Genomic DNA, 230686 nt, shown 5'->3' with positions numbered 1-230686 from the left:
GAAGATGCCGATGGCGCCCATCACCAGTTGCGGGTGCGATAGCGCCGATGCCTTGCTGCCAGCGGCGGCCGGAGCAGCGTCATCTGCGTAATCGATTTTCGGCAGCCGGGCAAAGGCGAACATCACTGCGAGCAGCAGCAAGGCCCCGGCCAGCGCCAGATACGGCCCTTGTACGCTGGCCGCTTGCGCTGCGCGGTCGGTAACATCACTGGACAGGATCAGAATACCGCCCAGCGTAGGCGCTACCGTGGTGCCTAGCGAATTGAAGGCCTGCGTCAGCGTCAGACGACTGGAAGCCGTGCGCGCATCGCCAAGTACGGTGACATACGGATTGGCTGCCACCTGCAGGATGGTGATGCCCGCTGCCAGCACGAAGAAGCCCAGCAGGAATAAGGCATAACCGCTCATCGACGCCGGATAAAACAGGGCACAGCCCGCAGCGGCGATCACCAACCCCGCCACCGCGCCGTTCTGGTAGCCGATCTTTTTGATCAGCATGCCGGCCGGCAGCGAGACGAGGAAGTAGGCACCGAAGAAGCAGAACTGCACCAGCATGGCCTGCACATAATTCAGCGTGTACAGTGCCTTCAGGTGGGGAATCAGCACATCATTGAGTGCCGTCAGCAGCCCCCACATAAAGAACAGCGTGGTAATGATGATTAGCGGTCCCGTATTGCCGGTACTGGCCTGCGTATGCTGCAGCGGCGCGCGCTGGGTTATGTGTTCCATCGTGGACTCCTGTCGTCTCGTCGTTGTTGTTATCTGTATTGTCACCGATACTGCCGCAATGCTTCAGCGGCCAGTCCGGCATTGCCGTTCACGGCGCAATGCCGGCGGGGGCTTTGGGCAAATCACGTGCACGGGTGCCCCAATTGCCACCGGCTTGCGGCGTCAGGCTGTAATCCAGCATGCCACCTGCCTGTATCTGTTCCCAGTCCAGCCAGACGCGCTGCTGCGGTTGACCAGCCCAGCGCACGCTGTCCACAAAGCGGCGTTCCCCCGCTACCGCGGCTGGTGCGCTGATACTCAGCATGCGGCCCTGCGGCAAATCGATTTCCGCCTTGGCAAAGCGTGGCGCATGCAGCAGGAAACGGCCACTACCCGGCACATCGGGATACAGACCCAGTGCGCTGAACAGATACCAGGCCGACATCGTACCCAGATCATCGTTGCCCGTCACGCCGCCAGGGCTATTGCCGAACAGGGTTTCCGCCGCCCGCAGCACGGTGGTGGTTTTCCACGGCTGCCCCATCAAAGTGTACATCCACGGCGTATGCAGATCCGGTTCGTTATTGGGGTTGTAGCGGAACTGGCTGTAATAGCTATACGGCCCCACCACCCATGATTTGCGTACTGCTGCCGCATCGGCCTGCACAGCATCGTAATCGAAGAACAGATCAAGGCGATGCAGCGCTGCCTTCTGGCCGCCCATCGCCGCTGCCAGTCCCGGCACATCCTGCTGCACCAGCCACTGGTATTGCCATGCTGTCCCTTCATGGAAGCCACGGTCGCTGCGCGGATCGTAACCGCCCGTCAGTTCGCTGAACCAGCTACCATCCATCAGGCGGGGACGCGGGAAGCCTTGCAGTCCGGTGCCGCTATCCTTGACGCTGGCATCCCAGATCTTGCGCCAGTTCAGGGCGCGCTGCGCCAGTGTGGCGGCATCGCTGCGCTGTCCGAGAGCTTTCGCCATGGTTGCCAGTGCGCCGTCCGCCAGTGCATATTCCAGCGTGGCCGAAGCGCCATGGTGCGGATCAACGTCCATACCCTTGGAGACAAAGCCGCGGTCGTACTGCACAAAGCCCTGCCGCATATAGCTTTCGTTACCGGCCCGTCCCTGCGCGCGGATACCATTCGGCGGCACGCCGAAAGCATTCTCGCGCAAGGCAGCGTAGGCTTCCTTCTCGCGCCCTTTCAGCGCACCGTAGCGCCACAGGTCGACGAGGAATGGCGTCACCGGATCGCCCGTCATGATATTGGTCTCGAAGTTGGCGTAGCCCCAGCGTGGCAGCCAGCCACCTTGCTCGCGTATCTTCAGCACGGAGTTGGCGATGTCACGCACCCGCTGCGGGTACAGCAAAGCCAGCATCTGGTTCTGCGCGCGGTAAGTATCCCACAGCGAGAAGAACTCATAATACGTCCAGTCCTTGGCGGTATGGATCGCGCTGTCGTAGCCGCGATAGCGGCCATCGGCATCATTACCCGTCAACGGCTGCAGCAGCGTGTGGTACAGCGCCGTGTAGAACACGGTGCGGTCGTCCTGGCTACCGCCTTCGATCCGTACACGTGAGAGTTCGCGCTGCCAGCTTGCCTGTGCCTGGGTACGCATGGCATCGAAACTCAGCGGACGGCCACCAGCCATGCCTTCGGCCTGCAGGTTGATGCGGGCGCCATCGGCATCCACATGCGAGATGGCGCTAACTGCCGTGACGCTGCGGCCAGACTTCAGATCGAAGCTGAACCATGCGCCGTGCGGGCGCGCTTCGCCCTGCTGGCTAGGACCGTTCACGCCGGCTTTGCCACCCTGATCGTCCCAGATACCATGCGCCACGAAAGGCTGATCGAACACCATACGGAACCACGTGGTGTACTGGGCACCGCCGCAGAAGCTCTTGGTCACCACCTTGCCTTCGATACTATGGTTGTCGATCACGCGCAAGGTACTACCCACTACCGCGTGGCGTTCGTTGGCCTGTCCCAGATTGACCAGCAGGTGGCCATCCTTGTTACCAGCAGCAAAGGTATAGCGCTCTGCGGCGGCGCGCGTCAGTGCCGTGGCTTCGGCAGTAATGCCGCCATAGCTGGTCAAGTGCACCTTGTAGTAGCCAGCCTGCCCCACTTCGCCATCATGCGTGTATTCGGCCGCATAGCGGCGGTAATCGAAACTTTCCGGCTTGGCCGTATCGATATCGCCACCGGCACCGATACGTCCCGTCACAGGCAGCACTGACACCTGCCCGCCCTGCTCCCAGCAACCGGCACCGGACAGATAGGAGTGGCCGAAACCACGGATGCGGGTATCGCTATAACGCCAGCCAGCGTAATGTTCGCCGCTGGGGCTGACCTGTATCATGCCGAACGGCGCGGAAGCACCAGGGAAGGTATTACCTTCGTCCTGGGTACCGATGAAGGTATTGACCGGCATGCTACCTGCCGGCATAGCAGCCAGCGCAAGCTGCGGCAGCACACCGGCTGCCAGCACGAGGCCGATACAACGCAGGCTGCTTCTGATTGTGATGAGAGTCATCTGTACGCGCTCCGCCTAGTGTGCAGCCGGTGCCGCTGGCAAATGCAGCGGGTGGGCTTCCGTGTTGAAGGTCACGGCATCGAAATTCAAGGCGCTCTTAGGCGCGAACAGCAGGTAGAAGTATTTAAAGGTCTCGGCAAATACGAAGCTCTCCATCGAATCCTCCTGCTCCTTGCTGCGCACATCCTTTAGCGCAGCATAGCCAGCTTCGGTACGGCAGTATCGCACAAAGGCTTCCCAGAACTCGCGGCCCATCGCGCGATAGCGCGGATTACCAGTGTAGTGATGCAGGTAGTAGGCCGATTCCACAATCTCGGGACGCAGCGCGTAGCCGGGTGACTGCACCGTCATGCTGGCGTAATCCAGCGATTCCGGCTCGATGCCGTGCAGACGCCACATACGCAGACCCGATTCCTGCAGTGCCTTGGCGCGCTTCATGTCGCCGCCTAGTGCCAGCAGCGCCGGCATGAAGGCATCCAGTGCGCCGTACTGGGTCTTGCTGCGCACGCCCGTGGCCATATCCGCATGGCCGTACCACAGCGCGCTACCACGCTGATCGGCCAGCGCCTGGTTCATGCCCTTGATGCTGTGTTCCCACATGGCTTTGCATTCCATATCGCCGAACAAACGCCAGCATTTGTTCAGGTACTCATAGTAGGAATCAATGCCGCCACCGATGTGGGCGCCCGTATCCGTCCAGCGCCCCGTTTCCACATCGATGGTGGAACCCACCAGTCCCAGTGGCGAGGCGGCTTTATAGGTCGCCACCAGTGCACGTTTGGATTTTTCGAAGTAGACCGGCTTGCCCGTCAGGCGGCTCAGCATACCGAATTCCAGCACCAGCGTGCCCGTTTCGGCCGGATTACTGAGTTTGCCGCGTACTTTACCGGTGCGCAGATTCACGTGGGTGTAGGGCATACCGGTCGGGCTATCGAATACGGGCAGCAGACGCTTGCCCAGATCTTCCGCCTTGTCCAGCAAGCGTGCATCACCGCTGATCTGATAGGCCGACAGCAAGCCGCCCAGCAGACGGATGGTGATTTCAAAGTTCTGCACATACATGTCCTGATCGAAGTTGAGCTGCTGGGCGATCAGTTCGCGCGCTTCGTCCGCTTCTTCTTTGAGGCCCATGATCATCAGGGTATCGAGTGCATCAACAGGCGTCATCAGCAGCGAATGTTCATACCAGTCGCGCGGTTTCTTGCTGAGCGGACTAAGCGCATCATGACCCCATGCATACTGCTTGTAGCCGCGCCAAGCATGGCGCACTTCATCTTTCACCTGCTGCGCCAGCGCCGCTGCTTCCGCCTCGCTGACGGGACGCAGCGCAATATTTGCTACTACTTTGCCCGCTGGCTGGGCCTTGGCTGGCGTATCGGCCGCACTGGCATTCTGCGCAAACAGTGGCAGGGCAGCCAGCAGTGCGATATTCAGACCGCGCAGAGCGGGCCGGAACAGGGAAAATCGGATTGCTTGTTTCACTTGCTGTCTCCTTGTAATTGTTCGAAGAATTGTTCCATCGCCGCAGCCTGCGGCGGATTGGCTCCCGCCTGCAGACAGGCAGCGGAACCGGCGGCCAGCGCTGCGTGCAGGTGTGCCTGCAAACCGCGTTGCGGATAGCCGGCCAGACTATGGAGTAGCCCGGCCACGCTGGCATCACCCGCGCCCACGGTATCCACCACCTCAACCTTGGGCGCGCGCGCATCGGCACGTTCGCTGCCATGGAACAGCGTTGCGCCCTGCCCGCCACGGGTCAGCAGACAGTAGGCCGATGGATTAGCTGCCCGCAATTGCTGCAAGGCCTGATCGAGCGTCATATCGGGGAACAGACCACGCAGATCATCGTCCGATACTTTGATCACATCCGCCAGCGCCGCCATGGTGCGCAAGATAGGCTGATAGCTGGCGTCCATCAGATTGCGGAAATTCGGATCGTAGCTGATCGCCACGCCCTGCGCTTTGAGCTGCTGTGCCAGCGCTACCAGCGTGGATGCCAGCGGCTGGCGCGCCAGACTAATGCCACCGAAGTGCGCCCAGCGCAACGCGCCCGACCACCCAGCCGGCAGCGTGGCTGGATTGAAGTGCAGATCGGCGCTGTCGTCGCCCACGAAAAAGTAGCTCGGTGGTTCGCCCTGCTCCACCACTGCCAGCAGCGGCGAACGCGGTACGCGCTGGATCAGGCGCAGATCCAGCCCCACGGCGGCACTGGCGTTCCACAGCGCGTCGCCAAAACGGTCATTGCTGATGGCGCCGGCGAAGGCCGTACGTTCGCCCAGCACGGCCAGCGCGCGCGCCACATTCCAGACCGAGCCGCCCACCTGACTAAGCCACTGCTCATTCCCCTGATGAATCATGTCGGTCAGCGCCTCGCCGGCGCACAGCATTAAAGGGGCTTCATGCATGATCAGCCTTTCCCAGTACCGTCAGAATGTCGTAGCAGGCCCCCATGGTGTGGTAATCGACTTTACCTGCAGGGCTCTTTTCGTCACTGAGCTTGCGGTTCTGCTGGTCGAGTATGCGATACCACGCACCATATTTGTGGTCGACCATATAAGTCCAGCTATACGCCCACAGGCGCTGGTACCAGTCCCAATATTCGCTATTGCCTGTACGCTGAGCCAGCAGCGCGGCCGCCGCGGCACTCTCGGCCTGCACCCAGAAGTATTTATGGCCATCGCACACATGCAGTTCCGGCGCCAGCGAGTAGCACACGCCGCCATGCTCGGCATCCCAGCCTTTTTCCAGCGCCACGCGGAACAGCCGTTCCGCCGTCGGTACCAGCCAGTCCAGCGGCTGCGCCAGCACGCCCTGCGCGCGCGCTTCCAGTTGCACCAGCAGCTTGGCCCACTCGGTGAAGTGGCCGGGCTGGTAGCCCCATGGACGGAACAGGTTTTCCGGATCATGGATGTTGAATTGCCAGTCAGGCTGCCATTGCTCGTCGTAGTGCTCCCAGATCAGACCACCACACCGCTGCGCCTGACGCTGGGTGATGTTGTAGGCCACCGTGTAGGCGCGTTCCAGATAGCGCACTTCACCCGTAGCTAGATGGGCCGCCAGCAGCGCTTCGCAGGCGTGCATATTGGCGTTCTGGCCCCGATAGCCGGACAGCACACTCCAGTCGTGGCTTGCCTCGTCAGCATACAAACCAGCCTGCGCATCCCAGAAGCGCTGTTCCATCAGATCGAAAGTTTCGGCGATCCACGGGCGCGCCTGTTCCAGACCGGCCATGGTGGCGTGAGCATAGGCCAGCAGCACGAAGGCCTGGCCGTAGGCGTGCTGAGTGCCGTCGATCACCTGCGTACCATCCAGCAGCCATGCATAGCCGCCGCCGACAGGATCGCGGTGTACTTCGCGCAGAAAGCGCAGTGCATGTTCCGCGCCCCTCAGATATGCCTCTTCCTTGAAATGGCGATAGGCCATGGCATAGGTGAACACGAAGCGCGTGCTGCTCACCAGATGGCGCTGCTGCATGTCGTAGACGCTGCCATCATCCTTGAAAAAATGGTACATGCCGCCGGCCGGATCGATGGCGCGCGGATGGTAGAAGCGCATGGTGTGCTGCGCATGCTCGAGCAGGACACTAGGGCTACGGAAATCGGGTAAATTGATCATGGTTCTTCCGGTAATAGTGGGTTAAACGCCGTGGCTACTCTCGCGCACGATCAGCTCAACTGGCACGGTTATCTGGGATGGGTGGTTTTCGGTTTTCTGTAGCAGTAATTCGACACCGGTCTGGCCCAGCGCTGCCTTGTCCACGCGGACAGTACTGAGCGGCGGGATGCCGGCAGGGGCGGCAGCGATGTCATCGAAGCCGACGATGGCGATGTCCTGCGGGATCTTCAGGCCCGCCTTGCGGCAAGCCTTCATGGCCGCCAGCGCCGTGCTGTCGTTGTAGCAGAACACGGCGTCGGCACGTTTGGGCAGCGCCAGCAAGGCTTGCACGGCATCGCTGACACTCTGCTCGGCATCGCCCACGGCTGGCAGCGTGACTTCCAGATCAGGGTCGGCATGTACGTGGGCATCGAACAACGCCTGACGAAAGCCGCGATTGCGCTGCTGTATGCTGTAGTGCGCCAGTGAGCCGGACAGCATGGCGATGCGTTTGCGTCCGGCCCGCAGCAGATGCTGGGTGGCCAGATAGCCGCCGTGCAGATTGTCCGGATTGACAGACTTGAAGCCGCGCCGCTGCATATCCACCAGCACCATAGGCTTGCCGGCCTGCTGCAGCGCCGTCAATACTTCCGGCTCGAAGTAGCCGGCACACAGGATGGCATCAGGCTGGTGCAGACGAATCAGGCCCATTACCGGCTCGGCCGGACCAACAGCAAAAAATGATAGCGCTATCCCTTCGCGCCGGCAGACTTCCTCGGCACCGTGCAGCACTGGCGAGAAGAAGGAACCGGAAGCGAGGGTGTTGTGCTGGCTATGTAGCAGGAAGGCGATGCGGCGGATCGGTCCACTGCGCAACTGCGCGAAGTCATAGCCCAGCCGTTCCGCCGTTTCCAGCACCAGACTGCGGGTGGACTCTGTCATACCCGACTGGTTCTTCAGTGCGCGCGAGACCGTACCGATAGACAGACCGGTAGCCGCCGCGATATCGCGCAACGTGGTCTGGCTCACGCCTGCCCCCGCGCTACACGCAGCCAAGGGCACAGCAAAGCTCGCAGCAAATTCAGGTACATCCGATGTCTCCATTTTTTCGGTTTAATAAACGCCTCGGCGAGCGCTAGTCCAAGGCATGGCGGTGGTGATGTTCGCCTTGCGCTGCCTAGGACGCTTTTATATCAGCGCCACTTTTCAGCAACAATCGCGCGCTGCTGTGCGGGGCGCTCTTTAGCATTGTTTAGTAAAACGGTGCGCATCAACGCGCTCCCTGCGCCAGCACATCGCCCACGGACTGCAGCCGCATGGCGCGACGCAGGGCCGCCAGACTGGCCGGCGATCGCAGCGACAGGCGCACGGATTCACCCGGCAGCAGGGTGAGAGCGTTATCGGATAGTTCCGCATCGAGCTCGCCGAAGTCTATCCAGACAGCGCGGGCGAACTGGCGTGCGCTGAGCTCCAAGTAGTAGCCGCCGGCTGCAGGCTGCAAGCGCGCCTGCAGTTGCGCCTCGGGCCAGCGCATTTCTTTCGCCGCACGGAAGTACAGCACGCTGCGCGCTGGCGCTTCGCCTTCCACCTGCAGATCGAACACGGCCACTGTATTCGCAGGATCGGCATTGCCGAGCAACTGCCCATCGGTGTACTCGGCGCTGCGCTGTGCGGACAGCGGCGCCAGTTCCACGGCACGGTGCTCTTCACGCAGCAACTGGCCATCCAGCGTGGTAACGCGCAAACGCAGCGTGCCACGCAGGCTATGGGTACGGTCATTCAGCAAATGCACGCGGCTGATGCCGTTCGCATCGCGCAGCGCTGCCACGGCCACGGGCGCATAGAAACGCCGCGCATAGAACTGCAGCGCCTTCCAGCGCCCGAACCAGTCCACGCTGGACCACGAAGCGCCGGGCCACACATCGTTAAGCTGCCAGTACAGCGAGCCCATGGTGTAGGGCCGGCTGGCACGGTGGTGGCTGGCCGCCAGCGCTATGCCCTCGGCCTGCGCTATCTGGCTCAGATAGATAAAGCTGGCAAAGCCCGAAGGCGTGCCGAATTCGTCGTTGACGTATTTGAGCAGCCGTTCATTGCCTTTGCCGGCCATGAACTTCTGGTGCGCTTCGATGACGGGCGTGCCCATGCCCTGTTCGGCGCGTTTAGCAAATGCGTCCACCGTGCGCTGCACGGGCCAGGCCTGCAGCCCATATTCCGACATGAAGCGCGGGGTGATCTCCAGATATTTGCTGACTGGGTGGGCGGGATTGCCCCACACCTCCCAGTAATGCATATCGCCGCTGGCCACCGTATTAGCCACCTCGGCCAGATCATCGCTGGGCGAACTGGCCCAGTAGGCCACGCCGCCGCCCTCTTCCGCCACCACCTTGCGCAGATCGCTACCGAATAGCTGCACGTAGCCGTTCCACACACGGGTAGCAAACGCAGGGTCGGCCTGCATCATGGCTTTGCCCGGCCCCCAGTACTTCCATGCGATTTCTTCCTCGTTATTGCCGCACCAGAGCGCAATGCTGGGATGGTTGCGCAAACGCCGTACGTTGTCGCGTGCCTCGGCGATCACGCTGGCGCGAAAGGCATCGTCATAGGCAGGCTGCATGCCGCCGCCGAACATGAAGTCCTGCCAGACCAGCAGACCCAGTTCATCGGCCAGATCGAAGAATGCATCGCTTTCGTAGTAGCCGCCGCCCCAGCTACGCAGGAAGTTCATATTCGCATCGCGCGCCGATTCCAGCACACGGCGCAACTGTGCCTTGCTCACGCGCGGCCGGAACATATCGAACGGGATGGTATTGGCACCTTTGGCAAACACGGGGATGCCGTTCACTTCAAAATAGAAGCTCCGTCCCTGCGCATCGCTATCGCGTTTCAGCACCATGCTGCGCAGACCCGTGCGCGCACTGGTGCTGGCCACCAGCCTGCTCCCCTGCGCTACTTCCAGCTCGTAGCGGTACAAAGCCTGCGCACCATAGCCGTTCGGATACCAGCGCTGCGGATTGAGCACATGCACCGGCAGTTCGATGCGGTTGTTGCCCTGTTTTAGCGCCGCTTTCTGCTGCACTGCCAGCACTCGCTTGCCATCGGGCGCAGTCTGCCACAGACGCAGCTCTACACTGCCAGCACCGATAGCATCGAGCGTGGCGATGGCAGCGAGTTCGGCACGCTGCTCGTCCACGTGGTCCTGCCGCAATTGCAGGTCATCGATGCGCAGCACATCCCAGCTTTGCAGTTGCACAGTGTTCCAGATGCCTGCCGTGACATAGCGCGGCCCCCAGTCCCAGCCATAGTGGTAACCGGGCTTGCGCGCAAAATTGGCCGTCATCGCATCGGCCGGCTCGTCGCCATACGGCGAAGGATAGTTACCGGCTAGTTTGTTCGGCATGGCCGTCACCTGCGGCAGCAGCTTGCTGATGGGTGAACGCAGCACAATGCGCAGTTCATTGCCACGCGCGCGCAGCCGCCCCTGCACGGGGATGCGCCAGACACGGAACGCATTATCCGCATCAAGCAGTTTTTCACCGTTGAGCCAGACTTCGGCATAGGTATCAAGGCCATGGAACACCAGATCGCTGCGTGCGCTGTTGCGCGTGGCGCTAGCAGCATCGAAACGCGTGCGATATTCCCAGTCCGCCAGCCCTATCCACTGCAGCCCCGCTTCCGGTGCGCCCACATAGGGATCGGGAATCAGCTTGTGGGCAAACAGGTCAGTGTGCACGGTGCCCGGCACGGTGGCCGACTTCCAGCCTGCCGCTTGCGGATGGCTCGCTAGCTGCGCATCGCCCGGCAGCATGCTGAAGCTCCAGCCCTGGTCGAGCGACTGCACCGTGGTCGCTGATGCTGATGACGCAAAGACCAGCAACGCCAGCAGATTCGCCCCCCTCGGCACCGCACTTGCCACACTTGCCGCCGCACGGCAGCACCACTTCATCAAGTCCATCATGCTGCGCGCGCCTTCCAGTAGCGTTCTATCCACTCCTCATGGCTAGGCATGGCGGCTACAGCATGGGCCAGCATGCCACGCATGCCTTCCACCAGCTCCACCAGCTTAGGCTCCGGCATCTCATCGACGATAGGATGGTAGCCCTGCGGCGTTATGCCCTGCCCCAGCATCACCTGTACCCAGCTAGGCAGGGCAAAGAAATCTTCGCCGTTACGGAAATAGCGGCCATCGCTACGGAACAGTTCCATCGCTTCACGCAGACTGTCCGGTATCGCCATGGTGCGGCAATAGTCCCAGAATGGCGTGTCATTACGTTCGGTGGCGTGGTAGTGCAGGATCAGGAAGTCGCGCACCCGTTCGTATTCGAAGGCCGTCTCGCGATTGTATTGTTCGGCCAGTTGCGGGTTGAAGTCCGCATTCGGGAACAGGCTCAGTAGGCGGGTGATGCCCGATTGGGCCAGATAGATGCTGGTTGATTCCAGCGGCTCGAGGAAGCCACTGGCCAACCCCAGCGACACCACATTGCGATGCCAGATTTTTTTGCGCATGCCGGTCGTGAAACGCAGCAGACGCGGTTCGGCCAGTGCCTTGCCATCGAGGTTGGCCATCAGTGTTGCCGCCGCTTCGTCATCACTCAGATAGCGGCTGGAATACACATAGCCATTGCCGATACGGTGCTGCAGCGGTATGCGCCACTGCCAGCCGGCCGCACGTGCCGTCGAGCGGGTATAGGGCGTGATAGTCTGCGCGCTGGCACAAGGCACGGCCACGGCGCGGTCACAAGGCAGCCAGTGCGACCAGTCCACATAGCCGGTCTTCAGGGTCTCTTCAATCAGCAGGCCACGGAAGCCGGAGCAGTCGATGAACAGTTCACCATCGACCACCTGCCCTGATGCCAGCGTGACGGATTCGATGTAGCCGTCATCAGCGCGCTGCTGTACGCTGACGATCTTGCCCTCGATGCGCTGCACGCCGCGCTGCTCGGCCACTTCGCGCAGATAGCGCGCGTACAGCGCCGCATCGAAGTGATAGGCGTAGGCGATATCTGCCAGCGGCGATCCGGGTGCCGCATTGCGGTCGCCCGAGGTGAATTTGCCTTGCGGCGCCATCACTGTCTGCGGTGAATAGTCGCCTATCGGCCCGGCTTTGCCGGCCAGATGCAGCTTGAGCCAGAACTGGTGGAACGGCAGCGGCCCCAGTGAACGGCCGATGGCGCCGAAGCCATGAATATAGCTGTCGCCTATGCGGCCCCAGTCGTTGAATTGTATGCCCAGCTTGACCGTGCCCTGGGTACGCCGGACGAATTCTGCTTCGTCCAGTCCCAGCCACTGACCATTGAACTGGCGGATATGCGGCACGCTGGCTTCGCCCACGCCGACGATGCCGATTTCCTCGGACTCGATCAGGCGCACACTGGCGCCCTTGCCTAGATAGGTGGTCAGCGCTGCTGCGGCCATCCAGCCGGCACTGCCGCCGCCCACCACGGTGATTCTGGAAATGCGTTGTTGCGTCGCTTGAGTTGTCGTCATCGCGCTGCCCAAATGAAGAAGGCAGTTGCCGGCGGAACCGGCAACTGCAGAGAAAACTCCCCATCCGGCGGGACGGGGAGCCTGGGGAAGTTTTAGAACTTGTAGCTCAGACCACCGTAGATCACACGGCCCGTGTAGTTATTGCCGTAGAAGCGATCCGTGGTGTCGTTACCCAGATGCGAACGGGTCTCCTGACGGGTCAGATTCAGCACCGAAGCGGTCAGGCTCAGTTGCTTGGTGAAGTTGTACGACGCGTTCAGGTCCACCTGGCTGTACGGATCCGAATACACATTCAGACCATTGATCAGGCCACCCACTACTTCGCCGCGACGGTTGTACGAAGCACGCACCATGTACTGGTCCGTACCGTAGAACACGGTCAGGTTGGTCTGGTTGCGCGCGCTGCCCACCAGTGGCGAAGTGCCGATCTGCTTGCCGTCAGCCAGCGTGATGGCCGCCTGATTGGTCTTGTTGTAGGTGTAGTTGAACTGGAAGCCCAGACCCATGTCGAGCGTGTGCTGGCCATACAGTTCGATACCCTGCGACACCGCATCACGACCACCGGCACTGGTCGAGTAGTTCTGCACCGTGACAGTCTGGCCACCCACCGTCATCGGCATGCTCAGCACCACCGGCACGGCAAAGTTGCTCACGTTCTTGCGGAACAGGCCAGTACCCAGCACCGAACCGCGGTGGAAGTACCACTCCAGACCCAGATCAAACTGCTTGGCTTTGTACGGCTCCAGCGCCTTGTTGCTGCCTTCGCCGAACCAGCCTTGCTGGTCGCCGCCACCGATCAGGCGACGGTCGTTGACATATTCCTGGCTATAGTTCTGCAGGCCGCCCGGCGAGGCGATGTCGCCATAGCTAGGACGGGCCACCACTTTCGATGCGGCGGCACGCAGCAGCAGCTGGTCGCTCAGATCGTAGGCCAGATTGAAACTAGGCAGCACATCGTTGTAGCTGCGGTCCAGCGAGCTGACCACGAACGACGAAGTGTGCGCCACGCTATCCGGCAGCGTGGTGAAGCCGCTGACGCAGCCCGAACCGGCCGGTGCGCCCACGGCTGGTTTGCCACCAGCCTGGCAGGGCGCCGGTGCGCCGTTGGCGCCGTTGAAGAAGTAGTCGTTGTAGTTGTCTACGCGGTCGGTCGAATCGGCGTGCTGGCGGGTACGGATGACACGCAGGCCGGCATTGCCGCGCAGACGGTCGGTCTTCACATTCGCCTGCAGATACATCGAAGTGATTTTCTCGCCCACGTTGTAGACGAAGTTATCTTCGTTACGGGTCTGCATGGCGCCGTAGGTTTCGTTCAGATGCGCGATATAGGCCGGGTAGTTAATCGCCGGGAAGGCGCTGGCCTTGATGCCGCCGGCCAGATTCGACAGCGACTCGGAATACAGGTAGTTGGACTGGAAGCGCGAAGCGCTCGAATCGCAGCCGGCCTGATAGCGGTTGTCGTAGTTGCTGGCGTCCTTGCCTTTGCAGGCCCAGTAGTTGTTACCGGTGCTGCGGTGGGTGCCGCCGTCTCGGTATTTGGCGCCGAACTGCAGCGAATCGAGCCAGTTGGTATCCGTGTGCCAGGTGAAATCACCCTGCAGATATTTCTGCTCGGTGCTGTTGCGGGTCCACGAGGACTGGGTCGAACCAAGGTCGATCTCGCCTATGCCCTTCTGCAGATTGGCCATCAGCTCAGGCGAGAAGGTCATGGTCGGCGTTCCTTGCGTGGTCCATGCGCTGGCGTAGTTACCCAGCGTCCAGCTGCCATCGGCATTCTGCACGCGCGGCTTGATCGGCATGGTGAACTGCATCGATGGCCCGCCCGTGGCCCAGGTACGACCCAGCTTGAACAGCGCATCGAGCGACTGACCGTGCCAGTCTGCTTCGAAGTCGGCCGTCTGCGACAGCGACTTCTCCTGATTGTAGCTACCGGTGATCTGCGGCGTCGGGATGGTGCAATCGTCCGGACCGAAGCCGCCTGTGTTCTTGTAGCCTGCTGCTGCCGCAGCATCGCCGCTGCAGTAGTATTTTTTACCAGCGTGGGCACTGTACTGGGCACCCGTCACGATAGTGCCGCTGCGATCGAAGGTCAGGCCATCGAGCATACGGCCACCGGGCCAGTTGCCGTCGCCATCGTAGCGCGCCAGATTCCACTCGGGCACCTTGAGGGTATTGGTCTGCGAGTCCTGCGACAGATCGAAGCGGAAGTAGTTACCCGTCAGCGTCAGGTTGCGCATCGGTTTCAGCTGCATGGTCAACTGGCCGCCTTTACGTTCGCGCTCTTCGTTCTTCACGTTCAGATTGACGGAAGTCGGCATCATGAAGTTGGTGTAGTACTTGCCGTTCTGGTCGTAGAAACCGGACTGGCCCCACCAGCGCGAATTCAGACCCGAAGGCTTGCCGTTCACGTCGGTCGCCGGATGGGCTTTGTAATCGTCGGCATACCACTGCCAGTTTTCCGTGCTGGCGCCCATGGTGCGGGTAGTACGTTTCTGCTGGGTGAAGCCGGCCAGAATGCCGAAGGTGTTGGCTTCGTCGTGCCAGGCGTACTGGCCGGAGAACTGTCCATCGGTTTTCTTGGTGGTGTCGGCCCAGGTACCTTCGGCCGAGACAAAGCCGCTGCCCGACTTCACTTCCAGCGGACGGCGCGTGTGCAGGATTACCGTGCCGCCGATACCGCCTTCATCGAGGCGCGCTTCCGGCGTCTTGAACAGCTCAGCGCTGGACAGCATATTCGACGGCATCAGCATGTAGTTGAACGAGCGGGTAGGATCACCGTTCGATTCTGCGGTGGCGATGTAGTTGCCGTTCAACTGGGTCAGCGTCAGTTCCGACGACAGGCCGCGCACACTCACGTTCTTGCCTTCGCCGCCATCACGGTTGACGATCACACCGGGCACGCGCTGCAGTGCATCAGCCACGTTCTTGTCGGGGAACTTGCCCACGTCTTCGGCGGTAATCACTTCGACGATGGCGTTGGCGTTGCGCTTCTGATCCAGCGCTTGTTCGATCGCATAGCGGTAGCCCGTGACCTGCACCGTTACCGGCTGGGCGGCATCACCTTTGGCATCGGCGGCCTTGCCCGCCGTTTGCGCGTGCGCGCTGGACAGCGCCACCAGTGCCGTCGCCACAGCAAGAGCAAGAGGCTTGACGGAGCAGCGAGGCTGCCGGCTTGCGAGATGGGTACTGAACATCATGTAGATCTCCTAGTTATGCCCGGGGTCGGGCTTTTTTATATGGCGGTAGCAAAGTTCCCATGACCCGTGGAACTGGTGGCGGCCTCCCGCGTCTCTCCGTATTACTGCACTGTGCGCTGCGCTGAGCGGCGCAGTATCAGACGATTTACTAAACGACAGAGGTGCCACCTGCATGTCGATGGGCATCGCGTTTCGCCCATAACTGTTTATACAAACTTAGTTTTGGCCATTCAACAGGATTTCAAAATTGGCATTTAGTTTAGTTTGCTTACTAAACAAGAGTGACGGGATTTTGCGACAACGCCGAATCACGCCGAGCCATACAGTTTCGATTGGTAAACGATCGGCCGCATCCATCTCCTCGTGCGTGCGGCCAATTTGTAGCCTCTAGGAAAAAATAATTGCAAAATAACTTGTAAAAATTTGATAATTAAATTAAAGTCACTTTACTTTCAAATATTCAATTAAATTTTCCAGAAGGAAACTATGAAAAAGACCTTACCATGGCTTGCAGCTTGGGCTTTCACGGCTCTCGGCGCACAACACGTTCACGCTGCAACCACGACTTACTCGTTTAGTTCGGCTGGCGCTAGCGGCAAGACCGGCCCGATTCAGGCACAGATCGATGCCGCTTATGCCAACTCTGCTCTGGCTGGAAAGGTCGTGGCGTTGAGCACTGGCATCCAGCAATGGATCGTTCCTACCAGCGGTCTGTACACTATTACGGCCAGCGGTGCCTCGGGTGGTTACACTGCCAATGCACTGGGTGGTCGCGGTGCCTCGCTAACCGTCCAGCAGCAACTGCTGGCAGGTCATACCATCCAGATTCTGGTTGGCGAAGAGGGTGGACGCGCCAGTGTTAATTCCGGCTCGGCTTCAGCTGGCGGTGGCGGTGGCGGCACGTTTATTTATGATGCTACCGACAGTAAGCTGATCTTGGTCGCGGGTGGCGGTGGCGGTGCAGCACAGGGTAGTGGCTTTTCTACCCTTAACGGTGGCGACGCTTCGCTGGCAAACGTTACTTCTGGCGCCAACGGGATAAGTTCGCCATATAGCTGGGGCGCTGCAGGTGTGGGTGGCGCCAACGGCAATGGTGGCTTGAGGCCTAGTTATGGCGGTGCGGGCGGTGGCGGCTTCATTGCTAACGGCCAGGGTGGCAATGCTTACGCAGGAGGTGGCGGTACTAGTTTCCTGAATGGCGGCCAGGGTGGTGCTAATTTGACCTGGTACGGCGCGTTGACTCTGAATGTGGCAGGCGGCTTTGGCGGCGGCGCTGGTGCTGGTATGCATTCCAACTTTGAAGCAAATGCCGGCGGCGGCGGCGGCTATTCCGGTGGTGGTGGTGGTGGCACCCGTGTAGGCGCAGGTGGTGGTGGCGGCAACTATTACACTGGTGATTTCCTGAATTTCGCTTACAACACTGGCAATGGCTCAGCCATCTTTACCAGCGCTGTACCAGAGCCTGAAACCTACGCCATGATGCTGGCTGGCCTAAGCCTGATGGCAGGCGTTGCACGCCGTCGCAAGCAGAAGTAGGCAACATGTCGCAGACCATCTTGGCAAAATGGTCTGCACGCCACACTGACTGACGTCCCACTCAAACCCGAGCTTGGGCGCCAGTCAGCAAAGTTACTATCGGGGCAGCGGCAAGTCCGTTAATAATCTCCCGTTTGATCGCGCACTCCCTCAAACTCTGTCGCCCGCCCCACGAGTCGACGTCCAATGCACGAAGCTAAACCCTTGGAGGCTGACGAGCATTTAGCAATTTCGTGGTGATTCAGCTCTCCCCCCTCCACGCCACACCAACTATCACTCAAGCCGCTTTCAATTCGGATTCACCTTTTCAGGATGTGGCTCGATTTCATCTTCAAAATCGCGCAATCGCGAGATGATGCTCGCATCCTTCGCATACTTCAGTCTTAATCTGGCAAGAGCCTTGTAAGTTCCAACGCAATATTTTTCCGGTTGATACTGCCATGAGCACTCGCCATAAGAACTGTGCCACCGGCAGTGGCAGTCAGCGAAGGGATGGTCAACCCGTATTCGGTGCCGTGGCCATCGCATCCCCGCGGAAATGACATCGGCTCGCGTGCGGTTATCGTGGCGCCGCATCCCGGCCAGCCACACCAGCAGGCAAAAAACCGTCTGAATGGACTGTTTTCTTCGGACTGGCAGGGAATTAAAATTTCCAATATGGCATGCAAAATCAAAAATATTGCATAGAACACGTGCAGGGCTGGGCAATGCCCCCCCCAGCGCCAGCCGCCTTTTCCCGCGGCGCTGCCGATCACCCGCCTCATCTCGCCCAACAACGCCTCTATTTTCAGGAGAATTTACCATGTCCCCTCGCATGTATCGCGCCCGTACTCCCCGCAGGGAACGCCCTCTCATTGCTGCTCTGATGGCGGCCGGCCTAATCCTGCCGCAAGCGCCGTCCAGCGCCGCCGATGTCGTTTGGACAGGCCGCGCTATTGATTGCATACAATGGAATTGCGCAGGTAATTGGGGCGCGGCATTATTGCCGGCTAAACGCGACAATCTCATCTTCGGCTCTAGCGCTGTATCAGCCAGCAATAATGACTTACTCCAGGAGATAGGCCACCTGACTTTTGCCAGCGATGCGCCCGCCATGACACTAAGCGGGAGGACCGTCGACAGCCAGGCAGATATCCGCAATTTCAGCGCCTATCGGCAAACGATTAATATGCCAATTAAATTCAGTAGCCCGGTCTTCTATATGCCAAGGGAGAGCCAAATCGATGGTGGCAAGGCTGGTCTACATTTAGCCGATGTCACGCTGGACAGCAGATCGCTCAAAATCAGCAACGACGTTAGCATTGCCAATCTGAAATCAAGTAATTATTCGGTCAACAACATTTATATCGACGCCAATTCGACACTCACAACAAATTTTGTGAATAGCAGCAGCGGTATATTTAATGCGGATGGCTGGCTCTCGTTGACCATGTATGGTCCAGGTGCGACCTTGAATAACAACTCTGCATTAGCCTTCGGTGGCCGTTCCACCGCATTTTTTATGGGGAACGGTGCTGTATTCAATGACATAGGCACCAGTGGCACCAACTACTTTGACAGCAGAATGGCATCGTCTTTCAATAATAGCCCCGAAACAAAGTTCCAAATCACTGGTGCAGGAACCAAATGGCTCTCTCAACGCGACTTCGATTTTGAAGTCGGGTACACAAACAACAGCAGTGACTTCGACATCAGTAACGGCGCGTACATGAGTACAGGTAACTTTACTCACACTAACAGCTTCTCGGGTTTATGGTCTGTATCAGGTGGCACGCTCGATGTGAAAGGCGATTTCAAGCTCAATGCAGGACTAGCCACTCTCCAAGGCGGTGCAATTCAAGTTCAAGGCAAGGCCAGCTTTGGACAAAAAAGTACATTCATATTCCGCGCAGGTACGCTCAGTGCTGCACAGTTCGACAATGCGGGGAGCTTTAGCTGGCAGAACGGCACACTTGGAATTACCGGGGCCGACGGCGCGCAGTTAGGCTCCGGTATCCTGCCTGAAAATTTACTCATCGATAGTGGCAAGGGCCTGCAGGTGAGTAATACGCTAACCGTCGGTACTGGCACTACGCTCACAGTAACAGACGGCCAGCTACAAAGTGGTCTGCTCGCAGTCCGGGGCGGCACAGCGAGCCTGTCCGGACAAGCGGCCAGCAATGGCGTGCTGCTCAGCAGCGGTACTCTGGTGGTGAACGGTACAGGCAACATCAGTGTCAGCAAGCTGCTGCGCAATACCCCCGTCCTGGATACTGGCAAGACACTGCAACTGGCTGACACGCTCAGTCTGGACGCAGGCAGCAGCCTGAGCGTTGATGGCGGACGGCTTAGCGCCCGCTATTTGCAGCTAGACGGCGGCACTCTTAACATCATGGACGACAGCACGGTAAGCGGCAAAGTGGCGCTCAACAGTGGGACTTTGCGCATTACCAGCCATGACAATATGGCACTGGGAGCTGGCCTGTTTGAACAAAGTGTCCGCCTGGGCCAGAATGCAACGCTCGAGGTCAGCAAAGGCTTGAACGTCGTAGCGGGCACTAGCCTGACACTGGCAGGAGGGCAGCTACGCGCACCCAGCCTCAACCTTAGCGGTGGCACGCTGCGCTTCGATAACGAGGCCGGCCCGCAAAACTTCAACTGGACCAGCGGCACGCTCAGCCTGGGCGGCCGCAACGGTGCGACGCTGGGCAGCGGCGCACTGGCGCTGAACACGCTGGTGCTCAACAGCGCGCGCAATCTCAACGTGGACCACACGCTCAGCCTTGGGCGCAACACCAATCTGGTCCTTGATGGTGGCCAGTTCAAGGCGGGCACGCTCGCGCTGCAAGGCGGACGGGTGAGCGGTCAGCTGAACTTAGACAACGTCGGCCTGCTGCAAGGCTACGGCAGCGTCAACGGCGCCATCAGCGGCGGCAGCAGCGCGCGTATCAATGCCAGCGGCGGCGTGCTGTCTGTGGGCGACGGCAACGATGCAGCAGGATTCGGCTTTGCCGGTGCGCTGGATGTCGGCAATAGCCGGGTCTGGATCTTCAATCAGGGTGTAGCACAGCTGGGCAACGCCACCTTCATCAGCGACAAAGGCCAGCTGCATAGTAGCGACGGCTTGCTGCTAGGCGCGGGCAACACGCTCAGCAGCAGCGGCAACACCAGCATCTACGGCCTGTTCGTGAATCAGGGCAGCGTTAGCAGCAGTGGCGGCACGCTCAGTTTCTATGACGACGTGAGCGGCACGGGCAGCTTCACGGGGCAGATGCTGTTCCGCGCCGGCTACAATCCCGGCGGCGCAGGCGCCAGCGCCCAAGTCGGTTTTGGCGGCGGCAGCGCCAGCTACGACAGCAACGCGATACTGACGATGGAAGTAATGGGCAGCGGCCACGACCGGATGAGCGGGCTCTCTACGCTCAATTTCAATGGCACTTTGCATCTGGTATTCGGCGCGGATTTCAATGCCAACCCGGGCAGCAGCATCAAGCTGTTCGACTTCCAGCATTTCAGTGGTCAGCTCGATGCAGAGCACATCGTCGTCGACGGCTACGACCGCGCAAAACTGGATTTCTCGCATCTGGGGCGCGACGGCAGCATAGGCGTATCCGCGGTGCCTGAACCTTCAGGCTATGCCATGCTGCTCGGTGGTCTGAGCTTGCTAGCTTGGCGCCGGCGCCGCACGCTCGGCGCGCGCCAGACGGCAGCAGGCTGTCCAGACGGGGGAAACTAGGAAGCACCGGAAATACGTGAGGGCCAGCGCAGACGAACAATCAGCGCTTCCCTCATTTTCAGTTCGATTGGCGCCGTTCAGGGTGCGGCTTGAATAGCAAGTTTCACCATCAAGCAAAACAGAATCGCCGCCATTAATGCTTTTCTCATACCCTATCCCAGCGTCTGACCGATGTTATTTATCATGATGTCACCTGATAAATTGGACTAAGCCACAACACTCGTTAGCTAGAATCTTCCACTGATTTAATGCGCACTATGATTTCACTCAATTCCTAGGGCCCACGTAAACTTAAACTGAGACCTTCACTCTAATGGAAGGCTTTACCTATGCGGCGCTATAACATCACAGTAGGTGCAAAGACAACCGCAGGCGGTGTCGTGCAAGCGACTACGACGCCAGCAATGATCAGCGGGACGAGGATTGCCGTCGAAGGCGACACAATTTATTGTCCTAAATGCAAAAAGACAGGAACAATAGTCTGCATCTCACCGCGGCATAAACAACACATTCAAGGAAAAAACTGCGCACTTTCTGACGACATTTGTTCATGTGGATGCTTTCCCCCTCCTCGCCTGCTGGCAAGTCAAACGGTGCGCTACCAATCTTTTCTATCAGAACAAAATTTTCAGAATTCTAGCGCTTCAATTGCAACATTACTGGTCGCCTCTGAAATCAAAGATTTTGTGCCTGAAGAGTTGGAACAATACTTTATAGCCACCAGAGACGACCAAGAGACACCAAATCTGACATACGTTATCCATGAAGATGGCGTAGTTCTGGACCGAGGTATGTTTGGTACTGACTCGAAAACCAAGGCATTCTCGATTCATCAAGACCTGCAATTCACCTGCTGGGCGAATCCAACATGAGTGTTCTCGACCCGCAGACCAAACTACTCGCCGCAATTGCATACGGCGAGGCTTCACCTGCGAATCTAAAAGATGAATTAACCGGAATTGCCCACACTGTGATGAACCGATGCAGAATCTGGGGCAATAAGACAGTCGAGCAATTGATCGCAGCAGATCCAAACTACACGTATGTCGTACAGGGAAAAAGCAAGCGCTTCAACAATTTCATGGAAATTTGTGAAATCAAACAGTTGACCAAAGACTCTGGAAAACTACTCGCCTGGGAATCAGCCCAGGAAGTGCTCGCAAACTCTATATCAGATCCATCGCATGGTGCATTCTGGTGGGATGGAGTAGATTTCTCAACCAATTTTTCACGTCACCCAAAAGTCATCGATGGTTTTAAATTTGGCTCGCCTGATCACAATATATTTGGAGTTAAGGAGCAACTTCGAAAGACAAAGATCTACTGGATCATCAAGAATAAAAATACCGGAAAAGAAGTTACATCTAAAGTACGCGGTGAATATACGTGTGTTTGGTTATCAACCGCCGCTATCGGAAAAACTATCTTCTGGAAACACTCACCGGAATATCTTGCTGCAACTGGCTGCAAGGAGTATCGATGACGTCACTTATATTGACTCTAAGCCTGGCGCTTACCAACGAACTGGCTCAAAGCTATCAAGACTATTTCAGCACTTTACAAGAGCAGGTGTTTTCCCCTCGAACCTTAATTCCGGGGCCTAAAATAACGCACAATTATTTGTCTTGGAAAGAAACCAGAGTTTATTTCGCAAGCGCGAGGGTCTTTCCAACCGAACAAATTAGCCCGGGAGACTTGGGCTCCCATCCCACCGCCTACCGATCAGGAAAGCTAGACTGCATAGAGGGACAAGCCGCTGCGAGCAGCGGCACTGCCGTACGGCACTTTGCCGTCTATCTGATAGACCGTCGTCAAAAAAGACCCGTCATTTATAAACTACCAGGCATGTTTGGCTCATGCCAAAACATACGCAAAGCACAAAGGGGAGATATACTTTTTGACGACATTAATTACCGCTATAAGCCCGAAATGGAGATTCCGTACGGGATTAGCTTTACTGAATACCGCATTGTTCAAGGAAAATTCAAACCCACGGGCAAAATTCGATACGCCCGGTTTATCGAACAGGAGAATGTCTGGAAGTTCCAGCTGGAGAACTAAAAAAGCCCCCCCCAAAAAAAGCCTAGAAGGAAAAGGAAAAAGCCTGCTACTCCGTGAGGAATAGCAGGCTTTATGATCCTGGTGCGCTTGCCGGAATCGAATCTCCTATGAAAAATCGCTGCGGGACCAGCATTTGTCCCTCCTTGGTCCCTCAAGCGGGCACATGTTCGCCAGTATGGTTCCTGAGTTGCGCTCAGGAACCATTTTGCGTCTTTCCGCGTGTGTTAGACACGAGTCCAGACAGGGAGTTCACAAAAAAAAACTGAAACACACCAAAAGTGAGAATTTGTGAATATTTCATTTATCTTAAATGCTAACCTTTAGTGTTGACTCCGCCTTCGGAACAGAACGTACATTCTCAAGCATACTCAGAACATCAACTACATAGGAGTGACTCTCTTGAAGCAAATATTCCGTACTGTGACACACCCACATGGGTGGAGCGGATTAGCAGACTATGAGATTCGCAATGATGGAAAGATTTATCGCTCAGTAACGCATCCCGATGGCTGGAGCGCACTGCCAGATTATGAGTTTCGGGCCGATGGCAAGATCTACAGGACCGTAATGCATCCTCAGGGCTGGAGCGCTCTAGCGGACTATGAAGTCCGATCTGACGGTAGGATCTACCGCACTATCACTCATCCAGCCGGCTTCGGCGGTCTTCCTGATTACGAGTTCCGATAATTTTTAATCCGGCAAAACATTCATAAGCCGGGACTGACGAGGGCTAAGTCGGAATTTCCTGCAATGATGCCGCAAACAGAAAACAACTGTAAGTTCCCGACCGCCACTACAACGATTAATAAAGTGGAGTAAATATGCTGACGTTCGTTTTGGTCGCTTTAATGGTCGCGGCTGGATTATATTTCTTTGCAAAGAAAACAAATGATGACGTCTATTTTGGTGGAAGAGCAGCAACTGCTACGATCGATATGTTTGACTTTATGCAGAAGCCCTACAAGGAGTTGCGGTCAGTCACCGAGAAAGCAATATTTCACTAACTAGTGCAACGTCCGTGGCGAGAGTCTGACGTGTGGTTCCAGGGGCTGATCAATATGAAAGCAACCGCTGATGCAGGAGAAATGGGCGAAAGTGAACGGCAATACGTAGAAGCAATGCACCGGAGCATGATTGGTGATCTGCCGCTTGATATATTTGCTCGACTGATTGGCTTCCCGCCCCAAATTAGATCAAGTGCAAGCGCAGACTATGCTCGTTGGTCGAAATTTCACCAAGCATTTGTCACGTCAAATCCAAATGCAAGTGTAGGGGATTTTGTTGCAGAATCTTCGAAAGCAGCTGCTAGAGCTTACTGCGCATTTAGCAAATGAGAGCCTGTATCGACGATTTTCAAATGGTTTGCTCGCCAGTTAATGCCGAACATTCACCTCAATCTTTACCAGTAGGATAAGGCCTAAAGTGAGCCTGTCGAGGATAACGCTACTACATGCTGAAAGTGCTAACCAACGCTTTATATCCGTGTTTGGAGGCTCTCGCGCTTGGTGGCCGCTCCTGCGTTTCAGGATGAGTATCGGGCTTAAAACAATAGCTTCTTGTTGTAGCGGGCGGACTTGCGCCATCAACATTGCAAGAACCCAAGCGCTCGATCGCGCTGGCTTAGAATTGTCACCGATCAAAATCTGCGCTGCCTCGTCGAGACGCAAATGCACGTATTTAGAGGCAATGATGGAGCCGTTGAGACTCATCTTACGGATCACGAACGGATCAGCGAAAAGCATTTCTAGAAGAGCCTGCGCGTAAGCACACCCATCATCATCGAGGGCGATGAGCTGACGATCCAGCGGGGACAGGTTTTCGAACAGTTCTAGTTGTTCAGCCATGATTCTTGCGGGTGCCCTAGTTGTGTTACCTCTTAGGCATGCGTCCTGCACGCATTCCTCAGGTGGGAGGATGAACCTCCAGGGTGCGGGATAAGTTAGATTACGAAACTATTTTTTGTTTTTTTCATCGGCATTCCTTGACGGCGACTTAAAGCATCTGAGAACTAACTGACAAACTGTCGTAACGAGAAGCTTAATCAGTAGATTTTTGGTGTTAGTGTAGTTTTGTTCTGTGAGTGATCCAATCAATTCATAGTAAAGCCATCCATTGAGAAAGGCATGCTCCTTAAAATAGTTAAAAATATTCCGGACGCGAGCCGACTTTTCTTGCAATTGCTGCTTGTGCTTCATGTGCCTCCAATTTTTTAAGATTGGAGGTCGTTTCCTATCTACGCACGCCGGACACAACAGGACCGGCCATTCCATTTTACAGTTGGTTTGCTGTTGGATGAAAAAAGCCGCTCCCAATTAAGGTGTTTCTAATACGCAGTGCTTTTCTATCGACGATGGTTAACGATCAAATCCGCGAGAGCGACCACTATCCGACTTAGCTGGACTTAAAGACCGCTTCCTCGCGCTATCTAATCTTTCAACCGCCAGTCTTACCGCAGGGGCAACCCTACCTTCCGACGACTTGAGCAACGCAAATGGGTGTCGCCCCCCCACTAAGCTGTACCTGCTGGTTCGTAAAACCTGCCAGCCGTCCATCTGCGCGATCGGTAGCCTTAATTCCAGCGCGCTCAAAATCCTTGAATACTTCCTGCTTAACCTGATAACGCAAGTTATCTACTACCGGCACGTTCGATAACTTCAACCATGCCTGATATTGCCCTGTTCCTGTTTCAATCACTACAGCAGGCAAGTATTCTCTTTCGTTCAACGCCTGTAGTTGCGCAGCACTCAAACCACCCAGAACGATCAGGTTATGCTCCCCTGATGGCCGTATCCAAACATCGTAGCCACGTGCATTCATATGCTTCAGCCAACCGATGTTCTGCATCACCTTGTCCTGATCCCAATCGCGCTCTTCCTGCTTGCCTAGCTTCGCATCAATCAAGGTCACAACAAAGCGCTGACAACCCATGGCCATCATTTGCCTTTGCGCTGCAATTGCGCTGCGATCTCCGGCTTTAACAACTGGGCGATTTCCTTCGGATCCAGTGTGTTCTGTATGACCGGTGCTGGTGCCAGCCAAAGCCACAATGCGCTCGCCAGCAGTCCACTCATCACCCCGGCTACCATCACCATCAGGTAGTGGATGATTTCCATCTGACGCCCTGCCCGCTCCATCCTCTGCGCTGCCCGTTCCGCTGCTGCTGCCGCGCTTTGCCAAGCCTGTATCGTCTCCTCGACTTGCTTCGCGAATTGCTCGCTCTGCGTCTGGTTGTACTGGCTGGTCTTGGCCAGACTGTCCCTCGTCTCGTCCGTCAATGTGGCCATCGCCTGCGCTAGTGGCTCGATGATCTGCGCTAGTTGCTCCGCGCTGCTGATCTTCGCCTGACGCAATGCCTCGATCTGCTGATTGAGGGCGTTCAATCTTGAAGCGTTCGATGCACTCGCTAGCTGCCTCGCCATCTCGCTCTTTGTCATAGCTCACCCCACGTTTCGCAATCCCCGAAGCGCTGTATCCTTTTCCAAGATCGCTGCCCTTCATCATCACACCATCGAGCAGGTACGACAGGCCCGACATTCTCCGACCCGCTAGCTGAATGACGGGGAGTAGTTCCACACCCACAGCATGCAAGCGCTCTGCGTAAAGGCTGAAGCTTCCGCAATCACTGGCAGCCGCATCACACAGCTCTTGCAGGCGCTGACGCGTCGACGGCACACCTGTACGCACCCCCTCTTCAATCTCGCCCTTGGTCGGTGCATGCCGTAAGGCGGCTTTGGAAGGCGCCAGTTGCTGTAAGCCGAAATCGCGCTCGATGGCAGCTAAACTCTCGGAGGCTGACGAGCATCTAGCAATTTCGTGGTGATTCAGCTCTCTCCCCTCCACGCCACGCCAACTATCCCTCACGCCGCTTTCAATTCGGATTCACCTTTTCAGGATGTGGCTCGATTTCATCTTCATAATCGCGCAATCGCGAGATGATGCTCTCATCCTTCGCATACTTCAGTCTTAAACTGGCAAGAGCCTTGTCACTTCCTTTGCACGATGTATTGAGATGCCGGATTACTTCCTTCATTCTTCGCTTCTCAGAGGGATCGGGTATCTCCCCTCGAAAGTGATCACAATCATCTCTCTTTGCGATAAAGGATTGCACATCCTTAGGAAACTGGGGAATCGCAATGGCAGGTGACACCACAAAGCCGAATAAAATTGCTGTGATCAATTGGCTTTTCATACTACGCTCCGGTGTCTGACCAATGCGGTTTATCGTCTCCGCCTCGGTTATATTTAATCACTCCATAGGCTTCACCAACCCGATGAAGTTCTAGGTTCATTCCAGTTCTAGGCTCTCTCAGGATATGCACGGTATTTCCCTCCGCCGACTGAATAGTCAAAGGGCCATTCCAGCGTATTGACATGTCGACAGCGCGACCTGCGGTATGGCGTGAAGTTAAAGCTGGAGCAATACCAAGTCCATCTATCCCATAGGCTCTTGTCATAGCCTTTGCTGCGTCGACTGAGGGTAAATGCAAATATTCCCCATCTTCAGATTGATGATCCCATTGAATATTAACTCCTCCCATTGCAGGTACTTTGCGTGGATCTTTTTCTGCCTTCGCAATCAGCCATGCCCAGTGCATCAAATAGGCACGTTCAATTGGACGGAAAGTAGCTGATATTGTTACGACAGCGCCAGCACTTCTAAGAGCTTCGACAAATGCGCTCGCATAGTCCCTGAAGGGGGCGCTTAACTCTTTCAGCGATGCGCTACCTGGAAATCTGGTAACCCATTGCGGGCCGCTCAGCTCAAGCTTAACGATCTTAGCAATCGCAGGCGTCTGATCCGTTGCAGAGGTAAGCTTGTGCTGAGTCTTCGTCATAGTATGGCGCCTCCAGAATTGCCATTTCCGGCTGATCACTGTAGATGTGCTGCGTCTTACCGCCCATGTCGCTCTTCCCCTTAACCACTCTGCCTGATTCGAGCGTAATTTTGTATGGAACACCTGCGAGGGATTCACCAGTATCCTTATCCTGAAGAACAAAGAACAGATCGTAATTAGGGACTGAGGATGCTGGAGCATGCGAACCGCTGGGCGACACAGTATCCGCTAATCTACTAGACATTCCAGCGGAAGCTGTGCCACCAATCATCTGATACCGCAAGCATTGGTTTGCAACAAGTCGAGGCGGTACAGCGCAACCACAAATGCAAAGGTCATGTTCCAGTGCAACCTTCCTTTCATTCCAAGTTTCACTAATACGCGGTTCAACGCATTTGATTTTCCCTTTCGAATTGCATACTGGGCAGAATATCGGATCGCCTTCCAATGCAATATTTTTCCGATTGATACTGCCATGAGCACTCGCCATAAGAACAGTGCCACCGGCTGTGGTAGGTGCTCCAAGCGTAATGATGTGACGCTTCATGATCTAGTTCCTATTCACTATGAATAACAACCGTCCTTATGCCGAACGCTATTATTAAGCTGTGAATTTCCGAATGCTTGAGAACGCACAAGAAAATAATATTTATCGGGAACTCGTAATCGCACGCGTGGGACTATTCTGTCGCCACGGCTGGCGAAGGACTCATCTATGCAAAGATCAAAACGTCAGCGAACCAATTCACGGAGAATCTCGATTTAACACGAATACTCTGGGAGGTTGTGAAGTGAAGAGCGCGCTCATTTTTTTGCTATCAGCCTAGCAATGACATCGACGCTTGACGCAGCTGAATGAGTGAAGGTCTGCGATGTCGGCAGCGCAAAAAGGCAGCGCGTGACGCACTGCCTTCGGCGAAGGGCTTCGAAGTTATTCAACTAAACCGCCCGAGAAAACCCGCGCAGAAAAGGAAAAAGCCTGCTACTCCGTGAGGAATAGCAGGCTTTATGATCCTGGTGCCGCTTGCCGGAATCGAACTGGCGACCTTTTCATTACGAATGAACTGCTCTACCGACTGAGCTAAAGCGGCTGGGTCGCATATTCTAACAAATAATTCTTGTAGCGCGCTAGTCCCAAATCGAAAAATTTACAGCGCGCTAAGGAAAACTCGTCAGAACCCGCGAAAAACCGTGGTTTTAGGCTTGATGGTAGCTGGTGACGACGGCCACTTCATCACGCGAACCGAGGAATACCGGCACGCGCTGGTGCAGCTTGTGCGGCTGGATTTCCATGATGCGCTGCTTGCCATCGGTCGCTGCGCCACCGGCCTGCTCGACGATGAAGGCCATAGGATTGGCTTCATACATCAGGCGCAGTTTGCCCGGCATCGAGGTATCACGCAGATCGGCCGGATACATGAACACGCCGCCGCGGTTCAGGATACGGTGCACGTCGGCCACCATCGATGCGATCCAGCGCATATTGAAGTTGGTACCGCGCGGGCCCGTTTCGCCGGCCAGCAGTTCGTCGATGTAACGCTTGACGGGCGGGTGCCAGTGACGCGCGTTCGACATATTGATGGCGAATTCCTTGGTCTTGGCAGGAATCTGCATATTGCGCTGGGTGAGTACCCACGAACCCATTTCGCGGTCCAGCGTGAAGCAGTTCACGCCATTGCCGGTGGTGAGTACCAGCATGGTCTGCGGGCCGTACACGGCGTAACCTGCGGCCACTTGCTGGGTGCCCGGCTGCATGAAGTCCGCTTCGGTCGGCTGGCCCATGCCTTCCGGTGCCTTCAGCACGGAGAAGATGGTACCGATCGAAACGTTGACGTCGATGTTGGAAGAGCCGTCCAGTGGATCGAACAGCAGCATGTATTCGCCCTTAGGATAGCGGTTAGGAATCGGGTGGATGGATTCCATTTCTTCCGATGCCATGGCTGCCAGATGGCCGCCCCACTCGTTAGCTTCCAGCAGAATTTCGTTGGAGATGATGTCCAGCTTCTTCTGCACTTCACCCTGGATGTTTTCCGCTTCGGCAGTGCCCAGCACTTCGCCCAGCGCGCCTTTACCTACGGCGTGGCTGATGGTTTTGCAGGCGCGCGCCACTACTTCGATCAGCAGGCGCAGTTCGGCCGGAATCGAATTGTGCTGGCGTTGTTCTTCCACCAGATATTGAGTAAGGCTGATACGTTTCATGAGTACCCTTGGTTTGGTTTGAATTAGTTAGCCAGTGCTTTGCTGACGACTTCCTGTACGTCGTTCGACAGCTTGTTCTGGGCGGCGACCTGTTCCAGCGCCTGCTTCATTTTTTCCTGCAGCGCCGGTGCGTAACGGCGCCAGCGATCCATGCTGCGTGCCAGACGTGCGGCCACCTGCGGGTTGATGCCGTCAAGCTGAATTACCAGCTCGGCCCAGAAGGCATAGGCGCTGCCATCAGCGGCGTGGAACTGGGCCGGATTGCCGTTGGTGAAATTGAAGATCAGGCTGCGTGCGCGGTTAGGATTTTTCAGCGTGAAGGCTGGATGCTGCATTAGCTTGCGCACGGCAGCCACATTGGTGGCCGGCGCTGCAGCCTGCATGGCGAACCATTTGTCCACCACCAGCGCTTCGTTCTCGAAGTCCTGATAGAACGCCTGCAGATACGGCGCCGCATCGCCACCACTGTGAATCAGCGCGACCAGTGCTGCAGCGCGGTCGGTCATATTGCTGGCGTTGTCGAACTGCTGCTGCGCCACTTTCAGCTCGGCCGCTTCGGGCGCCACCAGCAGATAGGACAGGCACAGGTTTTTCAGCGCGCGCTTGCCGGCCGACAGCGCATCGGGGCTGTAGGCGCCGGGCGTCTGGTTGGCGTGGTATTGCGCCAGCAGTTCGGTTTTCAGGGCTGCGCCTATGGTACGGCGCATGAACTGGCGCGCCGTGTGGATGGCTTGCGGGTCCACCACTTCCATCTGCTCGGCGATGATGGTTTCCGATGGCAGGATCAGCGCCAGTTCGCGGAAGGCCGGATCGAGCGACTCGTCCACCAGCAGCGCGCGCTGGGCTTCGATGAAAGTGCTATCGAGCTTGAGCACCGCGGCATCGCCATGCGCCGTGACCTGCGCCGTCAGCTTGAGCAGACGCTCCATGGCCAGACGCTGGCCCGCTTCCCAGCGGTTCACGGCATCGCTGTCATGACGGTACAGGTGCAGCAGTTCGTCATCCGTGTAATCGTGTTCGAGCACCACGGGTGCGGAGAAATCGCGCAGGATGGACGGGATAGGACGTTCATCCACGTTACGGAAGCGGAAAATCTGCTCCTGCTCTTTCAGTTCCAGCACTACGGTGGTGGCGTCTTTCGGATGGTCGCCGCCTTCCAGCAGCAGCGGCAGGTCCTTGCCATTCGCATCGAGCAGCCCCACTGCCACGGGAATGTGGAAGGGCAGCTTGTCCGGCTGGCCCGCCGTAGCCGGGCAGCGCTGGCTCAGGATGATGTCGAAATTGCGTTTGACGGCATCGTAGCGCGTGCGTGCCGACACTACCGGCGTGCCGGCCTGGCTGTACCAGCGCTCGAACTGGCGCAGGTCGCGGCCATTGGCATCGGCCATGGCGGCGCGGAAGTCGTCGCATTCCACGGCCTGCCCGTCGTGACGGGCGAAGTACAGATCCATGCCCTTGCGGAAGCCATCGCGGCCCAGCAGGGTCTGATACATGCGCACGACTTCTGCGCCTTTTTCGTACACGGTCACCGTGTAGAAGTTGTTGATCTCGACGAAAGAATCAGGCCGCACCGGATGGGCCATCGGGCCCGCATCTTCCGGGAACTGGGCCTGACGCAGCGTGCGCACCTGATCGATACGGGTGACGGCGCGGCCGCTGTCCGTGCCTATCATGTCGGCGCTGAATTCCTGATCGCGGAACACGGTCAGGCCTTCTTTCAGCGATAGCTGGAACCAGTCGCGGCAGGTCACGCGGTTGCCGGTCCAGTTGTGGAAATATTCGTGGCCCACTACGGCTTCGATGCCAGCGTAGTCGATATCGGTGGCTACGCGCGGGTTGGCCAGCACGAACTTGGTGTTGAAGATGTTCAGGCCCTTGTTTTCCATCGCGCCCATGTTGAAGTCGCCCACGGCGACGATCATGAAGCGGTCCAGATCCAGCTCAAGGCCGAAGCGTTCCTCATCCCAGCGGATCGAGTTCTTCAGCGACTGCATGGCGTAGTCGGTCTTGTCCAGATTGCCCTCTTCCACCCACACCTGCAGCAGCACTTCGCGACCCGACTTGAGTGTGTAGTGCTCTTCCTGACAGACCAGCCGCGCTGCCACCAGTGCAAACAGATAGGACGGCTTCTTGAACGGGTCTTCCCATTTGGCGTAGTGGCGGCCATCGTCCAGCTCACCCGATTCGATCAGGTTACCGTTGGACAGCAGCACCGGATAGCGCGCCTTGTCGGCCCGCAGCATCACCGTGTACTTGGCCATCACATCGGGACGGTCGGGGAAATAGGTAATGCGGCGGAAGCCTTCCGCTTCGCACTGGGTATAGAAGCTGCCGTTCGAGACATACAGGCCGGACAGCGAAGTATTCTGGATCGGCGTGCACAGGGTTTCGATTTCCAGCACCACCTGGGCCGGTGCGCGCGGTATGGTCAGCACCGAGCCGTCGATCTTGTATTCCGTCGGCGCAAGTGCGCGGCCGTTCAGGCGCAGCTCCACCAGATCCAGCTCTTCGCCGTGCAGCACGATGGAGCGGCTAGGACTGGCCGGATTGTGCTGCATGGTGATGCGGTTGGCGACGATGGTGCGGTCCGGATCGAGATCGAATCCCAGCTCCACTGTTTCCACCAGATAACTTGGGACGGTGTAATCTTTACGGTAGATGGTCGGTGGCGTGCTGTCTGGTCGCATGAAAATCCCGTGAAACGTGAGCAAAAGCCTATTTTACCAATACCAGCGCTGGCGGTCGCCTGAAATCCGGCAAGGGAAGCGCGGTGTACATGTCAGCTTTCCCGCCGGCCGTAACTTTCTGTAAGATTCGTGCAACGGTGCATAAGCCGTCATAAACTATCAGATGCACCCATCCGACCCACTTTTACCGAGGCTAAATCATGAAAAAAATCGCCCTCATCGCGACTGCCGCAGTTGTGCTGCTGAGTGGCTGCGCCACCACCTTGCGCAGCGACGTCACCTCGTTCAACGCCTGGAGCGCGGAAGCGCGCGACCAGAGCTATGCCTTCGAAGCGCCACAGGGTGCCGACGATACGCTGGAATACCGCAGCTACCAGTTGCTGGTGGCGCGTGAGCTGGACAAGCTGGGCCTGCATCAGGCGGCGGAGAAGCAGCCAGCGCAACTGTTAGTAGGAATGAAATTCAGCACCGTAGACCATCCCGTGCGCATACTGGAAGCGCAGGATCCGTTCATGGTCGGGCCTTACTGGGGTCCGGGCTGGGGCCGTTATGGCTGGGGCTATAGCCGTCTCGGCTACCGTCCGTATTTCTATGATCCGTTCGGCTATGGCGCGCCTGTCATGGTCACCGAGCGCATCAAACATGAGTACCAGCGCCAGCTGCGCATCACGATCAACGGCACGGATGGCCGCAAGCTGTACGACGTCACCGTCAACAACACCAGCCGCGTAGCCGCCACGCCGCAAGTGATGCCGGCACTGGTGCAGAGCGCCTTCACGGGCTTCCCCGGCCAGAACGGCGTACCGCGCCGGGTTGATCTGGAACTGAAACCACAGACGGAAACGGCGCCTGTGACGCCCGCCAAAGCGGGCTAAAGGCGGCTAAAGGTGGCTAAAAACGCGCTGCGCCAGCCGCCGCATACGGAGGTCAGCGCACAGCCGTCTGGCCAGCAAGCCACACCAAGCAGCCGGCCCTACCGGCTGCTTGGCGTTTACGGCAGCAGTATCGAGGAACCGGTAGTCTGGCGCGCTTCCAGCTCCGTATGGGCGCGTGCCACGTCGGCCAGTGCATAGCGCTGACGCACATCAATTTTGACTTCGCCACTAGCGACCACGCCGAACAGCGACTTGGCCGCCGTTTCCAGCTCGGCGCGGGTAGACATATACGCCATCAGCGAAGGCCGCGTGACAAACAGCGAGCCACGGTTAGCCAGTTCGCTCAGGCTGAACGGCTCCACCGGCCCCGATGCGTTGCCGAAGCTGACCATGGTGCCCAGCGGGCGCAGACAGTCGAGCGAACCGATGAAGGTATCCTTGCCAATCGAATCGTAGACGGCCGTTACCCCTTTGCCACCCGTGATCTCGCGCACGCGCGTGGTGAAGTTTTCCTTGTTGTAGTTGATGACGTGATGGGCGCCGTTGCGCGTGGCCAGTTCCGCCTTCTCATCCGAACCCACGGTGCCGATCAGCGTTACGCCGAGCAGCTTGGCCCACTGGCAGGCGATCAACCCTACTCCGCCGGCAGCCGCATGGAACAGAATGGTGTCGCCCGCCTTCAGCGCCACGGTGCGGTGGAACAGATACTGCACCGTCAGGCCTTGCAGCATCATCGCGGCGGCCGTGTCGAAGTCCACGTTATCGGGCAGCACCAGCAACTGCGAGGCTGGCATATTGCGCGCTTCGGCATAAGCGCCGATAGGACGGCCCGCATAGGCCACGCGATCGCCCACCTTCACCTCGGTGACACCCTCGCCGATAGCCTCCACCACACCGGCGCCTTCCATGCCCAGCCCACCGGGCAGCGGCTGCGCATACAGGCCGGTACGGAAATACACATCGATGAAATTGATGCCGATGGCGTGCTGGCGCACCTGCGCTTCGCCGGGACCGGGCGGGCCCAGTTCCACATCCACCAGCTCCATTACTTCGGGACCGCCCACGCGGTTAATGCGGATAACCTTGGTCATAACGCCTCCTGTACGCTTGTGCTTGAGGAAAGAGGAAAGTCTAGCGCCACTTAGCCGCGTGCAGCGCGCTGCTGCAGTTGCGACAGCACCAGATGGGCCGACGAGACATTGGTGGCGCATGGCGTGTTATGCACATCGCAGGCGCGCACCAGCGCATTGATGTCCGGTTCGTGCGGCTGTGGCGTCATCGGGTCGCGCAGGAAAATCACGCAATCGATGCCACCTTCCACCAGCATGGAGCCGATCTGCAAATCGCCACCGAAAGGCCCCGAATGCTTGCGGTCCACCGTCAGCCCCACTTCCTTGACCAGGCGGCCACCGGTGGTACCCGTGGCAGTCAATTCGCAGGTAGCCAGAAAATCCTTGTACTGGCTGGCCAGCGCAATCATGTCGTCTTTTTTCTTATCGTGGGCGATCAAGGCAATGCGGGTTTTCATCAGAGAGTTTTCCTATTTTTTTGATAAGAGATAGATCCCGGCCAGCACCAGTGCGGTGCCGCCCAGCTGCCAGGATGTGATGGGTTCGCCCAGCAGCAGCGCCCCCAGAAACAGCGTAGAAACCGGTCCGATCATACCAGCCTGCGAAGCCGTACCGGCACCGATGCGCTCCACTGCCGCCATGGTCATAAATACCGGCATGACAGTACACAGGATACCGTTGACCAGCGACAGCCCGTACACAGGCAGCGGCTGCAGCAGCCCCGTGACGGGGCGCAGCAGCAGGAACTGGCCCACGCAGGCCACGGTGGATACGCACATGGCATACGAAACGAGCCGCAGCGAACCAAGCCGGCGCACCATTTCGCCCGACAGCAGCAGGTAGACCGCATAGGCGGCGGCCGATCCCGTCACCAGCGTAGCCCCCAGCGCCACGTTGCGGTTGCCGCTATTGAGGTCATGCAGGAAGACGAACACGATGCCGCAATACGATAGCAGCAGCGCCAGCCACTGGCGCCGGCTGATGTGCTGCTTGAGCAGCGTAGAAGAAATCAAGAGGACAAACGTCGGCGTGAGGAACAGGATCAGGCGTTCCAGCCCAACCGAGATGTATTGCAGGCCGAGGAAGTCGAGGAAGCTGGACAGATAGTAGCCCACCAGTCCCAGCCCCAGCACGCGCCAGCGGTCAGCGCGCGACAGTGGCGCCTCGGTGCGCATCTTCCAGATCGCCACGGCCGCGAACACGGGCAGCGAGAACAGCATACGGAAAGCGATCAGCGTAACAGCATCGATCTGATAGCGATACAGCAGCTTGGCCACCACCGCCTTCGTCGAAAACAGCACAGCCCCGCCGACGGCGATACCGAGCCCGCCCAGATAGGCGGCACGCGCCGCAGCGCCATCCTTGATCCCTTTATCCATACAGCAATTGTAAAGGCAAATCAAAAACGGGGTCAGGTCGGGCAAAGTGCAGGGGTCAGGTCGGGCATTTGTGCAGACTCAGCCAGCTGCACTGGGGGCAGACCATACACGGGCAGGTCGGGCCTTCGTACTGGCCAGGCCATGAAAGGTAACGAGCCGCAACTTGCCCGTTTGCCCGACCTGACCCCTGCACTTTGCCCGACCTGACCCCGCGCTGGAGTTAGCTGATGCTCACTGCTGCGCTGCCGGCGTTGACGGTAGCGGTGGTGATGCGTGCGACTACATTGGCTGGTGCGCTGCCACCTACCAACTTATTCACCTGCTTGAACTGGGCCACCAGCTTGCCCGGCGTGAGCGTTACCAGCGTATAGCCCTGCGCATCGGTGTTCACATGCTTGAGCCACGGGTTGTTGCCCAGACCAGCCAGTTGCTGCGCCAGCGCCAGCAAACTGGTACTGAAGTCGCTATTGGCCTGCAGGCCGGCTAGCACGGCGCTGGTGGTCGCATCGAGCTGCGCTTCCGGCAAGCCTTTGGCACCCAGCGCGCCGCGTACCTGCACGCGGGTCTGCTCCAGCAGGCTGGCCACGGTCGGCGCTGCCTTGCCCATGGTGTAGTCGAGCAGGTTGAAGCTCAGGTTTAGCGTGCCCAGCCCCGTTACTGGCACTGCCAGCGGATAGGTGACCAGTGCCGCGATATCGCCCAGCGTAGTGGCTGCATCGCGCAGATACACGAAGAAGGAGTCCGAGCTGATACCGGCCGTGACCAGATCTGTCATCACCGGCGTGCCGCCGCCTGCAGCATCGTAGTCGTCGCTGACGCTACCGGCGAAGAACGCGTGGATGTCGCCCGTCAGCGCTACCACATTGCTCACGCTATTGCTTTTCAGGTGAGCCATCAGCGCCTTGCGCTCCGAATTGTAGCCATCCCACTGGTCGCAGTTGAGCAGGAAGCGCGCGAAGAATGGCGCCAGCGCAGCCTGCTTGCCTGCTGCCTGCACGAACACGGAAGCGGCCTTGTTAGCCTGTACATCGGGCTTGATGTAGCCGAACGCGATGGTCTGCGCGCCAGCGCCTACCAGCGCTGCCGGCGTTGCCGCCACCACGCCGCTGCCTGCCAGATACACTGCCGTATAAGTCGCCACAGCGATGCCGGCCTGCGCTGCCGTCAGTCCCGCTTTCATGCCGGCCGCCACGCGCGCTTCAGTGCTGCTGCCCGGTACCGCGTAAGCTGCCATGATCGCGCCTGCACCCTGCTGGGCCAGTGCTGGCGTGGCACCCGCCGTAGCGGCCGCCACGATGGCAGCGGCCAACGGGAAGTTACCAGCCGTGGCCGTGGCCGTGCTGCTGATCGAACCGGCCAGCGTGGCGATGGAATTCAGTGCCAGCAGCGTGGCCACGGCATCCGTACCGTTCAAGCCCATGCGCAGCAGCGAGACTTCATTGCCCCACAGCTTCCACGTGCTGCTGGCCGATTTCATCTTGTCCATCCACCACTGGCGCTGGGTCGTGCCCAGCATGGACACGGTGGCCAGCGGCTCCAGCCCGATGGCCGTGGCGCCGCCCATCTTCTGCGCTTCCACCGTGTTGAATACATCCTGCTGCACCAGATAGCGCGCGCCCAGACGTCCCAGCGGCTTGCCCGTGGCCGGATTGATGGCCGATTCGGGGATCACGTGGTCGGCACGGTACAGACGCTCATCTGTCATCACCAGCTGCATCAGTTTGCCGAACTGGAAATCGCGGTAAATCTTGATGTTCTGGAAGCCGGCAGCGGCTGTATCGAGCACCACATCGGCCGGCATGAATTCGAACCATGCCTGACTAGCGCTGCGGCGGCGGCTGGTCTGGTGCAGGTCGGAACCGTCGGCCTGATTGAAGCTGCCGTCATAGGTCTGGGCATCCTGCCATGCATCGTCGCTGAATTCGTGGTCATCCCAGATGGCGATGAAGGCGAAGCGCTCGTGCAGCGCCTGCAGGCGCGCATCGGTGCGGTATTTCTTGTACAGATAGCGGTAGTCGGCCAGCGTATTCGCATACTGCGCGCCGCTGCTGCCGTTCTTGTAGGCGCCATCGGGCAGCTTGAGCTTGTCGTGGCGGCTTTCCACGCCGCCCAGCTGGAAATCTTCACCCACCGTCTCGTAGATGTAGTCGCCCAGATGGACGATGAAATCGAGGTTCTCGGCTGCGATGCTGCTCATCGCGCCCCAGTGGTTGATGCTCCAGTCCTGACAGGTCATGTAGGCGAACTGTAGCTGGGCCACGTCGGCCTCGGCGGCCGGTGCCGTCTTGAAGCGGCCTACGTTGGAACGCGTGTCGCCGGCGATGAACTGATAGTAGTACAAAGTGTTCGGCGTCAAGCCGGTGACCTTGTGGCGCACGGTGTTGTCAAATTGCGACTGCAAAGGCACGGTGGCATCGGCCACCAGCTGTCCGCTCAGGGCTTTGTTGCTGCCCATGGCGGCGCTGTTGTCGGCCGCCGTCAAAATCACGCGGATGCTGCTATCGGCCACGCCCGTCAGCACAGCCACATCATCGGCCGTAGCCGGTACGGCGCGCGTCCACAGAATGATGCTATCACTGTGCGGATCACCCGAAGCTACGCTCTGGGGGAATTTCCATGCCCCGCTAGCCGTGGCTGCCGGGCCTGCACTGCTGCTGCCACCGCAAGCCGTCAGTCCTGCGCCGGTCGCCACGGATGCCGTGATGAAGCTGCCGAACTTGATAAATTGCCGCCTATCCATAGACTCTCTCCTAGATTTATTTTGGTTATAAGAAAGAAAATGTTATCAGCGGAAAATGACGCTCGTGCTACATAAAATGGAGGTATCCCTCTAAGCCGACTTCCGGTTACCGGCGGGCGGCGCTAGCGTCGGCCGCCATGCGGCCTATGCTAGAATATCGCCCTCACCGAACACCAACTGACACCGCCGAAGGAAGAGCAAACATGGCTGGACATAGCAAATGGGCCAATATCAAACACAAAAAGGCTGCCACTGACGCAAAGCGTGGCAAGATCTGGACCCGTCTGATCAAGGAAATTACCGTTGCTGCCCGCATGGGCGGTGGCGACGTGCAGACCAACCCGCGCCTGCGTCTGGCCGTGGACAAGGCTGCCGATGCGAATATGCCGAAGGATAACGTGCAGCGCGCGATCAACCGCGGCACCGGTGGCGACGATGGCGCCAACTACGAAGAAGTACGCTACGAAGGCTATGGCATCGGCGGCGCCGCCGTGATCGTCGACTGCATGACCGATAACCGCGTACGTACCGTGGCCGAAGTGCGCAATGCCTTCAACAAAAACGGCGGCAACATGGGCAACGAAGGCTCGGTGGCCTTCATGTTCAAACACTGCGGCCAGTTCCTGTTCGCGCCGGGCACCAATGAAGACGCGCTGATGGAAGTGGCGCTCGAAGCGGGCGCCGAAGACGTGATCGCCGACGAAGAAGGCGGTTTCGAAGTGCTGTGCGGCCCGCACGATTTCGCTGCGGTGAAAGACGCGCTGGAAGCGGCCGGCTTCAAGGCTGAAGTGGCCGAGATCATCATGAAGCCCGCCACGGAAACCGTGTTCAGTGGCGATAACGCCGTCAAGATGCAGAAGCTGCTCGATGCGCTCGAAGCGCTGGACGATGTACAGGAAGTCTATTCCAACACGCTGATCGAAGACTGAGGACATATGAAAATTTTGGTAGTCGGCTCTGGTGGCCGTGAACACGCACTGGCCTGGAAACTCGCGCAATCCGAGCGCATCCAGATGGTCTACGTTGCTCCCGGCAATGGCGGTACTGCACGCGATGCGCGTCTGGTCAACGTCAACATCACCGACCTGCACGAACTGGCAAACTTCGTCGAACAGGAAAACATCGGCCTGACCGTGGTCGGTCCGGAAACCCCGCTCGCTGGCGGCATCGTCAACCTGTTCCGCGCACGCGGCCTGAAAATCTTCGGCCCGTCGAAAGAAGCAGCCCAGCTGGAGTCGTCGAAAGACTTCGCCAAAGCCTTCATGCAGCGTCACGGCATTCCTACGGCCCGCTACCAGACTTTCTCCGATGTGACTCAGGCGCACGCCTACATCGACGCCAACGGCGCGCCTATCGTCATCAAGGCCGACGGTCTGGCTGCCGGTAAAGGCGTAGTGGTCGCACTGACGCTGGAAGAAGCCCACCGCGCAGTGGACGATATGCTGGCCGATAACCGCTTCGGCGATGCCGGTGCGCGCATCGTGATCGAAGAATTCCTGGCCGGCGAAGAAGCCAGCTTCATCGTCATGTGTGATGGCAAAAACGTGCTGCCACTGGCCACCAGCCAGGACCACAAACGCCTGAAGGACAATGACGAAGGCCCCAACACGGGCGGTATGGGCGCATACTCGCCTGCACCTATCGTCACGCCAGCCATGCATGCACGCGTGATGCGCGAGATCATCAACCCTACCATCGCCGGTATGGCCAAGGATGGCATCGTGTTCACCGGCTTCCTGTATGCCGGTCTGATGATCGATGCAGCCGGCAACCCGCGTACGCTGGAATTCAACTGCCGCATGGGCGATCCTGAAACCCAGCCCATCATGTCGCGCCTGAAAACCGATCTGGTCACGGTGATGGAACATGCCGTCAACGGCACGCTCGATCAGGTGGAACTGGAATGGGACCGCCGCACGGCCGTCGGCGTGGTACTGGCAGCGGCCGGCTACCCGGACACGCCGCTGAAAGGCGCTGTGATCGACGGCATTCCGGCCGAAACTTCGGAGACCGTCACCTTCCACGCTGGCACGGTGGAGAACGCCGGCCAATTGCAGGTCAGCGGTGGCCGCGTGCTGTGCGTGGTCGGTCTCGGCGACAGCATCAAAATGGCGCAGAAGCAGGCTTACGAAGTGGTCGACCAGATCAGCTTCGAAGGCATGCAGTGCCGTCGCGACATCGGCTGGCGCGGTCTCAAGCACTAAGTTCTCGCACTAAGCTCTACTTAGTTCTGCTATAGGCAGGTGGGTATCACAAAAACGCGCAACAGGGTACAATCCACCCTCACTTTTTTTAATTGCGCCGCTTTATGCCCACCTCCCCTAACCCTGAAGCCGTCAAGGCTTATCTGCTCGAGCTGCAAAACCGCATCGTTCAGGCACTGGAGACGGTGGATGGCAAGCCCTTCCTGCGCGATGCGTGGGAACGGCCGGAAGGCGGCGGCGGGATTTCCCGTCTGGTTGAAGAAGGCAATGTAATCGAGCGCGGCGGGGTAAATTTCTCTCACGTGGCCGGCGCCAAACTGCCTCCTTCGGCAGCAGCATCGCGCCCCGATCTGGGCGGCAAACCATGGCAGGCCATGGGCGTTTCACTGGTACTGCATCCACGTAATCCGTATGCACCGACGGTGCACATGAATGTACGCTTTTTCACCACCACCAATGCAGCGGGCGAGCCGGTGTGGTGGTTCGGTGGCGGCATGGACCTGACGCCGTACTACGGCAATCTGGACGACGCCAGGCACTTCCACCGCACTTGTGCGGACGCGCTGGCACCACATGGCGCGGATTTGCATCCACGCTTTAAAAAATGGTGCGACGAATATTTTTACCTGAAACACCGGCAGGAAGCACGCGGCGTAGGCGGCGTGTTCTTCGATGATTACAACGAAGGCGGTTTCGACGCCAGTTTCGCCATGATGCGCAGCGTGGGCGACGCCTTCCTCGCGGCCTATCAGCCGATACTGGAACGCCGCAAGGATACGCCGTATGGCGAGCGCGAACGCGACTTCCAGGCGTATCGACGCGGCCGTTATGTCGAATTCAATCTGGTGTTCGACCGCGGCACGCTGTTCGGCCTGCAGTCGGGCGGCCGCACGGAAGCCATCCTGATGTCGATGCCGCCTATCGTCAAATGGCGCTATCGCTGGGAACCCGAAGCCGGCTCGCCGGAAGCGGCGCTGTACACCGACTTCCTGCCCCACCGCGACTGGCTCGCTGCGTGACGATGGCCCGCCGAATCGCACTGCTGGGAGGCAGCTACGATCCGGTGCATAACGGTCATGTAGCGCTGGGACAGTATTTCGCGCACTTGCTGCAGGCTGACCAGTTACGCATCATCCCGGCCGGCGCGCCATGGCAGAAATCCGGCCTGCAGGCCAGCCCGCTGCAACGGGCAGAAATGACGGCGCTGGCGTTTGCCGGCGCGGCCGCCCACGTGGTGATCGACCCGCAGGAAATCGAACGGGCCGCGCAGGGGCAGCCCACCTACACAATTGATACGCTGCGGCAGGTGCGCAGCGAACAGGGGCCGGACGCTTCCATCAGCTTCATCATGGGCGTCGACCAGTTGCAAAAACTCGATAGCTGGCGCGAATGGCGCGTGCTGTTCGACTACGCCCACATCTGCGTAGCGAGCCGCCCCGGCTATGACATTGCCACCGCTGGCCTGCCGCCAGCCGTGGCCGAGGTGTTTTCCAGTCGGCTGGGAACACCGGAACAAATCCGTAACACGCCGCACGGTCTGACTTATCTGGCACAGGACCTCGCGGTGGATATCTCTGCCACCGGACTACGTGCGGCATTACAACGGGGGGAAGCGGCAAACTCGCTTATCCCGCCGCTAGTGCTAGACTATATTGAACAACACCATCTATACAAAAGCTAATGGACATCAAAAAACTGCAAACCCTCGTCGTTGACGCTCTGGAAGACGTCAAAGGCCAAGATATCGTCCTGTTCGATACCACCCACCTCACCAGCCTGTTCGACCGCATCGCTATCGCATCCGGTACCTCGAACCGCCAGACCAAGGCGCTGGCCGCCTCGGTGCGCGACAAGGTCAAGGAAGCCGGCGGCGACGTCTACGGCATGGAAGGTGAAGACACGGGTGAATGGGTACTGGTCGATCTGGGCGATATGATCGTCCACATCATGCAGGCACCAATCCGCGCCTACTACCGTCTGGAAGAAATCTGGGGCGACAAGCCGGTCAAACTGGGCGCCGCCAAGCGCAAGTCGACCAAGGAAGGCGAAGCTGCTGCAGCGCCTAAGAAGGTCAGCACCCACCTGGCCGCCGGCAAAAAAGCCGTGGATGCGAGCCCGGTCATCGAGAAGAAAGCCCCGGCGCGCAAAGCCGCTGCTGCCAAACCGGCCGCCGAGAAGAAGACCGCCGTCAAGAAAGAAGCTGCTGTCCCAACTGGCAAAACCGTCAAGGTTGGCAAAACCAAAACCGCGATCGCTGCTGCCGCTGCACTGAAAGCCCAGCCGCCTAAGCGCAAGCCCGCCAAGCCTAAGGCGGAAGAAGCACCGGTGAAAACCGTCATCAAGCGTATCAAGAAAGCTGCCGAGTAAGTCTAGATGCAGCTCATCATCGCTGCGGTCGGCCATAAAATGCCGGCCTGGATAGAGACTGGCTACGCCGAATACGTCAAGCGCATGCCGCCGGAACTCAAGATCGTGCTGAAGGAAATCAAGCCGGTCGAACGTTCCGGTAGCAAGACTGCCGCCACCGCGATGGCGCTCGAACGCGAGCGCATCGAAGCAGCCCTGCCCAAGTCGGTGCGCATCATCGCGCTCGACGAACGCGGCAAGGATCTGACGTCGCTCGGCCTGTCGCAGCAGCTCGAAGCGTGGCAGCAGGATGGCCGTGACACGGCCTTCCTGATCGGCGGCGCCGACGGTCTCGATCCTGCATTAAAAGCCCGCGCCGAGGGCCTGATCCGCATCTCCAGCATGACCCTGCCGCACGGCATGGTGCGGGTGATGCTGGCCGAGCAGCTCTACCGCGCGTGGACGATCACCCAAAACCATCCCTACCACCGAGTCTGAGGTCCGCCATGCAGTCAGCCGAAAACATGATCTATCTTGCCTCCAAAAGCCCGCGTCGTCGTGAACTGTTGCGCCAGATCGGCGTGGAGTTCGAGCTGCTGCAACTGCGTAGCGACGGCCGGCGCGGCATGGACGTGACGGAAGAAGTACTGCGCGGCGAAACCCCGGAAGTATATGTGGCGCGCGTGGCGCATGAAAAAGCCCATTTTGCCCACCGCATGGTCAAGCTGCGCAATATGCCGGAGCGGCTGGTGATGGGGGTGGATACCACGGTCACCATCGATGGCCGCATCCTCGGCAAGCCGGGCAGCGTGACGGAAGCACGCGGCATGCTGGAACTGCTGTCGGGCCGCAGCCATCAAGTACTGACTTCGGTGGCGCTGTGCTCGGACGCGTTCCAGGGCCAGTTCACGCAGGTGTCCGAGGTACGCTTCTGCAAACTGTCGGCCGAAGCCATTCAGGCCTATTGCAACAGCAAAGAACCGTTCGACAAGGCCGGCGGCTACGGCATCCAGGGCATGGCTGGCCAGTTCATCGAACATATCTCGGGCAGCCATTCCGGCATCATGGGCCTGCCCCTGTACGAAACGGCCCAGCTACTCAAGCAGGCCGGTTTGCCGCTGCTGTAAGCGGCGTGTATGATCGACGTTCATAACCATACGCAGTAGCCGGAGACCTATGAACGAAGACATACTGATCAACATCACCCCGCAGGAAACCCGCGTCGCCCTGATTCTGCAGGGCGCCGTGCAGGAACTGCACATCGAACGCACGCTCACGCGCGGCCTGGCCGGTAACGTCTACTCCGGCAAGGTGGTGCGGGTACTGCCGGGCATGCAGTCTGCCTTCATCGACATTGGTCTGGAACGCGCCGCCTTTCTGCACGTGGCCGACATCTGGGAAGCCCGTCCGCACGACGGCAGCCAGAACGCTGCGCCGACCCCGATAGAAAAAATTCTGTTCGACGGTCAGGTGCTGACGGTACAGGTGATCAAGGACCCGATAGGCACCAAGGGCGCGCGCCTTTCTACCCAGATCTCGATTGCCGGCCGCATGCTGGTGTATCTGCCACAGGATAGCCATATCGGCATCTCGCAGAAGATCGAAAAGGAAGCCGACCGCGAGGCGCTGCGCGCACGCCTGCAAAGCCTGCTGCCGGAAGATGAAAAAGGCGGCTACATCGTGCGCACCCAGGCCGAAGAAGCCAGCGATTCCGACATCGCTGCCGACATTGAATACCTGCGCAAGACTTGGGGCGCGATCAGCCATGGCGCGCGCACCAAACCGGCCACCACGCTGCTGCATCAGGATCTGAGCCTGGCCCAGCGCGTGCTGCGCGATTTCGTGCACGATGAAACCGCCACCATACAGGTGGACTCGCGCGAGAACTATCTAAACCTGCAGGAATTCGGCAAGACCTATACGCCTAGCGTACTGCCACGGCTGCAGCACTACACGGGCGAGCGCCCGCTGTTCGATCTGTATGGCGTGGAAGAAGAAATCCTGCGCGCACTGGGGCGCCGCGTCGATCTGAAATCGGGCGGCTACCTGATCGTCGACCAGACCGAAGCGATGACCACCATCGACGTCAACACGGGCGGTTTCGTGGGCGGACGCAATTTTGCCGACACCATCTTCAAGACCAATCTGGAAGCGGCGCATGCGATTGCGCGCCAGCTAAGGCTGCGTAATCTGGGCGGCATCATCATCCTCGATTTCATCGACATGGAAAACACCGAGCACCGCAACGCCGTGCTGCTCGAGCTGAAGAAAACCCTGTCGCGCGACCGCACCAAAGTCTCCGTGTCCGGCTTCTCGGCGCTGGGACTGGTGGAGATGACGCGCAAGCGTACACGCGAATCGCTGGCCCACATCCTGTGCGAACCCTGCCCGGCCTGCAACGGCAAGGGACAGGTCAAAACTTCGCGCACCATCTGCTATGAAATCCTGCGCGAACTGCTGCGCGAAGCCAAGCAGTTCAACCCGCGCGAATTCCGCATCCTCGCTTCGCAGGAAGTGGTCGATCTGTTCCTCGAAGAAGAATCGCAGCATCTGGCCATGCTCGGTGATTTCATCGGCAAGAAGATTTCGTTACAGGTGGAGACGGCCTACCATCAGGAACAGTACGACGTCATCCTGATGTAGCGCTAGCGCGCCGAAAGAAAAGGGGGCAAGTCGGGCAAATGTGCAGCCTCTGCAACTATGCCCGACCAGCCCCCAGATCGAAGATCGAAAATCGATTAGCGCAGATTATTTAAACATATCGGCGTTCAGTTCGGCCGGCTTGGATTCAGCCTTCACGTCAGGCACCGACAGATTCGCGCCTTTCATCACTTTCAGTAGCGCTGGCAGCAACTTGCCGGAGACACTAACGGTATCGGCCAAGATAGGCAGCGCATCTTTTACCGGCATGACTTTACCCATGCTCATCGGGTTGCTGGAAACGCTCTTGACGATATCACCACCGGTCTTGCCCAGGTTACCGGCCCCCAGTGCTGCGATGGTGAAGTTGCTGACGCCAGCCAGCAGCAGTTTCTGCTTGTCCTTGCTCAGATTCTTGGTGTCTTCCTGCGCAGTCTTGCTCTGGGCCAGTTCGGCTACCAGTGCACCATCTGTCTTCAGGGCTTCAGCCGCTTTAGCCTGCTGTTCTTTCGGGTCGGTGCTCTTGTTGAAGGCAGCCACTTCTTCCTGAATCTTGGCGGCTTTCTCGGCCGTCGCGTAGGCAGCTTCTACCGCTTTCAGCGAGTTATACACCAGCTTATAGGTGTTGCCGCTCTGTTCCATGAAGGATTTCACCTGACCGTCGATGTCGCCCTTGGCTTCCGATTTACCGCCGCCCAGTGCACTACCAAGGCCGCCGAACTGGGCCGAAGCTGGTGCAGAAACCGCCAGTACACCGGTGATCGACAGAGCCATTACCAGAGTTTTGATCTTCATGCTGTGCTTTCCTTTGTGATTATTTGGCATTGAGCCGTTTCAGTAATTCGGATGCTACGTTGCTACTACTTTGCAGCGCCTGATAGCCGGCCAGGTTCTCCACCTGGCTTTCATGGGCACCGGAAATCTGTATGTTTTCGCCGGCTATGGCATCCTTCAGTACGCCCGTCTTGCCTTGTATGGTGGCGCGTAGTCCCAGTACGAGCTTGGCAGTACAGCCTTCGGCGTTGCACTGCCGATCGCCAGCCTTGAGTACATAGCCGCCCTTGTAGCAAGCGGCTGGCACCGGCGGCGGGGTTAGCCGCATCTTGTAGAAACCGTCGTGTAACAGCGTGTTGGCAGCACTGTAGAAAGCCGGATCGGTAATCTGCAGGTTGTAATTGCCCGCGTGCCCGACTGCGTGCTCGATTACGGCACCGAGAAACTCGCCGCTCAGGCTACCGGTAGAGCCGGTGACAGGCCCGCAACTGGCCAGATCGGGCACCCCGGCACGTGACGCTGCCACGACGCGGAAGATGTCGCCGTTGCTAACGGCCGGATAATTGCGCGGATCGAGATTACGGTAGGAGAACAGCGTACCTGTGCCCTTGCTCTGCGGCGGCGCATCGGCCGCCTCTGCCGCCAGCTTCACCAGCACTGCGGCACCACCCTGCTTCACGCCCAGCGGATGCAGCACGTCGAAGGTGATGTCCTGACCTTCGTTCAGCTGCAGTCCCTGCACCATGAACTGTCCCGGCTGGGCTTCGCTGATCACATAGTCGCGCACGTCGAAACGCACGTTCTTAAGGAAACGCTGGCTCAGATCCACCACTGCGTTCTTGCTGGAGATTTCCTTGGCACTGGCCAGCGCCAGCCCCGCGCCGCTGGTGCGCTTGATGACATATTGGTCGCTGCCCAGCTCCGAAAAAATCGCATTGCCGGATTTATCCAGCAAGGTACCGGCTACCAGCGTGCCAAATTTCTCTTCGCTGTTCACACCGGCCGCCCCCGTCTGCACAAAGACAGGCGTGTTCCAGACGCCGAAGCGGACGAAGAAGTCCGGCACATCGCTGCGACTGTCATACACCTGCTTGGAGGACGGATATTTATCCCACCGCGCACAGTTGGCCTGCTGACGTACCGAGGCCATGGTATCGGCAAAATTGATATCCACCGGCGCCAGTGTAAAAGGGGCACTGAAGCCGATATTCTTCGAGAACAGATCCGCCGCAATATAGCCTGCCTGCCCTTCCGGTGTAGCCGAGTAGACCGGCATCACGCGCGGCTTGCTGCCATCGCTACCCAGACTGGAAAACACGAACTGATAGCTGGCGTTTAACTGGGGCGCCCCACTGATCGCCTTGAGCACGGTGTAATGCTGATCTGTGCTAATCACCTTGAATACCAGTGCATCCTGCTCGGGGCGGGCGGGGTCGCTCGCTTCCAGATCCTCGCCAGCTGCGAAACCGACGCCATAGCCCTGATCCGTGACCCAGTAATCACCCACCTTGTGGGTCAGTTTGACCGGCTTCTGCTGCGGACTGAAATGCTCGCGCACATCGGCCACCAGCGCGCGGATCTGCTTCTCCGTATTCGCCACCACCGCCTGCGCCAGCAGCGCATCGGTACTCTTCTGCCCTAACTCCGCCTTGCTCACCACCACCGTGGTGTACTGGGTGCTGCTGGCCACGTAGGCCAGTTTCGAGCGCTCGGCCTTGAGCACCTGCACATTGAGCGTGACCGGCATCAGGAATTCGACATTGGCGCCCTTCTCCACCGCATACAGCGAAGCGCGCGTCACCCCCATGACCATTGCATAGGCGGCATTGACTGCTACGGCAAAGCTACCCTGACCACAGGCCACGCCCTCGCTCAGATAGGCATAACTTCCCTTTTTCACATCGCGCACCTGCGTAGCGTGCACGATCGAAGCCGGATAGGCTGCCGCCAGTGCCGCACCAAACTCCCCCAGCAGCTTTTTCTGCACGTCGCGCGTGAATACGTCATACATGCGGCTATCGATCAGCGGTCGCGCTGTACGCGCCTTACCTTCCAGATTCAATCCTTCGATTTCGCGGATAGGATAGACGTAGTAATCCAGCGCGCTGGCCGAACTGGCCACTAAGGCCGTGCATAGCAGCAGGCCGGCGCTGCGCAAGCTAGGGCGCGCCATATCAGAAGCCTTTCGGTGCCGAGCCGTCGATACTCACCGCGATCTGCCCGCCTTTGACAATGATGCGGGCATTCTTGGCATCGGGATTCTCTTCGGCGATCTGGGCCACCAGCGCGCGCAGTTTGTTGATAAAGCCTTCCTTGGCCTTGACCGACCAGCTCAGATCCTTGCTAGGATCTTCCTGCATCTCTTTGCTGATCGACTTCAGCAGATCAGGGAAGGCCAGCATGATGGATGCCTTGATTTTCTTGGCACTATGCAGGAATACATAGAACGATTCGCCCTGCACCGCTTTCAGCTGCAATTCCTTGGTAGCGGCCAGACTGATCGCCTGCGCGGCATCTTCCGACAGTGCAGCAGCCAGACGCTGACGGCATTCCTGATCGACCTTGCCTTGTGCTTCACGCGTCAGCTTCTTCGATACCAGACCCGAATTGGTGCCCACGTTATACGAAGTCAGGCCCAGTGCGCCGGAGCAGGTCACGTCACCACTGGCGGTCTTGCCGGTAGTATTCATCACGGCCGTGCCATACACGATATAGTTGGCCATATACGGCTGACGGGAGGCCTTCTGGGTGATCGCGTCAAACTTGCCCTGACGCTCCATATCGGAAATCAGCAGGCGCGCACCTTTTTCGGTGCGGATATCTTTCTCTGGAACGTATTCGAGGCCGAATTTCTTGGCGACTTCTTCCAGCCCCTTGCCGATCAGCGCCGCCGAGGTATCAGACGGTTTGGCATTATCGATGCCGGCAAAGGTCTGCTTGAAGCTGAAGTCGGTCACATCTTTCTTGCTCGATGCCGAAGCCGAGCTGGAAGAACTCGCATCAGCCCGTTCCGAACTGGCGGCACCGGCAAAGCTCGATTGCTGCGAACCGGCAAACGAGGACTTACGGCTAGCATCCAGACTCGCATCGCGCGAACCGGCTACCCGGGTATCGCTGGCGGCCGCGCCGGAATTGCCGTAGCGGTCGGCCACGGCGACACCGCGCTGCTCGCTAGCGCTGAAGGAACCCTTGTCGCGCGCCGAAATGGACGCGCTATCGCTGGACGCAACCGCGCTCTTGGAGCTGGCAGCCACGGCAATAGCGTCCTTGGACGACGATGCTGAAGCGGCCGCCTTGCTGGACGAAGAGGCGCTGCTCTTATCCTGATGGAATTTGATCTCCGTGCTCAGCGGCTGGCCCGCTTCCAGCATCGTGCCGACACCGAAATATTCGTCAATGATGAATACGATCTTGGCCAGCGCCTTGCTGGAGATCAGTCCATCAATCGAACGTGCCAGTTCATATACTTCGCTGGCTTCCGCCTTAAGCACCGACTTGGCCGTCACCAGATCGCCATCCGTGCTGTAGCTGGTCAGCAGATTGTCGGACAATTGCTTGACCAGATCATCCACCGCTTCCTGCACGGCCGGATTGTTCTTGCTGATGTTCATGCGGTTCTTCAGCGCCGCCATGACGGCATCGCGATCTGCCGCTTTCTTGGCCAGCTTACGCGCCTTGAGCAGACTGCCACTTTCCTGAATGCTGACTTCTTCCGAGCTACCTTTGGCTTCCACGGTTTCTGCGTAAGCCGGCAAACCGGCGCACAAGGCGGTGATCAGACAGGGCAGGACCAGTTTTTTCATGAACATTTCTTTAATCTCCGGATAGAACAACTAGGTTTATTTGCCAACAGTGACTGCAGCATCGCCGGCCTGTACGCTCATTCCTTGCGAGCTCTGTTGTATGCTGGCCGGCGGCAGCGGGGCTGCGGCAGCGGGAAGGGAAGTAATAGATTCAGGCGCGGCCTTGGGTGCCGCCGTTGCGCCAGCAGCAACAGCCAGTTCCATGTGCCGTGCGGCCTGCATGGCATTGCCACTGGCCAGATAAGCACCAACCAGCGCACGATGAACCAGTCCCTCGGGATCAGCATGCTTCTGCAAAAAGCCTGTGCCGATTTCCACCGCGGCAGCGGTCTGCTCGCGTTCTGCGGCAAGTTCGATACGCTGGGCAATGACGGCCGCATCGGGCGGCGCCAGCACGTCAGCCAGCGCCTGGCGCTGGCCCTCGCAGCCGGTCAGCGTGGTGGCCGCCACCAGCAGCACCAGAGCGCGGGCTGCTAGCCGCAGTACAGAACGATCTAGACTGGACAAAATACTCTCCAAAATCAACAAAATTACGTTTTTTATTAAAAACACTATAATGAAAGTGTATTTTAAAAACTTCCGTGTGGCAATAATTGTTTATTTTGAGAATTTTATTGATTGTGGCAAAAAGAAATATTGGTGGCGGCGGCCCACCTATCCGGACCTGCGAAATCCACCCACCCGGACAAAACCCGCTACACTGGATTAACCCCGTGATCGTGCAGGAGTCGCCATGACCAGTCCCGTACCGAGCAGCCCTGCTTCCGTGCACCACGGGCGGCTGCAGGCCCGTACCTCGCTCTATGGCAACGGCGCCAGCGCCGCTCTGGCGCTGCCCGCCGGCATACACAAACTGGCTTTCCCCGCCCAGCGTCAAGCTGTGCTGTACATTCCGCACGCCACCGGACAGGCCTTGTCGCTGCTGGTGCTGCTGCATGGCGCCCGTGGCCAGCATGGCGGCGCTGATGCGGCTGCCCTGCGCTATGCAGTGCGTGAACAGGCACTGCTGCTGATACCGGAGGCCCATGGTACGAGCTGGGATATGTTTCGTGGCGGCTACGGTCCCGATATGGACTTCCTCGACCAGTCCTTGATGTGGGTCATGCGGCGCCATGAAATCGCCGCAAATGCCGTCACGCTGGCCGGATTTTCCGACGGCGCTTCGTATGCACTGTCGGTGGGGCTGATGAATGGCGAGCTATTCAGCGATATTCTGGCGTTCTCGCCGGGCTGCATGCTGCCCAATGCGCGCAGCGCCAGTCCGCGCATCTTCATCGGCCATGGCACGGGCGATGCCGTGCTGCCCGTCGAGCGGGGCCAGTCGCTAGCTACCCAGTTGGCCAACGAAGGCTATCAGGTGCATTACGCAGAATTCGATGGCGGCCATCTGGTGCCACCATCCGTGGCCGAAGCAGCATTTGCGCTACTGGGCGTGGGCGTAGCGGATGCTAGCGGGCCGCCAACATAGGCTGCAGGCGCTGCCACACCAGCTCCGGTGTCAGCTTGACCATGCAGTCCTGATGCCCGAGCGGGCATTCGCGCTGCTTGCATGGCGCGCAAGCGAGACGCAGCGAAATCGACGCGGCCAGATCGGAAAACGGCGGCGCATGGTCGGGGTCCGTCGGGCCGTATAGCGCCACCACGGGACGGTTGAGCGCCGATGCAATGTGCAGCAGACCGGAATCATTGGCCACTACGGCACTGCTCACGGCGATCAGCGCAATCGCTTCGGCCAGCGAAGTAGCGCCAGCCAGATTGAACACCTGCGCGCCCGCTAGCTGGCTGGCGACTTCGATGCAGGCTTCCTTATCTTTCGGTGAACCGAGCAGGATCACCTGCGTGGCAGGCTGCTGCGCCACCACGGCACGGGCCAGACCGGCAAAGTGGCTGGCCGGCCAGCGCTTGGCGCCGCCGAATTCCGCGCCCGGCGCCAGTGCCAGCACGGGCCGTACGGCATCGATGCCCAGCCGCGTGCAGACGGCCTGACGCTGCTCGGCACTGACCTGCATGCGCGGCTTGGGCAGCGCGGCACGCGTGGCTGCGCTCTGCTGGGCCAGCACGGGTGCACCCAGCGCGGCATAGAACGCCACCATAGGCCGCGGCGGGGTTTCGTCATGGTGCATCAGGTTGATCAGGCCATAGCGGCTCTCGCCCTTGTAACCGACCCGCTGCGCAATGCCGGCCAGCCAGGGGATCAATGCGTACTTGATGGTGTTCGGCAGCACGTAGGCATCGGCATAGCCGCGCTGGCGCAGCAGCCGCGCATACTTCCAGCGCTCCTTCAGTTGTAGCGCGCCATGGCGGAACGGGGTTTCCAGCACTTCCGCCACTTCCTGCATCTGGCGCCAGACGGGCGATACGGCCGGTGGCGCCAGCACATCGATGGGGCGCTCCGGATGGGCCGCTTTGAGCAGTTGCAGCAGCGGCTGGGCCATCACGGCGTCGCCTATCCAGTTGGGCGAAATCACCAGGGTACGCAGTTGGCTCATGCCTTTTCTCCACTCGCGGGCGGCAACTGCGTATTCAGACACAGGCCTATCAACAGAAACAGCATCAGGGCGTAGAACATACAGCTACGCACTGACCAGAAAATCACTTCGGTCAGACCGAAGGCAAAGTAACTGAGCACCAGCAGCAGCCCCGCCAGCGCCGGCGCATACGCGCCATTGCGGCTGGCCTCGGGGCAGTTCAGCATGCGCACAAAGAACAGCATGGGCACCACCAGCGTACCCGCCCACACCAGCAGGCCGGTCACGCCACCGAATACCAGCATCTGCAAGATATCGTTGTGATAATGAGGGAAATCCAGCACGTAAGGGTGGACTCGCCCCTGTACCACCAGCGCCTGCAGCTCGCTGCGTTCGCTGACGGGGTTCAATCCCAGCAGTGGGTGCTGTTTGATCAGTTGCACGGCGCTGCGCCACAGTTCAAAGCGGATGCCCACATTGGTATAGGTTTCGCCGCCATTCAGATATTGTTCGACATCGTTGATGCCCTGATCCACCCGCACCCGGGCGCCCGTTTGCGGAATGAAGAAGGTGCTCACCATGAGCGCCAGCGCCAGCAAGGCCAGGCCCTTGCGCAGACGGCCGCGCAGCACGTGGCTGTAACGCAGCAGCACGATCAGCGCGAACACGATGGCGAGCCAGCCACCACGGGTGCCCGAAGCGATGGAGCCAAACAGCCCGGCCAGCGCGCCGAGGCCGGGCCACAGCGCAGCGCGGCCGGGGAAATCCTGCATGCCGGCCAGGCAGAGCAGGCCCATACACAGCACGATGTCGCCAAAGGTAATCGAGTTAATCAGGCCACCCGGCCGGTCCACGCCCAGCCCCCAGCGCTGGTAGGCAATGAAGATGGCGCCGGCTATCGAGCCCGCGATCAGGCCCCACCATAGCGCACGGCGCTGGGGCCTCAGCGCCAGCACGGTCAGCATCACGGTGGCCGCAGCCAGCATGCGTGTGGGTTTTTCCATATCGCGCAGCAGCACGCCGCTGCTGAAGCACAGGTTCAGCACGGCCAGCAGCAGCGCCAGCGCAAACGCGATCAGTACGGGGCGCACGGCCGGCATATGGGGCCGCAGCGCCGCCATGGCCGGACGGCGGTAGAAAATCGCGGCCAGCAGAAACGCGAAACTGCACAGGCCTACGCCAAAACTGCTGATCAGCGCCAGAAAAGGCAGCATGAAAATCAGGCTGTGGATAAAGACAGTGCTGGCGCGATTCGGAGGTGAGCTATTATTCATGCATTTTTATGTTTTATGCGGTGCGACGGGACTGCCCTTCGTGCGCGCAGTTTCCAATATGCCATCGCCCACTATTTCCGTCGTCGTCACCACCTATAACCGTCCTGATGCCCTGACTTGCGTCATCGAGGCCTGCTTCGCCCAGGACGATCAGGACTTCGAAATCATTATCGCTGATGACGGCTCCGGCTACAACACGCAGCAGGCCATCGCCGCGCTGCAGGCGCGTGCGCCCATGCCGCTGCGCCATGTGTGGCAGGAAGACCTGGGCTTCCGTGCCGCCAGAGCGCGCAATCTGGGCACGCTGGACGCCCATGGCGACTACATCGTGTTCCTCGACGGCGATTGCGTACCGCAGCGCGATTTTATCAGCCAGCACCGCAAACTGGCGCAGCGCGGCTATCTGGTATCGGGCAGCCGCATTCTGCTCAGTCCGGCCGCTACCGAACGCACGCTGCAGCAGCACCTCGATCTGCAAAGCCTGACGCTGGGCCAGAAGCTGGGCTGGCGCGTGCGCGGCGACACCAACAAGGTGCTGCAACTGCTGGCCACCTGGCCCGACTTGTGGCGCACCAGCAAGCGCTTTACCTGGCGCCGCATCAAGAGCTGCAATCTGGGCGTCTGGCGCAGTGATCTGGACATGGTCAACGGCTTCGACGAGAGCTTCCTCGGCTGGGGCCATGAGGATTCCGATCTGGTGGTGCGCCTGTTTAATGCGGGGGTGATGCGCAAGGACGGCGCTTTCAGCACGGAAGTGTTCCACCTATGGCACCGCGAAAACCAGCGCGACCAGGAAACCAGCAACCGCAAGGTGGTGCTGCAGCGTGCTGCGGACCGCACCATCGTGGCCGTACACGGCCTGCGCGAACACGCTGCCGGCTAAGCTGCCCGGCGCGGGCATTTCCGCGCTGCGGTTCAGTTGTTCTTGTCGAGCATGCTGATCCGCACCAGATCCGCCACATTATCCACCCCGAGCTTGGCCATCAGCCGGGCTTTATGCACCTCCACCGTGCGCACGCTGATGCCCAGTTCGGGGCCGATATCGCGGTTATGCCGCCCCGTCACCACCAGCTTCATCACTTCGCGCTCGCGCGGCGTCAGCTCGCTCAGCAGGTGTAGGCTGCGGTCGTGCTGCTCCTGCGCCGTATGGTGGCTGCGCGCCAGCTCCAGCGCCTCGTCGATGGCGGCAATCAGCTTGGCATCATCGAAGGGCTTCTCCAGAAAATCAATGGCATTGGCGCGGAACGCGGCGCGCGCCATGCTCACATCACCATGGCCACTCATGATAATCATGGGCAGTGTGCAGCCGCGCTTGAGCAGGTCCTGCTGCAATACCAGCCCGTCCATGCCGGACATGCGGATATCGATCAGCAGACAGCCGCGCCAAGCCACTTGCCAAGCCTGCAGGAAGGCTTCGCCACTGGCAAACATGGCCGTGCGGTAGCCGCGCACGCCCAGCAGCAAGCCTAGTGCGTCGCGCACTGCGGGATCATCGTCGACGATAAAAATAGTTAGATCATGTTGCATTATTCACCTGCGTATTTAGCTGCTCTTCCGCCCGCACCAGCGGCAGCGCCAATCTGAAAATACCATGTTGCGCCACCTCTGCCCACAGCGAACCGCCGTGCGCTTCCATCATGGCGCGGCTCAGCACCAGCCCCAGTCCCAGCCCGCTCGCCTTGGATGACACAAAGGGCTCGAACAGGCGCATGGCCTGCGCCGAGGAAATACCTTTACCGCTATCCTCCACGGACAACTGCACGCAGCCATGGCGCGCGCGCCCGGCCCGGCGCTGGGCCGCTATCTGGCTGACCGTCACCGTCACATGGCGCTGCCCGGCCGGCTGCTCCTGCACGGCTTCCATGGCATTGGCCAGCAAATTGCGCAGCACCAGCTCTAGCTGCAGGCGGTCAGCCTGCACGGCCAGCGCCGGTGCCGGCAAGATGGTCAGCACCACGCCCTGCTCGCGCATGGGGCCGAGGAACTGCTGGCTCACATCAGCCACTACCTGATTCATTTCGAGCAATTCCAGCTTGATTGCGCCGGTACGAAAAAAATCGCGCAGGCGCCGCACCACATCCGCCGCCCGGCCCGACTCGGCGATCATGCGCTGAATCGCGCCCTTCATCACTTCACCTGCTTCGCCGCGTTCGAGAAGCAATTCGCATGCCTTGCCATAAGCGCCGAGCGCCGTCAGCGGCTGGTTCAGCTCGTGCGCGAGCGCGGCCGCCATTTCGCCGGCCGCCGCCAGGCGCAAGGTGCGTTTCAATTCATTCGAGGCCTTGCGCAGCTCATCCACCGCAATACCGATGGAGAAACCCACCAGCGCCAGCACGGCATCGAGCATCTGCAGCTCGTGCACGGCAATATCGACCGCATGGTTCCATTTCACCAGCGCGCCTATGGCTGCCTGCAGCGTAAAGACCATCAGCGCCGTGCCGTACAGCCCCTGCCGGAACGCCGCCCAGATCACGGGCAGGAACAGGAAATAGAAATGCTTGAATTCCGAGGTGGCGATGGAACCGAACACCAGAAACAGCACGCCTATCGTCAGCCCCAGATAGCCCAGCGTCTCGGCGCGCCACACGGTCGCAAACAGGCGCTGCCGGCCGGAGGAACTGGACAGCATCCAGAACAGCGGCATCGACACCAGTATGCCCACCACATCGCCTATGCCGAAACGCAACACGGCCTCGCCCCACTGCCCCAGCGGAATCAGCCCACCCGCCGACAACAGCGCGATATAGCCCAGATCGTTGAGCAGCGCGCCTACCACCACGATCACTACCCAACGGAACATGCGATCGCGGCTATCGAACACGCCGCCATCGCCAAACTGGCGCCGCAACATCGCCCCCAGCATGCCGTAGCCGCAAGTCAGCCATAGCGAACTTAACAGCGTGATACACCAGCCTGCCGGCAAGCCACGCACCAGCAGCTCGCCGCCGACCAGCGCCACGCACCACGGCAATGCCGCCAGCCAGCCATGACGCAGCCAAAACACCAGCCCCAGCGCAGGATCAGGATTCCAGGGCGTGATATTCAAGCCATACAGCGGATCGACATAAGTGGCCCAGTCGAAAAGCAGGTACAGCGCTATGAACGCTGGAAATTCCAGATAACGGGAACGGACTTGATGCATAGGTGGCTTTGTATCGTTTTGTAGCATTATGCATTTTCTGAAAGCAATAATCACTGCATTTTATGCCTACGCGTTTCCCTTATGAATCCAAGAGTTTACGCCGTGCAGAGGCTATTTTTCCAGACCGCCATTATTAAGGGAAAAGCGTAGGTCTTTACACCAATTTACATTGCGTTACACAGCCGCTACCATATCGACTTGAATAAAGTGTAATGAAAGTTTCCGGATGTCCAACACCATCTCTCTTCGCTCCGGCGTGATCGGCTTTCGCGGCCTGAAGCGGCTGCGCGAGTCGCTGAAACTTTCCTTGCGCGGCCTATGGCACCGTGAAGCCACCGGCGCATGGCTGGGCTTGTTGAACTCCCACCCCATGTTTCTCGATCTGGTCAGATCGCGCCCCCGCCTGCTGTACAAAATCTATCGCCCGTATCTGAGCAACACGGCCTGCTGCCGCAGCCGCGTGGATCTGATGCAGCAGCACTATGGCTTCATTTTCCGTCAGGGTTTAGGCCCGCTCACCGTGCGCGCGGCGCGCGCACCGGTCATGCTCGGGCAAATTAGCGGCAAGAGCGGCCTGCCCTACCGCATCCAGCTACGCGCGATCGAACCGATGGAACGCGAAGGCGAGCTGGTATTGCAGTTGCTGCAAGGTGAAATACTGGTATATAGCTGTGCCTTCTCCTTCCTGCAGGGTACGCGCGGCATGCAATTGGGCATAGGCTGCATGCAAGGGCCGAAGGGCGAACAGGGACTGCAACTGATCAAGGACGCCACGCGCGAACTGCATGGCCTGCGTCCGAAAAACCTGATGATCAAGCTACTGAGCCAAATCGGCCATGACTACGGCTGCGTGGAAATGCGGCTGGTGAGCAATGCCAATCGCGTCGTCCAGAGCGCCACCCGCCAGGGCAAGGTGCATGCCGACTACGACGCTCTGTGGCAAGAACTGGAAGCGACGCGCCGCAGCGATGGCGACTACCGCCTGCCGTGCACGGCCATCGCCGCACCGGATCTCGCCGCGATCGCATCGAAAAAACGTTCGGAAGCGCGCAAGCGCCACGAAACCCTGCGCGAACTGGCTCTGCACATCCGCCAGGGTTTGCATGCGCCGCGTTTCGAAGCCGTCAATGGCACGCTAGGCCAGCGCTATCCGACTATGCCAGCCCCGCAACTGCAAGAAGACGAACTGGCACTGGCCTAAAGCGGCCAGCCTCCCGCGCTAGTATTCAATCGCCACTTCGCTCGCGCCTAGCACCTGCTGCAGGGCCAGCTGCAATTCATCCGACGGCGCGACGCGCCAGCCTTCACCAAGCTGCAGCACGCAGCTCACCCCTTGCGGCATGACGCGCAGCGATACGGGCAAGCCGTCGGCCTGACGGTGCGGCGCCAGCAGCTCCGACATCTTGCGCACATCCACTGTAGCCGGCAGGGCCATGCCCAACTGCTTGCCGTAGTTGACGCGCGCCGTGATGATGTCGAACACCCGCTCGGCCGAAATCCGCAAGCCGCCATTGAAGCGGTCTTCCGACACTTTGCCCACTACGGCGAGGAATTCGTCTTCGCGGAACATATGCTTGTTCTCTTCGAACACTTCGCTGTACACGGTGACTTCCACCACCGAGGTTTTGTCGTCCAGCGTGACGATCAGGATCTTGCCGCGCTGGGTCATCTGCGGCCGCACGCCCGTAATCACGCCGCACAGCATGCGCGGTTCGCGCGACGGTTCCAGCTCGGACAGCTTGGTGCGGCAGAAGCGCCGCGCTTCCGGCGCAAACGAATCGAACATATGGCCGGATAGGTAGAAGCCCAGCGCGATTTTTTCTTCGGCCAGCTTCTGACGGTCGGTGAACGGCGCCGTCTTCACGTATTCGGGTGGCGCCACCAGATCGCTATCATCACCGCCAAACAGACTGACCTGATTGGCGGCGCGCGCTTCCTGCTCGGCGCATTCCATCGCAAAGCCGACCGATGCCAGCAGCACGGCGCGATCCACTTGCAGGCAGTCGAACGCGCCCGAGCGAATCAGCGATTCGATGGTGCGGCGGTTGATCTGCTTCTTGTCCACGCGCTTGCAGAAATCAAACAGACTGGTGAACGGGCCACCCGATTTGCGCGCGGCGATAATCGCTTCGATGGCATTCTGGCCCGAACCTTTGACGGCACCCAGACCATAGCGGATATGGGTGACTTTCTTGCCCGTGACGGAAGGCGCCGGACCTTCCGGCGTGAAGCGGTAATCCGAGTGGTTGATATCGGGTGGCAGGATGGTCAGGCCGCAGATGTCGATGGCATCTTCCACCAAAATCTTGACCTTCTCCGTATCGTCCATGGCCAGCGACATATTGGCTGCCATGAAGGCCGCCGGATGGTGCGCCTTCAGATAGGCCGTGTGATAGGACAGCAGTGCATAGGCGGCCGCGTGCGACTTGTTGAAGCCGTAGCCTGCGAACTTTTCCATCAAGTCGAAAATCTCGTCGGCCTTTTCTTCCGACAGGCCATCCTTGGCCGCACCGGCACGGAAGATGGCGCGGTGCTCGGCCATCTCCTCGGCCTTTTTCTTACCCATGGCCCGGCGCAGCATGTCCGCGCCGCCCAGCGAGTAGCCGCCGACGATCTGCGCCATCTGCATCACCTGCTCCTGATACACCATGATGCCGTAGGTTTCGGACAGAATCGATTCGGTGCGCGGATCGGGATAGTCGAACTTCTCGCCGTGCTTACGTTTGCAGAAATCGGGAATCAGGTCCATCGGGCCCGGACGGTACAGCGCCACCAGCGCGATAATGTCCTCGAAGCGGTCGGGCCGTGCATCTTTCAGCATGCCCTGCATACCGCGCGATTCAAGCTGGAACACGGCCACGGTCTTGGCCTTGGTCAGCAGCTCGTAGGATGGGCGGTCGTTCAGCGGCAGCTTGGCCAGATCGAATTCCGCCTCGGCCGGATCGAGGTCCTTGATGTAGCGGACCGCGCGATCGAGAATCGTCAGCGTGGTCAGACCTAAGAAGTCGAACTTCACCAGACCGACGGCTTCCACGTCGTCCTTATCGTACTGCGACACCACGCCGGTATCGCCGGACTGGGTGTACAGCGGGCAGAAGTCGGTCAGCTTGCCCGGCGCGATCAGCACACCACCGGCGTGCATACCGATGTTACGCGTGATGCCTTCCACCTGCTGCGCCAGATCCAGCAACTGCGCCACTTCTTCTTCGTTCTGCTGGCGCTCCTTGAGCATCGGTTCTTCTTCGATCGCATCGGCAATCGAGACGGGCTTGCCCGGCTTGAACGGAATCAGCTTGGACACGCCATCGCAGAAGTTGTAGCCGAAGTCCATCACGCGGCCCACGTCGCGGATCGCACCTTTGGCCGCCATGGTACCGAAGGTGGCGATCTGCGACACCGCATCGCGGCCATACAGATCCTTCACGTGCTGGATCACCAGTTCGCGCTTTTCCTGACAGAAGTCGATATCGAAGTCGGGCATGGAGACCCGCTCAGGATTAAGGAAACGTTCGAACAGCAGATTGTATTTGAGCGGGTCCAGATCGGTAATCTTGAGCGCATATGCCACCAGCGAACCCGCACCCGAACCCCGGCCCGGTCCGATCGGCACGCCGTTATTCTTACCCCACTGGATAAACTCGGCCACGATCAGGAAGTAGCCGGGGAACTTCATCTTGATGATGGTGTTGTTCTCGAACTCCAGCCGCGCTTCGTAGCGCGGACGTTCCTGCTCGCGTTTGACAGGATCGGGGAACAGGTGCAGCAGGCGCTCCTCCAGCCCCTTCTTGGTTTCGGCCACCAGGAATTCGTCGATGGTCATACCCGGCGTCGGGAAATTCGGCAACTGCGGCTTGCCCAGCGTCAGCGTCAGGTTGCAGCGCTTGGCGATTTCCACCGAATTCTGCAAGGCCGCCGGCAGATCAGCAAACAGCTCGCGCATTTCCGCCTGCGACAGGAAGCGCATCTGCTCATTGAACTTGCGCACGCGCTTGCTGTTAGCCAGCAGTTCGCCTTCGGCGATACAGGTACGGGCTTCGTGCGCGATGAATTCATCGGCCGACAGGAACTGCACTGGATGGGTGGCCACCACGGGCAGACCCAACTTGGACGCCAGCGCCACCGAATGGCGCACCTGCGATTCCTGATTAGGCTGGCCGGCGCGCTGGATCTCGATGTAGAAGTGGCCGGGGAAAATAGCAGCCCATTTCTGTGCCAACTGTTCGGCCAGCGCTGGATTGCCGTTTTCAATGGCCATGCCGATGTCGCCGAAATGGGCGCCGGACAGCGCGATCAGGCCATTGGCCTTGGCGTCATTGGGCAGCAGCGGGTAGTCCTGCTGGGTCAGCTCCTGCAGCCACTCGGTACGCAGTTCGGCGCGGCCGCGGTGCTGGTTGGTCAGCCAAGCTTTCGACAGCAGCTCGCACAGCTGCAGATAGCCCATGCGGTTTTTCGCGAACAGCATCAAGCGCGAGGGCTTGTCGCGATTCTCGTCATTGGTGATCCAGCAATCCACGCCAACCACAGGTTTGATACCCTTGCCGCGCGCCGCTTTGTAGAACTTCACCATGCCGAACATATTGGCCAGATCCGTGACGGCCAGCGCCGCCTGCTTGTCCTTGGCCGCCGTACTCACGAGATCGTCGATGCGCACCAGTCCATCGACGATGGAGTATTCGGAGTGCACGCGCAGGTGGACAAAATCCGGCCCCGTAGGCAAAGCTGCCGGGACGGATGCGGCGGGGGTGGCTGCTGGGTCTACTACCATGTTCATATGCTGCTCGTTGCGGGTTCAATATCCGGCTATTTTACCGTGTGGCGCCCCTACTCCGGAAATCAACTGATGTAGTTAAAACCGGCATGCGTTGCGAAAAACACAATGCCGATCAACGGTAAAAAAACCTTGGCGGCCAAGCTTGCGTATAATGTCGGCTCCGAAAAATTTTTGATCTGGATCATCATGCACGCTAATACTGCTTTACAAGCTGAAGCGCATGCTGCCGCAACTGCCGCCGCTGCCGCTCACGTCAATATCGCCGCCTACAAATTCGTTACCTTCGACGATACGGAAGCCAAACGCCCTGAATATCAGGCGATCTGCCAGCGTTTAGGCCTGAAAGGCACGATCCTGCTGACGCCGGAAGGCATCAATATGTTCCTCTCCGGCCCCCGCGCCCACATCGACGAATTCCTCGCGTGGGTGCGTAGCGACGCCCGTTTTGCTGATCTGGAAGTCAAGGAAAGCTATTCGAACGAGCAATCACACAAGCGCATGCTGGTCAAGCTCAAGAAAGAAATCATCACCATGCGCATGCCGCTGATTAAGCCGGAAGATGGCCGTGCGCCCTTCGTCGAAGCGGCCACGCTCAAGCGCTGGCTTGATAACGGCGTGGACGATAAAGGCCAGCCAGTGGTAATGGTGGATACCCGTAACGATTTCGAAGTGGATGTAGGAACGTTTGATAACACGGTCGATTACCGCATCAAGAAATTCACCGAATTCCCGGAAGTGATCGCTGCGCACAAGGAGGATTTCACCGGCAAGACCGTGGTGACTTTCTGTACCGGCGGCATCCGCTGCGAAAAAGCTGCCATCCACATGCAGAACATCGGCTATCAGGATGTGTATCAGCTCGAAGGCGGCATCCTCAAGTATTTTGAAGAAGTGGGTGGTGCGCACTACACGGGCGACTGCTTCGTGTTTGACTACCGTACCGCGCTCAATCCCAAGCTGGAACCGACCGAAACTACCCAGTGCTTCGTGTGCCGCGCCGTGGTCACGCCGCGCCAGCAACTGTCGCCCGAATACGTATTCGAGAAATCCTGCCCGCACTGCTACGGCAAATAGGCTAGGCTGATGCAGCCTCAGCGCTGCATTAGCTTGCGACGGTGGGCAGGGCTCTGCCCACCATGCGCCATGGCCTGCAATTATTTGTAGATCCAGATACCCGTATGGGCTTCAATCAGCTTGCCTTCGGTAGCGAAGTCCAGCATACCATTGGCCTGCGCGTAGTCGGCCAGGGCCGTGCCGCCCTGCGCGGCCAGCGCAGGCGAATAGTAATACCACTTGCCACGCGTGTTATCCCACACCCACAACGAACTGAAGTTGACAGCGCCATCACTCTCATCCAGTGCTTGATGAAACGCTTGCGGCGTTATCGCGCTTCCGATTGCAACCATGTGCCAGCCCGCCCCTATCTGGCGGTATGCGCTGGCTTCAAGCGGCACAGCGGCAGGTATAGGCATGCTGTAGGCTTGCTTGAAATTGACCCAGTAGGCTTGGCCGGCATCGATCGTCGTTAATACATCTGCACCGCGCTCGGCCGCGTATTTTGCCAACGCATCCGCACTCAGTGCCGGCAAATAGATACCCCAACGTGCCGTTGCCGTATTCCAGTGCCAGACTGATTCTGTCTTGCTGGCATCGCCATACAGGCTAGCCACCTGCATTGACGCTAGAGTGCCGTTGCCCAGTAAGTGCCAACCCGCTACCCGAATAGATGCCGGCTTGCCCTGCGGACTTTCCGTACCATATACGCGAAAACTCAGATCCGTATTAGCAGAGAAATTCGCCTGGCCGGCAGGATAAGGATTGTCTAAACTGCCGCGCCAGCGCACTTCATATGTGCCGTCCTCAGCTTCCGGCATAGATAAGCGCAAACGATAAGCTTGCTTAGGCTCGACAGCGACATTAAATGGCAAGCGCACCCAGATCGGCGTTTCGGGAATGTCAGCCGCGATGGTCACCTGAGTACGGGCCAAGGGTTTCCCGTCCAGTGTTTCCAAGACTGCAGTAATTGCAGGCGGGTGTCCCGTTACACTCAAATTCACATCAATGGCTTGGATATAGTTAGTTGCAGGAACTATCTCTTGCCAACCATTAATCCAAGAACCAAATGACTGCTCTATCTGCTGGGTAACTAAAGAGACATTCATCAACAATGTCGCAACGCCACTTACTGATACTCCACTGTTATTGGTCGCCACCAGCCGAAATTGCCGACCATGTGCTGCGGCATCCACGGCAGCGATCGATACATTCGCGCTACGGCTACCCGAAACGGTCAGGCTATCCGCCAAATCTTGCCAGTGCAACCCCAGATCATCAGAAAATTGCCACTGTAATGATGGAAAAACAGAGGCATCTACCCTGGCAGAGAAGGAAGCGCCGTAACCTGGCGCCTTCAACATGACGAGTGGTGCATCGAGCTCGATCACAGGCTTCAAGGGCGCCCCGCGACTTAATTTCTCTGGCCGATATGCGGCCACCAAGGGTGCCATCTCGCGTAAGGTCCGGGCGTTGTTTGCAGCACGACTGAGCCCTTCAGCTGTGCCTGTAGCCACCCCATCATAGTAGAGCCGGGGATTGGAAAACATTTCGATTAGTTCCGGACTGGCTGTAACGCCCGGCGGTAATCCGCCTCCAGACACCATCACATCTGAAAAAACATAGTTCTGGCCAACGCTAATTTGACCATGAGAATAATCCCATCTTCCTAAATTATAGGGATTATCCAGATGATGGCCAGCGCCCAGCACATGTCCCAACTCATGCGCCAAAATACTTATGTCACCGCCAGTTGGGACATTAGAAATCCAGAACCCGAAATCTCGCTCCGAGCTATCCGGTGACATAGGCAACCGCGCCACGCCGCCGCCCCCCTGCCCCAACATCCCCACCACATCGGCTCCTGTTTCTTCGCGCCAAAGCAGTACTTCATCTAAATATCCATCCGCCTTGAGCAACAGGCGGTTTAGGTCAATGTCGCCATTCCCTGACTCCTTGTAGTTCACTGCCCGAATATCAACCAAATTGACTAATACGTCAGCGTCACTGCGGGCATAAGCTGCATTAGCAGACTTAACCATCGCACGAATTTTCGCGGTAACGGCAGCGACGCTACCTTCTTTTGCTAGCACCGCTGGCGTATACACCATCAGCAAGTCAACTCGGGTGGGTACGGCCAACGCCCAGCCAGTACAGCATCCTATCAAAATTGCCACGCAAACTTTAAGCAAAACTAGATGACGCATAATCTGTAACCAAATAGAAGTGTGGGAGCTTTCGCTAAACTAAGCTGAGCTAAGCTGAGCTTGCGGAAATTGTTAAGTAGCAATTTAATTATAACAATTCCATTAGGAAATAAACTCATAGTATCTTGCCTGCCAGCAAAAAAAAACGCATGGAGCATGCAAGAGACATGGCCGAAAACAAGCAGCGAATAAAACATCCACTAAAGAATATGGCTACACCGCAACGTTTCGGGTTCCATAGGAACGCCGCAGGGCGAGGAATGGTTGCTCCACTGCGCTGTAACACAACGTGGACAACAGCCAGGTGACTGCATACGTTGCTATCAGTGCAACCGACGTATTTATCCAGTGATTTGTGGTAATTGCAGGCAAGCCAACATACTGCATCCAGACATGCAGCACACCCATATGCAACAGATAGAAAGAGAAACTGATACGCCCACCTTGCCCCAGCGTACGGTCTAACCAGTTCGGCAACGGACGTTTGTAAGCCACCCACGCCATAATCAAGGTACTCCAGCCGATAGATTCTAGCAGCGACCAGACGATCCAGAACGGCCGGTGCGTATAGGGTTCGAATTTGGCCACATGTGACTGCAGCGCGCTATCGGCAACTACCAGCAGTGCCGCCAGTGGCAACAGCCAGCCCACGTAGCGCTGAATCCAGCCACTGTGGCGCTGATAAAGCACGGCCGCCAGCATGCCGACCAGGAACTGGTCGAAGCGTCCCACCATGGTGCTGAAATACATCAGCGTGCTCTTCTCATTGACGGTATAGGACGCCACCTTAAAGAACAGCATCAGCGCCAGTAACTTCAGCAGATAGCGCGCGCCATATTGCAAAGTGAAGCGGGCCAGAAATGGAAACACCAGATAGAACCAGAATTCGACCGAAATACTCCAGGCCGCTCCTGTGATAGGCGTATAGGAAGTAGGCGCCAATCCCAGATTGGTGGCAAACAGGTAGAGCAGATCCTGCGGAGTAAATTTATCGCGCCCTATCGATAAGGCGACTGCAAAGATGGTCAAGAACAAGGGCAGGATGCGCAGGCAGCGGTTGCGCAGGAATTCCCGATAATCGATCTGCTGCTGATACTGGGCGATCTGCATGAACAGAAAACCAGACAGGGTAAAGAATAAAGCCACCCCGGTATGCCCTTCGCTGATCAACCCCAGCCAGTCATTGGTGATTTGCACACCGCCTTGTCCGCGGTATTCCAGGTAGAAGTGGAACAGAAAAACGATAGTCGCGGCCAGCCAGCGTAACTGATCAAGACGGGGGTTGTACGGAAGATTGGAAGAGTTCATGGACCGGCACGCAATAATTATGAAAAATAATTATACGTGGCGGTCCAGGAAACAACTATTGAAACGAACGGGGCAATGCTTCGCGTAGCGCATTTTCATACGCTATGCGGGCAGTAATGTACACAGCAAGCTGGGCATTCAAGCGAGTAATCTCACCTTCGACAAATTGCAGATTGGTTACCTGGGCCTGTGCTTCGGCACTGAGTTCAGCAACAGGATAACTAACCCCGTTGACTGTGACTTCCAGCTGTTGCTCGATCTTCAATGGATCCATCACGCACTCCTTAATTAACGAAAATACGCGGAAATCTCACGTACGTCGTTCTCGCCCAATGTCCCTGCCGCCGCACGCAATTTAAAGTGTGCAAGAACATAGGTATAGCGCGCTTGCGCTAGATCGCGTTGCGTAGAGCTCAATTGGCGTTGCGCGTCGAGCAACTCCAGATTAATCCGGATGCCACCCTTGATACTCTGCTCCGTTGCCTTGACCAACAAACGCCCCGATTCCACCGCTTTCATCAATGCATCGATCCGCGCAGCACTACTAGTAAGGCTGTCGAAATTCTTGCGCAACTCAAGCAATTGCTTATCCTTTTCCGCTTGCAGATCAGCCAAAGCCTTTTCTTTATTTGCCACAGCTTGTCGCGTCGAAGCATTCACTGCACCACCGGAATACAGGGGAATATTGAGCTGGATGCCGATACTACGGGTAGTCGAATCCTGATTAATGGTGTTAATCGACTCCGACGTATTTTTCCCGTATGTGGCTACCAGATCCATGCGTGGCAAATGGCCTGCACGCGCCTTGTTAATTTCCTGCTGATTAATTTCAACGGCAATCAATTTGGCCTTCAAATCCGGATTGCGCTCCAGCGCTACCCTTTTCCAAGCATCGAAGCTCATCGGCTCACTGACACGTCCGTTAAACTCAGGCGTCAAATGATCGAGCGACTCAACCGGCCCTCCCACGATGGCTTCCAAGGCAAGGCGGGTCGAATACAGATTATCTTGTGCGTCGAGCAGGCCCGCTTCGGCGACATCCAGACGTGCACGCGTTTCCAGCATATCGGTACGCGTGCCTTCCCCCTGAGCGAACAAGCGATCATTCGCCTTCATACGCTCCACATAAGTATCACGCTCCCACTGGGCCAGTGCCAGTTGGTCTTCCTTGAAGAGCAACTCGATATAAGCACTTACCGTGCGCATAATCACTTGCTGCTGCTCGCTCAGAAACACAGCCGAGCTGTAATCGGACTGCAAGCCTCCCTGTTTATAACGCGCCCAAGCGTCCAGGCTAAACAGCGACTGACGCAACTGCACATTGGCCGAGCGGCTAATGTAGTCCTGCTGCGGCTGTGCCTTACTGCCGTAGGTAATATCACTGTGGGCCTTGCTGCCGCTATAGCTCGCAGACAGGCTAGGCAAGAGATTCGAACGACCCAAAATGCGATTTTCCTGGCCGCTTTCGTTGGCATAAACTGCTGCACGATAAGCTGAATCATTGGCAAGCGCGGCGCGGTAAGCCTCTATAAGGCTCAGCGATGCCGCACTAGCAGGCGCACTCAGCAGACTCAGACCGGCACACAGAGCCAGCACTAGCGGAGTGCGCCGAAACATTGAACGCTGCCCCATTACTCCTCCGACATCGATGACTTAGCACGATCAAACACTGGCTTGAGCAGATAGCTCATCATGCTACGTTCGCCCGTTTTCACGAACAACTCGACTGGCATACCAGGACGAATACTCATCTGTTTCGCTTGCATCATTTTGATCCCTTCTGGCAGCACCTTCGCTTGCACACTGTAATAGGGTGTGCCGTTGCGCTCATCCAGCAGACGGTCCGACGAAACCAATTTCACGACGCCTTTAATGTGGGGCGTGGTATTGCTGTTAAAGGCTGAAAACATCAGTTCAACTGGCAGCCCCTCGTGCACTTTATCCACCAGATTAATTGGCAAGCGTCCTTCCACAATCAATTCATCATTGAGCGGCACCACATCCATCATGCGGAAACCCGGCTGCACCACGCCCCCCTCCGTAAAGACCGCCATGCCGATCACAAAGCCATCTACCGGCGATTTCACCTCGACGCTACCCACCGCATACGTCTCAGCAACCTGACGGCTCATCAATGCGCGAGCATCACGCTGCACATCTGAAAGTAGCGTACGTACTTCCTTCTGGTAGTCCTGAGTACGCTGTGCGCGCTTCAAGGTCAACTCAGCAATCTGGCGCTGGCAACGACCAATATTTGCCGCGTCTTCCGCAATGCCGCCTTCAGTCTGGGAATAGCTACGCTCTACGTCCAGCAAACGAGCACGCGCTACATAGCCATCGCGGGCCAGCTCGCGCAAATTACCAACCTGCTCCTTGAGTATGGCTAGTTGCTGTTGTTTAGCTTCCCGTGCTGCTTGCAAACCGGCGATTTGGAACTTCAGCCCGGCAATACTTTCTTCTGCCGCCGCCAGTTCACTCGCCAGTGCCCCTTGGCGCGATGCCAGCAACTGAACTTGTTGCTGCAAATTATCCTGAAAAATGGGTTCCTTCTGATAAGCCGCCATCTCAGCCGTATGTACCAGTGCCGACTTGCCATCACGCTCTGCCAGCAGGCGCGCTTCGGTCGCCAGCAACGCCAACAACTGAGTCTTGGACACTTCGGACTGTGCGGTCACATTCACCGCATTCATCCGCACCAAGACTTGCCCCTTCTTAACCTGCTCGCCTTCCTTAACCAGGATACGTTCAACGGTTCCGCCTAACTGGTATTGGATGGCTTTGCGGTTTCCTTCCTTAGCCACATTGCCGGACATCGGCACCCCTTTATCGAGTGGGGCAAAAATTGCCCAGATCAGGAAGCCCAGTACACCAAACACTATGATCAACCAGCCTATGCGGCTGTAGGCACTGGGATCAACATTGACCGTCTGTGGACTTACTTCATGCGCGGTAACATCTGTCGCCAACGCCTTGGTATCAATCAGTTTCATATTTACTCCTGTTCCTTGGTCACTGCGCCGGCAGCGGCTGCCGCTTGTGCCGCCTGTTGTTGCGCCGCCTGCTGTGCTGCGGCTTGGGCTGCTTGCTGCTGAGCTGCGACCTGAGCTGCTTGCTGCTGAGCCGCTACTTGAGCCGCCTGCTGCTGGGCTGCCGCCTGTGCCGCTTGCTGTTGTGCCAAAGCGTTTTTCTGTGAGTTTTGTTGAAGTGCAGCCAGCACCTGATCCGTCGGTCCAAACATCTCCAAGTTACCATCTCGCAGTAACAGCAATTTATTAGTCGCGCTTATCGCGTTCATGCGATGGGTAATCAACACGATCGTTTTGCCGTTCTGACGTAAATCCGTCACTGCACGGACTAATGCTTGCTCACCAACATCATCCAAATTGGAGTTCGGTTCATCCAGCACGATCAGCGACGGGTCACCGTACATTGCACGGGCCAAGCCCAGGCGTTGACGCTGACCACCCGAAAGGCCGGCACCGCCATCGCGCAACTTGGTATCGTAACCTTCTGGCATATGCAGGATCATGTCATGTACGCCTGCCCGTTTGGCAGCCAATACAACTTGTTCAGGATCTGCTTCGCCAAAGCGCGCAATGTTTTCTGCAATAGTGCCCCCAAACAACTCGATATCTTGCGGCAGATAACCAATGTTCGGACCCAATTCCGATTTGTTCCAACTGAAAATATCAGCGCCATCGAGACGCACTTTACCGCTGGCGGCAGGCCAGATACCCACCAGTAAGCGCGCCAGGGTAGATTTACCGGAGCCGCTAGGGCCAATCACGCCCATGACATCGCCGGGTTGAATAGCAAAGTTCAGATTTTTCAACAAAGGAGTACGTACGCCTGGCGGCGAAGCAATCACGTTCTCGACGGAAACCTGTCCCAAAGGTTTAGGCAGCGGCATGCCGCTTTCACGAGCAGGATTCTCTTCCAACAAAGTCGTCAGGCGGGCATAAGCACTACGGGTGCTACTCAGCGATTTCCAAACGGCAATAACTTGCTGAACCGGTGCCAGTGCGCGCCCCAACAGAATAGACGCTGCAATCATCATACCGGAGGTAATTTTCCCATCCAGAACCAGTAAAGCACCAAAGCCCAATACCAGCGATTGCAAGGAAACCTGGACAAATTTGGTAGCAGCACCGATCAGGCCTGCTTTTTCGCTCGCTTCAGCCTGCAGATGCAGAAACTTTCCGTGTAACTTGAACCACCGCCCCATCAAATTAGGCAACATGCCCATCGATTCGATCACTTCAGCGTTACGCAGATTGTTCGTGGCTAAACCATTAGATACGATTGCCATCTGGTTGGCTTCCGCCAGCGGCTTCTTGGTGACTCGTTCATTCACAACGGCCAGCACAACTAACAAGGTGGTGCCACATACAGCAAACACGCCCAACATCGGTTCAAAGAGGAAGATCACCAGCAGATAGATCGGGAACCAAGGCGCATCAAAGAAAGCGAACAAAGCGTTACCCGTCAGGAATTGGCGCAGCGCTGTCAGATCTTGCAATGCTTGACCAGCGTTGCCACCAGCTTGTTTGAGATTCTGTTCAAATGCCGCGGTGTACACGCGACGGTTCAACTGCATGTCGAATTTCGCACCGAGTCTTACCAGTACAAAACTACGAATGAGCTCCAGCCCGCCCATCAGTATGTAAGCGCCGAGTATCAGCAAGGTGAGCATTGCCAATGTAATTTCGTTGCGGCTTTGCAGTACCCGGTCATAGATCTGCAGCATGTAGAGCGATGGTGCCAACATCAACAAATTGATGATCGCGCTGAAAGCGCCTACGGTATAGAAGGCACTTTTAAAACTGAGCAAGACTTGCTCAATTTCATTTTTCTTATTGAATAATGGTTTCATAGGATCAGACTGTCGAACAATCACGAGAGAGCGTCAGGATAGAACGCGACATGCGCACTCCCTGGCGACCAACTGCACTGCATAAATAGCCGCCGCACAATTATCTAAAGACGACACATTATCGCCTATATTCCTACGAATATGTGATTTGCGTCACAAATTTTTACTCTCTTATTGTGAAAAGTTACCGATAATGCATTAAATCTCAGCAAAGTAGCACTTACAGGATTGCAGTCGCATCAGTTGTATGGCGCACATTAACAATAAAAAAACCCCTGCAACCGAAGTTGCAGGGGTTTTGCAGGTCTTCACCTTAAGCACCTACCCGGAGGCAGGTACTTATCTCCGAAGAGATTAGGCGATTTCCAGAGTACCGTTCGTCTGATTGTACGATGCGGTCGACAGATCCACCAGACCAACGATCTGGATGATCAGGTCGGTGCCGTTCACGAAGTCGTTCACCGTAGTGTTGCCCGATTGAACGATGTAGGTGTTACCACCGAACTGGAACCAAGCAGCATCGTTACCATCAGTACCCAATGCATTAACTGCAGCATTAGCGTAATCCTGGAACACTGCCGTGGAGCCAGCCAGAGTGATAGCGCTCTTCGTGAACACAACCGTACCAGAGTTGCCAAGACTGATCACGTCGCCCGAAGCCAGGTCGGTGATGGTCGAGTAGCTGTTCACGTTGGTAGGAGCAACAAACTTGAAGGTGTCTTTACCAGCGCCACCGGTCAGGGTGGTCAGGTTAGCACCAGTCAGGGTGTCGTTGCCAGCGCCGCCCAGCAGGACGTCGCCGCTGCCCGAAGCGGTCAGGATATCGGCAGCAGAACCGCCAGTAACGGTCATAGCTGCGGTACCAGTTGCGGTCAGGGTCAGCTTACCGGTGAAGGTACCAGCATCAACCTTGGTAACGCCCAGTGCACCTGCCAGATCCAGAGTCAGGTTCGATTCGCCCGACACGTTCACGGTTGCAGCTGCGCTGTCTGCCAGAGCCAGGGTGGTGTTGCTGATGGTTGCAGCACCGCTAGCGTTCACTGGGGTGATGTCGCTAGCTTTAATGCTGATGGTTTCAACACCAGCCACAGCAACAGTACCGAAGTTCAGGTCAGCAGCATCAACCTTGGTCACGATATTGAAGCTATCAGCGGAGCCAGTAGCATCATTCATGGTTACCGTAGCACCAACACCTGCGCCGGTCAGTTCCAGCGTACCAGCATTAGCCATGTGGGTCAGCGTCAGTTGCGACGAAGTGGTAGCTTCAACGCCCGATACAGTACCGGAGCCAGTGATGGTCAGGCCACTGATCGTGGTCGCGCCACCGTTTGCACTGGTGAAGGTCAGAACACCACCAGCATTCGTCACGTTGTAACCTGCACCAACGGCGGTGTCCAGAGCTGCAGCGATCGCGGTTGCGGTAGCAGCAGCACCCAGAGCGGCGGTGGTGTAGGTCGTACCATTGATAGTGATCGAAGCCGTATCAGCCGCGCCAGTTGCAGTACCAGCGGTCAGGGTCAGGGTCTTGACCTGTGCCACGTCAGCAGTACCAGCCGAGATGACATAGCTGATGTCATCAACGTTAGCCAGATTGATGGTGTTGCTTGCAGTGGTTGCAACTTGCTGAACACTGAATTTCTCGAAACCATCGATGAAGGTTTCGAACACAGTAGCAGCCGATGCAGTTGCTGCGTCAGCAGCAGTCATCACCAGGGTGTCGGTGCCGGTGCCGCCCGAAACGTTGGCGGTCAACGACGAAACGCCGCTTGCCAGAGTCACGATGTCGTCACCTGCGCCGGTGCTGATTGCCTTGGTTACGGCAGCGCCTGCTTTGGTGGTTACGCTGTCAACACCTGCGCCGCCGGTGTAGGTCGCTTTGGAAGCGTCTACAGTTGCGGTCACGGCGCCGGTGGTGCCGGTGGTGGTAACGGAAGTAACGTTGGCACCGCTTGCGTCAATGGTCAGACCTGCGGAGCCGGTCACAGCCACCGTTTTCAGTGCGGTCAGCGTGGAACCAGTCAGATCCAGCGCTTTGGTACCGGTCACGGTCAGTGCTTCGACAGCAGCAGCGCTCAGAGCGAAGGCCGAATCGTCACCAGTGGTGGTTACGTTCAGAGTCTTCAGGCTAGCAGCGCCGGACAGATCAACGGTGTTGTTAACCGTGTTGACGGTCAGGGCCAGAGTAGCGACCGAGGTGTCAATGGTTGCAGTACCAGCCGAGTTTGCCAGCGACAGCGAAGTCAGAGCGTTCAGGTCGTTGGCGCTGGTATCACCCAGGTCAGCCGAGCTATAGCCATTGACGGTCAGGCTGGTGATAGCAGCAGCAGCAACGTCGTCTACACGCACAGCACCGTAGGTGACGGTGTTGGCCGACACTACTTTAGCAACAGCTGCCGAACCTGCAACAACGGTCTCGGTTGGATCAACGGTACCAGCGGTCAGGCTCAGGGCTTCGGATTCATCTTTAGCCGTGAACACAACTACTGCACCGCTGGCTGCGCCACTGGTGAAGTTAGCGCTCAGAGCGCCGGTGAATACGCCATTGGCAACTTTACCGCCGACGGTCTGGGTGTCGGAAGCGGTCAGGTTCGAGAATGCCTGTGCAACTTCAGCAGCAGTCAGAGCTTTGCTTGCGGTGAAGGTCAGGCCATCAACCGTGGTGCTTTCGCCGCTAGCCAGTGCCAGGAAGGTCACAGTGTGCAGTTCTTTAACTACTGCAACTGCTGGCTTGGTGAACTCGGTTTCAGCGTAGTTCTGGTTGATGGTCACGGTGGTGGTTTTGCCATCGCCGTTGACGCGCACATCACCAAAGGTGTGTGCCGCACCTGCCAGCTGGTCGGCTGCAGTGATGGTCATGTTCGAGTTCACAGTCACGGTTTTGCCGCCGCTGACAGTGATGTCACCTTGATCCAGGGTAGCCGTGCCGTCGCCATTCAGTGCGCTGGTTACGGAAACAGCACCAGTTGGTTTGGTGGTTGCGCCGATGGTGATAGCACCGTTATCCACGGTCGAAGTGGTGTTCACGGTTACGGTCGAGCCACCGTCGATATCAACAGCATTAGCGCCAAACTTGTTGGAAGTGAAGCTCACTGCGCCGGTAGCACCGCTCAGTTTGACAGCTGCGCCTTGAGCAGCCAGCGTAACGGTCTGCGATGCACCGCCAACGATTTCCACACCGCCGGTAACGTTGCTCAGGGTAACTGCGGTGCCCGACGCGACTTTAAAGTCAGCTTCAGTACCGGAGGTAATGCTCAGAGCGGTTACGCCTGCGAACGCGGTCGACAGATCCAGAGCGCCCACGCCGTTGGCGGCGAAGGTACCAACCTTAGCAGCAGCAGCGATGCTGACATTCTCGATGTTGGTAACGGTTGCACCTGCAGGAATGGCTACGTCGGTGATTGCGCTGATTTTCAGCGTGTCAACACCAGCGCCACCATCGATCGAGTCGAGTGCCGTGAAGGTCTGAACAGCACCAGCGGTAGCATCGATCACTGCTTTGATGGTGTCTGCACCAGCGCCGCCCAAGATTTCGTCAACGCCTGCGGTCAGCGTGAAGTTTTTAGCGACGAAATTATCTGGTTTTGCATCAGCAGCAGCTTTGTCAGCAACAGCAGCCGTAACGGCAGCAGCAGCGTCGGAAGCCAGCTTAGCAGCAGCAACTTTAGCAGCAGCAGCAGCGTCGTCGTCGGTGGTGGTTTTGGTTGCAGCAGCAGCGGTAGCGTAAGCAGCAGCAGCAGCAACAGCAGCAGCAGCCGAAACAACAGCTTTATCAGCAGCAGCTTTTTCGGTAACGGTCAGTGCGATTGCAGCGTTCGCCGAATCCAGCGAGTTCACAGCAGCGATTGCAGCTTTTGCAGTGTTCGCAGCGGTGGTAGCGTCAGCAGCGTCAGCAGCAGCAGCAGCAGCAGCGGTGGTGTAGTCATTAGCAGCAGCAGTTGCTTTAACAACAGCAGCAGCGTCAGCAGCAGCAGCAGCAGCAGCAGCGGCAGCGGCTTCAGCAGCAGCTACAGCCTTGTCAGCAACCAGCTTAGCAGCAGCAGCGTCCGAAACGGCTTTAGCAGCAGCGGTCTCAGCAGCAGCAGCAGCAGCGTCATCAGCGGTTGGCTTGGTAGCAGCAGCAGCGGCTACAGCGGCGTCAGCAGCGGTTTTAGCAGCAGCAGCAGCGGTGGTTGCGGTAGCAGCAGCAGCAACAGCAGCGGTGGTAGCAGGAGCTACGGCAGCACTTGCGGTTACAGCAGCAGCGTCGTCAGCTTTAGCAGCAGCAGCAGCGTCAGCAGCGGTTTTTGCAGCAGCGGCAGCGGTGGTAGCAGCGGTAGCAGCATCAGCAGCAGCAGCTTGATCGATCAGCAGTTGACCGTTAGCAGCGTTCACAGCAGCAACGTCGCCAGCTTTGATAGCAGCAGCCAGGTTAGCTTTGTCAGTTACTACGGCGGCGTCAGCGAGAACTTTTGCATCAGCAGCAGCTTTCGATGCGTCGGCAGCAGTGCTAGCAGCGGTTGCCAGAGCAGCAGCGTCGGTCTTAGCAGCCAGAGCAGCAGCAGCAGCGTCAGCAGCAACAGCAGCGGTCAGGTTGGCGGCGGCGGTGGTAGCAGCAGCAGCAGCGGTGGTAGCAGCGGTTACGGCGGTTGCAGCAGCAGCAGCAGCCGAGATCGAAGCAGCCGAAGCGGTTGCAGCGGTTTGAGCAGCGGTAACGTCAGCAGCAGCGGTGCTTACTGCGGTGTTAGCAGCGGCAGCGGCAGCAGCAGCGTCAGCAACAGCTTTAGCAGCAGCGGCGTCGTCAGTGGTGGTTTTGGTTGCAGCAGCAGCGGTTGCGTACGAAGCAGCAGCAGCCGAAACAGCAGCAGCAGCAGCTTTAGCAGCGTTAGCAGCGGTTACTTCTGCAGCGGCAGCGTCAGCAGCGGTCTTAGCAGCGGCTGGCGAATCTACAGCAGCGATAGCAGCAGCAGCGGTGCTTGCAGCGGTTGCAGCAGCAGCGGCAGCGGCGGTCGAGGTTGCAACAGCGGTTGCCAGAGCGGCAGCAGCGTTGTTAGCAACGATGGTAGCAGCAGCGTCAGCGTCGCTGGTTGCCAGAACTTGCTGTTCCAGAGCAGCCAGAGCAGCTGGGGCGGTTGCGGCAGCCAGGGTTGCTGCGTCGGTTACGCTGGCGATGTAGTCTTTTGCCAGTTTGTTAGCAGCGTCGCCGGTGTAAGCGCCTACGCCACCTGGGAAGTTCGAGATAGCGGTGGTGAACGAGGTCGCTGCGCTTACTTTCGAAGCGTAAGCAACTGCGTCGGCGCCTTGTGCGCCAGCAGCGATCGAGGTAACAGCGCTGCTCAGGGTGACTGCACCGCTGTTGATCTGGTTAACCCAGAATACCAGGCCAGCGTTGTCTGCAGGGTGGCCGAACAGGTTCTGGTATACCTTAGCGATGATCTGGGTATTGTTCATACCAGCGAAGACATCGGTGTATTCCTTCGAGGATGCAAACGATGCTGCAACCTGAGCCTGGGTTACTACGCCCTTGGTCAGTGCGTCTTCCCAGTATGCCAGACCGATAGGGTCCGCTGGGCGGTTGTAGTAGGCCACGTACAGTTTTTGAAGTGCTTCGGTGTAAATACCCATTTAGTGCTCCTAATGGAAAATATGATTAAAGTTAAAACTTGCAGTAACGTGACCGCCATCTGCAACCTAACGTTCCGAATAATGTCAGAAGGTACTGACCCTTTTATGTGACGATCATCACAAAAAGGAACAATATCTTCCGAATTTTAATGATTTATTCACTAACATTCGTTCGGCGGCCCATTATCTGGGAAGTTTGAGGCTAACGCAAGCACTCACTCGCCCCTGCCAGAGCTACCGTTTTACCTAGGAGACACGTGGCAGAATCAGGCTGACAGCAGGTATTGCAGCGCAACAGATGGGGGCGTCTAAATTACTCTCAATCAATTGCAATAATTTGTAACTATACGTCGCCACATTGCCGTATGTTGCAGAACAGCATCAAGCTCAAGTCCGCATTGCTAGAGAGCGTGGCTTGATCCAGATGCTGGTATTAAATGAAACAGCCGCCCTGCTTGCACAGTGCGGCTGCCTGATATTGAGCGACGAACTGCCGCTGTTGCCTTATTTCACCGCTGACTTACCCCATTGGGTTGCGCCATACACGGTACGGTCACTGCCCAGACGAGTATTAAATAGATAAGCCGCCGTGCCGCCATTCTCAGAACTGAGCACACCATCAACCCACATATTAGTCGTAGTTGGATTAAGGAAGCGGTTCTCGCCGGAGAAGCGACCATCGGCGACCACCTGACCACGGGCTTTCAATTCCACCCGTTCAGTATTACTGACCAGATCAAAGCTGGTGGCGAAAGTGCGATTATCGAAATTAAAATTCAATAAACCATTTTCCAGCTTGGCTGCCGTGGTAGGCACAATAATATTATCGTTATGGATATACGCTTCGCTATTCTGCAAAGTGAAACCCACCGAGCCGCGCTCCGGCACCACATATTCCTTGCCCTCAGTACGGAACAAAGCAAAGTCAGCATTCTGGGCGATCAGAGTGGATTTCCGGTTCAGCTCGCCGACGAAGTCCACCACCACGGCCTGATTAATAACTGGCTGCCAGCGCCCCCACACAATCTTGCTTGCGGGCACATCCGGCACCACCACGGGTGGCGTCACTTCGACTGGCGGCGGCGTTACCACCGGCACCTCCACCACTGGGGGTACCACCACCACCGGCGGCGTCACCACTACCGGGGGGGTTACCACCGCAGGCGGAGGAGTGGTTTCCTGATTCTTGCCACCGTTCTGGCCAGTTCCGCTCGCTGCTGCATTGTTAACTGCCTGCTGGAACGATGCATTCTTTTGCGGATCGAGACTGATAGGCGCCGCACTATTATTATTAGCCACCGGTTTGCCGCTAGGCTCGTCCACGCGCGGTGGCGCAATCACATCTGGTGTCAGGCTAGACTCTTGCAACAACTGGGGCGCTGCCTGGCCGCGACGAATCTGCAGCAACTGGCCTTTTTGCGCTGCCGACAGATCGCGGCTCATATCCCCCTCGCATGGACCACGCCCTTCGGGGTGGCAACCTTCGCCGAAACCGCTAATCGTGATACGACCCGTCAGCACGGTCACGCGCGAGGTTTCATGATCGGTGAAAACAGTAAAGTCGGTCCCGCGTACGCCGATGGCAGCCACGGGCGTATTGAAGCGGAAGTTCTGGCGCGCCTGCTTAACGGCATCACCCGACTGGCTGCGCGCCACGCCGCGCAACAATTCCAGTTTAACTACCGTATTCGCTGGATTCACACGATCCACGTGATAGGTAGCGATGCGCGCTTCCGATTTGGGCCGCACGATGAACAGACCACCATCGATGGTCTTGATATATATATAGCCATCACCACCCGTACTGATCAACTCACCTTCATTGACCGGGCTGTTGAGTACGGCTGGGCGTGCAGCGATATTGACCTGTCCAGCCACAAAAATAATGGTACCGGCGACATCTGCCCGAGCCAGCGGCAACGCCAGCGCGAGAATGGCCGTAGCGAGTAATTGACGCAACATGATATTCCCCTTTTCCATCATTATCGTGCGCACAGAATAAACTTCCGTGACAGCTATCACATTTTACTGAATTCAAGTTGGACTACCGCTGAACTTACACTTTGTAGCAAAAACTGCGGCCAAGCATGTTAGTGTGACGACTAGGCGCTATACTGCTACACTCTTTTATTTCAACATTTATAATATTAATAATCTTGAATGATGTGCTGAATACTGCGATCTGGCGCGTGCCGGCAACGGCCATCCGCAAGCTGATCGCTGTGGTGGCGCTGGCACTAGCGTTGGGCGCGCAGTGGCTCACGCCCACCGGCAACTCCCTGTTCGCCGATGAATGGCTGCGCGACGTCTACGTGCGCTGGCAGGCCGTCAGCACGCCCGACAGCCGCATACTGGTGGTCGACATTGATGAAGCCAGCATGGCCGAACTGGGTCCCTGGCCGTGGACGCGCGCGCGCCTGGCCGACCTGGTCGAAACTCTGCTCACCACCTATGGCGCGCGCGGCGTAGCGCTCGACATCGTATTCCCCAGTACTGCCGATGCCGAAGGCGATACCCGCCTCGCACTGCTCGCGCGTCACGGTCCGGTCGTGTTTGCCCAGGCACTCGATTACAGCGCCAGCCGTCCTGTGCCGCTGCGCCAAGGGCAACTCGCGGGCGGCCAGCCGGACACTGGCCACACGCCCGCCATCACAGCCACCGGCTATATCGCCAACCAGCCGGCCTGGGCAGACCTGACCAAAGTGGGCAACATCGGTTTCATTCCCGATCAGGACGGTGCCTTGCGCCGGGTACCCTTGTGGAGCCGCTTCGACGGCCAGCTCTATCCGGCCCTCAGTCTGGCCCTGCTGCAATGCTGCGCAACGCCAGCAGCGGGCAGCCTGCGCGGTGCGGCGGCCTACCGTGTTTCCTACCAGCGCGACTGGAGCGCCTACACGGTGGTCAGTGCGGCCGATATCCTGGCCGGACGCATCGATCCTGCCAGCGCCAGCACGCGACTGGTGCTGGTTGGCTCATCGTCGCTGGGCCTGGGCGACCGCGTCGCCACCCCGCTAGCGCCGAACCGCCCGGGCCTGGGCGTACAGGCGGCCATGCTCTCGACGCTGCTGGACCAGCAGCAAGGGCTGGCGCCGGCCCCATGGAATGGCCGCCTGATCGGCAGCCTGTACGCACTGATCAGCGTACTCGGGGTCAGTTATGCATTGCCGCGCCTGTCGGCCACGCTGAGCGTAGGCTTGCTGGCCGTGCTGTCGGGCGGTTGGCTGGTGAGCGCCTATATATTAGTGCCCCACGACGGCAATTTTTCCACGACCGCCCCGCTGGTGGCCAATGCCTTCCTGCTGGCCATCGCCGTGCCCTACCAGTGGCAGATCACCCAGCGCAATTCGCGCCACCTGCTCGACACGCTGCGCCAGTACGTGGCGCCTGCCGTGGTCGAGCAATTACTGCGCAGCGATCTGGCTGACCCGCTCGCGCCGCGCCAGCTCGACGTTACCACGCTAATTGCCGACATGGAGGGTTACACCACCCAGGTCGAGGCCTTGCCTGTCAGCGAAGCAGCCGAGCTCACGCGCGCCTTCCTCGAATGTCTGACTGGCCCCGTGATTGCTCAGGGTGGTACACTAGATAAATACACCGGCGATGGCCTGGTTGCCTTCTGGGGTGCGCCCTTGCCCAACCCCGATCATGCCGATCTGGCATTGGAAGCGGCAGCCGCCATCGTGGCACGGGTGCAGGCGCTGAGCGCGCGCCGCGTCGCGGCCGGCTATGCGCCGCTGCGGGTACGCATAGGCATCGATAGCGGCCCTGCTTTTGCGGGCGACTTCGGTACCAGTTTCCGCAGCATATACACGGCCGTCGGTGATAGCGTCAACACTGCGGCCCGGCTGGAACAGGCGGCACGCGATCTGCCGCATGACATCATTATTGGCGCTGGTACTGTCAGCCGCTCACACCGCCACGAATTTCTGCGGCTGGGCGAACGTTTGTTACGCGGCAAGGAAAAACCCACTATTTTGTACACCGTAGTTGCACCAATGATCGTATCCAACCCGACGTCGCAGCGTGCGACAACTGAAAGCAGCACGTGAAGCGGCCGCTATTTCTGGCCCTGGCTGCCACCCTGTTGTGCAGCCCGCACGTGCGCGCCGCGACCGAGGAAAATCCGGCCCCCGACCCTCAGGCACTCTACCGCGACGCCCTGCAATCGATCGCCGAAGGGCGTCAGAACGATGCCGCCGATACGCTGCAGCGCGTGATCGACCAGGAGCCGCTGCATGCCGGTGCCTGGCTGGATCTGGCCCTGATTCAATGCGGCCTGGGCCATACGGCCGAAGCCGAGCGCCTGTTTACCATCATCGAGCAGCGCTTTGCGCCGCCGGATGGCATCATGCAGCTAATTACCGACGCGCGCCAGCACGGCTGCAATAGCTGGACCGCACAAAGCCAGTACAGCCTGAGCGTAGGGCGCGGCATAGACCAGAACGTCAATCAGGGCAGCCGAGCCAACTATGGCACGCTGATGGGAGCAGAAACCCAATTCGATCTGGCGCCCGAATTCCGCCCCAAGCATGACCAGTTCAGCGTGGTGTCGGCCGACTATATGCGCGATCTGAGCGCCAACGGCAGCTTCGGCTATGCCCAGTTCCAGAGCCGGCGCAATGATCATCTCCATCAGTACGACAGCGATTCGCTGTTTGCCGGTGCCGAAATGCCCTGGCGCTGGCGCAACTGGAGTGTCAAGGCGAATGCCATGGTGGGCGTCATCACGCTGGGCGGCCAGTACTACCAGCGCCAGTTCCAGACCCAGTTGCGGCTGGGGCCACCGCAAATCCTGCCATATAGCGTGCAGTTCAACCTGCTCGGCAGCCTGACGCGTGTCGAATACATGACGCTCGATAATTTCGATGCGACCACGGGCGAACTGCGTGCCCAGTTGAGCCGGCGTGGCGAGAGCAGTATCGTCAGTGCCAACTTCGGCATCCTCGATGACCGCGCCGACAGTGCCCGTCCGGGCGGCAATCGCCATGGCCTGGCTGCCAGCGCACAATGGCGCCAGCGCCTGCCGCGCGGCATCACAACCGAACTGGGCTATAGCTGGCAAAGCTGGCACAGCGCCAGCCCGTATGCACCCGGGGTGATCGATGTGGTCAGAAGGCAGTACAACCACAGCCTGCGCGCGGCCATCAGCTACCCGCTCAGCAAACAGACTGCGCTGCTGCTGGAAGCCCGCGCCGTGCACAATCAGGAAAATGTGCCCATCTTTCAGTACAATGGACGCCTGTTACAATTAAGCTGGCAATGGCAGGGGCCGTAATCTGTCCTGTGTCCCGCCCTGCGTCTTTTTCCTGATAAACACTCTGCATGAAGCCTAACAGTACCCCAGCCAACGCGGCACCAGCGGCTAGCGAAGAACGCAATATTCAGGTCCACCTGCGCAAGATTCCTTTGCTGTCCGAACTGTCGGACGAAGAAATCCTGCGCATCAAGCCTGAATTCCGTATTCGCCACTACGCCAAGCGCGATCTGGTACTGCATAAGGGTGGCGCCGGCGACGGCTTGCTGTTCCTGCTGGCCGGCCAGTTACAGGTGATCGATGTGACGGAAGACGGCCGCGCCATCGGCCTGCGCATGCTCGCGCCGGGCGACTTCTTCGGCGAAATTGCGCTGATTAACAATTCCACCCGCTCCGCCTCGGTGGTCGCCACTACCGACGTGCTGGTGGCATTTCTGCCTGCGCCCGTGGCGCTGCACCTGTTTTCCCACTCGCCGTCGGTGGCCAAGCAGATGCTGCAATACCTGGCGCAGAAAATCCAGCGTGATTCGGAGTTCCGCGCCCTGCTCAGCATCAATAACACGGCCAAGCGGATTTTCTCGTTCATCATTCTGATGCAAAAGAAAAACCCGGAAGGCAATGTGGTGGAAAACTTGCCAACCCATCAAGATATTGCCAATATGATCAATACCAGCCGGGAAACCGTGACGCGCGCGCTGCTCACGCTGACCCAGCAAGGCATCGTCCAGAAAGAACCCCACCGGCTCGTCATCAAGGACCCGGAAGCGCTGCAAAAGCTGGTGCAAGGCGAGTAAAAGCGGCGTGACAACGCCACTGTGACAAGCTGTAACATGTTACTTACATAACAAGGCATACGCTATAATCGCCGACTCTCCACTACTCCGGCGGCACCGCCCGTACATGATGATCGCAGCTTGCTCCCCTTCCCGCCACCGCTACGGGCAGCCCCTATGATGTCCAGAGCCATGCTTCAAGGCCTGTGGCGCTACCGCGGCTTTGTGTTGGGCAGCGTCAAGCGCGAATTCCAGTCCAAATACCGCAACACCATACTCGGCGCCGCCTGGACCGTATTAAATCCGCTGGCCATGATACTGGTCTACACGCTGATCTTTTCCCAGGTCATGCGCAGCCGCCTGCCCGGCGACAGCAGCCAGTTCGGCTACAGCATCTACCTGTGCGCGGGCATACTGACCTGGGGCCTGTTTGCGGAAATCACCACGCGGGCCCAGAACGTATTCGTGGAACAGGCCAACTTGCTCAAGAAAATCAGTTTCCCGCGGATTTGCCTGCCCATCATCGTGGTGCTCAACGCGCTGGTGAATTTCGCCATCATCTTTGCGCTGTTCACGCTATTCCTGCTAGCCAGCGGCCAGTTCCCCGGCCTGGTCTTCCTGTGCATCCTGCCTTTGCTGGTGCTGCAAATTGCACTGGCCATTGGTCTCGGCATGGTGCTCGGCGTACTCAATGTGTTCTTCCGCGATGTCGGCCAGTTCTTCCAGATCTTCATACAGTTCTGGTTCTGGTTCACGCCCATCGTCTATCCGACCAGCATCCTGCCGCCCGGCGTGCAGGACTGGCTGGTGTGGAATCCCATGGCAGCCGTGATCCAGGCCTACCAGGCCATCTTGTTCAGCGCCAGCATGCCGGTCTGGGCCGATTTACTGCCGGCCGCCGTGCTGGCCCTAGTACTGTGCGTGCTCGGCATGCAACTGTTCCGCAAGCGGGCAGGCGAAATGGTGGATGAACTCTGATGGGCGCTATAACTGTCAAACAACTGGGCAAGGCCTATAAACTGTATCCCAACCGCTGGTCGCGCCTGCGCGAATGGCTGCTGCCGTGGCGCGGCGCGCGCCATCAGCTCAAATGGATATTGCAGGATGTGAGTTTTCATGTGGCGCCGGGCGAGGCCGTCGGCCTGATCGGCATCAATGGCGCGGGCAAGAGTACCCTGCTCAAGCTGATCACGGGCACCACCCAGCCCAGCACGGGACTGGTGTACATGGAAGGCCGCGTGGCCGCCCTGCTGGAACTGGGCATGGGTTTCCATCCTGATTTCACGGGGCGCCAGAATGTCTATATGGCAGGCCAGTTGATAGGCCTGACGGTCGATGAAATCAGCGCGCTGATGCCCGATATCGAAGCGTTCGCCGAAATTGGCGACTACCTCGACCAGCCTGTGCGCGTGTATTCGAGCGGCATGCAGATGCGCGTCGCGTTTGCGGTGGCCACGGCACGCCGGCCCGACATTCTGATCGTCGACGAAGCCCTGTCGGTGGGCGATACCTATTTCCAGCACAAGAGCTTTGAACGGATCCGCCAGTACCGCCAGGCCGGCACCACTTTGCTGCTGGTGTCGCACGATAAGCAGGCCATCCAGTCGGTCTGCGATCGCGCCATCCTGCTCGATGGCGGCCGGCTCGCGCGCGAAGGCAAGCCGGAAGAAATCATGGACTACTACAACGCCATGATCGCCGAGCGGGAAAACTCCACGCTGCGCCTGAACCAGCGCGACGATGGCAAGCTGCAGGTGGTTTCCGGCACCGGCGAAGCCACGGTAGCAGCCATCGCATTGCTGGATGAAACCGGTCAGGCCGTGGAAGTGGTGGATGTGGGCCAGCAGGTCACGCTCAGCGTGACCGTGGCCGTGCATGCGCCTATCCCGCGCATGGTGCTCGGCTATATGATCAAGGACAGGCTGGGCCAGCCCATGTATGGCACCAACACCCACCTCAAGGAATTGCCGCTGGAAGACATGCAGCCGGGCCAGCAGGTGACTTACCGCTTCAGCTTCGCCGCCAACCTCGGTGCGGGCAGTTACTCGGTGGCCACCGCCATCGTCAGCACGGCCACCCATCTGGTGAACAACTACGAATGGCGCGATCTGGCCTTGGTATTTACCGTGGTAAATATGCAGCGTCCCCATTTTGAAGGTTCGGCCTGGCTGGACCCTAGCATCGAGATTACTCGCTCATGAGCTTTATTTCCTTTGCCCAGAACTATGAAGACGTGCTGCTGTGGCGCGTTCTGCAGCACGTGCCGCAAGGCTTTTATATCGACGTCGGCGCCAATGATCCGGAACTGCATTCCGTGACCAAGGCGTTTTACGACCATGGCTGGCACGGTATCAATATCGAGCCCATGCCCTCCTATGGTCCCACTTTCCAGGCCCAGCGCCCGCGGGATATCAATCTGAATGCGGCGGCCGGCGCCAGCAGTGGCAGCATCACGCTGTACGACATCCCCGCCATCAATGGCTGGGCCTCTACCGATGCGGCCGTGGCTGCGCGCCACCGCGCGCACGGCCATCAGGTGGTGGAACATCAGGTTCCGCTGCTGACGCTGGCCGACATCTGCCGCCAGCATGTGCAAGGTCCGGTCCACTTCCTCAAAATCGACGTGGAAGGTTTCGAGGCCGATGTATTGCGCGGCATGGACTTCGAACTATGCCGGCCATGGATAGTGGTGGTGGAAGCCATCATGCCCAACAGCCAGGACAGCAACCACGAGCAATGGGAAGCGCTGATTACCGCGCACCGCTACCAGTTCGCCTGGTTTGACGGCTTGAACCGCTACTACGTGGCCGACGAACAGCAGGCCCTGCTCGCGCCACTGCAATGCCAGCCCAATGTGTTCGACGACTACCTGAGCCACCATCTGGACAAGGCCTGGCAGCGCGGCAAAGCGCTCGACCAGCAACTGGCCCAGACCACCAAACAGGCGCAGGCAGCCGACCAGCGTAGCCAGCAGTTGAAACAGGACGTCGAACGCAGCCAGCAGCAGAACAATCAGCTAGAACAGCAATTGCATCAGGCTGCCGAACAGGCTCAGGCTCGCGCCCAGGAACTTGAGCATGCCTTGGACTATGGCGCCCAATTAGAACTGGAAGTCCGCCGACGCGACCAGCTGCTGTCGGAATGCCAACGTCAACTGGAACAACTGGCGAGTCAGGCGCAGCACGATCTGCAACAGGCCGCCAGCCGCGCCCAAGCACTAGAACAGAACCTGCATCAGAGCGCCGCCTGGGGCAGCGATTTGGAGCGACGCCTGCTGGCCGTGTATGCGAGCAGCTCCTGGCGCATTACTGCGCCGCTGCGCTGGCTGCTGCGACGCGGCGAACACAGCCTGCCTCAGCAAGCCCGGCGCGCGGCGCTGGATGCCCTGCGCCGCAGCGTGCGCTGGCTGACCAGCCGCGAACTGCTGCGCCGTGCCTTGCTGCCCCTGCTGCTGCGCTCGCCCCGTCTGAATGCGCTGGTGAGCCGCAGCCTGCTCGTCATCAAGCAGGGCGGCGGCCCCGCGGCAGGTGCGGCCGATGTGCCCCATCTACTGCGCGAATTACCATGTTCTGCACGTAAAGTACTGGCCGACCTGCAACAGGCCCACCACACTCATACTGAATAACCATGCGTCTAGTCATCGACCTACAAGCCTGCCAGAACGGTGCGGCCACTGCCCCGGCGGCCATCTTCAGCCTGGTGCAAGCGCTGCTGCGCGATCCCGAGCACAGCGTGCAGGTGGTGTATGCCAGCCAGCCGCAAGACAGCATCGATGCGCTGCGGCTGGCGCTGGACGGCCTGCTGCCCGCCCAGCATCTGATACCGTACGACACCCCGACCGGCGCAGGCTGGAGCCACCATGCTGCCAGCGTGATACGGGCCGGCTTTCTGGCCAGCCTGAATCCTGATGTGGTACTCGTGCCTGGCCTGTTCGACCAGCCCTGCGAGCTGGCCGTCTTCGGCTGCGAAGCCAACAGCTTGCGGCTGGCCTACACGCGCGCCGAGCCGCTTAGCGCAGCCGCCAAGCTGTCCGACCGTGCACACCAGGCGCTGCAACGCGCAGCTTGCGTCTACACGCTGCCAGCAACCGTGCACGATGATGCTGCCGCCGTCGCCGCAAGCCTGATGCAGCAACTGCAGGCCTGCTGCGATCAGCGCCGCACGGCCACGGCGCCAGCCGGCCGTCCTGCGCTGGCCTATATCTCGCCGCTGCCGCCGCAAAAGTCCGGCATCGCCGACTACAGCGTGGAACTGATAGAACAACTACAAGCCCACTATGACATCACGCTCGTGGTGGCCAGCGCCAACCAGGCCGAGATCGCCGCCACCGAACTAGGCCAGCGCCTGCCGCTGCTCAACGAACAGCAGTTCGCCGCCGTGGCGGCCGGCTTCCAGCGCCGCCTCTACCACTTCGGCAATTCCAATGCCCACCAGTATATGTTCGGCCTGCTGCAGCGCTTCCCCGGCATGGTGGTCCTGCACGATTTCTTCCTCAGCGGCGTGATCGACAACATGGAGCGCGACGGCGTGCAGCCGCTGGCCTATGTGCGCGCGCTATACCATGCGCACGGCTACACGGGTTTGCTGGCCCAGCGTGAACTGGGCCACAATCCTTCCATCTGGGCCATGCCGGCCAACAAGGAAGTACTCGATCAGGCGGCCGGCGTGATCGTCCATGCTGAATTCTCGCGCGTGCTGGCCGACCAGTGGTACGGCCCCGGCACGGCACAGCACTGGCGCGTGCTGCCGCTGCTGCGCGGCATGCCGCACCAGCATACGCCGGCCCACGCGCGCCAGCTCGCGCGCCAGCAACTGGGCCTGGCCGACGATGAATTCCTGGTGTGCAGCTTCGGCATGCTGGGCCCGACCAAACTCAATCACCGCCTGCTGGCCGCCTTCGGCGCGAGTAGCCTGGCCCAGCAAGCGCGCTGCCGCCTGGTCTTCGTGGGCGAAAATGAAGGCGGCCGCTACGGCCTGGAACTGAGCCAGCAGATTGCTGCCCAGCAGGCGGCCGGCGCTGCCCGTATCAGCATTACCGGATTCGTCAGTGCCGAGGCTTACCAGCACTATCTGGCAGCCAGCGATATCGCCGTGCAACTACGCACCAGCACGCGCGGCGAAACCTCGGCTTCGGTGCTGGACTGCCTGCTGCATGGCATCCCCACCATCATCAACGCGCATGGCGCGGCCGCCAGCCTGCCCGAGCAGGTTCTCGTCAAGCTGCCCGACCTGTTCGAAGACGCGGCCTTGGGCGCCGCTCTGGACCAGCTCTACCAGGACCCGCAGCAGCGCGCCAAGCTGGCCACGGCCGCGCGCGAATTCGTCCGCGTCGAGCACGCACCGGCCCTGGTCGGCCAGTTGTACCAGCAAGCCATCGAAGAACTGAGCCAGCGCAGCAGCATGGCCCATTACCAGCATCTGGTCGCCAATCTGGCCAGCATCAGCGCCCAGCCCGGAGCACAGGCGCCGCAGACGGCGCAACTGATCAGCGCGGCCGCGGCGATCGCAGCCAACCAGCCGGCACAAACACCACGCCAGTTGCTGGTGGATATATCCGCGCTCGTGCAGATCGACCACAAGACCGGCATCCAGCGCGTGGTACGCAGCATTTTGCTGGCCCTGATCAAGCAGCCGCCAGCCGGCTACCGGGTCGAGCCCGTGTATGGCGAAGGCGGCAACCGCAGCTACCGCTATGCGCGCAGCTTCACCAGCGCCATGCTGGGCGTACACTCGCCGCAACTCGAAGATGCGCCTATCGAAAGCCGCCCCGGTGACCTGTTCCTGGGCCTGGATCTGGCCTCCAACAGCACCACCCAGAACCAGCCACAACTGCTGGCACTGCGCCGCCGCGGCGTCGCCGTATGGTTTGTGGTGTACGACCTGCTGCCCGTGTTGCGCCCCGAATGCTTTGTGTTCGGTGCCGAAAAATACTACCGCGACTATCTCGACACCATCACTTACGTGGCCGATGGCATCGTCACCATTTCACGCTCGGTGGCGGACGAGCTGGCCACCTGGCTGGCCCAGCAGCCGAACCGGCGTCACGCACCGCTGCAGCTCAGCTACTTCCACCTGGGTGCCGACCTGCAGGCCAGCGCCCCCAGCACGGGCCTGCCGCCGAATGCCGAGCAAGTGCTGGCCGCCGTTCAGCAAGCCCCCACCCTGCTGCTGGTGGGTACGCTCGAGCCGCGCAAAGGCCAGGCCCAGGCTCTGGCCGCCTGCGAATTGCTATGGCAACAAGGCGTGGCCGTCAATCTGGTCATCGTCGGCAAGAACGGCTGGCTGGTCGACGACCTCGCCAAACGACTGGAGCAGCATGCGCAACGCGGGCAGCGCCTGTTCTGGCTGGCCGGCGTGTCCGACCAGATGCTGGAACAGCTCTACCAGCACTGTGCTGCGCTGCTGGCGCCGTCCGAGGGCGAAGGCTTCGGTCTGCCGCTGATCGAAGCGGCCCAGCACCAGTTGCCCATCATCGCACGCGGCATTCCCGTGTTCCGCGAAGTCGCCGGCCCACATGCTTATTATTTCGACGGCAAGCAGCCGCAGGATCTGGCCGACGCCATCGCCCACTGGCTGCAGTTGCACGCCCAGGGTCAGGCACCGCAGTCTAGCGCCATGCCATGGCTGAGCTGGGCAGAGAGCGCCCAGCAGCTCATGCAGGCCACCGTGTACGGCCAGCGCTATACCAGCGTGGCTGCAAATGGGATAGCGCCGCAGCTACTGGTCGACGTTTCAGCGATCGCACGCGAAGATCTGAAGACTGGCATCCAGCGCGTGGTGCGGGCCCAACTGGCCGAACTGCTGGCCCAGCACCAGCCGCGCTTCCAGGTGCTGCCGGTGTACCTGAGCGACGAAGGCGGACGCTGGCACTACCGCTACGGGCGCTGCTATCTGCACACGCTGGCCGGTACCGACAGCTATGGCGTGGTGGATGACGAAGTCCAGGTGCGCGCCGGCGACGTGTTCTACAGTCCGGATTTCTATCCGGGTGCCGTGACGGAAGCGGCCCGCACGGGCCTGTACCAGCGCTGGCGCCATGCCGGTGTCAGCGTCAATTTCCTGATCCACGACTTGCTGCCCGTGCTGCGTCCCGAATTCTTCCCGTCCCACGTCGACGACGTGTTCGAGCAGTGGCTGCACAGCGTCAGCAGCAATGCCGACCGCCTGCTGTGTATCAGCGGCGCAGTGGCCGACGAAACCCGCGACTGGCTGCGCCAGCACGCGCCTCAGCGCGCACTGCCGCAGTTCGCCGTGCTGCATCACGGTGCCGACATTGCTGCTTCAGTGCCCAGCACGGGTCTGCCTGCCGATGCCGCTGCGGTACTGGCCGACATCCAGTCCGTGCCCAGCTTCCTGATGGTGGGCACCATCGAACCGCGCAAAGGCCATTTGCAGGCGCTCGACGCGTTCGAGCAGCTATGGGCCGCCGGTGTCGACATCCGCCTGGTGATCGTCGGCGGCGAAGGCTGGAAGGGTTTGCCCGAAGCGCAGCGCCGCACCATTCCGGCCATCATGGCGCGCCTGCGCCAGCATCCCGAACTGGGACGCCGTCTGCACTGGCTGCAAGGCATCAGCGACGAATACCTGGAACGGGTCTATCAGGATTGCGCCTGCCTGCTGTTCCCGAGCGAAGGCGAAGGCTTCGGCCTGCCGCTGATCGAAGCGGCACGCCACGACATGCCGCTGCTGACGCGCGATATACCCGTGTTCCGCGAAATCGCCGGTGAGCACGCCCAGTATTTCAACGGCAATACGGGAGCCGCGCTGGCCGACGCGCTGCGCGAGTGGCTGCGCCGCCACGCCGACGGACTAACCATCGCCTCGCACGGCATGCCCTGGCATACCTGGGCCGACAACGCCCGCCAGCTAACCCACATCCTGTTCGGCGCCGACACCAACGGCCAGCCCTAACTGAACCTGCAAGATCACACCATGTCCAACACTCACGCCCGTATTGCTGTCGTCATCCCCAGCTACAAAGTAACCCGCCACATACTCGGGGTGATTGCGGCCATCGGGCCGGAGGTGGAGCGCATCTACGTGGTCGATGACCGCTGTCCCGATCAATCGGGCCAGTTCGTGCGCAACCAGTGCCAGGACAGCCGCGTGGTGGTGCTGGAAAACCCTGTCAATCTGGGCGTGGGCGGCGCCGTCATGACCGGCTACCGCGCCGCCATCGAGCATGGCATGGACATCATCGTCAAGATCGATGGCGATGGCCAGATGGACCCGGCACTGATCGCCGACTTCGTCGGCCCTATTCTGGCCGGCGAAGCGGATTACACCAAAGGCAACCGCTTCTACGATCTGGAACAGATAGGCGCGATGCCACCGGTACGCCTGTTCGGCAACGCCATGCTGTCGCTGCTGACCAAACTGTCCTCGGGCTACTGGCATCTGTTCGACCCCACCAACGGCTATACGGCGATCCATGCGGAAGCAGCGCGCCACCTGCCGTTCGAAAAAATCAGCCAGCGCTATTTCTTTGAAACCGACATGCTGTTCCGTCTGAATACCCTGCATGCGGTGGTGGCCGACGTGCCCATGGACGCCGTCTACGGCGATGAAGTGAGCAACCTGAAGGTCTCCAAAATCATTACGGAATTCCTGGCCAAGCACGCGCGCAACTTCTTCAAGCGGCTGTTCTACAACTACTATCTGCGCAATATGTCGCTGGCATCGATCGAGCTACCACTGGGTCTGCTGATGATATTTTCCGGCCTCGGCTACGGCATCTGGCATTGGGCCGATTCGGCCCGCGCCGGCGTCGGCACCCCGGCCGGTACCGTCATGCTGGCCGCCCTGCCACTGCTGATGGGGCTGCAACTGGTGCTGGCCTTCCTGGCCTACGATATTGCCAGCGTGCCGCGCCAGCCGCTGCAGCGCAAGCTGTTCCGCCGCCGCGCCCGTCCGGCGCCGGCCAGTGTGTCCCATGAGTGAACCGCGCCGCCAGTTTGGCGTTTTCGTGCTGGGCGGCCTGCTGTGCGCCGCGCTCGATGTGGGGCTGATGCAACTGCTGCTGTGGCAGGGCAGTAAGGCTTTGCTGGCCACCTCTTGCGGCTTTCTGGCCGGTCTGCTGTTAAATTATGCGTTTCACGCACGCGTGACGTTTGGCCAGCTCGCATCCGGTGCCAGCTTCCTGCGTTTCTTGTGCGTCGTAGCGATCAATTACACGATAACGGTGGCGCTGGTCAGCCTGGCCATCGCCCTTGGTCTCCCGCCACTGGCCGGCAAAGTCGTCTCGCTGCCCGTGGTGGCTGTTAATGGTTTCCTGCTCAGCAAGCATTGGATCTTCAAGTGATTACATACGCCAACGTCGAAACCACGCCTGCCGCCTTAGCGCGCTATCGCGAATTATTTCTGGCCTGCTTCCCGGCCGGTGCCGCCGACCGTTTCACGGCCGACTATCTGGACTGGCTATACCGCGCCAATCCCGACGGGCGCGTGGTGGGCTTCGACGCCTGGGATGGCGACACGCTGGCCGCGCACTATGTGTGCCTGCCGGCGCAGGCCCGCTTTGAAGGCCAGCTGATCCGCGTGCTGCTATCGCTGAACACTGCCACCCATCCGAACTACCAGGGCCAGGGCCTGTTCAGCCAGCTCGCCCACATGTGCTATGACGCGGCCACCGCGCTCGGCTACGACGCCGTGTATGGCGTGGCAAACGCCAACAGTACGCCTGGTTTTATCCGCAAGCTGGGCTTCCAGCTAGTGCGCCCGCTGGAAGCGCGCATCGGCCTCGGGCCCTTGCTGCGCCGTCCCAGCACACGCACGCCATCGTTCGAGCGCTACTGGAGCGCAGCAGCGCTGGCCTGGCGCTGCGCCAATCCCAACAACCCGGTGCGGCGCCATGCGTCCGGCCAGGGCTGGCAATTCTTTGCGCCCTCGCTGAGCCCGCTGTTGCCCGCCATAGCCCAGCTCGACCATGCCGCCGAACTGCCACAAATCGCCCGCGTGGCCTGGCCATCGCCGGCGCGCCTGTTCATCGGTCTGGTGCCGGATGCAGAGCGCGCATACTGGAACTATGCCAGCATTCCGCAGCGCTTGCGGCCTTCGCCTTTGAACCTGATCTTCAAGCCGCTGTCCGCACGCGTAAGCCGGCTGGACCCGGCCCGCATCCGTTTCAGCTTCCTCGATTTCGATGCCTACTGACAGCGCACTCTTTCTGTTCGCCCACCAGGACGACGAATACGGCGTCTACGCCGCTATTGCCGATTGCGTGCAGCGCGGACTCAGTGTGCGCTGCGCCTATTTCACTTGCGCTGCCGGCACGCTGGCGGCACAGCGCAATGCCGAATCGCTGGCCGTGCTGGCGCGGCTGGGCGTCGCACCGCAAGCCGTCAGCTTTGCGGGCGATACGCTGGGCATCGCCGATGCGAGCCTGCCCCAGCACCTGGGCGCAGCCGCACACTGGCTAGCACAGTGGCTAGATCAGGCCGGCACGATCGATAGCCTGTACGTCACCGCGTGGGAAGGCGGCCACCACGACCACGATGCGCTGCATGCGCTGGCCTGCAGCGTGGCGGCGCAGCGCGGCCTGCTGGGACGGCTAAAGCAGTACGCGCTATACAACGCCGATGGCTGTCCCGCACCGTGGTTCCGCGTGCTGTCCCCGCTGCCACAGAATGGCCCCGTGCAGCGCAGCCGCCTGCCATGGCGCCAGCGCTGGCAGCACCTGCGCCTGTGCCTGATGTACCCGTCCCAGCGCCGCACCTGGCTGGGTCTGTTTCCTTTCGTGCTGCTGCACTATCTGCTGCGCGGACAGCAGCAGTTGCAGGCCGTGGCGCTGGAACGCCTGCAGCAGCGCCCCCATGACGGCCCACTGTACTACGAAAACCGGCGCTTCTACCGCTGGGAGCAATTGCAGCAAGACCTGGCGCAGTGGCGCGCGCAGTCCTGAGCGCAGGCCGGACTAAACGCCGCTGGGGAAGTGAATTATTCCCTTCGGAAATTAGTTTATAAATAATATTGGTATAATAAAAATGAACCGAACCAACTCTCGCTCGTATATGTCCATCTTGCGCCCTGCCTCGGCGGCCAACACTCCTATCGCGCCCGTGCTCGCGGCGCTGTCCCTGCTGGTGCTGTTCGTGCTGATCTGGCGCAACCAGGCAGCCTACCCGCTGATCTTCATGGATGAATGGAGCTACAGCAGCTTTGCCCGCCTGCAGCCGCTGGCCCAGGCCAGCGTCCCCTCGTATCTGTACCTGGCATTGTTCGGACTCAGCAGCGCCTGCGGTGACGCCTTCCTGCAGTGCACCCGCATCGGCAATGCGCTGCTGGTGGTCGCTGCCGTACCGTTTCTCTACCTCACCGGGCGGCGCTATTGCAGTGCCCCGCTGGCCGCCACGCTGGCCCTCTTGGCCGTGCTGGCACCGTTTAACAGCTACACCGTGTACTTCATGCCGGAAGCCACGTATTTCTTCGGCTTCAGCGTACTTAGCTGGGCTGTGCTGGCTCGCCATGGTCAATGGCCGGACCTGGCCGTGGCCGCGCTGGGCGGCGCGCTGCTGGGCGCCCTGAGCCTGGTGAAAGTCCATGCACTCTTCCTTACCCCGGCCCTGCTGGCGTTCATCTGGTACTGTGGCTGGCGCCGCACGGGCTGGCGCGCCCTGCCATTGCTGCTGCCGGCCAGCACCGTCATCACTGTGGCCTGTTTGCTGGCAGTAAAACTCACGCTAGGCTATCTGCTGGCCGGTCCTGCCGGCCTGAGCTTGCTGGGCAGTTTCTATGGCGGCCATGCGAACAATAGTTCCGGCCTGGCCCACCTGCTGCCGGTCCTGGCTGCCGCCTGGCAAAGCCTGCAAGGCCATGTGCTGGGGCTGATTCTGATGTACGCCGTCCCAGTGGCCGCGCTACTCACGCTGGCCTGCAGCCGCCAGCAACGCCAGGCCGTGCCGGGCGCGGCCAAACTCAGCCTGTACACGGTGCTGATGCTGGGCGCCGCGCTGGCCATGACGGTCGCGTACACGGGCTCGATCGCCAGTGCCGCGCCCGGCGAAGGCGAGCGCATGCACTTGCGCTACTACGATTTCGTGTTCCCGCTGATCCTGCTCAGCAGCGCTGGTCTGCTGGCCGTACCCGACACACGCCGCGCCGTGCGCCTGGCCTGGGCAGTGCCGCTGGCACTCGGCCTACTGCTCGCGCAACTGTGGCTGCCCGCCCACTTCCACCCATCCTTCATCGATGGCCCGGAACTGAGCCTGCCCATGCGCTGGCTAGGCTGGCTGCAACTGCCGCTGCTGGCCATGTGGGTCTGGCGTCCGCGTCAGGCGCTGCTGGGCTTTCTGCTGGTACTCACCCCGCTCACTTGCGTGGTGGGCGAACTACAGACCCGCAACATCCTGAGCCGGGCCGAACAGCCTAGTCCGTATGATCTGGCAGGACGTTATGCGCATCAGACCTTGAGCCCGCAACAACGGGCCAGTCTCAGCATCGCCGGCGCTGAAGTACCGGGTATCTACCGCGCCATGTTCCATGTCGATCAGGCCGATGTCGGCATGGTGCGCTTGCAACCGGGCGCCCCGCTCGAACTGACCCAGGCGCCCGGCGACAGCGACTGGCTGCTGGTGGTGGGCGAGCACGCCATCCCGCCCCAGCTCAGCGTGTTCGGCCAGGGCCCCGGCTATACTTTGCTACGCCTGCCCGCACGCAGCAAGCTGCTGCGCAGCCTCAATTTCAACCAGCCGGATCGCGCCATCCTGGCCAGCGCGAGCGGCCTGTGCGACGCCGAACACTGGGGTAGTTGGACCCAGGGCAAACAGCTCGACCTGCAGTTCACCGAAGCGCTACCGCAACGTCTGACCATCCAGCTACGCGGCCATGCTTATGGCCCGAATATCGGCGCGCCCGTGGTGGCACGCGTGGGCAATCAGGAACGTACGTTCCGCTTCAATGCCGGCGATAGCGAACAGGATGTGACGCTGCAATTCGACACGGACGGCCAGCAGCGCAGCTTGCACCTGACCATCCCCCACCCCACCACGCCCGCCTCTGTGAGCCAAGGCAACGACTCGCGTGCGCTGGGCCTGGGCCTGATTAACCTGCGCATTGCGGAACGCCCTGCCAGCCCCTGAACCCTCTCTACGCTCACTGACCCATCCTAAATGATTATTGGCAACGGACTCCTGGCGCAAGCATGCGCCCCCCATTTCCGCACCCGCAACGACGTCCTGGTGTTCGCTTCCGGCGTCTCGAATTCGCGCGAAACCCGTGCCGAAGAATATGCGCGCGAACAGGCCATGCTGGAAGAAGCCCTCAGACTCGGGCTGTTCACCGTGTATTTCAGTAGCTGCTCGGTACACGATGCAGAACTGGCCCATACGCCCTACGTGCGGCACAAGCGTGCGATGGAAGCGCTGATTACGGCACGTAACCGGCAGATGGCCATCATCCGCCTGCCGCAGGTGGTAGGCAGCACGCCCAATCCCTACACGCTGACCAACTACCTCAACGAACAGATCACCGAAGCCAAACCATTCCAGCTCTGGCTGCGCGCCTGGCGCAATCTGATCGACGTGGAAGACGTGGCCGCCATCGTCGCCCAGCTGATCGACCACCACTGGGCCGATGGCGTGATCACCAACGTGGCCTGCCCGTTCTCCGTGCCCGTGCCCGAACTCGTGCATACTTTCGAACAGGTGCTGGGCCGACGCGCCCAGTACACCGAAGTCGATGCAGGTGACCATTACCAGCTCGACGTGGAACTGTCGATGGCGGCCGCGCGTGCCATCGGTCTGGAATTCGGCCCTGATTACATCATTAACCTGATCCGCAAATACTATGGCCACTGAAACCTCCCTCGCCCTGTCGCTGGTGATACCCGTGTACGGCAGCGAACTGGTGCTGCCTGAACTGGTGAGCCGCCTGCAGGACACGCTAGACAGCCTGCCCGCCATCCGCGGCAGCTACGAAGCCATCTTCGTGTGCGACTGTTCGCCCGACCGCAGTTGGCAAGTGCTGACCGAACTCTCGGCCCAGTACCCGTGGGTGCGCGGCATCCACCTGCGCATGAACGCCGGCCAGCACAATGCCATCATGGCCGGCCTGGCACGTGCGCGCGGCGCCGTCATCGTCACCATGGACGACGACCTGCAGCATGCGCCGTCCGACATCCCTACCCTGCTGGCCGAACTCGATAAAGGGCGCGACGTGGTCTACGCCAGCTTCGCCCAGCGCCAGCACGCGGCATGGAAGCTGCTGGGCAGCCGCCTCAATGACAAGGTCGCCAGCTATCTGATGAAAAAGCCCAAAGGCCTGTACCTGTCGCCGTTCCGCGCCATGCGCGCCAGCATTGCGCGCGATGTGCTGCGCTACCACGGTCCGTATGTGTATGTGGATGGCCTGATCCTGTCGGCCACGCGCAATATCGGCAGCGTGACGGTGGCGCACCATACGCGCTTTGCCGGCGACAGCGGCTACAGCCTGAAAAAATCCATCTCGCTGTGGCTCAAAATGGCCACCAGCTTTTCCATCGTGCCGCTGCGTCTGACCTCGTTCGCCGGCATGGCCATGGCGGGGCTGGGCTTTGTGCTGGCCGTCCTGCTGATCATCCAGAAATTCACGCTGGACCGCATGCCTATCGGCTGGTCTTCGCTGATCGTGACGGTCTTGATCATCGGCGGCGTGCAACTGGTGGCACTGGGCATGCTCGGCGAATACCTGGGCCGCGTGCTGCTCACCCTGAACGGCCGGCCCCAGTATGTGATCGGCGCCACGGTCGGCCTGCCGGAGGAGCAAGCATGATGCAGTTTCTGCTTTACTGCCTGTGCGGCGGGCTCGGTGTATCGAGCGACTATCTGGTCTACCACCTCAGCATTGGCCATGGCATGTGGTACCAGGCCGCCAATGTGCTTGGCTATCTGACGGGCACGCTGCTCAGCTTCACGCTCAACCGCATCATCACCTTCCGCCAGCGCGACCGCGTGCTGCAGCGCCTGACCCTGTTCCTCGGCGTAGCCACGGTCGGCTATACGGCATCAGCCGTGCTACTGTGGCTGCTGGTACAGCAGGCTGGCCTCGATGCCCGTCTGGCCAAGCTGCTCACGCTGCCGATGGTGGTGGTGCTGCAGTTTGCCCTGAACCGCCGCTTTACTTTCCAGAGCGCGCAAGCCGCGCCTGCCAACTGATATTGTTCCATGACTGCTAATCTGAATAACACTCCCGACTACGACGTCGCCATCGTCGGCGCAGGTTTCACCGGCCTCAGTGCCGCCCTCGATCTGGCCCGCGCCGGCCAGCGCGTGCTGGTGCTCGACGGCGACAGCGGCCCGGGCGGCCTGGCCGGCACCTTCCAGTTCCGCGATGGCGTGACCATCGAAAAGTTCTACCACCACTGGTTCGACAACGATAGCTATGTGCCGCAACTGGTGCGCGAACTGGGGCTGGAAGGCGAGATCCAGATCATGCCGTCCAAGACCGGCATGTATTTCAATGGCCGCCACTGGCGGTTGTCTACGCCGCTCGACCTGCTGCGCTTCAAACCGCTCTCGCTGATCGACCGCATCCGTCTCGGCCTGCTGGTGCTGCGCGTGCGCAGCGTCAAGGACTGGCGCGCGATCGAACACCTGACGATCCGCGAATGGCTGGAACCCCTGTGCGGCAAAAACGTCTACCGCATCGTGTGGCAGCCGCTGATCGAAAACAAGTTCGGCATTTTTGCCGATGCCATCAACGCCGTGTGGATGTGGAAGAAGCTGGTACTGCGCGGCAGTACGCGCGATGCCAAGGGCGGCGAACAACTGGCCTATTTCAAGGGCGGTTTCGGCCGGCTGGCGCAGGCCATGGCCGATGAAATCACCCGCCTCGGTGGCCGCGTACAGTACGGTACTCCTGTCAGTAGCCTGGAGCTGACGGCCGACGGCCAGCAGGTGCAGGCCGTGCAGACGGCACAGGGCCGCTACACGGCGCGTGAATTCCTGTTTACGCCTGCGCTGCCCATCATTGCCGATATTTTCCAGAGCAGCGCCAAGGCCGACTGGCTGGCCAGCCTGCGCCGCGTGAAGTATCTGGCCAATGCCTGTCTGGTGCTGCAACTGGACCGCAGCCTGTCCGATACCTACTGGCTCAACGTCAACGATCCGGGCTTCCCCTTCGTCGGCGTGATCGAGCATACCAACTTCGATAGTCCGGCCAACTACGACGGCAAGCACATCGTCTTCCTGTCGCGCTATCTGGCCAAGGAAGACCCGCTGTGGGCCATGGACGATGCAGCCTATCTGGACTTCGCCCTGAGCCATCTGCAGCGCATGTTCCCGGCCATGCAGCGCGACTGGATCCGCGACTACCAGATCTGGCGCGCCGACTATGCGCAGCCGGTCACGGAACGCAATTACTCGTCGTATGTGCCGGCCGCGCAGACACCGTTTGCCAATGCCCGCATCAGCACCATGGCGCAGATCTATCCGGAAGACCGCGGCACCAACTACGCCATCCGCGAAGGCCGCGCTGCCGCGCAGGCGCTGCTGGCACGGCTGGGCGGAAAGCACTGATCATGGCGGGCCATGCCGACCACGCGCGCAGCCAGAACAGCCTGCGCCCATGGATGCTGCTCCTGCTGGTACTGGCCCTGCTGCCACTGGTACTCAGAGGGATGGATGCCCTGTATGCCTACACCACCGATCTGGGCCACCACTACGCCTTGACGGCCAGGCTGTATCAGGACTGGTCGCTAGCGCCCGGCATCGATCGCAGTCTGGGCGAGATGAATATCTACCCGCGCGGCTCGCACCAGCTAGCTGCATTGCTGGGCAAGCTGCTCGGCTCACCGCTGGCTGGCATGCAACTGCTGGCCGGGCTGTCGATCGCCCTCATCTGGGCCACGCTGAGCGCCGTGCTGCTGGCGCTGCCGCTGCGTGCCCGCTGGTGCTGCGCGCTGCTGCTGGCCGCGCTCGCGCTGGCCAATCGCGCCAGCCTGCAACTGTTCGTGCATGCGAGTGAAATCAGCGGCTACTATTTTTACGCCCAGCTGGTAGGCCATGCCGGCGCGCTGCTGGTACTGCTGGCCGCGCTGTTACTGGAACGGCGCGGTGCGCGCGCGTGGTGCCGCCACCTGTTCATCATTGCCGGCATCGCCGTAGTGGCACTGGTGCACTTGCTGCCCGCCTCCGAATTACTGGGCCTGCTCGGTGCCAGCCTGCTGTTCGATCTATGCCAGCGCCGTCCCACGCTGCGCCAGCTCGGCGCCAGCGCAGCGCTGGCCGTGCTTGGTGCGCTGGTGTTCATCAAGCACCCCAGCTATATCGCCATGAAAGAAATCGCCGCCAACAATGGCGTGCTCGATCTGGTCTATATTCCCAACATGAAAAGTATGGCCGTGCTGGCACTGGCCGTGCTGGTGCTGGCCGCACTGCTGGCATGGCGCTGGCGCAGCCTCGCGCACACCGCGCCTGCGCAGGGCCGTCAGGCGCTGGGGCTCAAGTATCTGGCCCTGTACGGTGTGGCCGTCAGCGGCATGTGCGTGCTGCAGTTGATCGCCCTGCAGCTCGGACAGGGTTCCGAATATGCCGTCAAAAAGCACATCTTCGCGCTCGACACGGCCTTGCTGCTGCTGCTCGCACTGCTGCCCATGCTGCGCCACTGGAATAGCGCGCCGCACGCCAGCCGCAGCGAACGCGCGGCCGCACAGCTGCTGTTGCTGCCGGCACTGGCCGCCCTGTGCTGCTATGCCGTGCAACCGCAGGGACCGAAACGCGATGCATCCGATCTGGTCCAGCTCGAGCACCAGCTCACGCTGCGGCGCGACCTGCTGCTGGCCGATACGCCGGCGCGCAATGTCTACGTCCTGCAGATGACGCACAGCGACACCTATCTCGATTATATGTACAGTCTGGGCATCTTCCGCACCAGCCGTGAAGCCGCGTTTGAAATGCTGGCACCACTGGGCGAAGCCAAGCTCGATGGCGTAGTACTGACTGGCCAGAACTCGACCCTGAGCAAACTGAGCCAGTGTGCACTGCCCGGCTCCAGCAAGGCCTTCCCCATGCTGGAAGCACGCTGCGTAACACGCGAACTGGTAGCAGCCCAGCCAGTGATCGAACTCGGTAGCCTAGCCTTGCCGCCACCTTGCACGCTACGTGGCTTCAGCTTTGCCGAACCCTCGGGGCGCTGGAGCGAACAGGCCAGCGCCAGCATCCAGTGCCCGCTACCGCAGCTAAACGGTCAGCGGCCACGCAGTCTCACGCTGCACGCATCCGCGTTTGTGCAACAAGACCGGCGCCAGCGCGTGCAGCTACGCGTGAATGGCGGCGCCGTGCAGGAATTTGTCTTTGACGCCGCCCATGCGCAGCAGCAGCTCACGCTGCCACTAGCGGCCGACCAGCGCAGCGAGGTGGAACTGAGCTTCACCCTGCCCGATGCAAAGTCGCCGCATACGCTGGGCCTCGGCGAAGATCAGCGCCTATTGGGCATGATGTTGGCCAAGCTGGAATTCCGCTAGCAAGCGGCTGTCACGGCGGGCCTGCCGGTCCGCCGCACAGCGCGCCGGCGATTAAGGCGCCAGCCCCAGTTGACGTGCGTAAGTGCTGGCCACGTACAGGTCACCGTCGTAGCTCAGGTGATGGGTATCACGGTACATCAGCTTCCCGTCCAGCATCACATGGCAGCGGCTGGCGTCACATAGCGGCGCCGCCGTATCAAACACTTTCACTTGCGGCATGTCCTTGAGCAGGCGTGCCACGATGGCCGCATGGCCGGCCGTATTGCGTTCGAAGGTGGCACGCGGCAGCGTGCAATCCACGCCTGCCCCGACCAGCCTCATACCGGGGCGACCGATGCAGGAACGCGGTTCGAAGTCCAGCATGGGCACATCGTTCACCCACACCAGTTGCTTGCCGGCGGCACTGAAGCGCTCTAGCGTCGTGCGCAAGGCCTGCACCGTCGCCACGCCGTCGGGATTACCTTCATGCAGCTTGAGCGCGGTCGAGAAAATCACCGTCTTCACACTGGTCGTATTCAAAGCCAGTTCCAGCATGCGCGGGGTGGCCTGCTGATAGGGATCGTCGCCGGTGGGCAGGCCGATGAAGGGCACGCGCGTGCCCAGCATCAGCAGATTGCCGCCATGCTCGTGGTAATAGCGCGTCAGGCCAGCCACCAGATGGTAGGCATGGCTATCACCGATCAGCACCACCGTCGGCTCCTGCTTCACCTGATCGAGCAGGCAGTATTCATACTTGCTGGCGAAACCGTAACGGGCTTTGCAAGCTTCCGCATTGGCCACATCCTCCACCACGATCAGCGACTTCTGCAAGGCTGCATTGGCGACGATGCCGGAACGCTCGGGCAGGCCCGCATGGGTAGCCAGCCACAGGCCGGCCGCTGCCACCAGCGTCATCAGCCCGCTCAGCACGATGATCTTGCGCCGGCTATGGGCCGGTGCACGCACGCGCTGCTCGAGCACGCGGTAAGTCAGCCACGCCAGCAGCACTGCCAGCAGCACGGCAGCAGCACGGATCTGCCATGCCGGCTGAGCCGAGTGCAGGATGTGCGCGAACGAGAGCAGCGGCCAGTGCCACAGATAGAGCGGATAGCTGATCAGACCGACCCACACCAGCAGCGGCTGCGCCAGCACATAGCGATTGCACCAGGCCTGCGGACCGGCGGCGATCAGCAGCACGGCACCCGTGGTCGGTAACAGCGCCCACCAGCCGGGGAACGCGCGGTTACGGCTAATCAATATGAACCCTGCCAGCAGCAGGGCCATGCCCAGCACGCTATACAGATTGCGCCGCTGCGCACTGGGCGCGGGCGCTGGTGCCACGGCCGCCGTCGATCCCGCGCGCAGCAGTCCGGCCAGCGTCTGGCCGTGCAGCGTCAGATAAGCCAGCATGCTGCCCATCAGCAGTTCCCACACGCGGCTGGCCGGCGAATAGAAGGTCGCGCTCGGATAACGGTGCACCAGCGCCACATTCAGCAGGAAGGACAGGCCGCCCAGTACCAGTGCCCACAGCCACGCGCGCTGGCGCCAGCGCTGTGCCAGCATCAGCAGGATGGGCCAGAAAATATAGAACTGTTCTTCGATGCCGAGCGACCACAGATGCAGCAGCGGCTTGGTATCGGCCGCCGTGTCGAAGTAGCCTACTTCGCTCCACAGCAGCAGGTTGGACATAAAGCCCGCACCAGCGACCAGATGGCGCCCCAGCATGCGGAATTCATCGGCGAACAGCACCTGCCAGCCGGCCACCAAACAGCAGGCCATTACCAGCGCCAGCGCAGGGAAGATGCGCTTGATGCGGCGCCCGTAGAAGCGCGCAAAGCTGAAGCGCTGCTGGGCCATTTCGCCCATGATGATGCTGCCGATCAGGAAACCGGAAATGATGAAGAAAATATCGACGCCGATGAAGCCGCCCGGCAGCAAGCTCGGAAAAGCGTGGAACAGCACCACGGCCAGCACGGCAATCGCGCGCAGGCCATCGATATCGGGTCGGTAGGCCGGATGGGGCGGCGCAACGATGGGCGCCTCGACGGCGCTGGCGGACAGTGGTTCACGTTTCATGGCGACAGATACAGAGCGAAAAATCGCTCATTGTAAACCAGCCTGGACGGGCAAATGCCACAGAAAATTGCAAGAATTGTAAAAAGCTTCCGCCTTGCCGCTAGCGCAAGGCCGGCAGCCATGGTGTGAGCTGGCCATCGGTCGCCCGCGCCGGCAGCCCCAGCAGATGCATCAGCAGCGGATACACGTCGACGTTATCGAAGGCCGGCAGCAGCATGCCGCTGCGCAGTCCGGGCCCGGCCGCAATACACAGCGCCGCCATCTCGGGCGCAGCCGGATCGTAGCCGTGCCGGCCACCGTGGACTTTGGCGGCCTGCTCGGCACTGAAAACGATGCTCCAGCCCGGTTCGGCCAGACAGATCAGCGCCGGCACACGCACATGGCTGCCATACGCCAGCCGCGCCGGTATGTCCTGCTTGCGCCAGCACTGCATATGCGGCCACGGCTTGAGCAATGCTGCTTCCAGCTCGGCCTCCCGCCCCGCGCGCGGATCCAGCCCTGCATACGGACCGTCCACCACATGCGCGTAACTGCCTTCAGGCGCCAACTGGTCCAGGCGGATCACGCGCTGCGGACTGACGGCAGCCATGCCGTGATCTGCCACCACCACCAGATTGGCCTGTATGCCGCGCTGCTGCAGACCAGCCAGCAAGCGGCCTATGGCCTGATCGGCCCGCGCGATGGCGGCCGTGGTCTGCTCGGCCACCGGACCGTAATCGTGGCCGGCATGGTCAAGATGGCTGAAATACAGCGACAGGAAATCCCATTGCTGCTGCGGCTGGTCCAGCCAGGACAGCAGCAGATCGACCCGCTGCTCGGGCGTCATCTCATCGTCGTACGGTGGCGCCAGCGTGGGACGCACGCCCTGTATATCGGCTTCGCTGCCGGGCCAGAATACGGAGGCCGAACGCAGCCCGTGCTGTTCGGCCTTTACCCATGCGGGCACGCCCTGATCCCACCAGCGCCGGTCCAGCACAGCCTGTTTATCGCGGATCTGAAAGCGCCGTTCCGGGATAGCTGGATCAATGATGACATTGCCCACCAGCCCGTGGTGGTCGGGGCGCAAGCCCGTCACCAGCGTGTAGTGGTTGGGAAAAGTCAGCGAAGGGAAGGACGGCCGCATGGCCTGCGCACGCACGCCGCGCGCCGCCAGCGCCGTCAGATGCGGGGTCACGCCGCGCTCCAGATAATCGGCGCGAAAGCCATCGATCGAAATCAAAATCAGCGGCGCGGTGGGACGCGCCAGCACGGTCTGCGCCGCCAGCAGCAGGATCAGGGCAAATAGTTTCTTCATAGCCCGCTACCATAACACGACACTGTGACAAGACGGTAACGACTGCACGTCCGTGCCCGGCCAAAAAAAACGCGCTGCGGGTGGTGACACCCGTCAGCGCGTTGCTTGCCAGCGCCGCTGTTCAGCGGCCGCAGCTTAGGCCTTGCGTGCTTTGCGGCGAGCCACAGCACCCACCAGGGCCAGACCGGCCAGCAGCATGCCATAGGTTTCTGGCTCAGGTATCGGAGCCGCAACCAGCGACACCTTGTCCAGCGAGGTACCGTAGGAATCACTGATACCAGCGGCCTTGAAGATCAGCTTGTTCGAGCCCCTGCCCGCTACCAGATCCACCGTCTGCACCGTCCAGTCAGCGGCATTGGTGTATTCGGCCACCTTGGAGCCATTCCACCACACTTGCAAACCTTGCGAATCGGCGGCCACACCGGCACGGTCAGCCATTGCGAAGCTCAGCGTGTAGTGCTTGCCGGCGCTCAGGCCGGTAACCGCCTGCCACATGCTGCTATTGCGGTTGGTGTCCAGTTCGACGAAATTGTTGCCATCGTAGGCAGAGCCAGCCACGCGATTACGCACTTCGATACCGTAATCGATACCGTGCCAGCCATCGATGTTGTTGTAGGTGCTCCAGTTGCCGCTGCTCAGGGTCTGGCCGCCGGTCAGGGTTTCAAAGCTGCCGTTGGTGATCAGTTCGACCGGAGCGGCATGCGCCTGACCAGCAACGAGAGCGGCAACAACAGCAGCAGACTTAGCGATGGTGATAAAGCGCATGATTTTCCCTTTTAGTTGAAATTTGTAAACAATAATTTCTTATTGGATATTTGAAGTATATCGCCACAAAATTGATCTGTCTACAAATTTCGATTCCAAATTGAAAATAATGTTGTCTTGGAGAATTTCTTTTCAGGCAAAAAAAATGCCGCTCGGTTTAGAGAGCGGCATGGATTGAGTAGGGAACGGACTAGCTGCGCGGGACACCGCCGAGCAGGAAGGCCAGCTTCTGCTTGGGTTTGGGCGCACTCGGCGCCGCCGCGCTCAGCGTCGCCGTGCTGGCCGGTGCCAGTGCCTTGGCAGGCTCGTAAGGCTTGAGGAACCATGGATCGACTTTTTCACGGCGCGGTACAAACGTGCTGCTGCCCGTACGCGGTGCGACGCGTTCGCCGGAGCGGCTGCTGCTGCTGCGCGGCGCATCGTCGCGGCGGCCACGGCGTTCGCCGCGCTCCTCGCCCGCATAGGCAGGCGCCGGATTGAAGCCGGCCAGATCGCCACGCTTGATGGTCTGCTTGATGAGTTTTTCGATATCGGCCAGCAGACGCTCGTCCTTGTCCGAATAAATCGACAGCGCATCGCCGGAAGCACCCGCACGGCCGGTACGGCCAATACGGTGCACATAGTCTTCCGCGTTATATGGCAGATCGTAGTTGATCACGCACGGCAGGTCGGAAATATCCAGACCACGGGCGGCCACGTCGGTGGCGACCAGAATATCGATCTCGCCCTTCTTGAACGCGTCCAGCGCCGCCATACGCTCCTGCTGGCTCTTGTCGCCGTGGATGGCGACGGCTTTCATGCCTTCCTGCTCCAGCCCGCGGGCCAGACGCGAAGCGCCTATCTTGGTATTCGAGAAGATGATTACCTGCTTCAGCTCGCGCTGGCGCAGCAGATGTGCAGTCAGCGCATGTTTCTGGTTCTCGGCCACTTTGTACACCACCTGCGTCACCTTGTCGGCGGTCTGGTTGCTGCGCGCCACTTCGATGGTGACCGGCTGGTTCAGGAAGGTGTTGGCCAGCTTCTTGATTTCCGGCGAGAAGGTGGCGGAGAACATCAGGTTCTGGCGCTTGGCCGGCAGCAGGTTGATGATGCGCTGCAGGTCGGGCAGGAAGCCCATGTCCAGCATGCGGTCGGCTTCGTCCATCACCAGCATCTGCACCTGATTCAGCGCGATATTCTTTTGCTCGACGTGGTCGAGCAGACGGCCCGGGGTGGCAATCACGATTTCCACGCCATTGCGCAGGATTACGGTCTGCGGCTTCATGTCCATGCCGCCGAACACCACGGTCGAGCGCAGCGGCGTATGCTTGGCATAGGCCTGCACGTTTTCCGCCACCTGCACGGCCAGTTCGCGCGTCGGCGTGAGGATCAGCGCGCGCACAGGGTGGCGCGCCGGCGAAGTGCTGTGGCTCGCGTGGGCCAGCAGCATCTGGATAATCGGCAGCGAGAAGCTGGCCGTCTTGCCGGTGCCCGTCTGGGCGGCGCCCATCACATCGCGGCCTTGCAGCAGCACGGGTATGGCTTGCGCCTGGATAGGCGTCGGGTGTTCATAGCCCTGCTCGGTCAGCGCACGCTGGATCAGCGGCGACAGGCCGAAGTCGGAGAAACGTACGCCGGCCGGTGCTGCTGGTGCTGGCTCGGCTGACACAGGGGCCACCTCAGGGGCCGCTGAGGTGGCAGCAGCGGCGACTGCCGCAACTGCGGTGCCGGCAACTTCGCTGGCTACGGTAACTTCGCTAACAACTTCGACAGCCACTGCCACAGCGGCAGGAGCGACTTCAACCGCGACCGCTGCCTCGACGGCCGCTTCAACGGCCATCGCAGGCTCAACGGTAACAGGCACACTGGCCAGAACTGGCTCGGACACGGTCGGGGTGAAATGTTGGGTTTCGGACATAATGTGGGTGGCGGCCCTACGGCGGGCAGCCCAGCTTTCTTCAATTAACAACGTGTTTGCGCGGCCGGCCCGGCGCTACTGGACAACCTGGAGGAAGTGCGGAACAACCGGCGGAGCGGTAATGCGGTGAGCACGATACTATAAGCGCCGTAAACTATACCCTAAATTGCGGCAACTGCGCGAAAAACCGTCAGTTTACGCCAATTTCATTGCATCAATGGCATGTATAATAGTCATTCTACTCAGATACCAATTAATGTTTAGCACGGCGCGTGGCTGCTTGCGCCGTTCACGGAAAATCAACATGCCTGACCTAGCAACAGCCTTGCGCCGCGCTCTGCGGCTATTCCTTTTTGTCTGCACCGTCTTCAGCATTCTGCCCGCCGCCGATCTGGCGGCCGCCCCCGTTCCTTCGCTGCGCTTCAAGAAGCTCGGTCCGCTCGACGGCGACGAACCGTCCATGCTGTCGCTGCTGCAGGACCGCAAGGGCTTTATCTGGATAGGTACGCATACCAATGGCCTGTACCGCTACAACGGCTATCAGGCAGTCAAATACATCAACATCCCCGGCGATCCGCACAGCCTGCCCCATGACCGCGTGTCGGCCATCTACGAAGACAAGCAGGGCTTTATCTGGGCCGGCACCCAGAACGGGCTGGCCCGCTTCAATCCCGACACCAACAACTTCACCACCTACGCGCCCAGCGGCAAGGCGCCCAAGAACCACCGCATCATCAAGAACATCATTTCCGATGGCAAGGATGGCATGTGGGTGGGTAGCTGGGGCGGGCTGCAGCATTTCAACCCGGCCAACGGCAAGTTCACCGTCTACGCCCACGAGGACGACAATCCCGATAGTCTGGCCAGCAATGACCTGAATGCGCTGGCACTCGATAGCCGCGGCGGCGTCTGGATAGGCACCTGGCCCGGCGGGCTAGACTATCTGGCACCCGGCAGCAGCCGCTTCCAGCACCATCAGGTCGACCCCAACCCCGTGCCCGATGCGCGCGTCAACATTGTGCGCGCCTTGCAGTTCGACCGCAGCGGCGCGCTGTGGATAGGTACGGAATCGGGCGTAATCCGCTGGGATGGCAAGAGCGACTGGAGCAGCCGCCAGGCCATCGCTTCGCCTTACAGCCGCATCACCAATTTCAATCTGGACGACAAGGGCACGCTATGGTGCACCACGCTGTCGGCCGGCCTGCTGCGCTGGAACGACGCCACGGCCAGCTTCGACCAGTTCGTGCACGCGGCCGATGACCCGTATAGCCTGCCCGGCGACAATCTGCGCGCCGTGCTGCAGGACCGCGCCGGCATGCTGTGGATCGCCTCGTTCACGGACGGCATCAGCCTTGCCAATCTGAACAGCGAAGGCTTTACGCGCCATGTGCCGTTCCGCATCGATAGCCGTTCCGGTCCGGCCAGCAATGCCTTGCTGAGTCTGGCGCGAGCGCCGGGCGGGCGCGTCTGGCTGGGCGGCAACGTAGGCATGAGCTTGTACGATCCGGCCACCAGCACGGTGATCCGCACCTACCACGCGGACGACAAGACCAAAGGCAAACTGAGCCACTCCATCATCTACAGCATGTATCAGGACGTGGCCAGCAAAGGCCCGCTGTGGCTGGGCACGTCCAACGGCCTGAACCGCCTCGACACGCCGGACAGCCCGTTCCAGGTCATCCACTTCGGCAATACTGCTAGCGACTACATCAACGCCATCGCGCCCGGCGCGGCTGGCATGCTGTGGCTGGCCACGGGCAATAGCCTGATCCGCTACGACCCCAAAACGGATGCGCGCAAAATCTACTACAACGATCCGAAAGACCCCACCACGCGCGCCGTGAATGGCACCTCGGCCGTACTCGAAGACCGTCAGGGCCGCGTCTGGGCTGGTTCGGAATGGAATGGCGGCGGCCTCGACCTGCTCGACCCGGCCACCGGCAAATTCCGCCACTTCCGCCACAACAGCAAGGACGCCGCCAGCCTGAGCGACGACAACATCGCCAGCCTGCACGAAGATGCGCAGGGCCGCATCTGGGTCGGCACCAGCAAGGGCCTGGATCTGGTGCAGTTCAAGGGTGATGGCACGGTCAGCTTCAAGTCCTACGCGGCCGCCATGCGCGCACCGAAGATTCTCGCCATCGAACACGATAGCGAAGGCCGCATCTGGTGTTCCACCATCGCCGGCCTGTACCGGCTCGATCCGGCCACAGGCCAGGTAGCCCGCTTCACAGCCTCGGACGGCCTGACGGAAGGCTTTACCGTCAACTCCTCCACCACCGATGAAAAAGGCGTGCTGTACTTCGGCGGCGTGCACGGCATGACGGCCGTCACACCAGCCAATGTGCGTACCAGTTCGCGCCCGCCGCAGGTAGCCATCACCGACATCACCGTATTCAACCACTCGCTGCAGGATGGCAAACCGGGCGAGAACGTCAAGGCCGAAGGCCCTGTCACCTCGCCCACTGCGCTGACCCTGTCGGCGCAGGCCTCGGTGTTTTCGATCGAATTCGCCGCCCTGCACTACACCGAGCCCTCGCTCAACCGCTATGCCTACCAGCTAGATGGCTTTGATCAGGACTGGGTGGAAACCGATGCGGCCCACCGTAGCGCCAGCTATACCAACCTCAATCCGGGCCGCTACACTTTCCGCGTCAAGGCGGCCAACCATCTGGGCGTATGGAATCCCGAGCCGGCCACGCTGGAAGTGACGATCACGCCGCCGTTCTGGCAGCGCTGGTGGTTCCGCGCCGGCCTGATTGCGCTGGTGGTCAGCACCTTGCTGCTGCTGTATAAAGTGCGCATCAGCCGTCTGACGCGCCATCAGGCCAAGCTGGAACAATTGGTCACGGCACGCACGGCAGAACTGGAAGAATCCAACCGCAAGCTGGCCGCCCTGACCACCACCGACGGTCTGACGGGCGTCAGCAACCGCCGCGGTTTCGATCTGGCGCTGGAGACGGAATGGCGCCGCGCGGCCCGCACCGGCCAGACGCTGGCCCTGACCATGCTCGACGTCGACTACTTCAAAAAATACAACGACCACTACGGCCACCTGGCCGGCGATAGCGCGCTGCGCACCGTGGCCGATCTGATCACCAGCCATGGCCGGCGTACCTCCGATCTGGTAGCGCGCTATGGCGGCGAGGAGTTTGCGTTGCTTGCCGCAGCCACCGATGCCACCGATGCCTACGGCACGGCACAAGCCATCTGTGCCGAACTGGCACGCCGCCAGTTGCCGCACGTGGCCTCGCCGTTTGGCGTGATGACCATCAGCATAGGCGTGGCCGCCATCGTGCCCAGCGAGGACAGCACGCCGGACCAGCTAGTGCAGATGGCCGACCGCGCCCTCTATCGCGCCAAGGAAAAGGGCCGTAACATGGCGCTACTGGCCATGCCACCTGTTTGAGGAATAGATGTCTGAAGCACACCCACCTGTGATCCCACCGGCCACACTAAACCACGATCCGGAGCCGGAAGCACCGCAGCCGCCGGCACCGGGCGACTGCTGCCACAGCGGCTGCACTTTCTGCGTGGAAGACATGTATCAGGGCGAACTCGATCGCTACCGCGTGGCCCTGAAAGAATGGCAGAAACGCCAGAGCGCCGCGCAGCAGACTGCCGGCGACGCCCGGCCAGAAACACCGGCCGCTGGCTAATCATTGGCCGACTAGCGGCGGCTGCTGGAGAAATCGAACAGCGGCATCAAATCGCCTATCGCGGGACGGTTCAGCGGCACATACGGATCGGCCTTGCCGTGCACGGGATTGGGCAGATTGTCGCGGCTGCGTGCCGACAGCGGCGGCAGCGACCAGTTACGCTCGATGAATTTGGCGATCGACGCGTGATCGTAATAGGTGTGATCGACCACACCCTTTTTCGCCCACGGTGACACCGCAATCAGCGGTATGCGCGTACCGTCGCCGAAGAAATCTATAGGCTGCACATAGCCGGAATCGTAATAGCCGCCGCCTTCGTCGAACGTAATCAGGATAGCGGTATTCTTCCACAGCGCCGGATTGGCCTGGACGCGGTCGATCACACCGGCCACCAGTTCATCGAAACTGGTTTCCATGGCATAGCCGGGATGGCCGGAAATGCTGTCATACGGTGCGATGATGGACACGGCCGGGAAAGTGGCGGCATCTTTTACATCCACATAGAACTGCATCAGATCGACCAGCTTGGCCTTGTCCGGCCCCTGCATGGTGGAGCTGAAGAAGGTCGGCGTATCGCACATGCCGCAGTATTCCTTGTCCACCTTGATGCCGTCGTTACGGCCGCCGCTATACCACTTCCACGACACCGCGCCCGCCGTCAGCGCATCGCCGATATGCGGCATGGTCTGCGGCGGCAGCAGGAATTTGTCCGGCCCCAGTTCCAGCGCCTGCCCCATCGCCCCATAGGCCGGATCGAGGTTGTTGACCATGTAGTAGTGGCCCGCTGCGCAATTGCCGTCATTGAAGGCCTTGTAAGGCAGCGCCGCCAGCAACTGGCGGATACCGGCCACACCGGGCTGGCTGTCATCGGCACAGGCCACATAGGTGCCGCCACGGTAGCCGTCTTCCGTGTACCAGTTGTTGGTACCCGGCTGAGCATCAGGATTTTCGATCAGCTTGGCCGGCGGTATGGCCGGCTTGCCGTCTTCCAGATACACGCCCACATCAGCCGTGGCCAGCGCAAAGTAGTTGGCCGTAGTGCCGCCCATGATAGGCTGGTGATAATTGTCGGCGATCGCATACTGGTCGGCCAGCCGTTTGAACAGGGCGGCGTCGCCGCGCGCCATATTGTAGAAGCCCATGGCCACCCCGCCCTGCCCTGTGCGGCCGGGTGCCAGCGGGAAGGGATTGCTGGGGCCGGGGCCCGTCTGATCGCCGACCCAGACAAACAGATCGTTCTTACCGCCATTCACCTGCTGCCACATCTGGAAGAAGCGGTGGGTCGGGTCGCCCGTGTGGGCGCCATAGCCCACGTGATGGGTGATCTGGAACGGACCGTTAGGCAGGCTGGCCGGAAAACGCACATCCGGCACATCCTGACGCTGGCCGAAAGCACCGGCCGCCCACGGCTGCGGCAGCGTGGCATAGCTGCCCGTGACGGCCGGCGTAGGCGTGTAAGCGCCCGTCGACAGGCCCAGCTTCTGCGCTGCATCAGCAAAGCGTGGGCCCGGCGTGCCATCGAGATTGACGATCTTCTTCGACAGCAGGTTGGAGACAGTCTGCCCCCTGCGCGGCTGGTAGACCCCGTACAGATTATCGAAGGTCCGGTTCTCGCCGACCAGCACAATCACGTGCTCGATCGGCGTGGTGGCCGCTGCGGCGGCCGTAACGTTCAGCGCACCGCAGACCAGCGCCAGCAGGGGCGCCCGCATTACAGCTTGCCGTTCAGCGAAACGAAGACCTGGCGTGGGGCACCCGTCAGCATGCTCTGCAGGGTGTTGCTGGCATCGCTCGCGGTAAAGCCGTTGGTGCCGATCGAGCTCAGATACTTCTTGTCGAACAGGTTGGTGACGTTGGCTTGCAGCGTCAGGTCTTTCAAGCCACCCAGCGATTTCAGCTTGTAGCCAGCCGACAGATTGGCCAGCCAGAACGACGGTACGCTGGCATCGTTGGTGTAGGTGTAGTAGCGCTTGCCCGTGTACTTGGCACCGACGCGCGCGAACCAGCCCGCGTTTTCATACGAAGCTTCCGTGTTGAACAGCACGCGCGGCGCATCGACCACCTGCTTGCCGCTGACGGCCACCAGCGTCTTGCCGTCCATGTAATCCGATTTGTATTTCGAATCATTGAAAGTGGCCGAGTTGAACCAGCTCAGTTCACGGTTGATCTTCCATACGCCGATCGCTTCCACCCCTTTGGTATCGACCTTGCCCACGTTGACCAGCGTCGATGGGCAGCCAACGATGCCGGCGCAGGTGGCAACGCTCAATTGACGGTCGTCGAAGCGGGCGCTGTACACGGCCAGCGAGCCCTGTACGTCAGCGCGCTTGAAGCGGTAGCCCAGATCCAGATTGACCGAAGTTTCCGGTTTCAGTTTCGAGACGCCGGCATCGAACGCCACCTGGGTCTGCGAGAACGGACCGCTCACGCCCGGCTGGAACGCGCGCATGTTTTTCGAAGCCGAAGCAAACACTTCGTCGTCCTTGCTGATGGCGTAGTTGACGCCGGCCTGCGGCAGGAAGGATTTCTCGGCGCTCAGTTCACCGGCAGCGCGGTTGCCCACCAGATTGGTGGCCTTGATGGCTACGTCCATGCCCTTGAAGCCGGCGTTGAATTTCAACTGGCCGTCCATGGCGCTGAAGCTGTCCTGCAGGTAGTACTGCGAGGTGGTGGTGATGAAGTTCTGCTTCCAGTCAGTGCGGAAAGGCTTGGACAGGAACACCATGGTGTCGGCCGGACCGGTCACACCGTAGTAGTTACGGCTGGCCGTGTGGTTGCTGCGCTCGCCCCAGATACCGAAGTTGACGGTGTGGCTGCCCAGTTCCCACGTCAGGCTGCTGGTCACGCCATCGCGGCCTATCGAGTATTCGGTGGTACGCAGCGAAATCGGATTGGCGGCATCAGTCGGCACGTACGGGGTGTACCAGTGGCCCTGACCATCGTTGTCGTGGTGGTAGATGGTGCTGTTCAGGTTCACATGGCTGCCGAAGTTCAGGTCCAGCGTCAGGCCACCCAGCGTATCCTTGCGCAGGCCACCAGCCGAGTAGTAGGCATCATCCATGCTGTTCACGCCACCCGTGAACTTGCCGGCGGCAGCGTTCACAGCACGCTGCCAGTCGCCTTCATAGTTATCCCACTGGTAGCCCAGACGCTGCACCATTTCCGGCGACACGTCCTGATAATCGACTTCGCGGCGGTCGGAATAGTTGAGGAAGCCGGTCAGCTTGTTTTCGCCGAAGTTGAACACGAACTTGGAGTTCAACTGGTCCTGATTCTGGCCACCAGCGCCCTTGGTCTTGTCAGTGCGCTGACGCGTACCGCTCAAATAAGCTTTGGTCACGCCATTCAGCAAACCCGTATCGACGCGCGCAAAAGTACGCGAGGTGGAATCGCTGCCGAAGGTCTGGGCGAAGGTCAGGCCCAGTTCATCGTTAGGCATTTGCGAGAAGAACTGCACGGTGCCACCGAGGTTGCTGGTGGAAGCCGTGGCCAGTGCACCGGCGCCTTGCGACACGGTGACGCTGCCAATGTTTTCCGACGAAATCGCGCGGCTGATGTGCAGGCCGTTGTTGTTACCGTAGCTCATGTCGCCGAGCGGTACGCCATCGAGCGTAAAGCCGAGCTGGTTCTGGTTGAAGCCGCGCACGCTGAAGCGGGTCGACCATTCGTAGGCACCGAACGGATCAGCCGACTGGAAGTTCACGCCCGGCAGTTTCTCCAGCACTTTGAGTGCGCTGGTACCCGGCAGCGCTTCGGCCAGATCCGTCTTGTTGATGTTCTGGACCTGACGCGACTGGCCACGGCCAGTGATCTCTACGGTCTGGATAGGGCCAACTACGGCGCCGGCCAGATTGCTGTCGGCAGCTGCGTCGGCCGCCTCGCCTGCATAGGCGTGGCAAGCCAGCGCCTGCAGAACCAGCAGGCACAGAGGTTTCAGTGGGAAGCGCTGTTGCATGATTTTTCTTTCTTGTGAGTGAATGTAAGAGCGGTAGCAAACTAACTCGCAAGATTGTAGAAACAGCATGTGACGCGGCCATGACGCGGCCATGACAACTTTATGACAAGGTTTCTTCACCTCGGTTAGTATGCAGTACCGGATTTCCTTACACTCGCCTTATGTCCCAGCCTACCCCGCCCGACACTGAAGCTCCGCCAGCGACGCCCGCAGCGCAGGACAGTGCGCAAGCCAACGCTGCGCAGGCTCAGGGCGCCAGTAGCTGGCTCAGCAAACTGGGCCCCGGCCTGATCACGGGCGCGGCCGACGATGACCCCAGCGGCATCGCCACGTATTCGCAGGCTGGCGCCCAGTTCGGCCTGCAGATGCTGTGGACCGTGATCCTGACCCTGCCGCTGATGGTGGGCATACAGGCCATCAGCGCGCGCATCGGCCGCGTGAGCGGCGCGGGGCTGGCCACCAATATGCGGCGCCATCTGCCGCGCCCGCTGCTATACGCCATCGTCAGCCTGCTGCTGGTGGCCAATACCATCAACATCGCGGCCGATATTGCCGCCATGGGCCAGGCCGTCAGCCTGCTCACGGGCGGCCCCAGCCATTGGTATGCCGCCGCTGCGGGCTTGTTATCGCTGCTGCTGCAAGTGCTGCTGCCCTACCACCGCTACGTGCATGTGCTCAAGTGGCTGACGCTGGCCCTGTTTGCCTACGTGGCCACGGCCATCAGCCTGCAACTGCCATGGCTGCAGGTACTGCAGGCCATGGTCTGGCCCACGCTGTCGTGGCAGCCCGCCTATGTCACCACGGTAGTGGCCGTGTTCGGCACCACCATCAGTCCCTATCTATTCTTCTGGCAGGCGTCGCAGGAAGTGGAAGACTTGCGCGCCGATCCGCACGCCCATGCGCTCAAGCATGCGACCGAGCAGGCCCAGCCCCAGCTACAGCGCATCAAGGTCGATACCGTGATCGGCATGGGCTTTTCCAATCTGGTAGCGCTGTGCATCATGCTGACCACGGCCGCCACGCTGGGCGCGCACGGCATCACCGACATCAGTTCCTCGGCCCAGGCCGCGCAAGCCTTGCGCCCGATTGCCGGCGATTTCGCGTTTGCCCTGTTCAGTCTGGGCATCATCGGCACGGGTCTGCTGGCCGTGCCCGTACTGGCCGGATCGGCTGCCTATGCGATGGCGGGCGCCATGCACTGGCGCGGCAGTCTGGAACTGCAGTATGGCAGCGCGCGCAAGTTCTACGGCATCATCGCCGCCGCCACCCTGATCGGCACGGCGCTATGCTTCACCAGCATCGATCCTATCCGCGCGCTGTACTGGAGTGCCGTGGTGAATGGCGTGATTTCCGTACCCATCATGGTGGTGCTGATGCTGCTGGCATGCCGGCCGGCCGTGATGGGCACGCTGGTGATTTCGCGCCGCCTCACCGTGCTGGGCTGGCTGTGCACGGCCGTGATGGCCGTGGCCGTGGCGGCCATGCTGCTGACGATGGCTCTATAATGGCTGCTTCATACAGGGAGGGATTATGCTTCGTACCATCCGACTAGCGCTGTTGCTGCTCGCCGGTGCAGCCAGCCTGAGCGTGCAGGCTTTCGAGCGGCCCTTTCCCGCCCATGCCGTGCGCGGCAAAATGACGCCCGCCTATTTTCCCGAAGTGCTGATCGACGGCAAAGTGCGCCAGCTCGCGCCCTCGGCCCGCATCTTCAATCAGGAGAATCTGATCGAACTGCCGGCGGCCATACGCGGCAGCGATCTGGTGGTCAATTACACGGTCGATAACTGGGGCAATATCGACCGCATCTGGATACTGACGGCGGAAGAAGCAGCGCAAAAGCCGGCCGCCAGCAGCCGCTGACACCGGCGCGAACTTCAGGCGTCTTCGGCTACTTCGGCCACTGCAGCGGCCGATTTCAGGCGGCAGGCGAAGGCCGGCAGTTCATCGGCCGGTATCGGCAGCGAAATGTGATAGCCCTGCAGATGGTGGCAGCCGAGCTGACGCAAGATGCTGGCCTGCCCTGCCGTCTCCACGCCTTCGGCCACCAGTTGCAGCCCCAGGCTCTGGCCCATGGCGATAATCGCATGCACCAGATTGTTGCTGCGCTCGCTATGTTCGATATTCATCACGAAAGCGCGGTCTATCTTCAGCGTGTTGAGGTGGAACTGGGTCAGGTAACTCAGCGAGGAATAGCCGGTGCCGAAATCATCGAGCGAAATGCCCACACCCATGCCGCGCAACTGCGCCAGCACGCTTTGCACTTCGCCGCCGTTATCGATCAGCACCCGCTCCGTCAGCTCGAGCTCCAGCTGGCGTGGCGCCAGGCTGTTGCGCTCCAGCGCCTGCTGCACCAGCCCCACAAATGCGGGATCGGCTAGCTGCCATGCCGAGACATTGATGCTGACCGTGAGTTCGCCCAGCGCACCAGCCTTCCATACTCCAAGCTGACGGCAGGCTTCGTTCAGCACCCAGGTACCGATTTCCACAATCATGCCGCTGTCTTCGGCCACGGGGATGAAGCGGTCCGGCGCCACATTGCCGAGCGAAGCACTGTGCCAGCGCAGCAGCGCTTCCACCTTGGTCAGGGCGCCGCTGGCAGCGCTGGTAATGGCCTGATACACGAGACGGAACTCTTGCCCGGCAATTGCGCTGCGCAAAGCGCCATCGATGACCAGCGCATCCTTGGCGGCCGCATTCATCGCATCGTTAAAGAAGCGCACTTCGCCGCGTCCGCTTTTCTTGGCTACATACATGGCGATATCGGCATGCCGGATCAGCGTGGCGCCATCCATGCCGTGCTGCGGATAGCAGGCCACGCCCACGCTGGCCGACACGCCGATCACGTGGTGCGTCACGGTGAAACTGTTATCCATGGCCGCGACGATCTGCTCGGCGCAGGCGCGCGCCTGCTGCTCGGCAGTGCCGGCCGCCAGCTCGGGCAGCACGACGATGAACTCGTCGCCGCCGAAACGGGCCAGTACATCTTTCGTGCCCAGCACCGAATGCAGGCGGCGCGCAAACTGGCGCAGCAGCTCGTCGCCCACGGCATGGCCGAAAGAATCGTTGACGCGCTTGAACTTGTCGAGGTCGATGAACAGCACGGCACACTCGCAGTCACCGCTGCAGGCCAGCGTGACTTCTTCCTTGAGCCGGTTGGTGATGGCATGGCGGTTGAAATAGCCTGTCACGGGATCGATGTTGGCGGCCTTGCGCAGCAAATCATCCTTGCGCGTGCGCTCGCTGATATCGAGCAGTTGCACCAGACAATATAGCCGGCCCCGTTCTTCATACGGCGACGCCAGCAGCTCGACCGGCAGACGGCTGCCGTCATGCAACTGGAACATGGCCGTCTCCACCAGCGGATAGACGGCGCCGGGCGCCATGAAGCGCTGGAAGTATTCGTCGGCCATTTGCGGCGTCAGACCGGGCAGCAGATCGCTTACATGCTTGCCCACCAGATCGGCCGGTCCGGCAAAGCCCAGCAAGCGCGCGCAGCGCTCGTTGGCCACCTGCACATAGCCGCGCCGGTCGCGGATCAGGAAGCCGTTGCTCAGGCTATCGATGGTGCGCGCATAGCGCTGCTGGATTTCGTCCTGTACGGCATAGATCAGTCCCAGCATGCTCAGGGTCTTGAGCACGGTAGTGCCGACAAACCAGAACAGATACAGCTCCGGCCCCAGCGTGACGGAACTGAGCACATTGAAGACACCGCGCAGCAGCAGGGTAACGCCAAGGAACTGATAGCGGTTCTTGTTGCGGATCAGGCGCTGACCGCACCACACCATCACCACGCCGAGGATGGCAGCACTGCCGGGCGCCAGCAGGGATGGCATGGCATCCCATACCACGTAGCAAACCAGCGTGATGGCCAGCGCCACCGGCAGAATCCAGCGCTGCTGGGCACGATGCAATTCGCCGAGGAAGAATTTGGTACCGCTCCAGTAGCCCACCATGCCGGCCGCCAGCAGCGCGGCACACAGCGGAATACGCCAGGCTTCGGCCAGATAGCGGCCGCCGATAAACCACAGCACGATGCCGCTCATGACCGAGAGCTGGCCCAGCCCCCAGTACAGCGCATGCTTTTCCTTGCGCTGCATGAGCCATAGGAAAATCAGCAATGTGCTCAGAATGGCATCTGCCGCAAAAGCCGCAGCAATTGCTGAAAGATGGGAGTAACTACCGAGATCCGTGCTCATAAAGGAGGCCCTGCGATCTTGCGTCTCAACGTTCTAGGAATATTTATTCAGATCATTGTATGACGAAGTCCGGCAGCGGCGATACGGCAGAGCACGTCAACACGCAAGTTCTGTTGCCGATTAACACAGACGCTGTCACAGGAACAAGGAAATGGCCAGGCTCCACATCACCAGCGCGATCACCACATCGAGTATCTGCCACGCACGCGGACGGGCAAACACGGGCGTCAGATAGCGCGCAGCCAAGCCCAGGCTGCTAAACCACAGCAGCGAAGCCAGCATGGCGCCGGCCGCAAAATACCAGCGCCCCATGCCGGCCTGCTGGCCGCCTATGGAACCGAGCAGCACCACCGTATCCAGATACACATGGGGATTGAGCAAACTGAAAGCCAGCATGGCGGTCAGCACCGTGCGCCTGTCGGCTGCAGCCGTTTCCGCTCCGGCCTGCATGCTGCCCGGCTGCAGGGCCGAGCGGGCGGCGCGCCAGCCATACCAGCCCAGAAACGCCGCACCGGCGATCTTGATCAGCAACAGCAGAGCAGGCGCCTCGGTAATCAGCGCGCCCATGCCGGCCACGCCGGCACCTATCAGCACCACATCGCACAGCACGCAGATGGCCACGCAGCTCAGCACGAATTCACGCTTGAGCGCCTGCCGCAACAGATAGGCGTTTTGCGAACCGATCGCCACGATCAGGCTGCCGCCGAGTCCCATCCCCTTGAAAAAAGCCGTTGCCAGCATGGCTACCCCCTGTAGAAAACGCCAGCTTAAAGGGGGATGGAAGATAAGTATAATTAATAAAAATCACCAAATATTAGGAAAGCTAATGAAGCAGGTCGATTACCGCGGGCTGGCCGCGCTCGACGCCATCATCGAATATGGTAATTTCGACAAGGCCGCCACGGCGCTCGCGATTACCCAGTCTGCCGTTTCGCAGCGCCTGCGCATGCTGGAAAACAGCGCCGGCGAACTGCTGATCGTACGCAGCCAGCCGCCCGTGCCGACGGCGGCCGGCCAGCGCCTGATTGCCCATTACCGTCAGGTGCGCCTGCTCGAAGCCACGCTGCTGCAGACAGCACCGGGCAGCGCGCCCACGCCGGAAATCGCGCTTGCCGTGAATGCCGACAGCGCCGCCACCTGGCTGCAGGAAGCCCTGACCCCGCTGATGCTGCGCGGCGACTGCATGCTGCACATCCGCATGGACGATCAGGACCACACCCTGAGCATGCTACGCGAAGGCCGGGTGTTCGGCTGCGTCACCAGTGAAACGGCGCAGGTGGCGGGCACCTCGTCCACGCCGCTGGGGCGGATGCGCTATCTGTGCGTGGCCAGCCCCGCTTTTGCCCGGCGCTGGTTCGCGCAAGGCATGACAGCGCAAGCCGTGCAGCGTGCGCCGGTCATGATCTTCGACCGCAAGGATGCTCTGCAGTCGCGCTACATCGCCCAGTACACGGGTTATACGGGCGCCTTCCCGCACCATGCCTATGCCAGTTCGGATGGCTTCCTGCGTTTTGTCGCGGCCGGCTTCGGCTACGGCATGCTGCCCGTGCTGCAATGTGCCGACGGCCTGCGCGATGGCACGCTGGTCGACCTGACGCCGGGCCACTATCTCGACGTACCACTGATCTGGCACCGCTGGGATATCGATACGCCCTACACGCGCGCGCTGTCGCAGCAGATGATCGCAACGGCGCAGCGCTGGCTGCTGCAGGACAGCAGCCCGGCCTAGCGCGCCGCCAGTTCGGCCCGCATGCGCGCTTCCCACTCGGCCGCGTCGGGCTCATAGCTGGTGGCCGGCGGCGCACTGCCATCCCACTCGCCATAGCGCTGGTATAGATTGACGGCAGTCCAGGCCAGCGTACCGGCCGGATAGTGGTGCAGGATACGAAAAGCCGGATGGGATAGCGGATAGGTGGTGGTGCTGACCAGCGCACCGGGCTGCAGCTCGCTGGCCAGCTTGTGGGCCAGCGCCGGCATCAGTGCACCAAAGCAGGTACTGTAGAGGAACACCAGCGTGGCCGCGCGCACATCGACAGTGAACATATCGGCCTCGATGAAAGCCAGCCGCTGCGGCAGATCGAGCAGATGGGCCAGCGTGGCGCTGGCGCCGCCGGGCAACAGCAAAGGCTGATCGCGCTGCAACGGCTGCGGCAAACGCTGCAGTTGCTGCCGGTTCAGCGCCAGCAATTGCTGGCAGCGCTGCAGCGCCAGTTGGTGGCGGTAGGCTAGCAATTCCACGCCCACGCAGCGCTGGAACGGCAGGCTTAGTGCAGCCGTCATCACCACCTTGCCCAGGCCGCTACCGAGATCGACCATCAGCCCGCCCGGCGCCAGCAGCGGCGCGATCGCAGCAAAATAGCGCGCGAGTTCGTCCTGCTGCAGTTCGCCGTACACCATGCCGGCATCCTGCACCAGCCAGTCGCGCACTTCGGCATCGCTGATCTGCTCCAATGGGCGGAACTGCGGCAAGGCCGGGCTACGCGGCAGCATGCTATGCGGCAGCAGGCCGGGTGGCAGCGTACCGACGATCACGCCCGCATGGGGGCGCAAACGCTGCAGCAGATATTCATGCTGGCGCCGATCTTCCAGACAGGCGCGCAGCGCATAGCCTACTTCGATAAAGCGGATAAACGGCGCATCGGGCGCCAGCAGCAGGGCCGTACGCTGGTGCTGCTCGCCGCATTCGAGGGCAGCGTAGAGCGCAGCAAACAGCGCGGCGGCCGGTTCCATGTTCAGCGCACGGCTGACAGCAGCAACTGCCCCGCCTCGTCATGCGCGGCCTGCCAGCCCGATTCCTGCAGGCGTGGCGCACAATGGTCGCAGGCGGCGAAGGGATTGCACAGATGCTGCAGATCGATAAAGTGCTTGCCCACCACGGGCTTGCCGGCATAGCTATCAACCGTCACGGGATGGGAACGGGGCGTGACGGCCGCAATGGCCGGCACAAAATCGGCGCCGCCGGGTGGCAGCCAGCGTGCAAACGCTTCGGTCGGCTTCCCGTCAGGCACATACCACGACTTGCGCTCGCTATTCCAGCGTGCGCCGAGTGCCTTGGCTTCATCTTTTTCCGCGAACGGAACTTTTAAAAACATCATGACCACAACTCCTGTTGACTGCGCCATTCTACTCCTCCCGTGCCCCAGCCAGCAGCTAGCCGCGGCAAACAGCAGCAAGCAGCAGCAAGCAGCGACAACTACAGCAAACCGCGCCGTCCCCGTTACAATAGCGCTTTGCCTGCCCTACCCGCGTTACGCCACCATGTCCATCATCGAACCAATCACCCTCACCGTCGCCGAACTGGCTGCCCGCTGGCAGCAGAGCGAAGCGCAGATTCTGGCCAGCGGCCTGCCCATGTATTTCTACTTCGACGGGCTGGTGTTCGAATTCGGCGACAAATGGCACCGCCAGCATGGCGAACTGCAGGAAGCGCGCAACCTCGAAGCACAGCAGGCGCGCCAGAGCACCGTCGATCTGGACATCCAGCGCCAGAATCTGCACCGCCGCGGCCTGCTCAAGCTGACCCAGTGGGAAGCGCCGCTCGATGACGACGCGCTGGCAGCGCTGTATGCCGAGCAGGAGCACTTGATACAGGACATCAAGCGCCTGCAGGCACTGCTGAAAGACCGCAACGAAGAACGCCAGCGCCATGTGCGCAACGGCCTGCTGCGCGCCGCGCCGCGCACGCTGCGCGAGATCGCTGCACAGGGCCGCAGCGGTTTCCCCAACTTTGCCTTCATGCCGGCCAGCAGCGGCGCCGACGAAAAGATCAGTGCGGGCGCCGTGGTGGCGCTGGAAGACGGCTTCCCTGCCAAGACCAGCCTGACGGCGGCCGATCTGGTGATCTCCATGCACGATATCCGCAGCAAGGAATAAAGCGGCGCACTGGCGCATCTGGCGACGGACGCCAAGCTTGTGCTAGTCTTGCCCGGGTTTGCTGTGTCTACAGCCTTGATCGGGGATTACGCCATGCCAGTTTCTCGTCTACACCAGTACGCGATTGCCATCAGCGTTGCGCTGGCCATACTCGGCTCGACCTTGGGTGGCGCTGCCATCTGGCTGCACTACATCGCCAAGCCACTGGCCACCTTGCTGATTGCGGCGCTGGTGTGGCGCCATGCTACGCCGTCAACGTACGCCGCCTACCGGCGCGCGCTGCTGGCCGGGCTGGGATTTTCATGGCTGGGCGATGTGCTGCTGATGCTCCCGAAAAGCACGCTGGCACTGGGCTTTGAACTCGGCCTGGCCAGCTTCCTGCTGGCCCACCTGTGCTTTCTGCGCGCGCTCACGCGTGACGCGCGCTGGGCCCGTCCACTATGGCCGCTGCTATTCCTGCTGCTGATAGGCTGCGCCAATCTGGCCGTGCTGTGGCCCGGCATAGGCGCGGCCCTGCGTCCGCCCGTGCTGGCCTACATGCTGTGCCTGGTGGCGATGAGTGCACAAGCGATCGCGCGGGCACGCAGTCTGGCCACGCCGGCCAGCAGTCTGGCCGCGCTGGGCGGCCTGCTGTTTCTCAGTTCCGATACCCTGCTGGCGTATAACAAATTCTATGCACCGCTACCCGCTTCTGCCCTGCTGGTACTGGGCACCTACTATGCGGCGCTATACCTGCTGGCACGCTCGCTGCCTGCCGGCGCTGGCGCCGCGCTGTCCGGCCTGACGTCCAGCAGCAGCACATAGCGCCGTAGCAGCCACACGCTGCGCTCGAACAGGCCGGTAGCGGAAAACACGGCCTGCTGGATCTCGGCCGCGATGCCGCCACCCTGCATGCGGCGGCGGATGGCATCCATCAGTTCCGATCGGTCATGGGTCAGCATGCGCAGCATTTCCAGATCCGCTGCCGCCGGTGCGGCCGCCACTTCGGCCAGCGTTTCCAGCATCATGTGCAGGCTCTCCACCAGGCTATCAATCAAACCGCGTACTTCGCCCATGCGTACCGGATCGCCGATGGCCTGATCGAGTTCCGCCAGCGCTTCCTGCAGATTGTTGAGCAGCTGGTTGCGGTCACGCAGCACGATGGTCTGTTCCAGCACTTCGCGGCTGTGATTGCGGTCGGCCAGCTCGGTCAGGAAGACATCGCATTCGCGGATCACATTGCCCTCTGCCGCCCGCAGGATGTGGGCAGCCGGGCTGCTGCTGTACACATCCTCGCGCAGCGCATCGAGATAAGTGGGCAGACTGGCCAGCAAGCGTTGCTGCTCCTTTTCCACCAGCAGCAGCGCCGTCTCTGGCTCCACCAGCGCTTCATCGTTAATGTAATGGGGCCGTCCCAGCGTCTCTTCCACCGACGGTGGTGCCAGTTGTTCCAGCCATTGCAGCACAGGAGCGCGCAAGGCCCGCATGGCCAGATCGGACGCGATCTGCAGCAGCAGATAGATGGCGGCCAACTGGCCCGAAGGCCCCAGCCCCAGCTGCTGCATACCATGCTCCGCCAGCCGCTGCCCGCTCAGCCAGTCGACCGTCAGCAGCGTCATCATCACGGTCACGCCGCTGGCCTTGAGCGTGACCTGATACAGCACGAGCTGGCGCGCACTGCCGGTCAGCTTGCCCGTCATCGACAGCGTGGCCAGGCCCGAGCCCAGCCCTGCACCCAGCACGATCATGGCACCGCTGCTGAACGGCAGCAGACCGGCAGCGGCCATCGCCATGGCCACCACCGTCACCGTGGGCGAGGATTGCACCAGCGCCGCGATCAGCGTGCCGATGGCAAAGCTCAGCAGGGGGTACTGCCCGGCCACCTGCATGGCGTCCTTCAGCCACAGGGTGTGCTTGAGGATGGCGGAGCCGGACTTGATGAAGTCTATACCGAGAAACAGCAAGCCCAGTCCGAGCAAGGCACCGATGGCATGGCGGTAACGCGCCGACTGGTCCAGATTCAGGTAATAGGTGGTACCCGTGATCCCTATCAGCAGCAGGATCAGCCAGTGCATATTCAGCGTGGCCATCAGGATCAGCACCGAGGTGCCCAGATTGGCCCAGCTAATCACGGGGAAGGCGCGGCGCTTGTCGATGGCACCCGCGCTGACCAGCGCCACCATCACGAAGGTGACGGCATTCAGGCTCTGGATGATGGCGCCGGCCAGCAGGCCTAATAGCGCCACCGAACCATTCCCGGCCAGCACACGCGTGATCAGCACGCGCATGCGCCGCCCTATGAGCTGCTTGACGTTGTTGCTCAACAGGCGGATGCCGATGAAAAACAGCCCCAGTCCGGCGAAGATGCTGGCAAAAATATCCATGCGGGTTCAGTCGGCGTGCGTGAGTTTCAGGTGCTGGCGCGCAGCTGGTTAAGCGCCGCAGCGCTATCGTCGGCCACATCGAGGATGCGCAGAAAACCGCTGATCTCGAACACATCGCGCACCTGCTGCTGCAGGCTGCACAGCACCAGCGCGCCCTGACTCTGCTTGGCGCGCTTGGCTGCCATCAGCACCACGCGCAAGCCGGCACTGGAAATATAGTCGAGCGCACTGAAGTCCATCAGCACGCGGCTGGCCGGCTGGTTGAACAGGTCTTGCAGCGGCTTTTCGAAACCGCTGGCCGTGGCACTATCGAGCCGGCCGTTCAGGCGTACGGCAGTGGCGCCATCGAGTTGGGAGATGTCGTATTGGAAGCTCATGGTAGGTCCTGGTCTAGTCGTCGGGTCGGAGATGTTTGCGCGTGTCAGGTGCGCAGGGTTTTCAGCAGCACGATCAGGTTGCCGCTGCCATCGAAGTAGGCGCGCGCATCGTCCATCAGAGTCTTCACCAGATGCACGCCCAGGCCGCCGATAGGACGGGCTTCGAGATCGCCATCCAGGTCAGGTGGCGGCGCTTCGGCAAACGGATCGAACGGCGGCGCATCGTCCTTGAGGATGATCTCCAGCCATTCGTCGGAAATGCTCATGCGGACATGGATCACCCGGTCCGGCGCACTGTGCAGGCCATACTGTATGGTGTTGGTCACCAGCTCTTCCAGACACAGATTGGCGGCGAATGCCAGATCGCTGCGGTCGGCCAGCGCTGTGCTGACGGCTTCCGCCAACTGGGCGATTTCTTCCAGCCGCGACGGCAGGTCATATTCGAGCAGCAGGCGTTTGTTATGCAGCACGATAGGTGTTGTATCCATCAGGGGGACTCCCGGTTTTCGTCTGAGCACCAGACAGGTCAGATCATCGGACGCTTCCGCGCCATTTACGAAGCTGGCGACATCGCGCACCAGACTGGCTACCGTCACCGCCGCGCTGCTGGCGGCACTGGCAGCAAACCATGCCATCAAACGCTGTTCGCCATACGCTTCGCCGGTATCGGCGAAAGCTTCCGTCACGCCATCGGTGTACAGCAGCAGCGCTTCACCGGCTGCCAGCGCGGCATGCTGATCGGTGTATTCCAGCCCCGGCATCCAGCCCAGCGCCACATCCATCATGCAGGGCAAGGCCGCCACCGTGCCATCGCTCTGGCGCCGCAGCGGCGGCGGATGGCCGGCACTGGCATATACCAGCGAGCCATCCTGCGGATCGTAGATGGCATAACAGGCCGTGACGAACAACTCCATGGGATTGCGTTCGCACAGCAGCTCGTTGGCAGCAGCCAGCACGCGCGCAGGCGCATCGCCCGTCATGGCCAGATCGAGCAGTACCGTGCGCGAAACGGCCATGAAGAAGGCTGCCCCCACGCCCTTGCCGGAGACGTCGGCCACCAGCACGCCGCAGCGGCCATCGGCCAGCGGGAAGCAGTCGTAGAAATCGCCGCCCAGTTCGCGCGCCGGATACATGGCGGCATGCACGGCCCAGTCATCTTCGGCCGGGAAGTGCTGCGGCAGTATGGCCTGCTGCATGGCCCGTGCCAGATCCAGCTCTTCCTGCACGCGCTCGCCGGCCGCGCGCAAGGCTTCGTTCTTTTCCGCCAGCTCCCAGGTACGCGCCGCCACCTGCTCTTCCAGCTCGCGTTCGCGCGATTCGTTCTGCTCTCGCACCACTTCGAGCAGACCGGCAAATTCGCTGGCCACGGTATTAAAGTTATTCGCCACCAGCACCAGTTCGTCGCGCGTATCGACATGGATGCGGGTATCGAGCCGGCCGGCGCAGAACGATTCCGTGCCTTCCGACAGGCTGCGTAGCGAACGCAGGGTGGAAAGATAGATGCCGGCGAACAGATAGGCGATGGCGGCAATCACGGCCACCAGTATCAGCGCCACGATCAGCTGCGACTGCTGCAGGCGGGCGATGCGCAGCGCCAGAAAAGCGTCGGCATCGCCGGCCGTGGCTTCCAGCAGTTCGCGCGCGGCCTGCAGATTGTCGGTGGCCAGTGCGCGCAGTTCGTTGATGCTGGCCGGCGCATCCAGCGTCTTGTCGGCTGCGTCCTGCTGGCGCGCGATATTTGCCAGGAACTGGCTGAGCGGCGTTTGCAGCCGCGTGGCCGGCTGGTGCAGCGCCGCCAGTTGCGACAGCCCGGCCTTGAGATTGGCCACCGATTCGCTCAGCACCACCTGTGCGCCCAGCGCATACGAAGCCATGTCATCGGAATTGAAGGTCAGTGCATCCTGCTGGCGCGCCAGCGTTTCAGCCACCAGCGGCAGGCGGTTGGCCAGCATGTCGAAGGTGGCATCGAGTTCACCATCCACGTTCAGCCGGTGGGTGCGCGCATCCTCGCGCATCAGCGCCAGCACGGCATTGATGCTGCCCGTCAGCGCGACAAAGCGCTGGCGCCGGTCGCCCGACTGGGCTATCCCCTGCACCTGTTGCCAGCTACTGCGTAGCCGTGCGGCTGCCTCCTTGGCGGCGCCACGATATTCTGCATGCAGCAGTTGCAGCATGTTCGCTTCCAGCGCCTGCCAGTCCGGCCGGTCCAGCGGTGCCAGCACGGCAGCGCTGCGTGCATTCACCAGCGCATACAGCACCTGGGCCTGGGCACGGTAAGCCACCAGGCCTTCGCGTTCGCTGCGCGCCAGTTCGATATCGCTGCCTGCCTTGCGCAGCAAGGGAGTGCATAGCAGGGCCAGTGCCAGCAGCACCACCGCGCCGATCAGCGCGTACTTGCGCTTGAAGCTCAGGCGGTTGGACAGCCAGACGGTGGGAGCCAGAAAGTGACTCAGCATGGGATTGCGCAATCAGGGCGAGGTTTCAAGTACGACTTTCAGGGCCGGCGCTACCTGCTTCTTGTGAATGTAGCCGATGGCGCCGGGCGTGGCTTGGACCAGTTTGCTCACCTCTTCGGCACTGTCGGCCTGCCTGGGCGGGAAGCCCATGCCGGTAAAGCTTTGGCGCGCCCAGTAGGCGCGCACCTGGCCGGCGCTACGCCCCGTGACCTTGCTATAGAACTCGGCGCGCAGCGGCGCGCCTTCACGGATATCGATGGGCTGCACCGGCTTGCCATCAGGCCAGGTCTGCACCTGCTTGAGGAACATCTGGGTGGCCTGATCGGAATTGATTTTTTCGACGGCAGTATCGCGGTTGACCACCACCACGACCTGCGCCTGGGCCCAGCTGCAGGCCAGCAGCAGGCAACTGATCAGAGAGTACTGTGCTATGCGCATGATGCGACCTTCAGAAAACGAAATCGAGCGACACGGTGAACAGGTTCACGGTCGGACGGATGGGCAGGCGGGACACGGCAAAGTAGCCGGGCGAGTAGGCGCCGGGCGTCTGCAGGTGGTCGTACTGCAGCTTGAGCGCCATATTGCCGCGGAAGTCGTAGCGTACGCCGGCACTGATGGAACGGGTCGACAGATCGGCATAGCGCGCAGCCTGATCCAGCCCCCCTTTGAGCTGGGCCAGCCCGCCATCGAGCATGGGATCGAGCCCGGTAGGTGCCAGCGCCGAAGTATCGAGCGCCGGACTGGCGCGGCGCTGGCGCGCCAGCGATACATACGGCGTGAATTCATCGAAGCTGCGCGCCACGGTGAACTGGTAGCCATGGTATTTGCCCACCATGGCCGAGCGCGAATCGAGCCGCGTGGCTTCGCCCAGCAGGCGCCAGTCGCCCGCATTCGCATCGAAGCCCACGCTGGTGTACAGCGGCCGGCTATCGAACGGCGCGGCCAGCGCACGTATGCTCTGGGCACGCGCCTGCAGTCCGGCCGCCAGCGCTGGCGGCAGATAGGGGTTGGCAGCGCTGGCCTGCAGCGCCCCGGCCAGTTGCGCCGTTGCGCCATTGATCTGGCTGACCTGAGCCGAGCGCATGGTGTAACTGCCGATCACGCTATGCGACGCACGCAGGATCAGATTGGGCAGGGTGGCACTGACGGCCAGCCCGCGGATATTGCGCAAGCTGGCATCGGCCGCCTGCACGGGGTCGAGATTATAGAAGCGGTGGCGGTAATCGGACTGGCCGTAATAGGCCTGCGCCAGCAGCGCGGTGTCGCCGATATTGTGGCGCCATTGCAGGTCGGCTCCGTCCAGCGAGGCCACGCTGTTGACGGTGCCATACAGCGGCAGTGCAGGACGCGCCATCAGATAGGCGTAGCCGATTTCCACCACGTCCGAGTCGAAATACAGCGGGCTGCGGATGCGCCCTGCACGCACGGCGAAGTCATTGCTGATCTGCTGGCGCAGATAGGCCATGCGCAGTTCGGGCGATAGGTCGTCACCGGCGCGCACCACGCCCTGCAGCACGAACGCCGTGTTGGCGCCAGCCTGCCACTCGAGCTGCAAGCCCAGTACAGAATCCAGATTGGCCGACCAGCCCTGCCCGGCCGGACGTTTCTGCGCACTCGAGAAGATCGCGCCGGCATCACTGTTATCGTTGTGTGTGATGCCCAGCGTACCGAAGCCGGACAGGCGCAGCGCCGCTGGTGCATCGTTAGCAGAATTAGCCGCATTAGCCGCTTCGTCGGCGCGGGCAGCCGCCAGCGCACTGGCCAGCAGCAAGGCCAGCGCCAGCGCCTGACGGCGTGGAGTAGTCAGAGAAAAATAGGTCATCGCGCTTGCAGTCCGTAGTGATTCGAAGCAGGCCACGCCATCACGCGCGCCCGCTGCCAACGCAGCCCGCCAGAGCGCTACGTCACTTGATGATAAAATGTCTTAATTGCATTAAATATAATTTTCATCTTAACAAGCCAGCGTAAACCGGGCGTTAACTGCAAGCCGAGCGCTGATAACGCCAACCAGCAAGCGCCAATTTCCAAGTGTCCGCTCCCAGCACCGCCATGCCGCCACAACCTCCATCACCAGTCCGGTTGCAGCTCCACCTGCTGGGCGACATCCAGCTCAGCGTCGCGGGCCAGCCGCCCGCTGGCAAGGTCTATAGCAAGATGCTGGCTCTGCTGGCTTATCTGGCGCTGGAAAGCCAGCGCAGCCACCGCCGCGAACAACTGGCAGACTTGCTGTGGCCACAGTTGCCCGCCGAAGCAGCGCGCATCAACCTGCGCCAGACGCTCTACCATCTGCGCCGCATGCTGGGCGATGGCGCTGCGCAGCTAATCACCGGACGCGAGGCCGTACGCCTGAATAACGATGGCGACTGGTGGCTCGACGTGCGCGCCTTTCTCGCTACGGCCAGCAGCCTGCCGACCCGCAGCAGCGAGGCCATCGAACAGCACATCGGCCAGTTGGAAGCGGCCGCCGCCCTGTATCGTGGCGACTTCCTCGCCGATCTGGCCGTCGATGATGCAGCGGACTTTGAAGGCTGGCGTGATGGCTGGCGCGCCAGCCTGCACCAGCACATGCTGCGACTGCTGGAAAGCTTGCGCGAGTCACTGGAGCAGCAAGGCGCCAGCGAGCGCGCGCTGCAGCATGCGCGCCGCTATCTGGCGCTGGAACCATGGAACGAGACGGCGCACCGCGCCGTGATACGCCTGCTGGCTGCCACCGGGCGGCCGGCCGAAGCGTTGGGGCACTATGACAACTGCCAGCGCCTGCTGGAACACGAACTGGGAACCAGCCCGGCAGCGGCTACGCGCGAGCTGGCCGAGACCATACGCGGCCAATTGCAGCGGCGCGAAGCGTGCAGCGTCCGCATGGACGGCTGGCCTGCGCCGCAGCAAGGAGTCGCTGCAGCCCACGTGCCGGCTTTTCCCGAACGGCGGCTGGTCACCATACTGCACTGCAGCCTGCATGCAGCGGGCAGCATTGACGCAGAAGACCTTGCCGAACGCCTGCGCCTGCCCTACCAGCACGGTACCGAACTGGCACGTCAGCACGGTGGCCACGTCGTCGCGGGCCCGGGCGGCAGCTTTGTCGGCTACTTCGGCTACCCTGTCGCCGCCGAAGATGCCGCGCGCAGCGCCGTACGCGCCGCCCGCGCCATCAGCGCCGCCTGTCAGGCCGGCGTCTACGCCCGCAGCGGCATACACAGCGCTATCATCGTCACGGGCGCGCAAGGCGAGCAGCCTGACCCCGCCGGTCAGGCTTCGGCACTGGCCGCGCGCCTGAACGAGCGCGCCGGCAGTGGCGAAATCCACCTCAGTGATGCGGCCCGCCAGCTAGTGAGCGGCTATTTCTATCTGCAGCCCTGCGGCTCGCAAGCCTTCCGTAGCTACCGCGTGGCCGGTGCCACGAGCGCCACCAGCCGTCTCGATGCTGCGCCCCGTCTACTGCCGCTGGTAGGGCGCGCGGCCGAACTCGCGCAGTTGGCAGCACTGCGCGACGTTGCCAGCCACGGACAGGGCCTGCAGGTGGTGCTGCGCGGCGAAGCAGGCATAGGCAAATCGCGCCTGCTGCGCGAACTGGCCGGCACGCTGGACGACACACGCTGGCAGCGGCTGGAACTGCAGTGCGAAGCAGCCTTTCAGCACACCCCGTGGCAGCCCCTGATCACGCTGCTGGAACGCCAGCTTGGTTGCCAGCCCGAGGACGATGCGGCCAGCCGGCGCAGCCTGCTGGCCGACTATCTGGCGCACCAGCACAGCGCCATCGCCGCTGCCGTCACAGCGGGATTGCAAGCACTGCTGGGCATAGCCGAAACACCAGCGGTGCTGAGCAGCGAAACGCTGCGCCAGCACACCAGCAGCGCGCTGATAGCGCTGTTGCGCAGCGCTGCAGCACAATGCCCCTTGCTGCTGGCAGTGGAAGATCTGCACTGGGCCGATCCGTCCACTCAGGCCTTGCTAGCCGCGCTGGCCCAGCACACGACCGCGCTGCCCGTGTTGACCGTCTACACAGTCCGTAACGACAGCCCGCTGGCCCCGTGGTTGCCCGCACACACGACATTGCTGGAACTGGCGCAACTGGACGACGCAGCCATGGCAGCGCTGGTCGGTGCCAGCGAAGGCGCACTGCCGCCCGCCGCCATCGCCCGCATCGTCGCCAGTGCCGAAGGCATACCACTGTTTGCCGAGGAACTGGTGCAGCAGGCACTGGCGCAGCCGGCCGCCAGCAGCGTACCGGCCACGTTGGCCTATCTGCTGGCGGCGCGGCTGGACGCTACAGGTGCGGCCCGCAGACTCGCGCAATACGCCGCCACCATAGGCCGCAGCTTCGATTTAGAGCTGCTGGCCCATGTCACCCACGTCGATGCACAGCAACTGCAAACGCTGCAGCAGGCGCGCCTGCTGGAAGCGCGCGATGCACGCGAGTTCGAATTCCGCCACGCCCTGCTGCAGGTGGCCGCCTACCAGTCACAGACGCGCACCGACTGCCAGCGCGCCCACCGCCGCATTGCCGATGCGCTGATCCAGCACTTCCCCCAGCGCACCAGCCAGCAGCCGGCACAACTGGCCTACCATCTGGGCAAGGCAGCCGACTATCCGGCCGCGCTGACATGGTGGCTCCAGGCAGGCCAGCAGGCACTGGCCGCACACGCCTGCGCCGAGTCGGCGGCGCATTTGCGCAACGGACTAGCGGCGCTCGAACATCTCCCTCCCGGTACGATACGAGCCGGCATGGAACGCGATCTGCTGCTGGTGCTGGGACAGGCTTTGCTGGCACTGGCCGGTTATGGCTCGGCAGAGGCAGCGGCCGTGTACGACCGCGCCTTTGCCCAGTGTCAGGGCGAGTATGCCGGACTGTATGACGGTGCGGCCCGTTTCGACGTGCTGTGGGGCCTGTGGATGGTCTCAAGTTCGCGCGCGCAGGCCAGCTTCCGCGCCAGCGCGGAACTGATAGCGCCACTGCTGCAGGCGGCCGACGCGAGTGGCGATGTGCTGCGGCGTGGCCACGCCCATGCAGCGGCCGCCAATCAGGCCCTGTGGCAGGGCCGCTACGATGCAGCACTGGACCATGCACAGGCAGCCACCCAGCTCTGTGCCGGTCAGCCACGGCAGCACGGGCACGGACAGCAGCGCGGCCATGATCCGCAAGTGGCGGGTCTGGCCTATGCGGCGTGGGCCCATCAAGCGCTGGGCCAGCATACGGCCGCGCTGGCAACCGCTGCGGCCGCCGTGACGCTGGCACGCCAGCTCGAACACCCTGATTCGCTCTGCTTCGCGCTGGTCCATGCTGCCACCGTGCACCGGCTACAGCAGGATGGTGCGCAGGTGGCGGCGCTGGCCGAAGAAATCCTTGCCATCGCCGGCCAGTACCAGCTCGCACTGTGGCAGGTGGCGGGCACCATGCTGCGCGGCTGGAGTCTGGCCCGTGCCGGCCAGCCTGAAGGCATCGCCTTGCTCGAATACGCTGCCGGCGCCGTGCGCAGCGTGATGCCGGGCATACTGGTGGCCTTCCTGCATCCGCTGGCCGAAGCCCATGGCTACCTGCAGGACTACGCCAGCCAGCGAGCCCAGATCGACGCTGCGCTGGCCAGCGCCGACCAGCTGGACGAGCACTTGCACCGCGCCAGCCTGCTGCAGCTACGCGCCGTCTGCCTTGCGCAAGCGGGTATGTCAGCATCTATGCAAAGCTGATTCAGGCTGCCGTTACGGCGCCACGCGTTCTGACTTCCTGCAACGCCCGCTTGAAATGCTTGAGGTCTTCCGTTGCGAACAGCTGGCTACGGCCAACTTCTTCTCTCGCCTTGAGCTTGCCATGGGCCACATAGCGGCGGAAGGTGGCCATCGAAACTCCCAGATACTCTGCTGCCTCCTGTGCCGTGAAGCGCGCTCCAGCCAGATGCCCGAACACCTGCTCGTGTGAAAAATTCTGCGATGGGGGGGCTGGCTCGGCAAGCAAGGCGAAAAATCTGGCGCGCTCGTTCGCCGGTAAGCGGGTAAAACTTAGATAGACTTCTTCTGCGGTGTTCTGACGCATATGTCCTCACGATTTCAGATACTTCTTGAGATTGCTATAAAAATTCTCGTGCGGCCCTATCTGGTAAAAGTCTATCTGCTGCCAGCCTGACGCCTTGCCTGAGCCGGCGCTCTCGGTTGGGCAGTAGGCAATCAGGAATTGCTGGCCATGGTATCTGAATTTAAAAATCCGGAGACCGTGCAGATCACCCGCCTTGGCTACGCCGATAGATGGCTGCGCGCAGATGTCCTCTACGGCATCCTCGATCGCCAGCTGAAACGGACGACTCTGTTTCTTCACGAATGCCAGAAAAGGGGGCTTGTAATTCGGCCTCATGAAATGAGTCCTTAATTACTCAAAATTGAGTATATATCACATCAATGAGAGTGACAATTTTTTGCGCTGGGTGACGCTACTTCACTGTAGCGGCCAAATAGCGGCCTGTAGCCACTTTGCGCAAACCTGCTGGATGCTGCCGGGAGCGGAAATGAAAAAAGGAGTCAGATACGGTATCTGACTCCTTTTTGTATTGGTAGGCCGTGCAGGACTTGAACCTGCGACCAAAGGATTATGAGTCCTCTGCTCTAACCAACTGAGCTAACGGCCCATACTTTGAAAGCTTACGCCTGAAGTGCATGCACTAAGCGAATGCGCGAGGATACTGGCTAGGCAGGCCCAGCGTCAAGCCCTAGTTACCTTCCAGGAAGCTCTTGAGCTTGTCGGAACGGCTAGGATGGCGCAATTTACGCAGTGCCTTGGCTTCGATCTGACGGATACGCTCGCGCGTGACGTCAAACTGTTTGCCCACTTCTTCCAGCGTATGGTCGGTCGACATTTCGATACCGAAGCGCATGCGCAGCACCTTGGCTTCGCGTGGCGTGAGGGAATCGAGCACATCCTTGACCACACCGCGCATCGAGGCATGCAGGGCCGCATCGGACGGCGCCAGCGTGTTGTTGTCCTCGATGAAGTCGCCCAGATGGGAATCGTCGTCGTCACCGATAGGCGTTTCCATGGAAATCGGCTCTTTGGCGATCTTCATGATCTTGCGGATCTTATCTTCCGGCATCTCCATCTTGATGGCCAGTGTCGCCGGATCAGGCTCGGCACCCGTTTCCTGCAGAATCTGGCGCGAAATCCGGTTCATCTTGTTGATGGTTTCGATCATGTGCACCGGTATCCGGATGGTGCGCGCCTGATCGGCGATGGAACGCGTAATCGCCTGCCGGATCCACCACGTCGCATAGGTGGAGAATTTATAGCCGCGGCGGTATTCGAACTTGTCCACCGCCTTCATCAGACCGATGTTGCCTTCCTGGATAAGATCGAGGAATTGCAGGCCACGGTTGGTGTATTTCTTGGCAATCGAGATCACCAGACGCAAGTTAGCTTCCGTCATCTCGCGCTTGGCTTTGCGCGCCTTCATTTCGCCGGCCGCCATCTGGCGGTTGATGTTGCGCAGATCGGGCAGCGGCAGCACCACGCGGGCCTGCAGGTCGATCAGACGCTGCTGCAGTTCCTTGATGGTGGGGATGTTACGGCCCAGAATCGCGCTATACGCGTGACCAGCGGCCACCTCGCCATCCACCCAGTCCAGATTGGTTTCATTGCCGGGGAAGACCTTGATGAAGTGAGCACGCGGCATGCCGCACTTGTTCACGGCTACATCCAGAATCTGCTTCTCGATATGGCGCACTTCATCGACCTGACCACGCAGGGTATCGCACAGCTTCTCCACCACTTTGGCGGTGAAACGGATGCCCAGCAGCTCGAAGGAAATCGCTTCCTGTGCCTTGACGTAGGCTTTCGAGTTATAGCCTTCCTTCTCGAAGGCGCGGCGCATCTTGTCGAATTGCACAGAGATCACGTCGAATTTTTCCAGCGCAGCCACTTTCAGGGCTTCCAGCTGTTCGGCCGAGTAACCGGCCGCACCGGCGGCGGAACCGCCCGACTCCTCTTCTTCCTCTTCTTCCTCTTCTTCCTCGTCCTCGTCTTCCTCTTCATCGTCGGACGGGGCAGCAGCAGCCGGGGCGGCCGCTTCTTCTTCGTTCTCGTCGACCAGACCATCGACGATTTCGTCGATCTTGATCTCTTCGGCACGGATACGGTCGGAGGCGGCGATAATTTCGGCGATCGTCACAGGGCAGGCGGAAATCGCCTGGATCATGTCTTTGAGGCCGTCTTCGATACGCTTGGCGATTTCGATCTCGCCTTCACGCGTGAGCAGCTCGACCGAGCCCATTTCGCGCATATACATACGCACCGGGTCAGTGGTACGGCCGAAATCGGAATCGACGGTGGACAGCGCTGCTTCGGCCGCCGCTTCAGCCTCATCGTCACTGGTGACGGTGGCCACGTTATCGGACAGCAGCAGGGTTTCGGCATCGGGCGCATGCTCGTAGACGGCTATGCCCATGTCGTTAAAGGTGCCGATGATGCCTTCGATCGCTTCCGGATCGACGATATTGTCAGGCAGGTGGTCGTTGATCTCGGCGTAGGTCAGGAAACCGCGTTCCTTACCAAACTTGATCAGAGTCTTGAGTTTCTGGCGGCGGCGCTCGAGTTCTTCTTCCGAAGCTTCCGTGTCCGACGAGAACGCATCCTTCAGCAGTGCTTTTTCCTTGGCCTTGCGGTCCTTGGCCTTGGCCTTGTCCACCGCTTTCAGTTCGGCGCGCTCGACTGCATTCAGTGCGGCCACTTCGTCGTTTTCAGGCTGGAATTCTTTCGGCTTGCGACCGCGCCGCCCCGGCACTTTCACCGTCGGCAGCACGTAGCCCGAAGTATCGATGGCTGCCAGTGCAGCAGCATCGGTGGTCTGGCTCACGGCCGGCACTTTGCTGGCAACACGCGTCTCCGACTTGTCCGCCGTTTTGGCAGATTTTGCGGTCACTTTGCTCGGCTTTGCAGCCGCTTTGGATTCAGGTTTCTTAGTTGGCACAGGCGCTTTCGATTACACAACGACTTGCTTATTTAGGATAAAGTTTCTTGCGGCCCTATCGAACCTACGTCTTCGCACTTGCCGACTACCCAAGTCCGACGACACTACGACTTACTTACATCCAGTCAGGACGATCTACCGCGTTAGAACTCCGCCACTCTTGGCAGAAATTCTACTGCATAGGACACGTGCGTGGGGACAAGAAACCATGACCGGGTTGGTAACGCAATGTAGCGTTCCGCGTAGCGGGAGTACTCTCCGCTGCTACTACCCAAGCTGGCCCGAGCCGCCGACAGCCGTTCTTCCATGTCGATCAAGAGCCTAACTTACTGAAAACAAACACACTCTGAGCTGAAAAACGATGCCAAAACATACAACACTTAGCGTTTTATTATAGCACGCCACTTTTCAATTTCCAGAGGGCGAAACCATGCTACGCCCTCTGTCACCAGTCGCACCGCCAGACTGTGCGGAGCCTGAGCCAGATCAACGGTGCGCCGTTTCCGCCTGCGCTTCACGCAGCAATTGATCCTGCTGCGCCGTGATCTCGCGGTAGCGCACGCCGATCTGCTCGGACGACAGCCCGGCCGCAAACAACTGACTTAACTCTTGCTTTAAAGCATCATTCTTTACCTGCCGGATGGCGCCGCGCAAGAACAGCCGCACGGCATCGAATTCCGATTCAGGCTCCTGCACGATTTCGGCAATGATGCTGTCGTACTCGTCGCCCTGCGCTTTCAGATGTTGCGCAAATGCTGCAAAACTTCCTTGCTCGCCCAGTGCCTGCGCCTGCGCCACCAACTGCGCCAGGCGTTCGGCCGGTTCCGCGCCGAAATACTGGAAGGCCGCCAGCGCAGATCCGTCCACTTCCTGCGCCAGCGGCGGGTGGGCGATCAGAATGCGCACGATCTGCAATTCCAGTCCCACCGGCACGGGCCGTCCCGTGCGCGCAGGCGCCTGCCGTGCGACCGCCACCGGCTTGGCCAGTTCGTACAGCACCTCGATCTCGGACGGCGTGGTCTGGGTCAGCTGGGCCAGCCCGCGCACGATCTGCAGCCGCAGCGCCGTCGGCGTCATAGCCTGCAGCATGGGCTTGGCGTCGAACTGCACGCGCGCCCGCCCTTCCGGACTCTGCAAATCATGCTCGCCCACTGCCTCCTTGATCAGGAACTGCGATAGCGGCATGGCTTCGTGGATTTCCTGCTCGAAGGCTTCCTTGCCGTAAGTGCGCACATAACTGTCCGGATCATGCTCGGTGGGCAGGAACAGGAAGCGTATCGTCTTGTTATCCGTCACATGGGGCAGACAGGCTTCCAGCGCCCGCCGCGCGGCACGCCGCCCGGCCTTGTCGCCGTCGAAGCTGAAAATCACATTGTCGGTTTGGCGCAACAGCTTCTGCACGTGGAAAGGCGTACACGCCGTGCCCAGCGTGGCCACCGCCTGTGGGAAACCCATTTGCGCCAGTGCCACCACATCCATATACCCTTCCGTCACCAGCACATAACCGGCATCGCGGATGGCCTGACGGGCTTCGAACAGGCCATACAGCTCGTGACCCTTGGAAAATAATGGCGTTTCGGGCGAATTCAAGTATTTCGGTTCGCCCTGATCGAGCACGCGGCCGCCGAAAGCGATCACCTGCCCCTTGGTATTTTTAATCGGGAACATCACCCGTTCGCGGAAACGGTCATAGCGCTTGCGGTTGCCGCCATCCTCGTCCACGCGGTCGATCACCAGCCCGGCCTCGGCCAGCACCACGGCCTCGTAATCAGGGAAGATGCTGCGCAGATTGTCCCAGCCGGGCGGCGCATAGCCGAGGCCAAAACGGGCGGCGATTTCGCCCGTCAGGCCACGGCCTTTCAGATAGGTAATCGCATTGGTGGCGCCACGCAACTGCGCGCGGTAGAAATCGCAAGCCTTGGTCATGGCTTCCGTCAGCGCCATGCTATGCGCCGCCATCTGGGCGCGCTGGGCCGGCGGGATCTTGTCGTCCTGCTCCGGCACCACCATGCCCACATTCTGCGCCAGCTCTTTCACCGCATCGACAAAGCCCATGCCCGAGTATTCGATCATGAAACCGATCGAGGTGCCATGGGCGCCGCAACCGAAGCAGTGATAGAACTGCTTGGTGGGACTGACAGTAAAGCTGGGGGATTTTTCGCTGTGGAAGGGGCACAGGCCCATATAGTTAGCGCCGCCTTTTTTGAGCTGCACATAACGGCCGACCACGTCGACGATGTCGACCCGGTTCAGCAAATCGGCAATAAATGATTGTGGGATCACAGGGCTACGCAGTCTTGTTGTGAATCAGGCTATACCGTCGCAACGATCCGGTATTGCGCCGGATCAGATGCGACTGCTGGGCGGCGTATCGCTGCCCAGTCTCGTACTGGCAGCAATTATGCCGGAGCCAGTGCCTTTTTCACCAGTGCGGACACGACAGTCATGTCGGCACGGCCAGCCAGCTTGGGTTTGACGATGGCCATCACCTTGCCCATGTCCTGCGGACCGGCAGCGCCCGAGGCAGCCACGGCAGCAGCCACTTCGGCCGCCACTTCTTCGTCCGACAGACCCGCCGGCATGTAGTTGACCAGCACGGCCAGTTCAGCCTTTTCGATGTCAGCCAGATCGGCACGGCCGCCGGCTTCGAACTGGGTGATGGAATCCTTGCGCTGCTTGATCATTTTTTCCACGATAGCAACGGTCTGCTCATCGTTGACTTCGATGCGCTCGTCCACTTCCTTGCGCTTGATTTCCGCCAGAATCAGACGCACGGTGGCCAGACGGCCAGCGTCTTTAGCGCGCATCGCGGTTTTCATATCTTCGGTAATTTGTTCTCTCAGGCCCATGGCGATCTTTCAGAAGGTAGTAAAAATGCGAAAACCCGCCGCGGCGAACCGGGGCGGGTATCTCTTGATGCCGCAAGAGACAACCCGAGGCGTAAGCGCCATACTGCCGGGTTGACTCCGTGGAGCAGTCTTAGAAGAGTTTTTTCGGCAGCTGTTGGCTGCGGATGCGTTTGTAGTGACGCTTAACGGCAGCTGCCAGCTTGCGCTTGCGCTCAGCCGTTGGCTTTTCGTAGAACTCGCGTGCGCGCAGTTCGGTCAGCAGACCGGTTTTTTCGATGGTGCGTTTGAAGCGACGCATGGCGACTTCGAACGGCTCGTTTTCTTTAAGGCGAATGGTGGTCATGTAAAATTCAAACCGTTAGAGGTTATAGGAAGAAAGAGATATTAGCACTATTTTGAAGAAAAGGGAAGCCCGGAATCAGCTTCCCTTGCACCTTCCGTTGCGGAAATAGTGACGCAGCAGCAGCCAGATCAGGCCTTGCGACGACGTGCCACACCTGCCACCAGACCCAGGCCGGCCAGCAGCATGGCATAGGTTTCTGGTTCCGGCACAGCGGCAACATTCATGCTGATATTGTCGATAAAGGCCGAGGTGTCGGAAGCATTATGGGGGTTCAGGCCGGCGAAGGTCAGCGTATGGCTGCCTGCGGCCAGACTGATGGCGCCGGTGGTGAAAGCGTTCCAGCCGGTCGAAGCGGCATCGTAAGTACCCAGCGTATGACCATCCAGGCTCACACTCACCACTTGCCCGGTGCTGTAGTAAGGACGCAGGGCCATATCGAAGCCGATGGTGTAGCTGGCAGCCGAACTATTGCTGAAAGTCTGGGAGATCGATGCAGTGTTTTGCAGCACAGCAAAATAGTCGCCGCTCAAGGTATTGCCATACCAAGGAGTACCGTTATGTGACACTGCACCACCGCCAGTGAAACTCCAGCCAGCGGCCACATTACCGTAGCCATACCAGTTGCCAACCGTGTTAATTTCAAAGCTGGCATTTTGCAGGCTGACGGTGTTGGCCAGAGCGCTGGTGCTGATCAGCGTGGCGGCAAGTGCGATGATGATTTTTTTCATGATGGAGTCCGATGTGGGTTTGTTTGCACCCCACCTGAAATTGTCAATACAGCAACTCAAGTGTATTAAGCGCAACTTAAGTATTCATGATGCAATGAACCACAGTTTGGAGTCAAGAAAATAATTATAATTTCTATACGGAAACACCTGCCGCCACCGCCGATGCCCAGGCCCACTGGAAGTTATAGCCGCCCAGCCAGCCCGTCACATCCACTGTCTCACCGATGAAATACAGCCCAGGAACTTTGCTAGCCATCATGGTTTGCTGCGACAGTTCGCGTGTATCAATTCCGCCACGCGTAACTTCAGCTTTCTTATAGCCTTCCGAACCGCTAGGGGTCAGCGTCCACTGGTTGATGGCGGCGCCCAGTTTGCGCAACTGGGCATCGGGCATATCGGCCAGACGCGCATCGGCGGCAAAGCCATGGGCATGCAGCAAGCCTTCGGCCAGACGGGCGGGCAGCCATTGGGCCAGCACATTGCCTAGCTGTTTCTTGATGCTGCCCTTGCCTTCGATGAGCGTGGCCGCCAGATCGAGTTCCGGCAACAGGTTGATGATGATGGGCGTAGCGGGCGTCCAGTAGGACGAAATCTGCAGGATGGCCGGACCGGACAGGCCACGGTGGGTGAACAGCAGGTCTTCGCGAAAGCGTGCGCCGGTCGGGTTGCGGCCTTTAAGCGAGCCCGTTTCCACATCCACTTCCAGTGCAATGCCCGCCATTTCCACGAACGGCGCCCAGCTTTGCGCATCGAAGGTCAGCGGCACCAGCGCCGGACGCGGTGCCACCATGCGCAGACCGAACTGCTCGGCAATGCGGTAGCCGAAGTCGGTCGCACCGATTTTGGGAATCGACAGGCCGCCCGTGGCGATCACTACGCTTTCCGCTTCGATCATGCCCTGATCCGTCTGCAGTACAAAGCCGCCTTCGGCCGCCTGCTCCAACGCGTCCACCTTGCACGGCATGCGCCAGTGCACATCGCCGCGGCTGCACTCATCCTTGAGCATGTCGATGATCTGCTCGGCCGAGTCATCGCAGAATAGCTGGCCACGATGCTTCTCGTGGTAGCCGATGCGGTGCTTTTTGACCAGCGCAATGAAATCCGCCGCCGTGTAGCGCGACAGCGCACTTTTGCAGAAATGGGGATTTTCCGACAGGTAGTTGGCCGGACCGGCGTTGATATTGGTGAAGTTGCAACGTCCGCCGCCGGAGATGCGGATTTTCTCGGCCAGTTTGCTCGCATGGTCGATCAGCACCACGCGCCGTCCGCGCTGGGCCGCCGTTGCTGCACACATCATGCCGGCAGCACCTGCGCCGATTACCACCACGTCAAACTTAGCCATAACTATCCTATCGTGCAAAGGCGTATTGTACTTGAGACACACCTGAGGCCGACAGTGGCCGGCTATGATCGGCTAGACGATAGGTTCCTGTATGCGCTGGCGCGACTGCAGCGTACGCGATACCAGCAGGCACTGTGCGACCTGCTCGGCAATGGACGGCGGCACGGGAATCTCGCCCGCCAGCACGGCCTTGATCCACGTTGCCGTGGTAGCGGCATCGCGCTCGGCCGGCAGCACGGGCAGCTCGCCCACCAGTGTCTGCTTGGGCACGAGCGTGGTACGCAGGCCGCCATGGAACCAGTCGATCTGCTGGGCCTTGTTGGCATTGGCCACGGTTTCCCCTTCCGTGCCGCGCATCAGGAAGGCATCGCCGCGCTCGGGCAAGGCCGAGCCCGTGAAGTACTCGCCCAGCAGTTCCAGATACTCAGGATGGGTATAGGACACCAGCCGCAACGCCGGTCCGGCAAACGGCTGCATGATTTTCACCAGCGTGTGGGTGGAATTGCGCACGCCCAGACGACGGCGCAACGACAGCAGATAGGCCAGCTTGGGCGCCAGCGTATCGACAGTGATCAGTGCAACCTTGCCCTGCGCCAGCGCCTGTTCCGCTTCAGCACTGTCGGCTGCGGGCAACACGCCTAGCGCCTCGAACACTTCAGCCGTGCTGACCCGCCCCGCGTCGCGCAGCACACCATGCACCAGCACGGGCACGCCTTCACGCGCCAGCAGCAGCGCCAGCAGCGGGGTCAGATTGGCCATCTTGCGCGCGCCATTGTAGGTGGGAATGCAGACGGGCGCATACGGGCCATTCGGCGCCTGCAGCGGCGTGAACGAAGCTTCGGCCGCATCGAGGAAGCCGGCCAGCTCGTCTATGGATTCGCCCTTGATGCGCAGCGCCAGCAAGATGCCGCCCAGTTCCAGTTCGCCCACTCTGCCATCAAGCATGGCGCGGTAGAGTTCACGGGCGTCGTCGCGAGTCATGCTGCGAGCACCGTTCTTGCCTCGCCCGATCTCCTTGATCAGATGGGCAGTAGCAAATGGCGCGTCGGCGGAGGTGGGGGTGGGGGTGGGGTTCTCGGTCGTCATAGGCGCAGCTTAAACCAGTCCGGCCCATTTCGGCTACACTATCCCTCCCCCGCAATGAAACTAGCAGATCATGATTTCCCCAGATATCGAAAACATCAACGTCACCTCGTTCGCGCCCATGCCCACGCCGGAAGCCCTGCATAGCAAGCTGCCGCTGTCGGACGCCGCGTCGGACACCGTGATGAAGGGCCGCGAAGCCCTGCGCAACATTATTGACCGCAAAGACAAACGCCTGTTTGTCGTGGTCGGCCCGTGCTCCATCCACGACCCCGTTGCCGGTCTGGACTATGCGCGCCGTCTGAAGGCGCTGCAGGCAGAAGTGGCCGACACCATGCTGCTGGTGATGCGCGTGTATTTCGAAAAGCCGCGTACCACCACCGGCTGGAAGGGCTATATCAATGACCCGGACATGGATGATTCCTTCCGCGTCGACGTGGGCATGGAAAAAGCCCGCCAGTTCCTGCTCGACGTGTGCGAACTGGGCCTGCCCACCGCCACCGAAGCGCTGGACCCGATCTCGCCCCAGTATCTGGGCGACCTGATCGCGTGGACCGCCATCGGCGCGCGCACCACGGAATCGCAGACCCACCGTGAAATGTCGTCCGGCCTGTCCACCCCGGTCGGCTTCAAGAACGGTACGGACGGCGATATCGGCATTGCCATCAACGCCATCCTGTCCTCGGCCCATCCGCACTCCTTCCTGGGAATCAATGCCCAGGGCAATGTGGCCATCGTGCGCACGCGCGGCAATGCCTACGGCCACGTGGTGCTGCGCGGCGGTGACGGCCGCCCCAACTACGATTCCGTCTCGATCGCGATTGCCGAGCAGGCCCTGCACAAAGCCAAGCTGCCAGCCAATCTGGTGGTCGACTGCTCGCATGCCAACAGCTACAAGAAACCAGAACTGCAACCGCTGGTGATGGCCGACGTGATCCACCAGATCTCGCAGGGCAACCAGTCGCTGGTCGGCGTGATGATCGAATCGAACATCGTCGGCGGCAATCAGAAGATACCGGCCAATCTGAGCGAGCTCAAATACGGCTGCTCCGTAACGGACGGCTGCATAGACTGGGACACCACGGAAAAGATGCTGCGCGACGCCCATCAGCAGCTAAAAAACCGCCCTTAAGACTGACAGCTAGGGCCTCATCCTGCCAGACCGGCACGCGCTCCGCCAGGGCCGCGTGCCTTTTTATTGGCCCTGCCGCAATGGCCGGAGTCAGTGGCCGGCACAGCTTTCCATTACAATGGCGGATTGTTCTCAAGCACTACTGCATCTTATGATCGTTCTCGGCGTTGAATCTTCCTGTGACGAAACCGGCCTCGCACTGTATGACACAGAGCGCGGCCTGCTGTCGCATGCCCTGTATTCGCAAGTGGCCATGCATGAAGAATATGGTGGCGTGGTGCCGGAACTGGCGTCGCGCGACCATATCCGCCGTGCGCTGCCGCTGCTGACCCAGGCGCTCGATCAAGCCGGCAAACAACTAGCTGACGTGGATGCCATCGCCTACACCCAGGGCCCCGGTCTGGCTGGCGCACTGCTGGTGGGCTCGTCCGTGGCCTGCAGTCTGGGGCTGGCACTGGATCGCCCCGTGCTGGGCGTGCACCATCTGGAAGGCCATTTGCTGTCGCCGCTGCTGGCGTCGCAACCACCCGAGTTCCCGTTTATCGCCTTGCTGGTGTCGGGCGGCCACACCCAGTTGATGCGCGTCGATGGCGTGGGCCAATACACCCTGCTCGGTGAAACGCTGGATGATGCGGCCGGCGAAGCCTTCGACAAATCAGCCAAGCTGCTGGGCCTCGGTTATCCGGGCGGTCCGGCGATTTCCCGTCTGGCCGAATTCGGCGATCCGGCCGCCTACAAACTGCCGCGCCCCATGCTGCACACCAAGGATTTCAACTTCAGCTTCTCGGGCCTGAAAACGGCCGTGCTGACGGTGGTAAAAAACCACGAACAGCAAGTGGTGGCGAATATCTGCGAGCAGGACAAAGCCAACATCGCACGCGGTTTCGTCGATGCCATCGTCGACGTGCTGACGGCCAAATGCGTTTCGGCCCTGCGCCACACGGGCCTCAAGCGGCTGGTGATTGCCGGCGGTGTAGGCGCGAATGCCCAACTGCGCGCCTCGCTCAACGCGGCGGCGGCCAAAAAGAAGTTCAAGGTGTATTACCCCGAACTGGAATTCTGCACCGATAACGGTGCGATGATCGCGTTTGCCGGCGCCATGCGCCTGAAGATCAATCCTGATGCGGCCAAGAAGGACTACAGTTTCAACGTGCGGCCACGCTGGCCGCTGGAAGAACTGCGCGTCATCTAGACGCGCAGGCATGGCGTGGTACGGCGCGGCAGGCCTCAGGCCTGCGCGAAAGCCATCCCGGCCAGCACGGCCAGTCCCACCAGTGGAATCAGGTAGTTGGCTTTGCCCAGACGCACGCCCTGTGCGGCAATGCGCTCGCTGCGCGAACGGTGTTCGTCGGCCGGCGATTCATGGGTGATCGTGGTGTTTTTTTGTTCGATTGTCTTCTTCATAACTGCCTCCATATGGAAAGATCATCTTACTTTCCAGAAGGCATTGCAATTGTCATGCCATGCAACATTGTCTGAAATTGCGCAAAATCAGGAATTTCTAGCACTTTTGTGGTGAACATGCCACAGTTATTGCACTGCACCAGCACCAAAGTCGTGCAAGCGGCCTGCCATGCGGGTTTCCGCGAATCAACTTCAAATCTAAAATATGCCGATAGTCGGCTGAGTCAGCATATCCTGGCGCGGATACTCCCATTGCGGCACGCCAGTGGGGCAGCCAGTGGCCGGCGGGCCGGCCGTGCTCAGCGTAGTGAAATTGCCTTTGGGCGTGGTAGCAAAACGGTAATCGCTCAGTGTCCCCGTCGACAGTATCAGCACCGGCAAGCGGGCAAAACGCAGCCAGGCGTCGACCACACAGTTGCTTTGTTTCATCTGCTGCAGCACTGCCAGCGGCGCCAGCACATGGGCAAATTCGCCCACCTGCGGCGACAACGCCTGACTAGTCTCCTCGCCCACGAGCGCGGCCGGGCAGGCCAGCGTCGGCGTCAGACTGAGCACGCCACGGCGCAAGCGGTAATAGCCATGTTGCGGATTACTCTCCACACTCGCATAAGACCAGCACAGCGGCATACTGGGGAAGGCTGTCATGGCCACATCGAGCACCTGCGCTTTCGGGTCATGCTGCTGCAAGGCGGCCGTTACCGTCTGCCGCGCGAGCATGGACGTACCGGCCTGCAGCCCCAGAAACGCCACGCCCAACGCCAGCCCCAGCAGCAAACCGGCCCGCCCCTGTGCGCCGGCACGGTGCTGTACCAGCGCCACACTGGCGCCCAGCACCGCCAGCACCAGCACGGCCGGCCATAGCAAATAAGCCCGGGCCGCACATGCCAGTATCACGCCGGCCAGCGCCAGCAGCCAGCCATAGCGCAACCACGGGCGCTGCACCAGCATGGCCAGCGGCACGCCGAGTACCACCCAGAACAGCGGCTCGACGATGAACACCATGTCGCCATAGAACCAGCGCGTATTGAACGGGTACCACGGATGCAGGCCGTAGGAATTGGTGTAGTCCATCAGCAGATGCAGGGCTAGCCCGCTGCCTATGGCTAGCGCCAGCCCCAGTCGCGCGGTACGGCTGCTGCCCAGCAAGGCACGCGCTGCCGGCCAGCCCAGCCACAGCAAGGCGGCCAGCAGCAATCCTTGCGGAATGGCCAGCAGCACTGTGTGGGTGAAGCCACGGTGGTGCAGCAGATAGCCGAGTGGCTGCTGGAGTAACGGCGACAGCAGCAGATCGAGATCGGGAAAATTACTGGCCAGTACGCAAGCCAGTATCAACAAGCGCTGGCGCAGCCGCTGGGCGCCGCTATCAGCTTCGGCCGGCAAGCTACGCTGCACCACAGCGCCGACTGCGGCGCCTATGATGCTATGACTGAGGTTATCCATGCACTGGGCGAGTGCCAGCGCTGTCGCTGCTGGCCAGGTTCAAGGCGCGTTCTGCCTGTTGCAGCAGGCTGTCGCCATCATTGATCTCCATGAAATCCAGTGCGGCCACGCCCACACTGGCCGTCAGCCTCAGTTCGCGCTGGGCCAGTTGGTGCAGTTGCGCCGCGATCTTGCGGCGCAGATTGCCCGCCAGGATGTGTGCGCCATCAGGTGGCGTATTCGGCAGCAGGATGCAGAACTGGGTATCGTTGTAGCGGCTCGGCACGTCGATCACGCGCACGTTGTCGCGCAACAGTTGGCCCACGCTGGCCAGCACCTGCTCCGCTGCTGCGGGCCCCAGCGTGACACGCAGCCCGGCCAGCTCGTCGAGTTCCAGCATCAGGACCGACAGGTGGGAGCGGAAACGGCGGGCACGCGCCACTTCAAACTTGAGTTTCTGTTGCAGCGAGCGGCGGTTATGCAGTCCCGTCAGCTCGTCGGTAGTGGCCAGCAGCTCACGCTCCTGTAGCACGCGGGCCAGCCCGGCCTGCGCCGCATTACGGTCGAGTATGGCCATGATCTGGCGTGCCAACTGCTGCAAGGTACTACGCTGCTGCTCATCGAGCTGCCCGGGCTGGTCCGCGAGCACGGCCAGCGTACCGAGCGGATAGCCATCGGGCGACAGCAGCGGGGCTGCACAATAGTGGCGCACGTGCGGCGCCTGCACGCTCCAGCTCATGGCCGCCGTGCGGTAATCCTGCTGCACATCGCTGATTTCGGTCATGCCATCGCCCAGCACGGCCAGTGCACAGTAGCTGTCATCGCGCGCCAGCGCATGGGTCGGCAACCCATGACCGGATTTGAACCACACGCGCTCGCTATCGACCAGCGCCACACAGGCCAGCGGCATGCCGCACAGCCGGGCGGCCAGGCCGGTAAGGAAATCGATGTCGGCATCGGGGCCGGTGTCGAGAATTTGGTAGCGCTGCAGGGCAGCCAGGCGGAACTGCTCCGTCTGCGGACGGGCAAGCGGGAGGGACGTAACGTTTTCAGCGACCTGCATGGGCTTCCTGTACGGCTACGAACTGCGATGAATAGGCACTGGACGCCATTGCATAGCGTCCACCAATGATGCAATTCAGACAGTTTAGCCGAAACAGGCTTAGCTTTGTGCCATGATTTCGCGCAGGGCTTTTTCGAACACGGCCACGGGCTGGCCGCCAGCGATCAGGTGACGCTGGTTGATGATCACGGCCGGCACGGAATTGATGCCATGGCGCTGGAAGAACTGCTCGGCTTCACGCACCTCGTCGGCATATTGCTGCGACGTGAGCACGGCTGCTGCCGCTTCACGGTCCAGCCCTACGACCTCGGCGGCACGCAGCAGCACTTCATGCGAGCTGGGGTCTTCGCCACGGCTGAAATAGGCCGCAAACAGCTCGCCCTTGAGCGCCAGTTGCTTGCCCTCGCCTTGCGCCCAGTGCAACAGGCGGTGGGCATCGAAAGTGTTGTAAATCCGGTCGCGCTTGCCCATGGCGAAATCAAAGCCCACTTCGGCGCCGCGCGCGCGGATCATGGCCCGGGCCTGTTCCTGCTGCTGCGGGGTGGAACCGTATTTCTCGCTCAGGTGTTCATCGATGTTCTGGCCTTCCGGGCCCATCTGCGGGTTCAGCTCGAAAGGCTGGATGTGCAGCGCCACATCGGCTTCCTCGCCGAGATTGTGCAGGGCCTGTTCCAGCGACTTCAGCCCGATCGCGCACCACGGGCAGGAAACATCAGAAACGAAATCGATCGTAAGGGGCTTGCTCATATCGGCCTTTGCTAAACAGATGAAAAACAGTCGGGGTCAGGTCGGGCATTGGTGCAGAGTTCGCTCAGTTTTAAAGCGAACTCTGCACCAATGCCCGACCTGACCCCGTAGTTTATCGTAGTTTATTTTTTCTTGGCGTCGGCGCTCTTGCTGCCGATGCGGCTTTCCTTGCCGGCCAGCAGATTCGAAATGTTTTTGCTGTGGCGGAAGGCCAGCAGTGCGCTCATCACGAACACGGCCACCAGCTCGGCATCGGCGCCGAACAGCAGGCCGTAGTAGAACGGTGCGAACAGGGCCGCCACCAGTGCGGCCAGCGACGAGTAGCGGAAGGCAAAGGCCACAGCCAGCCAGGTTACCAGCGTGGCCAGCCCCAGCCATGGATTCAGGCCCAGCAGCACACCCAGCGCCGTGGCCACGCCTTTGCCGCCAACAAAGCGGAAGAACACGGGCCACAGATGGCCGAGGAACACGGCAAGCGCCACCAGCGCAATGGTCATGTCGCCGATCTGCAACTGGTTCTGATAACGGATTGCCAGCCACACGGCCAGCCAGCCTTTGGCGCCATCACCGATCAGGGTGGCGATAGCAGCAGCTTTATTGCCGCTTCGCAACACATTGGTCGCACCGGGGTTTTTCGAACCGTAGGTGCGCGGATCGGCCAGACGGAACACTTTACTCATTACCACTGCAAACGAGATCGAGCCGATCAGATAGGCGGCGACGGTCATCCAAACTGTATTCATTAACACCTCAAAATTGAGCAAAATCGGCTAATTGCCAAAGGCGAAAGACTATACACTGTCCGCCTTCAGTCGGCTAGCGCACAATTTACCGCCTGGGCATGTAGCAAGTCGAGCAATACCTGTGGCGCTATCGCGACCAGATAACCGCGCCGGCCACCGTTGATATAGATGCGCTCGAGCGCCAGCACGCTCTCTTCCACATAAATCGGCATCTGCTTGCGCGTGCCGAACGGGCTGGTGCCGCCGACCAGAAAACCGGTGTGGCGATTCGCCACTTCCGGCTTGCACGGTTCGACTTTCTTGCAGCCGATCTGGCGCGCCAGATTCTTGGTCGACACCTTGCAGTCGCCATGCATGAGTACGACGAGCGGCTTGGCCGCTTCATCTTCCATGATCAGGGTTTTGACGACGGCGTGTTCATCCACGCCCAGTTCGCGTGCCGACACGCTGGTGCCGCCATGTTCCTCGTAGTCGTAAGGATGTTCGCTAAAGGTCACGCCGTGCTTACGCAGAAACTGCGTAGCCGGCGTCTCGGAGATATGCTCTTTTTTTGCCATGCGTGATACGCTGCCAATCTATCGGGGTTAAGGTTAGCAAGGGAGGCTGTCATTATGCCGCAGGAAATACGTTTTGCCACTTTCAATGTATGCAACCTTTCCCAGCCCGGCGCAAAACTGTATGACAATCTGGAACCCCTGAGCCCCGACGACTATGCCGCCAAAGTGCAATGGACGGCGCAGCAGCTGGACCGCCTCGATGCCGATGTGATCGGCCTGCAGGAAGTGTTCTGCCTGCAAGCTCTGCGCGACGTGCTCGCGCACAGCCTCCACTATCGCGATGCCGCCCTGTGCGGCGTCAGCACGGCGCCCGACCCAGTCACGGGTGCACCGCGCCAGATGCCGCAGGTGGCACTGATCTCGCGTTTGCCACTCGCCGCACCGGCCGCCATCCACACGGATTTTCCACCCGGCGTGACACTGCCGGCCGGCAGCCGCGACGCGCTCAGCTACGCGCGCGCGCTGCTGCGCGTGACCCTGCAACTCGATGACCAGCGCCAGCTCGATGTGATCGTGCTGCACCTGAAATCCAAGCGCCCCGACTACGATGGCGAAGCAGCCCACGACAACCCCATGTGCCATGCCCAGGCCCAGTTGCGCTCGCTGATCCGGCGCGGCACGGAAGCCGTCGCCCTGCGTTCGCTGCTGTGCCAGCTACACCGCGAAGCGCCGCGCGCGCGCATCGTGCTGGGCGACTTCAACGACAGCGTCGATGCCGTTACCACCTCCATCATCATGGGCGAAGGCGGCAGCGAAACGGCCGGCCGCTATTATGATAGCCGCCGCATCCAGCGCGATCCCAGCAGCTCGGCCCATGGCTACACCATCCTGCACGAAGAGCTGCGCATGACCATAGACCACGTGCTGGTGTCCGAGCATTTCCATCCGGCCGCAACGCAGCCGCTCGGACAGGTGCTGTCCGTGCGCTATTTCAACGAGCACCTGGCCGACGTCTGCGCGGGCGCTTCCGATCATGGGCAAGTATTAGTGCAAGTACAACTAAACTAGGCCGCCTGCAGTCATTCCAGCCAACATAGCCACTCTCGCCCCCCGTATTTCGCATTTCAGCGCGAAATTCGCACCGCCTGTCGCACGGGACTGGTAAGCGGCCTTGTAATTTCATACAGTGGCAACATGCGCCATGCCGCTCTCTGCTCGCTGCGGCCCTTCAAGGATAAATACAAATGAAACTAGAGACCCTGCCCCACACCCAGCACCCCACGCGCACCACCCAACGCTGGCGCAAGCCGGTGGCCATTCTCGTCGTGCTGGCTGCCGCAGGCGGAGGCTGGAGCGTGCTGCAGAACAAGCCAGCCGCGACTAATGCCCCCGTCGCTGCCAAGGACAAGGCGCCCGAAGTTCTAGAGCTGGCCGGTACCGACGTGACCGCCGTCGATGCGCGCGCGCTTGATGTGAAATTGCCGCTCTCCGGTTCGCTCGCGCCACTCAGTTCGGCCACCATCAAATCCAAGGTCTCGGGCGTGGTGGAAGCCACTACCGTGCAGGAAGGCATGGCGGTCAGCGCCGGCCAGGTGCTGGCCCGCATCGATCAGGCCGACCTGCGCGCGCGTTTGCAGCAGCAGCAGGCCGCGCTGGACGAAGCTCAAGCGCGCTTGTCGCTGGCCAGCAAGAACGAAAACAATAGCCAGGCCCTGCTCAAGCAAAAATTCATTTCCCAGACCGCTTACGACGCCACCCAGAACAGCGTCGATCTGGCCCGCGCCAATGTCAAATCGGCTGCCGCACTGGTGGAAATCGCCCGCATCGCTCTCAACGACGGCGTGATCCGCGCCCCCATCAGCGGCGTGGTCAGCAAGCGCCATGTACAGGCCGGCGAAAAGCTGGCACCGGACATGCCCGTGTTCAGCATCGTCAATCTGGCCGAGCTGACGCTGGAAGCGCAAGTGCCGGCGGCCGAAATCCCGCGCGTGAAAATCGGCCAGGAAGTCAAGTTCAAGGTCGATGGTTTCCAGGGCCGCGAGTTCGCCGGCAAAGTCACGCGCATCAACCCGGCCACGGAAGCTGGTTCGCGCGCCATGCTGGTCTACATCGCCGTGCGCAATGAAGATAGCGCGCTGCGCGCCGGCATGTTCGCCAAAGGCAGCATCGTCACCGACCGTTCCGACGTCTCGCCCATCATTCCGCTGACGGCCCTGCGCGGCAACCAGAACGAGCCCGTGGTGTACCAGATCGTGGCCGGCAAGGTGGTAGCCCAGCCCGTCAAACTGGGCCTGCGCAACGAAGATGAAGGACTGGTGCAAGTGCGCGATGGCCTGCAGGCTGGCGCCCACGTCATCGTCGCCAAGCTGGAAGCGCTGAAGCCGGGCACGCCCGTCAAGCTGCCTGCCGCGAACCAGGATAGCAGCCGTCAGGCCAGCGCCGAAGCCGGCAAGAAAGGCTGATCATGTGGATTACTAAAACCAGTATCCAGAACCCCGTGTTCGCGACCATGGTCATGGTGGCGCTGATGGTGCTGGGCCTGTTCTCGTATCGCGGTCTCGGTCTGGAAGCCATGCCCAATGTGGACATTCCGGGCGCCATGATCGAGGTGAAATACCCCGGTGCTTCGCCCGAGGCGGTGGAAAACGACATCACCCGCCCGATCGAGAACGTGGTCAACACCGTCAGCGGCATCAAGACCCTGCGCGCCAACTCGTGGGAAGGCCGTTCCGGCGTCTACATCGATTTCGAGCTGTCCACCAATATGGACAAGGCCATGCAGGACTTGCGCGACAAGGTGGCGCAAGTGCGTCCGCGCTTCCCGCGTGAAGCCAAAGACCCCTTCATCGTACGTTTCGAAGGCGAGAACAGCCGCCCCATCGCCCAGATCGGCCTGACCGCGACCAATCACACGCTGCGCGAACTGTCCACCATGGCCGACCAGCTAATCGGCAAGCGCTTCCAGGGCGTGGCCGGCGTGGGTCAGGTACGCCTGAACGGCATGTCGGCACGCGAAATCCTGATCAGCCTGCGTCCGCAAGACCTGACGGCGCAAGCCATAGGCGTGGATGAAGTGATCAACGCCATCCAGGCTACCAATACCAACCTGCCGGCCGGCTCGATCAGCTTTGCCGGCAATGAACAACTGGTGCGCATCGAAGGCAAGATGAAAGATGCGCGCGATTTCAACCGCATCATCGTGGCGCGCCGCGCCAATGGCCCCGTGTATCTGGATCAGGTGGCCACCGTGGTGGACGGCGCGCAGGAAGAACTGTCGATCTCGCGCCTGAACGGCCAGCGCGCCGTGACCATCGATATCACCAAGGTGCAGGATGCCAATGTGGTGGAAGTGGGCCGGCGCATCCAGAAAGTAGCAGACGAACTCAAGAAAACCCTGCCTTCCGACATCAGCCTCACTGTGCTCAACGACGAATCGCTGAAAGTCCAGAGCCAGCTCGACAACGTCAAGGAAACCATCGTCGAAGGTGCGGTGCTGACCATGGTGATCGTGTTCTTCTTCCTGCACTCGTGGCGCTCGACCATCATCACCGGGCTGACGCTGCCGATTTCCGTCATGGCCAGCTTTATCGCCATGAAGTTCTTCGGCTTTACGCTGAACTTCCTGACGCTGATGGCGCTGTCGCTGTGCATAGGCTTGCTGATCGACGATGCCATCGTGGTGCGCGAAAACATCGTGCGCCACCTCGGCATGGGCAAGAACCACCGCAAGGCCGCTGAAGATGGCACCAATGAAATCGGTCTGGCCGTGATGGCCACCACGTTTGCCATCGTGGCCGTGTTCATCCCCGTGGCGTTCATGCAGGGCATCATAGGCCGCTTCTTCCTGCAGTTCGGCATTACCGTGGCCGTGGCCGTGCTGGTGTCGCTGTTCGTCAGCTTCACGCTGGACCCCATGCTGTCCTCGGTCTGGCCCGACCCCGTGAAGAACCGCTTCAAATATGTGCCGTGGCTGGGCCAGCTCATGCACAGCATCGAGCATGGCATCGAACATCTGCACGTGTGGTACGGCAAGGTGCTGGCACTGGCGCTGCGCTGGCGCAAGCTGACGCTGGCCATCGCGTTCGCCCTGTTCGCGGGCAGCCTGATGCTGGTGCCCATGATAGGCGGCGAAATGTTCCCCGAGCAGGACAATGGCTGGATCAATCTGCGCCTGAAAACCCCGGTCGGCTCCAGCATCGAATACACCGATAGCAAGGTCAAGCAGGTCGAACTGGCCTTGAAGGAATTCCCGGAAGTGGCCAAGGTCATCGCCGTGGTCGGCACGCAGGATGGCCGCAACACGGCGCAGGTCGACGTCAAGCTGCAGGACCGCAAGACCTTCAAGCGGCGCAGCCAGAAGGAACTCGAAGGCGCGGTGCGCGCGCGGCTCAACCGCATCGCCGGCATCACCATGTCGGTGGGCTGGAAACCTATCTTCATCGCCATTCTGGGCACGGATGAAGGCAAGCTCGACGCCGTGGCGCACCGCCTGATGGACAAGATGCGCAAGATTAAAGGCGTGGCCGACCTCGAATACAGCCAGGAAGGCGCCAACCCGTCCACCACGGTACGCATCAACAACGAGCTGGCCAGCGATCTGGGTCTGACCGTGCAGCAGATCGGTACGGCGCTGCGGCCTTTCGTGGCCGGTGATACCACCAGCCACTTCCTGGCCGACGATGGCCAGAACTATGACGTCAATGTGCAGCTACCCAAATCGGGCCGGCAGAAGATTGCCGATCTGGCCGACTTGTCGCTGGCGTCCTCCAAGCTGGGCCCGGACGGGCGTCCGCTGATGGTGCCGCTGCGTCAGGTAGTGGAATTCGTACCGTCGTTCAGCCCGCAGGTGCTCAAACGTCAGGCCCTGCAGCGCCGCGTTGCCGTGTATGCGTCCGTCGAAGGCCGTCCGGCCGGCGACGTGGATAGCGATGTACGCAAGGCCATGAAGGAAATCGATCTGCCAGCCGGCGTGCGCTTCGACGTGGGCGGCAATGCGCAGGATATGGAGGAGAGCATGTCTTCGGCCATGATCGCGCTCAGCATCGCCGTAATCTTCATCTATCTGGTGCTGGCATCCCAGTTCGGCAGCTTCCTGCAGCCGGTCGCCATCATGATGTCCTTGCCGCTGTCGCTGATCGGCGTGCTGGTAGCCCTGCTGGTGACGGGCAGCACGCTCAACATCTTCTCCGTGATCGGCTTCATTATGCTGATGGGGCTGGTGACCAAGAACGCGATTCTGCTGGTGGACTTTAGCAACCACGCCCAGCGCGAAGGCATGGGCCAGATCGAGGCGCTGATGAATGCAGGCCAGGTGCGGCTGCGTCCTATCCTGATGACCACGCTGGCCATGATCTTCGGCATGCTGCCTATGGCCATAGGCATGGGTGATGGTGGCGAAACGCAAGCGCCCATGGGCCGGGCCGTGATCGGCGGGGTGATCACCTCTACCTTGCTGACGCTGGTGGTGGTGCCGGTGGCCTACACCTACCTCGATACGCTGGGCAAACGCTGCGCGCGCTACTTCCGTGGCCGTGCCCACGACGAGGAAGAAGAACACCTGCACCCCGTCAAACCGGCCGATATCGCCGAAGTCGCGTAAAGACTGACGCCACCAGTATCAAAACAAAACCGGGCCTGGCCCGGTTTTGTACTTTTATATTTCAATCACCCGTCATGCCAGCCTGGTCGGCATCGTCATCACTGTCCAGCGCCTGCTCCTGCTCCGATTCAGCCAGACCGGGGTTGGCTTTCGCCTCGGCCTTGCGGCGGGCTTTTTCCTCCGCCTTTTTCTTTTTTTCCAGCTCGCGCTGGCGCTTTTCATATGCGAAGTTGGTTTTTGCCATGGGCCGCCTCTCAGTATCCGGTACGTTAGTCATCCCATTATGAACCAGTTAACGCCCACCTTGCTGATTCATCCACGTGGATGGTGCAGAGCATGCAGCTGTTTCAGGCGTTCGCGCGCCACATGGGTGTAGATCTGGGTGGTAGAAATGTCGGCATGACCCAGCAGCAGCTGTACCACGCGCAAGTCGGCGCCATAATTGAGCAAATGGGTGGCAAATGCATGGCGCAGCGTGTGCGGCGACAGCGGCACGGTGATGCCGGCCTTGTGCGCATGCTTCTTGATCAGGATCCAGAACATCTGGCGCGTCATGGCGCCGCCGCGCGCCGTCACGAACAGCGCATCGTCCTGCTGGCCGTTGAGTATCTGGCCTCTGGCCTCGTGCAGATAGCGTTCCAGCCACAGGCGTGCCTGCGCACCGAACGGCACCAGCCGCGTCTTGGCGCCCTTGCCCGTGATGCGCAGTACGCCCTCGTTCAGGCCCAGATCGAGCAGCTTCAGGCTGACCAGTTCCGACACGCGCAGGCCGGATGCATACATCAGTTCCAGCATGGTACGTTCGCGCAAGCCCAGCGGCGTAGCCACCTCGGGTGCCGCCAGCAGGGCTTCCACCTGGGCTTCGCTCAGCGTGTGGACGAAGCGCTGCGGCTGTTTGGCCGATACCAGCTTGAGTGTGGGATCGGCGCTGATGCGGTGCTGGCGCAGCAGCCACTGGTAGAAACGCCGCAGCACGGACAGGCGCCGGTTGGATGAAGTGGCTTTGCCGCTATCCTGATGGCGCGCCGCGATATACGCCTGCAAGTCGTGGCTGGCCACGGCGGCCAGCCCGTCTATCTGCGCACGCTGGCTGGCCAGCCACTGGGCGAACAGGCGCAGGTCGCGCCGGTAGGCTTCCAGCGTGTTCTTAGCCAGCCCGTCCTCCAGCCACAGGCTGTCGCAGAACTCGTCGATCAGAGCAGCGTGGTCTGTTGCCATGCGTATTCGCTCGAGCCTTCGTGGGCCAGCAGCCAGCGCTTGATGCCGAGCAGATAGCCGTTCGGATCGTCGCTACGGGAAAAGCCGCCGAGTCCCGTGGCAGCCGTCACGCGGTGGCACGGGATCACCACGGGGAACCAGTTGGCGCCGCAAGCCTGCCCCACGGCACGGGGCACCGAGCCGAGGTGGCTGGCCAGTTCGCCATAGGTGCGCACGCTGCCGCGCGGAATCGAACGGATGGTGTCCCACACGCGTTGCTGGAACGGCGTGCCCACCGTGCACAGCGGCAGGTCGAACACATAGTCGGCATCGTCGCAATAGCGCTGCAATTGATGTACAGCAATTTCCGCCACAGCATCCTGTGGCGCTTTTGCATCAAAATGGGGCGGCAGATAACACAGCTCGGCAATCTTGCCCGCCTCGGTACGCACGCCGATTTTTCCGAGTGGCAAGTCCACTATGGCCTGAAACAATTGTGCTTCCTGTTGTATTTTCATCACAGTTCATGCACCAAAAAAGGATGGGCAACGTTGTAAAAATGCACCAACATGTTGCGATTTCATCATATTGTAATAATCGCATAGGTGGCTGGCTGACAGCATTTTAAGCGCGCCCGCCAGGCTGCGCGCAAAAAAAAACGCACCCTCAGGTGCGTTTTCAAATACTGCTTCACGTTCCCGGTCGTTTGCGTGATGCCGTAGCGCGCTTATGGCGGCTTGCAGCCTCTATCACAACGACATTCTGTAAAACGTGTGTCTCCTCGTTCCATCGCCGGCATTGATTGCCGTTTCTCTACACACTCCCCACCTACAATTCTGGGCTCTTGCTACAAGGCTACATATCCTTATGCTTTATTCCTTGAGAGCGACGCCATCATAACGTAAGGCTTTCGTTTTTGACCAACTATTTTAAGCACGGTCGTACAGCCATACTTCAAGTCTGAACCAATTTTTACGCAGATTCCGAAAGTTGTGGTAAGCAGCTTTTCACTCTGCCGACCTAGTAGTTCCCCTCATTGCCAGCCCGGGCGCCGCCATTTATTTTTAGCCTACAAGAGCACCGGATTTCCCGGAATCAACATAAAAGTCGAGACACATCATGCTAAGTAAATTACTCGATCACCTAGAGGAGTGGATGATCACCTTCCTCATGGGTGGGGCTACCTTCATTATCTTCCTTTCCGTTGCACACCGCTATGGCACCGGCCTGGCTATCCCCGGCGTGCAGGACTATCTATTAGGCCTGCACTTCGAATGGGCCCAGGAACTGGCCATCATCATGTTCGTGTGGATGGCCAAATTCGGCGCGGCCTATGGCGTGCGCATGGGCGTCCACGTGGGCGTGGACGTGCTGGTCAGCCGTTTGCCGACCGAATGGCGCAACCGTGCCACCTATGTGGCACTGGCTTGCGGCATGCTGTTTACCGGCATCATCGGCACGCTGGGCCTGACCTTTGTGTGGGAAAACGGCATGCACTATGCCATCTACAACAAACTCGGTCTTGATGTAAGTGCGCTCACGGAAGGCCCGACCACGCCCGACCTGGAATGGCCGACCTGGTTTGTGTATTCCGTCGTGCCCATGGGTTCCTATCTGATGTGCTTGCGCTTCATCCAGGTCACCATCGCGTTCTGGCGTACGGGTGAAATGCCGCATCAGGATGAATCGCAGGTGGACGGTCTGGAAGACGACAGCGATGACGAAATGTTTGCCGTCGCCAAACCAGCCCACGGAGGTGCACAATGAGCCACGCTAACGCTCTCACCGCCGTTGCCCAGATGAGCAAGCAGCGCGCTGCTGCCTGGCTGCTGGGCATAGGCGCCATCCTGCTGGCCCTGTGCTTCATCGGCGGCAAGGTCGGCATCGTGTTCGCGCTACTGCTGGCGCTGATGCTGACCGGCATTCCCGTCTCCATTGCACTCGGCCTGACGGTGCTGATGTTTATGTATCTGCTGACCCATGTACCGGTCGAGGCGGTGGCGCTGAAACTGTTCAGCGGCATCGAGAAGTTCGAAATCATGGCCATCCCGCTGTTCATCCTGGCCGGTAACTTCCTCACCCACGGCGGCGTGGCCAAACGCATGATCAAGTTTGCCACCAGCCTGATCGGTCACTGGCATGGCGGTCTGGCGCTGGCAGGGATTATTGCTTGCGCCATGTTCGCACTCGTGTGCGGCTCCTCGGTAGCCACGGTGGTAGCGATCGGCTCCATCATCCTGCCGGCCATGGTCAAGCAGGGCTATCCGAAGCGCTTCGGCGCCGGCGTCATCATCACGGCCGGTTCGCTCGGCATCCTGATGCTGCCGTCGATTCCGAAAGTGATCTACGCGATTTCCACCAACACCTCGATCGGCGCGCTGTTCCTGGCCGGTCTGTTCCCCGGCATTCTGCTGACGGTGATGCTGTGCACCACCACCTGGGTGCTGGCCAAGAAAAACGGCTATCCGCGCATGCGCAAAGCCAGTTGGGGTGATCGCCTGAAAGCCTTCAAGGAAAGCGTGTGGGGCCTGATGCTGGTGGTGATCATCATCGGCGGTATCACCAAGGGCATCTTCACCCCGACCGAAGCAGCCGCCATGAGCGCCGTGTATGCCTTCATCATTTCCGTGTTCGTCTACAAGGACATGCCGCTCAAGAAAACCCCGGAAGTGCTGAAGAAATCGGCCAGCCTGAGCGCCATGCTGTTGTACATCATCACCAACGCCGTGCTGTTCTCGTTCCTGATGGCGCACGAAAATATTCCGCAGGCGATGGCAGACTGGATTCTGGCCAAGGATCTGGGTCAGGCCGGCTTCCTGTTCTTCACCAACATATTGCTGCTGCTGGCCGGTAACGTGATGGAACCTTCGTCCATCATTCTGGTGATGGCACCGATCTTGCACCCTGCCGCCATCCGTCTGGGTATCGATGCGGTGCACTTCGGCATCATGATCGACGCCAATATGGAAGTGGGCCTGTGCCACCCGCCTGTGGGCCTGAACCTGTATGTGGCCAGCGGCATCTCCAAGATGAGCATCTCCGAGCTGACCGTGGCCGTCATGCCGTGGCTGCTCACCATGCTGGTGTTCCTCGTCATCGTCACCTACTGGCCGGGCTTGTCGCTGTGGCTGCCGAAAGCCATGGGCCTGATGTAAGGGCTGCGGCCTAAAACAAAACCCCGTGTGGCCTGACAGCCACACGGGGTTTTTTATTATGGCGGACCGTGAGATCCGCCATGCACTACTTAATGCTTACTTGGCGGCTTCCTTGTTAATCGCCGAGATCAAGTCCTTGCGGATACGGCCTTCCATATCCTTCTGCACCGGCAGCAGGGCTTTACGCCATTCAGCCTGCTCTTTCACGCTGAGCGTGTAGATTTCCGTCTTGCCGGCCTTCTTGATGGCGTCCAGCGCCATATCGTTGTCGCGCTGGGCGATGGCTTTCTCGAAGGTGGTGGCGTCCTTCATGGCCTTATCCAGTGCGGCGCGGATATCGGCTGGCAGACCATCCCAGAACTTCTTGTTGACGATCACGGCATAGCCCAGATAGCCGTGGTTGGACACCGTCACATGCTTCTGCACTTCGTGCATCTTCTGGGTGTACATATTCGACGGCGGATTCTCGGTACCATCTACCACGCCCGTCTGCAGCGCCTGATACACTTCCGAGAATGCCAGCACCTGCGGGTTGGCGCCCAGTGCGCGCATCTGCGCGTCCAGTACCTTGGACGACTGGATACGCATCTTCTGGCCCTTGAAGTCCGCTACCGAGTGCAGCGGCTTGTTCGCCGACATCACCTTGAAGCCGTTATCCCAGAAGGCCAGACCGGTAATGCCTTTCGGCTCCAGCTTCTTCAGCAGGCCTTTGCCGATTTCGCCTTCCGTCACGTTATACAGCGCCGTCTTGGATGGGAAGATGTAAGGCAGGTCGAACGCTTCGAATTCCTTCACACCCAGCGGGCCGAATTTGGCCAGCGAAGGCGCCAGCATCTGCACGGCGCCCAACTGCAGCGCTTCCAGTTCTTCCTTGTCTTTATATAGCTGGCTGTTCGGATACACCTCGACCTTGACGCGGCCATTGGTGGCTTTTTCGGCCAGTTGCTTGAAGCGTTCTGCTGCCTGGCCTTTCGGCGTATCGGTCGCCACCACGTGGCTGAATTTGATCACGATAGGCGCCTGGGCGTAGGCGTTGATGCTCAGGGCGGCGCCCAGAACCAGAAGCATGGCATTGAGTTTCATGGAGTCTCCAGAAGGAAGGAAAATACGGTATTGTTGTAGTGTGATCGATTCTCACCAACCGTGACAAGCCCTGCAACTGTGGAAAACCACAATGGCGAGCAGCGTGCAAGGCGATACCCTGAACGCCCATGACCGAATCTACCAGCTCCCCTACCGCGCGCCGGCGCGGCCTCCGGCGTGGCCTGTCCAGCAGTGCGCTGCGCTGGCTGCTGCCCATCGTACTGGTACTGTTTTTTCTGGCAATATTGATCTGGTTGCCATGGCAGGCGCGCCAGATGGAAAGCACGGAACGGCAGGAACAGCTGATTGCCGACACGCTGTGGGTCGAGCAGACCATACGCTTCCAGCTGGGACGCGACGAAGAATCGCTGCGCGCACTGGCCTATGAAATCGGCGCCGTCCACCTGTCGGACGAACAGCTCAAAGCCCGCCTGACCCGCTTGCTGAAAAATGGCCACGAATTTTTACGTGTGGTGTGGCTGCGGCCCGATGGCAGCCTGCACGCGAGCAGCGACGCCATTCCCCTGCCCGTGCGCCTGACCCAGGCTTCCGAAGCCACCATGGAACTGGTGCGCAAGACGCGCAAGCCCATGTACACCCAGCCCGAAATCCAGAACGGCAACCAGAGCGCGGCACCGGCCGCCGTGCTGATGGACTACCACGTGCCGCTGTTCCGCGGCGACGAATATCTCGGTGATCTGGTGGCGACCTACCAGACTAGCGTGCTGCTGGAAGAAATGGTGCCGTGGTGGTTCGCGCAGGATAATCAGGTCTCGCTGATCGACCGCGACGACCGTGTGCTGGCGCGCCGCGCGGCCGCCGGTCCGGGCCACGGCGTGTACACCCACAAGCGCGCGCTCGATCTGCCCGGCGCCAACCTCACGCTGGTGACGGACAGCGTGAAGAGCGAACCCAAGCTGCTGCCGAATCTGCTGGTCGGTTCCGTCATCGTGCTGTCACTGGGGCTGTTGTGGAGCTTGCTGGCCCTGTGGGGCCATATCTCGCGCCGGCTGGCGGCCGAAGGCGCGCTGCGCCAGCAGATGTTGTTCCGCACGGCGATGGAGAACTCGCTGGTGACGGGCCTGCGCGCGCGCGATCTGGAAGGCCGCATCACCTACGTCAATCCGGCCTTCTGCCAGATCGTCGGCTACCCGGCCGAAGAAATCATCGGCAAGCTGCCGCCCATGCCCTACTGGGCGCCGGAAGCCATGGCCGAATACCAGACCCGCTTCGCTTCCGTGCTGGCCGGTAAGGTCACCCCGCAGTTCGAAACCTATTTCCAGCGCCCCAATGGCGAACGCGTGCCCGTACTGATTTTCGAAGCGCCGCTGGTCGATAACAATGGCAAGCAGACCGGATGGATGGGCTCCATCCTCGACATCTCCGACCGCAAGCGAGTGGAAGAACTCAATCGCCAGCAGCAGGAAAAACTGCAGTCCAGCGCCCGCCTCGCCACCATGGGCGAAATGGCGTCCATGCTGGCGCATGAACTGAACCAGCCGCTGGCCGCAATTTCCAGCTATACCACGGGCGCGCTGAATATCCTCAAGCGCGCCGACAGCCAGCATGCGCCGGTTCAGGCACCGGCGCTGATACCGGCGCTGGAACAGGCCAGTACCCAGGCACAGCGGGCCGGGCAGATCATCCGCAGCGTGCACGAGTTCGTGAAGAAGAGCGAACCGCAGCGCCAGCAGATCGCCATCGGCCCGCTACTGGAAGGCATACGTACGCTGATCGAACTGCAGGCGCGCCAGGCTTTTGTATCGTTCAAGACCAGCATTCCCGACCAACTGCCGCCCGTGCTGGCCGACCGCGTGATGATAGAACAGGTGCTGCTCAACCTGACCCGCAACGGCATCGAAGCCATGCAGCACATACCGCCCCAGCGCCGCCTGCTGAAAGTACAGGCCAGCTATCTGCCCGATACGGCGCAGGTCAGCGTGGCCGTGATCGATCAGGGCCATGGCATACCGGAAGACGTGGCGCAGCGGCTGTTCTCGCCCTTCTTCTCGACCAAGGCCGAGGGCATGGGCATGGGACTCAACATCTGCCGAACCGCGATAGAATTCCACGGCGGCACACTGACACATAGCGCCAACCCGCAAGGGGGCACCATATTTACCTTCGTGCTGCCGGCACTGGCAGAGAACACGGAAACGGAGACCTGAAGCATGCTGCATATCGTTGATGATGAAGAAGTGGTGCGTGACGCACTGACCTGGCTGGCCACCTCGCGCGGCATCAGTTCGCGCAGCTACGCTTCGGCGCTGCAGCTACTACGCCATGCCGATAGCGGCCAGTTCGATCCGGAAGGCGATTGCGTGCTGCTCGACGTGCGTATGCCGGACATGAACGGCATCGCCGCCTTCGACCAGCTCTCCACCCGTGGCCTGACCCAGCGCATGCCGGTGATCTTCCTCACCGGCCACGGCGATGTGCCGATGGCTGTCGATGCGCTCAAACGCGGCGCGTTCGACTTCTTCGAGAAACCGTTCAATGACAACCAGCTCATGGACCGCGTACAGGAAGGTCTGGCCGGTTCGCGCAAGGCTGGCGAAATGGCGCAGGTGCATGCGCGTCTCGCCACGCTGTCGGCACGCGAACGCGAAGTGCTGGACCTGATACTGGCCGGGAAAATGAACAAGGTGGTAGCCGATGAACTGGGCATCAGCATGCGCACGGTGGAAGTACACCGCGCGCATATCTTCGACAAGATGCAGGTGAAAACGGCGGTCGAACTGGCCGGCCTGCTGAAATAGATCTAGCTTTTCTTCTACGCCCTAGCTCTTCTTCTGCGCCGCTATCCATTCATCGACCACCTGCTCCAGCACAGGTAGTGGCACATTACCCGTTTCCAGCACGGTATTGTGGAAGGCCTTCAGCGAGAAGCGCTCGCCCAGCGCCTGCTGGGCGCGGGCGCGCAACTCCAGTATGCGCAGCATGCCTATCTTGTAGGCGCAGGCCTGGCCCGGCATGGCCACATAGCGTTCTACTTCCACTGCCGGTATGCCGTAGTCTATGCCTTGCTGACGCGTCCATTTCATCGCATGCAGGCCGGTATCCACCACCAGCCGGCGCGCGCGGAACAGCTCTGCATCGAGCTGGCCCAGGTGGCCCACTACGTCGCCGTCATACCAGTGGTTTTCCACCGCCAGTTGTTCTGCATACAGGGCCCAGCCTTCGCCATAAGCGGAACCGACCGGGAACACGCGGTCGCGCCGGTAGCGCGGCTGCTTGCTGTTTTCCTGCTGCAGCGCGACCTGGAAGTGGTGGCCCGGCACGCCCTCGTGATACGTCAGGGTACGCAGGCCGACGATGCGGAACACCGGCCCCGGCATCGGTGCCCAGAAGATGCCGGGACGGGTGCCGTCATTGGCCGGTCCCGTGTAGTGGGCCGCGGCCGTCTTTTCCGTGAACGGTGGTTCGCGCTTCACCACCACGGGCGCTTTCGGCGTAATGTCGAACAGCTCGCGCGAGCGCTGCTCGGCGTCGCGCAGCACTTCTTCATAGCGCGCCAGCAGGGCTGGACGGGGATCGGCTTCTTTCGGCTGCACATCCTTTTCCAGCTTGGCCATGCGCTCCTTGATGCTGCCTTCCGTATAGCCCAGCGAGACCAGCAATCCATCCATCTCTTTTTCGATGCGCGCCACTTCGCGCAGGCCAATCTGGTGCACCTGCTCAGGCGTGTAACTGCTCGAGGTCATCTGCTTGAGCAGCAAGGCGTAGGCCTTGTCGCCATTAGGCAAACGCCACAGCCCGGCATCGTTATTGGTCTGCGGTAGCTGCTCCTGCAGCAGCGTGCGCACGCGCTGGTAGGATGGCATGACGGACTGACGCACGATGGCTTCCGCGCTGGCGGCGGCCTGCTGCTGGGCTTCCGGCGTGAGCTCCTTCACGTTCGCCATGCGCTGCTTGAGCGATACCACCAGCACATTGGCTTCGGCACCGCCTTCAAGGAAGCGATCGAGCTGGCCGATGGCGGACTGGGTCAGAAAGGTTGGCATCAGGATGCCGCGCGCACCGAGCCCGCGCGCCTGCAGGATGCCCGTATCGATCTTGCCGGCCACAGCCTGCAAGCGCACCAGATAGTTCTCCACATCGCGCTGGTTGCGGATAGGGTGGGCCTGGCTGAGGAAGTTCACTAGCTGCACATGCAGGCCGCCGAACTGGTTGAAGACGAAGTTGTAGTCGGCGTAAGGGTAGCTGTCGATCTGGTTCTGCAGATTCCAGCGTATGGTGGCAGCACTGGCGCGCTGCTGCACGCTCAGGCTTTGCAGATTCATCTTGTCTAGCTGCGCCAGCGCCTTCTTGGCAGCAGCGACATCACGCGCACGCTGGACGATGGAATTTGGCGTCAGCTTGCGGTCCAGACCATCCTGCTCCTTGCCGTTGAAGTACTGCTTGAGCGTGGCCTGCTCCGGATCGTTGCGTACCTTGACGCTGGCCAGATTGTCAGCCCACTGGTCAAAGCTGATAGCCTGCGCGGCCAGACTCACGCTGAAACTTAGCGCAGCGCTGGCAGTAGCGAGAAAAACGATGGAGCGGCGGGGAGTGTGCATGATCTTCCTCTGTAAGTCGATCATACGAGTGTAGCGCAGTTCAGCGGTGGCAGGCCAGCGCCCATTCCAGATGCTCGCGCAGCAGCGGCGTAGCGCCGTCACAGCGCGCCGTCAGCGCAGCCACTATGGCAGCATCGCCGCGGGCGCCCGCATTGGCCGCATTGCCCAGCGCGACCGCGATATTACGCAGCCAGCGTTCATGGCCGATGCGGCGTATCGGGCTGCCTTCCATCTTGCGGTTGAATTCTTCCTCGCTCCACGCAAACAGTTCCAGCAGGCTGGCGCTGCCCAGGCCATGGCGCTCGTCGAAATCGGCCAGCACGGCTTTCTGCGCAAACTTGTTCCACGGGCAGGCCGTCTGGCAATCATCGCAGCCATAGATATGGTTGCCGATCAGGGGCCGCAGTTCCGCCGGTATCGCGCTTTTCAGTTCTATGGTCAGGTAGGAGATGCATCGGCGCGCGTCCAGTTTGCCCGGCGCGAGGATGGCACCCGTAGGGCAGACATCGATGCAGGCCGTGCACTGGCCGCAGTGGGCGCCGGTGGGCGCGTCCACTGGCAGTGGCAGATCAAGCAGAAACTCGCCCATGAAAAAAGTGGAACCGGCCGTGCGCGACAGCAGCAGCGTATGTTTGCCGCGCCAGCCCAGCCCTGCTTTTTCGGCCAGCGGCAGTTCCATCACGGGGGCCGAATCCGTGAACACGCGGTAGCCGAATTCGCCGATCTGCGCCTTAACCTTGTCGGCCAGCTGCTGCAGGCGCGCGCGCAGCACCTTGTGGTAGTCGCGTCCGCGCGCATACACGGAGATCACGGCGGCCTGCGGGTCGGCCAGCCGCTGTGCTTCGCGCTCGCGCCAGTCTGGCGGCGTATCGGTGGGCAGATAGTCCATGCGGGCGCTGACCACGCGCACCGTGCCGGGCACCAGCTCGGCCGGGCGAGCGCGCTTCATGCCATGCGCCGCCATATAGTCCATTTCGCCGTGAAAGCCGGCGTCCAGCCAGGCTTGCAGGCCCGCTTCCGCATGGCTGAGGTCTATATCGGTGATGCGTACTTCAGCAAAGCCCAGCTCCGTACCCCAGCGCTTGATGCTGGCGGCCAGTTCGGCTAATGCGGTTTCGGACAGGGAATGCGGCATGGGCGGTGTAACAATGTAAGAATGGTCGCAGGCGGTTACAATGGCTGGCGTACCAACCAACCTGACATTTTAATTGATGCCGCACTTTCAAGCCCATCTCCACGACGAAGCCGCCACTGCCGCCCTCGGGGTCTCGCTGGCGCACGCTATGGCGCCCGGTCTGGTCATCTATCTGCATGGCGATCTGGGGGCCGGCAAAACCGCGCTCACGCGCGCGCTGCTGCACGCGGCCGGCCACGTCGGCACCGTCAAAAGCCCCACTTACACGCTGTCCGAACCGTATGCGATTACGCTGGCCGGCCAGGCCATCAGCGTGATCCACTACGATCTGTACCGCATGGGCAGCCCGGAAGAGTTTCTGGATGCAGGCTTCCGCGAAGATTTCAACGGCAGCAACATCTGCATCGTCGAATGGCCGGAAAAGGCCGACGGCGTACTGCCACCCGCTGATCTCGATGTCAACCTGAGCGTGGCCGGTGCCGGTCGTGATGTAGAATTGCGGGCATCCACTCCTGCCGGTCACTCATGTCTGCAACGCCTGAAATTCGCGCCCAATCTGTGAGCGACGCCAGTTCCGCCCAGCCGGACGCGCGCGCACGCCGCACCGTGCTCAAAGCCGGTGGTGCCCTGCTGCTGTCCGTGCTGGCGCCCAGCCGTGCCATGGCGGCGCAAATTCTCGCCGTGCGCGTCTGGCCGGCCGAGGACTATACCCGCGTTACGCTGGAAAACGACGCCATCCTCAAAGCCACCCACTTCACCGTGAAAGACCCGGAGCGGCTGGTGGTGGATATCGAAGGGCTGGAACTCAATCCCACCCTGAAAAGTCTGGTGGCCAAGATCCAGTCCAACGATCCGTATATCAAACAGGTCAGGGTAGGCCAGAACCGGCCCAACGTGGTGCGGCTGGTATTCGACCTCAAAGAAGAAGTGCGGCCGCAGGTATTCACGCTGGCCCCGGCCGGCAATTACAAGCACCGCCTGATTTTCGACCTGTATCCCGTCAAGGAAGCCGACCCTATCGCCGCCATGATAGAAAAAGGCGACTGGTCCAACGATGGCAAGAGTAGCAAGACCGACAGCGTCAGCAGCGGCGGCAAGGTGGCGGCCGTAGAAACACCCGCCACACCGGCCGCACCCAATACGGCAGCGGAAACGGCGCGGCCAGAACATGAGGGCAGGACGGCCGAAGTGGTGGCCAAGCCGGCGGAAAAATACGACCATAACGGCAAGCTGGTACGCATGCTGACGGTGGTGCTGGACCCCGGCCACGGCGGCGAAGACCCCGGCGCTTCGGGCAAGAACGGCAGCCGCGAAAAAGACATCGTACTGGCCATCGCCAAGCGCCTCAAGAACCGCATCGAAGAAATCCCGAATATGCGCGTAATGCTGACGCGCGACGGCGATTACTTCGTGCCGCTAGGCACGCGCGTGGAAAAAGCCCGCAAGGTGCAGGCCGATCTGTTCGTCTCCATCCACGCGGATGCGTTTGTGCAGCCCACGGCACGCGGCTCTTCAGTGTTCGTGCTGTCGGAAAAAGGCGCCAGCTCGACGGCCGCGCGCTGGCTGGCCGACAAGGAAAATCTGGCCGACACCATAGGCGGCGTCAACGTGCGCAACCACGACCGCCAGCTAGCCAGTGTGCTGATCGATCTGTCCACCACGGCCCAGATCAATGATTCGCTCAAGCTGGGCAAGTCCGTGCTCGGTGAAATCGGCGGCATCAACCGCCTGCACAAAGGCTCGGTGGAGCAGGCCGGCTTCGCCGTGCTGAAGGCACCCGACATTCCTTCCATCCTGATCGAAACGGCCTTCATTTCAAATCCGGAAGAAGAAGCCAAGCTGCTCGACGAGGGTTACCAGAACCAGTTGGCCGATGCCATCGTCAAAGGCATACGGCGCTATTTCGCCAAGAACCCGCCGCTGGCCAAGAACCGCCTGACCTGAGGCAGCGACTAAAACGCGGCACTATCACACCACTTTTACGGAATCCACATGGCTGTAGCAACGATGACAGAATATGGCGCACTGCCCGCAGTGCAGATCACGGCGGCCGATGGCGCCGAAATCACGGTGTCGCTGTTCGGCGCCCATCTGCTGTCATGGAAAACCGGCGACGGCAAACAGCGATTGTTCGTCAGCAGCCAGACCCCGCTCGATGGCAGCAAGGCCATACGGGGCGGCGTACCCGTGATCTTCCCCCAGTTTAATGTGCGCGGCCCCGGTCTGCGCCACGGTTTTGCCCGCGTCAGCCAGTGGCGCCTGAGCGCTAGTGGCGGTGATGGCGGCCATGCCTATGTCGAGCTGCAGTTGAACCAGCACGATCTGACAGCCGAACACGCGGCAGCATGGCCGCACGCATTTGAACTGTCGCTGCGCTATACCTTGCAAGGTGATGCGCTCGACGTGCGCTACACGGTGCATAACAGCGGCACGGCCGAATTCCCGTTCGGCGTGGCACTGCATACCTATTACGATGTGGGCCAGCTCGAAGCCACCAGCATCAGCGGCCTGCAGGGCCAATGCTATACCGACCATCATCTGCAGACAGCCACGCAGGACTACCCTGCCCTGCATTTCAACCAGAAGCACGACCGCCTGTACCAGTCCACGCCTATGCTGACGCTGAACACGGCCAACGCCACGCTGCATCTGGAACAGCAGGGCTTTGATAACTGGGTGGTGTGGAATCCGGGTCAGGCCGATGCGGCGGCGCTGACCGATCTGGCGGATGAGGAGTATCTGCGTTTCGTCTGCATCGAACCGGCCTGCATCGACCAGCGGCAACTCGCCGCCGGCAGTAGCTGGACCGGTGCCCACCGTATTAGCTGCGCCAGCTAGCTGGCGCAGCTAAGGCTTAAACTAAGGCTTAAACTAAGGCTTAATTCGATTCCTTGATGATGCGGCCGGAACCGGGCTGGATAGGCCGTGCATTCATAGGATACAGACGGGCGAACAGTGCCATCTGGGCCGGCGAAGCCTGCACCGGCTCTTTCATCACCAGCCACAGCACGCCTTCGCTGCAAGGCGGCGTGGTCAGCGAACCCATGAAGGTGAAGTAGTCGCGCCGGGCCGGAATCAGGTCGATAGGATCGATCACCGACGATGGCGCCATGGTGTCGAGTTTTTCCAGCGGAAGATTATTCCACACGGTCTGGATCACTGGCTGCGCACGGCCACGTTCGAGCAGCAGCGCAATCACGGCCAGCTTGCCTTCGCCATCCTTGTGCACCAGGTGCATGACCATCTCGTAGCCCTTGCCATTGATGCGCTCTTCCGATGGACGGTGGAAGTGGAACTGGATCAGCTCATACATGCGGTTCTGCACCGTGATGAAATTACCGCCGCCCAGCATCACCTGCACGGTGTGGCCGTTGTCCGTCACATTGAACGACGATGGGTGGTAATCAAACGTGATCTGTTCCAGCTCGACTTTCATGCCATCGCGGATATCGATAGGCGACTGACGGTTGCCGGTGCTGCATTTGGCCCATTCCGGATTGATCCGGCCCCAGTTGGCGGGACCGTTTTCACCTTCGTACGACCAGTGGTGGCTATACACTTTCGGCGCCGCTTCCACCACGGCTGCAGCCTTCTTGGCCTTGGCCGCAGCGGCCACGCGGGCCTGCTGGTTGGCGCGCATCAGCGCCAGACGGGCGGCGATCTTGGCCGATAGATCGGCTTCCGCTTCCGCTTCGCGCTCGCGCGCACTCGGAGCCGCGGCCGATGCCTTGCGCCCTGCCGATGCCGGCTCGCTTTCGCCTTTTTCTGCTGCCGCTGCGATCTGTTTGAGCGGCACGCCGCCCACGCTCACACCATGTTCCGATTTGGCGCCCGCAGCGGGCGTGCCCTTGGTTTTAACCGTGGATGCTGCCGCTTTGGCCGACGCCGGTTCACGCGCCTCATTGGCGCTGGCAGCGGTGGCAAACGCGCAGCAGCAGGCGATCAGGGTGAGTAAAGTACGCATCGCAGTCCAGAAGTATAAGAATTACACACTGGTATACGGATGCAATTGGGAAAAACTTGAGTGGAGCCTAGGTCAGGAAAGATATTTATTTGTGAAATATGCCGGATTCGGCGCGCCAGCACGAAGCGGCGCGGACCGCTGGGCCATAGCCGCGCTGCGCTGCAGCCCGGCTATGGCCCAGCCGGCCGATGCGGTCGCTTAGCGACGCAGCATGCGGCGGCCCAGCTTGTAGACGCCGCCCAGCGCCATCGGCACGACGGCCACGCCCACGCCCACCAGCACGATTTCCGTCAGGTGTTCGCGCACGATGGCGATATTGCCGAAGAAGTAGCCAGCCGTGGTCAGCAGCACCACCCACAGCACGGCGCCCGTGATGTTGTAGAGCTGGAAGCGACCATGGGTCATGTCCGATACGCCGGCCACGAACGGGGCAAACGTACGCACCACTGGCACGAAACGGGCCAGAACGATGGTCTTGCCACCATGTTTTTCAAAGAATTCATGCGTACGGCGCAAGGCTTCCTTGTTGAGCCAGCGGTAATCATGGGTGAACACGCGCTGGCCTATGGCCTCGCCTATCCAGTAATTGGTGGTGTTGCCGAGCACGGCCGCTGTGATCAGCAAGCCGTTGAGCAGGAACAGATTCATTTCACCGAGTGCGCACAGGGCACCTGCGATGAACAGCAAGGTATCGCCAGGGAAGAAGAACAGGACGACCAGCCCCGTTTCACAGAAGATGATGGCAAATAACACGGCATAAATCAGGGTACCGTATTGCTGTATCAGCACTTCGAGCGTTTTGTCGACATGAAGTATCATGCCGAAGAATTGCATTAAATCCATATTCTTCCCATAAAGTCAGCGCCGGAATCATACACCACGAATGGCGCCAAGTGAGCAGTTTCCCGCGCGCTGTTATCCAGATTAAAATCTTTCACGAACGCGCAAGCCGCGCGTCGCCCCCTTAGCCCAATAACCCAGGGAGATACCGGATGTACCGAACCATGCTGTTACCATCCTTGTCCGCTGCTGCGCTGCTTACCAGCGGCATAGCCAGCGCTGCCGATCTGCCGATCAAACCCAGTGTCGGCGACCTCGTCAAGCAATCGCAGGCGTCCGACTGGCGTCCCACCGATCCGCAGCACACGCTCTACATGGAACTCGAAAGCGGCCGCGTGGTCATCGAACTGGCGCCCGACTTTGCGCCGCAGAACATCGCCAACATCGAAACGCTGGTGAAGGAAAAGTATTTCGACGGTCTGGCCATCCTGCGCTCGCAGGATAACTATGTGGCCCAGTGGGGCGACCCGCAGGCCGAATCGGACCACCCGCGTCCGTTGGGCAGCGCCAAGCCCAAGGTAGTGGGCGAATTCAGCGTGCCGCTCAAGAACGACAAACATTTCGTGCGTCAGCCCGACCGCGACGGCTATGCACCGCAGATCGGCCATTCCAACGGTTTCCCCGTGGCGCGCGATCCGAAAGCCGGCACCACCTGGCTGACCCATTGCTACGGCATGGTGGGCGTGGGCCGCGATAACGGCACCGACAGCGGCAATGGTGCCGAGCTGTACGCGGTGACGGGCCACGCGCCGCGCCATCTGGACCGCAATATCACACTGGTGGGCCGTGTGCTGTCCGGCATGCCGCTGCTGTCCTCGCTGCCGCGCGGCGGCGAAGCCATGGGCTTCTATGGTGCCAAGGAAGCCCGCATGGCCATCAAGTCGGTGCGGCTGGAAGCCGATGTACCCGAGGCCGAACGCAGCCATCTGGAAGTGATGCGCAGCGAAGCGCCTATCTACCAGCAGGTCATCGACGCCCAGCGTAACCGTGGCGGCCCGTGGAACAAGTTCTCGCCCGGCTACGTCGAGCTGTGCAACGCGCCGATACCGGTGCGCGTGCGTCCCTAAGCGTCCCTAAGCTTCCCTAAGCTTCCCTAAGCACCCCTGCCAGCGCCCCGCAAACGGGGCGCTGCAAGCAGTTATAATCGCGGGATGAATGCGCCCGATACCACCCCTAGCAGCACAGGCCCGCGTCCGATCCGCGCCCTGCCCGACCAGCTGATTTCCCAGATAGCCGCCGGCGAGGTGGTCGAGCGGCCTTCGGCCGTAGTCAAGGAATTACTGGAAAACGCGCTCGATGCGGGTGCCAGCCAGATCAATGTGCGGCTGGAAGAAGGCGGCGTGAAACGCATCGCCATCACCGATAACGGCCGCGGCATCCCGCCCGAGCAGATGCCATTGGCACTGGCCCGTCACGCCACCTCGAAAATTGCCTCGCTCGATGATCTGGAAAATGTGGGCACGCTGGGCTTCCGGGGCGAAGCGCTGGCCTCGATCGCGTCGGTCGCTTCCGTCACGCTGACTTCGCGCACGGCCGATGCGGCCCATGCCTGGGAAATCGTCGGCTCGCATCAGGGCACGGTGGCACCATCCTCGGGCGCCTGCGGTACCACGGTCGATGTGCAAGACCTGTATTTCAACACCCCGGCGCGACGCAAATTCCTCAAGTCGGAACAGACTGAATTCGGCCACTGCGCCGAAGTGGTACGCCGCATTGCGCTGGCCCGTCCCGACGTGGCCTTCACGCTGAGCCACAATGGCCGCACCATCGACCACTGGAACGTGACGGAAATGGCCAAGCGCAGCGCCCACATTCTCGGTGACGGTTTTGCCGAAGCGCGCCTGCACATCGACGAGGCAGCCGGCCCGCTGCGCCTGCACGGCTACACGGGCTTGCCGACTGCCTCCAAAGCGCGTGCCGATGGCCAGTTCTTCTACGTTAATGGCCGCTTCGTGCGCGACAAGGTACTGGTACACGCCGTCAAGGCGGCCTATCAGGACGTGCTGCATGGCGACCGTTTCCCCTCGTATGTGCTGTCGCTCGAGCTCGATCCGGCGCTGGTCGACGTCAATGTGCACCCGTCGAAAATCGAAGTGCGCTTCCGCGACAGCCGCGCCGTACACCAGTTTGTCTTCCACGCGGTGCAGCGCGCACTGGCCCAGACCTCGGCCACCGCCCATGGCAGCGCACCATCGCCGCTGCCTGCCGCCGACAGTCTGGAAACCACGCCGTGGCGCGGCGAGCAGACCAGCTTCGGCGCCCTGCTCAAACCCGATTACACGCCGACCTTTTCGCCTTCGCCATTTGCCAAACCGGGCGATGCCAGCGGCGCTGCCGGTAGCGCAGGCGGCACGGCCTATGCGCCGCACAGTGCGCCCCGCTTCGACGCCCGCACCGGTGGCGTGGCCCAGAGCACAGAGCGCTACGGTGCGCTGTTCAATGGCGGCAGCAACGGCGGCAGCGATGACCTGCGCAGCCACGCCACCGCAGGCGACTACAGTCGCAGCGACAGCCTGAGCAACGATAGCGACCGTGCACTGCCGCAGGCCAGTCCGTTTACCGTTTCGCCAGCCGCTATGGCGCAGGAAGAATTCCCGCTCGGCTTTGCGCTGGCCCAGCTACACGGCATCTACATCCTCGCCCAGAACGCCAAAGGGCTGGTGCTGGTGGATATGCATGCGGCCCATGAACGCATCCTGTACGAACAGCTTAAGCAGGCGCTGGAAAGCCATGTGGCCGGCGAAGCCATGCAGGTGCAGCCACTGCTGATCCCCGTCACCTTCTATGCCGATGCGATCGAAGTGGCCACCGTGCACGAACAGCAGGAAACCCTGCAGGCACTGGGCTTCGATATTGCCGCGCTGTCGCCCACCACGCTGGCCGTGCGCTCGGTGCCCGTGCTGCTGAAGAATGCCGACGCCCAGACACTCGCGCGCGACGTGCTGCGCGATGTACGCGAATTCGGCGGCTCGCGCCTGCTGATCGAACGCCAGAACGAGCTGCTCGGCACACTGGCCTGCCACACGGCCGTGCGTGCCAACCGCATCCTGTCGGTGCAGGAAATGAACGCGCTGCTGCGCCAGATGGAAAGCACGGAGCGGGCCGACCAGTGCAACCACGGCCGCCCGACCTGGGTGCAGGTGGAAATCGGCGCGCTCGATAAACTCTTCCTGCGTGGTCAATAACATGGCACAGCCAGCAAACCGGCCACTGGCCGTGGCCATCATGGGCCCTACCGCTTCCGGCAAGACGGCGGCCGCGCTGGCCATCGCCGAGCGCATTCCTTCCGAGATCATCTCGGTCGATTCCGCGCTGGTATTCCGCGGCATGGACATCGGCACCGCCAAGCCCACGCGCGCCGAACTGGCGGCCGCGCCGCACCACCTGATCGACATCATCGACCCGCTCGACGCCTACTCGGTGGCCCAGTTCCGCAACGATACGCTGCGCCTCGTCGACGACATCGTGGCACGCGGCAAACTGCCGCTGCTGGTGGGCGGTACCATGCTGTACTTCAAAGGACTGGCCGATGGCCTCGATGACCTGCCCGGCGCCGATCCGGCCCTGCGTGCGCAGATTGAAGACGAGGCCGCACAACTGGGCTGGCCCGCCATGCATGCGCGGCTGGCCCTGCTCGATCCGGTCACGGCCGCAAGGCTGGCGCCGGCCGATGCCCAGCGCATCCAGCGTGCGCTGGAAATCTGCACGCTGAGCGGCAAGCCCATGTCGGCCCTGCTGGCCCAGCGCGAGCACACCGAACTACCGTTCGAGCTGCTGTCGTTCGCACTCGAACCATCCGACCGCGCCGTGCTGCACGACCGCATCGCACGCCGCTTCGACCTGATGCTGGCCGATAGCCCGGACGGCAATCTGCTGACGGAAGTGGAACAGTTGCGCCGCCGTGGCGACCTGCATCCTGGCCTGCCCTCGATACGCTGCGTGGGCTACCGTCAGGCCTGGGACTACCTCGATGGCAATATCGACTACGCCACCATGCGCGAAACGGGCATCATCGCCACGCGCCAGTTGGCCAAGCGCCAGCTCACCTGGCTGCGTTCCATGCCCGAACGCCATGTGATCGACTGTCTGGGTACCGATCCCACGGGCCAGTTGCTGGCGCAGATAGGCCGGCGGCTGGGCTAGCCACGCACGCCCCGGGAATTAAAAAAAATATACGACTTCGCGCAGAAGTTTCCCCGAGAAAACGAAATACGCGGAATATTTGGAAAAAATCCGGGGCTATCCTTGACAGCTTAGCGCTCACCCCCGATAATATCGGGCGTTGCAGGTGATATAGCTCAGTTGGTTAGAGCACAGCATTCATAATGCTGGGGTCGATGGTTCAAGTCCATCTATCACCACCAAGAATTCTAGAAGCCTCTAAGCAGATCTGCATAGAGGCTTTTTTAATCCAGTTTGCAGCGGTGATATAGCTCAGTTGGTTAGAGCACAGCATTCATAATGCTGGGGTCGATGGTTCAAGTCCATCTATCACCACCACGAATTCCGAGAGCCTCCCCGCAGTCCGCTGCCGGGAGGTTTTTGCTTTCTGGTCTGGGCTATCCGCTAGTCCTGGTTCTGCATGCGCACCACCAGCGCGCCCGCCACCACGGTGAAGGCGATCACCACGGCGGCGATAATCCAGAAGCCGTGCGGATGCTGGGCCAGCGGGATGCCGCCCACATTCATGCCGAGCAGGCCGGCGATGATATTGATCGGCAGCGCCAGCACGGTGACGATGGTCAGCACGAACAGGCTGCGTCCCGTTTCTTCGTTGACCTGGGCAGCGATCTCTTCCTGCAGCAATTTGATGCGCTCCTGTAGCGAGGACATATCGCTGAGCACCACGGCAAACTCCTCGCTGGACTGGCGCAATTCCTGCGTGTCCAGCTCGGACATCCAGCCGGGCGGGCGTTGCAGCAAGCGCAGCAGGGCGGCCGGTTCGGGCGCCAGCAGGCGCTGCAAGCGCACCAGCACACGGCGCATATTGCCCAGATCGGCCCGCTTCACGCGGACCCGCCCTGCCAGCAGCGAATCTTCGATGGCATCCACCCGCTCGACGGCCGTGCGCACGATATTTACCAGCACATCGGCCTGATCGCGCAGCAGGTGCACCAGCAGTTCCACTGACGAGCGCAGCGGTTCGCCGCGCCGCACGGCCTGATGCAGCCGCTCTATCGATTGCAGCGGCGTACGGCGTGCGCTGATCACCAAATGGGGCGCCACTGCCACCCACAGCGTGGAGATATCGGACGCGTCGAAATTAAATTCGTGCAGCACATCGTTGACCACGGCGATCAGGGCATTGTCGGCCACTTCGATGCGGGTCGAACGCGAGCCCTGATGCAAGGCTTCGTAAAACTCATCGGACAGGCCGGCATAAGCCCTGAGCCATTTTTCGCTGGCCCCATGGGACAGGTTGAAGTGCAGCCAGGCGAACTCGCCCGGCTGACGTGCTTCGCCATTCAGCCATTCCAGCGCCTGGGCAGAGTTGAGCGCGCGCGGCTTGACCGGTTCCGGCCCCAGCAGATAACCCCATACCAGCCCTGCGGTATCCGAACCATATGTAACGTCGATTGCTTCCATGTTTTCCGCTCGCTGGTTTTCCCGCCCGCGATTGTAGCCGAGCTATGTGACCAGCGCGTGAGCAGCGCAGAGTCTGCTACGTTAGGGGCTGGGCAAACCGTGCGCCTCGATATTGTAGGCCCGCAGCAGCGCCTGATAACTGCCGTCTTTTTCCATTGCCGCCAGCCCTTCGTTCAGGTCAGCCACGATGGCGGCGCCATTCGGCCACTGGCGCGTTATGCCGACGAATAAGGGCAGATAGGCAAATGCCGGGCCTTTCCACACCACCTTGTCGCGGATTTCGGCCGGACTTTCCCGCTCGAGCAGATAGCCGCCCACCAGCCGTTCCAGTGCCACATAATCGATGCGTCCCGCCACCAGCTTGCGCAGATTGGTCTGGTCATCCTGCACGTATTCGATCTGGGCGGCCGAGGCTTCCAGTGCGGGCGGATAGCCATAGCCGCGCACGGCCCCCACCTTCATGCCGCGCAGGCCGGCCAGCGCCACATTGATCTTTTCGGCATCGCTCCTCCTGACGAAAAAACCCAGTTCGCTAATGAAGACGGGGCGCGAAGCCATCAGATCAAATCGCTTGACTTCTTCCGGCCAGCAAATCAGCGCGCCGGCCGCGCGTGCCGATGCCAGTTCCAGCGGCACGCGTACCCATGGCACACTGCGGACTTTCAGTTCCCAGCCCTTGCGCCGCAGGGCTTCCGTAATCAACTGCGTGAACAGCCCGCCGCCCGGCTTGGCCGCCATCGAGAACGGCGGATATTCCGTGGTCAGCAAGGTGATCTCGCGCGCGCATAGCAGGCGCGGCAGGCAGATCAGAGTCAGTAACAGCAGCAATCGACGAAAACGCATACTTCCTCCAGCCGGCCCCATGGAATGAACAATTTGCATTACTTCAGCATTAGACCATACCCATGCTCAAGCTTGCGTAGTAACACGTAAATCGACCACTTCTACTGAAAATTTTGATTCATATCATACCGAGTATTACATCTAAAACTTATCGTGCTACTTCCTTAATTGAAATCAAGATAGTTCGATTACACGCGCGCCTGCTACAGGCGCGCCTTCGAAGTCGTCGTTACAGTGAAAGTCCCCCCCCATGAACTTCAGGAATTTAGCCATCGGTAAGAAACTCGGCCTCAGCTTTGCCATCGTCATCGGCATGCTGATCATCGTCGCTGCGCTCGCCTATCTGCGCGTGAGCGCGCTGAGCGACGACCTGCAACTGATCAACCAGGACCGCTATCCGAAAACCGTGCTGGTCCACACCGTCAAGGATGAGCTGAACGAACAGGCGCTGAATATGCGCAACCTGCTGCTGATGGATAAGCCCGCTGATCTGGAAAAAGAATATGCCAGCATCGCCGACAATACGCGCGTGATTACCCAGACGCTGGCCAAGCTGGACCAGGTACTCACCAGTGAAAAAGGCCGAGTCCAGCTGCGCGCGCTGGAAGAATCGCGCCGCAAATACCTAGCCGCCCGCACCACCTTCCTCGACAACGCCCGCAAAGGCCAGCGTGACGCGGCCCTGCACAATCTGCTCGACGAAGTCCGCCCCTGCCTGCAGGTCTACACTACCCAGCTCGATGACCTGATCGCCTATCAGGAAGAACTGATGACGGCGTCGGGCCAGCAATCGCAGGCCCAGGCCAGCCAGACCATCGTGCTGATCGTGGTCATTGCACTCGCTGCCAGCCTGATCGCCGTCACGCTGGCCGTGCTGACCACGCGCACCATTACCACGCCGCTGCATCAGGCTGTCGACGTGGCGCGGCAAGTGGCCGATGGCGATCTCACCGTGCAGATCCACGTCGAAACGCAGGAAGAAACCGGACTGATGCTGGGCGCGCTGCGCGACATGAATAGCGCGCTGATCCGCATCGTCGATGAAGTCCGCACGGGTGCCGACAACATCGCCACCGCTTCCGGCCAGATCGCCAGCGGCAACCTTGATCTGGCATCACGCACGGAACAGCAGGCCGGCTCGCTGGAAGAAACCGCCTCGGCCATGGAACAGCTGACCGCCACCGTCAAACACAATGCCGACAACGCGCGCCAGGCCAACCAGTTGGCCGTATCCGCCTCGGACATCGCCGTCAAAGGCGGCAACGTGGTGGCGCAAGTGGTGCAGACCATGGGTGAAATCAATAGTTCTTCGCACCGCATCGTCGACATCATCAACGTGATCGACAGCATCGCCTTCCAGACCAATATTCTGGCACTGAACGCGGCCGTGGAAGCGGCCCGCGCTGGCGAACAGGGCCGCGGCTTCGCCGTGGTGGCGACGGAAGTGCGCAATCTGGCCCAGCGCTCGGCGGCCGCCGCCAAGGAAATCAAGCAGCTCATCGACGATTCGGTCGACAAGGTCGATAGCGGCTCGCGCCTCGTCAACGAAGCGGGCGACACCATGAACATCATCGTCGGCAGCATCCGCAGCGTGGCCGACATCATGGGCGAAATCACTGCAGCCAGCGCCGAACAGACCCAGGGCATAGAGCAGATCAATCAGGCCATCGTCGAGATGGACCGCACCACCCAGCAAAATGCCACACTGGTGGAGGAAGCTGCTTCCGCCGCCAGCGCCCTGCAGGAGCAGTCGCACCGGCTGGTGGACGTGGTGGACGTGTTCAAGCTGGCAGCATCGGCCGCCACGGGGAAGGCCCAGCGCATCGCTGCGCCGGCCAGCACCATCCGGCCCCGTCCGCTGGTCGCTTTAGCCGGCTGATACGGCCAGCCGGCTGTACCCGCAAGACAACGGCCAGCTCCCGCTGCAGCGCGCCGCATTGAAGACCCGGGCGGACTCCGCACTATAATTCAAGGAATTATTTCCTCGGGGAACGTATGACGGCACTCTTTTACTTCGCTGCAGCGGTAGAGATGGTGGTCGGGATCAGCCTGCTGTTTTCATGGCACCGTAACCGTACTCAAGCCTTTGCGCGCAAACTGGGGCTGTCGTTCTTTGGAGTTGCCGGGTCCATCCTGGCGTTTGCGCTGTTTCAGGATGCCGCCATCCGCAGCCCCGTCAATCTGCTGGTGATCCCGGCACTGGCCAGTTGCAGCCTGTATTTCCTCACCTCGGGCGTGTTCGACCTGATGGACGCCCCGCTACGGGGCTGGCGTGCGCGCCTGCTGGCGCTCTCCCTGTTCAGCCTGATGGTTTCGGTGGCCCTGCAGCCCGAGGCACTGGGTTCGCAGACGGCCGTGGCCCTGATCTATCTGTGCATAGGCTTGCTGGCCACCCGCGTGCTGCGCCATAAATCGCGTCCACACCGGCTGATCGGCCCGCTGCTCCTGCTGCTGGCGGTCCACCCGATGATCTCCGCCAGCGGCGAAGCCCAGGCCATCATGCTGCAGTTTGCCACCGGCGCCGTGCTGCGCACGGCACTGGGCTTTGCCGTGCTGTATGTCTCGCTCGACCTGTCGGCCACGGAATCGTTGCACGCCAGCGAACGCTTTGCGCGCCTGACGGAATATTCGCTGCAGGGCGTGGCCATTATGACCGCCACCGAACTGCTGTATGCCAATCCGGCCACGCTGCGCATCTACGGCGCCGACCATGCACGCCGATTGACCCCGGCATTTCTCGACGAGACCACCCCGACCGAAGAGCGCCAGCGCGTGCTTGCCCTGTTCCCGCAACTGCTGTCCGGCAGCATCGAGCGCACCAGTTGGGAAGGCCAGCGCCAGCGCATCGATGGCAGCCCCTGTTATCTGCACTTCTTTGCCTACCGCGTGCGCTGGGACCAGCAGTTTGCCGTCTGCCTGATGATTACCGATGAAACCGAGCGCGTCGAACAAAGCCGCGCGCTGCTGCACCGCGCCACCCACGATGCGCTGACCGGTCTGCCCAACCGTGGCGCGCTGATGCAGCGGCTGCACGAATATGCGCAGGACCCGGCTGGCCATCCCCACCTCACGCTGTATCTGCTGAATATCGACCGCTTCAAACTGTTCAATACAGCGCACGGCTACAGCAGCGGCGATGAAATCCTCAAAGCCTATGCGCAAGCGATTGCCGCCCTCAGCGAGGGCGTGGGCCAGCTCTACCGCATCGGCATCGACGAATTCATCCTGACCACCAGCCTGCCGGCCAATGCGCCCGATTTGCAGCAACTGGAACAGCAGTTGCTGGCACGTCTGCAGCGCCCGCTGCAGACGCCGCTCGGCGAATTCTATGTCGATACCTCGATCGGCCAGGCCAACTATCCGGCCGATGGCGCGCTGGACGAGTCGCTGCTACGGGCCGGCAACGCGGCCATGCATGTGGCCAAGCGCCATCCGGGCAGCAACATCGTACGGGCCCAGGCCAGCTTCGAACAGGGCAGCAGCGACATGCTGACGCTGGAACAAGCCCTGCGCGCCGGCATCCGCGAACGCCATGTCTATCTGTGCTACCAGCCCAAGGTGGACGCAGCCAGCCAGCGCCTGATCGGCTTCGAAGCGCTGGCGCGCTGGCACCGGCCCGGCATAGGCATGGTCAATCCGCAAGTGTTTATCGCGGCGGCCGAAACCACGGGACTGATCGCCGAACTGGGCACGCTGCTGCTGCGCAGCGCCTGCCAGCAGCAGGCCCGCTGGCTGGCCGCCGGCAAGGCCTGCGTGCCGATCGCCGTGAATGTCTCGCCGCTGCAGTTGCTTAATCCCCAGTTCCCGCGGCTGGTGCTGGACATGCTGCAAGAGTTCCAGTTGGCACCCCGGCTGCTGACGCTGGAAATCACTGAGAGCGCGGCAGTGGAAAACCTCGAGCACACCTGCGCCCAGTTGCGCGAACTGCGCAACGGCGGCATCCACATCGCCATCGACGATTTCGGTACCGGTTTCTCTTCGCTGAGCATGCTGCGCAACCTGCCGCTGGACACCGTCAAGATCGACAAGGCCCTGATCGATCCCCTGCCCGGGCGCGAAGGCCTGGCCATCGTCGAAGCCATCTGCAAGCTGGCCACCGTGCTGGGACTGGCCGTGGTGGCCGAAGGGGTGGAAACCCAGGAGCAGGCCGCCGCCGCCCGGCTGGCCGGCTGCGACGAATTGCAGGGCTATTGCTTCGGCAAACCGATGAACCCGGAAGACGCCGTCCAGTTGCTGGGCTAGGCCGGGCCCGGTTCAGATCCGGCGGGCGCCGGCCATTGCGGCAGCCGGGTCCAGGGCTGCTCGTGGCGCCATTGGTCCAGCCAGTCGAATAGCTGTTCGGCCGGCATGGGACGCGCAATACCATAGCCCTGAGCCAGTTCGCAGCCCAGCTGCAGCAGCGCCGCCCCATGCTCCAGCGTTTCCACGCCTTCGCCGATCACGCTGCGGTGGCAAGCGCCAGCCAGCCGGATGATGCCTTCCACGATGCCGCGGTCATCGGGATCGCTGAGGATGTCGCGGATAAAGCTCTGGTCGATTTTCAGCAAGTCCACCGGTAGCTGGCGCAGATAGGTCAGCGAGGAATAGCCGGTGCCGAAATCATCGAGCGCGAATTGCACGCCCAGCTCACGGCAGCGCAGCAGGATGGCGATTGCCTGTTCCATGTCGGCCAGCGCCGCCGTTTCCAGCACCTCCAGCTCCAGCCGTGCAGGCGGCATATCGGGATGTTCGGCCAGCATGGTCTGCAAATGGCTGACAAAGCTGCCATGCAGCAGATGGTCGGCGCTGATGTTCACGCTGATGCTGACGTCACGGCCTTCGCGCGCCCAGCAGGCGCCCTGTTTGAGTGCCGTGCGCAGCACCCATTCGCCCACCGGCTGTTCCAGCGGGCTGCCATCCACGGCGGGCAGGAAGTGGGCCGGCGACAGCAAGCCCTGTTGCGGATGCTGCCAGCGCAGCAGCGCTTCCACGCCCACCAGCTGGCCCGTGCGCAGATGCACCTTGGGCTGGTAGTACAGCACCAGCTCGTTGTTGTGCAGCGCCTGCTGGATGGCGTCGAGGAAGCGGCGGTGCTCCTGCACCTGCCGGTCCGCTTCGGGGTCGAACAGGTGGTAGCGGTTCTTGCCGGCCTCCTTGGCCAGATACATGGCCTGATCGGCATGGCGCAGCAGCGCATCGGCATCGGAATTATCGGTCGGGTACAGGCTCACGCCTATGCTGGCCGTCACGCTGATGGCTTCCTGCTCCACCTGCACGGGACGGGTGATGGCTTGCAGCACGCGGTCGAGGATCAGCATGCATTCTTCCGGCGAAGCAATATCCGACAGCAGCACCACGAATTCATCGCCGCCCAGCCGCGCCAGCGTGTCCTCGCTGCGCAACATGTGCTGCAGATGGTGCGCCACGCCCACCAGCAGGGTATCGCCGGCAGCATGGCCCAGCCTGTCGTTGACTTGCTTGAAGCCGTCCAGATCGATAAAGCACACGGCCAGTGCACGCCCGCTGCGGGTGGCGCGCGCGATCGCCAGTTCCATGCGGTCCGTCAGCAGGCGGCGATTGGGCGTGCCGGTGAGCGGATCGTAGTGGGCGATGCGGTCGAGTTCCGCTTCATGCGCCTTGAGCTGGCTGATATCGGAGAACACCCCGACATAATGTTCGACCGCGCCCGTACTATTGCGCACGGTGGAGATCGACAGCAGTTCCGCATACAGTTCGCCACTCTTGCGGCGGTTCCAGATTTCGCCGCTCCAGAAGGTTTTCTGCAGCACGGACTCCCACATGGCGCGGTAATACGCCGGGTCCTGCTGGCCGGACGAGAGGATGCTGGGCGAGCGCCCTATCACTTCTTCCGCCGTGTAGCCGGTAATGCGCGTGAAGGCCGGATTGATCTTGGTGATCACGAGATCGGCACTGACCACCATGATGCCTTCGTAACTGCTTTCGAATACGGTGCTGGCTTCGCGCTGGGCCAGTTCGAATTGCTTGCGGTCGGTAATATCGGTATGCGTGCCGGACATGATCAGCGGGCGGCCGTCGGCACTGTACTGGACGATGCGGCCGCGCGTGAGTATCCAGCGCCAGTCACCATCCTTGGTGCGGGCACGGAATTCCGCTTCGTGGCTGCTACTGGTGCCGCTCAGATGGCGCTGGATGGAAGCCATGGTGGCCGGCAGGTCGTCCGGATGGACTAGATTATTCCAGTTGCCGACCGAGATATCCATTTCACCGGCCCGGTAGCCCAGCATTTCTTCCCAGCGCGCGCTGACTTCGAAGTGCTGGGTCTGCATATTCCAGTCCCAATAGCCCTGATCCGAGCCTTCGATCACGCGCGACAGGCGCAGCTGCTGCTCGCGCAGTGCGGCCGCCGCCTGTTTCTTTTCGCTGATATCGGCCAGTATGCCCACCACTCGCGCGACCGAGCCGTCGCTATTGAATTCGGTGGCACGGCCGCGCGTATGCATCCATTTGATTTCGCCGCTGCGCGTCTGCAGACGGAATTCGAAATCCACTGCCGGCGTCAGACCGGCACAATGGGCTTCGATGGCGGCCATGACATGGGGCAGATCGTCCGGATGCACCAGCCGCTTGAAGAAGGCCACATCATGGGTATCTTCCGCCGCCACATAGCCGGTCACGGCATAGTACTGCGGTGAACGGTAGACTTTGCCCGTGCGCAGATCCCAGTCCCACAGGCCGTCGCTGGTGGCTTCGATGGCCATTTCGAAACGCTGCTGGTTAAGGCGGTTCTGCAGCGCCGCCTGCTTGACTTCCGTGATATCGCGCGAAATCCCGAAGATGCCGCCGACCTGACCCAGATGGTTGAGGATGGGGCCCTTGGTAACGGAAAAATCGCGCACGCTGCCGTCAGGCAGGGTCAGGTGCTCCTCGTGCGAGCGGATCGCGCCGCTGGCCATCACCGCATGGTCTTTATCCTTGATGATCTGGGCCGAAACGCTATCGAGCAGCGCATAGTCATCCTGCCCCAGCACCTGCTGCACGGGCCGGCCCAGAAAACCGGCCGTGGCCTGATTGGCCAGCAGGTAGCGGCCCTGCAGGTCTTTGACGAAGATGGCGTCCGAGGTGCCAGAGATTACGGCATCGAGCAACTGGCGTTTCGCTTCGGCCCGGTTGATGGCCTGCTGCAGCATTTCGCTGAGCAGGCTGACGGCCACGCCATTGACCAGCATAAAGCCCCATTGCAGCATGATGTCGGGATTGCCCACATGCCAGTCGAACACGGGCGGGATCAAACAGTATTCGGTACTCAGCGCGGCCAGCGCCGTGGCCAGCAAGCCCGGCCCCATGCCGCCCAGCGTGGCGCTGAGCACGATGGGCAGCATGAACAGGATCAGCATGGGGTCGCGCTGGGTAGTCCAGGCCAGATGCAGGGCCAGCGTACTGAGCGTGATGGCGGCGGCCACCAGATACATGGGCCAGCGGCCGCGCTGCTGGCTCAGCCCGCTGGTAAGTGCATTGATCAAGGTCAGGTTGGCGGGCGCATCGCTGGCCGGAACCGACTTCAGGCCCCAGAAAAACAGGGCCGCCGTGATGACGACGAAAAACACCCCTTTGGCCGTCGATAGCCAGACTACCGCCTGCCAGTCCGTCAGGGCCGCCAGTAACTGGTCGGAAAGGAAGATCCAGAGCAGAGCGCCAACGACGTACAAGGCCGTGACAGAAAAAATGAAACGCTGGCGGGCAGAGGCGGTAAAACGCATGGATTCTCACTGTAGGGCAGGTACACCTGCGGGGCAGCATATCGCAAGCTCGGGGCGATACCAGTGCAGGCCCTTCCAATCTGAACGTTTTGGCGCGATTTGTCTACCAAAATTGCCGTAGTGCCGTTGTAGCCGTGTCAGACTTGCAGCAAGCATGGCACTGACAGCGGATGGTTTACGCTACCATGACCCGCAATTATTGTCGAAATGTGGCATACGTTTACGGAGTCTGGCCATGCGCCGTCTGCTGGCAATCTGCATAGGAAGTCTGGTGAGCGCGCTGGCGCTGGCCGCGCCCATAGAAATCATGGTGGAAGATGCGGCTGCGCCCATGTCCAATCCAGATGGCAGCGGTTATGCCAATGAAATCGTGCTGGCCGCTTTTGCCGCCATGGATACGCCCGTCAAGCTGACGGTGGTGCCTTATGCGCGCTGCAAGAAATACGTACTCAGTGGCGCGGTCGCGGCCTGCCTGAGCATGTCCGATGCGCCCGAGCTGGCCGGCAAGGTGCGGCTATCGGGCCTGCCCCTGTTCTATGCCTATCCGCGCTTCTACTACCACACCAGCCGCCCCGTGGCGGCCCGCACACTGGCCGAGCTGCCAGCCGGTCTGCGCGTCGGCATCGTCAACGGCTATGAGTATCCGCCCGAGATCCTGCGCCTGACGGAACGCGGCATCCATCTGCTGCAAGCCCGTTCGGAAGAAACCAATCTGAAAAAACTGGCGGTCGGCCACATCGATCTGGTGGTCAGCATGATGGATGACTTCAAGACCGACGATGCGCTGATCAGCAAAGCCGGCGTGCAGCAGGTGGTGTTCGCTTTCGAGACCACACCGCAAGGCTCGTATATCGGCTTCAGCAGCCTGCACCCGCAGGGCGAGCAGGCACGCCAGTTATTCAACCGCGGCTATGCGGCCATCGTACTCAATGGCACCCGTGCCGCCATCGAGCGCAAGTGGAAAAACACCCGGCCCTTGTCCTGAAAGACAGTTTGCCGATTTGCTATGTTAGCTGCGAAATAGCAACACCCGGCTAGCTTGCCCGCCTCGCGCTGTTTGGCAGCAAGCGACTTCATGGGATACTCCTTGCACGTGCCAGTGCACCACAAGGTCTCGCCATGTCTGCTTCTGAAATCCGTCCACCGCAAGCGTATGCCGCCACTGGCGCGGCCATCGCCGGGGCGGAGCTACAGTTGCGCACATTGCGGGTCTGCCTGTCCGGCCATGAAATGCTGCATCTGCGTCCCGTGCTGGCCCAGCTACAAACAGCAAAACTCAACGCCTCGCAAAAGCTGGAACTGGAAGCTTTCCAGCTACTGGACCGCGCAGCCAATCTGGAAAACGTGGCCGAAGCCTTGTTGATGCCGGCCAAATCGCTGCAGCTGCAAGCCCAGACCGAGCAGCACCCGCTGGCCCAGGCGGCCGCCTTCCGCGCCCTGCACTGGGTACAAATGCGCATGCGTTTGCACCATGCGGCGCTGGACAGTCTGGCCCGCGCGGCCGAGCTGTACGAACGCTGCGCACTGCCGGAACTGGTGGTGCAGATGAAGGCGGCGCGCTGCCGCGTCATGCTGAGCGCGGAAATGCACGAGGAGCTGCGCCAGTTCTGCGCCACCATGCTGGCCCAGAGCGACACGCTGAGCCCCGCCATCTATACCACGCTGCTCGATTACTCCGCTTCTGCTTCGTATTATCTGGCGCTGGAAGAAGGCAACCCCGTCAAGGCTGACCAGCACTGGAGTGATTGTCTGTCGCGCCGCGTACAGGTGTTGCAGTGCACGCGCAAATTTGGGCTGGAATCGCAGGAATGCGTGGCGCTGCTAAATCTGGCCGTGGTCTCGGCCACGCGCGAGCAGACCAGCGACAGCCGCCACTACATGCAGCAGGTGTATGCCAAATACGGCAACGACGGCTACTGGGAACCGTGGTTGCACCTGTGCCGCCTGCTGATCCAGTGTGCCGAAGGCGAACGCCAGCAAGCCTGGGCCGATCTGCTGGCCTATGACGCCACGCTGGCGCGTGAATCGCTGCACCCTAGCCGGCTGCGCGAAATCAGCCTGTACGCGATCCGCCGCTATGGCCGGCGCTGGGGTTATCTGGAACAGGCGCTGCAAGCGACCATCGATCAGGTGGCGATGGAGCGCTATTACAAGCGCGAGTTGTCCACCTCGCTGGGCGAAACCCTGACGGCCGTGATGGAAAGGCCGCAACTGCTGTACCAGAATGCCCTGCTGGCCCAGCATGGTACGGTGCTGGAGAATTCGCTGGTGCAGCGCAATCAGGAATTGCAGCAGACGCTAGACAGCCTGCAGCGCGAAGTGGCCGTGCGTCAGGCCGCCGAAAAGGCGCTGCAAGCCGCACACGACCGGCTCGAACAGGAAGTGCGCGAACGCACGGCGGCACTGGAACAAGCCATGCACTCGCTGATGCAGCAGGAAAAGCAGTTGGGCCTGTCGCGGCTGGTGGTCGGCATGGCGCACGAACTCAACACCCCGCTCGGCAATGCGCGCGTGGCCGCCAGCGCCATCACCGAGCAGGCCGCCTCGCTGCAGCAGACCATGGCCACGGGCAGCCTGCGCCGCAGCCAGCTCGATCGGGTGCTGGACGATGTGCTACAAGGCGGCGCACTGGTCGACCGCGCCCTGTATCAGATCAGCCAACTGGTGGACCGTTTCAAGAGCCTGTCCGGCGAACCGGCGCAGGAAGTGGCCAGCCGCTTCGACCTGAGCGACCGCCTGCGCTATTGCGCCGACAACTGGCGCCCGCAGTTACACAAGCGCGGCATCACGCTGACGCTGGCCATGCCCGAGCAGCTATGGCTGGTGGGCTATCCGGGCGCCTGCCAGATCGTGTTCCAGCACTTGCTCGACAACTGCCTGATGCACGCATTTGCGCGCCGCACCGGCGGCAACATCGTGGTGCGCACGGCGCTGCAGGAACACACGGTCATCATCGACTGGATAGACGATGGCTGCGGCATCGCGCCCGAGCATCTGTCCCATGTGTTCGAACCCTTCTTCACCACCCAGCTCGGACTGACGGGCACGGGGCTGGGCCTGGCCAGCGTACACAGCATGATAGTCAGCATGATGCGCGGTCAGGTTATACTCGACAGCACACCCGGTATCGGCAGCCATTTCCAGTTACGCCTGCCTGACGGGCTAGATGTCTGATCCACCGTACAGGAAAGAATTAGCACCTTGATGCAGGAATTTGAAAAGTGGCTGGCCAGAGTCCTGTTACTCAATGGCTTGCTGACGCTGGGCGTGTGTCTGGGCTGGCTGGGCGAGCCCCATAGCGGCATGCCGCTGGCGATACTGATAGGCGTGGCCATGCTGGGCATAGCTGCGGCCGCACTGGCCCTCAAGCAGCAGCGGCTGGGCTGGATTGGCGCGCTGCTGTATTACGGCGTGCAGGTGGTCAGCTACTATGCCTACGACGGCAGTGCCCAGTGGGCCGTCAAGGCCGGCGTCAGCCTCGGCATGGTACTGCATCTGGCCAGCGGCATCGTGGTGCTCAACCTGCTCGCGGCCAGCCTGCTGCTGGCCAGCGGCTGGGTGCTGTGGCGCCAGCGCCGGCCTGCCTGAATCTCCCCGCCAGGCCGGCGCATGCTCGTGCATAAACTGCATTTGCTAACGCGAATATCTTCGTTCACGCTGCCGCCCGCGCAGCGCATACTGCCGCACTGATAGCCCGCTGCCACATCCGGCAGCCGGCCGGCCCATGGCTCGCATCGCAGCCATGGGCCACCTTCCCTACACCAGCGCGGCGGGCCACCATGCACAATCTCATCCAGCTACACGGCGTCACTAAAAACTTTGCTCTGCCTGACGGCAGCCCGTATCCGGTTCTGCAGGACGTCAGCCTGTCTATCGCCGCCGGCCAGATCGTCGGTCTGATAGGCCGCAGCGGCGCCGGCAAATCCACCCTGCTGCGCTGCCTCAATCTGCTGGAGCGGCCCGATCGCGGCAGCGTGCAGGTGAACGGACAGGAGCTCACGCGCCTGCCGGCCGCGCAACTGCGCCGCGCGCGCGAACAGATAGGCATGATGTTCCAGCACTACAACCTGCTGCACAATCTGAACGTGTACGACAACGTCGCCTTTCCCCTGCGCCTGCACGAGCGCCTGAATCCGCCGCGGCTGGCCGCACGCGTCAGCGAATGTCTGGACATCGTCGGCCTGAGCGCACGTGCCGGCAGCTATCCGGCCCAGCTATCGGGCGGCCAGAAACAGCGCGTGGCCATCGCCCGCGCTCTGGCCAGCCGCCCCGAAGTGCTGCTGTGCGACGAACCCACTTCCGCGCTCGATGCCGATACCACGCGCAGCATACTGGCCACCCTGCGCAACATCAACCAGACACTGGGCGTCACCATCGTCATCGTCAGCCACGAACTGGCGGCACTGAGCCAGCTGTGTCACCGCATCGTGGTGATGGACGAGGGCCGTATCGCCGAGCAGTTCGATCCGGCCGATACAGCCCGCGTGCGCCACACGGCGCTGGGACGCGAGCTGGCCTTCTACCGCAGCGAAGCGGGTCTGGCCGCCAGCTGGGCGGGAGTGCAGCATGCTTGACACCGTACTCGCGATTGCGCCCGAGCTGTGGCAGGCACTGGGCCAGACCTTGCTGATGCTGGCCATCTGCCTGAGCGTGGCCCTGCTGCTGGGCGGCCCGCTCGGTGTGCTGCTCTTCCTGCTAGGCCCCGGGCAGATCCTGCAGCAGCGCGCGCTGGCCGCGATACTGGGCTGGCTGGTGAATACTTTGCGCTCCTTCCCCTTCATCATCTTGCTGGTGGCGCTGGTGCCGCTGACGCGTTTGATCGTCGGCAGTTCCATCGGCCCGCTGGCCGCCTCGGTACCGCTGGCCTGCGCGGCCGTGCCGTATTTCGCCCGGCTGGTCGAGCAGCAGCTGCATGAAGTGCCGCGCGGCGTACTGGAAGCGGCTGTGGCCATGGGCGCCAGTCCGTGGCAGATCGTGCGCAAGGTGCTGCTGGTGGAAGCGCGTTCCGGTCTGGTCAGCGCCCTCACCGTGCTGGCGATCAGCTTCCTGTCCTACTCGGCCGTGGCCGGCGTGGTGGGTGGCGGCGGCATCGGCGATCTGGCCATACGCTTCGGCTACTACCGCTTCGACACCAGCATGATGGTGTGCACCATCGCCGTGCTGGTGCTGCTGGTGCAACTAATCCAGTTCGGCGGCAGCCGGCTCGCGCGCCGCCTCGACCGGCGCTAAACCCTATCCCATCCCCCCATTGCCTGACTAGACGGAGAACCGCCATGCCATCCCATCGTTCCGTAGTACGCCGCCGTTTGCTCGGCCTTTCGCTGGCCATGCTGGCCAGCCACAACGTGGCCGCGCGCGATCCGCACGAACTGGTCATCGGCACCAGCGTCGGGCCGTATGCCGATCAGGTCAAGTTCGGCATCAAACCTATCCTGGAAAAGCAGGGCTACAAAGTGAAGGTGGTGGAATTCAGCGACTACATCCAGCCCAATTTCGCGCTGGCCGAAGGCGCGCTCGATGCCAACATCTTCCAGCACATCGTCTACCTGCGCCAGTTCGCCAGCGAGCACAAACTCGCGCTCAGCGAGCTGATTACCATTCCCACTGCGCCGATAGCACTGTACAGCAAGAAGCACAAGGCGCTGACCGAAGTGCGCGAAGGTGCGCTGGTCACCATGCCCAACGATCCCACCAATCAGGCCCGCGCACTGGTGCTGCTCGACCAGCTGGGCTGGATACGCCTGCGCCCCCAGATCGATCCGCTGCGCGCTTCCGAAAAGGATATCGCCGTCAACCTCAAGAAGCTCAAGCTGGTGGCGCTGGAAGCGGCCCAGCTACCGCGCTCGCTGCAGGATAGCGACTACGCCTTCGTCAACGGCAATTTCGCACTGGCCTCCGGCCTGAAACTGACCGACGCACTGATCACGGAAAAAATTTCGCCCAACTACATCAATCTGGTGGCCGTGCGCAGTGCCGACAAGGACCAGCCCTATGCGCGCGACATCGCAGCAGCCTACCGCTCGCGCGCCTTCCTCGATTACACCAACCAGCATCTGCAGGGCTATGCCAAGACCGAGTACCAGTTAGCGCAGCAAGCGGCGGCGCGCTAGCGCTGCCCGTCGCCGCGACGGCCGCGCGACACAGTGGTGCGTAGGCTTTCTGGCAAGGCTAGTCTATAATCGGCGCATGAATTTCTTCGCCCAGCGCCGCCTACTGCAAGTATGGATAGTCATGCTGACTTTCCTGTTCGGCCTGGTCGCGCCCAGCATCACGCGCGCGCTCGAATACCAGCAGGGCCGCAGCAGCAGCATCGAAATCTGTACTACCAGCGGCACCAAGCTGATCAAGCTCGATGGCGATGGCCAGCGCGAAAGCACACCCGCCAAAGCCAGCATCGAGCACTGCCTGTACTGCGCCACCCACAGCCCGCTGCTGGCGCTGCCCGCCACAGGCACGCTGGTGCTGCCAGCCGTGAGCGGACGCACGCTCTACCCGGCCCGCTACTACTCGTCAGCCTACACGGCCCACGTTTGGTCGGCCGCAAATCCGCGTGCGCCGCCCGTGCGCGCCTGAGTTCTCCTTTTCCTCCGATTTTTTTTAGCGCTCACTAGCGCCGCGAGTCCGGCGCAGGCTGCTGCACGTCCGTACCTCAGGCCCATAGGCCGGTACGCGGCCGGCCTGCGCGCATCACACAGCAAGCTCGCAGTAACCGATAAGTACCAAGGATATTATGAAGTTCTCTGCACACCCTCTGCATCTGCTGGCCGCCGCCGGCCTGAGTTTTGCCGCCAGCGCCCACGCTCAGACTGAAAGTGATCTACATCAGGAACCGCGCCTGAAAGTGCTCGTCACGGCCATGGCCGAAGGCTTGCCCGCACGCGCGTCCGGCATAGGCGATACCAGCCAACTGCTCAGCGCCATCGCCGGCTATAACGTGGCACAGGGCGGCGGCGTGTCCGGCCTGCCCAGCGTAAATGGTCTGGCTGACGACCGCCTCAAAATCCGCATCGATGGCATGGAAATCACTTCGGCCTGCGCCAACCACATGAATGCTCCGCTGTCCTACATTGATCCCACCCAGGTCGGCCACATCGATGTGCTGGCCGGCGTCACGCCCGTCAGCGCAGGCGGCGACAGCATAGGCGGCACCATCACCGTGCGTTCCGCCGCCCCCGTGTATGCGGACACGGCCGGCGTCCTGCGCAGCAGCGGCAAACTGAGTTTCGCGGGCCGCAGCAATGGCAATGGTCTGAGCAGCGGCATCAGCGCCAGCGTCGCCAGCGATACGCTGAGCGTGGGCTATAACGCCGCCTATGCACGCAGCCATAGCTACCAGGACGGCAGCGGCCAGACCGTGCTGGCCAGCCTGTACGAGAGCATCAATCAGGCCGTGCTGCTGGGCTGGCGCGGCGATGGCCAGCAACTGAGCGTGCGCCTCGGCACCCAGCATATTCCGTATCAGGGCTACCCCAACCAGTACATGGATATGACGGACAATACTGGGCGCTACGGCAACGCCAGCTATCACGCCCGCTACGGCTGGGGCGAGCTCGATGCCAGTGCCTACTGGGAGCGCACCAGCCACGATATGGGTTTCTTCACACCCGAACGGAAAGGCATGATGCCTATGTTGACGCAGGGCCGCAATACCGGCTACAGCCTGAAAGCCAGCCTGCCGCAAGGCGACGGTGCGCTGCTGCGCATCGGTCAGGAATACCATGTGTTCCGGCTCGACGATTACTGGCCAGCCGTTGCCGGTTCCATGATGATGGGGCCGCAGACCTATGTGAATATCAACGGCGGCCAGCGCGACCGGCTGGCCCTGTACGGCGAAGCAGAAACCCAGCATAACGCGCAGTGGACCAGCCTGTTCGGCGCGCGCTGGGAGTCGGTACGCATGGATACGGGCGCCGTGCAGCCTTATGCCAGCAATATGATGAATGCGGCCGATGCGGCCGCCGCCAAAGCGTTCAACGCACGCACACACAAGCTGCGCGACAATAACTACGACCTGACGGCGCTGGCCCGCTACGAGGCCGATGCCGCCAGCAGCTACGAGCTGGCGGCAGCGCGCAAGACCCGTTCGCCCAATCTGTACGAGCGCTACTCTTGGGGACGCGGCAAGATGGCCATGACCATGACCAACTGGTTCGGCGACGGCAACGGTTATGTGGGCAATCTCGACCTGCGGCCCGAAACGGCCTACACGCTGGCCGCCACGGCGCACTGGCATGGCGGCAGCGGCGCGCATAGCTGGTTCGTCAAGTTCAATCCGTATTACAACCGCGTGCAGGACTACATCGATGTGGATGTGCTGGGCCAGTTCAATCCTTACAGCCAGACCGCCGCCCGTGGCGCGCTGCTGCAGTTTGCCAACCACAACGCGCACCTGTACGGCGCCAACCTGAGCTGGCAACTGCCACTGGCAGCACCCGCCGTACTGGGCACCTTGAACCTGAACGGCACGGCCGCCTACAACCGCGGCCAGCGTGCCGATGGCGGCGCGCTGTATCACATCATGCCGCTCAATACCTTGCTGACGCTCGAGCAGCGCAGCGGTGCGTGGACCAACCAGATCGAACTCAAACTGGTCCGACGCAAGACCCAGCTTGATCAGCGCCGCATCGAAGCGGCGACGGCCGGCTATGGCTTGCTGGCTTTGCACACGCGCTACCAGCTAGGCAAACAGCTGCAGCTGAACGCGGGCATCAGCAATCTGCTCGATAAGACCTATGCCGATCCGCTGTCCGGCGTCTATCTGTCCGGCCTGCGTGCCACAGGCGGCAGCCTGCACGCGCTGCCCGGCATGGGCCGCTCCTTCGATGCAGGGCTCAGCTACAGCTTCTAGGCGGCGCTGCTGCTAGCTGGCTGCGAGAGCCAGACGGGGGGCGCTGGCCGCCGCCGCGTTCTGGCGCTCGCCCAGCTTGAAGGCGGCCACCAGTGCCGCCAGATGTTGGGCTTCCTGTGCCAGCGCATCGGCCGCTGCAGCATCTTCTTCCACCAGCGCGGCATTCTGCTGGGTGGTTTCATCAAACGCCACGATCGCATGGTTGATCCGTTCTATGCCTTCGTTCTGCTCCTGATTGGCATTACTCATTTCACCCATGATGGCCGTCACGCGCTGCACGCTGCTGACCACTTCCAGCATGGTGCTGCCGGCGCCATCGACCAGCCGGCTGCCGCTTTCCACCGTCTGCACGGTGTTGTTGATCAGCTCCTTGATTTCCTTGGCCGCCGCCGCAGAGCGGTGCGCCAGATTGCGTACCTCGGTTGCCACCACGGCGAAGCCGCGCCCCTGCTCGCCCGCGCGCGCCGCTTCCACCGCGGCGTTCAAGGCCAGGATATTGGTCTGGAAGGCGATGCCATCGATGACGCTGATGATGTCGACGATCTGGCGCGAGGAAGCATTGATCACGCCCATGGTATCGACCACCTGCCGCACTGCCTCGCCACCACGCTCGGCGATCTGCGAAGCGCTCTGCGCCAACGCATTGGCCTGGCGTGCACTCTCGTTATTCTGCCGCACCATGGCCGCCAGCCGCGCCATCGAGGTAGCCGTCTGCTCCACGCTACTGGCCTGACGCTCGGTGCGGCGCGACAGTTCGGCATTCCCGTGCGCGATCTCGCCCGACGCAGCAGCAATGGCATCGGCCCCGGCGCGTACCCCGCCTATGGTGTCGCGCATGGTGGTCAGCATTTCCACCAGCTTGCTCGCTAACCGGCTGCGCGGGCTGGTTTCCGCTGCCGACAGATCGATGCGCCCTTCGATGGCGGCCAGCGCTGCCACTATGCTTTCCAGCTCGGCCGCCTGGCAGGCCGCACGGCGCAGGATCAGGGCCAGATGGATCAGCACTGCCGACTCCACTACCACATAGGCCGCATGGATGAACACCGTGGAGAGCTGCGGACGGGTAAAGCACATCACGCCATAGCCCCATTCCTGCAGATAGTGGAAACTCAGGTGGTGCACGGCAATCACGGCCGCCGCCACCACGATGGGGCGCCAGTCGCGGTAGGCCAGCAGAAAAGCCAGATAGACGAAGATACCGAAGTGCAGCTCCGTCAGGCCCGCGCCCTGATGGATGTTCAGCGCCGCGAATACCATCAGCGCCAGCGCGATGATGCAGCGCGTCAGCAAGGCGCCGGGCGCGTTGAAGTGCAACAGGGCGGGAATGGCGGCGCTGGGCACGCCGATCAGCAGGGCCAGGCCCCAGGTCTGGTTCAGGCCTGCCAGCGCAAACGAGAACAGCAGCAAGGCGCCCAGTACGCCCAGCATAATCTTGTCGGCCTGCTCGGCGATGGCTTGCAACGGATCATAACGCTCTTGCATGAAATACTCCCGATGTGAGATCTGAAGAATTACCGCGACGCTAGTCTGCTTGCGCGATGATATGCCAGAGTTCTCTGATCGGAAAGTATTTATTTGCCCCGTGCCAGTCGGCGCAACAGGCCGCGCCACCATGCCCGTTGCGGCACTGTCGCCGGCACGGATGGCCCGTGTTTGTCCGGCTGGGCCGTAGCCAGTGTCATGCTTAGCCTAAGTTCCATGCGAGTGCCCTGCCCCGCTGCCGAATCGAGGCGGAACTGGGCGCCCATGGCTTCGGCCCTTTCGCGCATGCCCACCAGCCCCCAGTGCCCTTCGCGCTGGCCGGCCTGGGCCACGTGACAGGGCAGCCCCTGGCCGTTATCGCTGACCCGCACGGTGAAGTAATCGCGCTGGTAATCGAGTTCCAGCACCACCATGCTGGCCTTGGCGTGGCGCGCCGCATTGAGCAGCGCTTCACGGGCGATGGCATGCACCTCATTGCGCACGGCATCGCACAGCACCCGCGGTTTGCCCAGCACGCGCATGGTGAAGTGATCGTGCAGCAGCACGCGGCCATATTGCTGCAGCGCCTGTTCCAGCTGGTCCGGTATGGCTTCGCTGCGCAGGTCCATGATGTGCTCGCGCCCTTCCACCATCAGCTGGTCGGCCAGATCCAGCGTCTGTTCCAGCTTGGCCCGTTCTTCCGAATCGCTGGGCAGGCGCCGCGCCTGACTGTCAAAATACATGATCAGGCCCTGCACGCTTTGCAGCAGCGTGTCATGCAGGCCGCGTGCTATGCGCGCACGCTCGGCCAGCCGTTCGTGCATCAGGTCCTGCATATGCGCCGTCAGGTAGCGCACCCGCAGCAGGTAGAAAATATACAGCAGCACCAGCGCGGCACCGGCCAGCAGCAGGTAGAACAGCGCCGTCTCCGTGAAGGCTGGCGCGATATTCAGCCACACGTCGGCGCCCTGCTCGTTCCACACCCCGTCTTCATTGGCGGCCTTGACGACGAAGCGGTAACTGCCCGGCGCCAGATTGGTGTAGAACGCTTCGCGCCGGCCCTGCGGGTCTTGCCAGTCCTTGTCATAGCCCTGCAACTGGTAGCGGAACGCCACCCGCTCCGGCATGTTCAGGCTCAGTGCCGTGAAATTGAAACGCACGTCGCGCTGGTCCTGCGGCAGCTGCACGGCCGCACCGGCCGGATAATCCAGCCCGCCCGCATGGATGCTGGTGATCTGCACCGACGGCGCCAGCGGGTTGCGGGCGATATGGCGCGGATCGAGGCTGGCCACTTCGCTGGCCGTGGAGAACCACAACCGCCCCGTGCTGTCCTCCAGTACAGTGGAAAGGGGGCGGAACTGGCCCGGCAAACCGAGCAGGCCATCGAGCGCATTGAACTGTTCGGCCGCCACAGTCTGTTCCGGCTGGGCCAGCAGACGCCGCACATCGGCTGCGTCTATGCGGGTAATTCCGCTCGCGCCATGCAGCCACAGCTCGCCGTCGGCCGTGCGCACGATGCCGGAAACGCCGCGCAAGCCTATCGCCACGCCGCCCGCTGCCAGATGGACAGGCATGAAGTGCAGCGGCTGGCGTTTCAGGTCCAGCAAGGCCAGCCCCGTTTCACCGCCCAGCCACAGGTGATCGCCATCCACCAGTAGAGCCAGCACATTGCCCAGCGCCAGGCCTTGCACGGGGCCATATAGCTGCACTGTGCGGCCGTCTATCATCGCCACCTGATTGCGCAGATAGCCGACCCAGACCCGGCCCGCACCATCTTTGGCCAGACACATGGCCATGTCGTCCAGCAGGCCATCCAGCCCGCCATGCTTGCGCCATTGGCCGTCCTCGATGCGGTACAGGCCTTTGCGCCCTATCGATACCCACATCTGCCGGGCCGGATCATGCACCATGGCCTGCACGGGGAAGCTGGCCAGTTCGGCCGGCATGGGCGTGCGGCTGTACTGGGCCGGTCCGTTGCGGCGCCACAGCCCGTCGCCATTGCCCAGCCAGACGGTGCCCTGCTCATCGCGGTAGGCGCTATCGAAATTGCCGGGCAGCTCGGGCTCGGCACTGCCATCGGGCCGGTAGCGCCGCAGCGGCGTGGCCGAATCAGAAATCAGCATTTCGCCATTGCCGACGCTGACCATCATCGGCTGGTCGAACGGCACGGCCACCGGCATCACCTGCAGCCGGTTGCGCCGCAAACGGTCGATGCCGTTCGACGTGCCTATCCAGATACTGCCTTCGCGATCCTGAAAAAACGTCTGCGGCAGCGGGCCGCTCATGCCGTTTTCCTTGGTTAGCTGCTGGGCCGGCGCCACCGTCGCGCTGCCCGGCTGCAGATGGCGCAGCAGCGCATGGAAGCGCAAGGTCCACATGCCGCCGGCGCGGTCGAAATGGATGCCATTGCCTTCCACTTCGGCGCGCGCAGGCGTATTGCCGGCCGGTGCTGTCATGCTCATGCGGTAGCATTTGCTCAGGCCATCGCAAGCCCACATGGTGCCATCCGGTCCTTGCGCCATGCCCATCAGGTCCAGCCGCGGCCAGGCCTGCGTGTAGCGGCTCGCGCCCGGGGCACGGAAATACACACCGCCCTGGGCCGACACCCACTGCACACCGGCGCGGTCGAATACGATCTGGCGCACCAGCGTATGGGCCAGCCCCGACGCTGCATCGGGCGTGGTAAAGCGCTGCGCACCGGGCGCCAGACTGGCCATACTGGCACTGGTGGCCACCCATACCGTGCCATCCGGCCCCTGCGTGATACTCCATACGGCACTATCGGGCACGCCCTGCTCGGGACCGAAATGGCGCACGCCGTGCTTGCCGAACACGCTCAGGCCACCGAGCCGGTAGCCCACCCACAGGCTGCCATCGGCCGGTGCCAGCAAGCCCATCACATTGCTCGAGCGTAGTGCCTGCCCATACACCTTATCCATCCGTTCGAAATGCACACCATCGAAGCGGAACAGGCCTGTAGGCGTAGCCGCCCACAGCCAGCCATCGCTGGTCTGGGCGATCTTGTGCACATCGACAGGGGCGCCGTTCAGGCCATTCCACGCAGTATGGGTGTAATCAGATAGCAGCGGGCTGGGCGGAGTGACCAGCGCGGCAGCTGCCTGCGCGGGCGGGTGCGCCAGCCACAGGGCCACACTGCACGCCACCAAACCGCGGCGCAACGCGGCCCGCATTTTTGCAAAATACACAAACATTCCTCTGGGCATTATAGAAATGACAGTGTAACCAGAAATATAAGAAGGTGAAGAGCTGACGGCTATGACTTTTTTCACGCCATCAGCCTGCGAGCATCATCAGCGGTTGAGGCCGGCAGCAGGATCAGCGCTGTAAAATCAACGCTACAGCATCAGCACTGCGCCGCCAGCAGCACGCCCAGTATGGCCACCGGCAAGAGCACGGCATAAAAGCCGGCCCAATGGTAGGCAAACGCGCCATGAATGGCACCGAGGCCAAAGGCCAGCACGGGCCAGAGGAATTTCCACAGCCGCGACAGCGTGCCCGGCGCCGCACTGGCGCGCGCCAGATCGACCAGATCGATCACCAGCTGGGTCACATTCCCCGTCATCACGGTGGTCGGTGCCAGCTCGCTCCAGACCAGCCGGCTGGCCGCATTCTGCACGCCCATCGCCGCAGCACCGGCCATGCCGGCCAGCAGCGGCAGCAACGCGTCCGTCTGCTGCACGGGCGTGGCGGCCCGGCCCAGCAGCATGAAGGCCAGCAGCAGCACGAGCTGCAGCAGCGTCAGCGCCCGCGCCGCCGGACGCTGGCGCGCTTCCAGCCACACGGCCAGCAAGCGCGCTGCCGCCACCGCAAGGATGAAGGCGGGAAAGGCCAGCAGCTTGATCAGCACACCATGGCCAGGCCGCGCCAGCTCGCTGCCTATCAGCACGAAGTTCCCTGTAACGTGGGCCGTGAACAGACCGAACAGGGCAACAAAGCCCACCGTGTCCACATAGCCTGCCGTGTAGCCGAGCGCCACACCGAGCGCGTGCCGGCTAGCCATGGGCAGCACCGCCAGACGGTGGCTGGGCAGCGGGCAGCGATCCCATACGCAGCAGCGCGGGCAAGGTATAGCGCCCTGCACCGGCCACGCTGATGCTGGCAAAGATCACCAGCAGCAGCCAGCCGAACTGGCCATCGGCCAGACTCCAGTCCGGATGTACGGCCAGCATGGACACCAGCAGCAGCACCAGTATGGGTAAGCAGGCCAGCCGCGTGAGCACACCGGCCGCTATCGCCAGCGGGCACGCCACCTCGGCCAGCAAGGCCAGCCACAGGGTCAGCCCACGCCCGATATGCAGCGGATCGTCGATGTGTGCCAGTTCACCCGCGTAGTGCTGCAGCTTGGGCAGGCCGTGCACCGTCAGCAGCAGCACGGCGCCACCGAGGCGCAACAGCAGCAGGCCCAGATCGGGCTGGGGTGCCAGCCACGGGAATGATTTCAGCATGGCGTCCTCACAGCAGCTGGGCGGCGGCCAGATAGCCGGCCGTCATGGCCACCACCAGCAGTGCGCCGATGGGCGTGGGCGGGGCCGGTGAAGGAATATCGAGCCAGCGGCACAGGCCACCGATGGCCAGTCCCAGTAGAACTCCTAGCAGCAGTCCCATTTCAACCCTCCTTGCCCGTGCTGATGGCATGGCCGCCGCACAGGCTTTTATGGCGCGCTGCGCAGTGGCGCATGGAACGGTCCACCAGCCAGTAACCTACGCTCATGGCAAACACCAGCAGCGCTCCGCTCAGCACGGGCGGCGACGGTACGGGAATGTGCAGCAACTGGCAGCCGGCACCGGTGATGAACGAGATCACCAGCCCCAGTAACACTTTGGCATACGACATAGCCCCTCCGTCAGAAAGCAAAGCAGCTGCAGCCGAACGCGCCCCAGAAACCGGCGTAGTCGGATACCGGCACTTTGGAGCGGCGCGCCACATCATGCTGGTGCGCGTGCACGCCGCAGGCACCGCGGCACTGGTGCGCCAGAGCCGGTGTGGCCTGGGACGAATACACGGCGCGGTAATGGCCGCTGACTTTGCTCACGGGCGACCACTCGGGCAGCACGGGCAAGGCCGGCGGACCGAGCGGGCCGAATTCGGCTGCGCCATACACGATCTTGCCGTCGACGATGGTGAGCACGGATTCGATATCCTTGATGCAGCCTTCCGGCACGCTGAAGTAATCGGCCGACAGCACGGCCAGATCGGCCAGTTGGCCTTGCTTGATCTGGCCTTTTTTGCCTTGCTCGTTGGAGAACCAGCTACTGCCCCGGGTCCACAGTTCCAGCGCTGCGTCGCGCGACAGGCGGGCGTTCACGCCGGCGATGCGCAAGCCGCCCACGGTGCAGCCGGATACCAGCCAGTACAGCGCCGTCCACGGGTTGTAGCTGGCCACACGGGTAGCATCCGTGCCGGCACCGACCGGCACGCCCATTTCCAGCATCTTGGCCACGGGCGGCGTGGCGCTGGCCGCTTCGGCGCCATAGCGTTCGACGAAGTACTCGCCCTGGAAGGCCATGCGGTGCTGGATAGCGATGCCGCCGCCGAGTGCGCGCACGCGTTCGATATTGCGCTCGGAGATAGTCTCGGCGTGGTCGAACATCCAGTGCAGGCCATCGAAAGGAATCTCGCGGTTGACCTTTTCGAACACGTCCAGCATGCGGCTGATCGATTCGTCATACGTGGCGTGCAGGCGGAAGGGCCAGCGCTGGCTGACCAGATGGCGCACGACTTTTTCCAGTTCATCTTCCATGCCGGCCGCCAGATCGGGGCGCGGCTCGAGGAAGTCTTCAAAGTCGGCGGCCGAGAACACCAGCATTTCACCGGCGCCGTTGTGGCGGTAGAAATCGCTGCCATCGCCAGGCTTGACCATCTCGCTCCAGCGCTCGAAGTCCTGCAACTCCTGCCCCTTGTTCTGGGTGAACAAGTTGTAGGCAATGCGCACGGTGAGCTGCTGCTCGCGCGCCAGCCGGTCGATGATGGCGTAGTCTTCCGGGTAGTTCTGGAAGCCGCCGCCCGCATCGATGGCGCTGGTCAGACCCAGCCGGTTCAGTTCGCGCATGAACTGGCGCGTGGAATTGACCTGCATTTCCAGCGGCAGCTTGGGGCCTTTGGCCAGCGTGGCGTACAGGATCATGGCATTCGGACGCGCGATCAACATGCCGGTAGGGTTGCCGGACGCATCGCGCTGAATTTCGCCGCCGGGTGGATTCGGCGTGTCCTTGCTATAACCCACCGCGCGCAAGGCAGCGCGGTTGAGCAGAGCGCGGTCGTACAGGTGCAGGATGAACACGGGCGTATCGGGCGCCGCTGCGTTGATTTCATCGAGCGTCGGCATGCGCTGCTCGGCAAACTGGAATTCAGTCCAGCCGCCCACCACGCGCACCCACTGCGGCGACGGCGTGCGCAAAGCCTGCTGCTTGAGCATACGCAGCGCATCGGCCAGCGAAGGCACGCCTTCCCAGCGCAGTTCGAGATTGTAATTGAGTCCGCCGCGGATCAGATGGATGTGGGAATCGTTCAAGCCGGGGATCACGCAGCGTTTCTGCAGGTCGATCACGCGGGTCTGCTCGGTCAGCAAGCGCATGATGCTGGCGTCGTCGCCGACGGCGAGGAATTTGCCATCCTTGATGGCGACGGCCGTGGCCAGTGGCTGGCTGCGGTCCACGGTGTGGAACTGGCCGTTATGGAGTATCAGGTCTGCGGACATGGGGGGCCTTCCGGTATTCGGGGTGCGGAAGCGGCCAGCCTACGCGCTGGCCACTTCCAGTCTAACAAGCTAAAGAACGCACTAGCAGCGCAGATTAATGACCTTCGCTGGCGTTGAACATGCTCTTGGCATAGATCAGGCCCAGTCCATAGCCGCCACCATGGGTCACGGCCGTGGCCACGGTCTGGTTGTAGGTCTCGCCACGGGCCCAGTCGCGCTGCAGTTCCAGCAGATATTGCAGCGACGTCATCGGACGGGCGCCCATCTGGATCATGCGTTCCATCGCGCGTTCATGCGCTTCGTCGGACACGTCGCCGCAGGCATCGGCGATCACATACACTTCGAAGCCCTGTTCCAGTGCCGAGATAGCCGGGCCGACGATGCACACCGAAGTCCACAGGCCGGCCAGCACGATACGGTCCTTGCCTTTGGCGTTCACCACTTCGGCGATGCGGCCATCTTCCCAGGTATTCATGGTGGTACGGTCGATGATGTGCTCATCAGGGAACACGCTCTTGATTTCTTCGAAGATGGGGCCGGAGAAGGATTTTTCTGCCACCGTGGTCAGGATGGTCGCCACCTTGAATTCCTTGGCGGCCTTGGCCACCAGGGCAGCGTTGTTACGCAGCGCCACCGGATCGATGGATTTGGTGGCGAAGGCCATCTGTGGCTGGTGGTCGATCATGATCAGGGTGTGGTTGATCGGGTTCAGCAGGGCTTTGCCGGCTTCGGCTTTTGCGATAGGCATGATGTTTTCCTTGGTTGGGGTGGGTGAATCAAATATAAGAACTGCTTATACACACTGGGCTTGCTGCGTACCAGGACCTAGCGTTCGAGGGCGGCCAGCGCCGCCGCAACGCCGGCACCGTAGGCCGGATCAGCCAGCGTGCAATGGCTGATATGGCGTTGCTGGATCTCGCTCGCCACGCCATGCAGCGAGCGTGCCGTGTTGTCGAACAGGGCCTGTCGCTGCTCCGCATTAAACAGGCGGAATAGCGCGCCGGGCTGGCTGTAATAGTCTTCGTCGACGTGGTGATCCCAGTGGCCGGCTGCGCCCTGCAGCGCCAGCAGCGGCTCGACAAACTCGGGCTGCTGCTGCCATGCGCCGCGCGAATTGGGCTCGTAGCCGACCGTGCTGCCGTAGTTGCCATCGACCCGGCCCGCACCGTCGCGGTGGTAGCTGTGGAACGGGCACTTGGGTGCGTTGACGGGAATCTGGTGGTGGTTCACACCGAGCCGGTAACGCTGCGCATCGCCATAGGCAAACAGGCGCGATTGCAGCATGCGGTCGGGCGAGAAACCGATGCCGGGCACCACATTGGCGGGCGAGAAGGCCGACTGCTCGACGTCGGCGAAATAGTTATCGGGATTGCGGTTCAGTTCCAGCACGCCCACTTCGATCAGCGGATAGTCCTTATGCGGCCAGACTTTGCTCAGATCGAAAGGGTTGAGGTGGTAGTTGGCCGCGTCGTGCTCCGGCATCACCTGTATCTTCAGCACCCAGCGCGGGAAATCGCCATGCTCGATGCTGTGGTACAGATCGCGCTGTGCGCTTTCGCGGTCCTGCCCTATCAGCTGCTGGGCTTCGGCATCGGTCAGGTTGATGATGCCCTGCTGGCAGATGAAGTGGAACTTGACCCAGAAGCGCTGGTTGCTGGCATTGAGCAGGCTGAAAGTGTGGCTGCCAAAACCGTGCATGTGACGGTAGCTGGCAGGGATGCCGCGCTCGCTCATCACGATGGTAATCTGGTGCAGCGCTTCCGGCATCAGGGTCCAGTAGTCCCAGTTGTTGTCGGCGCTGCGCAGATTGCTGCGCGGGTCGCGTTTCACCGCATGGTTCAAGTCCGGAAACTTGAGCGGGTCGCGCATGAAGAACACGGGCGTGTTATTGCCCACCACGTCCCAGTTGCCCTGCTCCGTGTAGAACTTGACGGCAAAGCCGCGGATATCACGCTCGGCATCGGCCGCACCGCGTTCGCCCGCCACGGTGGAAAAGCGCATGAAGATATCGGTCTGCTTGCCCACTTCGGCAAACAGCGCGGCTTTGCTATACGCCGAAATATCGTGCGTGACCGTGAAGGTGCCGAAAGCGCCGGAGCCCTTGGCATGCATGCGCCGCTCGGGAATCACTTCGCGGTTGAAGTGGGCCATTTTTTCCAGATGCCATACATCCTGCAGCAGCAGCGGGCCACGCGGGCCGGCACTCTGGGTATTCTGGTTATCGGCTACCGGTGCGCCGGCGGCCGTGGTCAGGGAAGTGATCAATTTAGTCATCATCATTCTCGCTTATCAGATTTCGTCATCAGGGCGCCCGTCCGTGCTGGCGGCTGCGGCAGACTCGCCATCCCGCACTACGATCAGGCGGCGGCCGAACAGCTGCGCGTCGAGCGAATACGCCCCGGGCCCCAGCAAGGCCAGCGCCACACTGTTGGCGATGATCAGTCCATACATCACCAGCACAGGCGGCGGCGCCGACCAGTGGTCCAGCAGGCAGTAGCTCGCCACGGCCGCATACAGCAGCGCCAGCACGGGCGTGGCGATGCCGATACACAGCAGCACGGCCATCAACTGGGCCAGCCAGCTCATCAGCGTGCCCAGTACGGGCCGGGCGCAGGTGCCGCCGACGGCCATCAGCTGCAGGGCCACCACTACCCGCAGGATCAGCAATCCTGCCCCGGCCCTGCCGGCCGGGAACATGGCATACAGTCTTTGCATGGACGTGGGTTTAAGCCTTGATAAAGGCCAGCATGTCCTTGTTGAACTGTTCCTTGTGGGTGTCAGTCAGACCATGGGGCGCACCGGCGTACTCAATCAGCTTGGAGTTCTTCACCAGCTTGGCGGCAGCGCGGCCGGCCGCCTCGATAGGCACGATCTGGTCATCATCGCCATGCACGATCAGGGTCGGGATGTTGAACTTCTTCAGGTCTTCGCGGAAATCGGTTTCCGAGAAAGCCTTGATGCAGTCATAGGTGTTCTTGTGGCCTGCCTGCATGCCCTGTGCCCACCACGAATAGATCAGGCCTTGCGAGACTTTGGCACCGGGACGGTTGAAGCCGTAGAACGGACCGCCGGCGATATCCAGATACAGCTGGGCGCGATTGGCCAGCGAACCGGCACGGATGCCGTCGAAGACCGACATCGGCAGGCCGCCCGGGTTGCTGTCGGTTTTCAGCATCAGCGGCGGCACGGCCGAAATCAGGCCGGCTTTGGCCAGACGCTTGCTGCCATGGCGGCCGATGTAGCGGGCCACTTCACCACCGCCAGTAGAAAAACCGAACAGGATCACATTCTTCAGATCCAGCAGCTCGATCAGCTGGTGCAGATCGTCGGCATAGTGGTCCATATCGTTACCCTGCCATGGCTGGCTGGAACGGCCGTGGCCACGGCGGTCGTGGGCGATGCAGCGATAGCCTTGCGCAGCGAGGAAGATCATCTGCGATTCCCAGCTGTCCGAGTTCAGCGGCCAGCCGTGGCAGAACACCACCGGTTGGCCCGAGCCCCAGTCTTTGTAGTAGATATCGGTACCGTCTTTGGTTTTGAAGTAAGCCATTTTTTTCTCTCCGTGAAATTGATGTGCCTGATTGGCCGTTGCTGCCGTTGCGACGAAGGGGAAGTTGAGCGCGCCCAGGGCGGCCACGCCACCGAGCATGACCGTGCGGCGCTGCTGGTCTACCTGCTCTTCGCTATCCATGATTGCTCCTATCGGATCTGGTTGACGGTTACGCTGCGCACAGACATTGCACGGAGCGCCGCGCGGCCAGACCACAACAGACTGGACCACGTGAATCAGCAGTTTAGGAAAATGGACAACATTGCACATCGCCATTAAGCGGGGGTGGCGGCCTACTCTTTCGGGTAATGGGAGCGGCGCCGCTGGCGTGTTAGAACGGATAGAGCTGGCGCCGCAGTGCATGCCAGCACAGGCCCGCAGCATGCACGGGCCGCGCTGCCGGGCTGGCGCCCAGCCCGAACTGCAGCGACAGTTCCACGCCCGTGCTGGCGCCGCTCCACACTTGCAGCGCGGCGTGCCGCGAGCGCGGCAGCAAGGTGGCCAGACGGGCGCTATCGAGCGGGTGGCTAATCGTGGTAGCGCTACCATCGTGGCGCACACGCAAGCGCAGCTGGTCCCAGCCGAAACACAGTTCCACTTCGAGCTGACGGCCTTGCGGCAAAGCACTTTCCAGCATGGCTTGTACCACCTGCAGACAGGCCTCCTGCACGTCTAGCGGCAAGGCCAGCGTCGCACCCTGCACGCTGACGCGATACGCCACCTGCGCCGGCCAGCCGGCCCGCGCGGGCAGCTCGAGCAACTGTTGCTCGAGCCGGCTATCGGTCTGGCGCTGCTGCTGCACAGCCTGACGGCTGTGCGCCAGCCAGCGGTCACCCTCGTCCAGCACCTGCTCCAGCTCGCGACGGCCCGGGCTGCCTGCGGGTAGTTGCAGCACCGCCCCATACAGGCTCAGCATCAAGCCCTGGCCGCCCTGGATCAGCGCGTCATGCTGGATGAGCTGCAAGGGGAGCGGACGGCCCGCCAGCTGGCGCGCACGCCGCATCGCTGCACTGCACAGCGCATACACGAGCACACTGCTGGCCAGCACATTCAGCAGCGCATACTGATCCTGCGCCTGCGCTGCGTACAGCAAGGCCAGAACAACGTCAGGAGATAGCAACATGGCACCCAGGCTCCGGGCAGAAAAATGCACTGTCGCCCCTATGGCGCCGGACCACAATGACTCTTTCGGGTAATTGACTTGGCGCCCCTGCCTGCACTGCAATAACAAGGCCACAGCGCAGTCCTGTAACCGACTACCGGTTTGTTAAATCAGTGCTATAGTTGTGATTTATATCAATACTGTGGATGCTAGTGACGCCCGCGTGTGGCGTGTCAGCACCCAGGTCCTTTTTGCAGTTGGAATCATGGAAGCTTGCGAATCGACCGCAGTGATCAACATACTTTCCGTGGATGACCATCCACTGATGCGGCAGGGTATTGCCAGCGTGATCGAAAGCCAGACCGATATGCGCCTGGTGGGCACGGCCGCCAGCGGCAGCGAAGCACTGGAAGTGTTCCGCCGCCTGCAGCCCGACATCACGCTGATGGACATCCAGATGCCGGATCTGAACGGCATCGATGCCACCATCGCCATCCGCAAGGAATTCCCGCAGGCGAAAATCATCATCCTCACCACATACGAGGGCGATGTGCGCGCCTTGCGCGCCGTGAAAGCGGGCGCTTCCGGCTATCTGCTGAAAAGCATGCTGCGCAAGGATATGCTCGATACGGTGCGCCAGGTGTACAGCGGGCGGCGCTGCATCCCGCCTGAAATCGCCATGGAAATGATTGCGCCGGCCGGCGGCGATACGCTGAGCAAGCGCGAAGTGGAAGTGCTCAAGCTGGTGGCCGATGGCAAGTCCAACAAGCGCATTGCCCTCAATCTGGATATATCCGAAGACACCGTCAAAGCCCACGTCAAGAACATCCTGACCAAGCTGATGGCCAACGACCGCACCCATGCGGCCGTGCTGGCCCTGCAGCGCGGCATCATCGAACTGAACTGCTCGGCACTGGGCGCGCGCAGCTAGGCGGCACGCAGGGCGCGGCCTTCTTCGCCGCGCAGATGGCCGCTCAGGCCGTCGCAACTGTCGGACCAGCGCTGCAGCCATTCCGGCAATGCCGGCGACTGTTCCGGCACGCCGAGGTCGCGCACGATTTCGATAGGCGGCAGCGGGCCGCGGCCCGAACGGAACACGCCGCGCATGATGACCACGCCCACGACCCGGCCCTTGCTCATGAAGCGGTGTTCGACAAACAGCCATTTTTCATCCCAGCCCAGCATGCGCGTATGGATTTCGAAGCGCTCGAACAGGCGCAGCTCGCGGCGGAACTTGCCCCACACATCGCCGACGATGGGCACGGCCTTGTGGCGCAGCGCCGTACGGAAAGCGCCTGTCTTGAGCACATAGTCCATGCGGCCCACATCGGCCATGGTGAGATAGCGCCCGTTAGTCACATGGAAATTCAGATCGAGATCGAACGGCCACACCCGCATGCCCACCACGGTGGTGGAAAACGGATCGACCGACTGGCGCCACGGACGGCGCAGCAGCATGTTGAGCAGACGGAACCAGAGATTCATGATGGGGATAGCAAAGTAGACGATGGACACCACTATAGGTCAGGCGATTCTGCTAAAGTAGGTGCAGAAATGACTTATTTCATGCGAAATCCGCCATGCACCTGACCCTGCTCCTGTCCGAACAATGCTCCGCCGCCAGCGCCACCACGGCGCTGGAACTGCTCAAGGCGGCCAATCTGTTTGCCGGCCAGCCCATCTTCGAGATCCACACGGCTTCGCTGGACGGCGGCCCCGTGGCCACCCTGAGCGGCCAGACCCTGCATGCCGAGCTGGCGCTGGGCGCCATCAGCCATACCGATCTGGTGCTGGTGCCCGGCTTTCTGTTCACGCTGCGCGACGCCCTGCCCGGCTTTGGCCGCTACACGGACTGGGTGCGCCAGCAGCACAGCCGGGGCGCCGTGCTGGCCTCGCTGTGCACGGGCGCTTTCATGCTGGCCGAAACAGGCTTGCTCGACGATGCGCGCGCCACCACCCACTGGGCGCTGGCCGACCTGTTCCGCCGCCGCTACCCGCAGATCCGCATGGCCGAGCGCGACGTGCTGTGCGAAGACAACCGCGTCATCACCAGCGGTGGTGCCGGTGCCTCGGCCCATTTGCTGCTGCACCTGATCCGCCGTTACGGCTCGCTGGAACTGGCGCAGAAATGCAGCCGCTACCTGCTGATCGACAGCGCCCCCACCGAGCAATCCGTGTACGTGATGTGGAATATGCCCAAAGCCCATGGCGATGCCGACATCCTGCGCGTGCAGAACTGGCTGGAACAGCATTTCGACCAGCCGCTGGCCATCGACGAACTGGCCCAGCGCTTCGGCTTCAGCCCGCGTAACTTCGTGCGCCGCTTCAAGGAAGCCACTCAATACACGCCGCTGGCCTACCTGCAGACGCTGCGGCTGGAGCGGGCCAAACACCTGCTGGAATCGACCCGCATGAATCTGGACAGCATCACCTTCAAGGTGGGTTATGAAGACAGCAATTCTTTCCGCCGTCTGTTCCAGCAGCGCGTTGGCATGCGGCCTGCGTCCTACCGCAAGAAGTTCCAGTCACCGGCCGTCTGAGTGGGGGCGATAAGTAACCAGCAGTCAAATCCCGGGCGAGGAAACGGGGGAATTCAGCTATAATGTGAGCCGGATGCGGACTACTCCGGCACACCCCAGCTACCTGATGCGACCACTCAATTTTCTCGCCTTACTGACGTTCTCCATAACGTGCACCAGCTCCGTTTTCAGCGCCGCAGCGCTGGCGGCTCCGGCCCATGCTGCAGCCCATGGCCACGCACCTGCGCATAAAAACAACGCTCCGGCAGCCAGCAATACAGCGAATGCCCGCACACCCTGCGCACGCCTGACGGCGCGCCTGCAAAGCGTCACGCCGGCCATGTGCCAGAACAGCCAGCTAGTGCAGTCGGGTGCCCGTTCGCGTCAGGGTTTCCCTATCCTCACGCGCCAGCAGGCGTCTACCAGCAAGAAGGATTCCGTGCGCGTGCTGCTGATAGGCGGCATCCATGGCGATGAACTGAGCGCTTCGTCGGCCGTGTTCCAGTGGATGCAGTGGCTGCCACCGTCGGACAGCAGCCCGCTGCACTGGAATATCGTGCCGGTGCTGAATCCGGACGGCATGCTGGCGGCCAAGCCGCGCCGCGTCAACGCCAACGGCGTGGACCTGAACCGCAACTTCCCTACGCCGCGCTGGAATGTGGAAGCGCAGCGCTACTGGGTCAGCAAGACGGGGCGCGACCCGCGCCGCTTCCCCGGCTCCAGCCCGCTGTCGGAACCGGAAAGCCGCTGGCTCAGCGAAGAAATCAAACGCTTCAAACCGCAGCTCATCATTTCCGTGCACGCGCCGTTCGGCGTGCTCGATTTCGATGGTCCGGTCGATCCGCCCGTGCGCTTTGGCGCGCTGCGCCTCGCGCCTATCGGCGTATATCCGGGTTCGCTCGGTGCCTACAGCGGCAATCAGGTGCCGGTGCTGACCATAGAACTGCCTAGCGCCGGCCGCCTGCCCGAACAGGCCGAAATGCGCCGCATCTGGCAGGACATGCTGAAGTGGATAGAACAGAATATCCCGTCCAGCAATCAGGTCGCCATGGCCGGTGCCAAGCCTAACGCGCACTAAGCCGCCATCGTCCTACCTAGGCCGCCCGCCATGCCGTGGGCGGCACTCCTTCCCAGCGCTTGAACGCCCGCCTGAAATTGGCGATATCCGTATAGCCTAGCGCATAGCTGATTTCCTGCACACTGGTCTGGCCGCCGCGCAGGTATTCGAGTGCCAGCATGTGCCGCACTTCGTCGAGTATCTGCTGGTAGGAGCTGTGTTCCGCCAGCAGGCGCCGATGCAAGGTGCGCGGGGTCAGGTGCAGCATGCGCGCCGTCAGCGCGAGTGAGGGAAAGGCCGTGCGCTGTTCCAGCATCAGCTTGCGCACGCGCGCGGCCGTGGAATACGGCGTTACCAGCTTGTCCAGTTCGCGCTGGCAGATCTGCAAGGCCTGCTCGAAGCTGGCCGCATCGCCCACCTTGAGCGGGATATCCAGTGCTGCAGCGGGTAGAAGCATGCCGGTCCAGTCTTCACCGTAGCGCACCTCGCACTGGAACAGTTCGCGCGCCAGCGCCATATCGTCCGGCGCCGCGCAGTGGAAGGACACGAGCTGGCAGGGCGCACTGCCGCGCGCAATAAAATCGAGGATATTCTTAATCGCCAGCAGCACGGCTTCCAGCACGGGACGAGCGATATCGCCCAGCGGCAGGCATTCCACCAGTTGCAGACGCAGATAGTCACCCTGCAGATCGATGGCCGTATCGAGCATGGTGGTGCGCAGGCGAAAGTAGCGCCGCGTCACGTCGAGCGCCTGACGCAGCGTGCCGCTATTGATGGCGGCATAGCCGAGTATGCCGTGGGTATGGGCGCGCATGCGTTCGCCGATCAGCAGCCCTAACGACGGTTCGCGCGTCAGCGCCAGCGCATCGAGCAGCAGCAGACGGAATACGGGGAAGGAAAGCTGGAAGCTGGCATCGTCCAGTTGGGTCGCCTGCAGACCCTGACGTCCGAGCCACGCATCCACATCACCACCCATGCTGGCTACCTGATCGGCAATCTGGCGCAGGTAGCTGCTGGCCATGGGCGGGTCGTTGAACGGCATAGGCATAGCGACGGAATTCGGATCAGGGTCGAGAAAAAAACACGGTCTCCGATTGTCAATTTCTAACCCATGGCTGTCAACGTCAGGGCGCCCGGCAGGCTGTCCCGACGCGCGCTTGTGGCAGATTAGCCACCCCGTACGGCCAGCTGGCGGTACTGGCTGGGCGTAACGCCCGTGGTGGCTTTGAACTGGCGCGTGAAGGCCGAATGGTCGCCATAGCCGCAGGCCTGGGCGATATCGGCCACGCTGGTATCGCCTTTCAGCAGGCGCGAGGCGGCATCGACTCGGGTCTGGATGATCATCTGGCGCGGCGTCAGATGGAAGATGCGCAGGAAGTAGCGTTCGATCTGCGCCACCGACATATGCGCCGTCGCGGCCAGCTCCGCCAGTGCCAGCGGGCGGCCGTATTCTTCGTGGATCAGGCTGACGGCAGCCGCCACTTTACGGTAGGCCGGATTCTTCTTGTCGGCCATGGCCAGATCGCGCGATACCCCGGTCAGGCCGACGATGCGGCCATGGCTGTCGCGCAGCGCCTTCTTGCGCGTCAGGCACCAGCCGGGATCGCGGTTGGGATACAGGTGCAGCTCGAGCTGCTCATCGAGTTCCGCCGCACCGGCCAGCACCGCCATATCCTGCGCCAGATAGGACTGGCCGAACGGATGGCCGAACACTTCGGCCGGCGTGCGTCCGATCAGGGCGGCCTTGTGCTTCTGGCCGCAGCGCTGGGCCAGCGTCTGGTTCACCACCACGTAGCGGCACTGTTCATCCTTGACGAAGAACACCACGTCGGGCAGCGCATCGAACAGCGCTTCGCTGAAAAAAGGGTCGGCAATGGCCGCGCCCAGAGCGCGCCGCGCTATCTCGTCATGGTGGGATGTATGCATAGTTCCGATTCTGCCAGCGCGCTTGCGGCATGTCGCGGACTTTTTCACAATTGTGCAGATTTCGTCATCCATCATGCGCAGACCATGCAAGACAGACTACCCCGCTAGGCCTAACATGGCGGTATGAAAACCATCAACATCATCGATTCCCACACCGGCGGCGAACCTACCCGTCTGGTGGTGGATGGCGGCCCGGAACTGGGCAGCGGCCCGCTCAGCGAGCGGCTTGCACGATTCAAGAGCGAGCATGATGCCTTCCGCACTGCGGTGGTATGCGAGCCACGCGGCTCGGATGTACTGGTAGGCGCCCTGCTATGCCAGCCGCATGCCGCCGATTGTGCTGCGGGCGTCATTTTCTTCAACAACGTCGGCTACCTCGGCATGTGCGGTCACGGCACCATCGGTCTGGTCGCCTCGCTGGCCCACATGGGCCGCATCGGCGTGGGCCGCCACCGCATCGATACGCCGGTGGGCGTGGTGGAAGCGGAACTGCATGCCGACGGCAGCGTGACGCTCGATAACGTGGCCGCCTACCGCAGTCAGGCCGGTGTCACCGTCTATGTGCCCGACTACGGCCCTGTCACGGGCGATATCGCCTGGGGCGGCAACTGGTTCTTCCTGGTGTCCGATCACGGCATGGAAGTCAGCCTGAAAAACATCGATGCGCTGACCGACTTCTCGGTGGCCATCAGCGCCGCGCTCGAACAAAGCGGTATCCGTGGCGATAACGGCGGCCTGATCGACCACATCGAACTGTTCGCCCCTTCGCGTACGGGCGCCGATAGCCAGAGCTATGTGCTGTGCCCCGGCAAGGCCTACGACCGCTCTCCTTGCGGCACGGGCACCAGCGCCAAGCTGGCCTGTCTGGCAGCCGACGGCAAGCTGGCCGAAGGCGCGCTGTGGAAACAGGAAAGCGTAATCGGCAGCGTGTTCGAAGGCCGCTACCACTACCGCGACGGCAAGCTGATCCCCAGCATTCGTGGCCGCGCCTGGGTCAATGCGGAAGCCCGTTTGCTGATCGATCCTACTGATCCTTTCGGCTGGGGCATCAAGTGAAACAGGCTGACGTCATCATCGTCGGTGCCGGCATCATCGGCGCCGCCTGTGCCGACGCGCTCAGCGAGCGCGGGCTGCAGGTCACGGTGATCGAACAGGATGTGCCGGGCAGCGGTGCCACGGCAGCCGGCATGGGCCATCTGGTGGTGATGGACGATAATGCGGCCGAACTGGCCCTGTCGTCCTACTCGCTGACGCTGTGGCGCCAGCTGACGGCCGGACAGGATCAGGCAGCCCGGCACGAATACACCCAGTGCGGCACTATCTGGGTGGCCGCCGACGAAGAAGAAATGGCGGCGGCCCGCGCCAAGGCCGAAGTGCTGGGCAAACACGGCATCGCCTGCGACATGCTCGATGCGAACCAGCTGTATGCGGCAGAGCCGCAGCTGCGCGCCGGTCTGGCCGGCGGCCTGCTGGTACGCGGCGACGGGCTGGTGTATGCCCCCAAGAGCGCCCGCCTGCTGCTGGGTAAAGCGCAGGCGCGCGGCGCCCAGCTCGAATACGGCAGCGTGACGGCGCTGGAAGACCACGGCGTGGTGCTGGCCGATGGCCGCACGCTGCGCGCCCAACACATTGTGCTGGCGGCCGGTTCGCGCTGCAGCCTGCTGCTGCCGGAACTGGCGCTGCAGCCCAAGAAAGGCCATATTGCCATTACCGACCGCTATCCGGGCTTTATCCGCCACCAGCTGGTGGAACTGGGTTACATCAAGAGCGCCCACGCTGCCAGCGGCAGCTCGGTCGCGTTCAATCTGCAACCGCGACCCACGGGCCAGGTTCTGATCGGCTCGTCGCGCCAGTTCGGCACCACCGATCTGGCCGTGGATAACGCCATGCTACAAGCCATGCTGCGCCATGCCGTCAGCTTTACTCCGGCACTGGCACAGCACCACATCCTGCGCTGCTGGACTGGCCTGCGCGCCGCCACGCCGGATGGCCTGCCGCTGATCGGCCCCCACCCTGCGCGCCAGGGCCTGTGGCTGGCCACGGGCCATGAAGGGCTGGGCATCACCACTTCGCTGGCCACGGCGCAGCTACTGGCCAGCCAGATGTGCGGCGGCAGCAGCACGATTGCCACCAGCCCCTATTTGCCGGAACGCTTCCATGGCTGACATCACCATCTACCTCAACGACCAGGCCGTGCGCGTGGAAGCCGGCATCAGTGTGGCTGCCGCACTGGCCATCCACGGCAGTGCCGTGACGCGCTACTCGGTCACGGGTACTGCCCGTGCGCCACTGTGCGGCATGGGCGTATGCCAGGAATGCCGCACCACCATCAACGGTATGCAGCACCAGCTGGCCTGCCAGACGCCGTGTGTAGAAGGTATGCGCGTCGAACGCTGCGAGGTCGCACAATGAAGCGCTACGATATTCTGGTGGTCGGCGCGGGCCCGGCCGGACTGGCAGCTGCGCAGGCTGCTGCAGCCAGCGGCCGCAAGGTCGGCATCATCGACGACAATCCGCAGGCCGGTGGCCAGATCTGGCGCGGTGGTCCCGCCAGCCAGAGCGACGCGCGCGCACGCGCCCTGTGGCTATCGTTGCAGGATGCGCCGAATGTGGAATTCCTCAGCCAGACGCGCGTGCTGTACGCACCGGCCGCGCAGCAGTTGCAGGTACAGACAGCCAGCAGCGCTATCACCGTGCACTACGAGCGCCTGATACTGGCCACGGGTGCGCGTGAGCGCCTGCTGCCCTTCCCCGGCTGGACTCTGCCCGGCGTGACCGGTGCCGGCGGCCTGCAGGCGCTCAGCAAAGGCGGCTATCCCGTCGCCGGCAAGCGCGTAGTGGTGGCCGGTACGGGGCCGCTGCTGCTGGCGGTAGCAGCCACGCTGCGCGCGCGCGGTGCACAGATTATCGCTATCGTCGAACAGGCGCCCTTGCCGGCACTGGCGCGCTTTGGCGCCGGCCTGCTGGCGACACCGTCCAAAGCGGCACAGGCGCTGCAACTGGCGCGCCATTTACGCGGTATCCCTTACTGGTCCGATAGCTATGTGCGCGCGGCACTGGATACGTCTGGCGTCGCTGCGGCTGCGCCACAGTTGCGCGCGGTCCGCATACAAAAGGGTAGCAGCACCATCACCCTCGAATGCGATTACCTCGCCTGCGGCTACGGCTTGCTGCCGAATGTAGAACTGGCGCAGGCACTGGGCGCCGCTACCCATAGCCGCAAGGGCCAAACCGCCGTCACCATCGATAGCTGGCAGCAGACCCGCATCAGCAATGTGTACTGCGCCGGTGAAGGTACGGGCGTAGGCGGGGTCGATCTGGCGCTGGTGGAAGGCCGGATTGCGGGACTGGCGGCCAGCGGCGCTGTGGCGGAAACGGCGACGCTGTTCCACCAGCGCACCCGCTGGCGCAAATTCGCCAGCCGGCTCGAACACACCTTCGCGCTGCGCCCCGAAATACTGGCGCTGGCCGAGGACAACACCATCGTCTGCCGTTGCGAAGATGTTTGTCACGGCGAACTGAAAACCCATAGCAGCTGGCGTAGTGCCAAGCTGCATACGCGCTGCGGCATGGGCCCCTGTCAGGGCCGCATCTGCGGTGGCGCCACCGAATTGCTGTACGGCTGGCGGCCAGCGGCCGTACGCAGCCCTATCGTACCGGCCCGCGTGGCCAGCATGATCGAATCAGCCCCGGACTAGACGCCGGACAACCAAGCAAACCAGTAAGCGTACACCCAACCGAACCATCACAAGGAGAGCATTATGGCAGCAGCAAAATGGCAAGGGGTCTTCCCTGCAGTGACCACCAAATTCAAGGAGAACGAAGATCTCGACCACGCCGCGATGGAAAAGCACTTTGCTTTCCAGATCGATAGCGGTGTCGATGCGCTGCTGACCTGCGGCTCGCTGGGCGAGGCCAGCACCCTGTCGTTCGATGAAAAGCTGGAAGTCACCAAGACGGCACTCAACGTGGCCGCTGGCCGTGTGCCGGTGCTGGTCAACGTCAGCGAAACCCGCACCGCGACCGCTTGCCGCTTCGTCAAGCAGGCGCGCGATCTGGGCGTGCAGGGCCTGATGGTAATGCCATCCGTGCTGTACGCAGCCGACTCGCGCGAAGCCATGGATAACCTGCGCACCATCGCCAAAGCCGCCCAGCTGCCTATCATGGTGTACAACAATCCGGTGTCCTACAAAGTCGATCTGACGCCGGAAGACTTCAAGGAACTGGCCGATTGCGAATGGATCGTGGCGATCAAGGAATCGACCGACAACGTGCGCCGTATTACCGACCTGCGTAATGCCGTGGGCGAGCGCTACCAGCTGTTCATGGGCGTGGACGATCTGTCCTTCGAAGGTCTGGCCGTTGGCGCTGATGGCCTGCTGGCTGGTCTGGTGGTGGCCTTCCCGAAAGAGACGGTGGCACTGTACAAACTGATGAAGGCCAAGCGCTTCGACGAAGCTCTGAAGCTGTATCAGTGGTTCATGCCGCTGATGCACCTCGACGTGTCCACCAAGCTGGTACAGAACCTGAAGCTGGTCGAAACGCTGGCCGGTGTGGGCAATGAAAACGTACGCCGTCCGCGCCAGCCGCTGCAAGGTGCCGACCGCGCCCGCGTTACCGCCATCGTGCAGCAGGCACTGGCCACCCGTCCTGACGTCAGCAAGTTCTTCTAAGACCGGGCACTGGCGCGCTGTACAACGGCGCGCTTCAAGGCAAAACGCCAGACCCGCCGCAACGACGGCCGGTCTGGCGTTTTTATGTCTGCACGCGGTAACTGAAAGCGCTTACAGGTCGGTGATTTCCTTATGCCGTGGCACCAGCGTTTTCATCACGCACCAGGCCACCAGATAGGCCAGCGCACAGATGGTGAACAAAATCATGTAGCCGGTACCGATATCGTTGCGCGCCTTGTAGTAGTCGAACACCCAGCCACCGAGCTTGGTCAGCAGCACGCCGCCTATGCCGCCCGCCATGCCGCCTATGCCGATCACGGAGGCGACCGACTTCTGCGGGAACATGTCGGACACGGTGGTGAAGATATTCGCCGACCATGCCTGATGGGCCGAAGCGCCCACGCCGATCAGCAGCACCGGCACCCAGTAGCTGACATTGCCCAGCGGCTGCGCCAGCAGCACCACCAGCGGGAAGAAGGCGATCACCAGCATGGCGCGCATGCGGCCATCATACGGTGCATAGCCGCGTGCCATGAAATAGCTGGGGAACCAGCCGCCACCTATGGAACCTATCATGGTCATGCTGTACAGCACGGCCAGCGGCACCACGATGGCGTCGCCCTTCATGCCATACTGGGCCGACAGATAGGTGGGCAGCCAGAACAGGAAGAACCACCACACGCCGTCGGTCATGAATTTGCCGAACGCAAAGGCCCAGGTCTGACGGTATTTGAGCAACTGCAGCCACGAGACTTTGGCGACCGGTGCAGCGGAAGTTGCCGCCGCCGGTGCCGCGACCTGATCGCGCCGGATGTACGCGAGTTCCTGTGCGGACAGGCGTGGCTGGCGTTCCGGCGTATCGTACAGCGTCAGCCAAACGCTCATCCAGATGAAGCCGACCATGCCTATCATGATGAACGCGCTCTGCCAGCCCCAGATGCTGGCGATCAGCGGTACCGTGATCGGGGCCAGAATGGCGCCCACATTGGCGCCCGAATTAAAGATACCGGTGGCCAGCGAACGCTCGCTTTTGGGGAAGTATTCGGCCGTGGCCTTGATGGCAGCGGGGAAGTTGCCGGCTTCGCCTATGGCCAGCACGGCACGCGACAGCATGAAACCGAGTATCGATGGCGCCACCACAATGCCGGCCGCGCCCAGCAGCACGCCCACGCCCTCGCCCATGGGGACGGAGAAGGCATGCATGAGCGCACCGAGCGACCAGACGCAGATCGCCACCACATAGGCAGCACGCGTACCGATACGGTCAACCACCCGTCCCGCAAACAGCATGGACAGCGCGTAGACGAACTGGAAGGCCGCCGTGATGTTGGCGTAATCGGTATTGCTCCAGCCGAATTCACGCGACAGCTGGGGCGCCAGCAGGCTGAGCACCTGCCGGTCCAGATAGTTGATGGTGGTAGCAAAAAACAGCAGGGCGCAGATAGTCCAGCGGTACTTACCGATGGCCGCACCGACGTTCACGGGCTCGTTCAGGTTCATGGCATCACTTCTTATCGGATGTTCTAGTGATGATCTCTCGGTCTCCACGAGATCACTGGTTGTATGTCATCGTACAACTATAAAACTGACGAGGCAAGTAAAACCGTAATTTTTCTATCTATCCTGAAAAATCAGTAGCTTGCCGCCGCGGACAAGCTACCAAGTCGTATGACAACCTAGTGGGTGGGCTCGCGTTTGACCAGCAGCAGCGCCACCAGACTGATCAGCGCCGCAGCCGACAGATAGTAGCCCACGTACTGCAGACCGTAGTTGGTGGCCAGCCACGTCGCCGCATACGGCGCCAGCGAAGCTCCGAGGATGCCGGCCAGATTGAAGGTCAGCGAAGCGCCCGTGTAGCGCACGGCAGGCGGGAACAGTTCCGACAAGATCGTGCCCAGCGGACCATACGTCATGCCCATCAGGCCCAGCCCCAGCGACAGGAATACGCTGACCAGCAGGCTATTGCCGGAGCCAAACAGCGGCGCCATGCTCAGGCCAAACACGGCGATGGCAGCCGATACCGCGATCAGGGTAATGCGGCGGCCATGGCGGTCCGCCCACAAGGCCGAGATAGGGATGGTGAGGCCGAAGAACAGCACGGCAAACAATTGCTGGATCAGGAAGTCCTTGCGGCTGAATTTCAGCGCCGTGGTGCCCCAGCTCAGCGCAAACACCGTCATCAGGTAGAACAGCACAAAGGTGGCCATGGCGATCAGCGTGCCCAGCAACAGCACACGGCGATGTTCGCGCCACACCGTCAGGGCCGGCACTTGCACCCGTTCATTACGCTCGATGACTTTCTGGAAGTCCGGCGTTTCATGGATTTTCAGACGGATGTACAGGCCCACCACCACCAGCAGCGAACTGGCGAGGAAGGGGATGCGCCAGCCATAGCTGAAGAAGTCGGCATCGCTAAGCGTCTGGCTCAGCAGCAGGAAGATGCTGCCCGACATGAAGAAGCCTATCGGCGCGCCCAGCTGCGGGAACATGCCATACCAGGCGCGTTTGCCGGCCGGTGCATTTTCCGTCGCCAGCAACACTGCCCCGCCCCACTCGCCGCCCAGGCCCAGACCCTGGCCGAAGCGGCACAGCGCCAGCAAGGCCGGCGCCCATGTGCCTATGCTGGCATAGGTCGGCAGGGCGCCGATCAGCACGGTGGACAGGCCCATGGTCAGCAGTGCCGCCACCAGCGTGGCCTTGCGGCCTATGCGGTCGCCGAAGTGGCCGAACAGGGCGGAGCCGACAGGACGGGCAAAGAAGGCGATCGCAAACGTGGCCAGCGATTGCAGCATGGCCGCCGCCGCATCGCCGGCCGGGAAGAACAGCTTGGGGAACACCAGCACGGCCGCCGTGGCGTAGATGTAGAAGTCGAAAAACTCGATGGTGGTGCCGATCAGGCTGGCAAACAGCACGGTGGCGGGCGAGTTACGCGGGGTCGTGCTCGGGTGTGGCTGTGACATGCGGGGCAACTCCTGCAAAAGGAAAAGTGGCCACGATCATACACAGCCCTGGCAGATGCTGCCAAGAAGTTAAGGCTGTCGACTATTCAACAATTTGCGCCAAAGCCACAGCGATATCGTCGGCCTGCAAAGGCCGCACCAGCCGCGTCACTTCCACGCCATCGCGCAGGAAGATCAGCGTCGGCCACAGTTTCACGCGGTAGGAGCGCCCCAGTGCGCGGCCCGGACCATCTTCGATCTTGTAATGGCGTAGTTGCGGGTGGGCCGCCATGGCTTGCGCCAGCGGCGCCTGCGTGGCCATGCAGTGGCCGCACCAGTTGGTGCCGAATTCCAGCACGGCAGCGCCGGCCCATGCATCGATGCTGCTGCGCTCGGGCGCAGCGGGGGTGTACACAGTTTCCATGATTACTTTGCTCGCTGCTTCAGGCTGGCACAGGGGTCGGGCCGCACAGGTGCAGCCACCTGCACCACCGTATCATACTGCCCTGCCGTTACAGGCGCTTCCGCATAGCCCACACTGTGCATACTGAACGTAGGCTGCTGCAGGGCCAGCCAGTGCGGCACGCCGATATCCTTGCGCACGTGGCCATTGCCAGCGATCAGCACCACCTCGCGCGGACGCTGTTCGCGTATCAGTCTGGCCATCCAGATATCGCGCGCCACCTGCGCATTGACCATGCCTTCGACCATCATCTCCGGCACCATATTGCAATGGCTGCTCGCGATTTCGGCCGCCTGCGCCGCGCGCAACTGGGCCGGTAGCGCCTGCTCCAGCTGGTAGTCGCGCATGCTCTGGGCATCGAACACGGCACGCATGCCATCGCGCACCACGCGCGAAGCGTCGGCACGCGACAGATTGCCCGCTATCAGCGGCAGATGGTAGTCGAGTGCCAGTTGCAGCAGCGGATAGTACTGCTGCCAGTCCCAGCGTCCGCCGCCGGCGACGCGGATCAGGCACTGGGCGTCCAGACAGGATTTCTGTGCCTTGTCGAGCAAGTCCTGATTCTCGCGGTCAAACTGTTCCAGCACCAGCGCCGGCCGCCAGCCCGCTTCCACCCGCTGGCGCAGTAGCGCATATCGCTGGCGATGAGCGGCCGGATTATCGTGCACTTCGCCCAGCAGCCAAACTTGTGTCTCAGCAACTTCTTGCGGTGTCTTGCTCACTACAGGAGCGCCCGTCGTACTACAGCCCGCAAGAAATACGGCCATGAGCAAAATCAAGCCTCTCTGACGCCCAAATAAAGAAATCATCTAAAGCTGTCTCCAATCAAATTCAATTATTGCTTGCTTATTGGCGCAGATATACGCCACTGGCGTCAATTAATAGTTTTCGTGTTGCGTTGCATTATTTGCTTGTCTAAAATAAAACACAGATGGCAATTTGTTACGAATTGTGGTTTAATGCTATTCATTGGACAGCGCATGCTTGATCGCAAAGAAAAACTCTAGCGATTTTGCGTTAGGTCTGCCTTAACACCTTGTCCAGTATGCCTTACAGGAGTACATAGTGAAAATTTCGACTTTGGTGAATTGCGCGCTCGTCATGCTCAGCCTCGCTGGCGGCGCTCAGGTGCAGGCCGCGCAGGCTGAAAAAGCCAATATTGCACCTGCAACAATTGTTCTGGCGCATTGCGACCACCACGCGGCCCAGCCATGCGGTCTGGATAATGATGGTAATAATACTGCCGGCAAAAACAGCGAGCCGGAAGCCTTGCCTGCCAATGACCCAAAACGAGCGCAGGAAGTCGAGCCAGTTGCCCAGATTCCTGAGCCGCAGACTTTTGTCATGCTGATGCTGGGTCTGGTTGTACTCGGTTTTGCCTCGCGTCGTGGCGACGCTTCGGAAAAATTCACCGACTAGTCAGCCGCTGGGCGACGAAAAAAATCCCGCAGATGGCGGGATTTTTTTTGTCTGCAGTATGTGCACAGCCACTGCTTAAATCATGTTGCAGAACTAAGCTGATAATCGAAATCGTAGTAATGCTTGCCCTCTTCGATGCGGATTTGCAGCGTGCCGCTCAGACCAGCCAGTTCGTCCTGCCCTGAATCATGCACCACCGCCACGCTCAAACCCGAGGTGCCACGCTGCATGGTGCCACAGTGATGCAGCAGAAAACTGCCGTGCAAGCCATCCAGCGTGCCCTGCACCCGCTCCATCGCCACATACGCGCCCGAACCGATATCGCGGTTCATAAATGCCAGCATCTCGCCGCGGCCACTGGCCGACAGCGCCCCCGTGTACTGCTTGTCGAGCGACATCCGGCTGATACTGCTTTCATTGGCCACGCTGGACATGCTTTCCGGTGCGATGCGGACGCTGAATTCTCCACTTACTTTAGGCATGATGGCTCACTCTAGTCGTGCTGCGGTTGTTCAGAAGGCAAAGCCTGGTGTTGCTCTTCGGTTGGCGTCACGCAAGGAATACGCAGCGTGAAGCAGGCGCCCTCGCCCAGCTTGCTGGCCACCGAGATGGTGCCGCAGAACTGTTTGACGATCAGGTTGAAAACGATATTCAGGCCCAGCCCCGTACCTCCCTGTCCGCGCCGCGTGGTGACAAACGGATCGAACACTTTATCCAGCATCTCCGGTGCTATGCCTTTACCGTCATCGGCCACCTGCATTTCTATCCAGTCCGCCTGCTGTACCACGGTGATGCGTATCTGCCCTTCGTCATCCGGATTGAAAGCGTGCTCCACGCAGTTCAGCGTCAGATTGGTAATTACCTGTGCCAGCGCACCGGGGTAGCTATCGAGCATCACATCGCGCGGACAGCTGATGCTGACGGCGATGCGGGTTTTCTTCAGCTTGGGCTGCAGGCTGGACACGACTTCGTTGATGTAATCGCGCAGCTCGAAGCGGCGCCGCGCTTCGCTGACCTGATCGACCGCAATCTGCTTAAAGCTATGGATCAGGTGTGCGGCACGGTAAGCATTGTTCATGATCAGGCGCGTGCTTTCCGAGGCCGTTTCCAGATAGCGCATGATGTCGGACTTCTTGACGTTGCCGCCGTCGACAGCGTGATGGACTTTTTCCGTCGCCTCCAGCAGCACCGACGCACTGGTCAGCGCAATGCCTACCGGCGTATTGATTTCATGGGCCACGCCGGCCACCAGGCCGCCCAGCGATGCCAGCCGCTCGGCCTGCAGCAGCGATTCCTGGGTGCGGCGCAGATCATCGAGCGCCTTGGTGGTGGTCTGGGCTGATTTGCGCGCTTCGTCTTCCGCTTCGCGGATGCGCTGGATATTCGATTTGATCTTGCGCTGGATGGCATTGAAGCCGCGGATCACTTCGCCCAGCTCGTCCTGGCGGTTTTCCGGCAGCTCTTCCACCTCATCGCTACCGCGCGTGGCCAGATCGAACAGACCGTCGCGCAGGCGCTTGAGCGGATCGAACACGATGCGCAGCGACAGCGCCAGTGCCGCCACCAGAATCAGATCGAGCAGCAGCACTTCCGTGACTTTGCGCCTTACTTCTGCGGCCAGCGTGGCATCGATCTGGGCGCGGCTGAAATTGACCACCACCCGGCCCACGATGACGGGCTTGAGGGACGCACCGGCCGCGCCGGAATCGCGATAGGCCAGATCGGCGACCACGGGCGTGCCGCTCACATTCAGGTCGTTCTCGATGGCGCTGACCGAACCGTTTTCATTACGCAGCTTGCCCGAGAACAGGCCGACCGAAGTATCGTAGACACGGATGGACACCAGTTCCGGTGGCAGCATTTCCGCTGCCACGATGTTGTCGACCTTGGCTTTATCCAGATCCCACAACGCAGAAGGCAGGCTGGTTTGCAGGCGCGTCAGCACCCCTTCGCGCAGACGCTGATTGGCCACCTCCAGTTCATGCCCCAGACTATACTGGGCATAGGTACCCGAAATGCCTAGCACCAGGGTCACGATGACCACAAATAGCAGTGTCAAACGGCCTTGAATACCAAACATTGACCAGCCTCGCATACAAGTAGGAATTACGTCCCAATGTACGGTATGACATGCGTCTTGGCAAGTTCGACCTGCGCCAATGTGCCCTATGACAGACTTTACTTGCACCCCAGCGCAAGATCAGGCAATGTGGCAATACGGCAATCTTGCAGCACACCCAAGGAGTACCCCATGAGCGGAAATTTTCACCAGATGGCACTGACGGATGTCCAGCCCGGCATGGTTTTGTCCGATGAATTGCTAGATATGCAAGGCCAAGTGCTGCTGCCGCAAGGCACGGTACTAACCGAGGCCATGCTGTCCCTGATGCCGCGCCATGGCATCAGCGTGCTGCCTATCCAGCAGGCTGAATATACGGCCGAGGCCATCGAAGCCACGGTACACCACCACGAAGCGCGGCTGGAGCGGCTGTTCCGTAAAAACGACGCCGACATCGATACCCACTGGGCTACCGCACAATTGCGCCGTTTCATCAGTGACTACCGGCATGGTGCAGAGGAGGCGCCTGAACATGAGTAATCCGATGAATAACAACGTGAATAACATCGTCAGCTACGAAGACGTGGTCCGCACGCTGGACGACCTGCCTTCGCTGCCGGCCGTGGTGATGGAATTGCTCAACAGCATAGATCAGGAAGATGTCGATATCGCCGTGCTGGCCAAGAAAGTCTCGCACGATCAGGCGCTGACGGCCAAGACACTGCGGCTGGCCAATTCTTCGCTGTATGGACTGCAAGTCAAAGTCACCACCATCCAGCAGGCGATTACCTTCCTCGGCTTCCAGACCACACGCAACCTGATCACGGCCGCCGCGCTGACAGGTTGTTTTGCCGAAAGCCATTGCCCCGGCTTCCACCATCAGGCCTTCTGGCGCCACTCGATCGCTACCGCTGCCTGCGCCAAAGTGCTGGCGCGGCAGATGCGTTTCAATCAGGATTATGCTTTCACGGCGGGCTTGCTACACGACATAGGCCGGCTGGTGCTGGTGTCCTGCTTCCCCCAGCAGTATGGCCAGGCGCTGGCTTACCGCAAAGCCCATGACTGCTATATGCTCGAAGCGGAACGCAGCGTGCTCGGTGTGGACCATGTAGATGCCGGTCTGGCGCTGGCCGAACACTGGAACTTCTCCGATACCATGCGCCTCGCCATTGCGGGCCATCATGATCCGGAAACGCCGGGTGCCGGTTTCCTCGCTGCCATCATCCATATCGCCAATGCCGTCGTGCATGCGCTCGATCTGGTCGAAGATGAAGATGATCTGGTGCCGCCCATTTCCAGCGTGGCGTGGAATGCCTTAGGGCTCAACGAAGAAGCCTATCTGCATCTGTTCCGCGAAACAGAACTGCAGTACGAAGAGATTTCCATGGTGCTGCTCAGTTAATTCAGTCCAGCCGGCAGCACATGGGCTGCGGCTGCGCTGGCACGTGCGACCGTCCAGCGCAGCACTCTGCACTACAGCAATGGGCGCGCATCAATGCCGCGCATAATTTCCGGCCTCGACCTTATCCTGCGCCTGACGCTCTTCCGGCTTCGGTCGGCCTTGCGCATCGGACAGACGGTACTTGGTGCGGCGGTCGCCCATCAGGTCGCGCAGATCGCGGATGCTCATGCCCGTCACTTCGTGCATGCGAATCAGCAGCGAGGCGCCCACAGGCAAACGGTGGTGACGAATTTTGCTGATGACGGGCGGCGCAACTTCCAGCAGACGTGACAGCGCCGCATCGTTTTTCAGCTGCATCTTGCCCAGCAAGATATCGAGCAAGTGATTCGGGTTATAGCTTTCCTGCGAAGCAAGTGCATGATGTGCCATGATGTTTCCTTCATTGGTTAGGTGGATGGAGTGTGCAAGCCTGAACTTAAATGCAACTTAGATACAAACTGCGCTGCAATTTCTTACCTAGTCCGACCGCGCCAAGTTGCCATATGCGCAATTTAATTCTATGCGCATTACCGTGCATTCCTGCATCGCCCACTGAGCGGAACTTAAGCCGTATCAAGCGCGAGCTAGAAAGCTTGGCAACATGGATATTTCAGCACATGGGGCTGGGAGGTGGCGCACGCAAGAACTTGTAGGAAACTGTTACATCAGGCATGACTGTCTTTACATAGGCGGGGGCGGTGCAAAGTACGGTAAACTAGCGCCTGCGCCGCGTCAGGCGGCCTTACTGAAAAGCACGACCTTGAAAACCAAAACACCCGTTCAGCCCCACTACTTTGTGCCCGAGCCGATGGATAACACGCGGCTCGCGCACCTGTGCGGCCCGCTCGACGAAAACCTGCGCCAGATTTCGGCCGCACTCGACGTCACCATCTTCCGCCGCGGCGAGAAATTCATCGTCAGCGGCCACAATGCCGAACGCGCGGTGCAGATCCTCGAACAGTTCTATGCCGTAGCCCAGAAAGTCATTCCTATCGAGGAAGTGCAGCTGGCACTGGTCGAGCAGCGCACCAGCCAGCAAGTGGCCGCCGTTGCCAGCGGCGATGCAGCCGCCGTGGCCCAGGTGGTGGCGGCGCCGTTTGTGGAACCCAGCATCGATAGCCCGGTGCTGAAAACCCGCCGCAGCGATCTGCGCGGCCGCACGCCGCACCAGATCCGCTATCTGCGCAACATCCTCGAGCACGACATCAGCTTCGGCGTGGGGCCGGCCGGTACGGGCAAAACCTATCTGGCCGTGGCCTGCGCCGTCGATGCGCTCGAACGCGATGCCATCAAACGCATCATCCTGACCCGCCCGGCCGTGGAAGCGGGCGAACGGCTGGGCTTCCTGCCCGGTGATCTGAGTCAAAAAGTCGATCCCTATCTGCGCCCTCTGTATGACGCGCTGTACGACTTGCTGGGCTTCGACCGCACGCAGAAAATGTTCGAGAAGCAAGTGATCGAAATCGCGCCGCTGGCTTATATGCGCGGACGCACGCTCAACCATGCTTTCGTAATCCTCGACGAAGCCCAGAACACCACGGTGGAACAGATGAAGATGTTCCTGACCCGCATAGGCTTCGGCAGCAAGGCCGTGGTTACGGGCGATGTGACGCAGGTGGACTTGCACAAGAGCCAGAAGAGCGGTCTGATCGATGCCATGCAGGTACTCAAAGACGTGCGCGGCATTGCCTTCAGCCATTTCGGTAGTGAAGATGTGGTGCGTCACCCGCTGGTGGCACGCATTGTCGACGCCTACGAAACGGCGCAAACCCATGAGGCGGAAATCGCCCCCTTAATCAAAGCCACTGCGATCAAAAATGTCCGCAAAAAATAAACTCTCCCTGTCCGTCCAGTACGCCGATACCCGTTTGCAGGACGCCCTGCCGCGTCCGAAAATCCGCCGCTGGGTACAAGCTGCCCTGTTCGCACCGGCCGAGCTGACCATCCGCTTTGTCGATGCGGAAGAAGGCCGCGCCCTGAACCGCGAATACCGCGAAAAAGATTACGCCACCAATGTGCTGACCTTTGCCTACAACGAAGGCGAAGAATTTGCCGAAGACGAACCGACCCGCGCCGACATCATCCTGTGCACCGACGTGCTGGAAAAGGAAGCGGCCGAGCAAAAGAAAAGTGTGGAAGAACACGCCGCCCACCTGATCATCCACGGCGTGCTGCACGCGCAAGGCTATGACCACCTCGAAGACGAGGAAGCGGCCGAAATGGAAGGCATAGAAACGGAACTGCTGGCTGCCCTCGGTTACGCCGATCCCTACGCCTGAGCGCCCGAATGGAGTGGTCAAACTGACAAAATCGGCTAGCCACTCCCATTTGGTGTATCCTATAGGCCATCGAAACAACGGCTCACGCCTCCTATGCAAGAGCACTCTAGTAGCGTCAAGACTGACGCTAAACCCCACCGGTCACTGTTTGAACGCCTGACCGCACTGATTTCCCCCGAACCAGAGAACCGCGCCGAACTGCTGGAAGTTCTGCACGACGCCCATGAACGCAACCTGATCGATGCCGACGCGCTGTCGATGATCGAGGGGGTGTTCCAGGTTTCCGATCTGTCCGCCCGCGATATCATGATTCCCCGTTCCCAGATGGACGTGATCGACATCGCCAAACCGATAGAAGAATGGCTGCCCACCGTGCTGCAGACGGCGCACTCGCGCTTCCCCGCCATCGAAGGCGAACGCGACAAGGTGATCGGCATCCTGCTGGCCAAAGACTTGCTGCGCTACTACGCCGAAGAATCGTTCGACGTGCGCGATATGCTGCGCCCGGCCATCTTCATTCCCGAATCCAAGCGCCTGAACGTGCTGCTGCGCGATTTCCGCGCCAACCACAACCACATGGCCATCGTGGTCGATGAATACAGCGGCGTGGCCGGCCTGATCACGATCGAAGACGTGCTGGAACAGATCGTCGGCGACATCGAAGATGAATACGATTTCGACGAAGAAGAAGACAACATCCTGTCGATCAAGGAAGGTGCTCATGGCCCGCGCTGGCGTATCAAGGCCCTGACCGAGATCTCCCAGTTCAACGAAGAGCTCGACACCGCCCTGCCCGATGATGAGGTCGATACCATCGGCGGTCTGGTCGCCAAGCATCTGGGCCGTATGCCGCACAAAGGCGACGTGTTCGACTACGAAGGCATGCGTTTCGAAGTATTGCGCGCTGATGCACGTCAAATTCACGTGCTGCTGGTAGAGAAGCTGCCGGCTGCCAGCACGGCGGACGACGACGCCTGATGCGTTTTCGCCGTACCGATCCGAACCAGCCACGGCCGCAGCGTTCCACGCGCGGCCGCATGACCATCACGGCCATCGCCGGCGCCCTGTGCGTATTTGCCTTTGCCCCGTTCGGCTGGTGGCCACTGCAGATCATGGGTCTGGCCACGCTGTTCTATCAGGTGCTGCGCAGCGATGGCGTGAAAAGCGCAGCGCTGATCGGCTGGGCTTTCGGCCTGGGCTGGACTGCCGCTGGCACCCACTGGCTCTACGTTTCCCTGCATACCTATGGCGGCATGGCCGCACCGCTGGCCGCACTGGCCGTGCTGCTGCTGGCCGCCGGCATGGGCCTGTATGTGGCACTGGCCATGGGCGGCGCAGCCTGGCTGCGCCAGCGCTGGGCGCTGCCGCTGGCTGCCGCCAATCTACTCGTACTGCCAGCCTGCTGGACGCTGGCCGAATGGCTGCGCGGCTGGCTGTTCACGGGCTTCCCGTGGCTATCGGCCGGCTATGCCCACAACCACAGCCCGCTGGCCGGTTTCGCGCCGATTATCGGCATGTACGGTCTGGGCTGGCTGGCCGCCACGCTGGCTGGCGCCCTGCTGCTGACTTTCCACCGCACGCGCTGGATCGCTGCCGGCACGGTCGTGGCTGCGCTGGCCGGTGGCGCCGCCCTGAATCTGGTGCAATGGACCACGCCACAAGGCCAGCCCATCAGCGTGCGCCTGCTGCAAGGCAATGTGCCGCAGGATGAAAAATTCAATGGCGCCCATGTGGCCGCTGCCATCACCCAATACCAGCGCGCCATCATGGAAGCGCCCGCCGACCTGATCGCCACGCCGGAAACGGCCATCGTCATGCTGCCGCACC

Annotated in this window: 187 protein-coding genes and 4 tRNA genes (2 of these 191 only partly in view); 87 read left to right on the top strand and 104 right to left on the bottom strand. The window is 61.0% G+C overall.

From position 1 onward, the window contains the following. From GM655_RS02740 to GM655_RS02700, 9 genes are all read right to left on the bottom strand, one after another. Window positions 1–729 carry the 5' portion of a sugar MFS transporter gene (locus GM655_RS02740; RefSeq protein ID WP_155433080.1) on the bottom strand. 525 nt of this gene lie to the left of the window's left edge, so 729 of the gene's 1254 nt are visible here — the first part of the coding sequence; the start codon lies at window positions 727–729; the stop codon falls past the left edge of the window. An 88-nt stretch (window positions 730–817) separates the two neighbouring features. Next, on the bottom strand, window positions 818–3247 hold the full coding sequence (locus GM655_RS02735) for a GH92 family glycosyl hydrolase (RefSeq protein ID WP_155433079.1): 2430 nt from the start codon (window positions 3245–3247) through the stop codon (window positions 818–820). Between the two features lie 15 nt (window positions 3248–3262). After that, complete coding sequence (locus GM655_RS02730) at window positions 3263–4729, bottom strand: glycoside hydrolase family 47 protein (protein WP_371866694.1); 1467 nt, start codon at window positions 4727–4729, stop codon at window positions 3263–3265. Further along, complete coding sequence (locus GM655_RS02725; RefSeq protein ID WP_155433078.1) at window positions 4726–5649, bottom strand: carbohydrate kinase family protein; 924 nt, start codon at window positions 5647–5649, stop codon at window positions 4726–4728. The genes GM655_RS02730 and GM655_RS02725 overlap by 4 nt, the downstream gene beginning before the upstream one ends. Beyond that, window positions 5642–6859, bottom strand: a complete 1218-nt coding sequence (locus GM655_RS02720) for an AGE family epimerase/isomerase (protein ID WP_155433077.1) — start codon at window positions 6857–6859, stop codon at window positions 5642–5644. The genes GM655_RS02725 and GM655_RS02720 overlap by 8 nt, the downstream gene beginning before the upstream one ends. A gap of 21 nt (window positions 6860–6880) precedes the next feature. Then, the gene (locus tag GM655_RS02715; protein WP_371866693.1) at window positions 6881–7867 is read right to left on the bottom strand and encodes a LacI family DNA-binding transcriptional regulator; all 987 of its coding nucleotides are present in this window, start codon (window positions 7865–7867) and stop codon (window positions 6881–6883) included. Window positions 7868–8108: 241 nt separating this feature from the next. After that, window positions 8109–10826, bottom strand: coding sequence for a beta-mannosidase (locus GM655_RS02710; protein WP_371866692.1), 2718 nt, complete (start codon window positions 10824–10826; stop codon window positions 8109–8111). Then, window positions 10790–12322, bottom strand: a complete 1533-nt coding sequence (locus GM655_RS02705) for a tryptophan halogenase family protein (protein ID WP_155433075.1) — start codon at window positions 12320–12322, stop codon at window positions 10790–10792. Before GM655_RS02705 ends, GM655_RS02710 begins: the two co-directional genes overlap by 37 nt. Window positions 12323–12414: 92 nt before the next feature. After that, window positions 12415–15519 (bottom strand): TonB-dependent receptor, encoded by a 3105-nt coding sequence (locus GM655_RS02700; RefSeq protein ID WP_229632344.1) that lies wholly within the window; start codon window positions 15517–15519, stop codon window positions 12415–12417. A gap of 486 nt (window positions 15520–16005) precedes the next feature. Here GM655_RS02700 and GM655_RS23150 point away from each other — a divergent pair, with 486 nt between their 5' ends. After that, entirely contained in the window at window positions 16006–17055 is a 1050-nt protein-coding gene (locus GM655_RS23150) for a PEP-CTERM sorting domain-containing protein (protein WP_155434089.1), read from the top strand. 288 nt (window positions 17056–17343) lie between these two features. On the opposite strand, the gene GM655_RS22720 is transcribed toward GM655_RS23150, so the two are convergent. After that, complete coding sequence (locus GM655_RS22720; RefSeq protein WP_196308692.1) at window positions 17344–17859, bottom strand: hypothetical protein; 516 nt, start codon at window positions 17857–17859, stop codon at window positions 17344–17346. Window positions 17860–17920: 61 nt separating this feature from the next. Here GM655_RS22720 and GM655_RS02690 point away from each other — a divergent pair, with 61 nt between their 5' ends. The 6 genes from GM655_RS02690 (at window position 17921) to GM655_RS02665 (ending at window position 24165) form a co-directional block, all read left to right on the top strand. Beyond that, entirely contained in the window at window positions 17921–20770 is a 2850-nt protein-coding gene (locus GM655_RS02690) for a PEP-CTERM sorting domain-containing protein (RefSeq protein ID WP_196308691.1), read from the top strand. Between the two features lie 329 nt (window positions 20771–21099). Further along, window positions 21100–21642, top strand: a complete 543-nt coding sequence (locus GM655_RS02685) for a PAAR domain-containing protein (RefSeq protein ID WP_155433073.1) — start codon at window positions 21100–21102, stop codon at window positions 21640–21642. After that, entirely contained in the window at window positions 21639–22253 is a 615-nt protein-coding gene (locus tag GM655_RS02680; protein ID WP_155433072.1) for a hypothetical protein, read from the top strand. Before GM655_RS02685 ends, GM655_RS02680 begins: the two co-directional genes overlap by 4 nt. Beyond that, complete coding sequence (locus tag GM655_RS02675) at window positions 22250–22831, top strand: hypothetical protein (protein WP_155433071.1); 582 nt, start codon at window positions 22250–22252, stop codon at window positions 22829–22831. The genes GM655_RS02680 and GM655_RS02675 overlap by 4 nt, the downstream gene beginning before the upstream one ends. A gap of 821 nt (window positions 22832–23652) precedes the next feature. After that, entirely contained in the window at window positions 23653–23835 is a 183-nt protein-coding gene (locus GM655_RS02670) for a hypothetical protein (RefSeq protein WP_155433070.1), read from the top strand. A gap of 54 nt (window positions 23836–23889) precedes the next feature. Beyond that, window positions 23890–24165, top strand: a complete 276-nt coding sequence (locus tag GM655_RS02665; RefSeq protein WP_155433069.1) for a hypothetical protein — start codon at window positions 23890–23892, stop codon at window positions 24163–24165. Window positions 24166–24204: 39 nt separating this feature from the next. On the opposite strand, the gene GM655_RS02660 is transcribed toward GM655_RS02665, so the two are convergent. The 9 genes from GM655_RS02660 to pepN form a co-directional block, all read right to left on the bottom strand. Next, on the bottom strand, window positions 24205–24675 hold the full coding sequence (locus tag GM655_RS02660; protein ID WP_155433068.1) for a hypothetical protein: 471 nt from the start codon (window positions 24673–24675) through the stop codon (window positions 24205–24207). A gap of 619 nt (window positions 24676–25294) precedes the next feature. Further along, window positions 25295–25768 (bottom strand): DNA-primase RepB domain-containing protein, encoded by a 474-nt coding sequence (locus GM655_RS22715; protein WP_196308690.1) that lies wholly within the window; start codon window positions 25766–25768, stop codon window positions 25295–25297. Next, on the bottom strand, window positions 25765–26265 hold the full coding sequence (locus GM655_RS22710; RefSeq protein WP_196308689.1) for an IncQ-type mobilization protein MobB: 501 nt from the start codon (window positions 26263–26265) through the stop codon (window positions 25765–25767). Before GM655_RS22710 ends, GM655_RS22715 begins: the two co-directional genes overlap by 4 nt. A 434-nt stretch (window positions 26266–26699) precedes the next feature. After that, the gene (locus GM655_RS02650; protein ID WP_155433066.1) at window positions 26700–27020 is read right to left on the bottom strand and encodes a hypothetical protein; all 321 of its coding nucleotides are present in this window, start codon (window positions 27018–27020) and stop codon (window positions 26700–26702) included. Window position 27021: 1 nt separating this feature from the next. Further along, entirely contained in the window at window positions 27022–27666 is a 645-nt protein-coding gene (locus tag GM655_RS02645) for a hypothetical protein (protein ID WP_229632343.1), read from the bottom strand. Further along, the gene (locus GM655_RS02640) at window positions 27608–28213 is read right to left on the bottom strand and encodes a PAAR domain-containing protein (RefSeq protein WP_155433065.1); all 606 of its coding nucleotides are present in this window, start codon (window positions 28211–28213) and stop codon (window positions 27608–27610) included. Before GM655_RS02640 ends, GM655_RS02645 begins: the two co-directional genes overlap by 59 nt. 468 nt (window positions 28214–28681) lie before the next feature. Further along, window positions 28682–28757, bottom strand: a tRNA-Thr gene (locus GM655_RS02635). Window positions 28758–28863: 106 nt separating this feature from the next. Further along, entirely contained in the window at window positions 28864–29865 is a 1002-nt protein-coding gene (locus GM655_RS02630) for a class 1 fructose-bisphosphatase (RefSeq protein ID WP_155433064.1), read from the bottom strand. Between the two features lie 23 nt (window positions 29866–29888). Further along, on the bottom strand, window positions 29889–32552 hold the full coding sequence (gene pepN / locus GM655_RS02625; RefSeq protein ID WP_155433063.1) for an aminopeptidase N: 2664 nt from the start codon (window positions 32550–32552) through the stop codon (window positions 29889–29891). A gap of 200 nt (window positions 32553–32752) precedes the next feature. On the opposite strand from pepN, the gene GM655_RS02620 reads away from it, so the two are divergent. After that, entirely contained in the window at window positions 32753–33427 is a 675-nt protein-coding gene (locus tag GM655_RS02620; RefSeq protein WP_155433062.1) for a DUF4136 domain-containing protein, read from the top strand. Window positions 33428–33543: 116 nt separating this feature from the next. Here GM655_RS02620 and GM655_RS02615 read toward each other — a convergent pair whose 3' ends face one another. The 4 genes from GM655_RS02615 to GM655_RS02600 all read right to left on the bottom strand — a co-directional run bounded on the left by GM655_RS02615 (window position 33544) and on the right by GM655_RS02600 (window position 38616). Beyond that, window positions 33544–34518: a quinone oxidoreductase family protein gene (locus GM655_RS02615; RefSeq protein ID WP_155433061.1), complete on the bottom strand. Its 975-nt coding sequence runs from the start codon at window positions 34516–34518 to the stop codon at window positions 33544–33546. Window positions 34519–34568: 50 nt separating this feature from the next. Continuing rightward, window positions 34569–34955, bottom strand: a complete 387-nt coding sequence (locus tag GM655_RS02610) for a methylglyoxal synthase (protein ID WP_155433060.1) — start codon at window positions 34953–34955, stop codon at window positions 34569–34571. Between the two features lie 12 nt (window positions 34956–34967). After that, complete coding sequence (locus GM655_RS02605; RefSeq protein WP_155433059.1) at window positions 34968–35876, bottom strand: DMT family transporter; 909 nt, start codon at window positions 35874–35876, stop codon at window positions 34968–34970. A gap of 220 nt (window positions 35877–36096) precedes the next feature. Next, window positions 36097–38616, bottom strand: a complete 2520-nt coding sequence (locus tag GM655_RS02600) for an alkaline phosphatase D family protein (protein ID WP_155433058.1) — start codon at window positions 38614–38616, stop codon at window positions 36097–36099. 203 nt (window positions 38617–38819) lie between these two features. Between GM655_RS02600 and GM655_RS02595 the strand changes: the two genes are divergently transcribed. The 8 genes from GM655_RS02595 (at window position 38820) to rng (ending at window position 45809) form a co-directional block, all read left to right on the top strand. Beyond that, window positions 38820–39545 (top strand): YebC/PmpR family DNA-binding transcriptional regulator, encoded by a 726-nt coding sequence (locus GM655_RS02595; protein ID WP_155433057.1) that lies wholly within the window; start codon window positions 38820–38822, stop codon window positions 39543–39545. A 6-nt stretch (window positions 39546–39551) separates the two neighbouring features. Continuing rightward, on the top strand, window positions 39552–40820 hold the full coding sequence (gene purD, locus GM655_RS02590) for a phosphoribosylamine--glycine ligase (protein ID WP_155433056.1): 1269 nt from the start codon (window positions 39552–39554) through the stop codon (window positions 40818–40820). 104 nt (window positions 40821–40924) lie between these two features. After that, entirely contained in the window at window positions 40925–41839 is a 915-nt protein-coding gene (gene hemF / locus GM655_RS02585; RefSeq protein ID WP_155433055.1) for an oxygen-dependent coproporphyrinogen oxidase, read from the top strand. A gap of 2 nt (window positions 41840–41841) precedes the next feature. After that, complete coding sequence (locus tag GM655_RS02580; protein ID WP_155433054.1) at window positions 41842–42501, top strand: nicotinate-nucleotide adenylyltransferase; 660 nt, start codon at window positions 41842–41844, stop codon at window positions 42499–42501. Continuing rightward, the gene (gene rsfS, locus GM655_RS02575) at window positions 42501–43187 is read left to right on the top strand and encodes a ribosome silencing factor (protein WP_155433053.1); all 687 of its coding nucleotides are present in this window, start codon (window positions 42501–42503) and stop codon (window positions 43185–43187) included. Before GM655_RS02580 ends, rsfS begins: the two co-directional genes overlap by 1 nt. 6 nt (window positions 43188–43193) lie before the next feature. Beyond that, the gene (rlmH, locus tag GM655_RS02570) at window positions 43194–43664 is read left to right on the top strand and encodes a 23S rRNA (pseudouridine(1915)-N(3))-methyltransferase RlmH (RefSeq protein ID WP_155433052.1); all 471 of its coding nucleotides are present in this window, start codon (window positions 43194–43196) and stop codon (window positions 43662–43664) included. 8 nt (window positions 43665–43672) lie between these two features. After that, window positions 43673–44293: a Maf family protein gene (locus GM655_RS02565; protein WP_155433051.1), complete on the top strand. Its 621-nt coding sequence runs from the start codon at window positions 43673–43675 to the stop codon at window positions 44291–44293. Between the two features lie 49 nt (window positions 44294–44342). Beyond that, on the top strand, window positions 44343–45809 hold the full coding sequence (gene rng / locus GM655_RS02560) for a ribonuclease G (protein WP_155433050.1): 1467 nt from the start codon (window positions 44343–44345) through the stop codon (window positions 45807–45809). Between the two features lie 105 nt (window positions 45810–45914). Here rng and GM655_RS02555 read toward each other — a convergent pair whose 3' ends face one another. Genes GM655_RS02555 through GM655_RS02540 form a run of 4 tightly spaced genes read right to left on the bottom strand, consistent with a single transcriptional unit; the run spans window position 45915 to window position 50890 of the window. Next, the gene (locus GM655_RS02555) at window positions 45915–46601 is read right to left on the bottom strand and encodes a hypothetical protein (protein WP_155433049.1); all 687 of its coding nucleotides are present in this window, start codon (window positions 46599–46601) and stop codon (window positions 45915–45917) included. Between the two features lie 19 nt (window positions 46602–46620). After that, on the bottom strand, window positions 46621–48753 hold the full coding sequence (locus GM655_RS02550) for a hypothetical protein (protein ID WP_155433048.1): 2133 nt from the start codon (window positions 48751–48753) through the stop codon (window positions 46621–46623). Between the two features lies 1 nt (window position 48754). Then, window positions 48755–50383, bottom strand: coding sequence for a hypothetical protein (locus GM655_RS02545; RefSeq protein ID WP_155433047.1), 1629 nt, complete (start codon window positions 50381–50383; stop codon window positions 48755–48757). 36 nt (window positions 50384–50419) lie between these two features. Continuing rightward, window positions 50420–50890: a hypothetical protein gene (locus tag GM655_RS02540; protein ID WP_155433046.1), complete on the bottom strand. Its 471-nt coding sequence runs from the start codon at window positions 50888–50890 to the stop codon at window positions 50420–50422. Window positions 50891–51116: 226 nt separating this feature from the next. Here GM655_RS02540 and GM655_RS02535 point away from each other — a divergent pair, with 226 nt between their 5' ends. Beyond that, window positions 51117–51851: an alpha/beta hydrolase gene (locus GM655_RS02535; RefSeq protein WP_155433045.1), complete on the top strand. Its 735-nt coding sequence runs from the start codon at window positions 51117–51119 to the stop codon at window positions 51849–51851. Here GM655_RS02535 and waaF read toward each other — a convergent pair. Both waaF and GM655_RS02525 read right to left on the bottom strand, forming a co-directional pair. Further along, window positions 51832–52872, bottom strand: a complete 1041-nt coding sequence (gene waaF / locus GM655_RS02530; protein WP_155433044.1) for a lipopolysaccharide heptosyltransferase II — start codon at window positions 52870–52872, stop codon at window positions 51832–51834. The genes GM655_RS02535 and waaF overlap by 20 nt on opposite strands. Further along, on the bottom strand, window positions 52869–54125 hold the full coding sequence (locus GM655_RS02525) for an O-antigen ligase family protein (RefSeq protein WP_155433043.1): 1257 nt from the start codon (window positions 54123–54125) through the stop codon (window positions 52869–52871). Before GM655_RS02525 ends, waaF begins: the two co-directional genes overlap by 4 nt. 58 nt (window positions 54126–54183) lie before the next feature. Here GM655_RS02525 and GM655_RS02520 point away from each other — a divergent pair, with 58 nt between their 5' ends. Next, window positions 54184–55008, top strand: a complete 825-nt coding sequence (locus GM655_RS02520; RefSeq protein ID WP_155433042.1) for a glycosyltransferase family 2 protein — start codon at window positions 54184–54186, stop codon at window positions 55006–55008. A 32-nt stretch (window positions 55009–55040) separates the two neighbouring features. On the opposite strand, the gene GM655_RS02515 is transcribed toward GM655_RS02520, so the two are convergent. Both GM655_RS02515 and GM655_RS02510 read right to left on the bottom strand, forming a co-directional pair. Beyond that, window positions 55041–55652, bottom strand: a complete 612-nt coding sequence (locus GM655_RS02515; RefSeq protein WP_155433041.1) for a response regulator transcription factor — start codon at window positions 55650–55652, stop codon at window positions 55041–55043. After that, a complete protein-coding gene (locus GM655_RS02510; protein WP_155433040.1) occupies window positions 55642–57267 on the bottom strand; it encodes an ATP-binding protein in 1626 nt (541 codons plus the stop codon). Before GM655_RS02510 ends, GM655_RS02515 begins: the two co-directional genes overlap by 11 nt. Window positions 57268–57493: 226 nt before the next feature. Between GM655_RS02510 and GM655_RS02505 the strand changes: the two genes are divergently transcribed. Further along, window positions 57494–58468, top strand: a complete 975-nt coding sequence (locus GM655_RS02505; protein WP_155433039.1) for a VirK/YbjX family protein — start codon at window positions 57494–57496, stop codon at window positions 58466–58468. An 18-nt stretch (window positions 58469–58486) separates the two neighbouring features. Here GM655_RS02505 and dnaE read toward each other — a convergent pair whose 3' ends face one another. Next, the gene (dnaE, locus tag GM655_RS02500) at window positions 58487–62038 is read right to left on the bottom strand and encodes a DNA polymerase III subunit alpha (RefSeq protein WP_155433038.1); all 3552 of its coding nucleotides are present in this window, start codon (window positions 62036–62038) and stop codon (window positions 58487–58489) included. Window positions 62039–62224: 186 nt separating this feature from the next. Here dnaE and GM655_RS02495 point away from each other — a divergent pair, with 186 nt between their 5' ends. Beyond that, window positions 62225–63112 (top strand): sulfurtransferase, encoded by an 888-nt coding sequence (locus GM655_RS02495; protein ID WP_155433037.1) that lies wholly within the window; start codon window positions 62225–62227, stop codon window positions 63110–63112. Window positions 63113–63192: 80 nt separating this feature from the next. Here the strand turns inward: GM655_RS02495 and GM655_RS02490 are convergent, their stop codons facing one another. The 8 genes from GM655_RS02490 to GM655_RS02455 form a co-directional block, all read right to left on the bottom strand. Beyond that, a complete protein-coding gene (locus GM655_RS02490; RefSeq protein ID WP_196308688.1) occupies window positions 63193–65208 on the bottom strand; it encodes a reprolysin-like metallopeptidase in 2016 nt (671 codons plus the stop codon). Between the two features lie 303 nt (window positions 65209–65511). Continuing rightward, window positions 65512–66606, bottom strand: coding sequence for an acyltransferase family protein (locus GM655_RS02485; protein ID WP_155433035.1), 1095 nt, complete (start codon window positions 66604–66606; stop codon window positions 65512–65514). 55 nt (window positions 66607–66661) lie between these two features. Next, a complete protein-coding gene (locus GM655_RS02480; protein ID WP_155433034.1) occupies window positions 66662–66880 on the bottom strand; it encodes a DUF6447 family protein in 219 nt (72 codons plus the stop codon). Window positions 66881–66894: 14 nt separating this feature from the next. After that, a complete protein-coding gene (locus GM655_RS02475; protein ID WP_229632342.1) occupies window positions 66895–68238 on the bottom strand; it encodes a TolC family outer membrane protein in 1344 nt (447 codons plus the stop codon). After that, window positions 68238–69596, bottom strand: coding sequence for an HlyD family type I secretion periplasmic adaptor subunit (locus GM655_RS02470; protein WP_155433033.1), 1359 nt, complete (start codon window positions 69594–69596; stop codon window positions 68238–68240). Before GM655_RS02470 ends, GM655_RS02475 begins: the two co-directional genes overlap by 1 nt. Before the next feature lie 2 nt (window positions 69597–69598). Continuing rightward, on the bottom strand, window positions 69599–71479 hold the full coding sequence (locus GM655_RS02465; RefSeq protein WP_155433032.1) for a type I secretion system permease/ATPase: 1881 nt from the start codon (window positions 71477–71479) through the stop codon (window positions 69599–69601). 354 nt (window positions 71480–71833) lie between these two features. Further along, window positions 71834–77080 carry a DUF4214 domain-containing protein gene (locus GM655_RS02460; RefSeq protein ID WP_155433031.1) on the bottom strand — a complete coding sequence of 1749 codons (5247 nt, stop codon included), beginning with the start codon at window positions 77078–77080 and terminating at the stop codon, window positions 71834–71836. Window positions 77081–77584: 504 nt separating this feature from the next. Continuing rightward, window positions 77585–79042: a FecR family protein gene (locus GM655_RS02455; RefSeq protein ID WP_196308687.1), complete on the bottom strand. Its 1458-nt coding sequence runs from the start codon at window positions 79040–79042 to the stop codon at window positions 77585–77587. 203 nt (window positions 79043–79245) lie between these two features. Between GM655_RS02455 and GM655_RS02450 the strand changes: the two genes are divergently transcribed. The 17 genes from GM655_RS02450 (at window position 79246) to GM655_RS02370 (ending at window position 101543) form a co-directional block, all read left to right on the top strand. Next, the gene (locus tag GM655_RS02450) at window positions 79246–81129 is read left to right on the top strand and encodes a CHASE2 domain-containing protein (RefSeq protein ID WP_371866691.1); all 1884 of its coding nucleotides are present in this window, start codon (window positions 79246–79248) and stop codon (window positions 81127–81129) included. Further along, on the top strand, window positions 81126–82355 hold the full coding sequence (locus tag GM655_RS02445; protein WP_155433029.1) for a tetratricopeptide repeat protein: 1230 nt from the start codon (window positions 81126–81128) through the stop codon (window positions 82353–82355). The genes GM655_RS02450 and GM655_RS02445 overlap by 4 nt, the downstream gene beginning before the upstream one ends. Before the next feature lie 47 nt (window positions 82356–82402). Next, on the top strand, window positions 82403–83128 hold the full coding sequence (locus GM655_RS02440; protein WP_229632341.1) for a Crp/Fnr family transcriptional regulator: 726 nt from the start codon (window positions 82403–82405) through the stop codon (window positions 83126–83128). A 156-nt stretch (window positions 83129–83284) separates the two neighbouring features. Continuing rightward, window positions 83285–84085: an ABC transporter permease gene (locus tag GM655_RS02435; RefSeq protein ID WP_155433028.1), complete on the top strand. Its 801-nt coding sequence runs from the start codon at window positions 83285–83287 to the stop codon at window positions 84083–84085. Beyond that, a complete protein-coding gene (locus GM655_RS02430) occupies window positions 84085–85308 on the top strand; it encodes an ABC transporter ATP-binding protein (protein WP_155433027.1) in 1224 nt (407 codons plus the stop codon). The genes GM655_RS02435 and GM655_RS02430 overlap by 1 nt, the downstream gene beginning before the upstream one ends. Next, window positions 85305–86732, top strand: a complete 1428-nt coding sequence (locus GM655_RS02425) for an FkbM family methyltransferase (RefSeq protein ID WP_155433026.1) — start codon at window positions 85305–85307, stop codon at window positions 86730–86732. The genes GM655_RS02430 and GM655_RS02425 overlap by 4 nt, the downstream gene beginning before the upstream one ends. A gap of 2 nt (window positions 86733–86734) precedes the next feature. Beyond that, window positions 86735–91018, top strand: coding sequence for a glycosyltransferase (locus tag GM655_RS02420; RefSeq protein WP_155433025.1), 4284 nt, complete (start codon window positions 86735–86737; stop codon window positions 91016–91018). Between the two features lie 21 nt (window positions 91019–91039). Next, window positions 91040–92047 carry a glycosyltransferase family 2 protein gene (locus GM655_RS02415; protein ID WP_155433024.1) on the top strand — a complete coding sequence of 336 codons (1008 nt, stop codon included), beginning with the start codon at window positions 91040–91042 and terminating at the stop codon, window positions 92045–92047. Further along, window positions 92040–92408, top strand: a complete 369-nt coding sequence (locus GM655_RS02410) for a GtrA family protein (RefSeq protein WP_155433023.1) — start codon at window positions 92040–92042, stop codon at window positions 92406–92408. The genes GM655_RS02415 and GM655_RS02410 overlap by 8 nt, the downstream gene beginning before the upstream one ends. After that, window positions 92405–93259, top strand: a complete 855-nt coding sequence (locus GM655_RS02405) for a GNAT family N-acetyltransferase (RefSeq protein ID WP_371866690.1) — start codon at window positions 92405–92407, stop codon at window positions 93257–93259. Before GM655_RS02410 ends, GM655_RS02405 begins: the two co-directional genes overlap by 4 nt. Beyond that, on the top strand, window positions 93249–94007 hold the full coding sequence (locus GM655_RS02400; protein WP_155433021.1) for a PIG-L deacetylase family protein: 759 nt from the start codon (window positions 93249–93251) through the stop codon (window positions 94005–94007). Before GM655_RS02405 ends, GM655_RS02400 begins: the two co-directional genes overlap by 11 nt. Before the next feature lie 82 nt (window positions 94008–94089). Continuing rightward, window positions 94090–96183, top strand: a complete 2094-nt coding sequence (locus tag GM655_RS02395; protein ID WP_155433020.1) for a DUF7024 domain-containing protein — start codon at window positions 94090–94092, stop codon at window positions 96181–96183. 30 nt (window positions 96184–96213) lie between these two features. After that, the gene (locus GM655_RS02390) at window positions 96214–96900 is read left to right on the top strand and encodes an NAD-dependent epimerase/dehydratase family protein (protein WP_155433019.1); all 687 of its coding nucleotides are present in this window, start codon (window positions 96214–96216) and stop codon (window positions 96898–96900) included. Then, a complete protein-coding gene (locus GM655_RS02385) occupies window positions 96890–97852 on the top strand; it encodes a glycosyltransferase family 2 protein (protein ID WP_155433018.1) in 963 nt (320 codons plus the stop codon). Before GM655_RS02390 ends, GM655_RS02385 begins: the two co-directional genes overlap by 11 nt. Continuing rightward, the gene (locus GM655_RS02380) at window positions 97849–98235 is read left to right on the top strand and encodes a GtrA family protein (RefSeq protein WP_155433017.1); all 387 of its coding nucleotides are present in this window, start codon (window positions 97849–97851) and stop codon (window positions 98233–98235) included. Before GM655_RS02385 ends, GM655_RS02380 begins: the two co-directional genes overlap by 4 nt. 9 nt (window positions 98236–98244) lie before the next feature. Next, complete coding sequence (locus GM655_RS02375) at window positions 98245–99597, top strand: NAD(P)/FAD-dependent oxidoreductase (protein WP_229632340.1); 1353 nt, start codon at window positions 98245–98247, stop codon at window positions 99595–99597. Window positions 99598–99599: 2 nt separating this feature from the next. Then, window positions 99600–101543, top strand: a complete 1944-nt coding sequence (locus GM655_RS02370; protein WP_155433016.1) for a DUF7024 domain-containing protein — start codon at window positions 99600–99602, stop codon at window positions 101541–101543. A 51-nt stretch (window positions 101544–101594) separates the two neighbouring features. Here the strand turns inward: GM655_RS02370 and GM655_RS02365 are convergent, their stop codons facing one another. From GM655_RS02365 to GM655_RS02350, 4 genes are all read right to left on the bottom strand, one after another. Then, a complete protein-coding gene (locus GM655_RS02365) occupies window positions 101595–103598 on the bottom strand; it encodes an acyltransferase family protein (RefSeq protein ID WP_155433015.1) in 2004 nt (667 codons plus the stop codon). Window positions 103599–103698: 100 nt separating this feature from the next. Then, window positions 103699–104892 carry an alkaline phosphatase family protein gene (locus GM655_RS02360; RefSeq protein WP_155433014.1) on the bottom strand — a complete coding sequence of 398 codons (1194 nt, stop codon included), beginning with the start codon at window positions 104890–104892 and terminating at the stop codon, window positions 103699–103701. Between the two features lie 135 nt (window positions 104893–105027). After that, complete coding sequence (locus GM655_RS02355; protein WP_155433013.1) at window positions 105028–105657, bottom strand: FxDxF family PEP-CTERM protein; 630 nt, start codon at window positions 105655–105657, stop codon at window positions 105028–105030. Window positions 105658–105847: 190 nt separating this feature from the next. Next, on the bottom strand, window positions 105848–107554 hold the full coding sequence (locus GM655_RS02350; RefSeq protein ID WP_229632339.1) for a DEAD/DEAH box helicase: 1707 nt from the start codon (window positions 107552–107554) through the stop codon (window positions 105848–105850). A 304-nt stretch (window positions 107555–107858) separates the two neighbouring features. Between GM655_RS02350 and GM655_RS02345 the strand changes: the two genes are divergently transcribed. Both GM655_RS02345 and GM655_RS02340 read left to right on the top strand, forming a co-directional pair. Beyond that, on the top strand, window positions 107859–110963 hold the full coding sequence (locus tag GM655_RS02345) for a diguanylate cyclase (protein WP_155433012.1): 3105 nt from the start codon (window positions 107859–107861) through the stop codon (window positions 110961–110963). 7 nt (window positions 110964–110970) lie between these two features. Beyond that, on the top strand, window positions 110971–111213 hold the full coding sequence (locus GM655_RS02340) for an oxidoreductase-like domain-containing protein (RefSeq protein WP_155433011.1): 243 nt from the start codon (window positions 110971–110973) through the stop codon (window positions 111211–111213). A gap of 11 nt (window positions 111214–111224) precedes the next feature. Here the strand turns inward: GM655_RS02340 and GM655_RS02335 are convergent, their stop codons facing one another. Both GM655_RS02335 and GM655_RS02330 read right to left on the bottom strand, forming a co-directional pair. Next, the gene (locus GM655_RS02335; RefSeq protein ID WP_155433010.1) at window positions 111225–112925 is read right to left on the bottom strand and encodes an alkaline phosphatase family protein; all 1701 of its coding nucleotides are present in this window, start codon (window positions 112923–112925) and stop codon (window positions 111225–111227) included. Then, complete coding sequence (locus GM655_RS02330; protein ID WP_155433009.1) at window positions 112925–115168, bottom strand: TonB-dependent receptor; 2244 nt, start codon at window positions 115166–115168, stop codon at window positions 112925–112927. Before GM655_RS02330 ends, GM655_RS02335 begins: the two co-directional genes overlap by 1 nt. A 161-nt stretch (window positions 115169–115329) precedes the next feature. On the opposite strand from GM655_RS02330, the gene GM655_RS02325 reads away from it, so the two are divergent. Together GM655_RS02325 and GM655_RS02320 are read left to right on the top strand one after the other, a co-directional pair. Continuing rightward, entirely contained in the window at window positions 115330–116673 is a 1344-nt protein-coding gene (locus tag GM655_RS02325; RefSeq protein WP_155433008.1) for an NRAMP family divalent metal transporter, read from the top strand. A 25-nt stretch (window positions 116674–116698) separates the two neighbouring features. After that, window positions 116699–117028 carry a hypothetical protein gene (locus GM655_RS02320; protein ID WP_229632338.1) on the top strand — a complete coding sequence of 110 codons (330 nt, stop codon included), beginning with the start codon at window positions 116699–116701 and terminating at the stop codon, window positions 117026–117028. A 14-nt stretch (window positions 117029–117042) separates the two neighbouring features. Here GM655_RS02320 and GM655_RS02315 read toward each other — a convergent pair whose 3' ends face one another. Then, entirely contained in the window at window positions 117043–119265 is a 2223-nt protein-coding gene (locus tag GM655_RS02315; RefSeq protein ID WP_155433007.1) for a putative bifunctional diguanylate cyclase/phosphodiesterase, read from the bottom strand. 234 nt (window positions 119266–119499) lie between these two features. Further along, window positions 119500–120105 carry a LysE/ArgO family amino acid transporter gene (locus GM655_RS02310; RefSeq protein WP_155433006.1) on the bottom strand — a complete coding sequence of 202 codons (606 nt, stop codon included), beginning with the start codon at window positions 120103–120105 and terminating at the stop codon, window positions 119500–119502. Between the two features lie 85 nt (window positions 120106–120190). Here GM655_RS02310 and GM655_RS02305 point away from each other — a divergent pair, with 85 nt between their 5' ends. Continuing rightward, window positions 120191–121093 (top strand): LysR family transcriptional regulator ArgP, encoded by a 903-nt coding sequence (locus GM655_RS02305; RefSeq protein ID WP_155433005.1) that lies wholly within the window; start codon window positions 120191–120193, stop codon window positions 121091–121093. On the opposite strand, the gene GM655_RS02300 is transcribed toward GM655_RS02305, so the two are convergent. Continuing rightward, on the bottom strand, window positions 121090–122094 hold the full coding sequence (locus tag GM655_RS02300) for a class I SAM-dependent methyltransferase (RefSeq protein WP_155433004.1): 1005 nt from the start codon (window positions 122092–122094) through the stop codon (window positions 121090–121092). The genes GM655_RS02305 and GM655_RS02300 overlap by 4 nt on opposite strands. Before the next feature lie 2 nt (window positions 122095–122096). Next, window positions 122097–122459, bottom strand: a complete 363-nt coding sequence (locus GM655_RS02295) for a DUF5710 domain-containing protein (protein ID WP_155433003.1) — start codon at window positions 122457–122459, stop codon at window positions 122097–122099. Between the two features lie 163 nt (window positions 122460–122622). Between GM655_RS02295 and GM655_RS02290 the strand changes: the two genes are divergently transcribed. Then, on the top strand, window positions 122623–123237 hold the full coding sequence (locus tag GM655_RS02290) for a hypothetical protein (protein ID WP_155433002.1): 615 nt from the start codon (window positions 122623–122625) through the stop codon (window positions 123235–123237). Between the two features lie 93 nt (window positions 123238–123330). Further along, window positions 123331–124041, top strand: a complete 711-nt coding sequence (locus GM655_RS02285) for a lysoplasmalogenase (protein WP_155433001.1) — start codon at window positions 123331–123333, stop codon at window positions 124039–124041. Here the strand turns inward: GM655_RS02285 and GM655_RS02280 are convergent. The 5 genes from GM655_RS02280 to GM655_RS02260 are packed head-to-tail and all read right to left on the bottom strand — an operon-like array spanning window position 123954 to window position 130255. Then, window positions 123954–125600 carry a Na/Pi symporter gene (locus tag GM655_RS02280; protein WP_155433000.1) on the bottom strand — a complete coding sequence of 549 codons (1647 nt, stop codon included), beginning with the start codon at window positions 125598–125600 and terminating at the stop codon, window positions 123954–123956. The two genes, GM655_RS02285 and GM655_RS02280, sit on opposite strands and share 88 nt — an antisense overlap. 26 nt (window positions 125601–125626) lie before the next feature. Beyond that, a complete protein-coding gene (locus tag GM655_RS02275; RefSeq protein ID WP_155432999.1) occupies window positions 125627–125977 on the bottom strand; it encodes an STAS domain-containing protein in 351 nt (116 codons plus the stop codon). Window positions 125978–126021: 44 nt separating this feature from the next. Then, on the bottom strand, window positions 126022–128433 hold the full coding sequence (locus tag GM655_RS02270; protein ID WP_155432998.1) for an ATP-binding SpoIIE family protein phosphatase: 2412 nt from the start codon (window positions 128431–128433) through the stop codon (window positions 126022–126024). Window positions 128434–128445: 12 nt separating this feature from the next. Beyond that, complete coding sequence (locus tag GM655_RS02265; RefSeq protein WP_155432997.1) at window positions 128446–128871, bottom strand: phosphate ABC transporter substrate-binding protein; 426 nt, start codon at window positions 128869–128871, stop codon at window positions 128446–128448. 10 nt (window positions 128872–128881) lie between these two features. Then, window positions 128882–130255, bottom strand: coding sequence for a hypothetical protein (locus GM655_RS02260; protein ID WP_155432996.1), 1374 nt, complete (start codon window positions 130253–130255; stop codon window positions 128882–128884). A gap of 227 nt (window positions 130256–130482) precedes the next feature. Here GM655_RS02260 and GM655_RS02255 point away from each other — a divergent pair, with 227 nt between their 5' ends. Then, window positions 130483–134115, top strand: coding sequence for an AfsR/SARP family transcriptional regulator (locus tag GM655_RS02255; protein WP_155432995.1), 3633 nt, complete (start codon window positions 130483–130485; stop codon window positions 134113–134115). A 1-nt stretch (window position 134116) separates the two neighbouring features. On the opposite strand, the gene GM655_RS02250 is transcribed toward GM655_RS02255, so the two are convergent. From GM655_RS02250 to ybiB, 10 genes are all read right to left on the bottom strand, one after another. Continuing rightward, the gene (locus GM655_RS02250; RefSeq protein WP_155432994.1) at window positions 134117–134458 is read right to left on the bottom strand and encodes a helix-turn-helix domain-containing protein; all 342 of its coding nucleotides are present in this window, start codon (window positions 134456–134458) and stop codon (window positions 134117–134119) included. A 6-nt stretch (window positions 134459–134464) separates the two neighbouring features. After that, complete coding sequence (locus GM655_RS02245) at window positions 134465–134773, bottom strand: type II toxin-antitoxin system RelE/ParE family toxin (RefSeq protein WP_155432993.1); 309 nt, start codon at window positions 134771–134773, stop codon at window positions 134465–134467. 194 nt (window positions 134774–134967) lie between these two features. Further along, window positions 134968–135044, bottom strand: a tRNA-Ile gene (locus GM655_RS02240). Window positions 135045–135125: 81 nt separating this feature from the next. Beyond that, on the bottom strand, window positions 135126–137375 hold the full coding sequence (gene rpoD / locus GM655_RS02235; protein ID WP_371866689.1) for an RNA polymerase sigma factor RpoD: 2250 nt from the start codon (window positions 137373–137375) through the stop codon (window positions 135126–135128). Between the two features lie 486 nt (window positions 137376–137861). Then, a complete protein-coding gene (dnaG, locus tag GM655_RS02230; RefSeq protein ID WP_371866688.1) occupies window positions 137862–139658 on the bottom strand; it encodes a DNA primase in 1797 nt (598 codons plus the stop codon). Window positions 139659–139774: 116 nt separating this feature from the next. After that, complete coding sequence (locus tag GM655_RS02225; protein ID WP_155432991.1) at window positions 139775–140224, bottom strand: GatB/YqeY domain-containing protein; 450 nt, start codon at window positions 140222–140224, stop codon at window positions 139775–139777. 130 nt (window positions 140225–140354) lie between these two features. Then, window positions 140355–140567 carry a 30S ribosomal protein S21 gene (gene rpsU, locus GM655_RS02220; protein WP_008451879.1) on the bottom strand — a complete coding sequence of 71 codons (213 nt, stop codon included), beginning with the start codon at window positions 140565–140567 and terminating at the stop codon, window positions 140355–140357. Window positions 140568–140695: 128 nt separating this feature from the next. After that, window positions 140696–141295, bottom strand: coding sequence for an FxDxF family PEP-CTERM protein (locus GM655_RS22705; RefSeq protein WP_196308686.1), 600 nt, complete (start codon window positions 141293–141295; stop codon window positions 140696–140698). Between the two features lie 133 nt (window positions 141296–141428). Further along, window positions 141429–142637 (bottom strand): BaiN/RdsA family NAD(P)/FAD-dependent oxidoreductase, encoded by a 1209-nt coding sequence (locus GM655_RS02210; RefSeq protein ID WP_155432990.1) that lies wholly within the window; start codon window positions 142635–142637, stop codon window positions 141429–141431. Between the two features lie 72 nt (window positions 142638–142709). Then, window positions 142710–143723 carry a DNA-binding protein YbiB gene (gene ybiB, locus GM655_RS02205; RefSeq protein ID WP_155432989.1) on the bottom strand — a complete coding sequence of 338 codons (1014 nt, stop codon included), beginning with the start codon at window positions 143721–143723 and terminating at the stop codon, window positions 142710–142712. A gap of 70 nt (window positions 143724–143793) precedes the next feature. Here ybiB and GM655_RS02200 point away from each other — a divergent pair, with 70 nt between their 5' ends. Further along, a complete protein-coding gene (locus GM655_RS02200) occupies window positions 143794–144852 on the top strand; it encodes a 3-deoxy-7-phosphoheptulonate synthase (protein ID WP_155432988.1) in 1059 nt (352 codons plus the stop codon). 151 nt (window positions 144853–145003) lie between these two features. Further along, a complete protein-coding gene (gene tsaD / locus GM655_RS02195; protein WP_155432987.1) occupies window positions 145004–146044 on the top strand; it encodes a tRNA (adenosine(37)-N6)-threonylcarbamoyltransferase complex transferase subunit TsaD in 1041 nt (346 codons plus the stop codon). A gap of 35 nt (window positions 146045–146079) precedes the next feature. Here the strand turns inward: tsaD and GM655_RS22700 are convergent, their stop codons facing one another. The 6 genes from GM655_RS22700 to ybaK form a co-directional block, all read right to left on the bottom strand. Then, the gene (locus tag GM655_RS22700; RefSeq protein WP_196308685.1) at window positions 146080–146256 is read right to left on the bottom strand and encodes a hypothetical protein; all 177 of its coding nucleotides are present in this window, start codon (window positions 146254–146256) and stop codon (window positions 146080–146082) included. Between the two features lie 198 nt (window positions 146257–146454). Then, a complete protein-coding gene (locus GM655_RS02190; protein WP_155432986.1) occupies window positions 146455–147696 on the bottom strand; it encodes a metal-dependent hydrolase in 1242 nt (413 codons plus the stop codon). Next, the gene (locus GM655_RS02185) at window positions 147689–148738 is read right to left on the bottom strand and encodes a sensor domain-containing diguanylate cyclase (protein ID WP_155432985.1); all 1050 of its coding nucleotides are present in this window, start codon (window positions 148736–148738) and stop codon (window positions 147689–147691) included. Before GM655_RS02185 ends, GM655_RS02190 begins: the two co-directional genes overlap by 8 nt. Window positions 148739–148837: 99 nt before the next feature. Continuing rightward, complete coding sequence (locus GM655_RS02180; RefSeq protein WP_155432984.1) at window positions 148838–149485, bottom strand: DsbA family oxidoreductase; 648 nt, start codon at window positions 149483–149485, stop codon at window positions 148838–148840. A 122-nt stretch (window positions 149486–149607) separates the two neighbouring features. After that, on the bottom strand, window positions 149608–150228 hold the full coding sequence (plsY, locus tag GM655_RS02175; RefSeq protein WP_155432983.1) for a glycerol-3-phosphate 1-O-acyltransferase PlsY: 621 nt from the start codon (window positions 150226–150228) through the stop codon (window positions 149608–149610). 65 nt (window positions 150229–150293) lie between these two features. After that, window positions 150294–150785 (bottom strand): Cys-tRNA(Pro) deacylase, encoded by a 492-nt coding sequence (gene ybaK / locus GM655_RS02170; RefSeq protein WP_155432982.1) that lies wholly within the window; start codon window positions 150783–150785, stop codon window positions 150294–150296. 54 nt (window positions 150786–150839) lie between these two features. On the opposite strand from ybaK, the gene GM655_RS02165 reads away from it, so the two are divergent. From GM655_RS02165 to GM655_RS02155, 3 genes are all read left to right on the top strand, one after another. Then, window positions 150840–151793 (top strand): endonuclease/exonuclease/phosphatase family protein, encoded by a 954-nt coding sequence (locus GM655_RS02165; protein WP_155432981.1) that lies wholly within the window; start codon window positions 150840–150842, stop codon window positions 151791–151793. A 176-nt stretch (window positions 151794–151969) separates the two neighbouring features. After that, the gene (locus GM655_RS02160) at window positions 151970–153187 is read left to right on the top strand and encodes an efflux RND transporter periplasmic adaptor subunit (protein ID WP_155432980.1); all 1218 of its coding nucleotides are present in this window, start codon (window positions 151970–151972) and stop codon (window positions 153185–153187) included. 2 nt (window positions 153188–153189) lie between these two features. Further along, window positions 153190–156324 (top strand): efflux RND transporter permease subunit, encoded by a 3135-nt coding sequence (locus GM655_RS02155; RefSeq protein ID WP_155432979.1) that lies wholly within the window; start codon window positions 153190–153192, stop codon window positions 156322–156324. A 61-nt stretch (window positions 156325–156385) separates the two neighbouring features. Here GM655_RS02155 and GM655_RS02150 read toward each other — a convergent pair whose 3' ends face one another. The 3 genes from GM655_RS02150 to GM655_RS02140 all read right to left on the bottom strand — a co-directional run bounded on the left by GM655_RS02150 (window position 156386) and on the right by GM655_RS02140 (window position 158039). Next, window positions 156386–156568, bottom strand: a complete 183-nt coding sequence (locus tag GM655_RS02150) for a hypothetical protein (RefSeq protein ID WP_155432978.1) — start codon at window positions 156566–156568, stop codon at window positions 156386–156388. A 68-nt stretch (window positions 156569–156636) separates the two neighbouring features. Continuing rightward, window positions 156637–157542: a site-specific tyrosine recombinase XerD gene (gene xerD, locus GM655_RS02145; RefSeq protein WP_155432977.1), complete on the bottom strand. Its 906-nt coding sequence runs from the start codon at window positions 157540–157542 to the stop codon at window positions 156637–156639. Beyond that, on the bottom strand, window positions 157518–158039 hold the full coding sequence (locus tag GM655_RS02140; RefSeq protein WP_155432976.1) for a methylated-DNA--[protein]-cysteine S-methyltransferase: 522 nt from the start codon (window positions 158037–158039) through the stop codon (window positions 157518–157520). The genes xerD and GM655_RS02140 overlap by 25 nt, the downstream gene beginning before the upstream one ends. A gap of 601 nt (window positions 158040–158640) precedes the next feature. Here GM655_RS02140 and GM655_RS02135 point away from each other — a divergent pair. Both GM655_RS02135 and GM655_RS02130 read left to right on the top strand, forming a co-directional pair. Further along, window positions 158641–159288: a TRAP transporter small permease gene (locus GM655_RS02135; protein ID WP_155432975.1), complete on the top strand. Its 648-nt coding sequence runs from the start codon at window positions 158641–158643 to the stop codon at window positions 159286–159288. Beyond that, window positions 159285–160676 carry a TRAP transporter large permease gene (locus GM655_RS02130; protein WP_155432974.1) on the top strand — a complete coding sequence of 464 codons (1392 nt, stop codon included), beginning with the start codon at window positions 159285–159287 and terminating at the stop codon, window positions 160674–160676. Before GM655_RS02135 ends, GM655_RS02130 begins: the two co-directional genes overlap by 4 nt. Before the next feature lie 96 nt (window positions 160677–160772). Here the strand turns inward: GM655_RS02130 and GM655_RS02125 are convergent, their stop codons facing one another. Next, window positions 160773–161759 carry a TRAP transporter substrate-binding protein gene (locus GM655_RS02125; protein WP_155432973.1) on the bottom strand — a complete coding sequence of 329 codons (987 nt, stop codon included), beginning with the start codon at window positions 161757–161759 and terminating at the stop codon, window positions 160773–160775. 128 nt (window positions 161760–161887) lie between these two features. Between GM655_RS02125 and GM655_RS02120 the strand changes: the two genes are divergently transcribed. Beyond that, on the top strand, window positions 161888–163927 hold the full coding sequence (locus tag GM655_RS02120; RefSeq protein WP_155432972.1) for a sensor histidine kinase: 2040 nt from the start codon (window positions 161888–161890) through the stop codon (window positions 163925–163927). Between the two features lie 3 nt (window positions 163928–163930). Further along, entirely contained in the window at window positions 163931–164518 is a 588-nt protein-coding gene (locus GM655_RS02115; RefSeq protein ID WP_155432971.1) for a response regulator transcription factor, read from the top strand. Between the two features lie 21 nt (window positions 164519–164539). On the opposite strand, the gene GM655_RS02110 is transcribed toward GM655_RS02115, so the two are convergent. Then, window positions 164540–166318 carry a DUF885 domain-containing protein gene (locus GM655_RS02110; RefSeq protein WP_155432970.1) on the bottom strand — a complete coding sequence of 593 codons (1779 nt, stop codon included), beginning with the start codon at window positions 166316–166318 and terminating at the stop codon, window positions 164540–164542. Window positions 166319–166358: 40 nt separating this feature from the next. Then, on the bottom strand, window positions 166359–167453 hold the full coding sequence (gene queG, locus GM655_RS02105) for a tRNA epoxyqueuosine(34) reductase QueG (protein WP_155432969.1): 1095 nt from the start codon (window positions 167451–167453) through the stop codon (window positions 166359–166361). 76 nt (window positions 167454–167529) lie between these two features. On the opposite strand from queG, the gene tsaE reads away from it, so the two are divergent. The 3 genes from tsaE to GM655_RS02090 are packed head-to-tail and all read left to right on the top strand — an operon-like array spanning window position 167530 to window position 170291. After that, complete coding sequence (tsaE, locus tag GM655_RS02100) at window positions 167530–168015, top strand: tRNA (adenosine(37)-N6)-threonylcarbamoyltransferase complex ATPase subunit type 1 TsaE (RefSeq protein WP_155432968.1); 486 nt, start codon at window positions 167530–167532, stop codon at window positions 168013–168015. Next, window positions 167979–169397: an N-acetylmuramoyl-L-alanine amidase gene (locus GM655_RS02095; RefSeq protein ID WP_155432967.1), complete on the top strand. Its 1419-nt coding sequence runs from the start codon at window positions 167979–167981 to the stop codon at window positions 169395–169397. Before tsaE ends, GM655_RS02095 begins: the two co-directional genes overlap by 37 nt. A 48-nt stretch (window positions 169398–169445) precedes the next feature. Further along, window positions 169446–170291 (top strand): D-hexose-6-phosphate mutarotase, encoded by an 846-nt coding sequence (locus GM655_RS02090; protein WP_155432966.1) that lies wholly within the window; start codon window positions 169446–169448, stop codon window positions 170289–170291. A 40-nt stretch (window positions 170292–170331) separates the two neighbouring features. On the opposite strand, the gene GM655_RS02085 is transcribed toward GM655_RS02090, so the two are convergent. Together GM655_RS02085 and GM655_RS02080 are read right to left on the bottom strand one after the other, a co-directional pair. Continuing rightward, on the bottom strand, window positions 170332–171417 hold the full coding sequence (locus GM655_RS02085; protein WP_155432965.1) for a carbonic anhydrase: 1086 nt from the start codon (window positions 171415–171417) through the stop codon (window positions 170332–170334). A gap of 198 nt (window positions 171418–171615) precedes the next feature. Further along, on the bottom strand, window positions 171616–172260 hold the full coding sequence (locus tag GM655_RS02080) for a VTT domain-containing protein (RefSeq protein WP_155432964.1): 645 nt from the start codon (window positions 172258–172260) through the stop codon (window positions 171616–171618). Window positions 172261–172421: 161 nt separating this feature from the next. Between GM655_RS02080 and GM655_RS02075 the strand changes: the two genes are divergently transcribed. The 5 genes from GM655_RS02075 to GM655_RS02055 all read left to right on the top strand — a co-directional run bounded on the left by GM655_RS02075 (window position 172422) and on the right by GM655_RS02055 (window position 176757). Next, on the top strand, window positions 172422–173324 hold the full coding sequence (locus tag GM655_RS02075) for a peptidylprolyl isomerase (protein WP_229632337.1): 903 nt from the start codon (window positions 172422–172424) through the stop codon (window positions 173322–173324). An 84-nt stretch (window positions 173325–173408) separates the two neighbouring features. Beyond that, window positions 173409–175442: a DNA mismatch repair endonuclease MutL gene (gene mutL / locus GM655_RS02070; protein WP_155432962.1), complete on the top strand. Its 2034-nt coding sequence runs from the start codon at window positions 173409–173411 to the stop codon at window positions 175440–175442. A gap of 1 nt (window position 175443) precedes the next feature. Then, window positions 175444–176400, top strand: coding sequence for a tRNA (adenosine(37)-N6)-dimethylallyltransferase MiaA (gene miaA, locus GM655_RS02065; protein WP_155432961.1), 957 nt, complete (start codon window positions 175444–175446; stop codon window positions 176398–176400). 144 nt (window positions 176401–176544) lie between these two features. Next, window positions 176545–176621 (top strand) — tRNA-Met (locus GM655_RS02060). Between the two features lie 59 nt (window positions 176622–176680). Further along, window positions 176681–176757: transfer RNA gene (locus GM655_RS02055), tRNA-Met, on the top strand. 66 nt (window positions 176758–176823) lie between these two features. On the opposite strand, the gene GM655_RS02050 is transcribed toward GM655_RS02055, so the two are convergent. Beyond that, complete coding sequence (locus GM655_RS02050; RefSeq protein WP_155432960.1) at window positions 176824–177843, bottom strand: transporter; 1020 nt, start codon at window positions 177841–177843, stop codon at window positions 176824–176826. 81 nt (window positions 177844–177924) lie between these two features. Beyond that, window positions 177925–178686: a substrate-binding periplasmic protein gene (locus GM655_RS02045; protein ID WP_196308684.1), complete on the bottom strand. Its 762-nt coding sequence runs from the start codon at window positions 178684–178686 to the stop codon at window positions 177925–177927. Window positions 178687–178936: 250 nt separating this feature from the next. Here GM655_RS02045 and GM655_RS23145 point away from each other — a divergent pair, with 250 nt between their 5' ends. Together GM655_RS23145 and GM655_RS02035 are read left to right on the top strand one after the other, a co-directional pair. Further along, window positions 178937–180565 (top strand): methyl-accepting chemotaxis protein, encoded by a 1629-nt coding sequence (locus tag GM655_RS23145; protein WP_196308683.1) that lies wholly within the window; start codon window positions 178937–178939, stop codon window positions 180563–180565. A gap of 116 nt (window positions 180566–180681) precedes the next feature. Beyond that, window positions 180682–182928, top strand: a complete 2247-nt coding sequence (locus GM655_RS02035) for a putative bifunctional diguanylate cyclase/phosphodiesterase (RefSeq protein WP_155432958.1) — start codon at window positions 180682–180684, stop codon at window positions 182926–182928. Here the strand turns inward: GM655_RS02035 and GM655_RS02030 are convergent. Next, complete coding sequence (locus GM655_RS02030; protein WP_155432957.1) at window positions 182925–186404, bottom strand: EAL domain-containing protein; 3480 nt, start codon at window positions 186402–186404, stop codon at window positions 182925–182927. The genes GM655_RS02035 and GM655_RS02030 overlap by 4 nt on opposite strands. A gap of 235 nt (window positions 186405–186639) precedes the next feature. On the opposite strand from GM655_RS02030, the gene GM655_RS02025 reads away from it, so the two are divergent. From GM655_RS02025 to GM655_RS01990, 8 genes are all read left to right on the top strand, one after another. Then, window positions 186640–187389 carry a substrate-binding periplasmic protein gene (locus GM655_RS02025; RefSeq protein WP_196308682.1) on the top strand — a complete coding sequence of 250 codons (750 nt, stop codon included), beginning with the start codon at window positions 186640–186642 and terminating at the stop codon, window positions 187387–187389. Between the two features lie 134 nt (window positions 187390–187523). After that, window positions 187524–189578 carry a sensor histidine kinase gene (locus GM655_RS02020; RefSeq protein WP_155432955.1) on the top strand — a complete coding sequence of 685 codons (2055 nt, stop codon included), beginning with the start codon at window positions 187524–187526 and terminating at the stop codon, window positions 189576–189578. Window positions 189579–189608: 30 nt separating this feature from the next. Then, window positions 189609–189992, top strand: coding sequence for a hypothetical protein (locus GM655_RS02015; RefSeq protein WP_155432954.1), 384 nt, complete (start codon window positions 189609–189611; stop codon window positions 189990–189992). A gap of 191 nt (window positions 189993–190183) precedes the next feature. Then, window positions 190184–190978: a methionine ABC transporter ATP-binding protein gene (locus tag GM655_RS02010; protein ID WP_155432953.1), complete on the top strand. Its 795-nt coding sequence runs from the start codon at window positions 190184–190186 to the stop codon at window positions 190976–190978. After that, window positions 190971–191633 carry a methionine ABC transporter permease gene (locus tag GM655_RS02005; RefSeq protein WP_155432952.1) on the top strand — a complete coding sequence of 221 codons (663 nt, stop codon included), beginning with the start codon at window positions 190971–190973 and terminating at the stop codon, window positions 191631–191633. The genes GM655_RS02010 and GM655_RS02005 overlap by 8 nt, the downstream gene beginning before the upstream one ends. A gap of 44 nt (window positions 191634–191677) precedes the next feature. Then, window positions 191678–192514 carry a MetQ/NlpA family ABC transporter substrate-binding protein gene (locus GM655_RS02000; RefSeq protein WP_155432951.1) on the top strand — a complete coding sequence of 279 codons (837 nt, stop codon included), beginning with the start codon at window positions 191678–191680 and terminating at the stop codon, window positions 192512–192514. 76 nt (window positions 192515–192590) lie between these two features. Beyond that, entirely contained in the window at window positions 192591–192977 is a 387-nt protein-coding gene (locus tag GM655_RS01995) for a DUF2946 domain-containing protein (protein WP_155432950.1), read from the top strand. A gap of 157 nt (window positions 192978–193134) precedes the next feature. Then, the gene (locus GM655_RS01990) at window positions 193135–195252 is read left to right on the top strand and encodes a TonB-dependent receptor plug domain-containing protein (protein WP_155432949.1); all 2118 of its coding nucleotides are present in this window, start codon (window positions 193135–193137) and stop codon (window positions 195250–195252) included. A 12-nt stretch (window positions 195253–195264) separates the two neighbouring features. Here GM655_RS01990 and GM655_RS23225 read toward each other — a convergent pair whose 3' ends face one another. The 12 genes from GM655_RS23225 to GM655_RS01930 form a co-directional block, all read right to left on the bottom strand. After that, on the bottom strand, window positions 195265–196734 hold the full coding sequence (locus tag GM655_RS23225; protein ID WP_196308681.1) for a methyl-accepting chemotaxis protein: 1470 nt from the start codon (window positions 196732–196734) through the stop codon (window positions 195265–195267). An 89-nt stretch (window positions 196735–196823) separates the two neighbouring features. Continuing rightward, window positions 196824–199919, bottom strand: a complete 3096-nt coding sequence (locus tag GM655_RS01980; protein WP_196308680.1) for a sensor histidine kinase — start codon at window positions 199917–199919, stop codon at window positions 196824–196826. Between the two features lie 158 nt (window positions 199920–200077). Beyond that, window positions 200078–200734, bottom strand: coding sequence for a YoaK family protein (locus GM655_RS01975; protein ID WP_155432946.1), 657 nt, complete (start codon window positions 200732–200734; stop codon window positions 200078–200080). Next, window positions 200727–201179: a DoxX family protein gene (locus tag GM655_RS01970; RefSeq protein ID WP_155432945.1), complete on the bottom strand. Its 453-nt coding sequence runs from the start codon at window positions 201177–201179 to the stop codon at window positions 200727–200729. The genes GM655_RS01975 and GM655_RS01970 overlap by 8 nt, the downstream gene beginning before the upstream one ends. A 7-nt stretch (window positions 201180–201186) precedes the next feature. Next, on the bottom strand, window positions 201187–201339 hold the full coding sequence (locus GM655_RS01965) for a XapX domain-containing protein (protein ID WP_155432944.1): 153 nt from the start codon (window positions 201337–201339) through the stop codon (window positions 201187–201189). A gap of 1 nt (window position 201340) precedes the next feature. Beyond that, entirely contained in the window at window positions 201341–201568 is a 228-nt protein-coding gene (locus tag GM655_RS01960) for a DUF1427 family protein (protein WP_155432943.1), read from the bottom strand. A gap of 10 nt (window positions 201569–201578) precedes the next feature. Then, on the bottom strand, window positions 201579–203432 hold the full coding sequence (locus GM655_RS01955; RefSeq protein ID WP_155432942.1) for an amidohydrolase: 1854 nt from the start codon (window positions 203430–203432) through the stop codon (window positions 201579–201581). Window positions 203433–203526: 94 nt separating this feature from the next. Continuing rightward, window positions 203527–204180 (bottom strand): hydrolase, encoded by a 654-nt coding sequence (locus GM655_RS01950; RefSeq protein ID WP_155432941.1) that lies wholly within the window; start codon window positions 204178–204180, stop codon window positions 203527–203529. A 77-nt stretch (window positions 204181–204257) separates the two neighbouring features. Then, window positions 204258–205694, bottom strand: coding sequence for a catalase (locus GM655_RS01945; RefSeq protein WP_371866743.1), 1437 nt, complete (start codon window positions 205692–205694; stop codon window positions 204258–204260). A 27-nt stretch (window positions 205695–205721) separates the two neighbouring features. Then, window positions 205722–206147: a hypothetical protein gene (locus tag GM655_RS01940; RefSeq protein ID WP_229632336.1), complete on the bottom strand. Its 426-nt coding sequence runs from the start codon at window positions 206145–206147 to the stop codon at window positions 205722–205724. Between the two features lie 10 nt (window positions 206148–206157). Continuing rightward, the gene (locus GM655_RS01935) at window positions 206158–207123 is read right to left on the bottom strand and encodes an alpha/beta fold hydrolase (RefSeq protein WP_229632335.1); all 966 of its coding nucleotides are present in this window, start codon (window positions 207121–207123) and stop codon (window positions 206158–206160) included. Between the two features lie 190 nt (window positions 207124–207313). Continuing rightward, window positions 207314–208105 (bottom strand): hypothetical protein, encoded by a 792-nt coding sequence (locus GM655_RS01930; protein ID WP_155432939.1) that lies wholly within the window; start codon window positions 208103–208105, stop codon window positions 207314–207316. Window positions 208106–208349: 244 nt separating this feature from the next. Here GM655_RS01930 and GM655_RS01925 point away from each other — a divergent pair, with 244 nt between their 5' ends. Continuing rightward, complete coding sequence (locus tag GM655_RS01925; protein ID WP_155432938.1) at window positions 208350–209015, top strand: response regulator; 666 nt, start codon at window positions 208350–208352, stop codon at window positions 209013–209015. Here the strand turns inward: GM655_RS01925 and GM655_RS01920 are convergent. Then, window positions 209012–209569: a thioesterase family protein gene (locus tag GM655_RS01920; RefSeq protein WP_155432937.1), complete on the bottom strand. Its 558-nt coding sequence runs from the start codon at window positions 209567–209569 to the stop codon at window positions 209012–209014. The genes GM655_RS01925 and GM655_RS01920 overlap by 4 nt on opposite strands. 95 nt (window positions 209570–209664) lie before the next feature. On the opposite strand from GM655_RS01920, the gene GM655_RS01915 reads away from it, so the two are divergent. Both GM655_RS01915 and GM655_RS01910 read left to right on the top strand, forming a co-directional pair. Further along, window positions 209665–210624: a GlxA family transcriptional regulator gene (locus GM655_RS01915; RefSeq protein ID WP_155432936.1), complete on the top strand. Its 960-nt coding sequence runs from the start codon at window positions 209665–209667 to the stop codon at window positions 210622–210624. 106 nt (window positions 210625–210730) lie between these two features. Continuing rightward, window positions 210731–211681 (top strand): M14 family zinc carboxypeptidase, encoded by a 951-nt coding sequence (locus tag GM655_RS01910; protein ID WP_155432935.1) that lies wholly within the window; start codon window positions 210731–210733, stop codon window positions 211679–211681. Window positions 211682–211697: 16 nt separating this feature from the next. Here GM655_RS01910 and GM655_RS01905 read toward each other — a convergent pair whose 3' ends face one another. Together GM655_RS01905 and GM655_RS01900 are read right to left on the bottom strand one after the other, a co-directional pair. Then, the gene (locus GM655_RS01905; RefSeq protein ID WP_155432934.1) at window positions 211698–212702 is read right to left on the bottom strand and encodes an AraC family transcriptional regulator; all 1005 of its coding nucleotides are present in this window, start codon (window positions 212700–212702) and stop codon (window positions 211698–211700) included. Window positions 212703–212827: 125 nt separating this feature from the next. Continuing rightward, a complete protein-coding gene (locus GM655_RS01900; protein WP_308807392.1) occupies window positions 212828–213586 on the bottom strand; it encodes a helix-turn-helix domain-containing protein in 759 nt (252 codons plus the stop codon). Window positions 213587–213709: 123 nt separating this feature from the next. Between GM655_RS01900 and GM655_RS01895 the strand changes: the two genes are divergently transcribed. The 5 genes from GM655_RS01895 to GM655_RS01875 all read left to right on the top strand — a co-directional run bounded on the left by GM655_RS01895 (window position 213710) and on the right by GM655_RS01875 (window position 218259). Further along, window positions 213710–214642, top strand: a complete 933-nt coding sequence (locus tag GM655_RS01895; protein WP_155432932.1) for a 4-hydroxyproline epimerase — start codon at window positions 213710–213712, stop codon at window positions 214640–214642. Further along, complete coding sequence (locus GM655_RS01890) at window positions 214639–215751, top strand: NAD(P)/FAD-dependent oxidoreductase (RefSeq protein ID WP_371866687.1); 1113 nt, start codon at window positions 214639–214641, stop codon at window positions 215749–215751. Before GM655_RS01895 ends, GM655_RS01890 begins: the two co-directional genes overlap by 4 nt. Next, window positions 215744–215998: a (2Fe-2S)-binding protein gene (locus GM655_RS01885; RefSeq protein WP_155432930.1), complete on the top strand. Its 255-nt coding sequence runs from the start codon at window positions 215744–215746 to the stop codon at window positions 215996–215998. The genes GM655_RS01890 and GM655_RS01885 overlap by 8 nt, the downstream gene beginning before the upstream one ends. After that, the gene (locus GM655_RS01880; protein WP_155432929.1) at window positions 215995–217284 is read left to right on the top strand and encodes an NAD(P)/FAD-dependent oxidoreductase; all 1290 of its coding nucleotides are present in this window, start codon (window positions 215995–215997) and stop codon (window positions 217282–217284) included. The genes GM655_RS01885 and GM655_RS01880 overlap by 4 nt, the downstream gene beginning before the upstream one ends. A 63-nt stretch (window positions 217285–217347) precedes the next feature. Further along, on the top strand, window positions 217348–218259 hold the full coding sequence (locus GM655_RS01875) for a dihydrodipicolinate synthase family protein (RefSeq protein WP_155432928.1): 912 nt from the start codon (window positions 217348–217350) through the stop codon (window positions 218257–218259). 111 nt (window positions 218260–218370) lie between these two features. Here the strand turns inward: GM655_RS01875 and GM655_RS01870 are convergent, their stop codons facing one another. The 4 genes from GM655_RS01870 to GM655_RS01855 form a co-directional block, all read right to left on the bottom strand. Further along, window positions 218371–219759: an MFS transporter gene (locus tag GM655_RS01870; RefSeq protein ID WP_155432927.1), complete on the bottom strand. Its 1389-nt coding sequence runs from the start codon at window positions 219757–219759 to the stop codon at window positions 218371–218373. Between the two features lie 176 nt (window positions 219760–219935). Beyond that, window positions 219936–221219: an MFS transporter gene (locus tag GM655_RS01865; protein WP_155432926.1), complete on the bottom strand. Its 1284-nt coding sequence runs from the start codon at window positions 221217–221219 to the stop codon at window positions 219936–219938. 82 nt (window positions 221220–221301) lie between these two features. After that, window positions 221302–221622, bottom strand: coding sequence for a thioredoxin family protein (locus tag GM655_RS01860; protein ID WP_155432925.1), 321 nt, complete (start codon window positions 221620–221622; stop codon window positions 221302–221304). A 2-nt stretch (window positions 221623–221624) separates the two neighbouring features. Further along, a complete protein-coding gene (locus GM655_RS01855) occupies window positions 221625–222383 on the bottom strand; it encodes a ChaN family lipoprotein (protein ID WP_371866686.1) in 759 nt (252 codons plus the stop codon). A 343-nt stretch (window positions 222384–222726) separates the two neighbouring features. Here GM655_RS01855 and GM655_RS01850 point away from each other — a divergent pair, with 343 nt between their 5' ends. Then, complete coding sequence (locus tag GM655_RS01850; protein ID WP_371866685.1) at window positions 222727–223080, top strand: PEP-CTERM sorting domain-containing protein; 354 nt, start codon at window positions 222727–222729, stop codon at window positions 223078–223080. An 80-nt stretch (window positions 223081–223160) separates the two neighbouring features. On the opposite strand, the gene GM655_RS01845 is transcribed toward GM655_RS01850, so the two are convergent. Then, window positions 223161–223562 carry a DUF3224 domain-containing protein gene (locus GM655_RS01845; RefSeq protein WP_155432923.1) on the bottom strand — a complete coding sequence of 134 codons (402 nt, stop codon included), beginning with the start codon at window positions 223560–223562 and terminating at the stop codon, window positions 223161–223163. An 11-nt stretch (window positions 223563–223573) separates the two neighbouring features. Continuing rightward, window positions 223574–225160, bottom strand: a complete 1587-nt coding sequence (locus GM655_RS01840; RefSeq protein ID WP_155432922.1) for a sensor histidine kinase — start codon at window positions 225158–225160, stop codon at window positions 223574–223576. 171 nt (window positions 225161–225331) lie between these two features. Here GM655_RS01840 and GM655_RS01835 point away from each other — a divergent pair, with 171 nt between their 5' ends. Next, complete coding sequence (locus GM655_RS01835; protein WP_155432921.1) at window positions 225332–225679, top strand: hypothetical protein; 348 nt, start codon at window positions 225332–225334, stop codon at window positions 225677–225679. Beyond that, window positions 225672–226541 carry an HDOD domain-containing protein gene (locus GM655_RS01830; protein WP_229632333.1) on the top strand — a complete coding sequence of 290 codons (870 nt, stop codon included), beginning with the start codon at window positions 225672–225674 and terminating at the stop codon, window positions 226539–226541. Before GM655_RS01835 ends, GM655_RS01830 begins: the two co-directional genes overlap by 8 nt. Before the next feature lie 90 nt (window positions 226542–226631). Here GM655_RS01830 and GM655_RS01825 read toward each other — a convergent pair whose 3' ends face one another. Beyond that, window positions 226632–226970 (bottom strand): hypothetical protein, encoded by a 339-nt coding sequence (locus GM655_RS01825; protein WP_155432920.1) that lies wholly within the window; start codon window positions 226968–226970, stop codon window positions 226632–226634. A 370-nt stretch (window positions 226971–227340) separates the two neighbouring features. Here GM655_RS01825 and GM655_RS01820 point away from each other — a divergent pair, with 370 nt between their 5' ends. The 4 genes from GM655_RS01820 to lnt form a co-directional block, all read left to right on the top strand. After that, window positions 227341–228414, top strand: a complete 1074-nt coding sequence (locus GM655_RS01820; protein ID WP_155432919.1) for a PhoH family protein — start codon at window positions 227341–227343, stop codon at window positions 228412–228414. Then, window positions 228398–228859, top strand: a complete 462-nt coding sequence (ybeY, locus tag GM655_RS01815; protein WP_155432918.1) for an rRNA maturation RNase YbeY — start codon at window positions 228398–228400, stop codon at window positions 228857–228859. Before GM655_RS01820 ends, ybeY begins: the two co-directional genes overlap by 17 nt. 93 nt (window positions 228860–228952) lie before the next feature. Continuing rightward, window positions 228953–229837: a CorC family transporter gene (locus tag GM655_RS01810; RefSeq protein ID WP_155432917.1), complete on the top strand. Its 885-nt coding sequence runs from the start codon at window positions 228953–228955 to the stop codon at window positions 229835–229837. Then, window positions 229837–230686, top strand: the 5' portion of a protein-coding gene (lnt, locus tag GM655_RS01805; RefSeq protein WP_155432916.1) for an apolipoprotein N-acyltransferase. 719 nt of this gene lie beyond the right edge of the window; only the first 850 of its 1569 coding nucleotides appear in the window; it begins with the start codon at window positions 229837–229839; its stop codon lies off the right edge, out of view. The genes GM655_RS01810 and lnt overlap by 1 nt, the downstream gene beginning before the upstream one ends.

It is taken from the genome of Pseudoduganella danionis (assembly GCF_009720775.1).
In the GTDB taxonomy this organism is placed as follows: domain Bacteria; phylum Pseudomonadota; class Gammaproteobacteria; order Burkholderiales; family Burkholderiaceae_D; genus Rugamonas; species Rugamonas danionis.
Note: the sequence above shows the minus strand (reverse complement) of the source record. Positions and strands in the feature narration are given on the sequence as shown.

Coding starts and splice junctions, on each gene's coding strand:
- GM655_RS02735 (WP_155433079.1), bottom strand. CDS start 3,247: ATGACTCTCATCACAATCAGAAGCAGCCTGCGTTGTATCGGCCTCGTG.
- GM655_RS02725 (WP_155433078.1), bottom strand. CDS start 5,649: ATGCATGAAGCCCCTTTAATGCTGTGCGCCGGCGAGGCGCTGACCGAC.
- GM655_RS02720 (WP_155433077.1), bottom strand. CDS start 6,859: ATGATCAATTTACCCGATTTCCGTAGCCCTAGTGTCCTGCTCGAGCAT.
- GM655_RS02705 (WP_155433075.1), bottom strand. CDS start 12,322: ATGACGACAACTCAAGCGACGCAACAACGCATTTCCAGAATCACCGTG.
- GM655_RS02700 (WP_229632344.1), bottom strand. CDS start 15,519: ATGATGTTCAGTACCCATCTCGCAAGCCGGCAGCCTCGCTGCTCCGTC.
- GM655_RS23150 (WP_155434089.1), top strand. CDS start 16,006: ATGAAAAAGACCTTACCATGGCTTGCAGCTTGGGCTTTCACGGCTCTC.
- GM655_RS22720 (WP_196308692.1), bottom strand. CDS start 17,859: ATGGTAAATTCTCCTGAAAATAGAGGCGTTGTTGGGCGAGATGAGGCG.
- GM655_RS02690 (WP_196308691.1), top strand. CDS start 17,921: ATGGCGGCCGGCCTAATCCTGCCGCAAGCGCCGTCCAGCGCCGCCGAT.
- GM655_RS02685 (WP_155433073.1), top strand. CDS start 21,100: ATGCGGCGCTATAACATCACAGTAGGTGCAAAGACAACCGCAGGCGGT.
- GM655_RS02680 (WP_155433072.1), top strand. CDS start 21,639: ATGAGTGTTCTCGACCCGCAGACCAAACTACTCGCCGCAATTGCATAC.
- GM655_RS02675 (WP_155433071.1), top strand. CDS start 22,250: ATGACGTCACTTATATTGACTCTAAGCCTGGCGCTTACCAACGAACTG.
- GM655_RS02670 (WP_155433070.1), top strand. CDS start 23,653: ATGCTGACGTTCGTTTTGGTCGCTTTAATGGTCGCGGCTGGATTATAT.
- GM655_RS02665 (WP_155433069.1), top strand. CDS start 23,890: ATGAAAGCAACCGCTGATGCAGGAGAAATGGGCGAAAGTGAACGGCAA.
- GM655_RS02660 (WP_155433068.1), bottom strand. CDS start 24,675: ATGGCTGAACAACTAGAACTGTTCGAAAACCTGTCCCCGCTGGATCGT.
- GM655_RS22715 (WP_196308690.1), bottom strand. CDS start 25,768: ATGATGGCCATGGGTTGTCAGCGCTTTGTTGTGACCTTGATTGATGCG.
- GM655_RS22710 (WP_196308689.1), bottom strand. CDS start 26,265: ATGACAAAGAGCGAGATGGCGAGGCAGCTAGCGAGTGCATCGAACGCT.
- GM655_RS02650 (WP_155433066.1), bottom strand. CDS start 27,020: ATGAAAAGCCAATTGATCACAGCAATTTTATTCGGCTTTGTGGTGTCA.
- GM655_RS02645 (WP_229632343.1), bottom strand. CDS start 27,666: ATGACGAAGACTCAGCACAAGCTTACCTCTGCAACGGATCAGACGCCT.
- GM655_RS02640 (WP_155433065.1), bottom strand. CDS start 28,213: ATGAAGCGTCACATCATTACGCTTGGAGCACCTACCACAGCCGGTGGC.
- GM655_RS02630 (WP_155433064.1), bottom strand. CDS start 29,865: ATGAAACGTATCAGCCTTACTCAATATCTGGTGGAAGAACAACGCCAG.
- pepN (WP_155433063.1), bottom strand. CDS start 32,552: ATGCGACCAGACAGCACGCCACCGACCATCTACCGTAAAGATTACACC.
- GM655_RS02620 (WP_155433062.1), top strand. CDS start 32,753: ATGAAAAAAATCGCCCTCATCGCGACTGCCGCAGTTGTGCTGCTGAGT.
- GM655_RS02615 (WP_155433061.1), bottom strand. CDS start 34,518: ATGACCAAGGTTATCCGCATTAACCGCGTGGGCGGTCCCGAAGTAATG.
- GM655_RS02610 (WP_155433060.1), bottom strand. CDS start 34,955: ATGAAAACCCGCATTGCCTTGATCGCCCACGATAAGAAAAAAGACGAC.
- GM655_RS02605 (WP_155433059.1), bottom strand. CDS start 35,876: ATGGATAAAGGGATCAAGGATGGCGCTGCGGCGCGTGCCGCCTATCTG.
- GM655_RS02600 (WP_155433058.1), bottom strand. CDS start 38,616: ATGGATAGGCGGCAATTTATCAAGTTCGGCAGCTTCATCACGGCATCC.
- GM655_RS02595 (WP_155433057.1), top strand. CDS start 38,820: ATGGCTGGACATAGCAAATGGGCCAATATCAAACACAAAAAGGCTGCC.
- purD (WP_155433056.1), top strand. CDS start 39,552: ATGAAAATTTTGGTAGTCGGCTCTGGTGGCCGTGAACACGCACTGGCC.
- hemF (WP_155433055.1), top strand. CDS start 40,925: ATGCCCACCTCCCCTAACCCTGAAGCCGTCAAGGCTTATCTGCTCGAG.
- GM655_RS02580 (WP_155433054.1), top strand. CDS start 41,842: ATGGCCCGCCGAATCGCACTGCTGGGAGGCAGCTACGATCCGGTGCAT.
- rsfS (WP_155433053.1), top strand. CDS start 42,501: ATGGACATCAAAAAACTGCAAACCCTCGTCGTTGACGCTCTGGAAGAC.
- rlmH (WP_155433052.1), top strand. CDS start 43,194: ATGCAGCTCATCATCGCTGCGGTCGGCCATAAAATGCCGGCCTGGATA.
- GM655_RS02565 (WP_155433051.1), top strand. CDS start 43,673: ATGCAGTCAGCCGAAAACATGATCTATCTTGCCTCCAAAAGCCCGCGT.
- rng (WP_155433050.1), top strand. CDS start 44,343: ATGAACGAAGACATACTGATCAACATCACCCCGCAGGAAACCCGCGTC.
- GM655_RS02555 (WP_155433049.1), bottom strand. CDS start 46,601: ATGAAGATCAAAACTCTGGTAATGGCTCTGTCGATCACCGGTGTACTG.
- GM655_RS02550 (WP_155433048.1), bottom strand. CDS start 48,753: ATGGCGCGCCCTAGCTTGCGCAGCGCCGGCCTGCTGCTATGCACGGCC.
- GM655_RS02545 (WP_155433047.1), bottom strand. CDS start 50,383: ATGAAAAAACTGGTCCTGCCCTGTCTGATCACCGCCTTGTGCGCCGGT.
- GM655_RS02535 (WP_155433045.1), top strand. CDS start 51,117: ATGACCAGTCCCGTACCGAGCAGCCCTGCTTCCGTGCACCACGGGCGG.
- waaF (WP_155433044.1), bottom strand. CDS start 52,872: ATGAGCCAACTGCGTACCCTGGTGATTTCGCCCAACTGGATAGGCGAC.
- GM655_RS02525 (WP_155433043.1), bottom strand. CDS start 54,125: ATGAATAATAGCTCACCTCCGAATCGCGCCAGCACTGTCTTTATCCAC.
- GM655_RS02520 (WP_155433042.1), top strand. CDS start 54,184: ATGCCATCGCCCACTATTTCCGTCGTCGTCACCACCTATAACCGTCCT.
- GM655_RS02515 (WP_155433041.1), bottom strand. CDS start 55,652: ATGCAACATGATCTAACTATTTTTATCGTCGACGATGATCCCGCAGTG.
- GM655_RS02510 (WP_155433040.1), bottom strand. CDS start 57,267: ATGCATCAAGTCCGTTCCCGTTATCTGGAATTTCCAGCGTTCATAGCG.
- GM655_RS02505 (WP_155433039.1), top strand. CDS start 57,494: ATGTCCAACACCATCTCTCTTCGCTCCGGCGTGATCGGCTTTCGCGGC.
- dnaE (WP_155433038.1), bottom strand. CDS start 62,038: ATGAACATGGTAGTAGACCCAGCAGCCACCCCCGCCGCATCCGTCCCG.
- GM655_RS02495 (WP_155433037.1), top strand. CDS start 62,225: ATGCACGCTAATACTGCTTTACAAGCTGAAGCGCATGCTGCCGCAACT.
- GM655_RS02485 (WP_155433035.1), bottom strand. CDS start 66,606: ATGAACTCTTCCAATCTTCCGTACAACCCCCGTCTTGATCAGTTACGC.
- GM655_RS02480 (WP_155433034.1), bottom strand. CDS start 66,880: ATGGATCCATTGAAGATCGAGCAACAGCTGGAAGTCACAGTCAACGGG.
- GM655_RS02475 (WP_229632342.1), bottom strand. CDS start 68,238: ATGGGGCAGCGTTCAATGTTTCGGCGCACTCCGCTAGTGCTGGCTCTG.
- GM655_RS02470 (WP_155433033.1), bottom strand. CDS start 69,596: ATGAAACTGATTGATACCAAGGCGTTGGCGACAGATGTTACCGCGCAT.
- GM655_RS02465 (WP_155433032.1), bottom strand. CDS start 71,479: ATGAAACCATTATTCAATAAGAAAAATGAAATTGAGCAAGTCTTGCTC.
- GM655_RS02460 (WP_155433031.1), bottom strand. CDS start 77,080: ATGGGTATTTACACCGAAGCACTTCAAAAACTGTACGTGGCCTACTAC.
- GM655_RS02455 (WP_196308687.1), bottom strand. CDS start 79,042: ATGTTGCGTCAATTACTCGCTACGGCCATTCTCGCGCTGGCGTTGCCG.
- GM655_RS02440 (WP_229632341.1), top strand. CDS start 82,403: ATGAAGCCTAACAGTACCCCAGCCAACGCGGCACCAGCGGCTAGCGAA.
- GM655_RS02435 (WP_155433028.1), top strand. CDS start 83,285: ATGATGTCCAGAGCCATGCTTCAAGGCCTGTGGCGCTACCGCGGCTTT.
- GM655_RS02430 (WP_155433027.1), top strand. CDS start 84,085: ATGGGCGCTATAACTGTCAAACAACTGGGCAAGGCCTATAAACTGTAT.
- GM655_RS02425 (WP_155433026.1), top strand. CDS start 85,305: ATGAGCTTTATTTCCTTTGCCCAGAACTATGAAGACGTGCTGCTGTGG.
- GM655_RS02420 (WP_155433025.1), top strand. CDS start 86,735: ATGCGTCTAGTCATCGACCTACAAGCCTGCCAGAACGGTGCGGCCACT.
- GM655_RS02415 (WP_155433024.1), top strand. CDS start 91,040: ATGTCCAACACTCACGCCCGTATTGCTGTCGTCATCCCCAGCTACAAA.
- GM655_RS02410 (WP_155433023.1), top strand. CDS start 92,040: ATGAGTGAACCGCGCCGCCAGTTTGGCGTTTTCGTGCTGGGCGGCCTG.
- GM655_RS02400 (WP_155433021.1), top strand. CDS start 93,249: ATGCCTACTGACAGCGCACTCTTTCTGTTCGCCCACCAGGACGACGAA.
- GM655_RS02395 (WP_155433020.1), top strand. CDS start 94,090: ATGAACCGAACCAACTCTCGCTCGTATATGTCCATCTTGCGCCCTGCC.
- GM655_RS02390 (WP_155433019.1), top strand. CDS start 96,214: ATGATTATTGGCAACGGACTCCTGGCGCAAGCATGCGCCCCCCATTTC.
- GM655_RS02385 (WP_155433018.1), top strand. CDS start 96,890: ATGGCCACTGAAACCTCCCTCGCCCTGTCGCTGGTGATACCCGTGTAC.
- GM655_RS02380 (WP_155433017.1), top strand. CDS start 97,849: ATGATGCAGTTTCTGCTTTACTGCCTGTGCGGCGGGCTCGGTGTATCG.
- GM655_RS02375 (WP_229632340.1), top strand. CDS start 98,245: ATGACTGCTAATCTGAATAACACTCCCGACTACGACGTCGCCATCGTC.
- GM655_RS02370 (WP_155433016.1), top strand. CDS start 99,600: ATGGCGGGCCATGCCGACCACGCGCGCAGCCAGAACAGCCTGCGCCCA.
- GM655_RS02365 (WP_155433015.1), bottom strand. CDS start 103,598: ATGAAACGTGAACCACTGTCCGCCAGCGCCGTCGAGGCGCCCATCGTT.
- GM655_RS02360 (WP_155433014.1), bottom strand. CDS start 104,892: ATGAAGAAACTATTTGCCCTGATCCTGCTGCTGGCGGCGCAGACCGTG.
- GM655_RS02355 (WP_155433013.1), bottom strand. CDS start 105,657: ATGCGCTTTATCACCATCGCTAAGTCTGCTGCTGTTGTTGCCGCTCTC.
- GM655_RS02350 (WP_229632339.1), bottom strand. CDS start 107,554: ATGTCCGAAACCCAACATTTCACCCCGACCGTGTCCGAGCCAGTTCTG.
- GM655_RS02345 (WP_155433012.1), top strand. CDS start 107,859: ATGCCTGACCTAGCAACAGCCTTGCGCCGCGCTCTGCGGCTATTCCTT.
- GM655_RS02340 (WP_155433011.1), top strand. CDS start 110,971: ATGTCTGAAGCACACCCACCTGTGATCCCACCGGCCACACTAAACCAC.
- GM655_RS02335 (WP_155433010.1), bottom strand. CDS start 112,925: ATGCGGGCGCCCCTGCTGGCGCTGGTCTGCGGTGCGCTGAACGTTACG.
- GM655_RS02330 (WP_155433009.1), bottom strand. CDS start 115,168: ATGCAACAGCGCTTCCCACTGAAACCTCTGTGCCTGCTGGTTCTGCAG.
- GM655_RS02325 (WP_155433008.1), top strand. CDS start 115,330: ATGTCCCAGCCTACCCCGCCCGACACTGAAGCTCCGCCAGCGACGCCC.
- GM655_RS02320 (WP_229632338.1), top strand. CDS start 116,699: ATGCTTCGTACCATCCGACTAGCGCTGTTGCTGCTCGCCGGTGCAGCC.
- GM655_RS02315 (WP_155433007.1), bottom strand. CDS start 119,265: ATGCAGCGCAAGGAAAAGCATGCGCTGTACTGGGGGCTGGGCCAGCTC.
- GM655_RS02310 (WP_155433006.1), bottom strand. CDS start 120,105: ATGCTGGCAACGGCTTTTTTCAAGGGGATGGGACTCGGCGGCAGCCTG.
- GM655_RS02305 (WP_155433005.1), top strand. CDS start 120,191: ATGAAGCAGGTCGATTACCGCGGGCTGGCCGCGCTCGACGCCATCATC.
- GM655_RS02300 (WP_155433004.1), bottom strand. CDS start 122,094: ATGGAACCGGCCGCCGCGCTGTTTGCTGCGCTCTACGCTGCCCTCGAA.
- GM655_RS02295 (WP_155433003.1), bottom strand. CDS start 122,459: ATGATGTTTTTAAAAGTTCCGTTCGCGGAAAAAGATGAAGCCAAGGCA.
- GM655_RS02290 (WP_155433002.1), top strand. CDS start 122,623: ATGTCCATCATCGAACCAATCACCCTCACCGTCGCCGAACTGGCTGCC.
- GM655_RS02285 (WP_155433001.1), top strand. CDS start 123,331: ATGCCAGTTTCTCGTCTACACCAGTACGCGATTGCCATCAGCGTTGCG.
- GM655_RS02280 (WP_155433000.1), bottom strand. CDS start 125,600: ATGGATATTTTTGCCAGCATCTTCGCCGGACTGGGGCTGTTTTTCATC.
- GM655_RS02275 (WP_155432999.1), bottom strand. CDS start 125,977: ATGAGCTTCCAATACGACATCTCCCAACTCGATGGCGCCACTGCCGTA.
- GM655_RS02270 (WP_155432998.1), bottom strand. CDS start 128,433: ATGCTGAGTCACTTTCTGGCTCCCACCGTCTGGCTGTCCAACCGCCTG.
- GM655_RS02265 (WP_155432997.1), bottom strand. CDS start 128,871: ATGCGCATAGCACAGTACTCTCTGATCAGTTGCCTGCTGCTGGCCTGC.
- GM655_RS02260 (WP_155432996.1), bottom strand. CDS start 130,255: ATGACCTATTTTTCTCTGACTACTCCACGCCGTCAGGCGCTGGCGCTG.
- GM655_RS02255 (WP_155432995.1), top strand. CDS start 130,483: ATGCCGCCACAACCTCCATCACCAGTCCGGTTGCAGCTCCACCTGCTG.
- GM655_RS02250 (WP_155432994.1), bottom strand. CDS start 134,458: ATGCGTCAGAACACCGCAGAAGAAGTCTATCTAAGTTTTACCCGCTTA.
- GM655_RS02245 (WP_155432993.1), bottom strand. CDS start 134,773: ATGAGGCCGAATTACAAGCCCCCTTTTCTGGCATTCGTGAAGAAACAG.
- GM655_RS02225 (WP_155432991.1), bottom strand. CDS start 140,224: ATGGGCCTGAGAGAACAAATTACCGAAGATATGAAAACCGCGATGCGC.
- rpsU (WP_008451879.1), bottom strand. CDS start 140,567: ATGACCACCATTCGCCTTAAAGAAAACGAGCCGTTCGAAGTCGCCATG.
- GM655_RS22705 (WP_196308686.1), bottom strand. CDS start 141,295: ATGAAAAAAATCATCATCGCACTTGCCGCCACGCTGATCAGCACCAGC.
- GM655_RS02210 (WP_155432990.1), bottom strand. CDS start 142,637: ATGGCTAAGTTTGACGTGGTGGTAATCGGCGCAGGTGCTGCCGGCATG.
- ybiB (WP_155432989.1), bottom strand. CDS start 143,723: ATGACGACCGAGAACCCCACCCCCACCCCCACCTCCGCCGACGCGCCA.
- GM655_RS02200 (WP_155432988.1), top strand. CDS start 143,794: ATGATTTCCCCAGATATCGAAAACATCAACGTCACCTCGTTCGCGCCC.
- tsaD (WP_155432987.1), top strand. CDS start 145,004: ATGATCGTTCTCGGCGTTGAATCTTCCTGTGACGAAACCGGCCTCGCA.
- GM655_RS22700 (WP_196308685.1), bottom strand. CDS start 146,256: ATGAAGAAGACAATCGAACAAAAAAACACCACGATCACCCATGAATCG.
- GM655_RS02190 (WP_155432986.1), bottom strand. CDS start 147,696: ATGGATAACCTCAGTCATAGCATCATAGGCGCCGCAGTCGGCGCTGTG.
- GM655_RS02185 (WP_155432985.1), bottom strand. CDS start 148,738: ATGCAGGTCGCTGAAAACGTTACGTCCCTCCCGCTTGCCCGTCCGCAG.
- GM655_RS02180 (WP_155432984.1), bottom strand. CDS start 149,485: ATGAGCAAGCCCCTTACGATCGATTTCGTTTCTGATGTTTCCTGCCCG.
- plsY (WP_155432983.1), bottom strand. CDS start 150,228: ATGAATACAGTTTGGATGACCGTCGCCGCCTATCTGATCGGCTCGATC.
- ybaK (WP_155432982.1), bottom strand. CDS start 150,785: ATGGCAAAAAAAGAGCATATCTCCGAGACGCCGGCTACGCAGTTTCTG.
- GM655_RS02165 (WP_155432981.1), top strand. CDS start 150,840: ATGCCGCAGGAAATACGTTTTGCCACTTTCAATGTATGCAACCTTTCC.
- GM655_RS02160 (WP_155432980.1), top strand. CDS start 151,970: ATGAAACTAGAGACCCTGCCCCACACCCAGCACCCCACGCGCACCACC.
- GM655_RS02155 (WP_155432979.1), top strand. CDS start 153,190: ATGTGGATTACTAAAACCAGTATCCAGAACCCCGTGTTCGCGACCATG.
- GM655_RS02150 (WP_155432978.1), bottom strand. CDS start 156,568: ATGGCAAAAACCAACTTCGCATATGAAAAGCGCCAGCGCGAGCTGGAA.
- xerD (WP_155432977.1), bottom strand. CDS start 157,542: ATGGCAACAGACCACGCTGCTCTGATCGACGAGTTCTGCGACAGCCTG.
- GM655_RS02140 (WP_155432976.1), bottom strand. CDS start 158,039: ATGAAAATACAACAGGAAGCACAATTGTTTCAGGCCATAGTGGACTTG.
- GM655_RS02135 (WP_155432975.1), top strand. CDS start 158,641: ATGCTAAGTAAATTACTCGATCACCTAGAGGAGTGGATGATCACCTTC.
- GM655_RS02130 (WP_155432974.1), top strand. CDS start 159,285: ATGAGCCACGCTAACGCTCTCACCGCCGTTGCCCAGATGAGCAAGCAG.
- GM655_RS02125 (WP_155432973.1), bottom strand. CDS start 161,759: ATGAAACTCAATGCCATGCTTCTGGTTCTGGGCGCCGCCCTGAGCATC.
- GM655_RS02120 (WP_155432972.1), top strand. CDS start 161,888: ATGACCGAATCTACCAGCTCCCCTACCGCGCGCCGGCGCGGCCTCCGG.
- GM655_RS02115 (WP_155432971.1), top strand. CDS start 163,931: ATGCTGCATATCGTTGATGATGAAGAAGTGGTGCGTGACGCACTGACC.
- GM655_RS02110 (WP_155432970.1), bottom strand. CDS start 166,318: ATGCACACTCCCCGCCGCTCCATCGTTTTTCTCGCTACTGCCAGCGCT.
- queG (WP_155432969.1), bottom strand. CDS start 167,453: ATGCCGCATTCCCTGTCCGAAACCGCATTAGCCGAACTGGCCGCCAGC.
- tsaE (WP_155432968.1), top strand. CDS start 167,530: ATGCCGCACTTTCAAGCCCATCTCCACGACGAAGCCGCCACTGCCGCC.
- GM655_RS02095 (WP_155432967.1), top strand. CDS start 167,979: ATGTCTGCAACGCCTGAAATTCGCGCCCAATCTGTGAGCGACGCCAGT.
- GM655_RS02090 (WP_155432966.1), top strand. CDS start 169,446: ATGGCTGTAGCAACGATGACAGAATATGGCGCACTGCCCGCAGTGCAG.
- GM655_RS02085 (WP_155432965.1), bottom strand. CDS start 171,417: ATGCGTACTTTACTCACCCTGATCGCCTGCTGCTGCGCGTTTGCCACC.
- GM655_RS02080 (WP_155432964.1), bottom strand. CDS start 172,260: ATGGATTTAATGCAATTCTTCGGCATGATACTTCATGTCGACAAAACG.
- GM655_RS02075 (WP_229632337.1), top strand. CDS start 172,422: ATGCTGTTACCATCCTTGTCCGCTGCTGCGCTGCTTACCAGCGGCATA.
- mutL (WP_155432962.1), top strand. CDS start 173,409: ATGAATGCGCCCGATACCACCCCTAGCAGCACAGGCCCGCGTCCGATC.
- miaA (WP_155432961.1), top strand. CDS start 175,444: ATGGCACAGCCAGCAAACCGGCCACTGGCCGTGGCCATCATGGGCCCT.
- GM655_RS02050 (WP_155432960.1), bottom strand. CDS start 177,843: ATGGAAGCAATCGACGTTACATATGGTTCGGATACCGCAGGGCTGGTA.
- GM655_RS02045 (WP_196308684.1), bottom strand. CDS start 178,686: ATGCGTTTTCGTCGATTGCTGCTGTTACTGACTCTGATCTGCCTGCCG.
- GM655_RS23145 (WP_196308683.1), top strand. CDS start 178,937: ATGAACTTCAGGAATTTAGCCATCGGTAAGAAACTCGGCCTCAGCTTT.
- GM655_RS02035 (WP_155432958.1), top strand. CDS start 180,682: ATGACGGCACTCTTTTACTTCGCTGCAGCGGTAGAGATGGTGGTCGGG.
- GM655_RS02030 (WP_155432957.1), bottom strand. CDS start 186,404: ATGCGTTTTACCGCCTCTGCCCGCCAGCGTTTCATTTTTTCTGTCACG.
- GM655_RS02025 (WP_196308682.1), top strand. CDS start 186,640: ATGCGCCGTCTGCTGGCAATCTGCATAGGAAGTCTGGTGAGCGCGCTG.
- GM655_RS02020 (WP_155432955.1), top strand. CDS start 187,524: ATGTCTGCTTCTGAAATCCGTCCACCGCAAGCGTATGCCGCCACTGGC.
- GM655_RS02015 (WP_155432954.1), top strand. CDS start 189,609: ATGCAGGAATTTGAAAAGTGGCTGGCCAGAGTCCTGTTACTCAATGGC.
- GM655_RS02010 (WP_155432953.1), top strand. CDS start 190,184: ATGCACAATCTCATCCAGCTACACGGCGTCACTAAAAACTTTGCTCTG.
- GM655_RS02005 (WP_155432952.1), top strand. CDS start 190,971: ATGCTTGACACCGTACTCGCGATTGCGCCCGAGCTGTGGCAGGCACTG.
- GM655_RS02000 (WP_155432951.1), top strand. CDS start 191,678: ATGCCATCCCATCGTTCCGTAGTACGCCGCCGTTTGCTCGGCCTTTCG.
- GM655_RS01995 (WP_155432950.1), top strand. CDS start 192,591: ATGAATTTCTTCGCCCAGCGCCGCCTACTGCAAGTATGGATAGTCATG.
- GM655_RS01990 (WP_155432949.1), top strand. CDS start 193,135: ATGAAGTTCTCTGCACACCCTCTGCATCTGCTGGCCGCCGCCGGCCTG.
- GM655_RS23225 (WP_196308681.1), bottom strand. CDS start 196,734: ATGCAAGAGCGTTATGATCCGTTGCAAGCCATCGCCGAGCAGGCCGAC.
- GM655_RS01975 (WP_155432946.1), bottom strand. CDS start 200,734: ATGGCTAGCCGGCACGCGCTCGGTGTGGCGCTCGGCTACACGGCAGGC.
- GM655_RS01970 (WP_155432945.1), bottom strand. CDS start 201,179: ATGCTGAAATCATTCCCGTGGCTGGCACCCCAGCCCGATCTGGGCCTG.
- GM655_RS01965 (WP_155432944.1), bottom strand. CDS start 201,339: ATGGGACTGCTGCTAGGAGTTCTACTGGGACTGGCCATCGGTGGCCTG.
- GM655_RS01960 (WP_155432943.1), bottom strand. CDS start 201,568: ATGTCGTATGCCAAAGTGTTACTGGGGCTGGTGATCTCGTTCATCACC.
- GM655_RS01955 (WP_155432942.1), bottom strand. CDS start 203,432: ATGTCCGCAGACCTGATACTCCATAACGGCCAGTTCCACACCGTGGAC.
- GM655_RS01950 (WP_155432941.1), bottom strand. CDS start 204,180: ATGCCTATCGCAAAAGCCGAAGCCGGCAAAGCCCTGCTGAACCCGATC.
- GM655_RS01940 (WP_229632336.1), bottom strand. CDS start 206,147: ATGCAAAGACTGTATGCCATGTTCCCGGCCGGCAGGGCCGGGGCAGGA.
- GM655_RS01935 (WP_229632335.1), bottom strand. CDS start 207,123: ATGGATAGCGAAGAGCAGGTAGACCAGCAGCGCCGCACGGTCATGCTC.
- GM655_RS01930 (WP_155432939.1), bottom strand. CDS start 208,105: ATGTTGCTATCTCCTGACGTTGTTCTGGCCTTGCTGTACGCAGCGCAG.
- GM655_RS01925 (WP_155432938.1), top strand. CDS start 208,350: ATGGAAGCTTGCGAATCGACCGCAGTGATCAACATACTTTCCGTGGAT.
- GM655_RS01920 (WP_155432937.1), bottom strand. CDS start 209,569: ATGAATCTCTGGTTCCGTCTGCTCAACATGCTGCTGCGCCGTCCGTGG.
- GM655_RS01915 (WP_155432936.1), top strand. CDS start 209,665: ATGCACCTGACCCTGCTCCTGTCCGAACAATGCTCCGCCGCCAGCGCC.
- GM655_RS01910 (WP_155432935.1), top strand. CDS start 210,731: ATGCGACCACTCAATTTTCTCGCCTTACTGACGTTCTCCATAACGTGC.
- GM655_RS01905 (WP_155432934.1), bottom strand. CDS start 212,702: ATGCCGTTCAACGACCCGCCCATGGCCAGCAGCTACCTGCGCCAGATT.
- GM655_RS01900 (WP_308807392.1), bottom strand. CDS start 213,586: ATGCATACATCCCACCATGACGAGATAGCGCGGCGCGCTCTGGGCGCG.
- GM655_RS01895 (WP_155432932.1), top strand. CDS start 213,710: ATGAAAACCATCAACATCATCGATTCCCACACCGGCGGCGAACCTACC.
- GM655_RS01885 (WP_155432930.1), top strand. CDS start 215,744: ATGGCTGACATCACCATCTACCTCAACGACCAGGCCGTGCGCGTGGAA.
- GM655_RS01880 (WP_155432929.1), top strand. CDS start 215,995: ATGAAGCGCTACGATATTCTGGTGGTCGGCGCGGGCCCGGCCGGACTG.
- GM655_RS01875 (WP_155432928.1), top strand. CDS start 217,348: ATGGCAGCAGCAAAATGGCAAGGGGTCTTCCCTGCAGTGACCACCAAA.
- GM655_RS01870 (WP_155432927.1), bottom strand. CDS start 219,759: ATGAACCTGAACGAGCCCGTGAACGTCGGTGCGGCCATCGGTAAGTAC.
- GM655_RS01865 (WP_155432926.1), bottom strand. CDS start 221,219: ATGTCACAGCCACACCCGAGCACGACCCCGCGTAACTCGCCCGCCACC.
- GM655_RS01860 (WP_155432925.1), bottom strand. CDS start 221,622: ATGGAAACTGTGTACACCCCCGCTGCGCCCGAGCGCAGCAGCATCGAT.
- GM655_RS01845 (WP_155432923.1), bottom strand. CDS start 223,562: ATGCCTAAAGTAAGTGGAGAATTCAGCGTCCGCATCGCACCGGAAAGC.
- GM655_RS01840 (WP_155432922.1), bottom strand. CDS start 225,160: ATGTTTGGTATTCAAGGCCGTTTGACACTGCTATTTGTGGTCATCGTG.
- GM655_RS01835 (WP_155432921.1), top strand. CDS start 225,332: ATGAGCGGAAATTTTCACCAGATGGCACTGACGGATGTCCAGCCCGGC.
- GM655_RS01830 (WP_229632333.1), top strand. CDS start 225,672: ATGAGTAATCCGATGAATAACAACGTGAATAACATCGTCAGCTACGAA.
- GM655_RS01825 (WP_155432920.1), bottom strand. CDS start 226,970: ATGGCACATCATGCACTTGCTTCGCAGGAAAGCTATAACCCGAATCAC.
- ybeY (WP_155432918.1), top strand. CDS start 228,398: ATGTCCGCAAAAAATAAACTCTCCCTGTCCGTCCAGTACGCCGATACC.
- GM655_RS01810 (WP_155432917.1), top strand. CDS start 228,953: ATGCAAGAGCACTCTAGTAGCGTCAAGACTGACGCTAAACCCCACCGG.